Genomic DNA, 177,846 nt, shown 5'->3' with positions numbered 1-177,846 from the left:
TGCATCGAATTAAACCACATGCTCCACCGCTTGTGCGGGCCCCCGTCAATTCCTTTGAGTTTTAACCTTGCGGCCGTACTCCCCAGGCGGTCAACTTATTGCGTTAGCTGCGACACTAAGAGGCAGACCCTCCCAACATCTAGTTGACATCGTTTACGGCGTGGACTACCAGGGTATCTAATCCTGTTTGCTCCCCACGCTTTCGCACCTCAGCGTCAGTATTGGTCCAGGAAGTCGCCTTCGCCACTGGTGTTCCTTCCGATATCTACGCATTTCACCGCTACACCGGAAATTCCACTTCCCTCTACCATACTCTAGCCTGCCAGTATCGAATGCAATTCCCAGGTTGAGCCCAGGGCTTTCACATCCGACTTAACGAGCCGCCTACGCGCGCTTTACGCCCAGTAATTCCGATTAACGCTTGCACCCTCTGTATTACCGCGGCTGCTGGCACAGAGTTAGCCGGTGCTTCTTCTGAGGGTAACGTCATTATCCTCCCCTCTGAAAGTGCTTTACAACCCGCAGGCCTTCTTCACACACGCGGTATTGCTGGATCAGGCTTTCGCCCATTGTCCAATATTCCCTACTGCTGCCTCCCGTAGGAGTCTGGGCCGTGTCTCAGTCCCAGTGTGGCTGATCATCCTCTCAGACCAGCTATGGATCGTCGCCTTGGTAGGCCTTTACCCCACCAACAAGCTAATCCAACGCAGGCTCATCTAACAGCGACCGAAGTCTTTCCTCCGTAGAGTGTATGCGGTATTAGCTTGGGTTTCCCCAAGTTATCCCCCACTGTCAGGCAGATTCCTACGCGTTACTCACCCGTCCGCCACTCGCCAGCCAGAGCAAGCTCTGCTGCTGCCGTTCGACTTGCATGTATTAAGCATACCGCCAGCGTTCAATCTGAGCCAGGATCAAACTCTTCAGTTGAAGATTTTTGATCTTAAGATCTAAATAAAGGTTCGACAGAGACTATATAAATAGTATATCGATATTCTTTCGTTCGACCTGGCGTTGTTACGTAAGCGCCCACACAAATTACTTGATCTTCACATTTTTAAAGAGCTTTTGCTGTCATTCGTGTCCAGCAAAGGAGCGCACATTCTACGCTGTTTTTTAAGCCTGTCAAGCATTTAAATAATCAGCTTTGACAACTTTTGTTCCGCTGTTCCTTGCGAAGAGGCGCGCATTATACGCAGCCTTTTTCAAAAAACAAGCGCTTTTTTGAAGCGCTTTTCAGCAGATGTTCCGTCCTGGAACTCGACGCTCTTGCGTCGAAGAGGTGCGCATTATAGAGGCGACAAAAAAAAACACAAGCGCTTTTAATGAAAATTATTTTACCTCATAAAAACAAAAGGATAGCCTCGCCTTAACAAAGGGACGAGAACAAGGATTACACAAAATTTCTAAGTTCCGGGAAGAACTGCTCAATTGATTCGGCAGTGGTTAAGGGGAGAAAGCCATCAACTGTAGTAGCCCCATGAATTCTCCTCGTCTACACCAATTCTTAGGCTACAGATACCACCCTGATTGGTCGAAACATCTTGATAGGCCTAGTTACGTCTAATGTACCTATGTAATAGAGATCACCATGAGACTTGGAGTACCAAATGCCCACAAAAGTACTTGTTGTAGATGATTCCGCAATTTCGCGGAAGATGCTTATTCGATCCCTACCTCCATCGTGGGACGTCGAAATATCCCAGGCAAGCAACGGCAAAGAAGCACTAGAAGCCTATAGAAAGGGGGACGTCGAACTAATGTTTCTCGATTTGACGATGCCCGAGATGGACGGATATCAAGTTCTTGAGACCTTACAACAAGAGGGGTTAAATTGTATCGTTTTTGTCGTGACGGCTGACATCCAGCCGGAAGCCGAAGAAAGAGTGATGAAACTCGGAGCGGCAGGCTTTATAAAAAAACCTATCGGGGGTGAAAATTTACTCCCTGTACTAAAGCAATATGGCGTTTTGTAGGCCACTGACATGAATACCAACAGCCTCCTTAGCCAAGATCAACATGACGCTCTTTCAGAGATCGTCAACATAGGCATGGGGCGCGCAGGCGAGCAACTTGCGAAAGTTCTAGAAACGTTTGTGGAACTATCTATACCCAAAATTGCAACAACAGACCAGGACGAGATCAAACCTACAATTACCCGCCTCATAGATTCCGAACGAGAATATGTCTGTACACGGCAGGCATTTTTTGGTCATTGGCGAGGCGAAGCCATGACGCTTTTTTATCAGGATACTAACGAACAACTCGCTACGTTAATGGGGTATCAAGGCGATAGAAACGCAGATCTTGAAACCGAGCTCAAACTGGATATAAGCAACATTCTTGTTGGTGCTTGTATGAACGGCATTGCCCATACACTAGACTTCAAGTTGAAGTTTGGACCACCTTCATTGGTATCAAAACGCACCTATGCGGACAATATATTCGACACCTCCAAGTTTAATTGGCAAAACGTATTGTTTATCGAGGTAAGTTTCGCATTGGAAAATCTCGATTTCCGCGCGCATTTATTAATCGTTATGGAAGACAGCGGTATCGACATCCTCAGAAAAGACTTGGATAGCTTTCTGGATAATTTATAGATGCCATTAAATTCACACAAACTCCTGGAAACCATTATCGACAAGCTCAATGCGGGCGTAATCGTCGTTAATAGCCAATTCCAGATTGTTTTGTGGAACGAATTTCTGGCCAACCACAGTGACATCCCCCCAGTACAAGTCGTCGGTCGCGATCTATTCGAGGCATTTCCAGATTTACCTAGGGAATGGTTGGAGCCCAAGATTCGCAACGTGTTCATCTTGCGTAACTATGCTTTCACTTCTTGGGACACACGCCCATATCTACTGCCATTCAACCATAACCGTCCAGTTTCCGGCGGTGTTGACTGCATGCGTCAAAACTGCACGTTTATCCCCTTGCAAGATCCCGATTCAGGGGAAGAGTTCGTCTGCATTACGCTATATGACGTTACCGACAGCAGTATTTATGAGACTCTACTTAAAGATGCAGTAAAGAACCTCTCCGAAATGAGCAGCCGGGATGCGTTAACGAACATCTATAATCGACGCTTCCTGATTCAGACCCTTGAGAAAGACATTGGCCGCTCGGTGAGGTATGGACACAAGCTCTCGATAATCTTATTCGATCTAGATCACTTTAAGCGAGTTAACGACAACTTTGGCCACCTAATGGGAGACCAGGTTTTAAAAACCGTCGCAGAACTTGCCTCATCATCACTCAGAAGCTCAGACACTATCGGGCGATATGGAGGAGAGGAATTCATCATTATCCTGCCAGAGACCTCGCTTGAAGGGGCTTTGGTTCTGGCCGAAAGGCTGCGTGTGAAAATTGCCAGTACGCCGATTTTCCACAAATGCAAAAAATTACGCATCACCGCCAGCATGGGGGTAGCTCAACTAGCCCCCGACTGTGACAAAGTGGAGCCCTTTATACATAATGCAGATATCGCGCTCTACCATTCAAAAGCCAATCGCCGCAACGAAGTTACGGCCTATCTTCCAGGCCTGCCTGATCTTGTTGGCAAGCAATTTGAAAGCTCCGTATCCGAAGACGAAGACTGGGAGATTTTCTCAGTCACCGTCGGATATCGATAGAATTCTCGTTTTTGCGACACTTTTGCTCGAAACTGTGAACTGTTCGCTAAACTGATTTGGGTATAACGTCGATAGTTCGTTAAACAGTTGTATTGATGATACTATTTCAACGTCGAATGCAAAGTAATAAACACGGTGGGGAATTTTCAGAACATGCGCCAGCATCGCCAAGAAGTCACGAGCAAGCTAAAACAAAATCTATTCATTTTTGTCTGCATCCTTACTTTCGGTGCTATGTTTTCACTTGATGTAGCCGCTATGCGCTGGCATGCCAATGAGATTACAGAACGCTACACCATGCCTCTTTTAGTTCCCCCATCGGAAACTACTGTGCTTGGCGTCGAAGCCGACAGCAATATCGCAGGTGAATCAAGCTGGAAAACAATAGAGGTTCGTCGTGGAGATACACTATCTCTGATCTTCCAGCGCGCAGGTCTTGGACATCAACAAGTCCACGAAATCATGTCTCTTGGAAAGGACGCCAAGCGATTGAAGCACATACTCCCCGGGCAGCTTATCGAGCTGAAGATAGACGACAACGCACACCTAGAGGAGCTAGTGTACAAAATAGATGAGCGAAATTCGCTTAATATAAAGCGGGATCAGGAAGACGCCCTATATAGCGAAATTGACTCTCGCGACTTCGATACGCACGTTGCCTTTGCAAAGGGAGTGATCAAATCTTCGCTTTTTGAAGCGGGACAGGATGCCGGCCTACCTGAAACCATTATCATGGATATGGCTTATATATTTGGGTGGGATATCGACTTCGCACTCGATATTCGTGAAGGCGACGAATTCATGCTTATGTATGAAGAACATTTTCTTGATGGTGTAAAAATACAAAATGGGAATATCCTCGCCGCAGAGTTCACCAATCAGGGTAAAACATACAAAGCCATTCGCTACACTGATGATAAGGGCCGTTCTGCCTTTTTCTCACCGGATGGCAAGAGTATGCGCAAGACTTTTCTACGCATGCCTGTTGATTTCACCCGTATCAGCTCGCGCTATGGCAGCCGCAAACACCCAACACTAAAGACTTGGCGCCAACACAAGGGGGTGGATTACGCAGCCTCTCGTGGCACTCCAATCAAGGCTTCCGGTGACGGAAAAGTCATTTTTCGTGGTCAAAAGGGAGGTTACGGAAAAACTGTCATCATCCAGCACGGTGGCGGCATCCGTACATTGTATGCCCACATGAACAGCTTCAATCGCAAAGTGGGTAATGGCAGATATGTCAAACAAGGTCAGGTTATCGGCTATGTTGGTAGTACAGGACGCGCAACAGGACCGCACCTGCACTACGAATTCCGTGTCGCTGGCGTTCACCGCAACCCTTTGACGGTAAAACTCCCGGATGCCGCCCCTCTGGAAAAGCAATACCAGGAAGATTTTTCACAAAAAGCGAATATTCTGTTGGCCCAGTTTTCCTACCTCAAGGGCGATCGCATTGCTATGAACTTTAACCAATAGTTTGTACAACAGGCAGGGAGAGCATGACAAAACTATGCATCGGCTTGATGTCAGGTACCAGTCTTGACGGTTTAGATGCAGTACTGGTGGACTTCTCCAACACTATACCCCAGGTTATTGAATCCCTCTCGCGACCATACCCCGATGAATTAAGACGACGAATTTTAAAACTCTGTACCCCTGGTGAGGATGAAATCGACCAGATGGGGAGACTAGACGCCGAACTGGGCGCATGGGCCGCCGAGAGCGTAAATCAGCTACTGCTACAAGCCGACACGTCATATGACGAAATTCTGGCCATAGGGAGCCACGGACAAACCATACGTCACCGACCATCCCCACCGTTTGGCTTCACACTGCAAATAGGTGACCCGAACCAGATTGCCTATCACACAGGGATCACAACCATTGCCGACTTCAGACGCCTTGATATGGCGGCTGGTGGTCAGGGCGCACCACTGGTTCCCGCATTTCATCAGGCCATTTTTCATAGCGCTGAGGAAGACCGTGTCATCATGAATATCGGGGGAATTGCCAATATTACGCACATACCCCGTGATGGGCAGAGTACTATCGGATTTGATACAGGACCGGGGAATGTCCTGATGGATGCCTGGATGCAGGCCTATTATCAGCAGCCATATGATAAAAACGGCAATATCGCCCGGAGCGGCCAAATACAGCAGGACTTGCTCGAGACATTACTTGATGATGCCTTTTTTGAAACCCCTCCACCCAAAAGTACTGGTCGTGAGCATTTCAACATGGGCTGGCTCGGAGCCCGAATACACAAAACCATGTCAGCGCGTGATGTCATGGCAACGCTATGTGAACTCACCGCCATCAGCAGCAGCGATGCAATCAAACGTTACGCATCCGGATCCAAGTCCTGTTTTCTTTGCGGCGGCGGGGCACAAAATTCTTTCTTGGTAGAAAGACTCAAACATCATCTAGAGGAAGCTCGTGTTAGCACTACCGACGAACTCGGGTTAAATTCCGCTTGGGTAGAAGCTACGGCCTTTGCCTGGTTGGCCTACCGCCGCATGAACCAGCTAAGTGGCAACCTGCCTCCTGTCACTGGCGCAGAACAAAGCGTCCTACTTGGATCTATTTATCAGGCCCGGTCAGCTAGTGGCACATAGACTCGGTTTTTCTCGCCAACGTAAATCTGCGTTGGACGAAAGATCCGGTTGTCTGAAAGCTGTTCACGCCAGTGGGCTAGCCAACCTGCCGCCCGAGATATTGCAAAGATTGAGGTAAATTGATCCGTTGGTATTCCCATTTCGTCATAAAGAATGCCGGAATAATAGTCCACATTGGGAAAAACACCTTTTGGTCCAAGACGCTCGGTAGCCGCTTCTTCAAGCGCCAACGCGATTTCGAACTTCTTGCTTAATTGTCCGCCCCGATCTGACACAAACTTTTCCACGTACTGCTGCAGTATAGTTGCGCGTGGATCCTTGGTTTTATATTCCCTGTGGCCCATACCCCAAATTTTGCCTTTGTTTGCCAGCTTTTTATCAAGCCAGGCTCGCGCATCCTTGGGGGACTCAATTTCATCCAGCATATGCACAACTTTTTCGTTGGCTCCACCATGGAGTGGCCCAGACAAAGTGCCAACCGCAGCCGCAATCACGCCAGTGGGACTAGCCAGAGTGGAACCGGCCACCAGAGCCGCAAAGGTCGAAGCATTAATTGTATGTTCGGCGTGCAAAATAAGGCACTTGTCCATGATATCTGCCGCCACCGGATCAGGCTCACGACCGTGAAGCATAAATAGGAAATTCTCCGCAAAACTGAGATCTGCGCGGGGCTCGATTGGGTCATAGCCATTACGAATATGCTCCCACATCGCCACGATAACTGGCATGCGAGCGAGGATTTTTACTGTCATATTGTGGATGTAATCCAGGTCCTCACAAGCCTCCGGACTAGTCAGACATTCGTTACCAGGATAGAACACGCCAAGACTCGCCACAGCCGTTTGCAGAATTTCCATAGGATGACCTGTAGGCGGCAGGGCCTTCATCAAAGAACGGATATTAAACTTAACTCGACGGTTGCTTCGCAGTTGCTCGTCGAAAACCGCCAATTCATGGGCTGTCGGTAGGCGACCATCGAGCAGCAAAAGACAGGTTTCCTCAAACGTACTGTTATGCGCCAACTCTCCTATAGGAAAGCCGCGGTACGACAGAATCCCTTTTTCCCCGTCAATGTCAGAAATATTGGATTTTGTGGCTGGAACACCTTCCAGTCCTGGCAAATATTCACTCATAACTATCTCCCTGATAGCGATAAGACTATATCGGGTAAGTTGAACCCTGGATTGAATTCCAGAAAGAAATCTTTTTGTCAGATACGTTTCGAACGGACAATAATACAAAAAATTAAGGAGGTATGGATACCTCCTTAATCTTTCAATACTAATTCAAGCGTTGAATTTGTAGATGGAAACCTATACGGAAAAGGACGAGCCACATCCACAGGTAGTAGTGGCATTGGGGTTTCTGATGACGAACTGCGCGCCTTCCAGACCTTCTGTATAGTCTATTTCCGCGCCCATCAGATATTGAAAACTCATCGGATCGATAAGCAATTTGACGCCGTCTTTAACGACTTCGGTGTCACCGTCCTGCAAATTCTCATCGAAAGTAAACCCGTATTGAAAACCGGAGCATCCACCACCGGTGACAAAGACTCTTAACATCAGGGAAGCGTTTCCTTCCTCTTCGATCAAGCTCTTAACTTTGGCTGCTGCCGCCGCTGTAAAATCCAACGGGCTTTCCATTTCGGTGGTCGTATCAAGCATTTTCTTTACCCCAGGCTATCGTATTGCAAGCGTTGTCGATATTATCCAATAACCAATTTGTACAGTCAACTTTTGGCCGGTTCAGGAACCACGCCCATGGCATTTTCTTCTTTACTTTCAGGCATGTGCGTCAGCTTTGGCTTATTTGCCTCAGAGCGATGAACCAACTTTCCATTAACTTCCGCACCAATCGCCATTTCGATCAGATTATAGTAAACATTTCCGTTCACTCTCGCATGTGGCGCCAGTTCAATTCTTTCATTAGCGTGGACGTCGCCCACAACGGATCCATTTAGAATGACGTTCGGTACTCGAACTTCTCCTTCGACCGCTCCCTGATCACTGACTGTCAACAATGAGCCGCGCTCTTCGGCGATAACATTCCCCGATACCTTTCCGTCCACATGTAGACCACCAGAAAAAATAACATCACCCTTTATTTCGGTGTTTTGTCCGATGAGTGAGTCAATTTTGGCGGTACGGCGTTTTTTTCCCATCATGGTTAGACATTCGCTCCTGTCATTACGTAGATCCCAGCTTGGCGCTGATACTAGCTTGTAGCTGAAAAATTAAACATATTCCACTAGAGGTAGATATCGACGCTATTGCCACCTATCTTTACTACCCATCCAGCATTTTGCACTGACAAATTCCAACAAAAAGTTGACCTATATTGAAAACTTTTGTACAAGCAACTTTAGTCAGTTTGCTCGGTATTTTCAGGGAACTGGATAAGTTTTTGCAACCGTCTTTGATGCACGACATAAAAACGCCGAACAGGGATTGAATTTGGAAAACTGTGATCAATTCGCTAAATTTCTACTGGCTTGTGCCGACTCTAAAATATGTTTGCGTAATTCTTTACCGTTGTTTTGCATCAGTGATCATACACTGATTTCAATTGAGTCTCACACGGAAACGCAGAACCCAAGATAATCATCGGAAAATATAGGGTAAATAAATGATTTACACCTTTGGTAAAACACGCCTTACAGTAATCATGTTTTTACTATGTGGTGCTTTGCTGGAGTCTGTACATGCCCAGACACTCTACGTAGCCGACACACTAAGAGTTGGGATACGTCCCGAACCTATTAACGGCGGCCCATCGATCGCGGTCGTGTCGTCAGGTACGCCATTGGAAATTATCGAAAACAAAGGACGTCACACGAAAGTTCGCAGTCCTGGTGGCACAGAAGGCTGGGTAAAGAGCGCCTACTTATCTAAAAGCAAACCGGCACAGCTTCTGCTTGAAGAAGCACTCGCTCATACTAAACGCCTTGAGAACGAGATCACTCGAATTAGAAGTGGCTCCCCAGCAGTTGGTGGAGAGAAAGATTCGGATATTGTTCAGCTCGAAAATGACAAACAGCAACTTCAATTAGAAGTTGAACGTCTGCAACAACAAGTTGGACAAGGAATCTCCGAATTTGGCGGTCAATCGCTTTTTGATATCTCGCAGTCAAATATGGCGCCGTTGTACTTCATTATAGGCGGCCTAATTTTTATCCTGTCACTGGGATTCCTATTTGGTGTGACCTGGCACAAACATCAGGTTACCAAACGCCTGGGCGGTTTGAGCTTGTAGTTCAACACTCACTGTCGCTCTGCTTTATGTATAATGGGGCGAATCTCGACATTCAGGGCCGAATTGTACATGTATAAGGGTTTGTTGGTATCGCTGCTCATCGCCGCTTGTTGCACCACTACCAATGCCTTAGCCGGGTCCATCGCGGAATTGCAGGAAATCCAGTCACTCTTACAAAAGAATCAGACACGAGACGCTATCCAAGTTGCAACGACGTATCTTCGCAATACACCTAACGACCCAGACGCCATACTTTTACTTTCGAGCGCCTATATTCAGAACAACAGTTTTTCTGAAGCACGAAACATGTTGAATAAATACCGCCAGCAACTGGAACATCATCCGCAGTTTTACAACAATATGGCCTTTATCTACTATTCAGCAGGCGACGACAAAAATGCCGTGGCGATGTTGGAACTTGGCATTAAAAACCATCCGGCTTATGCTGCGCTATACGACAATCTTTCATCTATTTATGCTTTTAAAGCTAAGAAGGCATACGAAAAAGCGATTAATGACGAATCCAACACTACCCCAGAATCTCCGCCGCCACTAAAACTTACGTACTATGCCGATTTCACAACATCGTCGAATCAAGAAGCGGTGCCCCAAGAACCGACGCAATCATCTAATAAAGCGACCGCATTGACGCAGGGTGAAGCCAGACGTGACATTGAAGCAACCATCAGCGGTTGGGCAACTGCCTGGTCCCGCCAGGATGCGGTGCAATATTTGAGTTTTTACAGTGAATCCTTTGCAACACCACCCGGCGTCTCACGTAGCGACTGGCAGTATTACCGCCGCGACCGCCTAAAAGCACCCTCCTTTATCGAAGTAAAAGTCAGCAACTTCGACATCGTACTTTCGACCGATTCCAGTCTTGCGAGCGTACATTTTTTGCAGCATTATCGATCGAACACTTTGGACGATAAAATAGTTAAGCAGGTGGTTCTACAGAACACAGGTAACAGTTGGAAGATTATTAGTGAAAACGTTTCAAACTAGGCTTGTACTTCTCATATGCGCATTGGCGACAGGTCTTGCCAGTGGTTATTCTCAGGCAGAAGTCGTTCACTCAGACACCCATGAAAAGCGATTAATATCTGCTATAGAAGACATAAAAAAGCTCAATATTGATACCGCCATTGAGCGCTTGGAAAAACTTGTATCAGAAAACCCTCGCTTCAAACTTGCGCAGTTGGTTTATGCTGATTTTTTAAAGGCAAAAACTCAGGCCTTAAATACCTTCGGTCAGCCCTATCATACGGAAGGTGAAAAGATCGACGCCTTACGCGAAGAGGCGGTCGCACGCTGGAAACATCATACGCAACACCCTCAGCAAAACCACTTGCCACGCTATTTGCTACAACTCAATAGCGAACAAAAAAACATTATTTTGGTAGACACATCACAGTCTCGCCTGATGCTATACCGCAACAAGAATGGCGCACCGGTGCTGGTAGATGATTTCTACGCCTCAATCGGAAAAAATGGCGTCGACAAACTGATGGAAGGCGACAAGCGAACGCCGTTAGGTGTTTACTTTGTTTCTCGCTTTTTGGAACCGGAATCTTTGCCCGACTTTTATGGCCACGGCGCATTTCCGATTAATTATCCCAATAGCTGGGACAGATTCAGGGGACGCACGGGTTCAGGGATATGGCTACACGGCAATCCTCTCAGCACTTATTCCCGTCCGCCACTCGACAGCGATGGATGTGTCACCGTCACCAACAATGATTTTGATCGTATAAAGCCGTACATCAGTGTCGACCAAACCACGCCGTTTGTTATTGCCGACGGCGTTGAATGGGTTGACACCGACTCACTTCAACAACGACGCGAATTGTTTACTGATATTCTCATGCGTTGGAAAAAAGACTGGGAAAGCCTCGATCACAATCGTTATATGTCCCACTATTCAAATGATTTTAGCGCGGAGGGTGTAGACTTTGCGCAATGGAAACAAGAAAAACTTTCTGTCAACCAATTTAAAGACTATATCAAGATCAATCTCGATGACATCAGCATACTTGAGTATCCCGGCAATGAGAAAGTAACAGTCATCACCTTTGTGCAAACTTATGTGAGCAACAATTATCGTGGCAAACAGCGCAAAAGAATCTATTTAAAACAGGAAACCGATAACAACTGGCGGATCTTTTACGAAGGATCTGTTTGAGCTTTCTCATTCATAACCTGCATGACGGCAGGTTTATCATTTACATTCGTTGATAACCATTTAATCAAATCTGTCCAAATTTGATTCATCTGGCGCTCTGTAGGCATGATCCCGGCGAAAGGCAATTCTATAGTTACCACAGGAATTTCCTGGTGCACCCCAGCATAGTTTCCAAGAGACCCCGGATAGGTTCCCAAAAGATTCAGATGCAAATGCCCCAGTCGCTTGGGCGCACTACGCGGGCCATCAAAATCGAGAATGCCGTAGGGCGCGTGAATAGACACGATAGCATCGGGTTTAAACTCCGAAATTTCCTTGGCTAGCCATTTGGATTCAGGTTCACTAAGCGGGCTCGGCCCTGGATACCGACGCGGATTTTTGTTCGTACGATGCCAGTAGTCATTACTTTCTTTGTGCCAGTTATCAGTGGGGAAATTTCGGTTCAAATCCACACCGTTTTTATTCATACGTTGTGGTGTTTTTTGAAACAGTCCATCTGGGTTTACCAGCGGGACAACATGCCAATGGAACATCCCTGAATGATATTTATCAAGCGTACGCATCCAGTTAAAAACGATGCTGATGGAAGAAAGCTCATCGCCATGAATTCCACCAAGTATCAATACACGTCCCTTGGATTCCTTGCCTTCTATCGGCGGGTACTCTTGCAGAATAATGGGTACGCCATCAACAGACATTCCACCACTCGTGCGTATTTCTTTCTTTTGGCAATCTGCTAATTTGACGCTGCTGAGCTTGCTGGCAATTTTTCGACAAACTTCGCTTGCCTGTTTTCTGGACTCTAACGCGTTATGCAGACCTGATTTGCTCTCTCGATCCTCAATGACCATCGATGTGGTCGTAGGTATAACCGGAGAAGATGCCGTACTCGGTATAAAGTCTCCACCCTGCTCAGCACAAGCGCCGGCCGACAACAAAAAGGTGAGGAAGATGCCAACCCAACCGTTATTTGCCAAGAATGCCTGAAAACTCTTGCTCATTCATTTCCCTACTATTGCAGCGTACTTGCCGTCTCCGCACTCTTTAGCGACGCATCATTGGTAGAGGTTACGGAGGCCCAATCAAAAGAACTCTCTATTTGTTTTTGTCGGCTCGCGCGCACACTTATTTGAATACTTCTGGGGGTATATCCTTCCGGTAGTTCAATATCGCCATCAAATTTTTGGAAGTACTTGAATTTAAAGCCTAGATTTCGCTTACCCTTCACGGCAACATCCGACAGGTCTAACTCTCGCGGACGCCCGTCCTGTAAACCATCGATCACAAATTCGGCTTGCCCACTCACCGTGCGATCATTTTTCAGCACCTGGGACAACACTAATTCGTAGTGATAGAGCCGGTCTTCCCCCGATTGCGACACCCGTATACGCTCGACACGCAGCCCGGCTGAGCTCTCGTTAGGCGACACAATTCCCCGGTAGAAAGAAACTTCTTCCCGCAGTTCGAGTATTTCTTCCTGCAAGGATTTGAGGTTCACATCTACCTCGACATAAGCCTGTTTGTCCATTTGGTTTGAACGTTCCAACAGAGCGATCTGATCGCGCAGGTTGTCTCGCTCCTGCTTCAGACTTTCAATCGTCGTCCGCAGGCGGTCTTCCATCGCACTCGCCTCTAGTTGATCATATCCTGCATTCTTTTTGCCGTAGATATAAAGTCCCCAACTGATACTTAACATGGCCAGAATACTGCCCAGAAGCATGCCCCATCGCTGTAAAGGCGAGTGATGTTTTACTACCAAACTCCCCGATCGTTTCATATATAGTCAGAACTCCCCTCTAATTTTACGGAAGTAATGCAGGCGCGCTTATACCAAGCTGCTCTTCAAACCCACACATAATGTTCATATTCTGCACCGCTTGTCCCGCTGCGCCTTTCACCAAATTGTCGATTACTGACAGTACTACTACCGTATCACCGCCCTGTGGTCGGTGAACCGCAATACGACACATATTGCTGCCCTTCACACTACGCGTCTCGGGATGTGCCCCCTTGGGCATTACATCCACAAAAAACTCTGAACGGTACCGTTGTTCATATATAGCTTGTAGATCGACATCTTGCGCAGGTTTTATTAGCTTCGCGTATAGCGTTGCATGAATTCCGCGTATCATTGGCGTCAAGTGTGGGACAAAGGTCAATCCAACTGAACGATTGACTACTTGCTCAAGGCCCTGTCGAATTTCTGGCAGGTGTCTGTGCCCTCCGACGGCGTAGGCTTTAAAGCTCTCACTCGCTTCACACAATAAGTGCGCCACGCTGGCTTTGCGCCCTGCTCCGCTTACGCCTGATTTTGTGTCGGCTATCAAGCCAGCAGGCTCTACAAGCCCATGTTCTAAAAGAGGAATAAACCCAAGTTGCACGGCTGTCGGATAGCACCCAGGATTCGCCACCAGTCTGGCTTTCGCGATCTCGCTGCGATTCACTTCCGGTAGCCCATAAACGGCCTCTTCTAACAAGTGAGCACAAGCATGGGGCATGCCATACCATTGCTCCCATTCCTGGGCCTGTTTAAGCCGAAAATCAGCTGCTAAATCAATAAGTTTAACGCCGGCTTCAAGTAATTCAGACGCCATATTCATCGCTGTGCCATTCGGTGTTGCGAAAAATACGATGTCGCACTGGTTCAACACCTTCGGGTCTGGCTCAGTGAAAGGGATATCGACATATCCGCGTAGATTGGAAAACATCTCGCTAACAGGCATGCCTGCCTCAGATCGGGAAGTAACCGCCTGCAATTGCACCTGGGGATGCACCGCCAGTATCCGCAACAACTCCACCCCGGTATAACCGGTTCCTCCGACCACTCCGACTTTGATCATATCGATTACCTAACTACTTGTTCAAAAGAAAAAATTGTATTGTGTTTCAGTATAAAAGACACGCACGGAATATCGTACCGGGGAAACAAAATCAGGACATATGGCCTGTTCTTGCGACCAACTGATATCAATGGAAGCAGGATTTATGTCGTATCCCGAGCGTTTTCATAGTAAAATACCCCGGAATTAGACCTCTTTAAATTCTTTGGCAATCAATTAGTTATGTCTGAGTTACTTTCTCCAGCCGGCACCATCAAGAATATGCGTTATGCCTTTGCATACGGCGCCGACGCGGTTTACGCCGGCCAGCCGCGATACAGTCTTCGTGTACGCAATAATGATTTCACCCTTGAGAACCTGAAAACAGGCATTGATGAAGCTCATGCTCTGGGAAAACGCTTCTTTGTGGCGAGCAACCTCATGCCCCACAATGCGAAATTAAAGACATATATTCGCGACATGGAACCGGTGATTGCGATGGGTCCCGATGCGCTAATTATGTCCGATCCGGGTTTAATTATGATGGTGCGCGAGCGTTGGCCGGAACAAACCATACATCTTTCGGTACAAGCCAATACGGTAAATTACGCGGCAGTGAAGTTCTGGGCTAGCATCGGAATCGAACGAGTCATACTGTCGCGAGAACTTTCACTGGAAGAAATTACTGAAATACGCCAGCAGTGTCCGGACACTGAGCTGGAAGTTTTTGTACACGGTGCACTGTGTATTGCCTATTCCGGTCGATGCCTGTTATCTGGATATTTTAACCACCGTGATCCAAATCAAGGTACCTGTACCAATTCCTGCCGCTGGGACTACAAGGTCGTACAAGCAGAGGAAGATCTGAGCGGCGATATTAAAGCGAAAACCCAGCCACAAACATCGCCACTTCAACAGGCACAACCTGTGATGTTTCAACCAGAAAAGTCGCAAGAAATATTCATGCTGGAAGAAGGCGGGCGCCCCGGCGAAATGATGCCGATTTTCGAAGACGAACACGGCACTTATATCATGAATTCCAAGGATCTGCGTGCCGTACAACACGTAGGCAAGCTTATCGAGATTGGCGTGGACTCGCTGAAGATTGAGGGTCGCACCAAGTCGCATTATTACACCGCGCGCACCGCTCAGGTTTATCGTCGTGCCATCGACAATGCGCTGGCGGGTAAACCTTTCGACATGTCCTTGATGTCTGAACTGGATAATCTTGCCAATCGCGGTTACACGGAAGGCTTCTATCGCCGCCACGTCCCTGAGGAATATCAGAACTATAACACTGGCAATTCCGTCATCGATAAGCAACAGTTCGTCGGTGAAATCCTGTCTTTCGATAAAGCTTCGGGCAAGGCTGTCGTCGACGTCAAAAACCGCTTTTGTAAAGGTGATTCTATGGAACTCATGCTGCCAGAGGGAAACTTGCAGTTCCACTTGGACAACCTGGAGGACACCAAGGGAAACGGTATGGATGTCGCGCCGGGAAGCGGTTATCAAGTGGTATTGCACTTGCCCGTAGAAAAGGCCGACCTCGGCCTCTTAATGAGAAATCTCTAGGCCGCCACGCAAGGTCGTCGGTATATATTCTGCATTTTCGTTGTTTACCTCGATGGGGAGCTAAACAATGAAAAAATTTTTGATACTCAATTCCAAGGGTGGATCCGGGAAATCCACGATTGCCACCAATCTGGCCGCCTATTATGCATGTTGGGGAATTAAGGTATTCGCCGCTGATCTCGATCCGCAAAAGTCTTTTGAAGGCTGGCTGAAGGACCGCCCCAAAGAAGCTGACCCGATTTTTTCTACAAAAAATGTAGATTTCAATGCTGCCGAAGTGGCGGGGGCGGAATACCTGGTCATCGACACACCTGCCGGGGTACGCGGACTGCATTTGCGCGAGCTCGTACGTCTCGCCGATGTCATTATTATTCCCGTACTACCATCTATCCTGGACATTCGCGCCACCGGTGAATTGGTATACGAAATTCTCAGTGGTGATATGTTTGATATAAAAAAACAGCGTTTGGGAGTTGTCGCCAACCGCGTCCGCATTAACACGCGTATTTTTCAAAGCCTGGAGAAGTTTCTACTGGAGTTGGAGATTCCGTTTCTCACTACCTTGAGGGATTCACAAAATTATATTCGCGCAATCCAGTCGGGATTGAGCATCTTCGAAATCAATCGCCGTATGGCTGAAAAAGATCTTCAACAATGGACGCCTCTGCTTGCCTGGTTAAGCCCTGTCTCCAGTCTTCCACCCGCAAAGATTATTAATGACGGGAAGTTTGGAGAGTCTATGAACCAGGCTTCTTCTGAGTAGCCATCGCCTACGGAATGATTTCTTCTATGGACCAGGAATCAAACGTTCCTGTTTCACTATTTGTACGGTCTAGTACTTTCACATACCACGCCCCGTTCCACTGACTCACAGTTGGCATCGTGTAGGTGACTTGATAGGTAGGGCCTCCACTGACGACTGTATCAGCTTGAGCGACACCTTTGTTGACAATGCGAACACTTGCACTTGCGGGCGCACCGACATAGATATCAATATTATTCAAACTTGGATGCGTAAAATTCACTGTTATCTTTGCGCCGTTATTCGTCGTTTCGCCCTGCATGCGGATAGCGCTGACGACACCTTCTCTCGTATTATCCGGTATTGGCTTGTTTAACTCATTGACGCTATATGATGTCTTACCATTGTCGTAAGCCGACATGCTCGGGTTAAACGGATCATGTAGATAGTCACCGCTATTGGCAAGCTGTGCTCTAGACGCGACGCTCGCAAATATCTGCGATAAATTTCTTGTGCTGTTTTGACCGCGCAGATCGACATATTCCGCTAAGGGTGGGTAAAACAAAGCGGACTCGCGCTGGCTCGGGTTTCGTATCTCTTCAATAGAATTGTTTGAAAGATCAAGAAAAGTCAGGTCCTTTAGAAGAAGAACCGGAGAGACATCGACGACCGAAGCATTGGCAATAGAAATACTCGTTAACGACGAAATTTGACCCAATGGAGTGATATCAAGCGAGCTAATATTACTTGTGATAACGATTTCTTCGAAGTGCTGCTCAAACTTGTTTGGCAAGAGGGTTAAATCGACGAGAGGTGACAAATCCGCAATATCGTGCCCGATCAATTCGAGACGCTTGAGCTTGCGTAGGACACCCACTCCACTCAATGAGCGAATAATTCCTGTTCTCTCTGCATCGCAAACCAGCTCGACGATTTCATTATTACCACGGTATTGTCTATCGAGTATGTTTTGTTCTATGCATTGTTTGAGGTTGGCATCGACTATCGTGCTGGTCAAATCTGAAAAATTTGTAGTCACTAGGGCGCTTCTTGATATTAGCCCCAAATATTCGATTGGTGTACCGTAATAAGTGTCAGATGTATTCAACAAACGCAGATGCGAAACTGGGGTAAGGTCAATGACTGGCGTGTTTGCGTTGGAAAACAGTGATACTGAATCAAAATACTCAAGCCCCTGCAGCGTGTAGAGATAGGGGCAATCAATAGAACTTACCGATAGTGTAGAGTCGGTATCGGCGGCAGTGATACAGGCACTAAGACCAGAGTTATTTGCGGCTATTTTTGCTTCCGACACCACAATATCAGTAAGACAAATAATATCGAAATCGTTAATTGTCTTTGTAATGGTACCGCTCGAGTTTGTGGAATTCACAAATCGACAATTGGCATTAGACAAGGCCAAAGAAAAGCTATCACCTTCTATGTACTGTGCACTCAAGCGGTAGGGACGTCTTCTACTCGCCGATATAGCGTCTGATTCTGAAACGGTGAATGTGCTTTCCGGATGTAGGGAATCGGAAATAGTGACGCCATAAGAAATGGCGGGTTCGTACAAGATCCCACTAATCGTAAATGCAGGCAGACACTCAACAGAAATATTCACGTCTCTATCGAGTGAGAAGCTAGCGTAATCAGCAGGGGATGTGATTTTACAGCGTTGCTCTGCAGGTATATTCCCTAAAACAACGCTATAGACACCTCTATCCACGAGGCCTGATACGTGAAATGACCGTGTGGGAAAGCCAAGCCCCGGCTCGGATTCGTCATTGTCGAGCAGCCATTGTGCATCAGCGACTTCACTGACGTTATCCACATGCCAAACTTCTACGCCGAGCGATTTTCCGAATTCTACACCCGAAACGTCTAGCGTAACCGTGTGAGAAATCCGACAACGTATTTCAAGCAACAGGTCACCGGCAGGCATCGTATTATTACCGCTAAGCAACTCGTCGTTATCCGTCCTATAAGCTAAGCACATCCCGCCGCCAGGAGGAGCATCAAGTGAAATATCTATTCCCGTGCCGAAGGCAAACTTATTGGCAAAAACCCTGGTACTGGAACCGATAACCGATATGGTCTCTCCCCCCAAGGTCACATCTATTGTCTGTTCGGGCGAGATTGACGCGTCCGTGGTAACGGAGAGCTCGTACAATTTATCGACACACTTTACTTCAAATACTGGCAAGCTAATCGAGGTCACGACTTCGTGACTCGCGCTACTCGTCGCTACATCATTAACGCCGCATTCTTTATAGGAAGGAATGTTGCTGAGGGATGCCTGGTAAGACTTTGTGTATTCCCCCGTAAAATATCGATTTCCACCGGCACCGGTCTGTATGGCCACCAATTGTGAATTGTCGTCTACGATAGAAAAACTTGATCCAACAGGCAACGCGGAATCGTCAACGGCAATACTAAACATCTTATTGGTACAGGCGACGGTGAATGCCGTCACGTTCTCAACGCCGACAATGCCAGAGGCTTGTCGGTTGCTATTACTAAGCGTTATACCGCTTGCTGGGCTAACAAACTCGCAGGATTGTCCGTTTAGGGTACTAAGCAAGAGGTCGAAGTTGGTATCGTAGTAGGCGTCTATCGATTGCACACCATTTGTCTCCACGTTCTGACTCTGCGCCGGACTGCCATCAAGTTCATAATTTATAGCGAAACTGCCATTGTCTTGTCTGTTCAGAAAATCACTAATCGTAATCGCTACGGTCCTGGCATCGTTAGTACATACATAATTGATTGCGATATTCTCTGCCCCAACTAGTCCCGAAGTACTTCCTTGTGCAACACAGGTCTGACCTTTGGGCTTGACCTCTTGAGTAACAACATATGATTGGTTGTAATGAATAGTGTGGGAGCGCATATGATTCACTACCGCCCGATTAATGATCGCGGAAATATCAATAGGCGTATCGTATCCAGGGCTTAATGTCTCATCTAAAACTCTACTTCTAAGAGAATAGATAAAACTTTCATTCGAACGCGTATTCGAAAACCCGGTCAAACTCACCGTTAACTGAACCGAATTATTCGTACACACAATGTCTGCTGTATTCCCATTCGCCGCATCAATCAACACGTCATAGCCGACACTGGTCGTTGCGCCTGTGTCGAATAGACAGGTCTGCCCGGCGGGAGAATTGATAGTTACGCGATAGGTTTGTCCGTGGGTCACTTGGCCAGTGAATTCTCCTACGCCATGATCTGTCGTAATTTGCGCGTTCGAGGAGTCGCCTCGGGTGAGTCCGCTGATGTTTAATTGTAGATCGTCGCTCACGCCGGCCGTTGGCACATAGTTCAGCAGTGCGCCATTTATGCTGAATGCCTTATTTTCACAGGCTATGTTAACGCCAATATCGGCATCGAGAATTTTTCCAGAGACCGTGTATAAACCAGAGAAACTACACACCTGCCCATTAGGCGTCTGGCTATCGACTGTGATGCTATAGGTTTGGTCGTGTACGAGTGTAACCTGGTGCACACTGCTATCGGCATTGAAGACTAGCGACTGTCCATTCACTGAAACTGATAGTGGTCCGTTTCCGCTGCTGTATTGATAGGCAGGCGCTTGCAGGTTTAGTTTGTATTCGTTGCTCGTACAGGTGATTTCAGCTTGTACAGATGCCCCCTGAATATTGCCATCCAAGACGAGAGGCGAAGATGCATTATTGAATGAACAGGTCTGACCAACAGGCTGTTCCTCTATTGAGAGTTGAAACGACTCATCGTTCAAATAATTGAAGGTAAAACTATAGTCATCATACTGATCATCTGCGATCCCATAACGTCCGAAGCGGTTACGTAGTCTAAACACTTTTTCTAAAGAAGCACCAGACACCCACTGTTGTATCAGACCATTATTGTGATTACTCAGGCCATTAACCGTGACCTCGACGGTAAACACATCACTACTACATTGAACTTGTAGACCGTTTATATCGCCACTGACAATCCCATTGGACTGCAAGGGCAACGTACACTTTAAACCAACCGGATCATTAACAATACTCAAGTCATAGGATTGACCGTAGGCGACATCAAACACATAAGTGCCGTTCCCCATATCAGTATCTGGCACACGTCCGTTGTTGCGAATATTCAGGGGTTGATACTGACCACCGTTAACCAGCCCATTTGCCTTCACGGTTATTTTGTGCGCATTTGGTGCACAGGAGAGGGCAATATTGTCAACAGACGCCTCGTGCAGCTTTCCACTCACTTGAGATAGTTCGCAAGAAACACCAACAGGCGTTGTGAGAATTTCTAAGGAAAATTCCGCATTGGGTGAAAACGTCTTTTCAAAGACAAACCCACCATCTTGATTGACGACTATCGTTTCCTGTTTGTTCAACCTCAGACTGACGGCACCACTAATTCCACTCGCAGTCCCACCTACGTGATAGAGGTAGGCAACGCATTGCACCTCAAAAAGAAAATCCGAGTTTGAATTCGACGCCAGCGTACACCACTGCCCTTCCGGTTGACGATCGATTGTAAAGCGAGTGCTATTGCGTTCGTTCACAGGTAATGCAATCGGAATGTCGCCGCTACGATTAACGACAATGCGATACCCACTAACAGTGGTAATCTCCAGCACACCTTGCAACTGATTGATGCGTGCTAAAGCTGTATTGTCACCACCGTCACAAAAGACAATGATGTAATTAACATTGGCTCCAACTACTAGCCCTTCGCCATTTTGAACGCTACATTCACCGTTTTGCGGCTGAGTAGCAACAGTAACTTTATAGTCTTCACCATCTAACAAAGGCAGCGTGAATTCGAAGTTTCCATTTTGAGAGAGATTCAGATGCTCGACGCCATGATTTGCCAGGACCACGTCGCCGCTAAGTCCGGTGATCACACCACCAATAGTGAAAGTCTCGCCGGCCAATTCTCGCTTGGTATGTTGCTGGAGGTGAACGAGTGCTTGTCCAGCAGATATCAAACCCTGATTTCTGCCAGCGCTCGCCAATAGAGTCAGTACTTCTGGATCTTGTTCAAACTGACGGCGGCCTTGGGCAAGGTCGATCGTACGTTTCGATGGCTCGATGGACGGTAACTGGATACCGTTTTCCGCGTTCTCATCTTTGTCCAGGGTTTGGAGCAAACGGGCAATATTGGCAAGTTTATCCAGGTCTATCGAACCATCAGGGCGACTGACGAGATCATAGGGACTAAGCTCGGCCTTGGCTTGAGATTCGCCAAGCGTCAGATTAGCAAGAGAAAATCGGATATTTTCCTGAGGTTCATAGGCGAACTCCCCATTCGCGCCGGTGCGGCCAGCGTGAGACGCACTGTGGTAGGCAAGCCCTTCGACAGGCGCATCGACGAAGATGCCTTGTTCCGGGTCGTTGCTACAGCTGGAAAACCATAATAGGAGGACGAGCGCAGATATTTTTTTCATCGTTATTCTTTTCATTTATTGATTTTCTTGTTGATCGCTATTGTAACGCAGGAAAATATACACGCAAGCTTGCACCGCGCAGACGGCGCTGGTAACTTAAGCCGTTCGCCATAACGACAATAAAATCAGGTCGATAAGAGACACACTCATGAGGAGAGGAACCATGCGCAAAACACACTGGCTATGTCTATTGATGCTGGCGACGCCTATTGCCCAGGCGCAACCGGAATATTTTGAAATCGATCCAACTCATACTTACCCGCACTTTGCCATCGATCACCTGGATTTTTCGACATTGTATGGACGGTTTGATCAAACAACTGGCCGACTAATGATAGACAAGGACAACAATAACGGCTTTGTATCGATCGAGATTGCAGCCGTATCGATATCTACCGGCTATCAGAAGCGCGATGATCATCTCCGCTCTCCCGACTTTCTCAATGTTATGGAATTTCCAAAGATCAAATACAATTCGCGCAATCTTAAGTTTACCGGCGAATCTCAGGCAATCGTCGAGGGCGATTTAACCATGCTCGGCGTCACACGTCCGGTGCAACTGGAAGTTACGCGTATCCGTTGCGGCAAGAACCCTATGTCCAAGAAAGACACGTGTGGCATGGAAGCGCAGACTCAAATCAAACGTTCAGAGTTTGGTAGCAAATATGGATTACCCAATATTGGCGATACCATGAAACTGTGGTTCCAGGTTGAAGCGATTCGTGAATAAGGAGACAAACATCAAACGACTCATCTACATCTTCACTGTCATATTCGTTAGCATAATCGCCGATCAACTGAGCAAAGTCGCTGCTCAACAATGGATAGGCAGCGATCGTTACAGTTTTCTTGGCGATACCTTGCGCCTCGGCGTAACTGAAAACACAGGCGCTTTTCTGGGCATGGGCAGCAACCTCGACGAGGGAATACGGACCGCTATATTTATTGTGCTTACGGCTATATTTCTCATCGGTTTGCTCGCCTATATACTCATCAATAAGAAGGTCAATGGGCTGGAATTGCTATCCTGGTGTCTGCTATTAGGCGGTGGCCTGGGTAACCTCATCGATCGCGGGTTTCGTAATGGGCATGTTGTTGACTTCCTAAATGTCGGTATTGGCTCACTACGTACAGGCATATTTAATGTCGCCGACATGGTCATCATGGCGGGAGCATTCATACTTATCTACTTGAGTTTTAGGCCGTCTACTCACTCACAAAAACAATAGGCTTACTAAATCACGTTTTCTTTTGCGCTTTTCAGTGGCAAATACCCCGGTTCTTCTCAAGTTTCCTATAACCATACCGAGAATATATCTGGTCGCCGGAAATTATAGTGTTTCACCTGGCGATGCTAAAAAACGAGCAACACGAAAGAATAACACTTCAATAATCATAGGTTTTGCAAATGCGTTTTTTCCGACATCTATCGATCAGGAATAAACTATTGTTGATTACCTGCTTACCGTTAACAGCATTGTTCTTTTTGTCCACAAGCACGATTTTAGATAAGTTCCAAAGCCTCGACAGACTAGAAAAAATGGACGCGCTTGCCAGTCTTGCCGTCAAGGCAGGAGCCTTGGTTCACGAACTACAGAAAGAACGGGGATTGGCTGCCGGATTTCTTGGCAGTCGTGGATTTGAGTTTGCCGACCATCTTCCTGCTCAACAAGAACTCACCCGTGAAGTAGCGGGGCAATATCTAAGCGCGCTTGCTGCGTTTAATTTCGACAATTTCGGAACCGAATTCAAACAGCAATTGAGAACAGGAAATGAAAGCCTGGCTCGAATTGACGACAAACGTGACGCAATGCTGCGCCTGGAAATATCCACGACAGATGCTGTACACAGTTTTACTGAGGCCAGCAATGCGATAATCAACATGATCGGCGTTTTGCCCAAACTAAGCAATAACGCCGATATCACCCGAATGTCGACCAGTTACACTAATTTTCTTTTAGGTAAGGAATTGGCAGGTATTGAACACGCCATACTAACAAATGCCTTTGCCCGTGAAGAATTCGAAAAAGGAGAATTTCAACGTTTCATTTCAAACGTGGCTGAGCAGGACGCCTTCATCAAAACTTTTCAGATGTCGGCGAATGAGGAACAAAAAGACTTTTATGTCGATACGATGCAAGGTCACTACATGACTGAAACGGAGCGCATGCGTCAGATCGCGACAGACAAAGCCAACACTGGCGAATTCGGCGTGGACGCGACAAACTGGTTCAATCTTCAATCTGGCAAGATAGATTTGCTAAAAAAGGTCGAAGATCATCTCTCTGAGAAATTAATACAGCTCACTGGCGATCTAACTTTAGCGGCCCGCACATCCGCGAGCAGCCATGTAGTGCTCATGTTAGTCGTTCTGATCGTTGCGACAGGGCTTGCACTATTAATCACACGCGAAGTTGTTGACCGTATAGGAAAGGCGGTACACGCCGCGTCGGAAATGTCCCAGGGTAGACTTGACGTGGAAATTGTCGTGGATAGCAAGGACGAAACTGGGCGCCTGTTGGCATCAATGCAAAACATGCTCGTACATCTGTCGAAAGTGATAACGGAAGTAGCGGAGACCACAAGCTCAGTTGCCTCATCATCCAGGCATATCAGTCAGACAGCGTCGCACTTGAGCTCCGCATCAAGCGCGCAAGCCGCAAGTGTTGAGCAAACAAATGCTTCACTGGAGGAGATGACGACTACCATAGTCCAAAGCACTGAGAACGCGCAAACGACCAATGACACGGCGAAGACAACTTCCGAGATGGCTGCGCAGAGTAGCGAGGCCATGGAAGACACGATGACCGCCATGCATCTCATCGCCGACCGGATTACCATGATTGAAGAGATCGCTTACAAGACTAATTTGCTGGCACTAAATGCCTCTATCGAAGCCGCCCGCGCCGGTGAATACGGCCGAGGCTTTTCCGTGGTGGCAGACGAGGTCCGGAAACTGGCAGAAATTAGTCAGAAGTCTGCGCAGGAGATCGTCAGCTTGACTCAAAACACTGTCGGCATTGCGGAAAATGCCAATTCACTACTCAAGGCGATTTTTCCAAAAATCGACCACACCGCAACACTGGTTCAAGAGATCGCGACTTTCAGTTATGAACAAGCGGGCAGCGTCAAACAACTCAACACCGTTATGTCAGACCTTGGTAAGATCGCGCAGAAAAATGCAGCCTCATCCGAAGAACTCGCCGCCGCCTCGGAGGAGATGCATGAACATGCCAACTCACTTCAGCAGTCAATTTCCTTCTTCACCTTACGCCAGAATTAGGTAAAATGAGGCCTACGGCACGCTCATTGTATCCCCTTTATACGCTTTCCTGTTCACGGCAGAACCAGAATGCAAAACATTCGACTTTACATAAAGCCAAATCTGATCAATCTCCCTATCTTGTATCTACTTAGCTTTGTATTTACGGATCATGCGCTGGCCGCAAGCTCGCCCCTATGCCCGGATGAAAAGGGATATATATTCACTAACTATCAAGATGAAAACCCGCGAGAAGGTGGTTTTGTATCAAACTCTGCCGATGTCGACGTTAGCGCGCGTATCGCAGCAACTGCCGCGGTATGTGGAAGCGCCAGCGTACTCGACGACGCTCGTATATACGGCAATGCGGTGATTAGCGGCGAAGCCATTATTTCAGACAATGCCCGCGTCTATGGAAATGCGCGCGTTCAAGACAATGCGCATATAAAAGATGACGCAAACATCTCTGGCAACGCTGTCATTGGTGGCGATGCCATCGTCGGTGGCAAACTGCACATTCGAGGGGAAGACCACATTGAGTCTGGCATACATGGCATCAACATTACGCCATCAACCGCTACTATCGCGACAGAGGAAAAGAAAGCAGAGACTACGCTACCTGCTTTTAGTCGCGATGAATGCGTAGCCGGTTTGCAGCAACAATGCCTGGCGTGGGAAAAATGTGACACTTTGGTCAAGGGTGAGTGTGCGAAAGCTGTCGTCCAGCGATTTAATAGCACATTGGAAAAATGCCATGAGTTTGGCTACGCCAAGGACATACCAAAAACTGAAACCGGCTTTTACAAACGCTCCATCGTAATTGATGGTGAACGCGTTATATGCAACAGTGAAGAAAAATTGAAACGCATTGCCGCTGCTGATAAAGCACGTCAACAAAGACAACAACAATTAGATTTATCCTGGTGCAAGAAAAACCCTATCACGTCCATCGAACAACGCGCCTCAAGCTGTCAGAATCGTTGCGAACAAATGACCGGGCATCGTAAAACGCCAAGAGAATATTATGAAAAATGTTCAGCGATTTGTGGCAAAAACAAAGATATCCGTCTGGCGAGACATCAGCATCGTTGCCCCTCCTCACCGCAATTAAAATCAGACAGAACGCTTTAAAGCCGTAATACTGTTGGCCAGTTGCACAAACAGATTAACTGTTAGCGTCTCCGCTCGTGTACCTGGATCAATTCCCAATTCTTCGATGTGTTCAGCAGGCAAGAGGTTTTTTAGATTGTTGCGCAGCGTCTTGCGACGTTGCGTAAAACAATGATTGACCATGCGACTGAACTCAATATAGTCATCTGCAACAAGTTCGATTCGAGGATGTGGAATAAGACGCACAATGGCAGAGTCGACTTTCGGTCGCGGATTAAACGCACCTGGCGAAACGACGAATAACTTTTCCGTGGTGCAATGGTACTGACACATCACGCTCAGTCTTCCGTAATCAGAACTGTCAGGCCGTGCGATCATGCGATCCACCACTTCCTTTTGCAGCATAAAATGCATGTCTTTAATCGCTTCAATCTGCGATATCAAACGAAACACCAGCGGTGTAGAAATATTGTAGGGCAAGTTTCCAACCACACGTAGCTTACACTCGTCACGTTGCAATGTACGGAAATCAAATTTCAGCGCATCGACATTGTGCACGGTCAACTTACCCAAACCAGCGAGCTCAGTCTCCAAAATCGGGATCAAATCTCTATCGATTTCGACCACATCCAATTCGCCACAGGCCTCTAGCAAGGATCTCGTAATCGCTCCCATGCCCGGCCCAATCTCGACCATACAATCATCCGGCCGTGGCGTAATCGATGAGACTATGCGCTGGATAACCGCTGGGTCATGCAAAAAATTTTGTCCAAATCGCTTACGTGCTTGATGTTTCATCGACGCCGCCTGATCATGTCTATTGCCGTATTAACCGCCAATATCAAACTATTGGCATTGGCTTTTCCGCTTCCCGCCAGAGTCATCGCCGTTCCATGATCGACAGATGTTCGAATGATAGGCAGCCCTAGGGTTACGTTTATTGCGTTGCCAAATCCCGCGTACTTCAAAACCGGCAAACCCTGATCGTGATACATGGCGAGCACAGCATCCGCATCATCCAGATAACGAGGGGTGAACAAGGTGTCTGCTGGAAGAGGGCCAGTGATATTCCAGCCGCGCGCGCGCAACTCCGTTATCGCCGGCGTAATCTCAGTGATTTCTTCCGTTCCAAGATGCCCATCTTCACCGGCATGAGGATTGAGTCCACAGACCAAAATCGCAGGATCGTCTATGCCATATTTGTTCTGCAAATCCGCATATAGAATTTCCAAAACCTGTTGGACGCGTGCACGAGTGATGTGTGGAGGAATTTCTCGTAGCGGCAAATGGGTAGTGACAAGCGCTACACGCAGATTTTCGGTGGTCAACATCATCACCGGCAAGGGCGCTTCACATCGCTGCGCCAAAAACTCCGTGTGCCCGGAAAAGACTATGCCGGCGTCGTTGATAACGCTTTTCTGTACTGGCCCGGTTACCAGGGCATCAAAGGTGTGATCCAGACAGGCATCAACCGCAACGGCAAGCGTATTCAACACAAACTGCGCGTTTGCCACATCTAATTCACCAGGGCGGACGCTGGTAAACATGTTTTCCTGCAGCACCGACAATACACCCGGCGTATGTGCTCGTGTAGTACCGTCCCAGGGAATAACCGTCACCTGCTCATTCAGCATCTGCGCACGCTCACGCAAGAGTTGAATATCGGTAACGAAGACCAACTGCGCATCAAACGCATGTTTCGCCAGGTTAAGACAAATATCCGGACCGATTCCCGCGGGTTCGCCGGGCGTCACCGCGATACGAGGCAATGTGCTCACGCTACAGCCTGTCTTCTATTTTAATTTCAACAAAGGCCTCGCTACGCAATTGACGCAACCAGGTATCTCGATTCTCTTCTGTCTTTCTTTCTCGAATAAAATCTCTTGCCTGGTTACGCTGATATTCTTCACTATTGTCGAGCTCGCGTCGATCGAGCAATTGCACGATATGCCAGCCAAACGCCGATTGAAATGGCTCGCTGATCTGGTTTTTCTTTAATTGATCCACTACTGCCTCAAACTGAGGCACCATGGTACCTGGATTACTCCAGCCCAGGCTTCCGCCATCCGATGCCGAAACTCTATCCTCGCTATGAGATCGAGCCAGTTCTTCGAAACTGTCACCATCGAGGATACGATTACGTAGATTTCGCAAACGACTAATCGCTTCGGTTTCGGTAATCAATGCGCTTGGCTTGATCAGAATATGTCGCGACAGTGTTTGGGTAACAATGTGCTGTTCTCCACGCCGCATCTCATTCAATTTGATAATGTGAAATCCACTCGGACTGCGAATCAGGTCGCTGATATCTCCGCTTTTCATTTGTGGTAACAAACGTGAAAACAAGGTCGGTAATTGCCCGGAACGACGCCAACCGAGGTCGCCACCTTTCAAGGCTTGCTGTCCATCTGAACTACTGATTGCCGTTTGCGCAAAGTCTGCACCCTTGCGCAGGTTTTTCAGTATCTCTCCTGCCTGTTTACGCTTTTTCTCGATCACTTCCGGACTGGCGGCCTCGGGCAGCGCAATGAGAATATGGGAAATATGAAACTCCGAATCAGACGCGCCCTGAACTTGTTGCGTTGCGATGAAACTCTCTACTTCCTGTTCAGTCACCAAGATACGACTGACAACTTCCCGCTGCTGTAAACGGGCAATTATCATTTCATCGCGAACATCTTCACGGAACTGATCAAAGGCAACGCCATCGCTCTCGAGCACCTGGCGAAACTCGCGTATGTCCATTTTATTTTGCGCGGCGATATTTTCTATCGTGCTGTTCAATGCATTGTCATCGACAAAAATCCCGGTATTGCGTGCAAACTGCAACTGCAAATGTTTGCTGATTTCGCGCTCCAGCACCTGGCGACGCAACACATTGACGGGAGGCGCGATGGTTTGCTGTTGACGTATCTGTTGACGAACGCGCTCAACTTGGCGCTCAAGACCATTCACTGTAATGACGTCGTCGTTAACAATAGCCGCAATTCGGTCCAACAACTCCAGATCGCCGCTTTTTGCATGCAAACTCTGCACGGTGCCGAGACTAACCATCGTCACCAGCAAACACCTAGAAACTACTTTTTCTAATTTCATCAAATTTATCTTTTCCAATATCGGTTAGACCTTTGAGTTCCAGCAATAGCCCTGCCTGATAGTCCATCGCAACATCAGGTGCGCGACGAAAGGCTTTGCCAGTTAACTGAACGCGCCAGCAGCAATTTTGGAACTCTATTCCGGTGAGTAGTTCCTGCATTTCCTGACGCTGTGGGTCCCAAGTGGATTTACCTAACAGGCGCCACTGCTGGCCGACGTTCTTGATCAGAGCACCTGTCAATATCTGCTTCCCATCCGCATAATCCAGGAAGGTCACACTCGCCTCTTCCTCTTCGGCCCGGTATTTTACCCGAAAATGGAGCTGACCGGCTTGCGCTTTTTGCCAATCTTGCAAGGCCAGGACATGTATTCCAAGGGTTTCGGACGGTATCCAGTCAAATTCCAGGCTGGAGACATTATCTCCTTGTTTTCCCAGTAAAGCTTCCGTTACACCGATGCGTTGATCCGCTAACAGATAGGAATGCGCCAGACGTGAGTTTAGCCACTGCCGACCACTCAGCAGCGATCCCGCCTGGTAGTCCAGCGCGATACTGATGCGATGGTCATCGGCCAATGACTCACTGCCAGACAGACGATTTTCAGCGAACAAGGCTTCAGGTCTGAATTCAGCTTCAGCGCTAAACTCCTGCGGCAATTCACTCTGATCCACATATGGTCGCCAGAAATAGAAGATTCGTGGTCGCAAGGTTTCCAGTCTTTCCGAGCTGATTCTGTCGAAATTTAGTCCGCCATCCAGCCTCAAAAAGGGCGTTTGCGTTTGCGCCATGCCGTTTTCTGCGGAATGCGCCCATAACCAGTCCGGCCCACCCTGCAGGTGTAAAAATCCCGGATCACGATCAACCAGGAATGAAAGACGCGGTCGAATATTCCCCATCTGCTTCGACGCCAAAACATTGTGCTGGAGCAGGCGATAATTTCCCTCGATACTACCCTGTAACAGACCCAGCGCGTAATAGGCGATACCGTTCACAAATGGCAGACTGCGATAGGGTTCTGCTTGACTGTTTAGACTTTGGTAATCATCCACGTAAGCCCGTAGCTGCCAACGACTACCCGCGCCCATGAACTCACTATATCGACGTAATGCGATCCGACTGACGCCCGCGAGACTGGTGCCATAATCATGAAAATATAGCGTATCGGTGACATGCGAAACTTGCGTGCGCCAATGGCTGTAGTTGCCAATGTTTTGTTCATGCTCGTATTGCGCATAGGCGCGAGAAGTCTTCATTTCGTAGTCGTGAGTCATGAACTCCAGCAACAACTTACCTCTGTTATCCATACCTAAATAGCGGAACTCATCGATCAACATCAATCCGCGTTTCTGCATATAGCGTGGCGTAATCGTACTATCGAAGTTGGGCGCAATATTCCAGTAATACGGAACAGCGAGGTCCGCGCCTGTCTGACTGGAATTACCAAACTCGGGGGCCAGCAGTCCGCTTTTCCGCTCCCCCAGTGAAAAACTGATATAGGGCAAATAGGCAATCGGCACATCAAACACTCGCAGTTTTACATGGTAGGCACTGGCAAAACTCTGCTGCTGCTCCAGTGTAAAGTCCTCACCAGTCAACGACCACTCACTTTTGTCTGACATACACGTGGTATAGGCAACTTTTTCAACCGTGACTTTTTGTTGATCCAGATCAATGACCGCATGTTCACCGGAAATTTTTTGATTTCTGGTTTGTAGACGAAACTCGCCATCGGTTTTAGCAATATGCGTCTTCGTATCGATGCTCAAATCCTGCGCAAACAGCTCTTGTCCTTGATAGCCGACAAACACATCTCCTCGCAACATGTTGTCGGTGGCAGATTGGGAATCGATTTGCTGTGCCTGGAGTATCAGTCGTTGACTCTCAGGAGTCTGCAACTGATGACATATCGTTGTTGCCTCAATGGCGCCGAGCACAGGCAAGGCATTGCCTAAAGACAATAAAACAAGCAAACGGGTATAGGCTTTAGGCGTCAAATTGAAGGAAATCAATATCATGTAAGAAGGCGCTTATTCTAGCTCAGATAGACCATAGAAAGTAGCCTCAACAAACAGGCCCGCAACCCGCGCTTATTTAGTAAACAATTGTTTATTCGCTGTAAATGCTCACAATTCGCGTCGATAATCTGTGTAATAAGATAATCTAAACAGCGTTGTTAACGACACCGAACCCATTAAACTCCCCGGGAGAATGCAATGGAATATCGATATCTGGATCAAAACGATGAAAACGCCATAAACGCGTTATTGCAAGAATGGTCGAGTAAACATCCGCAAGGCGGTGCGCTAGTTTACGTAGCAGAGCGAGATAAAGATTCTATCTCACGCGTACAACAGGCAGCAAAAGCGAACAACTTTCCTGTGGTGGGCGGCGTATTTCCCGAAGTCATTGTCGACGGCGTGATGAATAATACCGGCGCCCTGTACATGCTGCTGCCCAAGATGCCTACCAACAGCCTGATCAGTATACCTGAGCAAGCTGACGCCACAGAAATCGCCGCGTTAATTACTGAAAAATTTCCAATCGATGAAAATTCGGACACCAATTCGGTGCTAATGTTATTTGATGGCATGATTCCCAATGTGGCTTCGGTCATAGACGCCCTGTATCTGGAATGGGGAGATGACGTGAAATACATGGGCAGCAATGTCGGCAGCGAAACATTCCAGTCCATTCCCTGCCTGTTCAATAATGATCGCTTTATTGCCAATGCCGCATTGATGATGCTCATACCGAATAGCGACGGCGCGATTGTGGAACACAACTACCGGTATATGGAAAAAGAGATGCCGGCCACCTCCACCATGGGTAACCGTATATCCACTATCGACTGGCGCCCCGCATTTGAGGTTTATCAGGAACTGGCGGCAAAACAATACAATCTGGAAATCAACAAAGATAACTTTTACGACTTTGGCGTTCACTATCCGTTTGGCATCGTCAAAGCCGATGGTGAGGCATTGATACGGATACCCGTCGGAATGGATGACGATGGCGCATTGTTTTGCGTGGGTGAAGTTCCGGAGAACTCGATGCTGACACTCATGAAAGCAATACCAGCGGACAGCCCCGATACTACCGACAGCATTCAAAACCAGCTGAGTTCACGTAATGCCGATGCCCTCATGGTGTTTTACTGCGCGGGTAGACGTATGCATTTGGGGGCATCATCCTCCCAGGAACTCACCGAACTAAGAGATAAGATAGCACCGGTACACGTCATCGGCGCCTTATCCCTGGGAGAAATCGGCGGATCAAAACAGGACAGCTATCCCTTGTTTCACAATGCCACGATCGCCGCGGTGCCCTGTAGATAAGAATGAAGCGAGAGCAGGTTTTACAAGTTTTATATGATCTCGCCCTGGTCACTGGTGGTGAAACCCGCGTAGAACCGCTGGTCACCAAGACACTACAACGATTGCTCTACCATACGCCGTTTTCGAGCGGCGTTTTTTTTTCCGATATAGCACGCCCTGAAACAGACACGAAAAATCCACCGCCATACATTCTCGCCCGCCTGCAATTTGCGATTGGTGGCGGTGCCGTGCGCAATAAAATCGGACAACACCTTGAGCTGCCCATTGAATTATTGTGCGGTGAAGCCGGCGTGTTTGAGGACAGTACAACAATCCAATCTGTATTTGGCAAAGAAACACATTATAGCGCCGGACTGCGGCTTCCTGTGGACGAACATCACACAATACTGTTGTTTTCCCGAGAATCTCCCAAACTGGAGGTACGCCTTGATCGGGTGTTATCACCGGTGATGCAGAATTTTCGCAAGACGCTACACCTGTGCCTGGAAAATGAGCGCTTTACTGATGCCCTCAAAGCCGAATTGGAAACCCGTCATCGGCTGGAAGAAGAGTTGATCAAGAAAGAGAAATTTGCTGTCGTCGGTCAACTCACCGCAACTGTCAATCATGAGTTACGCAACCCATTGGGGGCGATGACAACAGCCATCTACGCTTTGCGACGCAAAGACGCGAAAACAGGCCATCATCTGAAGAAGTTGCTGGACATACTCGATCGCAACGCCTTTCGCTGCAACCAAATTATTGATGAAATGCTCGACTACACGCGCCAGCCCGAGCTCAACCTGAATACGGTTGCGCTCGACACCTGGCTCGACGACGTCATCGAACAATACCATGTCGATGAAACCATTAACGTCAAACGAGACACGCAATTACCGCCCGAGTATCTCGTGAATATCGACGAAGAAAGACTGCGCCGCGCCATCATCAACGTACTTGATAACGGCTCTCATGCGATACGCGAAAACAAAGATGAACATTCGCTCAGACAGCTCACTATCAATACTCGTTTGTCGGGTCAGCGCGTAGAAATAATTATCGAAGACAGCGGCTGTGGTATTGCCCCGGAAGTTCTGCCGCGTATATTCGAACCCTTGTTCAGCACCCGCAGTTTCGGCGTTGGTCTCGGCATGCCCACGATCAAAAATATCCTGGTACAGCATGGCGGAAACATCGAAATCGCGAGCACCCTTGGCCAGGGATCTACTGTCACTTTGTGGATTCCACAGGAAGAAGTCCAAGACACGGCACTGCCCCGAGTTTCTTCTGCTTGAGCCGTGGTCGCCAGACTACAGCAACATAGATCTAGGTGTATCTCCCTCATCGACCTCCCCCCCCAATGTCGCAACGAAGCTGGAACCGACGAATACGTTACTATGAACAATAGGTTACAAGCCGTCCTCGGATAACAAATCACCTCATCACCCACGCAATTCCGCTACTCACAAGATTCGGCACTATTATTGAATCACTGTGTATCCCTCTACATTTTTATGGAAAGTACATACCCAAAGCGCCATTTTGTGCGCCCCAAGGTTTTTTTGTCTGACGAGATGGCGTAAAGTGCCACTCCACATTAGCGGTCCCTAGCTCGGACCAGGGTGAGGCGAATGAACGTAAAAGACCATGATGAACGTTTTCTACAGCTGCGCGATTGGTTAAGCGATACCGTTGAGCTGCGCGATGCGTCCATTGTACCGGCGTCGGGCGACGCCAGTTTTCGTCGTTACTTCCGGGTGTTGTTTCGTGATTTGTCGTATATCGCGATGGACGCTCCACCTGACAAAGAGAATTGTCGTCCCTTTGTCGACGTCGCCCGCGCGTTTTGCCAAATCGGTTTGCATGTGCCCGAGATACTCGCAGAGGATCTCGACCAGGGATTTCTCCTGCTCAGTGATCTTGGCAACCAACAGTACCTGGATCACCTCAATAGCGACAGCGTCGACGATATGTATAACGACGCCATGGACGCCTTAGTCGTATTGCAACAAAAGGGAAAACAGGAAGACCATCGCCTTCCCGACTACAACCACGAATTATTGTTGCGCGAAATGAACCTGTTCCCGGACTGGTTTCTCGCCAAACACATCGGTATCGATATCAGCGCGAGTGAAAAAGATGCGCTCCATTCAGTCTTTGAAGCCTTGGCACAGTCGGCATTGAGCCAGCCACAGGTATGGGTCCACCGCGATTACCATTCGCGCAACCTGATGTTATTGGATGAAAACAATCCCGGCATCCTCGATTTTCAGGATGCGGTTTACGGTGCGGTAACCTATGACCTCGTTTCCTTGCTGCGTGATTGTTATATAGACTGGCCCGTCGACAGAACGATGCAATGGGTAAACGATTTCCGGGAACGCCTGCAAAAGGCCGACGTTATCGAACAAACCGATCCCGAACAATTTCAACGCTGGTTCGACTGGATGGGCACGCAACGCCACCTCAAGGCTATCGGAATCTTTGCTCGTCTGAATTACCGCGATGGCAAATCGGGCTACCTGAAAGACATTCCACGCACGCTAGGCTATGTGATGCACGTGGTCGAAAGATATTCAGAACTCGCCCCGTTAGGCCAAATCATCAAAGACAAGGTATTACCTGTGTTCGATATGCAAACAGGACTAAAGAAATGAAGGCCATGATACTCGCCGCCGGTCGTGGTGAACGCATGCGGCCATTAACCGATAATATTCCCAAACCCATGCTGGAACTGGGCGGGAAAACGTTGATTGAATATCATCTGGATTCCTTGAAAGAAGCCGGTGTCAGTGAGTTTGTTATCAATCTGGCCTATCTCGGTGAAAAAATCGTAGAGAAACTCGGTGACGGCAGCGACTACGGTGTCAGCATTGAATACTCCCGTGAAGGAGAGGCACTGGAAACCGGTGGCGGTATTTTTAAAGCCCTGCCATTGCTCGGTGAGGAGCCGTTTATTCTGGTCAACGGCGACGTATGGACAGACTTTCCCTTTGCCACTTTTACCAACCGCAAAATAGAAGAGGCCCACCTGGTCATGGTGAGTAATCCAGAACACCATCCACGCGGCGATTTCTTTTTCGAAAACGATAGGGTTTACGCCGAAGGTCAACCACGCCTGACTTATAGTGGCATCGGCATTTATCACCCACAATTGTTTAAAAATTGTTCGCCTGGACGCTTTCCCTTAGCGCCATTGCTACGCGCCGCCATGGCGCGCAACGCTGTTAGCGGCGAACACTATGCCGGAATCTGGAGTGATATCGGCACGCCCGAACGCCTTTACGCACTCGACGAATTACTCTGCGCGCACAAGTAATACCTTCGACGCTTTCTCCCAATTTTTTCTGCACTAAACTGAAGCACCTCGCTAGTGCGCACGTTCCACTGTGGTGCCTAAACCTGCCCATAATCTTCACTTCACCGTAAAAGTTATCTCTAATTCACTATTGTTACAGCATTTTTTCTTTGTTTTAAAAATAGGCATGGGAACTGCTATTACCCTAATGCAACTTTTAAAAATTGAAACTGGATAAGGAGAAGTGATGAAAAGCGTTAAACGAAATCTGGCTGTTGGTGCACTGTTAGCAGGTTCAATGTCTGTGGGTAACGTAGTGTATGCCGGTGCATCTGGAAACGTGGCGGTGAATTCAGATTACCTGTGGCGCGGCATGACCCAAACGGGTCACTCAGCAGCGGTATCGGGCGGTCTTGATTACGAACACGATTCAGGTCTGTATATCGGTACCTGGACCTCAAACGTCGCCGCAAACACAGAAGTCGATTTTTATGGCGGCTTCTCCAAGGCTTTTGGTCCAGTGGAAATCGACCTGGGTGGCATTTACTACGCCTACCCCCACGCCGGTACTAGCTGGGCAAACTTCTATGAAGTCTATGGTGGTCTTAGTGCCATGGGTCTAGGCGTGACCGGCTATTACAATATCGAGTCAGAAGACATCTATGTCAGCGGTGAATACGAATATGAAATTTCTGACAAGCTGAAAATCACTCTCAGTGGCGGTGCGACCAAATCCACCAAGGATCTCCACTACGGATTAACCCTGACCAAGACGTTGGCGGCTGGCGATTTCAGCGCAACGATTTCCGACACCACTGCCGATGACGGCACTATTGATGCGGCACCTACCCTGGTAGTCGGCTACTCAAAGGAATTTGATTTCTGAAACCCGATAGTTTTTGCGCAACATGAGAACGGGGGCAATAACGCCCCCTTTTCGTATTCGTGTCACGCCGCGTAGTTTTGCTATACTCGCCTCTGTCTCATCACTTTTGCGCATCATGACCCTATCGCACACCGTAGTCGAAAACAGTTTTAACTTCGACGCTGACCACGTCAGCCAACTGCAATCCGCGTGGAACGAACTGATCGCGCTTTCCGTTTGGGGAGACATTTCTTTTTCTAAAATTGGCGCTCAACCACGTTTTCGCAAACGCCTATTGGAAGCAGGTGAAAATTTGCGCTCCCTGCTTGCGGACAAAAGCTGGATTCCACAGCCACGGGAACAACTCAAAAATGCCCTGGGCAGTAGCGTGAAATTGCGTGATAGCCTCACTGCGCTATACGCCAGCGCCGAACACATGAGCGCAGGTCAAGATATGCAATCCATGCGCAGCCAACTGGACGAATGGAACGCTCAGTTAATCGAATTTATCTCACAGCATGAGAACACTTGGGCGGAACAACTCGATAGTCTGCATGGCAGAGACGAAGAAGACTGATGTCACGCCATGTGGTTTTTGATATTTCCGGACACGGTTATGGGCACTTTGCCCAGACAGCGCCAGTGATCAATGCCCTGCAAAAACTCAAACCTGACTGGAAAATCACCTTACGTACCAGGCTACCTGCGAACCTGGTCTCACATCGAATTGTGGGGCAATATGAATTACTCAATCACGCCAGTGATTTCGGCATGGCGATGAACTCCGCGCTCGATGTGGATCGTGACAAAAGTTTGCAACACTACGTGCACGCTCATGCGAGTCTGACAAAGACCATGCAAAACGAAGCGAAAAAATTGTCTCAATTGAAACCGGATTTACTGTTTTCAAATATCTCTTATGTCAGCATTGCCGCCGCGAAAATCACAGGCATACCCGCAATAGCGATGTGCTCACTCAACTGGGCCGATATCTTCGCCGGTTATTGCCATGGTGAGGAAGCCAACAGAATTTACGCGCAAATCGTCGAATGCTACCAGCAGGCGGACAGATTTTTATGTCCGGAGCCTTCCATGGCCATGCCTGAGTTCAACACAAAACCTATAGCGGCACTTTCTGCCTTAGGCACATCGATCAAGCCTGAATTGATCAGGCAACATCCCCTCGCGGCAAACAGAAAAATTGTACTCATCGTTCCTGGCGGGATTCCTACCGCGATGGATACTCGTCACTGGCCAGTATCCGAAGATTTTTTTTACATCACCACCTGGCGCGCAGAGAAACATCGCGACGACATCATCGATATTGCGGACAGCGGTTTTGCTTTTGTCGATGTGCTTGCCAGTTGTGATGTCGTAGTGACGAAAGTGGGATACGGCATGTTTGCCGAGAGCATGTGTAACCGCGTGCCTATGCTCTATGTACGCCGTCACGATTGGCCGGAAGAACCCCCCCTGGTGGATTGGGCCGAGTCATTCGGAAAGGTGCACGAAATCACGCGTGAGCAGTTTTTTGCAGGACAGTATGCGGCGGACATTAGCGCACTGGAGAAAAAAACCTGGCGACGACCCGCGCCCAAAGCCGGAGGCGAACGGGAAGCCTGTCGCGCTATTGTCGAACTTGTGAGCTAAACACCTTGCGCGGCGGTATCTCAACGGGACGAAAGATATCGATCTTACGGAAAAACTGGTCGACGACATAGATACGTCCCTGCTCATCTACATCTATGCCGGAAGGTAGACTAAACATTCCCGGCCCGCCAGACGTCGCGCGCGCACCAATATATAAAAGCAACTCGCCCTGCGGGGTGAAAATCTGAAAATTGCCAAACGCAGTATCGACAATATAGGCGTTGCCATTCTTATCGGTTGCTATCCCTTTGGGCCGAGAAAACTGCCCACTACGACGCCCGAGCTGCCCAAAGGTGGAAACAAATTCACCGTTTTCGTCGAATACCTGCACGCGAAAATTCGCACTATCGACCACGTACAAACGCGCGTCTTCACTCATACTTGCCTGAAGGGGCAAATTAAACTGACCAGGTTCGCGTCCGCGTGTACCAAATTTACGTATTAAGGCGCCACTTTGTCTGTCAAATATCAGAATTTGATGTTTATCACTTTCAAGACCACCGGCATCCACCACGTAAACCCAGGGCTTGGACGGATGACAGGCGATGCCAACCGGCCGTTGAAAATCATCGGCTGAACCTATTGCGCGAAGATAATCCCCCTGCAAGTCGTAAACGGCAACCCGTTTAGCGGAGATGTCGACTACATAGATTTCGTCTTCTTTGGAGATAGCCAGGTCCAGCGGTTTGAGCAGACTGCCCTTACCTTCCATGCCAAAACTGGAGACTGTGCGCTGCTGCAGATCAAACACCAGTATCGCGCGCTGCTGTGTGTCCGACACATAAATCCGTTCATTCTTCACCACCAAACTATAGGGCTTGGCCAGTCCCAGCGGTGAAACTTGTATACCCGTCACAAATTCTCTGAGGCGATCGGAAAACGTCGACACCGTAATATTATTGCCACTACGAATCGATCCTTCGTAGACATAACGCGTTTCTGCGGGTAGGGGTGGATATACAGGAGGATCAATTAGCCGAATTTGTGGTGTTGCGCAGCCCGACAACAGAGCAATGACAAATGCCCATACACCGATAGCCGAAAATCGGGCGTTTATTTGGTGTGACAGGTCTGACATAAAAGATCGGAGTCAGCACGCAATAACAGGTCTTTTTCAGGATTATGGACGTTGTGACAGCTCGCGCACTCTACCCGACCTTCATACAGCTTGACGCCATTGTCAAAACCACCAGGCGTGTGGGGCAGTCGAAAATCAACGTCTGAGCGTAACAAACCGGCATAACGCATCGAGATGGGATGATCGTTCTTCAGATCTTGCGCAAGATGCTTGATCGAGATGTCGTGGGCGACGCGTCCATTATGACACTTTCCGCAACTCACGGTATTGTCCGCCGAATTGATACGCATGTGCATGGCCTTGTCTTCGGCGCTGTCAAAATTGCCAGGCTTGAATACCACCATGTCTACACCCATGGTGCCGTCATGACAGGAAAGACAAAGTAAACTGATCGGACTTGGCGTGCGCGTTTTTGAATCAAGGTGCACGCTGTCATAAAGGCGATATTCATTCGTTGCCGGTTGATAGCGGTTCCAGCCTTCAATTGCCCCAAGCGCTATCGAATCAGAATCTGCCTGATCCGGCGGAATGTGACAGTGCACGCAGGGATTACCAAAATCACTAAACGCCACGCCCGGCATGGCGACAACGCCAGCGCGTTTATTGAGGCCGGTAAAATCGTGTTTGGTACCGAGTATCGGATCATTAGCCCCTTGAACCGGGTCACCAATAATCGCTTCACCGTGAGTCATGTTCAGCCACGCGGTACATGCGAGCGCCACAGCTGACACAATACCCCAGCGAGCCCTGCTACGTGGTGAACCCTTTTCCTGACTAAAAAACATTGATGAATCCGACAGTTATGGACGCTTTTTCGGTAGTTCGAATTTTCAAAGCACATTAGGGTAGCGCAAAATCCTGAATTACGCCACAATTAAACCCGACCTGCCGCAACGAACCACTGTTTTATACGTATCAATCCCGTGTCCTTGAAAACTGTTATTACAATTTGTTCGCTACTACTCCCTTTGCTGCTATCCCCAGTGCAAGCGGCAGACGATGTGGAACGTTTGTATCGCAAGCAATGCGGCGTCTGTCATGGCGACGAAGGTGATGGCCGCGGACGGGCAGGAGCCAATCTTCAACCTCCAGCGAGTAGCTTTACTGCCTTGCGAGACAAGTTAAACAAGAAAAATATTGCACAGGCCATAAGGGATGGCAAAAAAGGCACGGCAATGGTGGCCTACGGGCGACGCCTGAGCGAAAGCCAAATTGCGGCGCTGGCCGATTATATAATGGCGCATTTCGTCGGTCATAAAACCGGTGATAAAACTCCCGCTGGCAAACAACTCTATATCGAGCATTGCGCTGCCTGTCATGGCGACAATGGCAATACCGCCGTCTGGGCAAAAAACGGTTTGACGCCACCGCCACGCAACTTCACCAGCGAAGCAGCACGAGAAGAACTCAGCCGTGAGCGAATGATTACCTCGGTTACGTACGGCCGTCCGGGTACCGCTATGATGTCGTTTCAACGACGATTGGATGCACAACAAATTGAGAGCGTGGTCGACTTTATACGCGCTTCGTTCATGTCTGAAGAAAGCAGCAAAAGTGAACGGTCATCCGCTAGCGATGCTTCTGCCAATTTTCCTAAAGGATTAGTCGGTGATAGCGCAGCAGGTGAAAAATTTTATATGAACAATTGTTTTACCTGTCATGGTAAACAGGGCGACGGCAAAGGCCCACGGGCACATTTCAATTATCCTCGCCCAAGAGACTTCACTTCTGCCGACACGCAACAACGTTTCGACAGACCCGCCTTATTTCATGCCATCAAGAAAGGCAAAAAAGGCACCGTCATGCCCGCATGGGAGACTGTCCTCAATGATCAGCAGGTTGCCAACATAGCCGAATTTGTCTATCTCACTTTCATAAAAAAAAAGCTCTGACGTCGGCGCATAGCGACAGAGCAAGTCTGGAAGCAGGTCGCGCAATTTACAATTATCGTTGCTACTTCTGCCACGGATACTCGGGTGATGCACAGACATTGGCGGCCTCTTTTCTTACCCCCCCGCCACGTTCGTTTTTGGATACCCGCCCAGGTGATCTTAGCTATCAACAAATGATCGATGCCGTTAGAGATGGCAAACCGGGTACGGCGATGAAGGGTTTCAAGCAACTCCTTAGCGAAGCCGAAATCACACAAGTGGTTTCATTTGTACGACAAGTGTTTATTCAAAATAAAGAAAAAAATACGGTCTATCACAGCCGCGAAAACGGCTGGGAAAATCACCAGCGCTATCGCGATGCTTTCCCCTTTGTGTCCGGAGAGATTGCGCTCGACACGCCTTGGGAGAGTCTCAGCGAAATTCAACGAAAAGGAAAGCAGCTCTTCATGTCGTCCTGTGTTTCCTGCCATGACCGCGCTACGGTTAAGCAACAAGGCCTTGTGTGGGAATCCAGGCCGCTATCCTATCCACGCAATCAGTATTCTCATAAAACGGCAGACATCGACACGACGAGTAGCGCCTCTCCATACGCCCTGCACGATAAAAAAATGGACACCAGAACAAACCACAAAGACCCTCGCTATCTGCAAGGCCAACAATTATTCCAGCAAAACTGCACCTTCTGTCACGCAAATGACGGCAGCGGCAAAAACTGGATAGGCCAGTTTATACTTCCCCATCCACGAGATCTTACTCAAGCCGCCTTTCTGGGCGAACAAACTATCGCTAGCTTATCGCAAAAGATTTCCGAAGGCGTCAAAGGGAGCGCTATGCCCGCCTGGAAAACTGTCATGTCGCCCGATCAGATCGATGCGATTGCATTCTATTTATTGTCACAATAATGATAATTTTTTCTCTGCTATTCACGCCTGGTTCTATTCATGCATATTTCAGGGTTTTACAACTTGACGCAATGTGTATAGTGAAGGTCTTGGTCACCAAAGACCAAGACCAAGACCATGCATATCTTAGGTTTAGTTTGTGAGGTCAAAGGCCACGCTTAGTCGATAATGAGTTACTTACTCGCGGCGCCGTCAACAGCCACGCAATGACTTTTCCGGAGCATACACATCGCATGACAGCATATTTGATAAGCATTTTTGGAGGATTGCATGCAAGGTTTATTACACAAACTAGCCCTTTGGAGTGTTTTGAGTTTTCTGGCATTAAGCAGCAGCGCTGTTATGGCGACGGACGACAAACCATTCGCCGAGAAAAAAGTGGTTCTGCAAATCAGCGACGCCGATCCCTTCAAACAAACTTTTGTTTTGAATGTCGCTAACAATCTTATTCAAGTGTTTGGTCCGGACAAAATCGATGTCGAGATCGTCGCCTTCGGGCCTGGCTTACGCTTGTTGTTTGCAGATAACGAGAACAAGGACCGCATTGACGGCTTGGTAAACAATGGTGGCGTACGTTTCGCGGCCTGCAACAACACCTTGAAAAGTTTCGCCAAACAAATGGGAAAAGAACCTGCGCTTCACAACCAGGCCAAAATTGTTTCGGCCGGTGTAATACACATACTGGATCTTACGGCCAAAGGGTTTACGCTTGTTAAACCATAGACTTTGAGCTGTAGCGGATTGAAGAGGAATTGCCGATGGATTTGAAGAAATTGTCGCTCGCAGTGATTTGTATCTCCGTTGTCATGAATCCTGGCTTGCCTGCGCATGCAGCAAACTGGCTGTTACTACAGGGAACAGAGCCCACATCCGCCGCTGGTCGTGCTCACGTGTGGGGGTTTATACAACCCACTGCTCAGTATATAAAAGGTACTACCATTCCAGCCGGCGATTATGTCGGACAGCGCTATCAAGCCAACATACTTGGCCCTGACGGAAAATCCACTTGGGATATGAATATTCGTCGCGCACGTATTGGCGTGCGGGGACAAGGCTTTCCACTCGACGGCAAAACCAATTACTTCATTCTTGCGGAATTTGGCCACAATGCGCTTACAGTGCCCGGTGATGGTGGCGGCTCGGCGTATTTAACTGACGCCAGCATCACACTCAACCAAATACCGGGCGCACGTTTCAGAGTTGGTCAATTTAAAACACCTGGAGCGGAGGAAGGCTTGCAGGCCATACATGTGTTTGATTACATCAACTTCAGCAGTGTAACCGACGGCCTGCTCTTCGAAACGTTTGTTAATGGTACAGGCACCACAGCGCATACGACTAAAGAAAGTGTAAACAAGCCGGTCGCAGGACGCGGAGCATTCCGTGACATAGGCGCCCAGCTTTTTGACATGTTTGTTTTCGGAAAGTGGCAAGCGTCATATGCTCTGATGATAGGCAATGGCAACGGTATTAATCGCCAGGACAATAACAATCAAAAAGAATACTATGCCTACTTTTCTGCTGAGCAAGTCTTTGCCGGTGAGGGGCCACGCATGCAAAGCTGGAAGATGTTTGCCTGGACGCAAATGGGTAAGCGAACGCTGGATAATCAATTATATGATCGTACACGTTCCGGTCTGGGCAGCACCTTTCGCAAAGGAAAACTCAGCGCTGCGGCGGAATTTATTACTGGCACAGGCGTTATCCTGAATGGTACCGACGACGGCGCCGTCGTCGGCGCCACGAAAAACGCCGGCGCTGAATTCGCCGGGATAAACGTAGAAGCCAATGGCACAGCCTGGGGATTTTACACACATATAGGCTACAACGTTACGAAGCACATAGAATTCGACTTCCGCTGGGATCAGTACAATCGCTCCACACACACCCCTAGCAAAGAACGCGTGTTTAGCAACGCCACATTAGGCCTGCAATACTTTATAAACAAAAAGACTCGCATCGTTGCCAACTATACTCATCGCATGATGAGTGTCCCAAACCCTGACAGCATTTCGGATCCAGCTAAGCGTGACCTTGCGGTTCAACTCGCCGAGGCCGTAGATCCAATTCTCGGCCTGCAGATGTTAGCGATTTTTTAGTATTGTCATTAAACTTCGCAAACACTACCGCACGACGTCGGGCAGTGTTTGCGTATATAAATGCAACTTTTCCGCTATGCCGTTACGAATCAACCGCCAGATCCTGAATACCAACAGGAGAACCATACCAAAAACCCTGCGCACTCGAACACTGCTGTTCCAAAAGAAATTTTTCCTGGTCCTGGTTTTCAACACCCTCGGCAATTACCATCAGACCCAGCTTATTCCCTAGATTGATTATCGCCTTAGCTATGGTGTGAGAGTTATCATTGCTGGTGACGCGATGCATAAATTGCTTGTCTATTTTCACGGTATCTATCGGAAGTCGCGTCAAATAAGAAAAAGACGCATATCCGGAACCGAAATCATCGACCGCAATACGAAACCCCAGAGTCTTCAAACGTTGAATATTTTCAAACACCAGCTCCACTTCCTGCAAATAGGTGTTCTCCGTTATCTCGATTTGAACATCCGGCATCGGCGTAGACATACGCTCAACTATGCATGATATTTTTTCAATCAAATCCGTAGACTGAAACGTATTCGACGAAAGATTCACCGATATGAAATAATTTTTATTGTGCGTCAGATTATACTCGCTCAATTCGCGACAGGCCGTTTCGAGCACCCACAAGTCTATTTGCGTCACGACGCCTATCTCTTCGGCGATAGGAATAAAATCGCCCGGCGAAATCATACCTAATTCAGGGTGTAGCCATCTGGCCAGTGCCTCTACGCCAGAACACTGGTTGGTTTCGATGTTCTTAATGATTTGATATTGCACCTGTAACTCATTATTGCGCACTGCAAAGGCCACGTCTTGCATGATATTCAAACGCCGTGAATTCTCTTTGCCTATCGCGACATCGTAAAATGCATACTGCTTATGCAGACTCTTTTTGGCCTGATACATGGCAATATCCGCATTTTTTATCAGCTCAGCCGGCGTATGTCCGGCCTCAGGAAAAAAGCTCACACCTATACTGGCTCCACTTTCGATCGTCAGCTTATCGATATACATTGGTCGAGAAATTGCCCTCAACAACTTCCGCACTACGGATTCAACATTATCGCGTGTCTTAATATCGTAAAGCACGACCACAAACTCATCACCGGCAAGTCTGGCAACCGTATCTTCCTCGCGCAGGGCTCCGCGTAGACGACCGGAAATTCGTTTGATTAACTCGTCACCGACCATATGCCCGTATGAATCGTTTATTTGTTTAAAGCGATCAAGGTCAACAAACAGCACTGCTGCGTTAACGCCATAGCGATGCGCTCTAACAATGACATGCTGCAACCGATCATTAAGCAACATGCGATTTGGCAAGCCCGTCAAAGCATCGTGAAAGGCCTGATATTTCATTTGCTCATACAGCTTCTCAAGCTCGCGCGTCCTGGAATGCACCTTGTTTTCCAGCAACTCTTGCATACGCTGGCTTTCATCTTCCTGGCATTGCAGCACGTCACTTAGCTTGTTAAATGAGCTGCTCAGGCGAGCAATCTCTTCAGACGTGGATAAACTTAGTCTTGAATCATAGTCGCCATCAGCCAACGAGAGTAATCGGCGATTAATGACATTCACCGGGGACACCGCCAATTTGTGAAAAACCAGTGTTGCTGCTACGCAAAAAAACAGAAATGAAACCAAAATAACCATCTGCATTTCATCAATATGGCGACTAACATTGGAAATGGCACTGGCATCTTTCCAACTGATGCGAACACTGCCCACAAATTGATTATCGACAAACAGCTCTTTGCTCAAATCCGTTGTGGATGTTGATAGATCTTCTTCTTTGGACCATCGCGTGCGAATCTTGCCCGTATCGTCAAACACTGTTAGTCCAACAATATCGGTAGTGAGTGATGTGATGTCTTGTACCAAGCGATGAAGCGCCGAATCATCCTTTTCCGCTAGTGGTTTTGCAGCAGCCAAACCGACTAGGGACAATACTCGCTTTCCTTCTACATCATTTTCCTGAGTGTAGTATTCGGATTCTTCCTCCCGTATATATCCACCTACTACCAGAGTCACCAGAACAGTAACGAAAAGCATTGCCAAATTTACTTGCAGCCACAGCGGCCAGCGTTTCATACCTTGGATCAGAGTTTTGCTCATGGAAAGCGTATTCCTTTTGTATATGATTATTTTTGATTGTCATTCTTTGAGATAAAGCCTGAATCAATCTACAACTCTTCCCCCACCACCATTTTCTTACGGGCGCAGGCCAAGCCAACGCATCAACGATACGCCAAAGGCGTAACCGACGCATCGGTAAAGCCATCATCAATTGAAAAAGTTTTGAAACGAAGCAAACGAATTGAAATGAGCAATTCGACAGACACGCAAATTGTCGGGAGCAAAAAAATCGCCCCGTTGCTGCGCATACGCGAACCGAAATCAGCAGCCACGCTACAAACCCAAATTTTGTCCAACTAGGGAACATCACAACATATCCCTGGTACTTCCTATGGAACTAATTTGCAATTGCCAACGTGTTAGAAGCAAAATTCGCAAGACGACCAAGAACGAACATGTACATTAACTAAACGCAGATGTTCAAACCGATCAATAACAGACCTTACTGCTCTATTTTCCTGGTGGCAGCTTAAAACCTATCCCTTACTTCTCCTAACAACAGCCCTATATTATTTTTTTCAGCGACAAATGATAAGGGGACAAGCACCACTTAGGCAACCGAGAATATTATATACATCTATAAACAAAAGGAAATTTGTCTGTCCCTATTTACGCATCAGACTCTTCAATGCGCGGGAATTCCGCTGCAAACAGCGCTATCCATTCTCTTGCCGCTTCTTCGCCATTGAGAATTCGTCCTTCAGAACTTGCCACTTCACGCTTGTAATGTTCTATGTGACAAATCTGCTCGATCATACGCGCGCGAAATGCATCTTCCTGATCCATGAGCTCTGTTCCCACTTCGAAACCGCCTTCCTCATGCGCGACGCACCAAACGACTTTGGCATAGGCTTCAAAAGGCGGAGAGACAAAGGGAATTTTGACGAGGATCACACCATCGGGTTCGATGTGTTCAGGTGTTGTAAAGGCAAGTCCACCAAGACTGACATTGGTAAGACATTGGACTTTGGCGCTAGCCGCTTTTTGAATCTTATACTCAATCGGGATGTCCGACGGGTGACGGATATACCTGCGCATAATATGTTTCCTCCTTGATCCCCGTGCGGGGAAATACTCCTAACTTTCGACTCCGGTACGCTCCGGTTTGTTCTAAAAAGTTAGCAGAGGGAAGCACAATTATTCAAATCCGATGCCAGTGAACAGCGTGCCGGAAAACTCGGCTTAGCCTGCTGAAATAATCACTTCGAACTGTTCAAGGCCACCACCCTCACGAAAGGCTTCTTTTGGCATGGGATTTTGGTGCGCGACACGAAAGTCCTCGCTCTGCGTCCAATCGAGAAATGCCTGCCTGTTTTCCCAATACGTCATTACCACATAGGGTGTATCTTCGCTGACAGGTTTCAATACGTGCATGCGCACAAAACCGGTCTGCTGCTCCACCTGACCCGCACGCTTGCGGAAGCGGTCTTCAAACATTTCCTCATAACCTGATGCCACTGGTACACGATTGGTCACCACATACATGACGCACACTCCCTCTCAAGTTGATCTTTTACAGGGACTATAACACAGTGAGAAATGTTGGATTGGAGAGGATGTAAGAGAAACTAGTCTGCCTGCTTTTCTAATTCATAACCAGAATAGACCAGCCTCTCACCGCCATCACGTCGAACAACGCGTATGACTTCATTAAAGGCACTTCCCTTTCCGGGAATGATAGCCAGATTATCATCAAGCGGCACCAGGGGCAGAGTAACCGTCGTTTCCATAAAGAAGGGCAGGTTATAGTCAAATAGCAGTCGACCATTTTCTTCACGAATGTGTCCTTCTTTCACTTCGTAAAACTCAGTCAACTCATCGGGATTCGCCAGCATGTATTCGCCGACACGATTCTTCCACTTTTCATTCAATGCATTGTTGGGAAGAGTCGAACCAAACAAGGTCGTGCGCCCATTGAAATGCGAAAGCAAAGCGGGTTCGCTGTCTACCATAACTGGCGCAATACGAATCTTTGCGAACCAGTCGAGCTTAATCGGTAGAAAACCGAGAAAATCATACTGTACGCCATACCAGCCATTTCCTTGCGGACGCAGATGGAGATTCCAGCCCATGATGTTGGCGTAATACTCGCTACCCTTTTGCCGTATGCGTGAATAGCCTGCCATGGTCGAATACTCCGTCTGGAAAGGCGCAATATTGTTCACCGGCTCCAACACCAATTCCTCGTCTTTAACCACTTTTTGCGGCACGCCCTGGACGACCTCTAACATCACCTTCATTGCCTCGGCGGCAACTTCATCAACGACACGAAAGCCTTTACTGGAGTTCGCATTAATAACGACACCCAGTCCGAATTCAGGAAGCAACATCACCCGACTTCGAAACAGCAAGGTGCTGCCCCAGCGATTGGCCACATGGTTTACACCACTCATTCTTGCATCGTCCAATTGCCAGCCATAACCAATATGGTGCCCGGTATCAATACGCACCTGCCGGTTTTGTGGGGTTAACATGCGAGAGCTTGCGCCTGCGGAAATAACTTTCTGCTCAGTGATGAACGCCTGTACAAAACGCGCCATATCCTCGCTGGTGCTATACAAACCAAGCGCGGCTACATCTCGCGTTTGTAAAACCGGTTTGAGCTCTTCTTTCTTGTAGCCCTTTGCAAACTGTTTACGCATTTCAGGCGTGAGAGAAAAACCCGTGTGTTTCAGGCCCAGTGGTTTAATGATGTTCTGTTCCACATATTGGGCGTAAGGCATACCGCTAGCACGTTCGATTATCATTCCCAGCAACACATAACCAAGATTGGAGAATGCGTAAATTTCGCCGGGTTGAAATGCGGCATAACTCAGCGCCAATTGATCTAACATTGCTTCCGGCGTCGTGGGGCTAAACGCCCACATGCCCTTGAAGATGCTAACGGGCAAACCACTATAGTGGATGAGCAATTGATGAATATTAATTGGCGTCTGCGTAGCCCAGCGCGTGTTTATGACGAACCCAGGTAAATACTTACTGACAGGATCAAGCAGATTGATCTTACCTTGTTCTTGTAGCTGCATAATGGCCAGCGAGGTAAACAAGGTAGTGAGGCCACCCACGCGAAAAACGGTGTCCGGCTTAGTCTTTATGTCTTCCTCAAGATCAGCGTAACCATAAGCTTTGGACAACAGAAAAGAATTGCGATCAAAAACCGTAATGCTGACACCAGGGACCGATTCATCATCCATCCATTCTTCGATGTATTCATCGAGATAAACCTCAGCCGCCTTGAAATCGCCCTGCTTAAACGACTCAGGTCTATCAGGCAAAGCCATAACCGGAGTAAGCGCCAACATATAGAACAAAGCTACAGCCACCCAGTGCCAGGGGAAAAGGTTTATTCTTTTCTCACGCTTTGCCATTGCTTTTCCAATCTTTTAAGTGAAACCGGCTCCAGAGTTTTCAACTCCTGCGCAAATAGAGATACGCGAAACTCTTCGATCAACCAACGATATCGTGTCAATTCCGGGTCATCGATAGACAATTTTTCATGCCTTTCCTTGCGTGTAAGATACTGCTCCCACAGGGGATTGATATCCATCATCATCGTTCTGTCCCTGTTTATATCCAACGCAAGCTTTTCAATTCGTTTTTCAACCGCGCGTAGATAACGCGGATACTGCTCCAGCCATGATAACGGCGTCGTACTAATGAAATCCTTAAATACCAGGGAATTAAGATGCTGTCTTATATCACTTACAGCATTAATCCAGTTTGCTGGTATCGAACCCTTCAAAGACTTCTCTATTGCGGTATAGAGTTCCAGTATCTGTCTGAGCAGAGCACATAATGTATTCGCGCGCTCGATCAGCTCTCCGCGCCCTTGCTCAAGTCGGCTTTGAAATTCGGCCCGCGTACGGATGAACTTGCGATCAAACAAAAACACCTGATCAAATACCGCCGCCAGAATATCCTGTTTCAACCGCTCGCAATCTCCGATTTTTCGATATTGCAAACACAGATTGTCGACACCTGGCAGGTTTTTCCGAAGGTATTTTTGCTGTTGCGATAAACAGGCCATAAACAGCGCACGCAGGCCTTTTTGCGCCAATTTTTCCGCTTTATCCGGCGAATCCACCAAACGCAATGCGACCATACCCTGTTCTTCTACGAGAGTAGGAAATGCCTTGAGTGATACGCCTTGATGCTTAACTTCAATAAACGGCGGTAAGTCACCAAAATCCCACTCACGAATATCGCTACGTTCGTATTCGCTACTATTCAGACCACTGAAAACCGCCTCTGTTTTACTACCTAATTGCTGTTGTAATTGCGCGAGGTCTCGCCCTTGCATTAAGAGCTTTCCCTTACTATCAACCACGCGGAAGTTCATCAGAAAATGCATCGGCAAGCTGTCCAGCTTCCAGTTTTCGTCTTCAAGTTTAACGCCGGTCATTCGGAGTAATTGCTTACTCAAAGCATCGCGCAAGGAAATCTCATCCGGAGTAAGCACCTCCACACATGCTTGTGCATACTGAGGAGCAGGCACGAAGTTTTTACGTAAACTCTTGGGAAGGCTTTTGATCATGGCCACGATTTTATCTTCCAACAGGCCGGGCACCAGCCACTCGAAGCGTTGCGGACGTAATTGACTCAAAGCCGCAACAGGGACTTTGACCGATACGCCGTCCTCGGGTTCGCCCGGGGCAAAATGATATTCAAGCGCCAGCTGCAAACCATTGATATTCACGCTCGAAGGAAATCGATTCTCGGTGACATGGCCTGCCTGATGTTGCATCAGCGATTCTTCACTGAGAAGCAACAACTGCGGCTCAGCGCGCTCTAATTGCTTACGCCACTTTTCAAACGTCGCGCCGGAAAAAATACCCGCCGGAATGCGTTGATCGAAAAAATCGTAGATCAGTTGTTCGTCCACAAGAATATCCTGACGTCGCGATTTGGCCTCCAGGCTTTCGATTTTTTCGATCAACTCGCGATTGTGTTTAAAGAAAGCGGCGTCCGTCTGGTATTCGCCATAGACCAGCGCATGTCGAATAAATATTTCGCGTGACGTTTCAGGGTCGATAGGGCCGTAATTGACTCGCCGCCGGTTTACCACCGGCAGGCCAAACAAACTGACATTTTCAAATGCAGCGACCTGGGCGTGCCGTTTTTCCCAATGAGGTTCAACATGACTGCGTTTGACCACATGCAAAGCCAGCGGCTCTATCCAGTCCGGATTGATTTTCGCCACCATACGCGCATACACCTTGGCGGTTTCCACGATCTCCGCAGCAATCACCCATTTCGGTGGTTTCTTGAATTGACTGGAACCGGGGAAGATAAAAAAGCGGCTATTGCGTGCACCAAAAAATCCTTTGTCTTCGTCTTTCATGCCCACCCGCGACAACAACCCACTCAGTAACGCGCGATGTATCGCGTCGTAATGCGCGGCTTCCTGGTTTACTTTTAATCCTAAGTCAATTGCCTGCTTCTTTAGTTGTGTATAGACTTCGCGCCATTCCTTTACCCGCATATAGGACAAAAACTCTGCGCGACAAAGTTTTCGATACTGGCTGTTCGAAAGATGACGTCGCTTGTCTGATAAGTAGTCCCACAGTTTTAACAAGGCGATAAAATCCGAATCCTCATCCTGAAAACGGCGGTGTTTTTCATCAGCCGCCTGTTGCGCATCGAAAGGCCTTTCACGGGGATCTTGAACACTCAGTCCAGCAACAATAATCAAGACTTCGTGCAAACTGTTTTCCTTATCCCCTTCGACTAGCACGCGCGCAAGCCTGGGCTCTATGGGTAGCTTCGAAAGCAGTTTTCCGGTTTTCGTCAGTCGACGTTGATCGTCGATGGCATTGAGCTCCTGTAGCAGCTTATAGCCGTCATTGATAAAACGATCATCGGGCTTGTCTACGAAGGGAAAGCGCTTGACGTCGCCCAAACCCAGAGCTGTCATTTGCAATATAACGCTGGCGAGATTGGTGCGCAGAATTTCCGCATCGGTAAACTCATCGCGATTGAGATAATCTTCTTCTGAATACAAACGAATACAGATACCCGCACTCACGCGCCCACAACGGCCAGCACGCTGGTTGGCCGAAGCCTGTGAGATGGCTTCTACTGGCAGTCGCTGTATCTTTGAGCGATAACTGTAACGGGAGATACGCGCAAAACCGGTATCTACCACATAGCGTATGCCCGGCACGGTTAACGAAGTTTCCGCAACGTTAGTCGACAACACGATGCGACGCCCGGCATGGGATTGAAAAATCTTCTGTTGCTCCGCAACCGTCAGCCGCGCAAACAAGGGCAGGATTTCGGTATGGGGTGGATGATGTTTACGCAAGGCCTCAGCGGTTTCACGGATATCCCGCTCACCTGAAAGAAAAACCAGCACGTCACCTGGCCCTTGCCGTGAAAGCTCGTCGATAGCGTCAATAATCGCCTGTTGCAGATCACGCTCATCATCGCGGTCTTCATTGAATGGCCGGTAACGCATTTCCACCGGAAAGGTACGCCCGGACACTTCTATCACTGGCGCATTATTAAAGTGTTTTGAAAATCTCTGCGGATCAATCGTGGCGGAGGTGACGATAACTTTCAGGTCCGGGCGACGTGGTAATAGTTGTTTGAGATAGCCCAACAGGAAATCGATATTCAGACTGCGCTCGTGGGCCTCATCAATAATAATTGTGTCATAGGCATCGAGAAATCGATCGTTCTGCGTTTCGGCCAACAATATCCCGTCGGTCATCAACTTAATATAGGTATTTTCCCCCTGTTGATCGGAGAAACGCACCTTATAACCCACGTGTTGCCCAATACCTGAGTTCAGCTCTTCGGCAATTCTTGCCGCGACACTACGCGCAGCGATACGCCGCGGCTGGGTGTGACCGATCATTCCCGCGACTCCGCGACCTAGAGACAGACAGATTTTCGGGATTTGGGTGGTTTTACCTGAGCCGGTTTCACCACACACAATGACAACCTGATGCGCAGCTATCGCCTGGGCAATCTCCTCGTGCTTTTCACTAACGGGTAAGGCTTCGGGAAAGGTGGGCTTTGGTAGATGTTGCAGTCGGTGTGCATATTCCGCCTCAGACGTGGAGATGTCTTGCTCGACGCGCGATTTGTCGTCCTCAGCCTTCAGCCGCTGTAATTGTCGACGCAGACGAAAACGATCCCGCTGCATGCATAGTGCTAATCTGTCCACGGCCCTTCGATACTGTAAATCTGTGAGCTGCCAATTTTAATCAAAAGCACGCTGAGATCACAGCTTCGTCAGTAAATCTATGCAAAGACTTAGCGGTAGTCGTCTGCGAGTTTAAAGAAAGACACGATGTGGCGTAATTCCTCGGTCTGGCTGAGCATTTCCTCGGAGGTACTGGCCAGTTCTTCCGAAGAGGCCGCGCTCTGCTGCGCAGTTTTGTCGACCTGGTCCATCGCCAGTTTCACCTGGCTAACATTACTCGCCTGTTCCGACGAGGCCGCATTGATCTCTTCGATAAGATTGGCGGTTTGCTGGACCTTGGGCACCACTTCGGCAATGAGTTTCCCGGCACGCTCAGAAATAGTCACGTTCCGACTGGCCATCGCTGTAATCTGCCCCGCTGCCTCCTGGCTACGCTCCGCCAGTTTACGCACCTCGTCGGCAACCACCGCAAAACCCTTTCCGTGTTCGCCGGCGCGCGCCGCTTCGATCGCGGCATTCAATGCGAGTAGATTAGTCTTATAGGCAATGTCTTCGATGAGCGTGATCTTTTCCGAGATTGCGCGCATGGCAGTGACGGTTTCCTGCACCGATTCTCCACCTTGCTGGGCCTGTTGCGCGACCTCAAGCGCGATAGAAGACGTAGCCTGTGCATTATCCGTATTCTGCATAATACTGGCATTCATCTCTTCCAGTGATGCGCTAGTCTCCTCAACGCTGGCCCCCTGCTCACTGGATGCCTGGCTAAGCGATTGTGCTGAATCGCTGACTTGAGAAGAGGCATTCGCCATATTCTCCGCAGCGCTCACAATGCTATTGATAATATCGGTCAACTTGTCCACCATGCGATACATCGCGCCCATGGCAGCGCCGGTCTCATCGCGGCCAAAGGCCTTACGCTCAATTTGCAATTCACCGTCAGCAAGTTGCTCGGCAATATTCACCATATCGCGCAAGGGTTGACGTATGCTGTTGCCTATCACTACAAAACCTGTCACGACCAAAGCTAAAACCAGTACCGACGCGATAATATAAGCGCTTACAGCAGCGGCCGCGTTTTGAGACTCATGTTCCGCAAAACTCTCAACATCTTGCGTAAGATAGTCTTCCACTTTTTTCAACAGAGCGATTTTTTCGGTTTGCAGCCTGAACCAATCCTGCGAGCTGACGCCAAAGCCACCACTGTCGGCCTTATCAAATGCTGTCTCTACCATTTTTCGCGTTTGATTGATCACATCACCGGATAAGGTACGATCGTAAACCGCGACCTGTTGCTGTGTTGCAAGATGGCGAAACATATCCAGATAGACTTTTTGGTCCTGAATGACCTCGACTAACCTTCGGAACTGTCCTTTCTCGAAACGATCCTGCGCAAAGACCGCAGCCAGAATTGCACGCTCTACGCCTGCGCGTTCTTTAGCTTTTAGAAAATCGGCATATGCGGTGACCTGGGCAGTCAATTCGGCGGTTACCGCCTCTTCGTACATCTCCGAGACTGCCAGCAGAAATACACTGTTTAATTTGGTGTAGAAAGCAATCGCCTCGGCAGTTGGAATCCGCAGCTCACTGACGCGTGCACGCACAAGTTCCCGTTGCTCAAAAAGGTCCAAACCTTCTTTGATCTCAGAGACAAAATGAGGATCCAGCGCGGCCAGATCAATCGTGCCCATGTAGGTCAACAGTGCACTGTGTTTTTCATCTGCAGCGCGTTGTTGGCCTTCAATTTTGTCGGCGAAGGATTTGCCGTCGCTACCAAGAAAACCGGCGGTCATGCCGCGTTCCTTTTGCAGCTCATGAACCAAAGCGCCAATGCGTGATGAGATACGCGTCATAGTTTCAACGGCTGCCATACTGGAGCTAACCTCAATTCGTTCCAAAACCGCAATTGTCGCAAATATCATGAGTGACAAGGCGGGGATCGCGGTCAACAGCAATAGCTTTTGGGCGATTTTGAGGTTGGAAATAAATTTCATGGGTGCTCCGATTGCAAAAAAAGAAAGCCCATCGGGCTCTCTGCAATGGATTAGCGGTAGGTAAAATCCAATTCTTTAAAAAATTCAAACACTCGGTCTAAAGCACCACAACGGGTAATGAATATGCACGATTTAACGTATTAAAAAAGCAGATAGTGGATCAATCCAGTCGTTTTTTAGCCTGATTCCAAAGCCCATCGAGTCCGGCCAAATCCATATCAGTCAAACTGGTATTAGCCTCACTGGCTATCTCTTCCATACAACGAAATCGTCGTTCGAATTTCCGATTCGCCTTGCGCAGGGCGGCCTCGGCATCGATTTTGACATGGTTGGCGAGGTTGACTGCGACAAACAATAAATCCCCTACTTCCTCTTCGATATGCGCGGCATCACCTGATTCAATAGCCTCTTCGACCTCCGCCAGTTCTTCACGCAGCTTTTCGACGACACCTGTATGGTCTGGCCAGTCAAAGCCGATGTTCGCCGCGCGTTTCTGTAATTTTTTCGCCCGAGACAATGCGGGCAAGGCCTCATTGACACCATCGATCAGACTCGCTGTTTTTTTTGCATTTTTTTGTTCCCGCTCCGCTTGCTTGATTTTTTCCCAGTTAGACTTTACTTCACCTTCATCGACAACATCGAGATCAGAAAACACATGTGGATGACGACGTATCATTTTTTCACAGATACTCTCGACGACCTCGTCGAATGTAAATCGTTTTTCTTCCCTGGCAATCTGCGCATAGAACACGACTTGAAACAACAAATCCCCGAGTTCATCTTTTAAGTGTTCAAGATCGCCTTTCTCTATCGCTTCGGCGACTTCGTAGGCCTCTTCCAGCGTGTAAGGAACTATCGTGGCATAGGTCTGCTTCAAATCCCACGGGCAACCGCTCTGTGGATCACGCAAGCGCGCCATGATATCCAGCAATTCATTTATCTTACTACTCATCGAATATTCTCTTGTGAAGAGTGCCTGGTTTCTTAGTGTTCGCTTATTATTTGGTTCTTACTGCCTCGAACACACCACGAACTTGTTGCAGACGATTGAGGGCGCGATCGAGTTTTTGAGAGTTATTAATTTCCAGTGTCAGTTTCAATGTCGCCTGCTGCAACTTGCGATTGGAAAAGGTGTTGGCAGCGACAACATTGACGTCTTCGGCTGACAAGACGGAAGTGACATCACGCAACAGGCCAGACCGGTCCAGGGCCTCGATCAGAATATCCACTTCGTAATTACCATGGTCTTGTTTACCCCAGGAAACATTGATTAATCGATCGGAATTTTGTTCACCTAACGCTCTAGCATTGGCGCAATCCTGTCGGTGTATGCTCACGCCACGCCCGCGCGTGATAAAACCTACAATCTCATCGCCAGGCATAGGCTTGCAACAACGGGCCATATGCGTCAGCAAATCGCCCACGCCATAGACATCGATCTTGCCAGAACCGACAGATTTTCGTGCGCTACTGGTGTGTATCTCATCCGGTTCTACCACCGGCGCCTGCACGGTTTCCTGGACGACATTCACCACCTGCGCCGCGCCCAGTTCACCACGCCCTATAGCGGCGTACACATCGTCGGTACTGCTGAAATTAAAACGCGGTACCACCGAACTCAAATCCGGCTCACCTATCGAACGCTTAACCGCTTCTTTGTGTACAGCCGCCTTACCCGCCGAAATATTTTCATCGCGAAACTGTTGCTTGAACCACTGACGAACCTTGGCGCGGGCACGCGAGGATTTTAAATAACCACTCGAAGGCGATAACCAGTCGCGACTCGGTTGGCCGATTTTGGTCGTAATAATTTCAACATGGTCACCGCTATTCAGTTTGGTGGTCAGTTGCACCATGTCTCCGTTAATCTTGGCGCCACGACAACGGTGTCCCAGTTCTGTGTGTATATGGTAGGCAAAATCCAGTGGCGTCGAGCCTGAAGGCAACTCTAAGACTTGCCCTTTAGGTGTCAGTACAAATACCGACTCCTCATCACTCGATACCATTTCCGAATCGCTTTCATCGATCCGTCCTTCCTCCAACATCTGACGCACCGACTCAATACGTTTTTCCAAACCTTCATCGCGTCGACCGCCTTCCTTGTATCGCCAATGCGCGGCCACACCGAGCTCGGCAAATTCATGCATGTCATGGGTACGAATCTGGATTTCCACAGTTCGCCCTTCCGGTCCGATGACCGCCGTATGCAAGGACTGATAATTATTCGATTTAGGCGCGGAAATATAATCATCATACTCGCCGGGAATAAACGGCCATTTACTATGCACCGCACTCAATGCGGTATAGCACTGACTGATGTCGTCGACTAAAACACGAATCGCGCGTACATCATAGAGGTCTTCGAATTCGAGATTCTTGGCCTGCATCTTTTTCCAGATGCTATAGATATGCTTGGGTCGCCCATATACCTGTGCACGCACACCTGACTCTTCCAGCAAAGTGGACAAAGCCGACACCACATTACGAATATAGTCCTCGCGGTCCTGGCGTTTTTCCTCCAGTTTTTTAGCAATTTCTTTATAGCCATCTTCTTCCAGAAATCGAAAGGCGAGATCTTCCAACTCCCACTTGAGTTGTCCAATTCCAAGACGATTGGCCAAAGGCGCAAAGATGACGCGCGTTTCCCAGGCTTCCGCGCGACGATGCTTGGGATCTGCACCTTTGATGTGGCGCATTATCCACAATTGATGCGCGAGTAAAATAAACACCACGCGCACATCTTTCATCATCGACAGCAACATCATGTGGTGAGACTGGGTATCTTCGGTGTTGAGATCGTTTTGTTGTTCAAGCTGCGCTATCCAGCCATCTTCTTCGGCGTTCAAGCGCATCGCTTCCTGGCACAAGGCACTTAGTCGATCATCAAAACCAACCGGCTTGCTGATACCGCTGGCAAATAAAATTCCGGCAGCGATAATTTCATGATCGACGCGCAATTCCTGCATGATCGCTGCGTGTTCTGCGGCCTCTGATTTCTTGCCCTGTTGTTCCGCAACCAGCATAGCTTGTTCGATCAACTGCCGCTGCTGCTGATCCCAGGTCTGATCAAATTCAAATACGCTATCCGATTTCATATCCGAAAATCCTGTGGAATGCCGCCATTGTACATGCTAGCTGCACAAGGGCTAAACCTTCGATGAGGGGAACGCACTTGAACAGATTCAAAACAAAATTATTCACGATGTACCACCTGTTCCTGTAGGGCCTTCACGATTGGCTGCAGAGAAAACCATGCGGTGGGCAAACGCCCAGACCACTCATAGCTGGCGTGCATCCCGGCGATATCAATAATAAGAATAAACTGCCCTTCGCCCAAATGCTCGGCCTTGCGCGGCATGGTTTGAACCTGTATCTGCCCCAGGGCCTCAATCAATACGCGCTGAGCACTAACCGGTAACCGCCGACCTTGCCAGGAAATGGCCTGCCCATGCACGATATCCACTGCCGCCTTACCTTCACTGTCAAACAGATCTACGACTTCAATAGACCACATCAGCCTCCCCATGCGCATATGGCGAAAGCTGATATCGACCTTATTTCCGAGTATTTTATTCATATTAGCGTAAGCCTACGCACCTAGGATGTCGGGATGATTAAACATGGTGGGCAACTGTGTCCGCCGTAAAGCTTGCCTTTGGCACAAAAAGGCACGCATAATAATTCGAATAAAACAGCCTGTTTTCATTGTCTTTCTAGACGATAAAACATGAAAAACAATAAGTATATGGCTGAATAATTATCAAATACAGTCAATGTGTCGGAGGGAAGTCCCATGAAGGTTATATACCGCGGTATCACCGCGTCTTTAGCTATTTCCGTAATAAGTGCTTGTGGTGTGGTTGCGCCAAATGGCCCGCAAGGTTTAACACTTGATCAATTTAATACGCAACCCTCGCCTGGGAGCGTAGGCGTCAGCATCACCCAGCCCTTAAAGATAGTACTCAAAGAAGAACTCGAGCTTAGTAGTGTCGGCCCGACAACTGTTCACCTAATGCCTGGCGCAAGCCATGGTATGGACATGGGCGACGACGGCGCGGAAGAAGACACCATGATGATGAGTACCGACCCGATTCCGGGAAACGTTTCTTATGACCCTGCAACTCGAACAATTTCATTTACCCCGACAAAAGCGATGGAACAGGGACACATGTATCACGTGCATGCATCTGACCTTATGTTAAAAGGCGGCAAACGTGCAGCAGCGGGATTAGACACGATAAAATTCTCTTTCACCACTGCCCACGCCCATGAATTCTATCGCAAAGAATTTGATGAATTCGGCCAGGTGAATGAAGTTCGTTACACGCAGACATCGAATAACGAGCGGGTGAAGCGCGAAGAAATGACGGTAGTTGGCGGCGTCGAATCGCCGAAGAGGACACGTCACTACACCATGTCTCATCCACTACAAGGGCAACTCATGCCTGGAGACCAGACAGTTTACTGGCAGCAAGACTCAAGTGGATTGATCGAGCGCTACGAAGTATTACGTACCGGTACCGACGGTAAAAAGTATACGGTTCGCGTCGAATTTCCTGATGGCCAGCATGCACAGCAGGCAAATGGTGCAACTGACCCGATTAGGAATGTGTGGACACCTGACGAATCGCACAGCACAAATCATATGATTAGCTATCAGTATGAGCCGGTCGCTGATCGCGACACGACACCGACGCCTTGGCCTGCCAGCGGTAACCCGTCAACAGACCCCTCTTTCAGATTGGACAATGCGTCAATCATGGAGATGAATCACAGCGCGCCAATTGCCAGCACTACTAGTATCGATGCGCAATTCCAGCATAGGCATATTTTCTATGGCGATTTGGGAACTGATAAAAAGATTGATTTCAACCCCCAAATGAATCCCGCCCCCCAACCTGGAAACGACAGGGTCGCGTTCTATCACACCCGTGATTTGGTCGACTATAAGCGTACCCATGAGTGGTCTTGGGCAGGTTCGAACCGTTCTGGGACGATACTTAAATATGGATCGGATGGAACTCCGTTTACCAACGACGATGTTGCCTACCGACTGCGCCTCTATATATATGATGATAAGGGTCGTGTCGCTCAGCGCGTGACATATGAAATTCCACGCGATAATCGTGACCAGGCGCCATACGGTTTAACACGTTCAGAATGGACCGCATTGATTTCAAGCAACGGGTATCTGGGACATAACTTGTCTAACTATTTTGTTACCTCGGTAACTGGAGATACTCCTGCGTACAAACCCACCCAAAATAGTTTGATGGCGGGAAATGGCGCACAAGTTATCGTGCATTCCTATCGCATTTACGAGTACAACGACGTAGCACAAATAAATCAAACAACAGGTGCATATGAAACTACGGTTGGTGCCTTAAAAAAGGTAACGGTCTGGCATCAGAACGACACCAATACCAATCTGTTCAAAGAACAAACTCGTTTCTATTCAACCCAGCCCAACGCCGATGGAAGAACCATGTATTCTTCAGCATTCTAATCTGGGTCTTCGTAGTCTAAAAAAGCCCGTAGCAATACGGGCTTTTTCTTTTTTACAACACGGGAATTCGGCGGACTAGCGACAATTGATTAGGTGACAGTTTCGCGCAATAGGCGATAACTTCTACACCGTGTTTCCTCACCGTCTCAAGCGTATTCGCATACAATGGGTCTATCTCGATGGCGGCACGAACTTGCTCGACGTCTTCTCTTTGCACGCAAAAAACCAATACCGCGCGAAATCCGAGCGCGACCATAGCGCGCAAATCTTCCAGGTGTTTTTTGCCGCGTGCGCTTACCGCATCGGGAAATATCCCCACACCATCTTCACCTTTGGCGGTCACGCTTTTGACTTCGATGTAGCAATCCGGGAGATGTGAGTGGTGTTGCAGAAACAAATCAAAGCGACTAACACCTGTCGGTGACTTCACTTCTCTTTGGACTTGAGAGTATCCCTGCAACTCTTTTATTACGCCCTCGCGTATACCCTCTTCCACCAGGGTATTGGCCGCAGCCGTATTAATACCGATCTTGATGCCTTCATTGTTTTCCACCAGCAGCCAGCTATAGCGATATTTACGTTCGAGGTTTTCGCTATCATACAACCAAACCCGAAAACCCGGCTCGGCGCATCCCAGCATCGCGCCTGTATTTGGCGTATGGACGGTGATGACTTCGCCGTTATCGAGACGTACATCTGCAAGAAAGCGCTTGTAGCGTTTGATGAGCGTGCCGGTGAGTATAGGCTGGGTATACTTCATTTTTCTTGTGCGCTCGTACGATAGCGCCTAGTCACCCGTCCATTCTATTTTGTATAAGTCTCGTCGACGATCGAGATAATTACGCACCGAGCCTTCATTTTGTAATACTTGTAATTTATCAAGATCGACGTCGACTATTAGCGTCATTTCTGTATTTGGTGTGGTTTCCGCCATAATGGCATCGTGAGGAAAGGCAAAATCTGATGGGGAAAACACAGCAGTTTGGCCGTATTGGATATCCACATTATCGACCTTGGGCAAATTACCGATACTACCCGCGATCGCGACATAACATTCGTTTTCAATTGCACGCGCCTGTGCGCAACGACGAACACGCAGATATCCATTCTTGGTATCCGTCCAGAAAGGCACGAACAGGATTTGCATTTCCTTATCTGAAAGCAAACGTGCGAGTTCCGGGAATTCCACGTCATAACAAATAAGTATGCCGATACGACCAAAATCCGTATCAAATAATTTGAGATGATTACCGCCCTGCATAATCCAGTCGCGCTTTTCGTGTGGCGTCGGATGCAATTTGTATTGCGCATCGACAGTTCCGTCACGACGGCACAGATAGGAGACATTATATAACGCACCGTCTTCCACGATCGGCATGGAACCGGCAATGACGTTAATATTGTAACTCACCGCGAGCTTGCTGATGTCGTCACGCAATTGCTCGGTGTATTCAGCCAATCGACGAATTGCATCGACTGATGTTTCGTGGTGCTCCAAACCCATGAGTGGTGCATTGAAAAACTCCGGGAACAAAGCTACATCGCAGCGATAATCCGACAGCGCGTCGATGAAATATTCGACCTGCTGCATCAATTCCTCGACACTTTTCATCTCACGCATCTGCCATTGCACGCAACCGATACGCGCCGTGGTTTTGCGCGCGCCAAAGAGTTTCGGATCACGCGCCTCGTAATAGATATTGAACCACTCGAGCAAAGTGGCATATCCCAAAGACTCCTTGTCCTCCGGCAAGTAGGCGCGTAAAACACGCTTAACATCAAAGTCATTAGACAATTGGAAACTCAGAATAGGATCGTAGATCTCTTTTCGTTTAACCGCCTCGATGTATTGTTGTGGCGAAAGTTTGTCCGCGTGCTGCTCATAATTGGGAATGCGTCCCCCCGCAAAAATCGCACGCAAATTTAAACTCTGACACAACTCCTTGCGCGCCTCATACAGACGACGTCCGAGACGCATATCGCGATAAGCAGGATCGACAAAAACATCCACACCATACAACACATCACCATTGGGATCATGAGTCGTGAGATAGGCATTACCCGTAATTTCGTTATACGTGTGCTCATCGCCAAACTTGTCGTAATCAACGATGACGGCAAACGCCGCCGCGACTGGCTTACCGTTGTCGTCTATGCAAATCTGCCCTTCGGGAAAGGTCTTGAGCATAGTGAGGAATTTATTCTTTGGCCAACTACCGCCCAATTTGGCGTATACCCGATCCATGATTTCACTGATTGCCTGATAGTCACTTTCACGTAAATTACGCAGACGCAGGCGGTGATCAGGAGAAAAGGTTTGGTCTGTTTCGTTGCTACTCATCCGGACGCTCCGATTGGGGAGACCAATTAATAACACAGTGCGCAGGACTCGTTCAAACCCGTGTCATATCTATATTTTTGTGAGAACGAGGATTTGACTATCGCGGAGCTGTGTAGCTGGGGCGACCTCAGGTCGCGGAAGGCGCTCATTGTTCGAAAAATTCGGGACAATAAAAAAGGCTTCGATCTATATAGATGAAGCCTCTTTGGAATATGGCGCGCCTGGGTGAGCAAGGACCGAAAGTCCAGTGGACTTTCGCAGCCGCAGCGAACGCGGAGCAGCGTAGGCTGCGCAGCTGGGGTGACCTCAGGTCGCGGAAGGCGCTCGTCGTTTGAAAAACTCGGGACAATAAAAAAGGCTTCGATCTAAAAAGATGAAGCCTTTTCGGAATATGGCGCGCCTGGAGCGATTCGAACGCCCGACCGCCTGGTTCGTAGCCAGGTACTCTATCCAGCTGAGCTACAGGCGCTAAGGAGGGCGCATTATCCGGATATCATGTGGAGTTGTCAAGATTGAGACGGGAGGTTGGAGATTGATTTGCTCTTTCGGGGCTTTATCGAGATTGGCGAGAAAATGAATAGGGATTGATTCGCGCCTTCGTCGCTCACCCCTGCGGGGCGCCGGCTATCGCCGGCGTCTCCGCTCGCTACACTCGCTTCTCGAACCGAAGAGTTCTTATCAGGTCCTCCCTCTCCGCCATACCAAAAAAAAGGGCTCCCCGATGGGGAGCCCTTTTTTTTGGTATGGCGGAGAGGGAGGGATTCGAACCCTCGATACGCTTTTGGCGTATACTCCCTTAGCAGGGGAGCGCCTTCGGCCTCTCGGCCACCTCTCCAAAACTCTGTTATCAAACAACGCAGATGCGCTGTGTTTGAAATTCTTTCGCTACTAATTCCCGGGGTCAACTAACTTCGCCATTAGCCGTGCAATTTCTGCTGCTCGGCGTCTTCCAATACCCGACGCACGAATGCGCGGTATTTTCCCAAATTACAGTAGATTATGAAACCCTTTTTTGCAGTCAGCGGGGAGCATGTTACAGGAAACTTGATGTCATGGGATGAAGTTTTGAAATGGGGGCTTGATTGGCATCGCTGGACCGCCCTGGTTTTCTTGTTATTCTAGCCCCTCTGCCCGGCCAGCGATGTAGTTCGTAAATCTAATACCTTTGTAAATCAGCTGGCAGCCGCATCGGCATCGCCATCGCCTTTTTCACGTTGGATACGTTCGTAAATCTCTTCACGATGGACCGATACGTCCTTAGGCGCATTGACGCCTATTCGTACTTGATTGCCTTTAACACCAAGCACTGTGACGGTTACGTCGTCTCCAATGATGAGTGTTTCACCTACGCGTCTTGTCAAAATCAGCATTACCGCTATCTCCTTTTTAGCCGACTGTCCGTACAAGCAGACGAGAGTTCTCTCAAACTCCGTTAATAGCTTGTATCGACCAGATCAGACTAAACTTTATTCAACTAAAACCTTTAATTTCAAGCCTTTAATAGGTTTTTTTATGATCCCACATATACTGTCGTTGGACGAGGACGCTTTATTTTATATCTTTGTTTTCAGAAACATATGACCTATTTTGCGGCCACAGGTTCTTTTTCTAACTCGAATGCTGAGTGCAAAGCTCTCACCCCCAGCTCGAGATATTTTTCATCAACCACCACCGAAATCTTGATCTCTGAGGTGGAAATCATACGTATGTTAATGTTTTCCTTAGCTAAAGCCTCAAACATTGTGCTGGCAATACCGGCATGTGAGCGCATACCCACGCCAACAATAGAAATCTTGACGATTTTAGTGTCACCCTTGACCTCACGCGCGCCCAGGGTCTTGGCGGTCTGCTCAAGTATCGATTTTGCCTTCTCATAATCGCGGCGATGTACGGTAAAGGTAAAATCAGTGGAGCCATCAGCCCCCACATTCTGGATAATCATATCCACTTCGATATTGGCCTTGCCGATAGGGCCCAGAATCTGGAACGCCATGCCTGGCGTGTCGGGAACGCCGAGCACGGTCAGCTCAGCTTCGTCCTGGTTAAAGGCAATACCGGAAATCAGTGCCTGTTCCATGTTTTGATCCTCATGACAAATTAACGTACCACCGCCTTCCTGCATGGAAGATAGAACGCGAATTGGTACATTGTACTTACTGCCGAATTCTACTGAACGTATCTGTAATACCTTGGCGCCGAGACTGGCCAGCTCAAGCATCTCTTCAAAAGTCACGCGGTCCATGCGTCTTGCTTCGGGCACAACCCGGGGATCGGTAGTATAAACGCCATCGACGTCAGTATAGATCTGACATTCTTCCGCCTTTAACGCTGCCGCCAAAGCGACCGCTGTGGTATCAGAGCCGCCGCGACCCAATGTCGTAATATTGCCCGCAGCATCGACGCCCTGAAAACCCGCAACAATGACTATCCGCCCTTGAGCGAGGTCGTCGCGAATTTTCTTGTCCTCGATTTCGAGAATACGCGCCTTGCCATAGGCTTCATCTGTCAGAATATGGACCTGGGCACCCGTATAAGAACGCGCGGAACAGCCTATGTTTTGTAATGCCATTGCCAGCAAAGCAATAGTGACCTGCTCGCCGGTGGACAGCAATACATCGAGTTCGCGCGCATCAGGCGCCGAGTTAATTTGGTGTGCGAGCGCTGTAAGGCGATTGGTTTCCCCGCTCATTGCCGACACGGCTACGACCACATCGTGCCCTTCGTCATGCCAGCGTTTAACCCTGGCTGCGACGTTATTAATACGCTCGATGTTACCTACGGATGTTCCTCCGTATTTTTGTACAATTAATGCCATTATTTAAACCGGTAAATAAGAGGGAGGCGATTAAACCTTATCCAAAATAAAATATAAAGGAACTTCGTTTTATATCCCCATTAACCCAGCTTATCTGAAACCCAGCCCTCCACTGACTGTAATGCTGCATCCAAATTTGTCGGGTCGGTACCGCCGGCCTGGGCCATATCTGGTCTTCCGCCGCCTTTTCCACCCACCTGTTGGGCTACCATATTCACCAGTTCGCCCGCCTTGATTTTATCCGTACTTTCCTTGGTCACGCCCGCAATCAGACGCACCTTGCCATCTTCGACTGTCGCCAGCACAACTGCCGCCTTACCCAGCTTGTTCTTTAATTGATCTACTGTATCGCGCAGCGATTTGGCATCGGCACCGTCCAGACGCGCAGCGACGACTTTAATTCCTTTTATCTCTTTGGCCGAACCACTCAGATCACTACCGGCTGCGCTGGCCATCTTGGACTTCAACTGATCCAGCTCTTTTTCCAAAAGACGGTTGCGTTCAAATAGCTGATGCAATTTATCCTGCACCTGATCTTTGCTGGTCTTGAGTAAGCTCGCTAATTGCGACAATACTGCGTCGCCTTGTTGTACCGACTGCAAAGCGCCTTCACCAGCTATCGCTTCGATTCGACGAACGCCAGCGGCTACACCGCCCTCATTCAGGATTTTGAGCAATCCGATATCGCCAGTACGAGTAACATGCGTACCGCCACACAACTCAACTGAAAAATCACTCATGCGCAATACGCGGACTTCGTCGTCGTACTTCTCGCCAAATAACGCCATCGCACCGCTGGCCTTGGCCGCTTCAATTTGCATGAGTTTGGTTTCGACGGTGTGATTACCGCGGATGTGTTTGTTTACCAGATTCTCAATATCGATCAGTTGCTCATTGCTAACAGGCTCTGGGTGAGAAAAATCGAAACGCAGACGATTGGCTTCCACCAGCGAGCCTTTTTGCTGTACATGCTCACCCAACACCTGGCGTAAGGCAGCATGTAGCAAATGCGTAGCGGAGTGATTACAGGCGATACGCTTTCTATCTTCCTCATCGACTTCGGCACTAAGCTGTGCGCCTTCTTTCAGTTCACCCTGTTCAACCACGGCGAAATGCACAAATACCCCACCGGCCTGTTTTTGGGTGTCACTGATTTCTACTTCGACACCTTTGCCACGAAGCATGCCCGTATCCCCAACCTGGCCACCGGACTCTGCATAAAAAGGTGTTTTATTTAAAACGACGATACCTTGTTCACCCGTACTTAAATGAGTGACCGGTTTACCTTCAACGAAAATGGCTTCGATGGTGACTTTGTCTACCAGATTTTCATAGCCGGTAAATTCTGTCTTGCCTTCAATATCCAGGTCTGCACTGTAGTCCGCTTTGAACTGACTGGCCGCACGGGCGCGATCACGCTGACCTTCCATCGCCTTTTCGAATCCGGCATGATCAATGGTCAGACCACGATTACGCGCGATATCTTCGGTCAGGTCGACAGGAAAACCATAGGTATCATATAAACGGAATACGGTTTCACCTGGGATTTGTTTACCACTGAGACTGGCAATCGCACCTTCGAGTATGCCCATACCCTGTTCCAGCGTTTCGGCAAAACGCTCTTCTTCGCGGCGCAGAATTTTTTCTACCTGGGCCTGTGATTGGATCAATTCGGGATAGGCATCGCCCATTTGCTCGGCTAGCGTTTTAACCAGTTTGTGAAAGAACAAATCCTTCTGGCCAAGCTCATAACCATGACGCAGTGCGCGACGAATAATGCGCCTAAGCACATAACCGCGTCCTTCGTTGGAAGGCACGACACCATCAATAATCAGAAACACGCAGGAGCGGATATGATCAGCAATGACCTTGAGCGAGTTATGTGTCAAATCGCCGCACTTGGTCGCCGCCGCCGCTGCCTTAATTAAAGCCTGAAACAAATCGATTTCGTAATTGCTGCGCACTTTCTGCATGACAGCGGCAACACGCTCAAGCCCCGCGCCGGTATCCACCGATGGCTTGGGTAATGGTGTCAGGGTGCCGTCCGCAGAACGGTCATATTGCATGAATACCAGGTTCCAGATCTCGACATAGCGATCGCCGTCTTCTTCTGGCGTCCCCGGTGGACCACCCGCCACTTCGGGTCCGTGGTCATAAAATATTTCGGTACAAGGTCCGCACGGTCCAGTATCACCCATGGACCAGAAATTGTCTTTTGCGCCTATGCGCGAAAAACGGTTCGGATCAACACCGATATCGTTTAGCCAGATCGTCTCGGCTTCCTTATCTTCATCAAATACGGTTATCCACAAACGTTCTGGCGGGAGCTTGAGCACTTCCGTAAGAAACTCCCAGGCATAGGCAATCGCGTCGTGCTTGAAGTAGTCGCCGAAACTGAAGTTGCCGAGCATTTCGAAAAAGGTGTGGTGACGCGCAGTGTAACCGACATTCTCCAGGTCATTGTGTTTGCCGCCAGCGCGAACACAGCGCTGTGACGATGTTGCTCTTTGATAGGCGCGCTTTTCGCGACCAAGAAACAAATCCTTGAACTGAACCATGCCCGCGTTGGTGAACAGCAAGGTAGGATCATTGCCGGGCACCAAGGAACTACTGGGTACAATTTCGTGCCCTTTGCTCGCAAAATAATCGAGAAACGCCTGCCTGATCTGTGCTGCCTTCATAACCAAAAATCTTTCCTGCTCACACAACCCCGTTACGGGACAGCGTTATCAGCCTTCCGTCGGAGTCTGTTAATCGTTAAATAGGGAGTGTATCTGTTCGCTGGTGAAGCCCTTGTACTGTAGATAGCGCCATTGCTTGGCCTTGTCCTGCACTGTCGCCGGAGCGTTCACACCGAAGCGCTTTTCACGTACACGGGCAGCCAGACCAGACCAGTCGGTCATCTCCTGATCTTCGATATCGGAGAGAGAAAAATCAATGACCTCGTCTGCGATACCCTTCTGGCGCAATTCATTTACCACGCGCTGGGGTCCAAAACCCCGCGCTATTCTCGCACGAATATATGATTCCGCAAACCGTTGATCGCTGATAGCGCCCTCGTTTTGCAGTTGTTTGACGACCTCGGCTACGGTCTTGGAGGGAAATCCTTTGTGACACAGATGCTGAGTGAGTTCTGCGATTCCATATTCTCGCCGCCCCAGGCAACGCAAGGCGGCGAGATTTATACTTTTATATATGTCCTGACCCATCAAGCCTCTTCCGGCTCGACCACCGGCTCACCTGCGGGCACAGCGCCAGGCAACATTTCGGCACGTACTCGTGCCTCGATATCCTGGGCAATAGCAGGATTCTCCTTCAGGAAATTCCTTACATTGTCTTTGCCCTGACCGATGCGGTCACCGTTATAGCTATACCAGGCACCGGCTTTATCCACGATATTCATATTAACGCCCATGTCGATGATCTCGCCTTCTCGAGAGATGCCTTCACCATAGAGAATGTCGAATTCAGTCTGCTTGAATGGCGGTGCCACTTTATTTTTGACAACCTTGACCTTGGTCGCACTACCTACAACTTCCTCACCTTTCTTGATGGCACCGGTGCGGCGGATATCGAGGCGTACTGAGGCATAGAACTTGAGTGCATTACCACCGGTGGTGGTCTCGGGATTACCAAACATAACGCCGATCTTCATACGAATCTGGTTAATAAAGATCACCATACAATTGGTGCGTTTGATATTACCGGTGAGTTTACGCAATGCCTGCGACATCAAACGCGCCTGCAATCCGACGTGGCTATCACCCATCTCACCTTCGATTTCCGCCTTGGGCGTAAGCGCGGCGACCGAGTCGATAACGATCAAATCTACGGCGGCAGATCGCACTAGCATGTCGGCAATTTCCAGCGCCTGTTCGCCCGTATCCGGCTGCGACACCAGCAAATCGTCGATATTAACACCCAGCTTCTGCGCATAAATGGGATCAAGCGCGTGTTCCGCGTCGATAAAGGCCGCCGTCCCACCAGTCTTCTGACACTGTGCAATCGTCGACAGTGTCAGCGTGGTTTTACCCGAGGATTCCGGTCCATAAATTTCCACGACGCGCCCCTTAGGCAACCCACCGATGCCAAGCGCCACGTCCAGACCCAGAGAACCAGTGGAAATAGCCTCGATATCACGCACGGCATTTTCATCACCCATGCGCATCACTGACCCTTTACCAAATTGCTTTTCGATCTGACTCAACGCCGCATTCAGCGCACGCTTTTTGTTGTCTTCCATATTCACAAACCCTTTAACGTTGATTAGCCCTGTTGCGATAAAACATCCCGCACCGATACTTGCCCAAAACCACTGTATAAACGTACAATAGTTTATACTTTTTTCAGTGTCAATATTTTTTACCACCTTGGTTATTTATACACACATATAGATTCATACGCGTGTAACTTGAGAACCACTGGCGAAGTTTTGATCAACGAGCACTAACGATGACAACTCAAACAATGATGTTCAGCGATATCAAATGGCATACCCGACAGCGTCTGCTATATATCGAAGTCATGGCGTACTATTGTGGGCTTGTCACACGCAGCGATATTGCTAATGCGTTTCGCTTGTCTGACGCTGCAGCAACAAAAGACCTCAAGCTTTATAATGATCTTGCACCAAGCAACTTGGTATACCGGCAAAACTTATTCGGTTATGTGCCGACACTGGATTTTGCAGCGATGTTTTCTGATTTAAATCCGCGATGGGTGTTACCGATGCTGGCAAGTAACTTGACCACCAACGCCACGCAAAACAGCCCTAATATTTACGGTGTTCCCTGCGTAAGCGCAGCCCTTCCTTATCGACTACCGGAAAAATTGTATGTAGCGCAAATCACCCAGGCGATTAAGTGGAAAAAGAAATTAGCGATTTTTAGCATTGGCGACAACCCAGGCGAAGCAGCTATCATCGAGCCTCACACGCTCATCAGCCAAAACTCACACTGGTATGCACGGGCCTTTTGCGAAAATCATTACGAATTCAGGAATATCGATCTGTCTCATCTAAGCAAGACCAAACAAATCGACGAACCGGCAGAGTCCGATGCAAATTACGACGAAGAATGGAATGACATTGTCACACTGGAATTGGCTCCGCACCCTCACCTGGATCAAAGACGACAGAAATTAATTCTAGGGCAGTACGACAACGAAGGAGATTGTATTCGAGTACAGTGTCGCCGCGCTTTAATGGATATCCTGTTAAAACAATTAGCCGTCGATACTTCTACCGATGCTTCACTTAACCCCGACACACACTCATTATATTTTCGAAACCGAAACGCTTTGAATGTTTATAGCGGGAGTTGAATAACGATTGAAACTGCTATAACCCAGCACAAAAAATGAGACGTTTCAGTTCAGAATAAACATAGCTGCTATTATTCAGTGATGAGTAGAAAACTAGCTACTTGTCCCAGAACGCTCTATTGGCGGGGCATTCGATAGTAGAAAATGTAACTTATCAACCAGATCACCAATTTGGAATGGCTTGGTTAAATACAGCTCAAAACCTGCTTTCAAACCTTTACGAATATCGGACTGCATAGCGTTTCCGCTCACTGCCGCGACAGGGATATGCTTGGTCAATTTATCGGCCTTGAGCATGGCAAGCGCCTCATAGCCGTCCATGCCCGGCATATTGATATCCATCAGAATAAGATCGGGTAGCCGCGATTTCGCAAGCGCAATTCCGTCGACGGCATTCGTGGCGTATATCAGCTGATATGAGGTGAGAGATGAAAAAATCTGCGCTACCAGTTGTAAATTGGCAGGGTTATCTTCAATGTATAACACCAGCCTGTCACTAGCCTCAGAACCAGGTATTACATTCCGCCTATCATCATCGACGCCTATGTCACTTATTTTCTCCACAACTTCATTCTTGGACAAACCTATACTTATTGTGAATATCGTTCCCGCCTTAACTTCACTACTAACGCTTATACTTCCATCCATGAGCTCCATTAGACGCTTGCTAATCAGCAAACCAATACCAGTCCCTTCGACTCCTGTTTTTTCTGCCCCTAGACGCTCGAATGGCATAAAGAGATTTTGCAATTGCTCGTCCGACATTCCAACGCCTGTATCTGTTATAGAAAGCGCAATCCTGTCGTCACTGCTCCGCTCACAATCGATCACCACGCTACCACCATCACAATTATACTTGATCGCATTCGACAACAAATTTAACAAGACTTGTTTGAATCGAGTGTAATCAGCATGTATGCGATAAGAACCGTGCTCATCAATCATATTCCTTATCTCAATATGTTGCTTCCCAGCTTGCGCCCCCATTAACATCACACACTCAGATACGAGCTTGCCGAGCTCAACACTCTCGCAAGACAACCCTATGGCGCCAGAATCTATCTTCGACAAATCAAGAATGTCATTTATCAATTCCAGCAGATGTTTTCCCGCATTGTAGATTTCTGCGGAATTTGATTTAACCACCGCATCTTCGGCGTCCAGCCCGATAAGCTGACTGAAACCAATGATAGCGTTCAAAGGCGTGCGCAACTCATGACTCATGGAGGAAAGAAATTCCGATTTGGCGTGACTGGCCTTCTCAGCCGCATTCATTGCCGCCATCAAACGTTCTTCATTTTTCTTACGCTCAGAAATATCTGTATGAGTACCAATCACGCGAGAAGGTCGTCCTTCCTTATCTCTTTCCACTACTTTACCGCGATCAAGTATCCATTTATAAGTACCGTCTTTGCACCGCATTCGATGTTCATTTTCGTAATAATCAATTTCGTCGTTCATATGACGATTTAAATCTGCTATCGTTTTATCTTTATCCTCCGGGTGTACGCGTATATTCCATTCTTTGATATTCTCAGAAACTTCGTCATCAGCATAGCCAAGCATCGATTTCCAGCGCCGTGAAAAGAAAACACTACCCGTCGCGACATTCCAATCCCACACGCCATCGCCAGCTCCTTCGAGCGCAAACTGCCAACGCTCCTGACTTTCTCGTAATTCGTGTGTTCGTGTCTCAACTGTTTTTTCCAGATCATCCTTAACTTGATTCAGTTCCGTAAAACTGCTTCCGAGTTGATCAGCCATATCACGAAGCGTGATGCTGAGATTGTCATATTCCTTTACCACGCTTTCTGGCAAGTCTGGTCGCGCTCCTTGTGAAATCTGCCCAGACAAATCCCCACTGGCCTTGTCCAATGCACTAAGGGGGCGTGTCAGCCAGTTACTGAGACCTCTCGCGACAATGATGCCTACCAATAACAGCGCTGCAAGCATAATAAATAATCTTAGCCGACCATTTTCTAAAGCCTGCACCAGAGGCTTCGCTTCCCGCTCAATGACAATTGCACTTATACCTTCGATGGAGTCAACGCGTTGTCGCAGACGATACCGGCTTTGTTTCCAGCGCTTCATCACCGCGACTTCACCTATGGGCAACCATATTTCAAAACCGTCGCCCAACGTTTCAATATCGCCACTTTGATCTTCCAGACTCGCAATAACGCCGATGCGAAAAATTGTATTTCCTGCAGCATCGAGTATCGCAATGCCGTCGCTATCACTCTCGTCAAGTTGAAATTTTAAATTCGACAGCGTTGTGGATTGCTTCAAAGTAGAACGTATTTGTTTCGCCTGATCCTGCATGCGCTCAAGCAAAAATAATTCTTGAATACGTCGCTGATTGTAGCCCTCGTTTAGAATAGGCAACATTCCGGCGATAAGTATCGTCGTAAGCAAGGCATGAAACAGCAAAGAAGAAAGTGTTGGCTTGCCAAGCTTTATTAACTTGAAAAACCTGGGACTAACCTGTAATGAATGGACAATCAATCCGGCAATCAGTGTATTGAAGATACCGTTTAGTGGCTGTTTGACTGCGATTAGAATCGCAGCATCCCAACTCACGCCTATGGCTCCCCGATAAAATATCAACACCAACCAAGCTCCCGCTGTCAGCCAAAACAGCAAATCTGCCAGGACCAGATTTCTCGTTCCTCGTTTATACAGCGCGCTGATAATAATAATCTCCAGCGCAAATATGATCATCGCATAGGGATGGCCCCATAATACCAAGGTATACAGACCTCCGCATAGGGACACAAAAAGCGCAGGAACAAGACCAAGAAATACCAGTGCTAGAATTGCCGCAACAGAACCAAAAATGAAGTCCACCCCAAAAAAAACAGGGATGCCAAAGAAATTACCCCCGACAGATAACAACGCAAGCAGCGAGGTAATGAGCGCAAACTTCCAAACAGGCAATTTATTCATGATGGAATGTTATCGGCTAAAATTCGATTTTTTAAAACCAATTTAAAAAATATAGCTTAGCCCTCGTACCTACGCAATAAACTACTACTCACATCGGTTTTGCTCTCAATACTCAATGAGAATATTCGTACGTTTTTTGTATTGCATGCAGCACTGCGGAAAACCGAACAGACTCCCGATCTCCAGCAAACAAAAGTGACTCCGCATTCTGCAATTCACCATGCTTTGCCCATGCAAACCACACAGTTCCCACCGGTTTATCCTGACTTCCTCCGCCTGGGCCCGCAATACCACTAATAGCTACGCTGATGTTCGCCTGGCTGAATCGTAACGCGCCTAAGGCCATTTCGCTCACGACTTCTTTACTGACCGCGCCGTATTGTGTCAGGGTAACAGGATTCACATCGAGCAGCTCAGTCTTCGAGATATTGGTATAGGTGACAAACCCACGATCAAACCACTGCGAGCTTCCAGCGATATCGGTAATGGCTTTTGCAACCCAGCCGCCGGTACAACTTTCTGCGGTCGCCAATATCAACCCGTTTTGCCGCAGCAACTCGCCACATTTTTCTGAAAGTACAGACAATTGATTTAGGGCTTCAAGATTTATCATATTAAAAGTGATGGTATGAAAAGATTTTCATGGGATAATACCACGCTTTGCAATTATTACGGCGGATTCGATGAGCACAGAACCTTTACAGCAAGCTTCACTAGCGGACTACTTCAAAGCTATTCCCCAATACGTGTTACCTCATCAACTATTGTCGGGCGTCATGCATCGTCTTACGCGCTCCCGCAGCAAATGGTTTAAAAACTGGCTTATCGGTTTTGTCGTAAAAAATTATCATGTCGACATGCGCGATGCGCAGGAAGAAAATCCTCTCAGCTATGAAACATTCAACCATTTTTTCACCCGTGCGCTCAAACCCTCTGCCAGACCGTTGTGTGAAGGTGAAACCAATGTGGCCTGCCCTGTCGATGGCACTGTCAGTCAGGCAGGAAAAATTGAACATGGAAAAATTTTTCAGGCCAAAGGCAGAAGTTATACGCTACTTGAATTACTAGGCGGGGATAAGTCATTGTGTGAGCCTTTCAAGGACGGCAGCTTCGCCACTATTTATCTCTCTCCACGCGATTATCACAGAATACATACGCCCTTAGCCGGCGAGTTAAAACACATGGTCCATGTACCCGGACGATTGTTTAGCGTCAGTCCGGCGACAACGCGAGCGGTACCAAGCCTTTTTGCTCGCAATGAAAGAGTGGTTTCAATATTCGAAACCTGTTACGGACCTATGGCAGTGATTCTGGTTGGTGCCATCTTTGTTTCGTCGATGGAAACTGTTTGGGCCGGCACAATCACTCCTCCCTATGGCAGCCGAGTCGTAACAACGAACTACGCACCCGGCTCGCAGACGCTGGCGAGAGGCGACGAACTTGGGCGATTCAATATGGGCTCAACAGTGATTGTGTTGTTCGGACAAAATAAAGTTGAATGGGTAAAGAACATTCTTCCTGGCGGCAGCGTTCAAATGGGACAACATCTGGCGAAAGGAATTTAAGATCTATTTGAACGAACTCGAACCTGCCTGACAACAGACAGGTTCGGAGTGTTGCGTTTTGAAGAGATTTGTACCCATTTGAGCATGTTTAATCTGACTCGCTCAGGGTAACAACTCGAAGTAACTTACCTAGTTGCTAACGTCAGTGTATCGCATGACTTCCTGCAAGGCCCTAAACGAGCTCGTGTCGAAGTCTCTGAACATCAGACCTATTCCCTCGGCAGAATGTCTGACTATGCGCGCCCGGAGCTTGTGTTTGTGTCGGCTCTCACCATTGCTACCGGTGTCAAACAACAGTTCCACATCGATTTCACCCGACGGCTGTTGCTCCAGATCAAGAAAAAGAAAGACACCTCCAAGCCCTACGTCACGAGCCTGGCCCTGAGCCAGCTTTACGCCACCACTCAACACTTCCACTTGCATCGACAACGGCCGACGTTGGCTCCAACGATTTTCAATATAGTTTGCAGCCCCCATGTAACACCTCATGCTTGCGTGTAGCTCTCTCATCCATCCGTCTAACCGGAGAGACGCTTACAGCGTTGTTGTTGATTGTTAATACCGCCAGCATAGCAAATCCTGTCAGAAATATAGCACTTTAGTATTAGGTGTTTTTAGTGCATAAGTACTACCTAACCTATGACCAATTGGCTATAACGCAATGGCAAATACTAGGCCAAATTCATTTAAGCCATTAATAACAATCGGTTACGTTAATACCCAGGCTAAATACCTAACAACACGAGTCAACTAGAAGAAAATTGTAAAAATTCGCGACAAATCATAAGAAATGTCTTTAAGTTTCAGGTGAGTTATAGATTCGACTTATTGCGATATAGCACAGATTTACATCAGGCACGCACAAAATCAAAGGAGACAACTTCCGGCATAGTCTCAATGTCGTGCAATACCATCATTAAGCGATCCAGTCCCAGCGCGACACCGGATGTAGCTGCAATCTCACTTGCTGCCAATGCTTCGACCAGATTCTGATCCAGGGGCAAGCCACTTTCCCCCCGTTTTTGGCGTATGTCTAGCTGTGCCTGAAAGCGTCGTTGTTGCTCATCAGCATCGAGTAACTCCTGATAACCATTCGCTATTTCCTTGCCTTTTATGTACAGCTCAAATCGCTGCGCAAGGTTTGCATCGTTCGGTGAAATAATTGCCAATGCCGATTGTGTCGCGGGATAGTCGTAAACAAACATGGGTTGCTCAAAACCAATCTGTGGCTCAATTAGATGCGTCATGACCAGGTCTCGCCATGTATCGATATCGTTATCGATATTGTCACTAAAAAAACACCCTTTATTTTCGAGCAAAAGTCGCATTTCAACGACGCTAGAATGAAAGATATCAAGTCCTGTATAGGTCTTAAAAAGCTGTACATATGTTAACTTTTTCGACGTTTTAAAGTTGCATATTTGCTGCAACAATTCATCAATTTCATCCATTAACTGTCGGTAGGTATAGCCCTGCCTATACCATTCGACCATAGTAAATTCAGGATTGTGACGCTGCCCGTATTCACCTTTTCGAAACACTTTACAGATTTGAAAAATCGATCCACTACCTGCGGCCAACAATCGCTTCATGGGAAACTCTGGCGAGGTGTGTAAAAAAAGACCGGTGTCCGTCCCGTTTACGACAAAACTGTCTATATTGGGGTCGGGATTCACGGCATGGGAAAGCAGCGGTGTTTCAACTTCGAGATAATTTCTGCTGTAAAAAAATTCACGCAGTTGTCTAAGCAGAAGCGCCCGTTGGCGCAACATTTCGATATTCGCCGACGGGCGCCACAATTCTTCCACAATCAGAACTACTCTTCTTTGGCGCGACCCTGATATTCGCCGCTACGAGTATCCACCTTGATGATCTCTCCGGTTTCAATGAAGAGTGGCACGCGTACCACAGCACCGGTTTCCAGGGTTGCGGGCTTACCACCACCGCTAGCCGTATCACCACGTACACCGGGATCTGTTTCTGTAATTTGTAAGGTCACAAAATTCGGCGGCGTCACCACAATCGGCGTGCCGTTCCACAACGTGACCACACAGGTATCCTGCTCTTTGAGCCACTTCGCTGCGTCACCAACGGAATTCGCGTCGGCCGCCACCTGCTCGAAGGTTTCTTTATGCATGAAATGCCAGAACTCACCATCGTTGTAGAGATACTGCATATCGGTATCCATGACGTCGGCCGCTTCAACTGATTCGCCACTCTTATACGTCTTATCGACGACACGACCTGTCTTGAGGTTACGAATCCTCACGCGACTAAAGGCTTGACCTTTGCCTGGCTTCACAAACTCATTTTCGACGATGACGCAAGGATCACCATCGATTAATAACTTTAGACCGGACTTGAATTCACTTGTACTATATGTCGCCATATCAACCTCTTCTGGGGCGTTTACACTCACTCGGGTAAAAAATCGCGTTATGATACCTCGAATTGTGCCATCGTGGCACGCCTCTGATTGGCAGAATATTCTCGCAAATGCTGTTAATACGCCAGAAGCGCTCTTCCAGCGCCTTGAACTTCCGGCGTATTTGCTACCGGCAGCACACAAAGCCCATGCACTATTTCCACTTCGGGTTCCTGAACCCTATCTGCAGCGCATACACCCACGAGATGCCAACGACCCATTATTGAGACAGATACTGCCGCTTGGCGATGAACTCATCGAAGCCAAGGACTTTAGCGCCGACCCCGTTGGTGATGTTGCTGCAAATCGACAACACGGTCTGCTTCACAAGTACAAGGGCAGAGTATTACTACTTCTTACGCCAGCTTGTGCTGTCCATTGCCGTTATTGCTTCCGCCGGTCTTTCGATTATCGCGATAACAACCCGCTAGGAAGTCAATGGCAAAACACGCTTTCTTACCTGCGCCAGGATGAGAGCATCTTCGAGGTAATCCTCAGCGGTGGCGATCCGCTCAGCCTCACTGACGGCAAACTCGCTCCGCTACTGGAAGACCTGGCAAGTATTCCCCATCTACGCTATCTACGCGTGCATACCCGCTTACCAGTCGTTATTCCTTGCAGAATTACCGAGACATTGATTCGACTTTTGACGGGGACTCGCCTGAAACCAGTAGTGGTTCTACATATTAACCATCACCGAGAAATCGACACCAAGTTAAAAGAGGCTGCGGCGGCACTAACATCGGCGGGCATTCGTCTCTTAAACCAAAGCGTCCTGCTCAAAGGAGTAAATGACGATGCGGAATCGCTCGTACAGTTGAGTCACGCCCTGGCAGCGGCTGACATCGCACCCTACTATTTACATGCTTTAGACAAAGTACAGGGCGCAACCCATTTCATGGTGCCTGACAAGGCGGTTCAAACGATATATCAATCCATGCATGCGCAGCTTCCTGGCTACCTGTTACCGAGGCTGGTTCGCGAAATTCCTGGAGAAGTGGGGAAGAGTTTTATCTATTCAATAAGTTAAGTGTGTACTCCTTCTTTTCTGCAAATTTGAATTTTTTCCCCGTATCCGGTCCAAAAGCATAAAGAATTTCATCAACCTAGCCGAAAATATACCCAATAAACCGGAGCGCGCGCCCCGGCAGACAGGAAGGATTTACTGTGAACCCGACGAGCAATGCCCTAAAACTCTATATCCCCAACCAACAGCTGGAAAGCCTTGAGGCACCTTACGCAAACTCCAAAACCGCAGAAAAATGGATTGCAGACTTACCACTGGCCCATATTGGCGAGACTTCACGTCAGGTATATCGCGCGCTAACCGAACTGAATCGCTATAACATGCCGGTCAACCAGCGCTTCAAAATTCTGGAGATGTTCCACAAACCGGTGGAATACCTCAACCGCTCACTAACAAAACATTATCTGGGGCAACCTTTCCCACTCTCGCAAAAACACTACCGTATATCAGAGTTGCTCCGAGAGCTGTATTGGGAAATGGCCATCGGCTACAAAATTATTCTTAACGCCAATCTTTCGGGTTTTGCGCAAAGTCTGGACAACAAGATTTTTATCGCCTCTATTACGCGTGCAGTCGAATTTCTTAGTCACATACTTTTCAAATGCTACGAAGTTTATAATGAACCCAACAAAAATATCTGGCTTGAATTGCATCATCTTTATTTATTCGCTGAGCACAATAAAATAGAAAATACGAAAATCAGACAGGGAGGAGACGGCAAATCGTCTTTCAGCATTGAACAGTTGTACAAAAGAATTCTTTTATTGACGGTTGCCAATCCATATCGATTGCCACAAAAAGAAATTCAACGCGTGTACGACGCGCTTACAGAGTGGGTTGACGATGTCAGCCTGTTGCCCGTCAACGCCATTAGCAATCCGAGTGGCTTGTTCGTTGTTGACCTGGACGTTGATAAACCACCAGTCTATTTGCACCACAACAAGGACGAAGCGAATAACGGCCAGCTTCGTATCATCGACACCAGTGCCTTAGCGCGCAGAATTCGTGATCTTACAAGCGATCTGGAAGGTGATTCCGCTACCGTAGCGGATTTGCTCCCGGAAACGACAAAGCGACTCGTGCTCGCCTGGGGTGCAGTACCCAAACGCAATTTCACCCGCACCGGCAAGAATCTACCGGTAAATGTGACGCTGGGCTTGAGCGCGACTCACTACTTCATCGACAAAACCCAGGTGGAAAGAGAAACCGTTTCGTATAACACGCGTGCGCAATTTGAAGAAAGCAAGCTGGTAGGCCAGAACACCGTCGACAACACCAGCATGCCCGATGTATGGGACATCGCCGACAATCCCAGTTTGCAAGTCCCTGATCAATTCGATGTGCCAACTTTTTTCGATACCGCATATAAGACCGAGGTTCAGGAATTTGAAGATCCGGAACAAGACCTATATGAGTCTCATCGCTGCATGCTGGTAAACGAGAGCGCGGGCGGCTATTGCATACGCTGGCGACAAAATATGCCTTTAAAGACGATGGTTGGTTCCTTGATTGGGATGCGACAACTGGATAACGAGGATAAAATCTGGAATATCGGCGTCATACGCTGGATTAGAAATCGTAACGACGATATTTTTCTGGGCGTCGAGATACTAGCGCCAAAGGCCGAGGCCATCGCTGCGAGAAATATTTCAGCCAAGGCGAAAGTGACGAACTATACCCGAAGCCTGATGTTGCCCGAGGCTCGCGTGGTTAATCAGCCACGCACACTGATTACACCATCGCTTTACCATGTGGGAGACAAACTCAAACTCGACATCCATGGCCAGAAAGTCAAGGTTTTACTGACAAAGCTCCTGGAATCGACCAGCACGTTTTCCCAATTTCAATTCAATATTCTGGAAACCGCAGAAAAGTCTTCGGTGACTGACAAGAACGATCGCATCAAGAACTTTGACCAGATATGGTCGTCGATTTGATGATGCTACTGTGATACGTGCGGAATGAACCCACAACACATAGATATTCTTGTTATCGATGATTCCGCGACCGATGCTGAAACTTATGCAGACCTGCTGAGAAAACATGGTTACGATGTCAGCGTAAAAGGGGTTTACTCGGATGCCCCGCTACAACTGCCTACTCGTAACTCAAGCTTTGATCTCCTACTCTATACTCCCGAACATTCCAAAAAGACTTTCCAGCAGGTTCTGGCCTTTCGCGAACAAGAGTTACCCTATACGCCACTTATTGTTATACAAAAAACCTATCACCGAGACCAGGCACTGAATTATGTCCAGGACGGCGCAGATGAAGTTTTCTCCTCAGATGAACTGGGTTCTTTGGCCGAACACCTGAATATTCTGGCGAGCCGTTCACATCTGGTAAAAGAGGCGCTATTTAATCGCGAGATGGCCAGACAAACAGAGATCAATCTGCGCATTCTTGCTGACGCCATTGATCAAGCTGTAGCGGTACTCCACCAGGGAAATATTGTATACGCAAACCAGCAATTTCATCGATTACTGGACCATCCGGAACTGACTAGCCTGCCCATACTCGACCTGGTTCCTGCAGAATCATTGAAGACCATGAAGTCGGCAATCACAAAAATCGAGAAGGATAGTAATCAAACAACGCAACATATCGATACCTGTCTACAGCACAGTGACGGTAACATCATAACGGTACGACTTTCCCTAAGACCTATACGCTTCGAGGAAGAGGCCTCAGTACTCCTGCTAGTAGAATCAGACACTTCACGCGCCGATCATCGGCCAAAGTCATCATCAGCTGAATCAGCGGCTGAAACAGACAATATTGAGTTTTTCCTGGAAGAAACACAGCGCGCTATTTCCCTCGCAAAACAGAAAACTGAGGAAAACTGCCTTTGCTTTATCGAAATCGATGATTTTCAGGCATCCAAAGAATCGCTTGGGATAAAGTCAAGTAATCACCTGCAACTTCAATGCGCGCATATTCTATCGAAAAATTTGCCAGCGCCTCACCGAATAACGTATCTGGGGTCTAGCGTTTTTCTAATTCTTTTACGCCAGACCGACAGTGAGTTCGCAGAACAACTTGCGGAAAAGCTCTGCGCTGCGATTGCCAAGAAACCCTTTAATACGGAACGCGGGAAGATCTCGCTAACGTGTAGCATGGGGGTTGTTGCAATAACCGAGCACATAGACAATATCGACCAGCTCATTTCATATGCTCAAACTGCATGCCAGGTAGCCTATCGCAACGGAGGCAACGGTGTACATGTTTTCGACCACTATCATGATTATGACACCAGCCAAAATAGCGATATCGAATGGAAACATCGTATAGAAACCGCTATCAATCAAAACGAATTTCGTCTTTTTTTCCAGCCGATTAAGGCCTTGAAGAACCGTTTTCATTTTGATCGCTATGACGTGTTTATTCGACTCATCGAAAATGATGAAGAGGTACAAACAACACAGTTTCTGCATGCCGCGCGTCAATGTGGTATTGAGCACCAAATCGACAAGTGGGTCATCATTAATGCTTTTCAGACCTTACAGTCACACAAAGACAGCGAACACCCTATACAGTTGTTTGTAAAGATTTCGCTTGCTTCGATACTCGACAGCACGTTTCCCGTGTGGCTACAGTCTATACAAGAGACATTCGACATTGGTAAGCACCAGGTTGCACTCGAATTTGACGCGGACACCTGTAAACAGTATCTGCCACGATTGAGAAATTTATTACCCGAGATGAAAAAGCTGGGGTTTGAAACGTGTATCGAGCACTATGGAAAATCCGTCGATCACTTAACATTGCTGGATAGTTTAAGCTTTGATTACGTCAAGATTGATGGTTCGCTCATCACCAATATTTTGCACGATCGTCGCAATCAACAGACCATCAAAAAGATCATCATCCAATGCGACAGCGCCAAAGCCACGGTCATAGCTGTTTCGGTTCAAGACGCCAGTAGCGTGTCTTTTCTGTGGCAGGCAGGCATTGGACATATTCAGGGCTTTTATATACAACAACCTCAAGCCACTCTTTCCTACGATTTCAAAAGCGCCATATAAAACTGTCGAAAAAAAAGGCGCCACAACGAGGGCGCCTTTCTGTGCTTGAGCACGTCTTAGCTCGCGGCTTTCAGCGCGCGTATTCTCTCTTCCAGAGGAGGATGAGACATAAACAATGCCTTTAGACCCTGACCTACGGTAGACGAAATACCAAACGCGACTAATTGATCTGGCAGAGCATTATTTGGTTGCATCTGTCTTTGCAGCGCCTCCAAAGCGGAAATCATTTTTTTCCGTGAGGCTAGACTTGCGCCACCGGCATCGGCACGAAATTCACGCTTACGGCTAAACCACATCACGATAATACTGGCCAGGACACCAAGCACCAGCTCAGCGATGAAGGCTGTGACGAAAAAGCCTATTCCATGCCCACGCTCGTTCTTCAGGATAACTCGGTCCACCAGATGCCCAATTACTCGTGACAGGAATATGACAAAGGTATTGACCACGCCCTGGATCAAGGCCAGGGTAATCATGTCGCCGTTGGCCACATGGCTGACTTCGTGGGCCAGCACGGCCTCCACTTCGTCCTGCCCCATATTGCGTAGCAAGCCCGTACTCACCGCAACCAGAGCCTTGTTTTTACTCGCCCCAGTTGCAAAGGCGTTCATTTCCGGTGCGTCATAAATCGCCACTTCCGGCATGCCAATTCCAGCGGCCTGCGCCTGGCGACGCACCGTCTCGACTAACCATTGTTCGGTGGCGTTGCGTGGCTGCTCAATGACAACCGCACCCGTCATGCGCTTGGCACTCCACTTGGACATCGCCAGTGACAGAAAAGAGCCGCCAAACCCAAATACGGCAGCAAACAATAGGGTTTGATTGAGATTCAGATCGACACCTTGCGCATCAAGCATTCCTTCGAAGCCCAATAGGCGCAAAGTGATGGACAAAACGAGAATGATGGCCAGATTGGTCACCAAAAACAGGAAGATACGTTTCATTTCTACTCCGTTACCGCTAGAAGCCTATAAAATCAAGGCGTTAAATACCAAAAAAACCTTCTGAGACCAAGTAAAAAATTATGTTCGGTGCTGCATACAGGTGGGGACCGATATGCGCATTTTCAATCCCCAACCTACGTCACAAACATGAAAAGTTACGCAAAAAACGGCAAGTTAGCACGCTAAAGATAGTACCCAACTGTCCGTTATCCTAAAGTACAGAGCGGATCCCTCCTCCCTCCCTCAATCCGTTCTGCTTACTTGGGCCGGAGCATTTTTTGCTTCGGCCTTTTTACTTTTTAATTTCCCCGAATAATTTCCTTATTTGTGCTAAGCATTTGGCAAAAATATCCGATATAAGAGGGGAATTCATGAATCTAGGCAATGGATCGCTGACAGCTTGGGGAGCTATACCAACATGATGCATTCCGATGTCTTTTATTCGGATCGACAAGCCAGAATAACAATACTTTTCACATGGCTTATAAGCGTTCTCATAACACTTGCCTTCCCCATTGGCTATTTCCTGATTGAATACCTCAATGCCAGCTCCAGGCTGGAAAGCAACACCGTCGCCAGCATAGAGGCGATCCGGCACCTGGATCAAAAGCTATTGGATAAGCAACACATCATCGAGGCAGGCGATATCCAGCATAAAGTTGGTGCATATACATTGGCCGACGGGACGGGAAATATTATCGCCACCAGCCTGGAATACACTCTGCCATCACCCACGATTGAGTATTCCACAACGTTTGATCTTCCTGGCAACCAGTCCTTTTCCTATACCACGTATGACAGCTTACGTCCGACACTGCTGAATACTGCCGCGGTCTCGCTAATCGGTCTCACACTCGGTATGCTGAGTTACCTTTTCGTGGTCAAGGTACCGCTAAAATCCATGCGTGAAGCCTACGAGGCCCTGGCACTGGAGCGTGAGGAAAAGGAACGGGCATTGCGCCGGGTGGAATACAGCGGCCAGGCGCTACGCCATCTTACCTCTCATGATTTGTTGACGGATTTACCGAACCGAACTTACCTGGAAAGCGCTATTAGAGAATTCGTGAATGACTCTACTCGTTCACAACATTTCTGTGCGTTACTAATGCTGGATCTGAATCGCTTTAAAGACATAAACGATAGCCTGGGACACCAGACAGGCGATTTAGTCATACGAGAAGTTTCTCGACGCCTGAGACGTATCGCCCCATCACCCTGCACTGTTGCACGTTTGGATGGCGATGAATTCGCACTCTTTAATCCCATCGTCAAGAACAGGGAAGACGCTATGCTATTCGTCAATGCCATACTGGAGGCACTGGACGAACCGCTTGCGTTAAAAGGCTATAGCCTCGATACCAGTGCGACAGTAGGAATCGCCTTTTACCCAGACAACGGGAATACGGCGGACGCGCTAGTTCAAAATGCGGACATTGCCATGCACTTGGCCAAGCGCAAGCGTAAGGACGTTGAAGTGTTTCAACAATCTGAGCAAAACCCGCAACTCGACCATCTCTCATTACGAGGCGAACTCAAGCTGGCGATCGAAGCTGGCATGCTCGATGTTCACTATCAGCCCAAAATCGATATGCAGACAGGAAATATCAACGGCGTGGAGGCGCTGGCGCGCTGGACACATCCACAACGCGGTTTTGTTTCTCCTGCGTTGTTTATTCCCATCGCGGAGCAGACGGGACTAATCCATCCTCTCACGGGTTTGATTTTTAATATCTCACTTAATCAGGCAGCCCACTGGCATAGCCGAAAAACGAATATCGGTGTGGCGATGAATCTCAGCGTTCGCAGTTTGCATGATCCGCATCTGCCTGAACGCATCAGTGTGTTGCTCGAAACCTGGGCGATTTCTCCCGAGATGATTACCCTGGAAATTACCGAAAGCGCCATCATGGCCGACCCGAACAAGGCCCTGGACGTACTAACGGAACTGGCAGACATGGGTATCAAGGTTTCCATCGACGACTATGGCACTGGTTATTCGTCATTATGGTATCTGAAACGCCTACCGGTAAAAGAGATCAAGATCGACCGCACCTTTGTCGGCGATATGATGAAAAACGAAAACGACAAGGTCATCGTCCGCGCAACCATAGACATGGCCCACGATCTGGGATTAAAAGTTACCGCCGAGGGCGTAGAAGATGAAGCCACCTGGAACAAGCTGCGCGAGTTCGGTTGCGACAACGCACAGGGGTTTTATATGGGCAAACCACAGCCAGCCTCTATACTGGAAACATGGTTGAAAGAATCACCCTGGGGTTATAAAAAACTGGCCTAGAAAAACGAATACCGCCTCTCTTAGTGAGTCGTCGAACTCGCTTTCCATTCAATTCAGACCTTTCTGGCAGACAATAATCTTTCTGTGACCGGTAACCGCAGTACCAGCAATAAGGAAAGCAAGATGCCATACACCAAAGGATCCAAGAAGTCCGCTTTCACCAGCCAAATAAAGTGCAATATTGCCAGGATCGCAATGATATATACCAGCCGATGCAGCCGCTTCCACTGAGCACCTAAACGTCGCATCCAGCCATTGGTGGAAGTTATCGCCAGCGGAGCCATCAAAATAAAAGACAAAAAACCAAACGTGATATAAGGCCGTTTGATGATGTCTTTTATAATGGCACCCCACACGAATTCATGGTCCAGCACCAGCCAGATTGAAAAATGGATTAGCGCATAAAAAAAGGCGAACAAGGCTAGCATGCGTCGAAAACGTACTAACGCATGGCGCCCGGTAAATTTGCGTAGTGGCGTAATTGCCAAGGTTAACAATAGAAAATACAAGGCCCAGTCACCAGTAGTATGCGACAGGGTTTCAACCGGGTTGGCGCCAAGCTTTTGCATGAAAAAGGCATAAACTAATTGTGCCGCCGGTAGCAAAGACAGGAAAAAAATAGTGAGTTTCAAAACAAATAAGCGTTTGGGGGACCAGACCATAGCGTCACATTAGAAAAAACGCTTGAGATCCATCCCAGAGTAGAGTGATGCCACTTCCTCGGCATATCCGTTAAACATCAAGGTATCGCGCTTGAAAAAATCACCCAGTCTACGCTCACGCGCCTGACTCCACCTGGGATGATCAACAGCCGGATTGACATTGGCATAAAAACCATACTCCATAGCATTTATCCGCTGCCAGGTGTTGAGTGGCGGTTTCTCGGTAAAGCTGATACGTACGATGGACTTAATACTTTTGAATCCGTATTTCCAGGGCAGCATGAGGCGCAACGGCGCGCCGTTTTGCGCGGGCAAAACCTCACCATATAAACCCACTACCATCAGACTTAGTGGATGCATGGCCTCATCCATGCGCAGCCCTTCTACATAGGGCCAGTCAAGTATATCGCGACGCTGCCCCGGCATCTGCGCAGGATCATATAGGGTAGTAAACTCCACATATTTCGCGCGTGACGTGGGCTGGAAATATTTCAGCATCGACGCTAGCGAAAATCCTACCCAGGGAACCACCATAGACCAGGCCTCGACACAGCGAAAACGATAGAGTCGTTCTTCTAATGGAAACCTTTTCAACAATTCTTCGAAATTGAATTTACCCTTCTTCTCGGCATGTCCATCAACCGTAACTTTCCACGGTGAACTCTGAAATTCAGTGGCATTGTTTGCAGGGTCTTTTTTGTCGGTACCAAATTCATAGAAATTGTTATAACTCGTTACGTGCTCGTAACTCGTGGGACTCTCACCTGGGTCGTATTGGCTCTTGTTAACCCCCGACAAACGCCGATTGTTGGCTTGCGCATGAGCAGTAGCCGGCAACAACAAGCCCGGCGCGGCGATCACACCACCCAGGGCGGCCGCTCCGGTTTGAATAAACCGCCTTCTATCCAGATAGAGCGACTTGTCGGTCACTTCAAATTCGCGACAATCAGACGGCCGCCGTGTTTTTAACAGCATATATTGGTTTCCCTAATGTAAATCTTGCACCCGCCCAAGCAAACCAGACAACGCATAAACCCTATAAAAACACCTGATTCTCACGCCGCCATCACGCGCGGAAAGATAAATCAAATTTAGCTAAATTTTCAGGTCGTTGCGACCGATTATGTGATATTGAAATGGTTTCTCAAAGGACAATAGCGCCTCTCTCAACCATGAATCTATCGTCTGAACACAAAACCTCGCAAGCCATAAACTTCTCGCTTATCGCGCTGCTGCTTTTATTCATCGGCAGTATTGGCGGGTTATATACATACGAAACCGAGGTCATTGAAGAGGCCTTGATCAAGGAACAACAGGCGGAAGCATCCCTCACCAGAGAACACCTCGAAAACGTAAATGCCACGCTTTACCAGGGATTGCGCACTATAGCCCGTTTACCTTCTACGCGCGCGCTTGAGCAGACAGGACACAAATACGATTCGTTGTCCCAGCAAACAATACAGGAAATCTATAACAATTTGTATGCCGGTGTCCGCTTGTCGGAAGTGTACATCGTGTCCCTAGGATTCGATCCGGAATATGAAGACAAAAACCGAGATGCGCCGGGAAGCAATATCATTACCTTCGACGAGTTTATTGTCGGAAAAACGCTTTCGCACAAAAATTCTCCCCAGAGTGCATCAGTAGAAGAAATCGAAATCGAAGAATATCGTGTGATGCGCCAGCAAATGGACTGGTTCAAGAAAAACACCCCAGTCGACTCCAATATCAAAGCCCTGGACTATCCCCTGTTAATCAGCACAGAGGTCATTACCTGCGACAACTCCCTGCTTACACCTCATCGCCCTAATGATCATGACCGTAGCGGCCTGGTGTTTTCAGTTCCATACTTTGGGCAAGATGGAAAACTAAGTGGAATGGTAAGTGGAGTACTGCTCATTCGCATTCTTGAAAATCATATCAACAAAGGCAATTACATACTGACCAACGACAAGGAAGAGTTAAAAATCTCCTCCGCCGCCTACGCCAATTACAAACTTTCAAAGAAGCCACAAAAAATTGTTAGTACGGGAAGTTTACCGGTAGATCTGAACGACAATTGGAACAATTGGAAACTGCAATTTTTTATTCTGGATGCGGATATATCCAGCTACGCCCATTTACAGACTGAAAAAACGCTCTGGCAAATCAATGCCGCCATTAGCATTCTGGCAGGTTCAATTGCACTGCTGATGTTTTGGCTGCTAAAACGACAACGTGCCAAAACATTGGTAAAAAACAAATCACTGGAAGAAAGCGTGTATAAGCGAACCCGTGAACTCAACGACGCCAATATCGAGCTACGTCGGATGAACCAGGTCAAGAATGATTTCATTTCCCGTATCAGCCAGGAACTGCGTACACCTATCAATGCCATCATCGGTTATAGCGATCTGGTACGCGAAGGGCTCAAAAGCAACAATATCCCCAAGTACGAAACTGACGTCCAACGCATAAATGATGTCAGCGCGCACCTGTTAACCTTAATTGACGAAATCCGCGAAATAACCAAAATGGAGTCTGAGAGCTCTGAGTTGATTATTGATCGTATCGAGATACGCGACATAGTTACCACGGTATTTGACAAACTTCAAAGGGATGCCGAAGAAAAAAACACACAATTGATTTTTGAAACTGAAAACGACAAGAACATCATCGAAACCGATTGGCAGCGCACCGAACATATTTTATTTAACTTGGTAGAAAATGCCGTAAAGTTTACCGAAAACGGCTCAGTCACGATCAAGGTTCATACCGACCAGAATAATGTCGTATTCGATATTATTGATACTGGAATCGGTATGGATGAGGAGAAATCCAAAAATATTTTCAAAGAGTTTTATCAAATCAACCCTGATCACAAACATTCCTTTATTGGCACTGGACTTGGCCTGCCAATTTGCAGAGGTTTGACGACACTGCTCGGTGGTTCAATAAGTTTTACCAGTTCCCCTGGCAAGGGAACGCATTTTATTTTGAAGCTACCTCGAACATTCAACCACGCCGCACCCATTTATAGATAATCAAAGCTTGTATTTTCCGACAATACTTTGTAGCTCGGCGGACACTTCAGCCAGTTGTCCACTGGCTTGCGCAGCACGGCGAGCATTCTTCAGCGTGTTGTCTGCCAGTTCGCTTATTGATGATGTCTTGGCATCTATTTCCTGAGCCACGGCACTCTGCTCTTCCGTAGCACTGGCAATATTTGAATTCATTTCATTCATCACTGATATGGAGTGGCTTATCGTCGTAAGCGCGTCTCGCGCCTGATGCGCTTGCGAAACACCCGCTTCCGATAATTCACTTCCGTGCGTCATTGCTTTTACCGCATCGGCTGCGCCTTTCTGCAGCTTTTCTATCATAGTCTGTATCTCAAGCGTTGACTCCTGAGTACGGCTGGCCAAAGTTCTGACCTCATCCGCGACCACCGCAAAGCCACGACCCTGTTCACCCGCTCTGGCGGCTTCAATCGCCGCATTCAATGCCAATAAATTTGTTTGTTCTGAAATTCCCTGAATTACATCTAGCACACTACCAATTTTTTCACTATCCTCGGCAAGCTCTCCAATAACACTCGATATTCGCCCAACCTCCTGGGACAAAACATCCATTGCCGCAGTATTATTTTCCACTACAGTTTTGCCAAGCTCGGTACTACGGTTGGCTTCATTAGAGGCCTGAGATGCGGAATCTGCATGACGAGCCACCTCACCAAATGTCGCCGCCATTTGCGTCATCGCTGTAGCAACCTGCGTAATCTCGCTCTGCTGTTTATTTACTGAAGCGTTTACCTCATCGGTCAATTCATGCATATCGGACGACATCTGACCCAGCCTCATGGTCGCGCCTTGCACTGATCGCATCATCCCCTGAAGTTTCTCGACAAAGCGATTGAAACTCGCTACTAACAACCCGATTTCATCGCGACTGAGTTGCGTCAAACGCGTGCTCAAATCGGCATCACCGGATGACATATCATCCAGAGAACGCACCAGCGCATTAATATTTTTTGTTAGTTTTCGGGATACAAACAAACCGGTGACCAGCATCACCACCACGACCATAAAACCTGTTACCAAGCCGTAGCTCAAAGCCTTGCTTGCTGCCACGTCTGCATCGTCCAGGTTACTGATAAATTCAGAATAGATAGTTTCTCTGAATCCGGCGAAAGAGTTTTTGGTAGACTCCTGACTGGACTGCATATCCGAAACACGCGTCGCCAGATCTTCGGGAGCAACATTCCCTTCGATCATGTCTACCGATAGCGAACGCGCCTTATTGAAAAAATCGTGTAGACCCTGATGTAAACCCTCGAAATATTCTTTATAGATGGGTTGAAAACCGATAATCTCATCGAAATTGTCGTGTATCGACTGATGTAATTCATCGGCCGATTCCAGCATTTCGGCTTCACCTGCGGTGACTGCAGTCCTGAAAATCTCCGACATTTTATCGAGATTCGCCAGATTTTGATCCGCGCGCATTAAGGTGGGAAATAGTTGGTTTTCGATCGATTGCAAACGCTTTCCATTCTCCAATGTCAGGCTGAAGTTAAACAGGAGAAACAACAGAAAGCCCATCGTACTAATAAAAACAATAGATAGAATTTTCCACTTGATCGACAAGTTTTGAAAGGAAAACCGGCTCATCGATACACCGGGCAAGCGTGATTTGACCAACATAATACACCCCACCAAGCCCCCCCGCTGGCAACGCCAGCGGGGATGCAAGTACTACACTTTATTTTATTGTCAATACCGTTTTGACATCACCTGAGATTGCTCGGCTGTCAACGTAGCCGATACCACCTGGATTTTTCTCTATCCACGCGACAACCTCTTCGGAGTTCCCGAGCTCCAGTGGCGGCGTTCCTTTACCAGAGAAAATACGCGTAGACCAATAAGATTTAAGCTGGATGGCGTTTTTACCGACTACCTGTGCGTAGAATTCTGTGCGGGGCTTACTGCCGTCTCGAAGATCGACCGGCACCGCCTTTACATCACCAAAACGCTTAAGCTTACCAAGAAAAATACGTGAAACTTCGCTCTTTGAAAGCGTGTCAACTTTACTACCCGCATGCACAATAACTGCAATCTCCGCCTGCGCGCTAGCAGTGCCGGCCACAAATAATGCCATGATCACAGCGTACTTTTTCAGTATCTTGTTCATAAGAGGCCTCCTAGAACACCACGTCTAGTGCAACAGTCGCTACACCGAAAGATTCTGCTTCTTCACCAGGCTCAGCATCTGGTGTGATTTGCGCCCAATCGACCTTAAAGGTTGAAACCGGACTCATCTGGTATTTCACACCAAGCGTCATTGACGAACGACCTTCTTCTGCATCCAGTTGCGCATAGGTGAAGTGAGGCATAAACGATCCTATTCGATATCCGACCGTTCCATACAAGCCTGTTGTGTTCTCATCCACTTCGTCAGCAACCGATGCTGTCGCATATTCACCCATCAGCAAAATATTCTGCCAGTTCATCATTGCGCCGGCAGACAACACGGTTACCGTATGACCATTCTTCATCGCAGGCGCACCGAGTTCACCTATCGTTCCCTCTGGCATGTGACGGTTATAGGCAGCGTGCACGTTCAACACATCGGTTCCGAATTTGAATTTAGCACCAAGCATTTTTGACAGCGTTCCACCGCTCACACCCGCCTCACCTTCCAGCCCGGCTTCACCACCGTACGCCTGTAAGGTGTATTCCATATCCCCGGCGAAACCTTCGTATACCATGCTGGCACCGACAAAGGACTCCAGCGACATATTAGGACGACCTTCTACATCGAAGCCATACAGCTCTTGTGGTGGACGCGCCCAGGGATAGGTAATACCCACATCAATATATTCGGAGACTATAAGGTTGGGATATTTGATCTTGCCACCGTTGACGCTGAGACCTTCTGCAACGCGTAAAGAAGCATAGGCCCAATCGAGCATCATTTCGAAAGTGCCACCCTCCGCGCCTGAAGCCCACAGCTGACCGGCAACCTGCAGATTGTCTGTGACATCACGGGAGACGTTCAGACCGAAATGCGTATCACCCGCATTTCCATTTCTATCTATACGTTCAAGATAAGGCGTTTCACCTGTGCTTATGGCACCTGCCGCTCTCAGAAAACCGCTGACCTTGGTGTCTGCGGCAAAACTATTGTTCATCGAGACGCTCAGCGCAGATAGCACCAAAGCTGATACGATCGTACGTTTCTTCATTTTTTGCTCCTAAGTAATAATTAGCAAACTCTAATCTGCTTATCGTTACCTCGAAAAATAACCGTAGTTTGTATCCGTTCAAAGCGCGAGCTATTCCGCGAAACTTTTTTACAAATTACAAAAAGCCTGCCTACTCATTAACTTTTGGTAATAAAGTTTGCGGGAAACTCGCATTGAATTGTTTCAAGACCGCTATGTGAATATGCATTCGTCTTGCCGTTACAGGCTACCGAACAAGTAATTACATGAATTAAAATGAGGTATAGCACGTTGAGAAAAGGGAAATCTTGCCGCTTGTCAGGTATGATGAACAGACACGAAACATTAACCATGATTTATTAGTGGATGTAATTCCACATTCAGATGACTGCAAAGGATAAACACAAATGAATGACATGCCACCATCAGCCCCACCACTTTGGGATGATGTAGGACAGTATATTGTGTGGGGGATCGGCGTAATTATGATTATTGCGCTGGTGTATTTTATGAAATTGATCTTCAGCTCTGCCGGTAGCGACGACGATGATGAAGATGAAAACAGTAGTCAAAAATAGTATTCAAATAGCACTTAGTGTATGGCCAGTTGTTTTTTTTCTTAGGCAACTGGCACGATCGGAATAATACTCGGCTTGCTATCCATGCGAGCCCCTTCGGTATTCGCCCCAGTCAAGTCTGCACCCTGTAGATTGGCGCCACGAAGATCCGCTCCACCAAGATTGGCCAAACGCAAATCCGCATCTTGAAGATTGGCGTCGCGTAGATCCGCGCCACCTAAATCCACATGCACGAGGTTTGCGTCTTTGAGTTCCACTTGACGTAAGTCTGCTCCACGCAGACGCGGCATATCCAGCTTCAATAACACCGTAAAGCCTTTTTTATCGTAAATCTCTATCATCTCTGCTCCGAAAAAAACGCCTCATGTCATCGACATGAGGCGCTCCATTATGTTTGCCAGATCTGGCTAAATAAACTTGTCCAAAGATTTCATTTTCACCCGGTTGGCCTTTGCTTCTTCCGTTATCTTGGCATCGGGTTTTTGCTTCGCCCAATCATCACCATATAGCTGCTTCAGCTTAGCAATTTTGGCTTTCGAGGCACATCCGCCTGTTACGCCGTGGTGAGGATCTGTTCCGTCCATTGCGAGTGAGCCAGCCCAGGCTCCGCCGCCTATCATCATTCCCAGTAAAATTGCGATCAATCTGTTTTTCATTCTACACCTCCCGAAAGGTTTGGTCGGTTAGGGGCTAATAACTGAGCCCTTATCTAGGAGAATAGACGCCTCAGTCGTCGATTTCAAGAAACCTGATAGGCCCTTGATTCCCCGGACAGTCTCAGAGGGACAATTACTTCGTAGTCAACCTTGCGCTCGGATTCCACACCATCAAGCGCATCCACACCCAAAGGACCGGCATCCACGTCGCTCTCGGCATCGAGGGGAATCATGCCCTTTTCCAGATCCTTGAAATTCCACAAATCCTGATCCATCAATTGGGATTTGCGCACATTACCCAGGGCATTTAGCATGTTGGCTGGGACTTTTGGATTTTCCGCGGCCAGATCCGCAATCATGCGTTTGATTTTTTTGCGGGTCAGGTTCTCCTGTGAACCACATAGATCACAAGGTATTATCGGAAAGGCCTGCTCGGTGGCATATTGAATGATGTCTTTTTCCTGGCAATAGGCCATGGGGCGTATGACGATATGGCGCTTGTCATTAGTGAGTAATTTAGGCGGCATCGAGCGGATCTCGCCGCTATAGAGCGTGGACATCAGCACGCTTTCGATCAAATCGTCGCGATGATGCCCCAGGGCAATCTTGTTAAAGCCATTTTCCCTGGCATAGCTATAAATCATGCCCCGACGCAGGCGTGAACACAGCGAGCAATAGGTCTTGCCCTCGGGGATCTTGTCTTTGACGATGGAATAGGTGTCCTTACGGATAATCTCGAAAGGCAGGCCGTGGCGTTCCATCCACTCGCGTAGCACGCTGTCGTCCCATCCGGGCTGAGCCTGGTCCAGAGTGAGCGCCTGTAACTCAAATTTGCGCCCACTACGTAGACGCAAATGGTGTAGCAATTTCAACATGGTATAGGAGTCTTTGCCGCCGGATACGCATACCAGCACCCGGTCCCCCTTCTGAATCATATTGTAATCGGCGATACAGCGCCCGGTGTAATGGAGTAGCTTTTTCTCGGCACGGCTGGGCATGGGGGGTAAACCTCTGGAACGACAAAAAAACGGCATTCTACACTACCGAAGGGGGATAAAAAACGGCCCCTAGATTGGGGCCGCTATAGACTTCCAAATCAAACTGAATTTATGGGATGGCAATATCTGCTGTGGCCGTGCCGCCTGCCGTGACAACTACATTGTCAGCACTGGCAACAACTCCCGCTTTTGTAGCCGTAATTGACGAGTAGGTGGTAGCGGGGACGCTAATCGTGTAACTTCCATCAGACAGTGAATTCAATGTCAAAAAGACATTCGTTCCGTCTTGTGAGATTGAAATAGATGCATTCACTGCGGGAGATCCAGCCTTTGTCACAGTGCCGGTGAGAATACCTCCAGTCGGCAACGATATCGTCCCAAGATCCGTATCAGTTCCATCGGTAGCGACAATGATTGCTGTGCCAGCAGCCCTGTTGTATCCGCTACCGTTGAACACCATACTGCCATAATCACGTCCATCGTCGATACGAATGAGCATAGTCAAATCAACTCCAGCGGTGTCAGAAAAAACCGTAAAACTTCCATCTGAGTTGGACAATTCGTTGCCGATAAAACCTGTGCCATTCGCTCTGAGGAGAAATATCTTTGCCTGAGAAACAGGAGTTCCCGAGGAATCTTTGATTACTCCGGAAACTGATCCAGTACTGGCAGCAAAATCTACCGTCTTAACAGGTGTTGTACTGTTTACAGTAACTCCCGAAGCGTTCTGTCCTCTGCTCTGAACACCATAACTTCCAGCTTTCACCCAAAGCCGATAATTTCCGTCTTTATTGGTGCGAATTCGATCAGCCGGCCCTTGTATTTGAAAACGTACTCGCTGCCCGGCGACTGGCGTTGTGTTATTGTCAAATACTGTCCCCTTAATAAGAAAACCTCGCTCCAGCGAAAAATCAACTGTCTCGGTAGCGCCAGTGGCAAGCGCAATTTTTGCCGCTGCAAAGCGATTGATGCCGCCAGCCGAGTTATTTGTACCGTCAAAAAACGCCGAAGCATAATGAAACCTGGTATTATTGCGGGCCAGTAACATATAGTCGCCCGGAATGACATTGAGCGCATATTTTCCGTTTGCGTTTGTTTGCGCCCCCCCAAAACTAAAATAGGTTTGAAAGTTTCGCACGAAAACTTTTACATTTGGCAAGACTCCATCATAACTACCACCGGTACCAGTAACTGTTCCACTTATACGGCCGCCCGCTTCCAACTGGAAATTTTTCGTCAATGAACTGGCCGTTGCAACAGTAATTTTCTCACCGTCGATTTGTGAATATGCAGTGCCAGATGTCGCCCACCACTCAGTTGCGCCACTGTTAGTCGTGGTGTCATTTATAACACCCAATATATAATCACCAGGAATAACGTTGAGACAATATTTGCCATCTGCATCTGTGCGAATTCTATTTCGCGTAACCCAATTTCCGAAATCCCGCGCCACAACCAATACGCCTTGCGCAGGCGTATTGTCAGAATCAGCAACGGTTCCACAAATACCTTCTGCTGCATTCAGGTTGGAGAACAGATAACTAAGTTCCTCATCTGCCGACATGCGATTTTCAACTCTAGTTCTTAGGCCGCTTACACTACCTGCGGCCGCGATCTCCTCCTCGTCAATAAAATCGAGTAAGCGGGTAATTTCACCAAAAAGTGTTTTGGCTTCATTCAAGTCAACCACAGACAAATCGCCTTTGGCGCTAGTCAGTTCTTTGATCTTAAGGTGGGTTACATAGGAAACAGGATCTACGTCTACTGTTGTATCTAAGACACGTGCATCCATAGTTTCAGTGGTTCCGATGGCTCTGACCACATAATCGATACCAGGAGCAAAATCATCGGCGATGTTCAAAGAATAGGTGCCGTCGAGGGCGGTTTTGCCTTCGGCGATGGCATCACCAACTGTCGCACCAGTAGCGTCTACTTTGTACAGTTTAACAGGTACGCCCCCGACCGGATCCATGCCGCTGATGGCTGCGGTCGCGGTCTTGCCAAACAGGCTAGCAAAAAAGGTTTCAAATCCGCCAGGTTTGTTAAATGCGAGGGAACCACCAGGCGCTAATACCACACCCGACAACTTCGCTGATGATTGATTTTGATCCGGAGGTGGTTCAGATTCGCCACTATGGAGACAAGCAGACAGCACCAAACCCGCACTGAGGGTCGTGACCAACAACTTACGCATAAACACCACCTTTCCTGGCAAAAATCAGTTCAACATATATAGTCGACAGGCTAGGGGCTAACTTAACTGATTTCCAGAATTTTCTTGCTGATCATCTTCCAAGGTGGAGAGGCTTCCCATAATCGTCGCCAATTCAGCGACCAAGTCATTCATTTTCTCAGCGGTCGCAGACAATTCTTCCGAGGCCTGCGCATTGCCTTGCGCAATGCTATCGAGTTCGCGTATTGCTTTGTTAACTTGGGCGGCGCCACTGGTTTGCTCATCCGAAGCCGCGGCAATTTCCGCAACCAGGTCTGCGGTTTTCTGTATCGATGGCACCATACGGGAAATAGACTCTCCGGCAGTATTGGCAATCTTGACACTACTATTGGCCAGCGCACTGATTTCCTGCGCAGAACCTTGGCTACGCTCGGCTAACTTTCGAACTTCATCTGCAACAACAGCAAAACCTTTGCCGTGCTCTCCTGCACGGGCAGCTTCAATGGCAGCATTCAATGCTAGCAAATTGGTCTTATAGGCAATATCTTCGATCAGGCCGATTTTCTCAGCGATCTTATTCATAGCCTCGACTGTCTTGCTCACCGATTCGCCGCTGTCTTTTGCTCTTTCTGCCGCTTCTTTCGACATATCACTGGTAGCTTTTGCATTTTGTGAATTCTGAATGATGGAAGCTGACATCTGTTCAATTGAGGCGCTGCTCTCTTCTAAATTTGCTGCCTGTTTGGAAGAAGAGCCAGACAAACCAGCCGCCGATAAGGTGATCTCACTCGATGCTTGCGTCAGTTGGCGACTAATTTCTCCTGCATCAGCAAGAATATTGTTCTGTTGTTCTGTCATATGCCCCATACGTTCGAGCATTTGTTCAGCACTTAGGGCCTCTTTTTCACTCTTATGCGCCATCGTCACCAGGATGGCTGTCTCGAAAACCACAAACAGGGCATGTATAACAACAATCCAGAACTGGCCATTGGTTTCGGGCAGAAGGTAAACAGGCGCGCTAGCGTCTTGTAGAAAGAAAAACGAGACATGATGTACAGCGATCGTTGCTGCCGCTGCTACTATGGGCTTCCAGTCTCTGTAATAGAGTAAAAAGGCCAGCAATACAAACACACCAAAATGCATTTCAATCATTCCGTGCGATTGATGAATGTGCAAGGCCGTTAAAATCATGAAAGCCGCACCTTGTGTGACGCGTGTGATTACCTGCCCATTCATGAACACGGATAGCGCAGTTGTGATAGCGGCTGCCGGCAGGCCTATAATAAACGCTTCAGCCCATGTGTCGTACCAACCAGCCAACACCAGCGAGACGCAGAAGAGAAACCATGTCAGACCTGACATTATGTAGTCGCCACTCTTGCGCAAACTCGACAACTGCTTAAATTCTATGTTTTTCATCATACACCGTAGTTTGTGTTCATATGTTTAAGTCTCCTAACTTATCGACACAAGCAATAGTGATATTGAAAATCTATGGACTAAATGACTGAAGCCCGCGCGCCGATATCCTTTTGATGCAAACGCATTTTCTTCCGCAGGCGAAAAATCGTGGCTATTAAGATACAAAATATTACATATTCCGAACACCCAGTCGGCATGAAACACCTGGCTGCGTATATCTTGATTGTTGTGTGGTTGATATCGACCGTATTCGCCTTTTGGTGGTTTATGTATCGCGATATTCGGGCGTTTGATGAAAACCCTTCACAGGAACGAGACGTGCGCTTTAACGCTGAACACCTTCAGGATCTGCTAAAACAGGAAATTTCGACCACTCAAACTAACGAGTTCATCCTGATAAATTTTATAGCTCCAGGCTGCAGCTGCAACCGCTTCAATATTTCCCATGTGAACGCCTTAGAGGAAAGATTTAGAGGGCAGGTTCGAGTAGAGCACTTAACTCCTCAAGGTTCTGAGAAGGCATTCAAACTTAAAAAATTGAATAAAGCGGCAACTGTCACACGTGCACGCCTCATTTCTGAACAAGAAATTCCCGGCTCACCAGCCGCGGCCATTCTAAACAAACAAGGAGAATTACTTTACTTTGGTCCGTATAGCGACGGAGCAATGTGTGGCCAGGGAAACAATATAGTCGAACGCGCTCTAACAAAACTTAGCAACGGTGAGTCATTGGAAAGCGGTCTCAACACCCGCGCATTTGGTTGCTATTGCGACTGGCGCTAGTATCTGCCCCTATTGTGCCACCACTGGATCAGAACTACCCCAGGGAGCAGAAAACACCTCACCATCTACAACATAGTGTACATTGTCGCCGACTATCGCTGCCCTCGCATCAGATATATTGCTGGCATCCCAGGATTGCCCGTCACTTGCGATACTATTTTTAATAAAGCCTTTTTCAATGAGAACGGGAGCATCAGTCGTATCGACTTCAAAGCTCGCCAGTGCCGAGAACTGCCAATCATAGTAGTGCCATGCGGCGTTTGCATCTTCGGTCACACCATCGTGCACGGTTACCGGAAACGCAAAGCGATAACCACTACCATCCGTTTTCGGCAAAAAAGTGAACGCCTTGTAGACATAACTCAATGGCGTGGAACTGGGATTCTTGCCGATCTTGATTTCACCCAATAGGGCCGGATTTGTTTTATCCGATATATCGAACAGTCCGACTTTGATACCTTGAAGATATGTTCTGCCCTCGTAGGTTTGCGCATCATGCCCAATACCCAGAAGCAGGGAATCTCCCAACGGATGTAAATACTCCGAAAACCCCGGCACTTCCAGTTCACCGGAAATAAACGGGCTAGTCTGATCGTTCAAATCGATCACATACAAAGGGTCAGTGCGTTGAAAGGTAACGACATACGCATAGTTACCAAAAAAACGCGCGCCATAAATATCCTCTCCTGGTTTACCTATGGCTGCGACTTGGGTCTCGTTAGGCAAAGTAGAAACAATTTCCAGATCCTGCTGCTCGGTGTTTTCCTTCAATACATAGAGTTTATGCTCAGGTTCAAACCTCACCTGATCGTGTGTCGTGGTAATCATGCGGAGGAAATCATTGTGCTCATTTATACGAAATGCGGAACTACGCCAGGATAGATTTCCGTCGACGCGACCAGATGCCCGATACGCCAATCCGTCTTCGGTGAAATTGATCTTGTGTATGACAGTAGATCCACTTTGATTGTAGTAATCCGCAATCGTAAAGTAGAGCGCCTGTTGGGATGCATAGAGCTCATAACTTGATTCCAGCGTACATAGTCCCGTGCTGGTTTCGGGGGCATCATAGGGAATTGCCAGTATCGTCATTAGACTCAATTGATAGGCACTATTGCCGCTCGTCTCCTGGGGAATCAGACAATCGTTGCCATCGACGAGAGACGTCACTTCGCCATTAAGTGCAATCAGCGGTAAAACGTCCGATACCTTAACATTGTCTATCGCTCGCTGTGTTCGCTGTTTTCCTCGATCGGATGTGTCCCACGGTTCGAAACCCTCAAGATAAATGCTTCGCTGACTGACCAAATAAATGCGTCCGTTCAAGCTTCTACTGGCCAAATAGCTGCCTTCTACTAACAGCTTCCATTGTAATACCGGCGCAGACTTGTCACTCACATCATAGGCAAACGCCACGGTGTCTTCACCGTAATAATGATTCGGACTCGGATTAACCGCGCGTGCAATCACGAGTAGTTGCGTTGCGGCTTTTGTCTCATCAGTTTGTGTGATAAATAAGCCGGCAATCTGCGTCGTGCCTTCGGGCAAGGTAATATTAGCCAATTCCTCCGCGCTCGCGCCGTTTAAGGCCATGACACGCAAATCAGGTACTTGCTGTTGATATGAGTCTACGTAAACTGAGCGCGCCTTGCTCGGTTCGACTGTGTCGATTCCAACGTCGTAGTCGTATCGGTATGTCATATTCTTGGCAACAAAGAGATGACTACCGTCGGTTTTTATCAGATCGGCTTCATCCACACCCTGCTCAATCAGGTTTGTTCCGCTATGTGCCCCACTCGACATAGCTGTATCTGAGACAGGCGCGCTGGCGCTGCCCTCCATTACCACTGTTCCGCTACCCCCAAAACCAAACAGAAAATCTAGGAAACCACCGCTACTGGAATCCTGTGATCGACGCGCCTCAGTCACCTGCAGATTCAACACGTCACGAAGGTGTAGTTCAAAGGTTTGTGTAGTACTACTAATCAGTTGCGGTTTCGTTCTAATGCCAATACTTGGGCCAGCATCTTCATTATGCATACACGCGGCGAGTACCACTAAGATAAGACTTATTACTGATAGCGTACGAAACATAGACGCGCCTCCTGTCAAGGCATAAAAGGGAAATATATGCAAAACAATATATGGGAAATTTTCCCATGTCAAGAGCGTTGACACAATCCTATTCTTAGCTGCCCCTGCATCAACCGTTTACAGCTTACAGGCGCTACTGGTAACCTGCCATCAGATTCAGTCAGTTTAAAAATATGAGAACCGGTCTTATTGTCATCGCCCTCGGCATTGCTCTGCTTAAGTTTTCCACGCCCACGTTTGCAGGAAATTGGAGCGTCGGTAGCGGCTTGTTTTATAGCAGCGGCAATTACGGCTATGACACGCGAACCGATGTGTTTTATTTGCCGGTGAACCTTTCGTGGCAGAACTATCCACTAAAATTTTCGGTTGCCAGTGGCGCAGCATCCATTAGCGGCCCCGGAAATGTCTATAGTGACTCAACAACGACTGTCACAAGCACTGTTCCTGATTTCGGTCGCGCCGACACCTATGTTGCTATCAGTCGCTATTGGAATATCGGTGTCATCGACATATTTGATTTCATGGAGTGGGAAGCAAAAATAAAGCTTCCAACGGCCAATGCACAAAAGCGACTAGGCACGGGTATGCCTGACGCACAATTACAAACTCGGTTGCTGAAAAAACTTGGGCCTGGATATGGAATAACAAAGCTGGCATATCGCTGGCGAGGCGACCCGGTGCCAATTGATCTACTCAACACCGTGAATATTCGATTGGCATGGTCACAAAAAGTATCGCGGCAACACACTTTCGGACTCGAGCTTCAATTTCAAACAAGATCTACTACTGTAGCGGCCCCTAGAGGCGAAATCTCCGCTTCGGCTGGCTATCGATTCACTAAAGCGTGGCAACTAAGCACGCTATTTTCTAAAGGCCTATTGGCTGGTAGCGCAAATTACGCCGGTGGATTTGAACTAAAACATTTTTTTTGAATCTTTGTCTCCCGCAATGTAAAGAATTACCCTCGTCTATTGTGTAGGCTGCGTAGGTGTTGCACTCTCGACGTCTGTCGCGCCAGATTCGTTCATCTGCATCATAGACGACCCGTCAAATATATTGATATCCACTGGGGGCTCGATGCGCTCGGGCATTTCAAGCTGATCAAGAATCCCATTATCAATTTCTGTGTGCCCGGTGCCACCGATACCACTTTCATCAGGTTCGACTGCCTCAGCCAAACCACAAAACAACATCAGGCAACACAAAATCGATAAGATCCTGCTCATTTACTCGTCCTCACTATTCTCTTTCGCAGTAGATCGATGGTAGAAAAATGCGCCGAAGGTAAAGCGAAAAGAAGAGCCTGGTTTTCCACTGTCTTTTTTCTGCAACTCACCCGCCTTACGATTAATCTGACGTATGAGCTTCATTGCCTCCTGGTCTGCATATTTTTGCAGTTTATCTACCGATTCAGGCGCGAGATTATTGTAATAGACGCAACGATCAAAATGCGGAGACGTCTCCCCAATGAGATTTTCCACACCTGCGGCGAGATGGTCATGGGCGCTTTTTTCGAAGAAAAACAGTTTTTCTTCGAAGCCTTCCGGCGGACCGATGGCTTCTTCGTGCAATAACACCCTTTCTTTCTCGTCCAATGAAACCACACCCAAACGTAGCCATTCGTCCAAAAGCGATCTTGCCCGCAAATCCTGACGACTGACATGCTCAACCAGACTTTCAAAGCTTGGCTCGCCATCTATACTAAGTCGCCAAAGCGGTCTGGGATTACCTTTGCGATCACAGTATTCGGGATCACTCAGCCAGGTGGAAAGCACTTGCGCGCTCAGTGATATGGATTTGCGTTGATCGGAATGCAGGGTTTCCGGTTGTTCACGAAAGCGACGTACATCCTTGCGATGCACACCGGTAATCAGACTGATGCGGCTATCGGTCAAACGTTCACTTGTCAGCGGGATATCATTGTGCGCGACATCGACATAAAGGCGCTTGATCAGATCAGAAAAAAACGGGAAGGTGACCTGATGCTGGATAAGCAGCCTGATCAAAGGACGCAGTACCTGTCTGAGCACTCCAATGACAGGCGACTGACGAGTCTCATTCATTACCACTCCGAGAAGCGAGGGAAATATTCCCGCAATCTAACCCAATCTCCCTGCCGTGTCTACCTTCAATCAAGAAACCTGGGCAATCCGTTACAGAATATTATCGAATCGATCCACTTTTGTTTGTTTTCGCCTTTCTCATTGTCAATTTTTCTTGTCTGAGATACCGTAACCCTCCGCTAACGATTGCGCAAATGAGAACGTGTTTTGGACGAAACTATTCCACAATTAAAACTCCTTCTATTTTGGCGTCTCATCGGCTGGGGCATGGTAATTACCGTCATAGCCATCAGTCTGGATCCCTCTCCTCCCGATTTATCCAACATACAATTCGGCGACAAGCTGGTACATTTTTCTGCCTATTTCGGAATGATGTATTGGCTCGCACAGTGTTACCTCAAACGGCACCGACGCTGGCTGTTCTTGATGATAGTCGCGCTCGGTATCGCCATAGAATTTGTCCAGGGATTAAGCGGATATCGCACCTTCGAAGTGGCCGATATGATAGCCAACACCAGCGGCGCAGTAGTGGGCTGGTTTCTCGCTGGAACAGTACTCGGCAAAAGCCTGATTTATCTCGAAAAATACTTTAGTAAAACATAGGGAAATTAACACTGGAAATCCCGCTTCGCACCCTGCTATAGTAGTCGTTAAAAATAAAATAAAACTAAGAAATTCATAAGTTTCGTGGGGAAAAAATGGGGAGCGGAAGTCGATATCTTCTTTGCTGTCTATTGTCGTTGATATTAACGACAAGCGCCTGCTTGCATTCTCAACTACCAGGGAATGGCGGAGACATCAAGAATGCCAATGCGACGCCCGTGGCCGATGCCGGCCCTGATCGTCAGGCTGTGCTCGGATCTCCCATAATTCTCAATGGCGAGGGCTCCTCTGACCTGGAAGGTTCCAGACTAAGCTATCACTGGGAAATCGTAACCACGCCAGACAGCATGCCTTATCAACTGGAAAACCCCACCGACGCGCAATTAAATTTCACCCCAACCAGTCGTGGCCCATACGTCATTCAATTACATGTTTCTGATGGGGAACTAACAAGCGAAGCAGACTATGTCGTCATTACAGGCATCAATACTGTTCCCGTCGCCAAACCGTCATACCGCAAAAATACTGGGGGCCAAATAAATTCTGTAGTTCTCGATGGTTCTTTTTCCTCCGACCGAGACGGACATAGCTTGTCTTATCATTGGGTGTTGGCAGATACACCGGCGGGGGCTAGCGCCGTCATTGTTTCTCCGCATCAGGCCATCACCGAGCTCGTATACGACAAACCAGGAATCTATTATGTTCACCTAACGGTCGATGACGGCTTCCAGGAGAGCAAATCTCCCATGCTAAAAATCAGTACACCAGGAGCGAATACCGATCCAGGAACTTTACCTGGCGCGGTAACAGATCCACCCCACGCACGGGCGGGTAACGACATCATCCTTTTTTCAACAAACAAAGAATACACTCTGGACGCAAATGACTCACATGACCCCAACGGCCTTCCCATGTCGTACTCCTGGATCATGTTAAGCCGACCTGCAGGAAGTGGCGCAAATCTCATATACGCAAACTCAGCCACACCTCGTTTTACTGCCGATGTCAGAGGTAGTTATGTGTTTCAATTGACAGCAACGAATTCCGCTGGTCTCAGCTCGAGAGACACTGTCACAGTTACTGATAAACGCCTGGGTTTGCATTGTGCAGATTGCCATGATGGCGAAATTGCCACCGGCCCGCTCAATCACCCAGACATCGTTAGAGAACTCGCATGGGATTGTGGCAGATGCCATAAAATATCCTCGTGGAAGACCGGCGCACTGATTCCCGGGAATAGTTTGTTCGACAAAGTTACACAAGGAAGCCTAGGCCCGGTACCGCAACCTTCAAGCATGCATAGCGATGTAAACTCTCGCTGCGTAGAATGTCATTTAACCAAGTATGAGAAACTGGGCAACAAACACCCTTCTACCTCGACGCGTTGCAATGCCTGTCACTCAATTACTAGCTGGCAGACTCGACAGAAGATGGAGCACTCCAAGGCACTAGGTAGTTGCCTAAATTGCCACAATACCGGCATGCCCCCCACACACCCACAAACTTTCGCAGACTGCGGACTGTGTCATGACATTACCGCCTGGGGAACCATTTTCAATAACGCGCATATATCTGCACCTAAACCTTGCTCATCCTGCCATGATGTAAAACTAAACGCCTTCCATGATTTCCACGACGTGTTCGGAGACCGTTGTGAAAACTGCCACACCACCACGACCTGGATACCGAACACCCAGAATAATCATCTCGATTTCTTCAACGAATGTTACTACTGCCATAACGGCAACATCACAAAAGGGAAGGGACCGACACATAAACCAGTGTCTAATCGCTGCGAATACTGCCACAACATCATCTCATTCAAGCCGGTGTATTTCTTCGATCACAATGAGACTGAAGCACGTTGCGTGGAATGTCATCCAGATCCCACACTGCCGACTCCGCCATAGCGCCAAAGAGGCCTCCAAGGCTGGAATTGTTAGAACCGGTTTCAATGACCAAACTCTTTAGTATCAACCCACCCTCCTACTTGCATTTAATTTTCTGCAGACTTTATCAGCGCAGCACTTAAGTCCCGGCCTGTTGTCGTCGCTACAAACTTGACGACGCTTGGATAGATATCAGACATCTCGACAAAGTAATGTCGGCGATCAGTACTTGGCTTTGATTGAAAATGCGAAACCTACATCATCCAATTAGCGCCTGGGGATATTGTTTTGATGGGGCCAAATTGTGCCCGATGAACTTACTAAAGTAACAACGGAGCAAGCCCGATCTATTAGACACAATCTGATACTGGTAGTGGAGACAGACGGAACACAAGCGGCTCCCAACAGGTATTTACAATACTGCAGAGCATGGAAACTGCGGCAAAATTAAAATAAGAGTGGACTACGAAAATAAGGCGCACCAAGGTGCGCCTATCTTTTTTTATGCTGCTTTAATTTTGAGTGGCAAGTTTAAAATTCGCCGCATTAAATCGGCCTGATTGCGGGTTTGCGTCTTGCGAAATACAGAACGCAGTTGAACACGTAAAGTATTCTTGCTCACAAAAAACTTTTCCGCCGCCTGCTCTATCGAGTCACCATCCAAGAGCGCGTTCACCAATCTCGTTTCTGCGCGACTCAAACCGAATAGCGCAACTAAAGAACTAGACATCCCTGTTTCTTCGACATTGGCCTTGGAAATACATACCGCAATCATTGTCTGATCAGTGCCGCGGAATGCTTCCAGTTGCGACATAGGAGAAACGAAAACACTTAATTGGTCATCACCTTCACCGAGATGAAAAGCGCTAACCTTGCTTTCACTGGAATATGTCGGACTGGCATTACGGATTGCCTGACTTAACATCGCAGGAAGCGTACTCAAATCCTGTTTGTCATCAAGCGTAATACCGAGGGCAGCATCCGCACAAAGTCGTTCTGCTATCCGATTGTATACCCGCGGTATACCGTCGTCTGAAAACAGAATGACACCACAACTCAGATTGTCCAGGAGTTGCATGGACATTTGCTGCAGATGATCGGCCTGTCGAAAACGCTGGCCTATATTGACGGCCTGTTCGATGTGCGGCAACAAGGCCGAGAGCATCGCATTAGGCATCAGGGATTCGGCAATTCCTCCATCGAAGAGCGCCTGGGTGGAAACGCCACACAGATCCGCCACCCTTTCGAGAAAGGCTTCGCGGTTATCCATGCGCATCGACATATCGTAAACATTGGCGACCAGGGTCTGAAAAGTCGCCATATCAAAAGACTGTGTTTGCATAAACTCACCATTGTTTGACTTAATCCAAATGGCGGCAATCACTTGCACGTTTATTCTGGTGTGTATCGCATATTCACTTGTAACTTACTGTTTTGTTTAAGACTCCTACACAAAACAGGCATTCCTAAGGGAATTATTGCAAGGGAGATACCACACAGCCTTTCGGCAGGTATTTAGGCGCGATAGGTACGTTCGATATAGGCGTCAATAATGTGCTGAAAATCCTGCGCGATGGAGTCGCCTTTCAGGGTGACGGTTTTAACACCATCTTCGTAAACTGGTGCGACTGGTTTCTCGCCGGTGCCAGGAAGACTAATGCCGATATTGGCATGCTTGCTTTCGCCGGGACCGTTAACCACACAGCCCATTACCGCGACATTCATGTTCTCTACACCAGGATGGTTTTTGCGCCACTCTGGCATCTGGTGTCGGATGTAGGACTGAATGTCCTTGGCTAGCTGCTGGAAAAACGTGGAGGTCGTGCGACCACATCCAGGACAAGCGACGACCATAGGCGTAAAGGAACGTAGCCCCATACACTGCAATATCTCCTGCGCTACGATGACTTCATTGCTACGATCACCGCCCGGTTCCGGGGTCAGTGAAATTCGAATCGTGTCGCCTATTCCTTCCTGCAATAATACGGACAGAGCGGCGGTTGAAGCCACAATGCCTTTGGAGCCCATGCCGGCTTCGGTCAAGCCCAAATGCAAGGGATAGTCACAACGGCCAGCCAGGTCACGGTATACGCTGATCAAGTCTTGCACATGGCTCATTTTGCAGGAGATGATGATCTTGTCGTGGCCCAGGCCCAGCTCTTCTGCACGAGCCGCTGAATCCAGTGCGGAACGGATGAGTGCATCGTGCATCACTTCTTCCGGCTCCCTGGGCTCCGCCAGTTTGCCGTTTTCGTCCATTAAGCGCGCCAACAGATCTTGATCCAGGCTGCCCCAGTTCACCCCGATGCGTACAGGCTTATCGTAGCGACAGGCGAACTCAATCATGCGTGCGAACTGAACATCTCGCTTTGAACCCTTGCCGACATTACCGGGATTGATGCGATACTTTGCCAGCGCCTCTGCGCAGGCCGGATTACCTTCCAACAATTTGTGGCCATTGAAGTGAAAATCGCCGACCAGCGGCACGTTCACTCCCATGGCATCCAGGCGCTCGCGTATCTCAGGGACGGCGGCGGCCGCCTCTTCAGAGTTGACGGTAATACGTACCAGTTCCGAACCGGCTTTGGCCAATTGTGCCACCTGCACCGCAGTCCCAACCGCGTCTGCCGTATCAGTATTGGTCATAGACTGCACAATGACGGGGGAATCACCACCTACCACGACCTGACCGATCTTGACCGGAACACACTTACGACGCTGCACTGGGACCGAAACACTCATTCAATTTATCCTTGGCATGAATTTGCTGGCAATGATACCGTATCCGCCCACATAAGAAAAAAAATCGCGTAACCCAAAAAGGAGACACGGTTCATGATTCTACATCATCAGTTTATAAAAACGGCGAAAAATCAGGGAAGTAAGCTGGCTTTTATCGACAAGACCACCGGGCGTGATTTGACCTATAGTCAGGCTTTGATCGCCTCGCTTATTCTTTCCCGCTTTGTCCGCAACTTCGATGAAAAATATATCGGAATTATGTTGCCTACCTCAGCAGGTTGCTATCTTTCAGTTCTCGCGACGCAATATGCTGGCAAGATCCCAGTGATGATTAATTATTCCACCGGTGCGGAACAAAACGTCGAGTATGCGCGTGAAAAATGTGGGTTTAACACCGTAATCACATCGCGCACGGTATTGAGCAAAGTCGGATGCCCGGAGATGCCGGGAATGATTTTTGTTGAGGACTTGCTAAAACGCATCAGTACCACGGACAAAATAGGCGCAGCCCTACGCTCCAAGCTCCCGACCTCGGTGATTATCGCCAGCACAGCCAACCCTAGCCCGGATGATACCGCTGTAATTCTATTTACCAGCGGCAGTGAAAAAGCGCCGAAAGGCGTTGAGCTGTCGCATCGAAACATCACGGCCAATCTGGACGGCATCGTACACGTAACCAAGCTGACTTCAGACGACATCATGATGTCGATATTGCCGTTTTTTCACGTGTTCGGATTCACGACCAATCTGTGGCTGCCGGTGTATCTCGGTATGACCGCCGTCACCTATGCCAATCCACTAGATGCAAAAACGATTGCGGGAATTATCAAGGAACAAAAACCTACGATCATGATAGGTACGCCCTTCTTTTTGATGAGTTATGAACGCTTCGCCAAGCCCGGCGATTTTTCATCGTTACGTTTAGTGGTTGCCGGTGCAGATAAAATGCCCGAGTGGTTGTTTGACAGTTTTCAACGCAACCACAACATTCAGGTAATCGAAGGCTATGGCGCCACCGAAACCAGCCCGGTTATTAGCGTAAATCCACCTGGTGAAAGCAAACGCGGAAGTATCGGCAGACCGCTGTATAACGTGGAAGTAAAAATTACCGATCTCGACACGGGTGAAACACTGCCACCAGGAAAAGAAGGCAAGATTCTCGCGCGCGGCGACAATATCATGAAAGGATATTTTGGCGACGTGGAAGAGACCTCGCTAAAAATCGAGAACGGCTGGTATGAAACCGGCGATATGGGATTGCTCGATGATGAAGGTTATTTGTGGCACAAAGGCCGTCTGAAACGATTTGTAAAAATTGGCGGCGAAATGGTTTCACTCGTTCATGTCGAAAGCGTCATTGAGGAATTACTTCCGGAAGGCGTCGAGTGTTGTGTTGTAGAAATCCCGGATGCACGCAAAGGCGCCGTTATTGCTGTAGCGACAAATGCGGAAATTGATGTTACACCGATCAAGAAACAGGCATCTGAAAAACTCCCACCGATTGCACTTCCTAAACACTATGTCGTGCTGGAAGAAATGCCGAAAATGGGCAGCGGTAAAATAGATTTTCGTACAACGACGCAATTGGTAAAAGCGCAACTTACACCAACGGATTCAAAATCCAAGTCGAAGCCTGAGGCGGTTTCCAGCGAAGCGGAATAGCCTTAGAAGTAGTAGCCGAACTGAAGGGAGTAATCGGTTTTTTCATAGTAAACGAGCTCGTCTTGCAGACCACGAAAAATACCATTGTAGGAGGAAATGAAAGCGAACTCGGCACGTACAAAAAAGTTTTCTGCGAGCCGTGCGGTTGGGGTAAACGTAAGAGAGTATCCACGACTCATATCATACATACCCGCCTGACTATCTCTTATTATTTCCAATCGAAGTGGTAAATCAAATCGCATGATATGCGGGATTAAATAGACGGCGGCGGCAAGACTCACACGGTTGTTTATGTCTTGCGCCGAGCCTTGAACAATATGGACATCGATATTCGCCGCAATCGTTACCCGATCAAATCCCGATTCCACCATGGCGTCAAACAAATTATGCCCATAGTCTGAAAAGTAAAATGCCGCCGAATAGCGCATATCTGCCGATTTACCGAACAGACCGGCAACTACCGCCGGTGTTCGTGCGAAACTGTCGTCCTGATTGAATTCAAGATAGGCATTCAACTTTTCAAACTCATACGACAACCGAAAACCATTGTAGTACGTCGGCTGCTTCATCCACACCAGGCCAAAACCACTATTCCAGTTGGTGTAACTGGGACTGACTTCATAACCCAGATGTGTTGCCAAACGTCCCGCTTCCAACAACACATAAGGCGCAGGAGATATGGCCATCTGCGCGTAATAGATATTGACATCGTCCCGTTGAGATTGGATCAGTTCCGCTTCGAGTTGACGTCGCGTGACATTCAAGTCCTGACTGGAAGTGGAGCTCACAGGTGCTTGCTGTATGTACTGCGACCCTAACGCAAGATTGCCGTTTCCATCCAGGATTGTCAGCCTCGACAAATGCCCCATCCCCATCCTGAACTCAGTATTCATGACATGTAATGGCCCTGTGCGCAGCTCGAGCAAGGCATCATTTAACAAAATATTTTCCGCATTGCGATTGAATTCAAATTGCGAATACGAACTGAAAGTATTGAAATTTTTATCGTAGCTTGTGCCCGAAAAGTAATACCCAGCGGTCGCGCCGCCCTCTATGAACAGATCCAGATAACGCATCGAAACGGATTGGGCATAGGCGACCGGTGACAGAGATAAAACTGCTAGAATCCCAGAAAGAAAAGACTTCATGCACTCCCCGAAAAATCTTTGTTGTTATCCTGCCAACAAGGTCGAGCTAGTTCAGTGAATCTATAATCCACTGTAATGGAACATCGTAACAGCCTCGGGATTTGTTCCTGGAGATTCCTGGGCAGACACCAAAGTAAACGCCGCCAAAAGAAATATGAGCAAAATAAAGGTGTTGTAATTGAAATTCATGAATAAAGCCTTTTTTATTTTATTCCTACGCCGCCCTTCATTAGGAAATGCGTTACACAGCGATAAGACGCTACATTTTGCGCAAACTCTTCGCTCACGTCCACTACGAATTCACTTCCAGCTCCTTGCCGCCAGATAATATTACCGCTAGCATCTCGAAATGACAGAGGGTGACTCGTGGATTGCGTATTTATAATCCGATACTTACGCCCTTCCTCCATCGTAATCGCTAGCGTATCTGTGTTGATTTCAAATGCGTCCAGAACGTCTGATACTTCTGTCCAGACATAATCCGAATTTCCGTTGGAAGAAAGACTCACAGCAACATGGGCCGACAAATCCGTTTCTTTCATCCGAAAACTGGTGCCTATGGCGTTTCCCGAAGCGTCACGAGCTACTTTGTCTACTCCTTCATCAAAAACACCGTTTTCATTGGTATCCGAAAAAACACTCGCATGTAGCAAAAACAGGCCATCACCAGATGTTGACGCTTCAACTGGTTTCTCTAATTCGATGATCTCATCATCGTAAAGCCCAGCCAGGTAACGCTTGCTGAATAATACAGTCGACGGGAGATCCAACGCGTCACTTTCCTGAATTACCAGGAAGCTGTCACGATCAATATCCAGTTTTGACACTACCACGCGGCTGTACAAATCGATATCCTGTTCATCAACACTGATACTCGATTTATTTTCCGTGCCCAAACTATCTATGACAACGCCACAAGCATTCAGTAAAATCAACACAATAACTGCTTGAGGCCAAACTGATCTCATCATGCCATCCCTCTTAAAACTTAACTAAATTTTTCTCAGTAAAAAGACTACCGCACATAATAACGGTTACATATGACCACCACCAGCCGCAGTTGCCGATACTCCCGACACGCTCGCGCCAGCTGCCCCGGGAAGTGGACTAGTAGCACCTGTCCAGGTCGTTGTTGAATGGCAGTTCTGACAATTGTTTGTTACGCCAGCGGCGAGGTGGTCACCGGGTGCTGGGTGACAGCTTTCACATGATCCCAATACTTCATTGTGATCAACAGTAAAAGGAACCCAGGATTCGGTTCTATGACAAGCATCACATGCTGTCGTGGCGGTAATGTGAAAGGCCGGCAGAAAATGGCAATCGGCACACGATCCCAATACCTGGGCATGATCTACAGCCACTGTTGGCCGCCAGCGCGTGGTGTTATGGCAGGCATCACAAACATTGGTCGACGCAATATGTCCTGCGGGTAAATTATGGCAGGAGGAACACACGCCATTCACCTGAGCATGATCCACTAGTACGACTGGACTCCAACGTGTCGTGGAGTGACATTCAACGCACAGATTGGTGGTATTGATATGTTGCACAGGCATATTGTGGCAATCAACACATGCCCCCAAGACCTGCGTATGATCGACACGTATGGTTATCCAGGTACTGGTGATATGACAGGCAGAACACTGATCGGAAGATAGAATATGCGTCGCAGGATTTTTTCCAATGGCAATATCTCCATTGTGGCAAGTCTCGCACTCCCCCAGAACTTGTTTGTGATCGACACTCACTACTGGCTTCCATGCTGTTGTGAAATGACACGCTCCACACACATCTGTCGTTTGCATGTGTCCAGGATTCTTACCCGCGGCGCGCCCTCCCTGTCCGTGACAGCTCTGGCATTCACCAATAACTTCACTGTGATCCACTGTTGTTGCCGGCGTCCACGATGTGGTGTTATGACAGGCCTCGCAAAGATCAGTGGTCGCAATATGTAGTCTGCTTTTGCCAGGTACAGGATTGTTGTTGTGGCAGGAAAAACAACTTCCAATCACCTGACTATGATCCACTGTAATCACTGGCGTCCAAAGCGTAACTGAATGACAGGCTTCGCACGTATTCGACGTATTAAAGTGGAGAGTACCTTTGCCTCTTGCAATGCTGCCATTATGACAAACGTCACATGTTCCAAGAATGAATTCATGATCGACAAATTTTGCAGGCGACCACTCCGTAACGCTATGGCATCCGTCACAGTCATCAGTGCTTTTCACGTGGTACGCAGATTTTCCTCTAGTCACAACACCGTTGTGACAAGTAACACAATTGCCCAAAACCTCATTATGATCGACAAATTTTGCAGGCATCCACGCGGCGACCAGGTGACACGCTTCGCAAGCATTTGTTGAAGCGATATGCAGCGTGGATTTACCTTGAGCCAATACACCGTTGTGACATTCAAAGCAACTTGTGCTTTCAGCGATTTCAGAGTGGTCGACCTTGGTGACTGGCTGCCACAATGTAGTCGAGTGACATGCGGAACAATTTTCAGTCGTGGGCACATGTTGCGCCCCCTTTCCTCGCGCAATCGTGCCATTGTGACACGTGGCACATTCGCCAATCACCTCATGATGATCAACAGTAATGGCGGGAGTCCACTGCGTAGTATTGTGACACGCGTTACATTCACCTGTGGAAAGGATGTGCTGCAGATCTTTACCCTGTGACACTTTTCCATTGTGACAGCTTTCGCATTTTCCCTGCACCTCATTGTGATCAACGCGTACGGCAGGTTTCCATTGCGTCGTACTATGGCAAGCGCCACATTCATTACTGGTACTGATATGTCCGTTATTTTTTCCAGTGGATATTGCGCCGTTGTGACAATTGACACACCCACCTACAACTTCTGTATGATCCACCGTCAACGGGGCCCAGTTTCCAATTGCATGACACGCTTCACACACATCCGTTGACGATATGTGTGACTGTGACTTGCCGCGAGCAAGCAAGCCGTTATGACATGTCGCGCAATTACCACTTACGCCCTGGTGATCAAACGCATTCTGTAACCAGGGAGTGTTGGGGGTGTGACATATTCCGCAGTCCTGTTGCGTAATGATATGCGTAGGTCCTTTACCACGAGCGAGAACATTGTTGTGACACGTCTCGCAGGTATCACCAAGCGTCTGCGTGTGATCTACTAACAATACCGTCCACGACACACCTGTGGTATGGCAGGCATCGCATTTTTCTGTCGATGCGATGTGTCCCGTTTGTTTGCCCGTAGCCTGGAAGCCATTGTGACAACTCTGGCAATTACTGGTATCAAAATTTGAGTGATCGAACTGTGTAGGTAACCAGGCCGTGGTTGCATGGCATACATCACACGCCTCTTGTGTCGCTATGTGGTTCGGCCCCTTACCGGTTGCAATCACGTTATTATGGCAAGCACCGCACACTCCCAGGACTTCATTGTGATCCACTTTCGGAACAATGCTGAAAGTCACGATTTCGTGGCAGGCTTGACATTGATTCGTACTGTTGATGTGAGTGATATTCTTACCAACCGAGCGACTGTTGTTATGACAGTTGACGCAGCTCCCTACGATTTCTGCGTGGTCTGGTTTGGGATTACGCAACACCAAAAATGAACTACTGGTGGGGGTATGACACGACTCACAGCGTTCGCTCGACAATATGTGATCAATAGTTTTTCCGCGCGCGCTAACCCCGGTATGACACAAGGGACATCCTTCGGTTAACATCGCATGCAATTCTGTAAAGCCTGCCTGACTATGCCAACTACGGCCGATGTCTTTGTGGCAAGTATCACAGGAATCTGTGGTTGGGATATGCGTAGCCGGTTTTCCTGAGGCAACGGCACCGTTATGACAGCTCTCACAGCTTCCGATTACAAAGTTATGATTGACGCTATTGGACGGCACACTCCACAACTGCGTCGTGTGACAGGCCTGACATTCATCCTGCACCAGTATGTGGCCCATGCCTTTGCCGCGCGCATTTACGCTGTTGTGACATAACAGACACCCATCAACAATACCAACGTGATCGAACAGACTTGGGCTCCATGCAATGCCTGTGGTATGGCAGGTATCACAGGTTTCATTGGTGGGTATATGATTGACGGTTTTACCTTGGGCAAGATTGCCGTTGTGGCAGGCGCCACAAGGCCGCGTAATACGGGAGTGATCCATGCGCGCGGAGATATCAAACCCCGAGGGCACATGGCAGTCGCTACATTGCTCCAGCGTAGGGATGTGCTTGGCGTGTTTTCCGGGGGCGATGATATCGTTATGGCACGCATCGCATTTGACTGGCGTGCCGCGGAAAACTTCGTTTCTATGGCAAAATTCGCAGCGGATGCGTTCATGCTGGCCTTGTAGTGGAAAGCCAGTGGCATTGTGGTCAAAATCCGCAGGAACAACGATTTCGTCGGCCGATACAACGCCTGGAGCAAGCGACATAAGCAAGGCCAAAAAAACAGGCATTGCAACTGCCACTAACAGTTTTCGGAGAAAAATAAAGCCTAAAGGCGGGTAAAGCGCAAAGCCGAAATGCGGGCGCTTCACCAATTCGGTGAACAAAGTCGTCCCCTTCCCCATGTCTTCACTTCAGTCTTGTATACAGGCCTATGGTTTTCGAATCGTGGCATCACTTTCTGCTCCCACCAAAGCGCAGTTGATGACATGTCTTGCTGTTCACCCCACCCACCAAAGCGTTGAAAACCAATCAGGGAACAGCAACCGACAAGGATAGAGAGGTGAGGTTAATCACATATTAAAACCAAGTAGTACACTGAGAAATGAGACCGAAGGCGTTAGCTGTCGCTTCGTCGAAGATGAAGGATAATACTTGAGAAATCAGCATCTTCTGTAACAGTAAACGTCACAGGCTTGCTAAAACGCAGGGTAAGTAGAGGGCCGCCAGGCACAGCGCCTTCATAGGCGACATCAGTAATCGGTACCTGTGCCGCAAAGCCAGGCAGAATCGTTTCGCTGCCCAAGTATTCGTTCTTACCTGTATCGCTAAAACTGACCGGACGCACCTTGATCTGGACAATATGCCCGGAGTTTTTGGGCGTATGATCCTCATAACGAACAGGGATATTAAACTTGATTTGTAACTCCAGGCTGCCTCGGTGTTCGGCCACCAGCACATCAGCCAGGATATTGGACGGAGTCTGCATCATTTTTACACCGGACACGACAGTCAGAATGGCTATCGTACCCAGTATGATGTTCTTCCAATTAAGAAATCCGCTATTCATAACTGTAATTATCGACCTGTTTTAGCCAAATTATAGTCCTGCTTAGAACATGTAGCGAAAGCCGGCATTGCCAAAAAACCAAAACAAATCCTCGTTAGCACCGGTAGATCGGGTATAGTCCGCCCCCACCTCCAACTCAAAGGTCAGGCGGCGGTCATAGCGGTATTCTGTACGCGCCGTGGGCGAGACCTTAAGCGCCTGAGTACCATGTTCAATGTTGTCTGAATAGATCGCCCGTCCACGCAAATCCAACCACCACTTTTCTTTATAAGGTGTGCGCAATGCGACATTACCGGTATAACGCTTATTGCGTTCGTTAATGGAAAAACTCAATCCGGCAAGCACGACGTCCCGCTCGCGGTACATATTGCGCCGCACCAATTGGACAGAACCTATCATATCAACATCGCCCTTTAAAAACGGGGATTCAATGATCGCTTTAGGATCGGGTTCCTCAGGCATTTCCTCAGTAGCATCTATATCTTGCGCTTTACCAGCCTCATAACTTGATATAGTGAGATTTGCGATAAGGCTGATATCTTTGCGAAGTTCGTAGTTCATGCCTACCGTATATAACGACGATTCTCCGGTTTGATCAAGCGCCAGTTGTCGGATAGTCGCTTCGGAAACTTTGGCGTCTAGAAGATCTTTAATTGTTGACTCATTGGTCAGTCTGTTGAATACAGCCTCGTCGGATATATCTAGTTCTCCCATGGCTTTATTCTTATCTGAAGCACTGGTTAAAACCGAAAGCCGACGCAACGCATTGCTTGTCAACATCACAGGAGAACGACGCCGGTCTGCATGCACATCCAGTTTCAGGCGCTTGTTCACCTGCCAGCCATAGTGCCCAGTGAGAAAATTCCAGACTCCATATGAAGCATCGTAATCCACCAGCGAGTAAAAAACCTTGTTCTCGAAGAAATAGCGCAAATCTCCACCGACGGCCCGTCTTTCGAGAATACCATCAACTTGTTGCTGAATACCGTAGACCGACGCCTTCCAATACTTAGCGATCTCATTGACGTCTAGGCGTCCGCCGAACATGGGCTTATTGGTTTGCGGGGTGAGATTGTCTTCATAGTCGACCGGCAAACCGACAACACCATAAACGGATAGTTTATTCTTGAGTTGATACCCCAACATCGCGCCGTCGAAACGACCGAGTACACCACCACTGTTAACAGACTGACGCCCGAAACTGCCGTGTATATTATTTGTTCGCCCTTTGTATTCACCGAATAGGGAGCGTATACGTGCTTCGTATCGGGGCTTTTCTGTGTCCTGCAATGTTGTTGACGAGGAACGAGAACGGATTAGATCGTAATCCATGGTTCCGCTAAAACTAAGTCGCGCATCTTTGTCCTTGTCACGCCAACGCTGATTGAGATCGGTAAATGCCAGAATACGCCCTTGAGCGTAATCGGGTGTTGATTCACCCTCTTTTCGCAGCCCTGCGTTATACGATTGAATAGCCACGCGGCCAAATAAATCTGCAGGTCTAGCCGCAGCAACTGAAGTGGTTCCGGTTCGCTTACCGTCCTTCAGCCGGCGTTCCATCTGTACGATACGCGCCTCTAGCGTCATCAAGCGCTGCCTGACGGTGTTAGCCTTTGGACTCTTTTCGTAACTTTTGAGATAGGCTTCATATTCCTTTTTTGCGAGATCCAATTGCCCATTTCGCTCACGCGCCAATCCAAGATACTCACGGGCATCCTGCGTAAAACGACTTTCCGGCATGCCCAGTATGTCACTGAAGAAAAGAATGGCTTCACTGTTCTGTCCCATAGTTAAGGCTCTGCGCCCCTGATCCATTAGACTGGTTGCACGACTTTCTTCTTCACTAACATCCGTGCTTGGCTGCTGTGTTACAGCTGGCGTCTGTAACGCCTCGAGCTCTTTGCGATCAATTGTTACCGTCAATACCTTGGAGCCCTTGCTTTCGTCGAGTTTAAACGTCACCACAGAGGAAAACCGTAAAACCAGATACGGACCACCTCTAACGTTTCCTTCGTATATGATGTCACGTATCACCGATGGTGCATTTTCATCCGGCTCAATGGTTTCTCGACGCTTTAATTGTGTTTCAGTAAAAACCTTACCTGGCATGCTGATCTGAATTTGAATTATTTTCCCACGGCTGCGCGGAAAGTGTTTTTCATAGTTCACGATGTCGCCAAAATTCGCTTTGATATAGATGGAGTTTTCGTCACTTGAGTAATCCACCGATGTCAATATCGTACTTGCGTAAACTGGCACTGGACCCAGTCCAGCAAGCAATACACACATGACGATATAAATTTTCCGTATCGACAACATCAATTCATAATCACTTTCTTAAAGGATTCTGTTATGTGGCATCTGGCGCATTCACGACCAAAGGCTCCGTGGTGGTAGTCATCCTGCTCATGACAATCCACGCACTTATCACTCAGCTTGATTTCTTTCTTTACAGGTTTGGTATGACAGGCATGACAATCCAGCCCTTTGTGCCCGCCTGTCAATTTATAATCTGTTTGTTTGTCGTGATCAAAAAACCATTTCTTCCAGTCATTAGAGTTATGACACAGACTACAGTTCTCACCCAAACGCAACTTGTGTATTTTTTCATCATCCTTTTTGTGGCATGAAAAACATTGGGTATCGGTATCCTTAAACGCGGGCGTTAAATGACATTCCTCGCATGCAGTTACCGCATGACTGTCTAGCAGTGGGAAACGTGTCAGATCATGATCGAAAAACACTTCACTAGTCCAACCCTTTTCATTGTGACAATGCTTACAATCCTTTCCTTCCTGCCCTTCGTGCACATCATTCTTACGGTGACAGGCATAGCAATCTTTTTTCAAATCGGCATAAACGTCCGCACGATGACACGCGACGCAATCAACCTTACGATGTGCACCAATCAATTCAAACTTGGTGTCTTTATTGTGATTAAAGGTCGCTCTAGACCAGGAGCGAGAAATATGGCAATCATGGCACTTTTCGCCAAACAACCCCCGATGGGCATCCTCTTTCTTATGGCACTTAATACACTCCTTGCCAATTTTCTTGTAAACGTCGCCGCGATGACATGACTGGCAATCGACAGTAACATGCCGTCCTTCGAGTTCATACTTGGTATCTTTATTGTGATCAAATTTGATCTCGTTCCAGAAATAGGCATTATGGCAGGACTCACACTTCTTACCATTATTCCCTTCATGGACATCGCGTAGCTGGTGACATGTGTAACAACCCTTCGGTGTTTCTTCGTATCGCTGGTTGGGATGGCAGTCGATACAGGCAACATGTTTGTGATTTGCCTCCAGTTTGAATTTGGTTTTGTCGTGATCGTAATGCGCTTCACCCCAAACGGTTTCAATATGACAATTGCCGCATTTTTCGCCCAAGCGCTTTTCGTGGGCATCGTCAGTCTTATGACAATCTACACATCCCTGTCCTGCATCCCGGTATTTCGTTTTAGGATCATGGCAATTCACACAACCTAAACGGGTGTGAGAACCTTTTAACTTAAAGTCTGAACGATCATGATCGAAGGTATCGCGATCAAACGCTACGATGTCGGCATCCCTGCCACGATGTTCTTTATGACAATCACTACATTTTCGGGTATCGATATTGGGGACGCGACCATGAAAACCCTTTTTATCAACAACGTCTTTATTGACCTTCTTGTGGCAATCAAGACAGAGGTCGCTTTGCGCCCCTTTTTCGAAAGGTTTATGGCAGTTGTTGCAGTCTTTTTCGTACTTGACGTGCCCCGTACTCAGTTTACCCGGCATAACCATGCGTTCGAAGCGGTCCATTGGACCGGCCATTGCCTGACCATGCCATGTAAAGAGAGTAAACATTAACGCCAGAATCCCGTAATAACGCGCAAGCCCCAATAATGTCTCCTGTTCAATACATGTGCACGGCTAATACATGTGCCAAACCAGTAATCAATAGTAAATAGATGACGGGCACGTGTCCGATACGCCACAGACTAAACAGATGTTTAAAAGCATTGTAACGGGCCAGTTTTGTCAGCGACTTGAGATAAATCCTGAGTAATCGTCGCTCTTCCCTGTCAAACACTGGCGTTCCGTCCATTGCCATCGTTGCACCATCGTTTCGTCCAGGGGCAGACATCTGGCGCATCTGAATCAGCGCCCAGTACAACTGTCGAGACCGGATACTCACCCCAAACGCCCGAGAAAATGCATGAATCACACCGTGCGAATTAGCGAATGCGTGCAGCATAAACAGCTTCAGCATATTCTCGATTTCGCGAAGTTGATCAGGATGGTGCTGTAACACGCCCGCATGTACGGTTTGATGCAATTCCTTCAATTCCTGACGCGCCGTTTTTAGATCAAAGTTGACCTGGCTGTAGAGGTAGCGCCCAACGATACCGCTAATCACCACTAGCAACATCGAGAAAAACGCGACGCCTCCATTGACGGACTCAATACTAAATCGGCTGTGGATAACAATGATGGTTGGCGCTGACAAACCAATGAAGGTATGAAACAGAAACCAAAAACGGAGATTGCCCCAACGGCGCATCTTGTCGACACGCTTGCGCATGGAATAGACGAATTGCAACAGCATCATGATGCCACCGATCAGACCCATGTTATAGATCAGATCCTCAGCATTCATCAGATACTCATCCCGCCAGCTATACCACGTTACCAATAGTACGGCGACAAGCACCGCAAATATTGTGGTAACGATTTTCGCCTCACGGCCAAACTTTTTGTTGTCTTCCTGTATCACGGTTTCAGGTATCGCATCCTCTTTAACACTACTCGCTCGCCCTTCCCCCGATCCGGACTTGCCTGCGTTACGTCTTATAAATTTCAGACGCGCCAAAATCTTGCCTGCTTCAGGCAAGTCTGTAAGTATTCCCATGTCTGTCCCCTTCCCGCGTATTTTTTCATTATTATTAGGAGGTTAATATTCTTATCGGTCCCCCGGTAAATAATTTGAATCCGTTTTTCGATTGAAAAAGCAGTCCAACAGTCTTTATTATTAAGAACACTAAAAACAATGAGTTAGATGAGCCAGCAGGTAACACGTTGCATTGAATCGATTTAGACTGGATTGAATATCCAATGGCAACGCAGGTTAGTGACTCCCCACAAACGCAGATTATTGTTTTTTTATTTGATTCTATGATGAAAAAAGCCGATACAATTTACAACGGGCATGACATAAGGAATTTTTCGGATACGCAAATATATGATTTGCAAGGTCGCACCAGTTATTACTCCATTTGGACTTCTTTGTCCGCCATGTCCAAGCCAAATGGTTATATATTGATCCCTATATGCAGATAATTTTCGATTTCATCACCATAATCTGGACCACCTTCACTACCTATGTTGTTGATGCGCTTATTTACGGCGTTCCCATCGCGATCATCTTTTATATCTATAAACGTGGCCGTGACACCGTCAGTGAGCAAAGCCTGGAAACCTATATCAAGGTTCAAGAAGCCGGTTTGACGGAACCCGCATCTCTACATCCCATAATTGATCCCAATGTATGCATAGGCTGTGGAGCCTGTGTTACCGCCTGCCCTGAAGGTGGCGTGCTAGGGCTAATCGAAGAAAAAGCGAAACTAATTAATCCCACACATTGCATAGGGCACGGCGCGTGTAAAGCTGCCTGTCCTCTTGATGCAATCACTCTGGTTTTTGGCACAGAAAAACGCGGTGTAGAGATCCCAACACTCAAGCCCAATTTCGAAACCAATATGCAAGGCCTGTTTATCGCGGGAGAACTTGGCGGCATGGGACTAATACGTAATGCCGTGACTCAGGGGCGAGAAGCAATGGATTACATCAAGCAATATTTACCTTCGGTTAGCGGACCGGAAATTGATGTCGTCATCGTGGGGGCAGGTCCAGCGGGATTTTCTGCAAGCCTGGGCGCACTCGAATCTGGCTTACGCTACGTGACGATCGAGCAGGACTCTCTTGGCGGAACCGTTTTTAACTTTCCTCGCGGTAAACTGGTTATGACTCAGCCGATGGAGTTACCCATTGTCGGAAAGATTAAAATAAACCAGACTCACAAAGAAGCCTTGCTCGAGTTTTGGAACGCTGTAGAGCAAAGAACCGGTGTCCAGATCCACTACCAGGAGCGCATGGAAAATATTACACCTCTGCCCGGTGGCGGCTATTTGGTAAAAAGCACCAACGGTGAATACGAAACTAAGGCGGTACTACTTGCCATTGGTCGACGCGGCTCACCACGGAAGCTCGGCGTCGCGGGAGAACAACAATCGAAAGTCGTATATAACCTCATTGACCCGGAACAGTACAAGGGAATGCATGTGCTGGTGGTGGGTGGTGGTAACAGTGCGCTGGAAGCCGCAACGAGTATCGCAGAAGAACAGGGAAGCACCGTCACCCTCTCCTATCGTAGCAATGCCTTTAGTCGCGCGGCAGAAAAAAATCGTGAAAAAGTCGCTGCCCAGGAAGCCGAAGGACGGTTAAGCGTACTTCTCAATTCCAATGTGAAAGAAATAAAAGAAGACTCTGTTGTTATCGAACAGGAAGGCGAAGTCATGGAAATTCCAAACCAAGCCGTTATCGTCAGCGCTGGGGGTATATTACCGACACCTTTCCTGAAAAAAATAGGTATCCAGGTGGAAACCAAACACGGCGAACCATAGAATAATCAGTAATACATTCCCTCGAGCCCGAGAACAAACTCCCATCTATTATATGAGAAAGAAGTCTTTGGAGATGAGCTATTCTCTGTGTACGAGACATCGGCAACTGCAGTTAACCACTGATTTATTTTTATATTTGATACATTCCTGAACCTGATTCGCTGGTCTCTGCGCTGATTCTCGTGAGAGACTGCTGGATAGTCACTTATGCGCCATTCCAACATAAACTTCGGCGATGCCCGTCTTTCGCGAAATAATTGAATATCAACTTGGGCCGTAATACGTTTCGGTGAATAGATACGATATGTTGTGTCTGAAGTATCATTACGATTATTGGACTCAAGTACGACATCTGCTTGCAGCCGTATTTCTTCCAAATCGGATTGTGTTTGAATACCGACTTTTTGTTGAGTCCCGGAAACCGCAGAATTGTCCGACATGTGCTGTATACGCGAAAAACTATACCTTGGTTTTATATCAAGGATATCTGCGATCGAAATTTTCGCTTCCGTTCCAATATGCAAGTCTCCACTATACGGCTTGTAGCCCATCCCCATAGCGCCAACGCCTGGTGCAATTTTTAATGACACGTTTGAAAAGCGAAAGGACTTCTCCAGATCCACATTTAACATATCGATATCGTATTCTTGATGCCGCATGTTCACCAAACCAAACATCGTGACTTCGGCACTGGCGTGACGAATAAGGGATGGCAGTATGGATGTCGACCCGAGTAGCAATATATTGGAGAACACATTAGTCTCTTCTCCCGGCGTGCCTGTTTCCGGTTCTAGCGTCTTATCTTCAATACCGCCACTGACGCTAACATAAAGATAATGCGTTCCTACAGACTGACTCTGCTCCCCGTCAATACGCATTATCATTTCTCTCGCCATCGCTGAAAGTGTCGGTAAGTTTTGCGACTCAAGGCGCACAAATATCTCACGCGCCTCATCCAGTTTGTCACGTTTTACAGCGATCAACGCCAGATTGAATTCAACGCGAGGAAATAGAGGGGAGTTTGTCGAAATACGTGAGAATTCGTCGAGCGCAGACGGATAGTCCTGCAAACGGTATAAGGCGGAGCCGAGATTGAAGGCCAAGATTTCGTCATCAACACCTGATTCACGCGCAAGTCGCATCAGTTCGATCGCCTGCGCATATTGCTTGTTTTTGAACGCGTCTATGCCCAGGCGGAAGTAATCCGGGTCTTCTGACCCCTGGGCACTGGCAAACCCAAACATCCCTGTTAGCATCATGGCGAGCATGCTAGCCCTAAAATACATCTTTTTATACTTCCGTTAAATGACGGACGTTATTGTAGCGCTTTTCTTTCGACATAAAAAAACCCTTCCCAGAGGGAAGGGTCGGTGGCCAAAATAGGGCTGCTGTACTAGTTGGCCGAAAATCGATTGTTCTTTGCGTTGTCTGCGCGCGTCTGAGCCTGTTCTTTCTTTTCTTGCGCAGCGGCCTTGGCTGCATCTGCGTTTGCCTGTGCGTCTCCAGCGGCGGCTTTGGCTGCGTCAGCATTTGCTTTAGCCGCATCTGCATTTCCTTTGGCCTCTTCCGCAATTGCGTTGGCAGCATCCGCATTGGTTTTCGCATCGTCTGCCATTGCTTGAGCCTGGTCGGCAACTTCACTGGCTATTGCGCGATGCTCTTCTGCTGCGTCCTTCGCTGCATCAGCGTTCGCACCAGCCTGCTCCTTGGCCGTTTCTGCGATTTCCATCGCCGCAGCTTTATGATCCTGTGCAGCCGCCTTGGCAGTTTCTGCTTGTTCCTTCACGACTGTAGCGATCTCCTCAGCATCCTCACGCTTCTGTCGAGCCTCTTCGGCGCGGGCCTGACCAAGCTCTCTACCTTCAGCTGCCTGTTCCTTCGCCAATTCAGCACGCTCCTGACCGCGGACACGTTGTTCTTCAGCACGATTTTTTGCTGCTTCAGCCTTTGCCAATCCGGCAGCTTTTGCTGCTGCGGCTTTTGCCATAGCCGCCTCTTTACGTTCTTCAGCCTGAGTCGCCGCAGTATCAACACCATCTTCCATGTCGTCTGTTCGACTGTTGAATCTTTCCGCATTGCGTGTGCGCACATCATTGGCTTTTTCCAAACCTTTGGCATGTTCAGTAGCACTAGTCGATGCTCGTGCAGGCAATGCAAGTTCACGGAATTCTTTAATTCCATCTTGAGCGCTTTCGATTACGCTTACGCTGATCTCTTCGACATCTGCCGTCTCCAGCGCCGAAACCGGACTCAGAAAAAACGCGCCTATCATCGCAAAGAAAAAAGTATTTAAATTAGTGTGCTTCATCATGTGTCTTCCCCTGTAACTTTCAAACACTGAAGTTTTTAATCGAGACATCGATTAATGTCTCCTGTCTGGCAGTCGCATCGAGATTGATGGTAAACACTTTTGTTTTACCTGCGCGACTCACAGTGGCGTACAGCACCCCTTTTCCTTCATGTTTAACCATAATAGGTAAAGTTAATATATTTATTCCTTTGCTTATTGTCGTTGTCCACGTTAGTTCTCGTTCGCCAGCATACCCAACCAGTTCCACATGATCTGGTAGAGATAAGGACATACTGACTTGTTCAAAATCCGCTGGAGAGTCGAATGATATCCGAACATTTTTCAACTGATCGACTTGCGCGTTCAGTGTCACAACAGCTTGAGTTAATTCGCTGTTCTCCGTATTGACTAAGGTTGCCGGTGTAAATACGGTCCAGGCGAATAGTGCTGCCGCTATTGCTGTAGCAAATCCGTTCCAAAACCCAAAATGCTTGTGCCCTCCAGAACTGCGGACAATGTCATCCATTATCCTGTCGAAAAACTCACTATCTGGAGCATCGGTCGGCTGTTCACTCAAGGCTCTACGAATTTCGCGTTCCCTCAAAACCCTTTGCTGACACTGAGCACAATCACTAATATGATTTTCAATCCGTACCATGTTATCGCTGTCCAGTTGTCCGCCAACATAGTCGATAATCACATCTTTGATTGAATCGCAGCTCATTTTTAAACCCTCTGCTCCTTACACGTGGACGCTTCAGAAAAGGTTCCGTGAATTTCTAATATTTCGCGCAACCGATGACGCGCGCGATGTAATCTGGATTTCAACGTACCCAGAGGTAGCTCAAGAATCTCTTGCATTTCAGCAAGCGAATACCCTTCTACTTCGAACATCAGTATCAATATGCGATGCTCGTCGCTCAACATTTGAATAGCTCGGCCAACCAGTTCGACAAGTTGTCGTTGCTGGATTAACTCCTCGGCATCAACTACCGAAACTGATTGGATTTCTGATTCTTCTACATCTTGCTCAAGACTGTGTACGGGCTGCCGTTGCGCGCGGCGATATTCATCAACAAACATGCGATACATTACTTTCGCCAACCAGGTACGGGGATTATCAAGCTCTTGTAGCTTGTGACGTCCTTTATGGACTTTGAGCACCATCTCCTGCACCAGGTCTTCTGCATCCTCTCGCGTACCGGTCAAACGAAAGGCCAGCCGATACAGATCAGCCAAATGCGGTCTGATGTGTGTTTCGAACTGTTTGTTTGTGCTGGGCTTGTTAAATAGACTCATGCTTAGTGGCTGAGAGTTTGCGACCGTCAATTAGTTAGACACGTCACAACCTTGAAAAAGGTTCCTCGAAAATCCGAGCATACTACAAAATCGTGCTTAGTCAGTTCTTACGCAGCAGGTGTAGGTTGAGGTTTGAGCTTGTTGCGGATGGGAAAGTAAGAGAAAGAAAAAGTGTGTAGTTACGCTTGGTTACGCTTGGTTACGCTTGGTTAGCAACTCAATAGCAGCGGTATGTCCCAGTTTCGCCGCTTTACGTATCCATTGCATACCCTGGTCGATGTCTTTTTCCAGACCAGTTCCACTTAAATAGAATTCGCCCAGACGAAACTGCGCTTCGGGCAGGCCTTCATCTGCAGATTTGCGAAACCACTTGGCCGCCATCACATCGTTTTTAGGAACGCCATCGCCTGTCGCAAACATAAGACCAATATTGAAATGCACTTCGGCAAGCGAGCGACTCTCGTCGCCACCGGAAGATATGTCCGTTACCTGGGCGCTTTGCTGAGTGCTCGGCTCAAGAGGAGGAGGCGGCGGTGGCGGCGTAGTGCTTGTACCCAGGTTGTTGGCGGAAACACGAGAAGTGCCACGTGCAATTGAAGGTTTCTCTATACTTGGAATTGATGATCTCTCAGCTGATACCGGTCCTTCAGATTTAATATTAATCACCGGCGCCCGAACAGACTCTCCACCGCGGCGTATGGCATGGAGATCAAGATCTGCAAAGTCTATTGGTCCGCTAGGTCTGGCTTCTTCGGTAGGCTTTTCGCTTATCTGAGACTCAGATCGCTTTGGCAACACCTTGCCCTCGCGATCAATACCAAAACCGTCGTCAAACAAGTTATCTGCTTTTACTCTACCGGATGCCAGGGCATCGCGACTGATAGCGGTGCCAGCAATTCCCTCGGCGGAAATGGTTTGTTTTCCAGTAATTGGTGATTCTGCCGGTTTGACCCTCGGCGGCTCTACCCTCATTTCTCCTGCGCCCCTAACTCGCTCAACCGATATATTGGTTTCAGTGGCTTTTACCGGAGCACCCTGTTCACTTGACTTAGTCGGCTGAGACGGCGGTCGCGGCGGAGGCGTCTGTACCGGGGGTGCAACATGTTTGACTCGCGTGGGCTCTGAAACAGCCTTAGGTGGAGGAGCATCACTGACTGGTTTTTCTACTGCCGTATCTTCGTCACGCACTACTTCGTCACTGACTAAGGCGCGAATATCCGGCAACTGAATATCGTCTTCCGGAATTATCGGTTTTTTCTTGCCCCCCGGGCCCCAGGTAACAGCTTTGAACACCTCAGTCGCGCCACCTCGATTGGTTGCTGGCTCCGGTGCAACTTTCGCCGGCTCTGCGGGTTTGGCTTTGACTTCTGCGACAGGCCTCTCGGGTTCAGGCTTGTCATCCCAAAGCCCCTTGAGGAAATCGACATCTTCACTGCGCAGCTGGTTTGCACCGATAGTATTCTGAGCGGGCCGCTGCAGCTGAAAACTCGGCATTTGACCGCCGCTGCGGCGAAAAAGAAAAAATACGACTGAGCCCAGGCCGACGATACCGGCAACTCCTAATATCATCCAAAACCAGTCAAACTGAGACGCCACTGCCTTCCCCGTCGTTAACGTTGAATCTTGACCCACTCCCCGATCGGCAGGAGTCGTTATAACTGTTGTAGCCGTAGTCGGTGATGCGACACCTTGACCAATCTGGTCCAATCGGCGCTTTGCTTCACGATGCCCGCCCTCTGCTGCGAGGCGATACCATAGCTTTGCTTCATTTAAGTTTTGATTAACCCCGCGTCCCATCTCGTAAATCTGCCCTAGTAGAAACAGGCTTTCGAGATCCCAGTTGCGGGCATTTTCTTTCAGCCATGTTACCGCAATTGATCCACCCAGGGAGGAATTATCTGGGTCATTGTTCCACAGCTGAAGATAGTCTTTTGACAGTTGGTGTCCCTGACTGGCTGCGGCATTAAACCAGCGCAAGCCCTCCTGAGTATCTCGATTTACACCGCGTCCCTGCATATAGAGCACACCCAGGTTAAACTGGGCATCGGCGTTACCCTGGCGAGCGGCGGATATATACCAGCGCACCATTTCGGCTTCGTTTTCAGGCACGCCAGTCCCCTTGTCCAGCGCTCGTGCAATATTGAGCTGTGCCGAGCTCAAGCGCTCATCACTTTCGACTGGCTGACGCTCGTTCAAGACCCGCGTATCGCGACGTGTGTCCTCTTTCGCAGGCTCGGCCTCTCGTTCCTGTTTTCTATTGCGTGACCGGGCTCGGTCTAGGCTGGCATTCAATGTCCGTAATGCTTCCTTCTCACCCTCGTCGACGACACGACGCAAACCGCTGATGAGTTTTTCGGCATTCAACTTTTTGGCATCGCCTATATCAAAAACCTCCTGGACAAGAATCTCCGCGATACGGTTGCCATTCTCAGCCGACAAACGCAACAGCTCCACGCCAGCATCCTGATCTTTTTCCACGCCTTTTCCGACGACATACATCATGCCAAGGCGCAGTTGTGCCATATCGTGTTGTTGATCCGCCGCCTCTTTGTACCAGCGAACTGCTTTGCGCTCATCAATTCCGATACCCCAACCCGTTTCGTACATAAAACCAAGATTGTATTGTGCCTCCATATCGCCTTCCTCCGCGGAAGGCAGATACCACTCAAGCACGACGGACTCGTCACCACTATTGGAATTTTCAAACAGCGCCAGCCGCTGGCCAGCATTGTTATGACCTTTTTCCGCGGCCTGGCGATACAGATCGCGCGCTTCCTGTTCATCTTTGCCTACGCCGTCTCCCTGCTCATACATACGACCGAGGAGATACAGCGCCTCCGGGTTGCCATCACGGGCGAGCGGACGCAGTAGCGCCGCCGCTTCTTCAAATTCACCGGCGCCATAGGCATTCTTCGCATCTCCCAGCTCGTCAGCAAAAACGGGGGACGCGAGTAACAGGAATAAGACAACTGCGATGTGTCTAGTAATAACAGGCATAGAACTCTTTTCGGTTTTTGCTCAAATTTGCTTCTTTCTCAGCCATTTATAGGATTTCGTCCTAATTTTGCCACGCTTTAGGCAAATTTCCTTCCCCTCTCAATAAAAACAAGTATTTACAATTTTATTTCATCTTCGCCAGGTAATGTCCGATTCCATGCAGGAATCTTGCACCGATTGGACGGAAGATTCCTCGAATAAATTAGAACCACAATACGGTATAAACATGTTTTTTGACAATTTTGGAACTCGCTTATTCCATAGTATTCATACATGTATTATGAAGATCAATCGTAGTCTAATCCCTAATTTCACCCTGTTTTTTGTGGTTTTATTGCATTTGCCTAGCGCTACTGTATCGGCAGCTACCCCGCCTTTTCAGAGCTGGGACAAGATGCATATGGCCGCTGCAAAAGGCGAAACTAACGCAATTGAAGCCTTGCTCAAAAAAGGATCAAAAGTCGATGTCCTGGACGAGGATTTGCGCACCCCGCTGATGTATGCCGCAAAAGGTGGATATCTCGATATCGCGCAGATGCTACTAAAACACGGCGCCGATATACACGCACGTGATAATGAAGGAAAAACACCCCTCATTTGGGCTGCCAAAGGTGGATTCCTGGAAACGGTAAAACTATTGGTAAATCACAAAGCCAACGTCGATGCCGAAGACAATCGAGGCAATACGGCTTTTTTCTACCTGGTCTCGCTCAACTACGAAGAGGCCGCCTTATTTTTGTTGGCGCGTGGGGCAAACATTGACAAAACGAACAAGGCGGGCAACACCCCATTAGTCTCCGCGCTACAACACGGTCATACCGCTCTGGCGAAAACGCTAATCATACGTGGCGCTGACAGCAACACCCGAGACACCCAGGGACACCCTCCTCTGTGGCATGTCATACACTTTAATTATCCAGACTTAACGAACCTATTGCTAAGCCGCTCCAGAACCGCCCATCTTAAAGACATTGAAGGTCAAACCCTGCTTCATCTAGCCGCGGCCAAAGGTCGTGACGAACTCATTCGCGCCTTGCTATCCAAAAGAGTCGATATCCAGTCAACCAGCCTTCAGGGCAACACCGCTTTGCACCTCGCCGCCGCCAACCGACAAATTGAAACCGCCAAAATACTTATCAAAGAAGGAATAGACATTCACGCACGCAACAGGCTCGGAAATACAGCTCTACATCTGGCAGCAAGACATGGCAGCCGGCAAATTGCCTTTGAACTCATCAACGCTGGTATCGATATCAATGTACGCAACAAACAAGGTGAACTGCCGATTGATCTTGCTCGAATAGAGAATCATAAGGACGTCATGTTGTTGTTTCAGCAATTGAATAATTAATGTCTCAATTACTCCGATGTCAATTAGGCAGTAGCCATAAACGCGAATGCGGCTGACCACTATTAACTCGGATACGCTCGACAATTTCCAGATTTCCCCCATCCAGCACGACTACTTCACCGTTCGGGCCATCGGAACTGAACACCGTTCCATCCGAAAGAAAATCTAGTGTTCCAACACTACCCAGTTTCAGCTCATGGGTTTGTTTCAACTTGGGCAAAGCCGTCATGTCGAAGCAGGCAACTACATCGGTCTTTAGATTTTTTTGTTGATCTTCGCTGCCGGAACTGCTCGTAGTTAAAAACAAACGACTTCCATCAACGTTGAAGAAATACTTACTGATATAAATATCGGACAGATTGATACTATCTACTACGGTATTGTCAGTGACATCCAATACCGACAATTTTGCAATTACATGATCCGGGTCGGATTTTCTGTCGGCACCGCGTCCAATCACATAGCGTCCGTCGCGGGAAATAAATAGATTGCTGTGACCTTTGAAGTTAATCCGCTTCTCTATCTTGGCAGTCGCGGGGTCAATTACAACCACCGTACCGTAACCGTTGTTGAGGTTATAAAGCTTCCCCGTTACTGACGAGTAAACCAGCCCATGCGGGAATGCATTATTAGGTACGGCGTCTGCTTGCAAGCCCTGCTCTTTATCTGGCTCACACAGATTCAAGGTCGCAAGTACTTTTAAAAATGTCGCGCTATCGTTTGGGTCACTACCGACAAAACTCAAAGTGCCGTCTTTGAGATTACTAATAACCGCCCGACGGGGGGCATTGGGCACTGTTGTAGATGGCCACGTAAAAGCCGCCTGATGATGTCCTCGACCTACGCAGACGGTACCAAGATATCTTGCCGCACCCGAATTACTGTTTTCGACTACGCTCACCGATGATCCGTTACTGCCACAATTCAAGGTATCGTTACCCGTCTCCTTGTCCCCATCATTCATAAACCAGTCTAGTGTTGTATAAGGATCGGAGTATACGTGTGCAGCAAATGCGTCTTCAGGAAATTCATTTACGACATTCAACTCTTTGCTTTGCGGATCAAGCAAAACAGCTTGAGTACCTGTCGTTCCTACCATAACTGGTTTTAGGGCCTTATCGAGACCGGAGTCCTTTCCGCTCGGTAGTGTTGTGACCTCGATTTGACCATTACTATTTCTAATATGCACCAGTGTGCCGGTTTTACGGTCGCCGGAATAATAGGCCAGGGAAAAATCCGGATAAGCATTCGTCATGACATTACCTTGCGTTTGAGGAATCGGAGCTGACAGGGATTATAACAAGGAAGTTGGGCGCACCCAATTCCCAAACCCCTGTGCATGCCGAGACCAAGCGCAAGAAAACGGCTTAGATTCAATAGACTTGCAGCACACCTTCTCCAATACTGTGCACTATCCAGGGCGTGCCAGTTGTCGAATCCAGGGGGTCGTTGACGACGATGGAGTTATCATAATCGTCATAACGGATTTGTGTTCCCCAATCCGCTGCTGCGACTTTCGTTATCGGCGTCTTTGGATCTTCATCCTGGTCTGCATAAAGACTGTAGCTTCCCATAAACACATCGCCTGCATCAAACACAGCATTGTCATTCCAGTCCACATAGAATTTAAACTTGTAACTACCACCAGGATACTTGCCATTTGTCTGTAGCTTGAATACGGTGTTTGCGTAAAGCGTACCATCCTGGTAACTACTACCTTCCCAATCAAAATTGCTGGTTGCTATCAGGTTGATCGAACTGTTGAGATCTTCATCCAATCCTTGCACAGAAAACCTAACGGTTCTTCCCCAATAATTAAAAATTCGATCCTGGTTGTCAGTGGCATTTTCTGGGTAGTGACTACTCGGCCCAAGACTAACATAAAGCATGATCTCATTCTTGTCGGGATCACCCGACGCGCCGCCTCCACACGCACTGAAAAAAGTAATGAAGACACCGAGAAGAAAAAATATTGTCGTTGTTTCACGCCGCATCATGTCATGAACTCCTTTTGTTACAACGTTCCTGTAATACTTGGCAGTGTAGAACGTAAATTTCTTACTGGCAATCCATCTGTCGTATTTCCAATTTTGCGCATAGTCTTTACCTACGCACCTTTGTGTTGTGAAAACTGAATTTTTTCCGCGAGCAGTTAGAAAGTGTAACCGCGTCACCTACACGAAATCCAAATCCGACTAAAAACGACAGTCATGCCTTAATCGCTAAACTATCTCCGCATCTCCAATTCTAATCACGCATATCATCATTAGATTCTTGCCCAACACTCGGCAATTACCATCCACAAACGAATTAGCACACGACTCGCAGCAAGCATACTTCTCCTTGCAGAGAGAGTAAGCATTGCTAGGCTTACATCCTCATCGTTATAACATCCCAACTGACACGCAAAGAGCATCGTTGAGTTTTGTAGATACCAATATAAACCCATGCAAAAATTACTATTCATGAATGAAGGTATATATTTCTGACGTTTTCACTTTACATGTTACTTGCGAAATATATTTTTTTGCGCATACTAAATCAATTTAACTGATTCACAATTACCACCATGAATTCAATACATCTTTTAAAGCAAAAAATATTGGAGAGAAACACGCGTCTTTTCTCACCAGCAGATATGTCGCTACATTCCGAACATAATGACAACTTATGCTGCATTGCTTGCAACACACTAATCACGTCGCCACATTTTCGCGTTGTTATAGCAGGCGATTTCACACACAGCTTCACCAACCCTGCAGCCATCACCTTTCATATCGCCTGTTTTTCGGAGGTGGAAAACTGTCGCACGCAAGGATTACGCACACCACAAGACACCTGGTTTCCAGGCTATCACTGGCAAATTATCGTGTGTAAAAACTGCGGACTGCAGTTAGGCTGGAAGTTTTCCGGGAATGATAATTTTTTTGGTTTAATCGTAAATCGTTTGCAAATATCGACTGAATAAAAAAAGGGACAGTATTGCTGTCCCTTTTTTGTTATACGATTGTCGCGACCTAAAACGGGATGTCGTCATCGAAATCGCCAAAGTCTCCAGCTGGCGCTGCCTGCGGCTGAGAACGGTTTGAGGGCGCCGAAGACTGGCCACGTGGCTGTTGATTTGCCATGCCACTGCCACTAAAGGCTTGATCACCTGCACCACCACGACTATCAAGCATTTGCAGATCGTTAGCGATGATTTCCGTTGTATAACGGTCCTGTCCATTTTGGTCCTGCCATTTACGCGTCTGCAAACGGCCTTCAACATAGACCTTGGAACCTTTGCGCAGATATTCACCTGCAATTTCACCAAGACGTCCAAATAACACTACTCGATGCCACTCGGTCCGCTCCTGGGGTTCACCTGAATTCTTGTCTTTCCAACTTTCTGAAGTGGCAATACTCAGATTCGCCACAGCGCCACCACTTGGCATGTATCTGATATCCGGATCATTACCCAGATTTCCGATAATGATTACTTTATTGATTCCTCGCGCCATATACACCTCGCATAATAACTTATTGAATTTTTTATATTATTATTTTCATCCCAATAGAGATTCGGGCATCATACCATACCGGCGCCAACGACGGTCCACTATTGTCTAAACGGCACCGAATATTGGCGATATGATTGTCACCACTACACCTGACTAAAACGCTTCAACTGTTGTTTATCCAGGGCGTGAATATCTACTTTCAGATAAGCAATACCTTCTTCCGCTATCACCACGGCCTCGGCAACCCCAGTAACTGCGGTCAGCTCACCAACAAGCCGACGGGCAGTCTCATCATCGACTTTACCGATATTCACCATATAACTCGCAAGATAACGGGGATTTTTCATCGTCGCGGCCACTGCAAACCACAGCATTAAAGCCATCAGAATAAAAAGAAACACGCCTTGAATGCCAAATTGGCCATGTATCCAGCCGCCTATCCCGCCACCGCAAAACGCGCCGAAAAACTGCGAACTCGAATAAACTCCCATGGCCGTCCCCTTAATATCCGGCGGCGCCGTTTTCGAGATCAGCGAAGGCAGTGTCGCTTCCAGCACGTTAAAGCCAATAAAAAAAGTAAGCAGCGCCAGTACAACAATAGCAAGTGAGTCAGCACCCACCAAAAAGACAAACTCACCAGCCGCAAGCATCAGTATCGAGCTGACGAATACCTGTTTCATACGCCGTTTTTTCTCGGCGATGATGACAAAGGGCACCATTACCACTAACGCCAACAACAAGACCGGCAGGTAGATTTTCCAATGTTCAGAAGACGCCAATCCCAGATTGTCGCGCAAGACCAGGGGCAAAACGACGAAACTGGCCGTCAACGCCATATGCAATATAAAGATGCCCACATCTAGCCTGAGCAATTCCGGATTCCCTAACACGGTTCGAAATTGGGATGGGATGGGTTCAGCGTCACGATGGAAACGGCTATTTATTGGCGTCGGTACAATAAAGGCCAGAACAGCAATCCCGCCCAAGGCAAGACCGGCAGTAATCCAAAAGATCCCATTTACTCCCACCCAGCCATCGATGACGGGACCAGCGACCAGAGAAAAGGCGAATGACAATCCAATACTGGCTCCGATCATCGCCATGGCTTTGGTACGGTGCTCTTCACGGGTTAGATCTGCGGCAAGCGCCATAATCGCAGCGGCTATTGCGCCCGCACCTTGCAAAGCCCGACCCGCAATAACGCCCCACATGCTATCCGCTGTGGCGGCTACCACACTACCCGCGGCAAACACCAGCAAGCCAAAGGCAATTACTTTCTTGCGTCCAAAACGATCGGACGCCATACCAAAGGGAATCTGGAAAAAGGCCTGGGTTAAACCGTATATCCCAATTGCAACACCAATCAACAGGGGCGTCGTGCCTTCAAGATGCTGCGCATAGAGTGCAAAAACAGGCAATATCATGAACAGACCAAGCATACGCAAGGAATAAATCATCGCCAGTGAAACGGATGCACGTTTTTCTGTTCCGGTCATGATATCCGGATCGAAATCCTCATTTTGTGTATGTTCTTGTTTCACTAATATACCTATAACTTGACTTGCTATTGATGCCTGATGTGCGCCCTGTAACAAAGCCGGCATAATTCGTTTTGGCATCATTCGGCGAAACGCCGTATATTAGCAGGTTCGGTTCGACTCAGGAATTCCAATGGACAAGATCACCCTACGCGGTGCCCGAACACACAATCTCAAGAATATCGACCTCGAAATACCTCGCGACAAACTTGTGGTACTAACCGGACTGTCCGGTTCGGGCAAGTCGTCACTTGCATTCGACACGATTTATGCGGAAGGACAGCGCCGTTATGTTGAATCGCTGTCCAGCTATGCTCGGCAATTTTTGTCGGTCATGGAGAAGCCCGATATAGATCATATTGAAGGTCTATCGCCGGCGATATCTATTGAGCAAAAATCGACGTCGCATAACCCTCGCTCGACAGTCGGTACGATCACGGAAATATATGATTACCTGCGTTTACTGTTTGCACGAGCCGGTGAACCGCGCTGCCCTGACCACAACACAGTGCTACAGGCACAAACCGTAAGCCAGATGGTCGATCATACGCTTGAACTCCCCGAAGGCGGCAGATATATGTTGCTTGCGCCGATTGTTCGCGACCGAAAAGGCGAACATCTTCAATTGCTGGGCGAATTGCGCTCCCAGGGTTTTGTGCGAGCACGCATTGATGGCGAAGTTTTCGAACTCGATGTCATCCCTGAGCTGGATAAGAATCAGAAACACAATATTGAAGTTGTTGTTGATCGCTTCAAGATTCGCGACGATATAAAACAGCGTCTCGCCGAGTCTTTTGAGATGGCATTACAACTCAGCGACGGAATAGCAATTATCCAATCACTGGACGATGAAAAAGAGAAGGAACTAGCTTTCTCGGCGAAGTTTGCCTGTTCTCACTGCGGATTCAGCCTGAAAGAACTCGAACCTAAAATTTTTTCTTTCAACAATCCATCGGGAGCGTGTACTAGTTGTGACGGCCTGGGAGTTACACAGTTTTTCGATCCCAAGCGGGTAGTATCCCACCCGGAATTAAGTCTCAGCGAAGGCGCGATTCGAAACTGGGACAGACGCAACGGTTTCTATTCCGCATTGCTGGATGCATTGGCAACGCATTTTAAATTCGATCTCGACACACCATTTGGTGAACTGCCCGACGAGATACGTCAAATTGTACTTTTTGGTAGCGGAAGCGAAGAAATTAGCTTTTCTTATCAAAGCGAACGCAACAAGAAAATCGAAAGAAAACATCCTTTCGAGGGCATTATCCCAAATATGGAAAGACGTTTTCGCGAAACAGACTCCAGTGCAGTGCGCGAGGAAATGAGCAAATATCTTAGCACTCACCCTTGCCCAGACTGTGAAGGCACTCGACTGAACCGTGAGGCACGCAATGTCTTCATTGACAATCATGCCCTCCCACAGGTCACCCATATGCCTATCGGCGTTGCACACGATTTTTTTCAACAACTACAGTTTGAAGGTGCTCGCGCAAAAATAGCCGAAAAAATTATCAAAGAAATAAAGCAGCGACTCCAGTTTCTAGTCAATGTTGGTTTAAATTATCTCAGTCTGGACAGACGAGCTGATACCTTATCAGGCGGCGAAGCGCAACGAATCCGCCTTGCTAGCCAGATTGGCGCCGGATTAGTTGGTGTAATGTATGTGCTCGACGAACCATCAATCGGTTTACACCAAAGGGACAATGAGCGTTTGTTGACAACACTCAAGTATTTGCGAGATCTTGGTAATACGGTAATCGTCGTAGAACATGATGAAGACGCTATACGGTGTGCCGATTATGTAATTGACATTGGCCCAGGAGCTGGCGTGCACGGCGGAGAAGTCGTTGCGCAAGGTACTCCTGATGCCGTTGCAGCAAACAAAAACTCGTTGACTGGACAGTACCTGAATGGAACTTTGAAAATTGCTATTCCTCGAAAACGAATGACACCAAACAAACATCGCATGCTACGCATTATCGGTGCAAGTGGAAATAATCTTTGTCATGTGACGACCGAAATTCCTATTGGCTTGCTCACCTGCGTCACTGGTGTTTCCGGCTCGGGCAAATCCACTTTGATCAATGACACACTTTATCCCTATGCAGCACAAGCGATAAACAGGGCTAGTCTCGACCCATCTCCTTTTGAACGTATCGAGGGATTGAGTCATTTCGACAAAGTAATTGATATCGATCAAAGTCCGATAGGACGCACACCCCGATCTAATCCTGCAACTTACACTGGACTATTCACGCCCTTACGAGAATTATTCTCCAACACACCCGAGTCGCGTGCAAGAGGTTATGGTCCCGGCAGATATAGCTTTAATGTAAAAGGGGGCCGGTGTGAGGCATGCCAGGGCGACGGATTAATCAAGGTTGAGATGCATTTTCTTCCCGATGTCTATGTGCAATGCGACGTGTGCAAAGGAAAACGTTATAACCGGGAGACCCTGGAAATTAAATACAAGGGACTGAGTATCAACCAGGCACTGGAGTTAACGGTGGAAGACGCGCTGAAGTTCTTTGAGAACATACCGGTGATTGCACGCAAGCTACAAACACTGATCGAGGTAGGGCTTTCCTATATCCGTCTGGGTCAAAGCGCTACCACACTCTCCGGGGGAGAGGCGCAACGCGTAAAACTTGCAAAAGAACTGTCCAAGCGTGATACCGGCAATACGCTTTACATTCTTGACGAACCAACAACCGGTCTACATTTTCATGATGTACAGCAATTACTGGAAGTCTTACACCGACTTCGAGACCAGGGAAATACGGTTGTGATTATTGAGCACAATCTTGATGTCATTAAAACAGCTGACTGGGTTATCGACTTAGGCCCTGAGGGTGGAAACGAAGGCGGCAAGATTATCGCTGCAGGAACGCCAGAAGAAATCGCCAGGTACGATCATTCTCATACCGGGCGATTTCTTAGACAATATTTGTAGACTTAATTCGATTTAACCTCTAAGTGGACGCGCTGAAGTAACTGTGAGTTTCTCCAGCGCATCCGGGGTCAAATCAGTAAAAGTAGCTCTGTTGGCTAACGCTGAGCGCGTCTATCACCTGCCCATCAAATGACTCTATGCGGTTGGAGATATAGAGCCTTGAACCTGTAGCTGTTTGTCCTGGTAACAATCCACCGACTGAACTTCCGATGCGAAGACGTTGTACGCGACCGTTGTCATTCTGGAAGTTATATGTATTGATTGTGACCCCACAGCTAAGCGTTACCGTATTGATCAAATTTGTGATCGTTCCGGAAACCGGTGGTGGTGGTGGCGTATACACAGGCAAAGTGTTCGGATAAACGCTGGTTGCCACCAAACGATTACCGAGAATCTGCCCGGTAACACTCAACTTCGTACCAACAGATAGTAAGGCGGTAGACGGCAACGAAGAGTTGTTCATCTGTAACTGATAGCCAGTACCATTTTGATCGACGAAGTAGTATTCGTTAGTACAACCAACCGAAGTGATCGTACCAGTGACCGAAATCGGTTGACCACCAACTCCAAAGTTCACCGGCAGACCAGCACCGACGATCGGGGAGTATTGAACTTCGAGCGCATCCACGATTTGTGGGTTAGCACCACTCACGCGACGCACGACAACGAGACGTGTACCATTGTCGAATTGCGTTGGCTGATGCATAGCGGCTTCGTTAGTTATACGTAGTTGCATGATCTGACCATTGTCAGTTCGGAACTGGTAGGTGTTGACCGGGAATCCACACGTTGTTTGGACGCTATTAGTCAGAGACATAATAGTTCCATATAGTGGAACGCGGTTGACCGGGTCGGCAAATGTTGCAATTGGGTTGATTTGTTGTGCAACAATTTCGTTATTAACCAGTGAGCCAGTAACCGACAATTGAGTACCTACATCGATCAGCATACCTGTTGCGAGCAGATTCATATTCACGCGCAACTTATACAACGCGCCTGACTGATCTATAAAGATGTAGGTTTCATCCAGGCCAGTGGAACAATCCAAGCCAGTCACGGTTCCCATGAAAGAAGTCAGAGAACCAGTGAAAGGATTAGGATAGGTCACAGGTATAGTTCCGGGAAACGGAAGCGCACTTCCCGGCGTCGCCACTGAAATCGCAGTGATCTGACGCGCATAGAAAGTTGACCCATATCCGTTATTGGTTGAAGAACCCGTTACACGAACATAGTCACCGATACGCAGGAAGCTAGTGCCCTGGCTACCTTGCACCTGGCTACTAGGTGAAACAGTAATCGAATAGGCATTGCCGTATTGATCGAGCAAGCGATAGCTCAACAACTGGCCTGTACAGGTAAATGTTCCACTAGGCGCACCAATCTCAATAATGGTACCAACAATTGTTGTGTTGTTTTGCTGGTATACATCGATCGTATTGGCCTGCAATACACCGGGAGAGAGCATAGTGCCAGACACCTGAACGCGTGACTGATAAGGAATATTTACCAGTCCATTTGCGAGTCCATTTACGCGTGTCGTATTACTGACGTACAACTGCAAAACCTGGCCGTTGTCAGTGGTGAAGCTGTAGTTGTTTTGCGCACCAGTACAACTCACGCCGCCACCAAAGGACGCCCCGAGATTATTGATGTAACCACTATATGTTGTAGCTGTGCTGTATCCGTAGTTCACAATCTGAACTGGGGACCGCGCCTCAAAAATACCCTGGCTGCCATACGATGCGGATGAAATCCACGCCCCATTTACTTGAACGCGCATACCTGCACTCAAAGTATTGTATGGATTACGATAGATCGAAGGAATCTGCACGGTAATCGAGGTTCCCTGATCGGTTTGCAATAATACCTGATCTATATTGCTATACCCGCCAGAGCTCAACATGGTACTGATGACGCCAGTCACCACGCTGTTGGTGAAAATATTCTGAAGCGGCCTAACCGACTGCGCATAAACACGCTGCTGTCCATAATATCCGGAATAGATATTCGAACCCTGTATTTCAACACGCTGACCGATCAGATAAGCCAGATTGTTGATCAGGTTCGCAGGAATCTCAACTTCCTGAACTCCACCGAAGTCATCTACAAGCAGGTAGTTATTTTGCAAAACACCGGGGACGGGATAGGTATTTGGTCGATTCAGAATACCGCGAAAGGAACGTACATTGGCGACAAATGAATTGAATGCATTAGGACTAAAACGCGCATTTTGATCGAGATAGTTTGTCGACCAGTTACCTTGAAGATTAACTCGTTGGCCTGAAAGGGCGAGTGCTTGATTGCGCAGGTTCGCAGGGACGTTCAAAAAGACATTACGGCCTCTATCGTCGCTAACATAAAAATCATCAAGATCGTAAGATGTGTTGTTGGCAACTGAGTAATACAAGGTTCCATTCAAGTTATTACGGAAGGGATTATCATCGCTGTCTGTCCGCACTTGAAATTGGTTCGGAATGTATACACCTTGACCACTAGCTCCGCCAGGAAACCATTGGCCATTTAGTTGAACGAATGAGCGATTTTGCAGGCCTCTGAATTGATTGTCCAAATCGCCTGAAACATTCAATTGATTCCAGCGTCCATCATTACTAACAAGCCAGTAAGGGTTAGCAACGCGGTTAGCATCATCACTATCCTGGCGAATCAGTTGCCCGCTAAGAGGAATGTTTTGACGGCCATCATCGCTGCGACGAACCTGAAAATTATTGGTGCGGACAGTAAAGCCATTGTTAAAACCACGGCCATCATCGTCAGCAGACGTATTGAAAGAGCGATTGTCGCCGTTGTTCGAACCATTAACTCTAAAAGAGCCATTATCGTCGCCAGACTGTCTGAACTGGTTATTCAAGACAACTGTCTGGGGGTATCCATATCGCGAATCGTAATTAACGCTTCTTACTGATCCTTGCTGAATGGCTTGACGTAAATCAGAGAAAACCGTTTCCATACGCACAGATTGATTTGCCTGCGCACGATTATTGTCGCTGCCTTCACGCGCTACAATCTTGCCACGAACCTTTTCTGCCGCCGCATCAATCTCCGCTTCTAACTCTTCTTTATCTTCCAGAGCCTCGTCGCTCTGGATAGTCATTTTCTGCGATGACTTTATTTCATCAGGACAGTCACAGTCTTTTTCGATATCAAAGCTGTATGCCGATACACCCGATTGCGCCCACACCATTTGGTTATTATCGAGTTCCTGGATTAGCAAATCTTGTTCACTCAAACCGGCTTCTTCATAACCAAGATAGGAACAAGACGCCAAGCTTGCGCCAAGAGTTAAAAACAAAAATGCCTTGATTGGTGCACGCGTACGCGCACCCAATTGTGTCGGATTAAACATATCTCCCTCCCCGTGGAGAATTTTTTAATATTTGTTGGGTCAGGGTAAGGCAGCGCCAAAGAACCTGTCAACAGCTAATTCTGCATAAAAACTGACTTGGCATAAGTAAGACAGCACAGTCTTACGAAGGGCTTAATATTCAAATAAGGTTTTTCATTTTCAATTCATTTTACAAAAGCTAATTGATTGAAAAATAACGCTATCGCTCAATTCCACCCTGCTAATTTCCGTATTTTTTTCGCTATTACCATCTCGTAATAAATGCCTCCGCAAACCTATTCCCCCTCGCTTTGTTGACAAAAGTCGCTATACGGCACCGTCATTGCAACATTCGCAAAAACGTTCTCCTGACTATAAATAGCAAAGGCAAAACCAGTAATGGCCCCCAAAGACGAATACACAATAGACAGTGAGTCACAGTACAACGGAATCAGAGACATCCTGAGTAAACAGACGCAGAGGCCCGGGGTCTTACGATTGCTCATGCGGGCAATGGAAAGATACCGTAGCACCAGGAAATATGGTTGGTCTCGCCCGTGGAACAAGGACGGCGTTCTAAACACGTTAAGTCTAAGAGTGCGGCCATGTGAGGATCTAGAACTGATATCCGAGTCAATCCGTATTTTGGAAAATGAATGCATAGGCATTCCAGAAGAAGTCATTTCCGTGGTCCATGAACTGCTACTCGATCAAAACCATTTGATGGGCTTTCTCTTTGTACAGGAAATTACAGATAGTGACGGATCGTCGTTTGAAGCCCTGACCATCAGCCTGGGAAGAGTACAACAAAAACGCTATCGAGATCGCCTGGATATAATCCTAGAGTCACCTGTGGTGGATAACAAGAGCACAGGCTTGCAACGCATACGCGTCTTTGTCGACCCGTATGACGAAGGCAGAAAGGAGCCTTTGTGGACCTTTGAGAGCAACGCTATACATAGCAAACATACACAACATACATTTGAAGCGTTGTCCGCAGTAACGTGGGCCTGGGCCAACAAAAGGGAGCGCGTTTGGAGCCACTGGACTTCACGTTATATCGACTATTTTGGAGAAAGACAGTGGCCGCTAAATAGGTGCTTCCTATTTCATCCCGAGAAGCCTGAATCTAGAATCCCGACTCTGTTACCACTCTGGGCAGATGAAGACAGGATAAGCCAGGCATGTTAGAAGGCTTTAAACGCGGCGTCATCTTGGGCAAGGCTGGGCTGGCTGCCGCTCAAATACGCCTCTCTGACGATGACCGTAAAAAGGAAATCGCGCGCAAAGCATTGGCAAATCTATTTGCCAATGCCCGTGGCATTATGATGAAGGTCGGACAACTTCTGGTCGATTCAGAGGGCTCACCCTATCGCCAACTCCTCGACAATATAGAGCCCTATCCACTCGAAACCATGCTTCCCATCCTGCAGAAATCGCTGGGGCAACCTGTGGAAAATGTATTTCAGTCTATTGAGGAAGCGAATGCAGCCGCTTCACTCGGTCAGGTTCATCAAGCAATATTGAAGACCGGCGAACAAGTGGCTGTAAAAATACAATACCCCAACATACAAGACGCCGTTGAAGGTGAATTGAAGATAGCCGGTCTCTTACCAGGCATGGGGCCAGTTCGTAAATGGGGATTCAATCTCGAGAACTATAAACTTGAACTCCGGAAAAATATGGCGAAAGAATTAGACTATCGCTCGGAGGCTAAGAGGCAAAAAGAGTTCTGCGAGGGAGTACGCGTTGACGGACTTGTTGTGCCCAAAATATACGAGGAGCTGTGTTCAGAAAAGGTTTTGGTACAGAGCTGGGAACAGGGGCAAAATATTACAGAAATCGAAAACTGGCCAAGTGAAGAACGACAGTCGGTGGCGCGCATACTAATAAAAACGTTATTTAAAAGTCTTTTTGTGCACGGCGAGATTCATGGTGATCCCCATATTGGAAATAGCTTTTACAGAAAGCGATCACAAAATAACCCCGAAGTCATATTGCTCGATTATGGTTGTACCGTGCCCATACCGCGGACAGCGCGTCTTGCCCTACTGAAACTTTTAATCGCACTAAAGGAAGAAACGCCTATCTCGCCTATGCAATGCTTTGTTGCAATGGGTTTCGACGGTAAAAAGCTTTCCTATATACATCACGCTTTACCGATGATGTGCCAGGTTCTTTTTCGCCCTTTTCTCGCAGATGGACGTTTCCGAGTGGTGGACTGGCATGTTCAAAAGGGGCTTGATAGTCTTTTAGGAGAGGAAAAATGGTGGTTTAGGTCCTCAGGGCCCGCTGAACTGTTTTTGCTCATTCGTGCATTTCAGGGACTTTGCCAAAATCTAGTAACTATAAAAGCATTTTCAGATTGGTACTCTCTATTAATCGAAGCTGTAGGTGCCGATTTAGCACACACAGCGCGAAATTTTCAACTCCCCCCTATTTCTGATGACCTTCAAATACTCGCCACTTCAACGCGTGCGCTGGCTAAGACGCTAGAGGTGGAAGTATGGGAAAACACTCGACAAACAGTCGGCGTACACTTGCCTGCGAACGCTATTCTAGAGATTGAGGACATCATGCCCCAAGAAGTTTTGGAGCAGCTAAATGCAAGCACTGATATAAATTTGAAACAAATTCTCGACCGGGTAAAAAAGAGCGGTATAGCACCGCAAAATGTATTCGAATATTCACACGGAAGTAAAACTTACAAAGTGTGGCTGGCGTAGTCCGACGTAGTCTATATAAATTCAATATCTGACCCAACGCGCAATCCCAATTTTTCTTCCGCACTACCTTGGTTTACTGCTATCTCTAAGAGTCCACTTGAATTAAAAAAACAAAGTGCCTCACCTTGTGCAACATCGCCAAATGTTGCCATCATTCGAATTTGTCGCCCATTCACAGATATAGTACTACCTGAGGTCAGATCTTCCGCTCTTACGCCTGTGATGCAGTTTCCAAACGAGTCTATGTAAATAATGCGATTAATCCCTTTTCCAAAAGACGCGTCTAAGCGCAGACTGTTTTCTTTGCAAACCGTGTCGACATTATGTTTTTGCGCAATATGTACGGCAATTGGCGCGAACAGATCCCGGCCATGAAAAGTACTTGATAGCTGCTCTGGACGCCAGTGTATATCAAACCAAACCTGACTTGTCGCACGCGCCGCAATCACATCAAACAAACCATTTCCCGGACCAACGAACCATTGATCATCCGCAAACAAAACAACCGGATTGCGCGAATCAGTACCAACACCTGGGTCAACCACACCAAGAAAAACTGTGTGTTTTGGAAACCTTGACACAAAAGGCGCTATCAGATGCGCTGAAAGACCTGGATTAAAACGAGGGGCATCTCTAAAAAGATGGATGACTGGTACTTTAGCACGACTCAGGCATAACTCTAACTCTCCGATATAGGGTCCACGCCAGCCAAAATCAGTGAAAGTCACGATCATCTTCTGCTCCTTGAACTTTTTTAGTTAAAAAAAAACGGCGCGTGTAGAACACGCGCCGTTTCTTTTAATCGAATTTTTAAATATTCTAAGCAGAAGTTGTTTCGGCTGCACTATCTGCTTGATCAACTAATTGCACTATTGCCATGGGAGCAGAGTCACCTGCGCGGAAACCACAGCGTACGATTCGTATATAACCACCTGGACGGCTCTTGAAGCGCGGACCGAGATCGGTAAACAACTTACCAGTCATTGCTTTGTCGCGAATTCGGGAAAAAACAACACGTCGATTGGCTACACTGTCCGTCTTTGCGCGTGTGATTAACGGCTCTACTACGCTTCGCAATTCTTTCGCCTTGGCGACCGTAGTTTTGATTGTTTCGTGCTTGAACAGCGATACCGCCATGTTCTGTAACATCGCTTTACGATGAGAACTGGTACGGCCTAACTGTCTTCCTATATTTCTATGACGCATTGTCTCTTACCTATAAAAACGTATTGTGTGCTTTAGGCTGTTTCTTTTGAGCGATCCTTGATTTGCGCCGGAGGCCAATTTTCAAGACGCATACCCAATGACAACCCTTTTGAGGCAAGAACGTCTTTTATTTCTGTCAAAGACTTCTTACCAAGATTTGGCGTTTTTAACAGCTCTACTTCTGTACGCTGAATCAAATCACCGATGTAATAGATATTCTCTGCTTTTAGGCAATTCGCTGATCTAACTGTAAGTTCGAGATCATCAACAGGCCGCAACAGTATTGGATCAACTTCTGGCTCTTCCTGACGCGGACGCTCTTCAGTTGTTCCTTTTAGATCAATAAAGTGCGTCAACTGGTCTTGCAGTATGGTTGCTGCATGACGAATTGCTTCTTCCGGATCAATTGTTCCGTTGGTCTCTAACTCTATAATCAATTTATCGAGGTCAGTTCTTTGATCAACGCGGGCACTATCGACCACATAGGCTACTTTTCTGACTGGGCTAAAAGATGCGTCCAATTGCAATCTTCCGATAGGACGATCCTCATCCCCACCACGTGAGCTCGCGGGCTGGTAGCCACGTCCACGTGCAATCTTGATAGACATATTCAATTCGCCTGACTTAGTCAGGTTCGCGATAACCTGATCCGGCTTAATTACTTCTACATCGTGATCAAGTGTAATATCACCGGCTGTAACAGGACCGGGACCTTTCTTGCTTAATGTCAAAGTAGCTTCGTCACGCGTGTGCAGAATTATGGCCAATTCTTTTAGATTAAGCATTATCTCGATAACGTCTTCCTGCACGCCTTCGATTGTGCTGTACTCATGCAAAACGCCATCGATTTCTACTTCGGTGACCGAACAGCCCGGCATAGAAGACAATAAAATACGTCTCAACGCATTGCCTAACGTATGCCCGAAACCACGCTCGAGAGGCTCTAGCGTAATTTTTGCTCTGGTATCAGACGCCTTCTGCACTTCAACCAAACGGGGTTTAAGTAAGTCTCCTAGTCCGCCTTGCATGCAAGTTCCTCTCTCAATTATTACTTGGAGTACAATTCAACAATCAGTTGCTCATTGATATCCGTGGGTAATTCCGATCGCTCAGGAATACTTCTAAATGTTCCTTCCATCTTTTTGGCGTCTACACTTACCCAATCAGAAAATCCACGTTGCTCTGCACTTTCAAGCGAAGCTTTGACGCGTAACTGATTTTTCGCACCATCTGCTATGGCTACAACATCGTTTGGTTTTACCTGGTATGAGGGGATATTGACCTTTTTACCATTAACAGTAACACCGTTATGGCGCACCAATTGTCTTGCTTCTGTGCGCGATGCTCCAAAGCCCATTCTGAACGCTACATTGTCCAAACGGCATTCAAGCAGCTGCAACAAATTCTCACCTGTTGAACCTTTACGGCGGTCCGCCTCTTTATAATAAAGGCGAAATTGGCTTTCCAAAACGCCATAAATTCGCCGAACTTTCTGCTTTTCACGCAACTGAGTTGCATAGTCCGACAATCTGGCGCGTCGCTGTCCATGCTGCCCCGGTGGGAAAGGTCGATTTTCCATAGGACACTTATCGCTAAAACATTTGTCGCCCTTCAAGAAAAGCTTTGTGCCTTCCCTACGGCATTGACGACACTTTGCACCGATATATCTAGCCACAGCTTAACTCCTGCCTATACTCTACGTTTCTTAGGAGGACGACAGCCGTTATGAGGAATAGGCGTTACGTCCGTAATATTGTTAATTTTGAAACCAACGAGATTCAATGCGCGTACCGCTGACTCTCTACCTGGTCCCGGTCCTTTGACAAAGACATCAACATTCTTTACACCAAATTCCTGTGCTGCACGTGCCGCACGTTCGGATGCTACCTGTGCAGCAAACGGTGTACTTTTACGCGATCCACGAAATCCAGAACCACCTGATGTCGCCCAAGACAAAGTATTGCCCTGGCGATCGGTTATGGTAACGATAGTGTTGTTAAACGACGCATGGATATGTGCCAGAGCGTCCGATACATTCTTTTTGACGCGTTTACGAGTTTTTGCTGAAGCCTTTGCCATAATCTTACCTGGTTCCGAATCTTAGTTATTTCTTGATGGCGCGCCGTGGCCCTTTACGGGTACGTGCGTTAGTTCGAGTGCGTTGGCCGCGTAATGGCAGACCGCGACGATGACGAATTCCACGATAACATCCTAAGTCCATGAGTCGCTTGATATTCATGGAAACTTCACGACGTAAGTCACCTTCGACAGTAAATTTACCCACTTCTGTGCGAAGCGTTTCCAACTGATCTTCATTTAGATCGCGCACTTTGGTCTGCGGACTAATACCAGCCGCGTTACAAATTAATTTTGCACGTGTCGATCCAATACCATAAATTGACCGCAAAGCGATAACTGTATGTTTTTGCGTAGGAATATTTATACCCGCTATACGCGCCATTTCAATCTCCACATTTCGACGGGCTAAAGCCGCCGAATTCTACTCTTTTCAAATAGTTAAATCAAGCCGGAATAGGAAATCCGACATTAGCCCTGACGTTGCTTATGGCGCGCATCTTTGCAGATTACTCGCACTACGCCTTTACGTTTCACCACGTGACAGTGGCGGCACAATTTCTTAACGGACGTTCTTACCTTCATCGCTATATCCTCATCAATACAACTGGTTCACCTAACGTAAGCCACTACGTCCATGGCTTTTAAGGTTGGCCTTCTTCATTAAACCCTCATATTGGTGAGACATCATATGTGCTTGAATTTGTGACATAAAATCCATAACAACCACCACAACGATGAGCAATGACGTTCCGCCAAAATAGAATGGTACATTCCAATACAAAATCAAAAATTCAGGCAATAGACACACCGCGGTGATGTAGATCGCGCCAGCTAGCGTGAGCCGCGACATGATGTTGTCTATGTGTTTTGCGGTATGCTCGCCTGGACGAACACCCGGTATAAAGGCGCCGGAGCGCTTTAAGTTGTCTGCAGTTTCTTTCGGATTGAACACCAATGCCGTATAGAAAAAGCAGAAAAATATAATCGCAAATGCGTATAACATTACATAAAGTGGCTGGCCCGGCGAAATCGCCTGAGCTAGGTCTTTTAACCACTCCAACGATTCTGAACCGCTTCCGAACCATCCAGCCATTGTTGCCGGAAATAAAATCACACTGGAAGCAAATATCGGCGGTATAACACCAGCCATATTTACTTTGAGCGGAAAATAGCTCGTTCCGCCCGAATACAATTTGTTGCCTACCTGGCGTTTGGCGTAGTTAACGGTAATACGACGCTGCCCTCTTTCCACAAAGACTACGAAGAACGTTACCGCTGCAGCAATCAAGAACAGGAACAAAATGGTAAACCAGTTAAGCTCCCCGGTACGCCCTAGTTCCATAGTGCCACCGATGGCAGATGGCAATCCGGCTACGATCCCGGCAAAAATTATCAGCGATATACCGTTTCCAATTCCTCTCTCTGTAACTTGCTCACCCAGCCACATTAAGAAGATAGTGCCACAGACTAGCGTGACCACTGCCGTAAACACAAACAATGGGCCTGGCTCGATTACCACAGACACATTGCCAATGCGCTGACTTTGTAGGGCAATCGAAACCCCAATAGATTGAAACGTCGCCAGAACCACGGTGAGATACCGCGTATACTGTGTAATTTTGCGACGTCCCGACTCACCTTCTTTCTTTATCTGTTCAAGTTTTGGCCAAACTGATGAAAGCAACTGAACGATAATTGATGCCGAGATATACGGCATTACACCCAGAGCAAACACCGACAAACGCCCCAGCGCCCCCCCGGAAAACATGTTAAACATGTCCAGAATTGTGCCTTTTTGCTGTTCAAACAATTGCGCGAGTGCGACAGGATCTATTCCGGGAACTGGAATATGGGCGCCAATTCGAAATACGATTAATGCGCCAATGACAAAGAAAAGTCGCTGTCTTAACTCGACCAGATTACCTCCGGCCATACTCGCTGCAATTGCTGAACGGGAATCTGCCACGCTTATCCTTCTACCTTTCCACCAGCGGCTTCAATGGCTGCTTTGGCGCCAGGCGTTACTCCCAGGCCACGCACAGTTACAGCCTTTTCAATTTTTCCAGACAAAATAATTTTTGCACGCAGTATGCTGTTATTTAAAACACCTGCTTTTTTCAACGCGGCCAGATCAATAGTATCTCCATCGACTTTGGATAGCTCGTTCAAACGTACTTCATCTGTAATACGCTCTACCCTGGAGCTAAATCCAACTTTTGGCAAACGACGATGCAAAGGCTGTTGACCACCCTCAAAACCGCGTCTAACACGTCCACCGGAACGAGACGTGACACCTTTGTGGCCACGGCCGCAAGTCTTACCCAGGCCAGAACCAATTCCGCGACCTACGCGCTTACCTTCTTTCTTGGAGCCTTCCTGAGGTTTAATAGAATTCAAGTACATATTAGGCTTCCTCTACCTGCAGCATGTAAGAAACTTTATTTATCATGCCGCGATTTTCAGGAGTATCGATTACTTCAACTGTGTGGTGCATACGACGCAGCCCTAGACCTCTAACACATGCTTTATGCGCTTCGAGTCGGCCGTGTACGCTACGAATCAGTTTCACTCTAAGTTTTTTGGTACTCATAACTTATTCCAGAATCTCTTTTACTGTTTTTCCGCGCTTAGCCGCGACCCGTGTCGGAGAATTCATCGACGCCAACCCTTGAATAGTTGCTCGGACAACATTGTATGGATTATTGGTACCGATACATTTCGCTAAAACATCATGAACGCCTACCACTTCCAAAACCGCGCGCATGGCGCCGCCGGCAATAATACCGGTACCATCCGATGCAGGTTGCATATAGACTTTAGCAGCCCCATGACGTCCGACTACCGGATACTGGAGCGTCTTACGATCAAGATCGACATCCACCATATTCTTTTTTGCCTTTTCCAGGGCTTTCTGAATAGCTACGGGCACTTCTCTTGCCTTTCCGCTACCGAAACCTACGCGGCCTTTGCCATCACCAATTACCGTTAGAGCTGAAAAACTAAATACGCGACCGCCCTTTACGACCTTAGCAACGCGATTTACGGCTACCAGCTTTTCCTGAAGATCATCAACAGATGTTTGTACGTCTTGATTTGCCATATCCCAACCTTTTAGAACTCCAGACCGCCTTCACGCGCAGCATCAGCCAACGCTTTAACACGACCATGATACTTAAATCCAGAACGATCGAATGCAACGCTCTTAATACCTTTTTGCGAGGCGCGTTCTGCGATCAATTTTCCTACTGCTTTCGCTGCATCGACATTGCCGGTGTATTTGATGTTGCCTTTAACATCCTTTTCAGTGGTGGATGCTGCAGCTATGACTACGCTACCGGTTTCATCAATGACTTGCGCATATATGTGCTTAGGAGTGCGATAAACGCAAAGACGTGTGACGCCAAGTTGCTGGATACGCGCACGAGCTTTTTTCGCTCTACGTAAACGTGCAGTTTTCTTATCCATATGTCGTACGCCCCTACTTCTTCTTCGCTTCTTTCAAGCTAATCTGTTCATCCGCATAACGGACACCCTTACCCTTGTAAGGCTCTGGTGGTCTGTATGCCCTAATATTGGCCGCTACCTGACCTACCGCTTGCTTATCTACACCCTTTACAAGGATCTCAGTCTGACTGGGTGTTTCTATCGTTATTCCTTCTGGTGCTTCATAGACCACAGGATGAGAAAAACCCAGAGTGAGATTCAAATTCTTACCTTGAGCTTGTGCACGATAACCAACACCAACAAGCTGCAATTTCTTTTCAAATCCATTTGCTACGCCAGTTACGATGTTGTTCGCCAATGAACGCATAGTTCCGGCCATTGCACGACCGCTATCTTCATTAGCCGAAAACCTAATTTGGTTTTCTTCAACAGACACACTAACGGCTTGATGAACTTCCATACCCATTGAGCCTTTAGGACCCTTTACAGACAAATTCTGTCCGCTAATCGAGACATCTACGCCTTTGGGAATGTTAATTGGATTCTTTGCTACACGAGACATGTCAATTCACCTGTTACGCGACAACACAAAGGACTTCACCACCGACTCCGGCTTTACGCGCTGCACGGTCAGTCATGATTCCTTTAGAAGTTGATATAACTGCGACACCAAGACCGCCCTGTACCTTAGGCAACTCTTCTGACGCTTTATATATACGAAGACCTGGTCGGCTAACGCGTTTAACCATATCGATGACAGGCTTTCCTTCGAAATACTTGAGAGTAACAACCATTAAGGCCTTACCATCCTCTTCTTGAGCCCGAACATCACTTATGTAACCTTCCTGTTTCAGGACGTTTGCAATCGCAAGCTTCGCTTTAGAGTTCGGCATGCTGACTTCGGACTTATTTGCCGCCTGTGCATTGCGAATTCTGGTTAACATATCCGCAATTGGATCTGACATCGACACGGTGCTTCTCCTAATTCTTTACCAACTGGACTTCACAAGACCTGGAACATCTCCACGCATTGCATATTCACGCAACTTGTTACGGCCCAGACCAAATTTACGATAAAAACCATGCGGGCGACCTGTTACGCGACAACGATTCTGAGCACGTACTGGGCTCGCGTCACGAGGCAAGGCATGAAATTTCTTCGCCGCTGCATCTCTTTCTTCATCTGACAAATTGACATTGGTCATTTGAGCTTTAAGGGCTGCACGTTTGGCTGCATATTGCTTTACCATTTTTGCGCGCTTTAACTCTCTGTTAATCATAGATTTTTTAGCCATAACGGTATCCTGATCAATTCTTAAACGGGAAGTTGAAAGCCGCCAGCAGGGCGCGACCTTCCTCGTCAGTTTTAGCCGTAGTGGTTATAGTGATATCCATACCACGCAGCTTGTCTATTCTGTCGTAATCTATTTCTGGAAAGATAATCTGTTCCTTGACACCCATACTGTAGTTACCACGACCATCAAAAGACTTTGGGTTTAAACCACGGAAGTCACGAATACGCGGAATAGAGATATTGATCAGACGATCAAGAAATTCAAACATACGTTCACGTCTAAGAGTGACCTTGCAGCCGATTGGCCAGCCTTCACGAATCTTGAATCCCGCTTCAGATTTGCGAGCCTTGGTAATAACAGGCTTTTGACCCGCGATCGCTACCATATCGCTAACCGCACTTTCGAGAACCTTTTTATCCCCAACAGCTTCGCCAACACCCATATTCAGGGTGATCTTGGTTATGCGAGGTACTTCCATTGCACTTTTGTAGTTAAATTGCTCTTGGAGCTTCTTTACTACACTTTCTTTATAAAATTCGTTCAGCCTAGCCATCAGTTTTCACCATTACACATCTACGATGTCGCCACTAGATTTAAAAATGCGCACTTTGCGGCCATCGTCGAGCATTTTAAAACCAACTCTTTCGCCCTTGCTTGTCTTCGGGTTGAAAAGCATGACATTAGAAGCAGCGACCGACGCTTCTTTTTCAATAATACCGCCGGCAATTCCCATATTAGGATTCGCTTTGGTGTGGCGCTTAACCAAATTGACACCACCAACAAATACGCGATTGTCGGAGGTAACGCGCATCACACTTCCGCGCTTCCCTTTATCTTTACCTGCAATAACAATGACGTCATCGCCTTTTCTGATTTTACGCATTTTCTCAGCTCTCTCGAAAAACCTACAGCACCTCAGGTGCCAGAGAAATAATTTTCATAAAATTCTCGGTGCGCAGTTCTCTTGTAACCGGCCCAAATATACGCGTGCCAATTGGTTGCAATTGGTTGTTCAGCAAAACTGCAGCATTCCCATCGAAGCGGATGATAGATCCATCCTGACGACGAACACCTTTACGAGTACGGACAACTACGGCGTTGTAAACATCGCCTTTTTTGACCTTACCGCGCGGAATTGCTTCTTTCACGCTAACTTTAATTATGTCACCAATATGGGCATAGCGGCGGCGGGAACCTCCCAGCACTTTTATACACATGACGCGTCGAGCGCCACTGTTGTCCGCGATATCCAAAACAGACTGCATCTGAATCATGGTCGGTTTCTCCGATCCTTATACCAACACACCCAAAAAAAAGGTGGCGTAGTCTAACACAAAACAACTAGTTTCCCAATATTAATACTAGCAAGCCAGTATTTTCTTTAATATCAGCTAGTTACTTAGCCTTCTCAATCACCTCAACCAAACGCCATGTCTTGGTCTTGGAAAGAGGACGACACTGAATAATAGAAACTGTATCTCCGGGACCTGCCGAATTTGTCTCGTCGTGAGCCTTCAGCTTCGTGGAGCGTTTTACATACTTCCCATAAATAGGGTGAGGAACCTTGCGCTCAATTAATACCGTGATGGTTTTATCCATCTTATCGCTGACGACGCGACCAACTAATGTGCGCTGGGTATCATGCTGTTCACTCATTTCTTACCGCCCCTAGCTTTCTGGTTAAGTACTGTTTTTACTCGAGCTATATCTCGCTTTACCGTGCCGAGCAGATGTGACTGCCCTAGCTGCCCCGTTGCTTTTTGCATCCGGAGATTAAAATGCTCCTTGAGCAAGCCTTCAAGCTCTTGCTTCAGCGCATTTGTATCTTTTGATTGAAGTTCACTCGCTTTCATCACATCACCGTACGCGTTACGAATGTGGTTTTTACTGGAAGCTTGGCTGCTGCCAAACGGAAGGCTTCACGTGCGATCTCTTCAGTCACACCTTCCATTTCATAGAGCATTGAACCAGGCTGAACCTGTGAAACCCAGTATTCAACATTTCCCTTACCACTACCCATACGAACTTCGAGTGGCTTTTCTGTAATCGGCTTATCTGGGAAAACACGAATCCAGATTTTACCACCACGTTTGATGTGACGAGTCATGGCACGACGCGCTGCTTCGATTTGACGAGCAGTTAAACGCCCACGCTCTGTGGCTTTTAATCCATATTCTCCGAAACTCACCTTGTTACCATTTTGAGCCCAACCACGGTTTCTACCTTTGTGGACTTTACGGAATTTTGTACGTTTTGGCTGTAACATCTCTAACTCCTTCCTACTTAGGCGTTAGCCGTCTTTTTGGAGCTAGGCGCTTCTTCTTCTGCGCCCTTGCCGAAAACTTCACCTTTGAAGATCCAGACTTTGACACCGATGATGCCATATGTCGTCAAAGCTTCGGCAAAGCCGTAATCGATATCGGCGCGCAGTGTGTGCAAAGGAACGCGGCCTTCGCGATACCATTCCGCACGTGCGATTTCAGCTCCGTTCAATCGACCTGAAACATTAATTCGAACACCTTGTGCACCCAATCGCATCGCATTGGTAACAGCACGCTTCATGGCACGGCGAAACATAATACGTTTTTCCAATTGCTGAGCGACACTTTCAGCAACCAGTTGCGCATCAAGTTCAGGTTTACGCACTTCTTCGATATTAATGTGGACCGGAATACCCATCATTTTGGATACTTCGGCTCTCAGCTTCTCGATATCTTCACCTTTCTTGCCAATTACGATACCTGGGCGAGCACTGTGTATTGTGATACGCGCGTTCTTGGCAGGACGTTCGATTATGATTTTGCTTACAGAAGCATGCTTGAGTTTGTTCTTCAAAAACTCACGAACCTGAATATCGTTAATCAGGTTATCAGCATAATCCTTGGTTTCAGCAAACCACTTAGAGTTCCAATCAGTAACGATTCCTAAGCGTATACCAGTTGGATGTACTTTTTGACCCATTTCACCGTCCTCTTATTGATCTGCTACGGTCACAGTGATGTGACTGGTGCGCTTGAGAATTCGATTGGCTCGGCCCTTTGCGCGCGCTTGTATGCGCTTATAAACGGGACCTTCATCTACTGTAATAGCCTTTACTTTCAACTCGTCTATGTCAGCACCTTCATTGTGCTCGGCATTAGCTATCGCTGACTCCAAAACCTTTTTCACGATAGCTGAAGCTTTTTTAGTACTGAAAGTTAAAAACTGTAGAGCCTTCTCAACATCTTTTCCGCGAATCTGGTCTGCTACCAGTCGGGTCTTTTGCGGAGAAATCCGTGCGTATCTCAATTTCGCCTGAACTTGCATAATTCCTTACCTATTACCTGGACTTTTTATCCGCCGCATGTCCACGATATGTACGTGTCAACGCGAACTCACCCAATTTATGACCCACCATGTTCTCAGTAACCAGAACAGGAACGTGCTGTTTGCCGTTATGTACGGCAATGGTAAATCCAACCATATCTGGAAATACCATAGAACGACGGGACCATGTCTTGATTGGGCGCTTATTGTTCGTTTCTATCGCCTGGCGTACTTTACTCGCCAGGTGCGCATCAATAAAAGGACCTTTCTTAATTGAACGTGGCATACCTTATCCTCTTACCTTATTTTCCGCGTCTGCGTACGATTAACTTACTTGTACGCTTATTTGTGCGAGTCTTATAACCCTTAGTTGGCGTACCCCAAGGAGTTACAGGATGTCTTCCGCCGGAAGTACGTCCTTCACCACCGCCGTGTGGGTGATCAACCGGGTTCATCGCTACACCACGTACAGTAGGTCTTATACCGCGCCAACGCTTCGCACCCGCTTTACCGAGAGAACGAAGATTGTGTTCAGTGTTGCTAACTTCACCAATTGTCGCCATACCATCAATCAGCACCTTACGAAGTTCACCGGAACGCATACGAATCATTGCGTACTGACCTTCTTTCGCTACTAACTGCACCGAAGCACCTGCACTTCTGGCGAATTGAGCGCCTTTACCTGGTTTTAACTCAACACAGTGTACATTGGTACCAACCGGAATGTTGCGTAACGGCATTGCATTACCCGGCTTAATCGGCGAATCTGGGCCTGACGAAATCGCGTCACCTGTCTTGATATTATTGGGCGCGATTATGTAGCGACGCTCACCATCTGCATATTTCAGCAGCGCAATATGTGCAGTACGGTTAGGGTCATATTCCAGACGCTCAACAACCGCAGGAATGCCAGTTTTGTCACGCTTGAAATCCACAACACGATAGTGTTGCTTATGACCGCCCCCACGGTGACGAACGGTAACACGTCCCGCGTTATTACGTCCGGATTTCTGAATTTGTTTTTCCACTAATCCAGCATAAGGCTTGCCCTTGTGCAAATCTGGATTAACAACTTTAACGACGAATCGACGTCCCGCCGATGTTGGTTTTGCCTTTACAACCGCCATAGTCTTTTACCTTCTCGCGTCTTATTCAGCACTCATGAAGTCGATGTTCTGACCTTCTGCCAGAGATACATACGCCTTCTTCCAGCCTGGACGACGTCCTTCCTGGCCACGGACACGCATTTTGCGCTTAGCCTTCATATTACAGACACGAACCTTGTCGACTTTCGTGTCAAACATCAGCTCCACAGCTTCTTTTATTTCCTTTTTAGTCGCATCTTTTTCGACTTTAAGGACAATCTGATTATTACTCTCAGCTGCATTTGTTGCTTTTTCAGAAACATGGGGCGCTTTAATCAGCTTGATCAATTTTTCGTTTTTCATCCCAACATCTCCTCGAATTTTTTGATCGCTTCCGCTGACATCAAAACCTTCTCATGGGAAATCAGATTTACAGGATTAACTTTACTGACATCCACTGCGTCTATGTATGGAAGGTTTCTAGAAGAAAGATGCAGGTTTTGATCGTAATTCGCGGATACGATCAGCGCGTTATCAATCCCCATACCCTTTAATTTTGCTGCCAACTCTTTCGTTTTGGGTGCATCAATAGATACGTTATCCAGAACAACCAGACGATCTTGACGAACCAATTCAGACAGAATGGAACACAATGCTGCGCGATGCATCTTGCGATTAACCTTCTGAGAATAATCAACTGGGCGAGCAGCGAAAGTCTTACCGCCCCCGCGCCATATAGGACTACGGATGGTACCGGCACGGGCGCGACCTGTACCTTTTTGACGCCATGGTTTGGCGCCACCGCCACTTACATCAGAGCGACTTTTATGTGCTCTTGTACCTGCGCGTGCACCAGCAAGATATGCAGTCACTACCTGATGAATCAGGCCTTCATTAAAGTCGCGCTGAAAAACTGTTTCGGAGACAGTTACATTGGATCCGGCGCCACCATTGTATGCGGTTACTTTTAACTCCATTGTCTATCTCCTCAGGACCCAGCTTTCACAGCAGAGCGCACAATAACATCACCGCCCTTAGAACCAGGTACAGCGCCTCTGACCAAAATCAGATTACGTTCCGCATCGACGCGAACAACATCAAGATTCTGCACAGTGCGACGCACATTACCCAAGTGCCCGGACATTTTCTTCCCTTTGAAGACACGTCCCGGACTTTGGTTTTGTCCGATAGATCCTGGAGTACGATGAGATATGGAGTTTCCATGAGTTGCGTCTTTACCAGCGAAGTGGTGACGCTTAATGGTACCTGCGAAACCTTTACCTATTGAGGTGCCGGTTACGTCTACAGTTTGACCTTCAGAGAACTTATCGACTTTGATTTCAGAGCCAACTTGCATGTCGTCACCAGCGGGCTCATCCAGACGGAATTCCCACAGACCACGACCAGCTTCTACGCCACCTTTTGCAAAGTGACCAGCCATCGCTTTGTTGACTCGGTTAGCACGGCGAGTCCCCACAGTGACCTGCACAGCATTATAGCCGTCAGTTTCGACTGTCTTTACCTGGGTGACACGATTTGGCTCAACTTCGATAACGGTTACAGGCACGGATACACCTTCAGGTGTAAAAATCCGTGTCATACCGCATTTGCGGCCGATGACACCTATTGCCATTATTCTATCCTCTTCGTACCAATTACGGTTGATCGGTACTGAACTAGTATTTAAAAAAACCGGGCGGCCGGCAAAACCCAGCCTACCCAACCGATTACATTAATTAAGTTTAATCTGTACGTCTACGCCAGCTGCAAGATCCAGCTTCATGAGCGCGTCTACGGTTTTGTCTGTTGGATCGACAATATCCATTAAACGCTTGTGCGTACGGATCTCATACTGATCACGCGCGTCTTTGTTTACGTGTGGTGAAATCAGTATTGTGAACTTTTCGATCTTAGTAGGCAAAGGAATCGGGCCGCGAACCTGCGCACCTGTGCGCTTTGCAGTCTCAACAATTTCCTTTGTAGATTGATCGATCAAACGATGATCAAACCCTTTAAGACGAATACGTATACGTTGATTAGTCATTTGTTTCACTCAAAAATCTTGGCAACAACACCTGCACCTACTGTACGACCGCCTTCACGGATCGCAAAGCGCAGACCTTCTTCCATTGCAATCGGGGCGATTAGCTCGACCTTCATGTTCACGTTGTCACCTGGCATTACCATTTCTACGCCGTCTGGCAACTCACACGCACCGGTTACGTCTGTGGTACGGAAATAAAACTGAGGACGATATCCCTTGAAGAATGGCGTGTGACGACCACCTTCTTCCTTGCTCAGCACGTACACTTCCGCTTCAAACTTCGTGTGCGGCTTGATCGAGCCCGGCTTACACAATACCTGTCCACGCTCAACGTCTTCACGCTTGGTTCCACGCAGCAGTACACCCACGTTATCACCCGCCTGACCTTGATCAAGCAACTTGCGGAACATCTCAACACCGGTAACCGTGGTCTTGGTCGTATCTCTGATGCCCACGATTTCCACTTCATCTCCCACGTTCACGATGCCACGCTCGATACGACCGGTGACCACTGTGCCACGACCGGAGATCGAGAACACGTCTTCGATTGGCAGGATGAATGCGCCATCAATCGCACGCTCCGGCTCTGGGAAGTAAGAGTCCATTGCCGCTACCAGCGCCTCTACAGCCGGTACGCCGATTTCAGAAGTGTCGCCTTCCAGTGCCTTCAGGGCTGAACCTTTTACTACCGGAATGTCATCACCTGGGAATTCGTAAGAAGACAGCAGTTCACGCACTTCCATCTCTACCAGTTCCATCAATTCTTCGTCGTCTACCATGTCTGCCTTATTCAGGAACACCACGATATACGGTACGCCTACCTGACGCGACAACAGAATGTGTTCACGCGTCTGTGGCATTGGGCCATCAGCAGCGGAGCATACCAGGATCGCGCCGTCCATCTGTGCCGCACCAGTGATCATGTTCTTTACATAGTCCGCGTGTCCAGGGCAGTCTACGTGCGCATAGTGACGCGCCGCTGACTCATACTCAACGTGGGCGGTCGCGATCGTGATTCCACGGGCACGCTCTTCCGGTGCACTGTCGATGTTTGCGTAGTCTTTAAACTCGCCACCGTACTTTTCCGCCATTACCTTGGTAATCGCCGCTGTCAGCGTTGTCTTACCGTGGTCAACGTGACCGATCGTTCCGACGTTTACGTGCGGCTTCTTACGCTCAAATTTTTCCTTGGACACAGCTCTACCTCATCACTATAAAGGTTAATAATTATGACGCTCGTTTAATCACTGCATCAGCGACATTATTCGGCGCTTCTGCATACTTAGCGAATTCCATCGAATACGTGGCTCGCCCCTGGGTTGCTGACCTCAAATCGGTGGCATACCCAAACATCTCTGCCAACGGCACTTCCGCTCTGATAATCCGCCCGGCCGGGGCATCGTCCATACCTTGAACAATTCCGCGTCTCCGATTCAGATCCCCCATAACGTCCCCCATATATTCTTCCGGGGTAACTACCTCAACCTTCATTATCGGCTCAAGCAGTGCTGGGTTAGCCTTGGTGACACCTTCCCTAAATCCCATCGAGCCGGCAATCTTAAATGCCATCTCATTGGAATCTACGTCATGGTATGAACCATCGAACAAGGTCACCTTGACATCAACAACCGGATATCCGGCGAGAATCCCGTTCTCCATTTGCTCCTGGATGCCTTTGTCTACCGCCGGAATATATTCCTTCGGGATGACTCCACCAACTACCGCGTTAACGAATTCGTAGCCAGCGCCCGCTTCCAGAGGCTCAATTTTTAGCCACACATGGCCGTATTGTCCGCGACCTCCGGACTGCCGAACAAACTTACCTTCCTGTTCGACCGAACCGCGTATCGTTTCCCGGTATGCCACTTGCGGTGCACCCACATTGGCTTCTACCTTGAATTCGCGCTTCATACGATCAACGATAATTTCGAGGTGCAATTCACCCATTCCTGAGATTATCGTCTGCCCCGACTCTTCGTCGGTATGCACTCGAAAAGACGGATCTTCCTGTGCAAGCTTGCCGAGCGCAATTGACATTTTCTCTTGGTCCGCAGTTGTCTTCGGTTCTATTGCTACCGAGATAACCGGCACTGGAAATTCCATGCGCTCCAGCGTAATAACTTTATTCATGTCACACAGAGTGTCGCCAGTTGTGACATCTTTGAGCCCTATTGCCGCCGCGATATCGCCGGCACAGACCTCTTTAATTTCTTCTCGACTGTTAGCGTGCATCTGTACCAGACGCCCGATTCGTTCCCGCTTGCCTTTGACCGGGTTAAAAACCGCGTCGCCGGTCGATATCATACCGGAATAAACTCGAAAAAAGGTCAACGTTCCAACAAATGGATCTGTTGCAATCTTGAACGCCAGTGCAGAAAACGGCTCTCTATCATCAGCGTGACGCTCCGCCACAGTCTCGCCCTTGTCATCCAGCGTGCCTTTAATTGCGGGCACCTCTGTCGGGGACGGAAGATACTTAACCACCGCATCCAACAGCGCCTGCACGCCTTTGTTCTTGAAAGCAGAACCACACAAACAGGGAACGATTTCATTTGCCAGGGCCTGAACACGCAAACCACTAACAACATCCTCTTCGGAGAGATCTCCATCTTCGAGATACTTCTCCATCAATTCTTCAGAGGCCTCTGCGGCGGACTCAAGCATCTTTTCGCGATACTTTCGAGCCTCAGCCATAAACTCCTGGGGAATCTCACGGGCATCATAGGTTAGACCCATATCAGCCTCATTCCAGAAGATGGCCTTCATACGTATCAGGTCAATAACACCTTGAAACGTTTCCTCAGCACCTATTGGCAACTGAACGGGGACTGGATTCGCCCCCAATCTATCTTTTATCTGACCAACGACACGCAGAAAATTTGCGCCCGCACGGTCCATCTTATTCACAAATGCCAGACGTGGAACGTGATACTTGTTCGCCTGCCGCCAGACCGTCTCTGACTGAGGCTCTACACCACCTACCGCACAAAAAACGGCGCACGCTCCATCCAGGACCCTAAGTGAACGTTCGACTTCAATAGTGAAGTCTACGTGCCCTGGCGTATCAATTATATTGATACGGTGCTCTTCAAACTGCTTGTCCATCCCTCGCCAGAAACAAGTCGTAGCAGCAGAGGTTATGGTTATACCTCTTTCCTGCTCCTGCTCCATCCAGTCCATAGTGGCAGCGCCATCATGAACCTCGCCGATCTTATGGGACAAACCGGTATAAAACAAAACTCGCTCTGTCGTCGTGGTCTTACCCGCATCAATGTGCGCCATAATCCCGATATTTCGGTAGCGCTCAATTGGGGTTTTGCGTGCCACGACCAAATCTCCAGAGCCGGAAAACTACCAGCGATAGTGAGAAAACGCCTTGTTCGCCTCTGCCATACGATGAGTATCTTCACGCTTCTTAACAGCGGATCCGCGACTTTCAGCAGCTTCAACAATTTCCGCAGCCAGACGAGCACCCATAGATTTCTCACCACGCTTACGCGCCGCTTCCGTCAACCAACGCATAGCTAGCGCAATACCGCGATCCTGACGAACCTCAACAGGAACCTGGTATGTTGCACCACCAACACGACGAGACTTAACCTCAACCATAGGCTGAACGTTTTCCAAAGCTTTCTCAAACACTTCTAGGCCGTCTTTTTTGGTCTTCTCAGAAACCTGGTCAAGCGCACCATAGATAATACGCTCAGCAGTGGATTTCTTACCGCTACGCATTACCATATTAATGAAACGCGTCAAACGCTGACTTCCGAATTTCGGATCTGGCAATACCGCTCTTTTGGGTACTTCACGTCTTCTTGGCATCTTGGATAACCCTATATTTCTTTACGACTTAGGACGCTTCGCGCCATACTTGGAACGTCCCTGACGACGATTTTGCACGCCTGACGTATCCAGAGTTCCGCGCACGGTGTGATAACGCACACCTGGCAAATCTTTAACACGACCACCACGAATCAAGATGACCGAGTGCTCCTGAAGATTATGCCCCTCACCACCAATATAGGAAGTCACTTCCATACCATTAGTCAGGCGAACACGCGCGACCTTGCGCAGAGCCGAATTTGGCTTCTTTGGCGTCGTTGTGTAAACACGAGTACACACGCCACGACGCTGAGGACAACCTTCAAGCGCAGGTACATTTGTCTTTTCCCTCTTGCGCTTACGGGGACTCCGCACTAATTGATTAACTGTAGCCATCAACCACTCCAAGGCATAAAAATAAGCAACAAGCAACCTCGCCTGTCACCAGCGAATTCAAAGGAGGCGCAATTTTAGAGAGTCCCCCTATTGATGTCAAGCACAACTTCAATCCCGAAGGGTTTTCAGCCAGCATGAAATCACCAACAAAATCAACACAAAAAAAGCCGACCCTGATACTGCTTAGGTCGGCCTTTTTTTAAAGGATCAGGCGCTAGTTAATTACCTGTTCCGTTCCTTCTTGCGGAATTTCGGATGCAACTTTACCCGCGCCAGCATCAGACTGGCCACGACGCTGGTCATGATAAGCCAAGCCGGTTCCAGCCGGGATCAAGCGCCCAACAATCACGTTTTCCTTCAGCCCTCTCAGATCATCGCGCTTGCCGCTAACAGCAGCTTCGGTGAGCACTCGAGTAGTTTCCTGGAAGGACGCTGCAGAAATGAAAGACTCCGTTGCCAATGATGCTTTAGTGATACCCAGCAACAATTCATTGAATGTTGCTGACATCTTTCCAGCCGCGACAATTTTATCGTTTTCATCCAACAATCTAGCTCGTTCAACTTGCTCACCTTTGAGGAAACGAGTGTCGCCAGGATTATCGACTTCAACTTTTCGTAGCATTTGGCGAACGATAACTTCAATGTGCTTATCGTTAATCTTTACACCCTGTAAACGATAAACATCCTGAACTTCGTTAACGATATAACGCGCAAGCTCACTTACACCCAGTAGACGGAGAATATCGTGTGGCGCAGGGGGTCCGTCACAGATCACCTCACCTTTTTCAACATGCTCGCCTTCAAACACTGTTACGTGTCTCCACTTGGGTATCAACTCTTCATAATGATCGCTACCATCATTGGGAGTGATTACCAGACGTTGCTTATCTTTCGTTTCCTTTCCGAAGCTAATGGTCCCTGAAATTTCAGCCAAAATAGCGGGTTCTTTCGGTTTACGTGCCTCAAACAAGTCAGCAACACGTGGCAAACCACCGGTGATGTCACGAGTTTTTGATGACTCCTGAGGAATACGTGCAACGATGTCACCAACACCTACCTGGGCACCATCACTCAAAGAAACGATCGCGCCAGTTGGCAAGAAGTACATCGCAGGAATATTGGTACCCGCGAGCATCAGGTCACTACCTTTTTCGTCTACCAGCTTAACCATAGGTCGTAGATCCTTTGCATGAGTACCACGCTGTTTAGGATCAGTTATGACCATGCTGGACAAACCGGTGATGTCGTCTGTCTGACGAATGATAGTCACACCGTCGACGAAGTCATGCAGCTTGATCTTACCTGCAACCTCGGTCACAACCGGGTGTGTATGTGGATCCCATGTTGCGACGACTTCACCAGCGCCAACCACTTCACCGTCGCCGTATTTCAGAATCGCACCATAGGGAACTTTGTATCGTTCACGCTCACGACCAAAATCATCTAGGACACCGATTTCGCCGGAGCGAGAAACAGCGACCAAGTGATTATCTTTGTTCATTACTGTCTTCAGGTTATGCAGGCGAAGCGTTCCTTTCGCCTTAACCTCGACACTGCTAACAGCAGCAGATCGCGATGCCGCACCACCGATATGGAATGTACGCATGGTCAGCTGAGTACCTGGTTCACCGATCGACTGAGCCGCTACAACACCAATCGCCTCACCAGCATTTACCTGGTGGCCACGCGCCAGGTCACGACCATAACAACTTGCACAGATACCGTATCGAGTCTCACACGTTATTGGCGAGCGTACAAAAACCTGGTCAATACTATTTTCTTCCAGCACCTCAACCCAATGTTCGTCGAGTAGAGTACCGGCAGGGGCAACGACTTCGTCTGTTCCTGGCTTACATACATCTGCAGCTACTACACGACCAAGTACGCGCTCGCTCAGCGGTTCAACTACGTCACCACCTTCGATCAAAGGCTCCATTAACAGACCATGGTTCGTACCGCAATCAAAATCAGTTACGACCAAATCCTGGGCAACATCCACCAGACGCCGTGTCAAATAACCTGAGTTCGCTGTCTTCAATGCCGTATCAGCCAAACCCTTTCGAGCACCGTGAGTAGAGATAAAGTACTGGAGAACGTTTAACCCCTCACGGAAGTTCGCAGTAATTGGCGTTTCGATAATAGATCCGTCTGGCTTGGCCATGAGACCACGCATACCGGCCAGCTGTCGAATCTGTGCCGCACTACCGCGAGCTCCTGAATCGGCCATCATAAAGATGGAATTAAATGACTCCTGACGAGCCGCTTTTCCTTCTTTATCTTGGACATATTCGTAGCCCAACTTTTCCATCATCGCTTTGGCAACCTGGTCATTGGTATGCGACCAGATATCGACAACCTTGTTATAACGTTCGCCATTGGTAACGAGACCGGAAGCGTATTGATTTTCAATCTCTTTAACTTCTTCCTCGGCTTTACCCAGGATCTTGTCCTTTTCTTCAGGAATAACCATATCCTCGGCGCCAAAAGACACGCCAGAGCGAGTTGCGTAAGCAAAACCGGTATACATCAGCTTGTCCGCAAACAATACCGTTGCTTTAAGGCCTAATCGGCGATAGCACTGATTGATCAACCCTGAGATTGCCTTTTTCGTCAAACTGCGATTAACCAGTTCAAATGGCATTTCTTTTGGCATTACATCGTTCAAAAGCGCACGCCCGACAGTTGTGTCAGCCACGCGTTTAACTTCCTGCTTATGACCGTTCTCGTCTTCAATGATCTCGGTGATACGCACCTTTACGCGAGCATGCAGATCAACCATGCCCGAATGGTAGGCACGATGCACCTCGGTAGGATTGGAGAACAACATACCTTCACCACGCGCATTAACGCGATCGCGGGTCATATAATACAAACCTAGTACAACGTCCTGAGAAGGCACGATGATCGGTTCGCCGTTAGCAGGCGAAAGAACATTATTAGATGACATCATCAAGGTACGCGCTTCAAGCTGCGCTTCGATTGACAACGGTACGTGGACCGCCATCTGGTCACCGTCAAAGTCAGCGTTATAGGCAGCACACACCAAGGGGTGTAACTGAATTGCTTTACCTTCGATCAACACTGGTTCGAAAGCCTGAATACCAAGACGGTGCAGCGTCGGCGCACGGTTCAGAAGAACTGGATGCTCGCGGATGACATCCGAGAGTACGTCCCAAACCTCTGGGCCTTCACGCTCTACCATTTTCTTGGCTGCTTTAATCGTCGTGGCCAGGCCGCGACGCTCAAGCTTGCTAAAAATAAACGGCTTGAACAATTCAAGCGCCATCTTCTTAGGCAGACCGCACTGATGTAAACGCAGCGTAGGTCCAACCACGATAACCGAACGACCGGAATAGTCGACACGCTTACCCAACAGGTTCTGACGGAAACGACCTTGCTTACCTTTGATCATATCGGCGAGTGATTTCAACGGGCGCTTATTAGTGCCAGTGATGGCACGTCCACGGCGACCGTTATCCAACAAGGCATCAACCGCTTCCTGCAACATACGTTTTTCATTTCGCACGATAATGTCAGGCGCGTTCAAATCAAGTAGACGTTTGAGACGGTTATTACGGTTAATAACGCGACGATACAAATCATTCAAATCCGAAGTCGCGAAACGTCCACCGTCTAGCGGTACTAATGGGCGCAGTTCCGGTGGAAGCACTGGCAATACACTCATTACCATCCACTCAGCTTTATTTCCTGATTCTTCCAAAGCTTCAAGTAACTTCAGGCGCTTGGATAACTTCTTGAGCTTGGTCTCTGAATTAGTCGCTGCGATTTCGTCGCGAATCTTGGCAATCTCAACTGGCGTATCGATAGTCTTTAGCAAGTCGTGTATCGCCTCTGCTCCCATCTTGGCAGTGAATTCATCGCCCCACTGTTCGATGGCATCAAGATACGCTTCATCAGAGAGCAACTGACCGGTTTGCATATCTGTCATGCCCGATTCAATTACCACAAACGCTTCAAAGTATAGAATGCGCTCGATATCACGGAGAGTCATGTCGAGCAACAAGCCCATACGGGATGGCAATGACTTCAAGAACCAGATGTGCGCAACAGGGCTCGCAAGTTCGATATGCCCCATGCGCTCGCGACGAACTTTGGCCAACGTAACCTCAACACCGCATTTTTCACAAATAACGCCGCGATGCTTGAGACGCTTGTACTTTCCACACAGACACTCGTAGTCTTTGGTCGGACCAAATATCTTGGCGCAGAAAAGACCATCACGCTCTGGCTTGAAGGTACGGTAATTAATCGTTTCAGGCTTACGCACTTCACCGTAAGACCAGGAACGAATCTTCTCAGGCGAAGCTAAGCCGATGCGTATGCTGTCAAACTCTTCAGCTTGGCCTTGTTTCAGTAAATTTAATAGATCTTTCAAGGTCGAATCTCCCAATAAGCGCCGTTGCCTACTCTTGTTCCAGTTCGATATCGATGCCGAGTGAGCGGATTTCCTTCAACAGTACATTAAAGGATTCCGGCATACCGGCTTCCATACGGTGATCACCATCGACGATATTCTTGTACATCTTGGTACGACCGTTTACATCGTCCGATTTGACCGTCAGCATTTCCTGGAGGGTGTAGGCCGCACCGTATGCTTCCAGTGCCCAGACCTCCATCTCTCCGAAACGCTGTCCACCAAACTGCGCCTTACCACCAAGTGGCTGCTGAGTAACCAGACTATAAGGACCAGTGGAACGGGCATGCATCTTGTCATCTACCAGGTGGTTAAGTTTGAGCATATACATGTAGCCAACCGTTACAGGGCGCTCAAACATTTCGCCGGAGCGACCGTCATACAGATATGTCTGACCCGTTTCTGGCAGATCGGCCAACCGTAGCATGGCTTTGATCTCACTTTCCTCGGCACCGCCGAATACCGGTGTCGCCATCGGTACGCCGTCGCGTAAGTTTTCCGCAAGCGTAAACACTTCTTCGTCAGAAAAGTCTTTAATAGACTGTTCCCGTCCGTTCTTTTCGTAAATCTCGCCGAGGAAACCTTTGATCTCGGATGCATTGCGTGCATCGTCAAGCATGCGGCCGATCTTGATACCCAGACCTTTCGCCGCCCAACCCAAATGCGTTTCGAGTACCTGTCCTACGTTCATACGAGACGGTACACCTAGCGGGTTTAGACAGATATCAACTGGAACACCAAATTCATCGTAAGGCATATCTTCCACAGGCACGATCATGGAGATAACACCTTTGTTTCCATGTCGACCTGCCATTTTGTCACCCGGTTGGATACGACGCTTAACGGCTAGATACACCTTAACCATCTTCAGTACGCCTGGCGCAAGATCGTCACCGCTGCTGATCTTCTTACGCTTTTCATCAAACATTTCGTCGAAATCTTTGCGGCGTTGCTTGAGATGCTCTGCGGTTTTTTCCATTTGCTCATTAGCGGTATCGTCTTTCAGACGAATATCAAACCACTTATCACGCGGAAGGTCTGCGAGATAAGCCGCGTCAATCGAACTGCCAGACTTCAATCCCTTAGGACCACCAGAAACAGTTTTACCTACGAGCATCTTTTCCAGACGCATATAGGTATCGTCTTCTAGAATACGGTATTGGTCATTAAGGTCTTTACGGTATTTCGCCAATTCGGCTTCTTCGATCTGTTTGGCACGAGCATCTTTCTCTATACCGTCACGGGTGAATACCTGAACATCGATTACCGTACCATTCATTCCAGATGGAACGCGCAATGAGGTATCTTTCACGTCGAGTGCTTTTTCACCGAAGATCGCACGGAGTAGCTTTTCTTCCGGTGTCAGTTGGGTTTCACCTTTTGGCGTAACCTTACCCACCAGAATGTCGCCCGGCTTTACTTCCGCACCGATGTAAACAATACCGGACTCATCAAGCTTGGATAGAGCCGCTTCACCGACGTTAGGAATATCACCAGAGATTTCCTCAGGGCCTAACTTCGTGTCACGAGCCACACAAGTGAGTTCTTCAATATGAATCGTCGTGTAGCGGTCTTCTTGTACAACACGCTCAGAGATGAGGATGGAATCTTCGAAGTTGTAGCCGTTCCACGGCATGAACGCAACCAGCATGTTCTGGCCTAACGCCAACTCACCCAAACTGGTAGACGGGCCATCGGCCAGAACGTCACCACACGCAATTACGTCGCCTGGTTTGACCAGCGGCGTCTGATTAATACAGGTGTTCTGATTCGAGCGGCTGTATTTCACCAGATTGTAAATATCGACACCGGCTTCACCTGCAATGGCTTCGTCATCGTTAACGCGCACAACGATACGGCCAGCATCGACAGAGTCCACCACGCCACCACGTTCAGCAACGACTGTTACGCCAGAGTCAATAGCAACAGTCTTTTCAATTCCGGTTCCAACCATAGGCGTTTGCGCCTTGAGTGTAGGAACAGCCTGACGCTGCATGTTCGATCCCATGAGAGCGCGGTTAGCATCGTCGTGCTCGAGGAATGGAATCAGCGATGCAGCAACTGACAATATCTGCTTAGGCGAAACGTCCATGTACTGCACCTTATCCGGTGTAGACATCATAAATTCACCTTGCAGACGACAAGAGATAAAATCTCCCGTCAGGCATCCTGATCCATCTACCGGAGCGTTCGCCTGGGCGATGGTATAGCCGCCTTCTTCGATCGCGGATAAATAGTCGATTTCGGCAGTTATCTTGCCGTCGATAACTCGGCGATAAGGCGTTTCAAGGAAGCCATATTTGTTGGTACGCGCAAAAACCGCCAAAGAGTTGATCAAACCGATGTTTGGACCCTCCGGTGTTTCGATTGGGCACACGCGACCATAGTGGGTCGGATGTACGTCACGTACCTCGAAGCCTGCGCGCTCGCGGGTCAGACCACCTGGACCAAGTGCCGAAACTCGACGCTTGTGAGTAACTTCCGACAATGGGTTGTTCTGGTCCATGAATTGTGAAAGCTGGCTAGAACCAAAAAATTCTTTCACTGCAGCAGAAACTGGCTTAGCGTTAATCAGCTCCTGAGGCATCAGTCCTTCGGACTCAGCCAGACTCAAACGTTCTTTAACCGCACGTTCTACACGCACAAGACCAACGCGGAACTGATTCTCCGCCATTTCACCAACGCTACGAATACGGCGATTGCCCAAGTGATCGATATCATCAACGGTTCCTCTACCATTTCTTATATCGATCAATACGCGCAATACATCGATGATGTCTTCATTGGATAACGTGCCTTCGCCGACAATCTCCGTGCGACCCACGCGGCGATTAAACTTCATGCGGCCAACATCAGACAGATCATATCTATCTGATGAGAAGAAAAGATTCTGCAGCAGCGCCTGAGCAGCTTCCTTCGTTGGTGGCTCGCCAGGACGCATCATGCGATAAATTTCAACCTGTGCTTCTTGTTCAGTGCGAGACGGCTCGACTCGCAAAGTCTCAGAAATGTAAGGACCGTGATCAAGATCATTGGTGTAGAGCGTACGAATATCTTTTACACTCGCATCAATCATCTTTTGCAGCAATTCTTCAGTAATTTCGGCATTTGCCTCGGCGATAACTTCACCCGTTGAAGCATCAACGACGTCATGGAAAAGCGCCTTTCCGATCAGCAAATCAACCGGCGACGTCAGTTTATTCATACCAAGGCCATCCATATCCTTAATATGACGCGCAGTGATACGACGTCCTGCTTCGACGATAACATCGCCTTTGGGTGACAAAATATCAAAATTCAGTATTTGTCCTCTGAGACGCTCAGGAATCAATTCGATTTCTACGCCGTCTTGCGACAAATGAAAGGTGTCCGTCTCAAAAAACATTTCGAGCATTTGCTGGGTGTCATACCCAAGTGCACGCAAAAGAATAGTCGCCGGAAGTTTGCGTCGACGGTCTATGCGTACGAATACGCAGTCCTTGGCATCGAATTCAAAATCTAGCCATGAACCACGATAAGGAATAATTCTTGCGGAATAGAGCAGCTTACCAGAGCTGTGCGTCTTACCACGATCATGGTCGAAGAACACACCCGGTGAACGATGCAGCTGCGATACGATAACGCGTTCTGTGCCGTTGATAACAAAGGTACCATTACGTGTCATGAGCGGGATTTCGCCCATATACACTTCCTGCTCCTTAATATCTTTTACTGCTTTGGCATCGGGACCAGCTTCTTTATCATAGATAACCAAGCGTAGTTTAACTCGTAAAGGGGCCGCATAAGTAAGACCGCGTAGCTGGCATTCCTTCACATCAAACACGGGATTACCCAAACGATAACTTACATATTCCAGTGCCGCCGTTCCGGTATAACTGACGATGGGAAAAACCGAACTGAATGCGCCATGCAAACCAACTGTATTTCTACCGTCCGGTGCAGTTTCCTGCTGTAGGAAATCCTTATAGGAATCCAGCTGAATTGCGAGTAAATACGGAACATCCAGAATGTCAGGGTGTTTACCAAAGTCCTTACGGATCCTTTTTTTCTCGGTAAAAGAGTACGCCATTAGACTGCCTCGTTGCCATTCCTGAGAGAGATAAATTCATGCTGCCTTAGCAACACGCTTTGCTTGCCCGACTATGCGCCAATTACAGGCATGTACAAGCATAAAAAGGCCGGCGACATAAAACGTCGCCAGCCATTATGCGAAGCACAAGCGCCTCACGCATATGAACGTGAAGTTACTTGAGCTCGACAGAAGCCCCAGCTTCCTCGAGTTGCTTCTTGATGCTTTCTGCCTCATCTTTAGAAGCGGCTTCCTTGATAGTAGAAGGTGCACCTTCAACCATATCTTTCGCTTCTTTCAGACCCAGGCCAGTGATACCACGAACTGCCTTGATAACGGCAACCTTGTTGCTGCCAAAGCTGCTCATTACAACGTCAAACTCAGTCTTCTCTTCTGCAGCAGCGGCACCACCACCAGCAGCAGGAGCAGCAACCGCAACCGCAGCAGCAGCTGTTACACCGAACTTGTCTTCCATTGCGGAAATCAGATCCACAACTTCCATTACAGTCATGTTTGAAATCGTTTCCAGAATGTCTTCTTTAGAAACTGCCATTGATATTCTCCTATAAAATAAAACCTGTTACGTGAAGTTAGGCGCCTTTGGCGTCCTTAACCGCTGCAAGCGTACGAACCAGTTTGCCAGGCACTTCATTAAGCGTGCGGGCAAGCTTGGCTATTGGCGCCTGAATCACAGACATTAACTGAGCAATTGCTTCATCTCGGGTTGGTAGACTTGCAACAGTCCTCAAATCCTGAGGGCCTAGCAATTTTCCGCCGATCGAAACCAGTTTCACCACGAGCTTGTCGTTTTCTTTGGAAAACTTTTCAATAACTCGTGCAGCTGAACCAGGGTCTTCCTGTGAAAAAGCCAAAATAAGAGGACCAGTCAAACTGTCCTTCATGCACTCAAACTCAGTGCCTTCGATGGCACGACGAGCGAGAGTGTTTTTGACTACACGCAGGTAAACACCACTGTTGCGCGCTTCTTTGCGCAACTCGGTCATTTGCTCTACTGTGATACCACGATATTCAGCAGCCACCGCAGAAAATGCATCTGCAGCTACGCCACTTACTTCAGCAACAATGGCTTTCTTCTCTTCGAGTGATAAAGCCATGCGACTTACCTCCTGAGGTATCGCCTTACTAAATAAAGCACGAAAAATCTGGCAAGGTGAAACCTTGACAAATAACGCGCCCCCTTTTTAACGAGGACCCGAGAATAGTTTCTGGGTAACACCCGTCTACGCAGGCCGGCAATCCATTAAGTCATGAAAACATGACACCTGCGGTCTTTGACGGTTTCACTGCTTGCGCAGTGAAACCCAAAGCCTTTACATTATTGAGCCGATTTCCACTTGCAAGCCAGGCCCCATCGTAGATGACACCGTAACCTGACGCATATAAATGCCCTTCGCAGTGCTTGGCTTTGCCTTTTGAAGATCACCTAACAGTGCTGCCAGGTTTTCTTTCAACGCATTGGCCTCAAAGCCAACTTTACCGATAGAGCAGTGGATAATGCCTGCCTTGTCAGTACGGTAACGTACCTGACCAGCCTTAGCATTCTTGACCGCAGTCGCCACATCAGGCGTAACAGTGCCAACCTTTGGGTTAGGCATCAGACCACGCGGACCAAGAATCTGACCCAACATACCAACAACGCGCATCGCATCAGGAGAAGCGATAACCACGTCAAAATTCATATTGCCCTTTTTAACCTCGTCAGCCAGGTCTTCCATACCAACGATGTCAGCTCCTGCCGCTTTAGCAGCTTCAGCATTTGCACCCTGAGTAAATACCGCCACGCGAACAGTTTTACCTGTACCGTTAGGCAATACTGTAGAACCACGTACAACCTGGTCAGATTTACGAGGATCTACGCCAAGGTTAACCGCCACGTCGATAGATTCAGCAAACTTCGCCGGTGGCAGAGACTTGAGCACGGAAACAGCTTCTTCAAAGCCATAAACCTTGCCAGCTTCAATTTTTTCACGAATCGCTTTTGCGCGCTTAGATAACTTAGCCATCTTACACCTCCGCCTTGATACCCATGGAACGGGCACTACCTGCGATTGTACGCACTGCCGCGTCCATGTCAGCCGCTGTAATATCCGGCTCCTTAATTTTCGCTACTTCTTCAAGCTGTGCGCGAGTGATAGTGGCTATCGTTTCACGACCTGGAGTCTTCGAGCCCGATTTCAGACCCAACACCTTTTTGATCATTACAGAGGCCGGAGGCGTCTTTGTAATAAAGGTAAAACTACGATCACTGTAAACTGTAATAACAACTGGAGTCGGCAAACCCGGCTCCATGCCCTGTGTTTGAGCATTAAATGCCTTACAGAACTCCATTATGTTAACACCGTGTTGACCCAAAGCAGGACCAACAGGCGGACTGGGATTGGCCTGAGCGGCCTTCACCTGCAATTTAATATAGGCTTGAATTTTCTTAGCCATGATTTACTCCTTATTGGGTGATAGCGCCAATCTCCCCGGCATAACCGGAATCAGCTCCCCGATGAAAATACCAGGGCGAGAAAATTTAACCTTTCTCGACCTGACCAAATTCAAGTTCAACCGGCGTTGAACGACCAAAGATCAACACCGATACGCGCAACCGCGACTTTTCGTAGTCCACTTCTTCAACAACACCATTGAAGTCATTGAACGGACCATCTGTAATACGTACCACCTCGCCCGGCTCAAAGAGTATCTTCGGACGCGGCTTATCAACACCCTCTTCAACACGCTGAAGAATGGCATTGGCTTCTTTTTCAGTAATTGGCGCAGGACGATCGGCGGAACCGCCAATAAACCCCATAACACGAGGCACGCTCTTAACCAGGTGCCAGGTCTCCTCATCGAGATCCATCTGCACCAGCACATATCCAGGGAAAAATTTCCTGTCACTACGGCGCTTTTGTCCCTCGCGCATTTCGACGACTTCTTCCGTCGGCACAAGGATCTGACCAAATTTATCTTCCATTCCACTGTGAGCAACACGCTCTTCCAGGGATTTTTTTACATGATTCTCGTAGCCAGAGTAGGCATGTACCACATACCAACGCAGTGCCATACGCACTAACTCCCTTGTCCGGTCAATACCTGAACACCCCACAACAACAGAGTATCCACTCCCCACAGGAACAACCCGATCACGATAACCGCAGCAAAAATCATCAACGTCGTTGTAGAGGTCTCCTGCCGTGTTGGCCATACTACCTTACGCACTTCAGTGCGCGCTTCTTTAAAGAACGCCCACGCACCACGACCTGCATCAGACTGTAACGCGATGGCAACTGCTACACCGATAATTGCGAGCAGACCCAGCACGCGCACCAGCAACGACTGATCTGAGAAATAATAAAACGCACCGACACCGCCACCCACAAGAAGTAACGCGACTATCAGCTTAATTCGGTCCGCCATTGATTAAGTATCCCACCTGAATAATGGCAGGCCAGGAGGGAATCGAACCCCCAACCTGCGGTTTTGGAGACCGCCGCTCTGCCAATTGAGCTACTGGCCTATACCTTTTACACGAGAGAGCAAAGCGCTCATCTCACATTCGAACCAAGACGGCAACACATGTTACCGCCTCAACCCATTTTAAACCAACGATTTTATTCAAAAATCTTGGCAACAACACCTGCACCTACTGTACGACCGCCTTCACGGATCGCAAAGCGCAGACCTTCTTCCATTGCAATCGGGGCGATTAGCTCGACCTTCATGTTCACGTTGTCACCTGGCA

At 48.0% G+C, this 177,846-nt stretch carries 152 protein-coding genes, 3 tRNA genes, 1 rRNA gene and 1 pseudogene; 44 read left to right on the top strand and 113 right to left on the bottom strand.

The features are described from left to right. Positions 1-927 (bottom strand): 16S ribosomal RNA (locus OEZ43_17040); the annotation flags it as partial. A gap of 680 nt (positions 928-1,607) precedes the next feature. On the opposite strand from OEZ43_17040, the gene OEZ43_17035 reads away from it, so the two are divergent. From OEZ43_17035 to OEZ43_17015, 5 genes are all read left to right on the top strand, one after another. Next, a complete protein-coding gene (locus OEZ43_17035) occupies positions 1,608-1,973 on the top strand; it encodes a response regulator (protein MDH5547293.1) in 366 nt (121 codons plus the stop codon). Between the two features lie 9 nt (positions 1,974-1,982). Then, positions 1,983-2,600 (top strand): hypothetical protein, encoded by a 618-nt coding sequence (locus OEZ43_17030; protein MDH5547292.1) that lies wholly within the window; start codon positions 1,983-1,985, stop codon positions 2,598-2,600. After that, the gene (locus OEZ43_17025) at positions 2,601-3,635 is read left to right on the top strand and encodes a GGDEF domain-containing protein (protein MDH5547291.1); all 1,035 of its coding nucleotides are present in this window, start codon (positions 2,601-2,603) and stop codon (positions 3,633-3,635) included. Positions 3,636-3,788: 153 nt separating this feature from the next. After that, positions 3,789-5,111 carry a M23 family metallopeptidase gene (locus OEZ43_17020; GenBank protein ID MDH5547290.1) on the top strand — a complete coding sequence of 441 codons (1,323 nt, stop codon included), beginning with the start codon at positions 3,789-3,791 and terminating at the stop codon, positions 5,109-5,111. Between the two features lie 23 nt (positions 5,112-5,134). Further along, complete coding sequence (locus tag OEZ43_17015; GenBank protein ID MDH5547289.1) at positions 5,135-6,253, top strand: anhydro-N-acetylmuramic acid kinase; 1,119 nt, start codon at positions 5,135-5,137, stop codon at positions 6,251-6,253. Here the strand turns inward: OEZ43_17015 and OEZ43_17010 are convergent. From OEZ43_17010 to OEZ43_17000, 3 genes are all read right to left on the bottom strand, one after another. Continuing rightward, complete coding sequence (locus tag OEZ43_17010) at positions 6,226-7,386, bottom strand: citrate synthase (protein ID MDH5547288.1); 1,161 nt, start codon at positions 7,384-7,386, stop codon at positions 6,226-6,228. The genes OEZ43_17015 and OEZ43_17010 overlap by 28 nt on opposite strands. A 180-nt stretch (positions 7,387-7,566) precedes the next feature. Then, positions 7,567-7,920, bottom strand: coding sequence for an iron-sulfur cluster insertion protein ErpA (erpA, locus tag OEZ43_17005; protein MDH5547287.1), 354 nt, complete (start codon positions 7,918-7,920; stop codon positions 7,567-7,569). 65 nt (positions 7,921-7,985) lie between these two features. Further along, positions 7,986-8,420, bottom strand: a complete 435-nt coding sequence (locus tag OEZ43_17000; protein ID MDH5547286.1) for a polymer-forming cytoskeletal protein — start codon at positions 8,418-8,420, stop codon at positions 7,986-7,988. A 461-nt stretch (positions 8,421-8,881) separates the two neighbouring features. On the opposite strand from OEZ43_17000, the gene OEZ43_16995 reads away from it, so the two are divergent. The 3 genes from OEZ43_16995 to OEZ43_16985 all read left to right on the top strand — a co-directional run bounded on the left by OEZ43_16995 (position 8,882) and on the right by OEZ43_16985 (position 11,690). Next, positions 8,882-9,508 carry a TIGR04211 family SH3 domain-containing protein gene (locus OEZ43_16995; protein ID MDH5547285.1) on the top strand — a complete coding sequence of 209 codons (627 nt, stop codon included), beginning with the start codon at positions 8,882-8,884 and terminating at the stop codon, positions 9,506-9,508. A 69-nt stretch (positions 9,509-9,577) separates the two neighbouring features. Further along, positions 9,578-10,513: a tetratricopeptide repeat protein gene (locus OEZ43_16990; GenBank protein ID MDH5547284.1), complete on the top strand. Its 936-nt coding sequence runs from the start codon at positions 9,578-9,580 to the stop codon at positions 10,511-10,513. Then, complete coding sequence (locus tag OEZ43_16985) at positions 10,494-11,690, top strand: L,D-transpeptidase family protein (protein ID MDH5547283.1); 1,197 nt, start codon at positions 10,494-10,496, stop codon at positions 11,688-11,690. The genes OEZ43_16990 and OEZ43_16985 overlap by 20 nt, the downstream gene beginning before the upstream one ends. Here the strand turns inward: OEZ43_16985 and OEZ43_16980 are convergent. The 3 genes from OEZ43_16980 to argC are packed head-to-tail and all read right to left on the bottom strand — an operon-like array spanning position 11,672 to position 14,530. Next, positions 11,672-12,691 (bottom strand): M14 family murein peptide amidase A, encoded by a 1,020-nt coding sequence (locus OEZ43_16980; protein ID MDH5547282.1) that lies wholly within the window; start codon positions 12,689-12,691, stop codon positions 11,672-11,674. The genes OEZ43_16985 and OEZ43_16980 overlap by 19 nt on opposite strands. Positions 12,692-12,702: 11 nt before the next feature. Further along, positions 12,703-13,467: a hypothetical protein gene (locus tag OEZ43_16975; protein MDH5547281.1), complete on the bottom strand. Its 765-nt coding sequence runs from the start codon at positions 13,465-13,467 to the stop codon at positions 12,703-12,705. A 25-nt stretch (positions 13,468-13,492) separates the two neighbouring features. Continuing rightward, the gene (gene argC, locus OEZ43_16970) at positions 13,493-14,530 is read right to left on the bottom strand and encodes an N-acetyl-gamma-glutamyl-phosphate reductase (GenBank protein ID MDH5547280.1); all 1,038 of its coding nucleotides are present in this window, start codon (positions 14,528-14,530) and stop codon (positions 13,493-13,495) included. A gap of 222 nt (positions 14,531-14,752) precedes the next feature. Here argC and yegQ point away from each other — a divergent pair, with 222 nt between their 5' ends. After that, the gene (yegQ, locus tag OEZ43_16965; protein MDH5547279.1) at positions 14,753-16,081 is read left to right on the top strand and encodes a tRNA 5-hydroxyuridine modification protein YegQ; all 1,329 of its coding nucleotides are present in this window, start codon (positions 14,753-14,755) and stop codon (positions 16,079-16,081) included. A gap of 67 nt (positions 16,082-16,148) precedes the next feature. Then, positions 16,149-16,844 (top strand): ParA family protein, encoded by a 696-nt coding sequence (locus OEZ43_16960; GenBank protein MDH5547278.1) that lies wholly within the window; start codon positions 16,149-16,151, stop codon positions 16,842-16,844. 7 nt (positions 16,845-16,851) lie between these two features. Here OEZ43_16960 and OEZ43_16955 read toward each other — a convergent pair whose 3' ends face one another. After that, positions 16,852-22,260 carry a proprotein convertase P-domain-containing protein gene (locus OEZ43_16955; GenBank protein ID MDH5547277.1) on the bottom strand — a complete coding sequence of 1,803 codons (5,409 nt, stop codon included), beginning with the start codon at positions 22,258-22,260 and terminating at the stop codon, positions 16,852-16,854. Between the two features lie 163 nt (positions 22,261-22,423). Here OEZ43_16955 and OEZ43_16950 point away from each other — a divergent pair, with 163 nt between their 5' ends. From OEZ43_16950 to OEZ43_16935, 4 genes are all read left to right on the top strand, one after another. Next, positions 22,424-22,990 carry a YceI family protein gene (locus tag OEZ43_16950; GenBank protein ID MDH5547276.1) on the top strand — a complete coding sequence of 189 codons (567 nt, stop codon included), beginning with the start codon at positions 22,424-22,426 and terminating at the stop codon, positions 22,988-22,990. Next, entirely contained in the window at positions 22,983-23,489 is a 507-nt protein-coding gene (gene lspA / locus OEZ43_16945) for a signal peptidase II (protein ID MDH5547275.1), read from the top strand. The genes OEZ43_16950 and lspA overlap by 8 nt, the downstream gene beginning before the upstream one ends. A gap of 218 nt (positions 23,490-23,707) precedes the next feature. Continuing rightward, the gene (locus tag OEZ43_16940) at positions 23,708-25,543 is read left to right on the top strand and encodes a methyl-accepting chemotaxis protein (protein ID MDH5547274.1); all 1,836 of its coding nucleotides are present in this window, start codon (positions 23,708-23,710) and stop codon (positions 25,541-25,543) included. 69 nt (positions 25,544-25,612) lie between these two features. Further along, complete coding sequence (locus tag OEZ43_16935; protein ID MDH5547273.1) at positions 25,613-26,653, top strand: hypothetical protein; 1,041 nt, start codon at positions 25,613-25,615, stop codon at positions 26,651-26,653. Here the strand turns inward: OEZ43_16935 and rsmA are convergent. From rsmA to lptD, 4 genes are read right to left on the bottom strand one after another with little or no spacing between them, the layout of a single operon-like run. Continuing rightward, positions 26,636-27,430, bottom strand: a complete 795-nt coding sequence (gene rsmA, locus OEZ43_16930) for a 16S rRNA (adenine(1518)-N(6)/adenine(1519)-N(6))-dimethyltransferase RsmA (GenBank protein MDH5547272.1) — start codon at positions 27,428-27,430, stop codon at positions 26,636-26,638. The two genes, OEZ43_16935 and rsmA, sit on opposite strands and share 18 nt — an antisense overlap. Then, entirely contained in the window at positions 27,427-28,410 is a 984-nt protein-coding gene (gene pdxA, locus OEZ43_16925) for a 4-hydroxythreonine-4-phosphate dehydrogenase PdxA (protein MDH5547271.1), read from the bottom strand. The genes rsmA and pdxA overlap by 4 nt, the downstream gene beginning before the upstream one ends. Position 28,411: 1 nt before the next feature. Continuing rightward, positions 28,412-29,686, bottom strand: coding sequence for a peptidylprolyl isomerase (locus tag OEZ43_16920; GenBank protein ID MDH5547270.1), 1,275 nt, complete (start codon positions 29,684-29,686; stop codon positions 28,412-28,414). A gap of 16 nt (positions 29,687-29,702) precedes the next feature. Beyond that, positions 29,703-31,742, bottom strand: a complete 2,040-nt coding sequence (lptD, locus tag OEZ43_16915) for an LPS assembly protein LptD (protein ID MDH5547269.1) — start codon at positions 31,740-31,742, stop codon at positions 29,703-29,705. A 198-nt stretch (positions 31,743-31,940) separates the two neighbouring features. Between lptD and OEZ43_16910 the strand changes: the two genes are divergently transcribed. The 7 genes from OEZ43_16910 to OEZ43_16880 all read left to right on the top strand — a co-directional run bounded on the left by OEZ43_16910 (position 31,941) and on the right by OEZ43_16880 (position 38,854). After that, positions 31,941-33,062, top strand: a complete 1,122-nt coding sequence (locus tag OEZ43_16910) for an FIST C-terminal domain-containing protein (protein MDH5547268.1) — start codon at positions 31,941-31,943, stop codon at positions 33,060-33,062. A 2-nt stretch (positions 33,063-33,064) separates the two neighbouring features. Further along, entirely contained in the window at positions 33,065-34,336 is a 1,272-nt protein-coding gene (locus OEZ43_16905) for an ATP-binding protein (protein ID MDH5547267.1), read from the top strand. A 336-nt stretch (positions 34,337-34,672) separates the two neighbouring features. Then, on the top strand, positions 34,673-35,698 hold the full coding sequence (locus OEZ43_16900; protein ID MDH5547266.1) for a phosphotransferase: 1,026 nt from the start codon (positions 34,673-34,675) through the stop codon (positions 35,696-35,698). Continuing rightward, positions 35,695-36,360 carry a nucleotidyltransferase family protein gene (locus OEZ43_16895; protein ID MDH5547265.1) on the top strand — a complete coding sequence of 222 codons (666 nt, stop codon included), beginning with the start codon at positions 35,695-35,697 and terminating at the stop codon, positions 36,358-36,360. Before OEZ43_16900 ends, OEZ43_16895 begins: the two co-directional genes overlap by 4 nt. Positions 36,361-36,586: 226 nt before the next feature. Beyond that, on the top strand, positions 36,587-37,225 hold the full coding sequence (locus OEZ43_16890; protein MDH5547264.1) for a TorF family putative porin: 639 nt from the start codon (positions 36,587-36,589) through the stop codon (positions 37,223-37,225). Positions 37,226-37,238: 13 nt separating this feature from the next. Continuing rightward, complete coding sequence (locus tag OEZ43_16885; protein MDH5547263.1) at positions 37,239-37,781, top strand: hypothetical protein; 543 nt, start codon at positions 37,239-37,241, stop codon at positions 37,779-37,781. Further along, positions 37,781-38,854: a hypothetical protein gene (locus OEZ43_16880; GenBank protein ID MDH5547262.1), complete on the top strand. Its 1,074-nt coding sequence runs from the start codon at positions 37,781-37,783 to the stop codon at positions 38,852-38,854. Before OEZ43_16885 ends, OEZ43_16880 begins: the two co-directional genes overlap by 1 nt. On the opposite strand, the gene OEZ43_16875 is transcribed toward OEZ43_16880, so the two are convergent. After that, positions 38,832-39,932, bottom strand: a complete 1,101-nt coding sequence (locus OEZ43_16875; GenBank protein ID MDH5547261.1) for a 6-bladed beta-propeller — start codon at positions 39,930-39,932, stop codon at positions 38,832-38,834. The genes OEZ43_16880 and OEZ43_16875 overlap by 23 nt on opposite strands. Beyond that, positions 39,908-40,717, bottom strand: coding sequence for a cytochrome c3 family protein (locus tag OEZ43_16870; GenBank protein MDH5547260.1), 810 nt, complete (start codon positions 40,715-40,717; stop codon positions 39,908-39,910). Before OEZ43_16870 ends, OEZ43_16875 begins: the two co-directional genes overlap by 25 nt. A gap of 216 nt (positions 40,718-40,933) precedes the next feature. Here OEZ43_16870 and OEZ43_16865 point away from each other — a divergent pair, with 216 nt between their 5' ends. From OEZ43_16865 to OEZ43_16850, 4 genes are all read left to right on the top strand, one after another. Next, positions 40,934-41,824, top strand: coding sequence for a c-type cytochrome (locus tag OEZ43_16865; GenBank protein ID MDH5547259.1), 891 nt, complete (start codon positions 40,934-40,936; stop codon positions 41,822-41,824). Continuing rightward, complete coding sequence (locus tag OEZ43_16860; protein ID MDH5547258.1) at positions 41,788-42,726, top strand: c-type cytochrome; 939 nt, start codon at positions 41,788-41,790, stop codon at positions 42,724-42,726. Before OEZ43_16865 ends, OEZ43_16860 begins: the two co-directional genes overlap by 37 nt. Positions 42,727-42,996: 270 nt before the next feature. Further along, complete coding sequence (locus OEZ43_16855) at positions 42,997-43,449, top strand: hypothetical protein (GenBank protein MDH5547257.1); 453 nt, start codon at positions 42,997-42,999, stop codon at positions 43,447-43,449. 35 nt (positions 43,450-43,484) lie between these two features. Continuing rightward, a complete protein-coding gene (locus tag OEZ43_16850; GenBank protein ID MDH5547256.1) occupies positions 43,485-44,825 on the top strand; it encodes an OprO/OprP family phosphate-selective porin in 1,341 nt (446 codons plus the stop codon). Positions 44,826-44,907: 82 nt separating this feature from the next. Here OEZ43_16850 and OEZ43_16845 read toward each other — a convergent pair whose 3' ends face one another. The 9 genes from OEZ43_16845 to OEZ43_16805 form a co-directional block, all read right to left on the bottom strand. Then, positions 44,908-46,947: an EAL domain-containing protein gene (locus OEZ43_16845; protein ID MDH5547255.1), complete on the bottom strand. Its 2,040-nt coding sequence runs from the start codon at positions 46,945-46,947 to the stop codon at positions 44,908-44,910. Positions 46,948-47,577: 630 nt separating this feature from the next. Continuing rightward, positions 47,578-48,006, bottom strand: a complete 429-nt coding sequence (locus tag OEZ43_16840; GenBank protein ID MDH5547254.1) for a PilZ domain-containing protein — start codon at positions 48,004-48,006, stop codon at positions 47,578-47,580. A 144-nt stretch (positions 48,007-48,150) separates the two neighbouring features. Then, entirely contained in the window at positions 48,151-48,453 is a 303-nt protein-coding gene (locus OEZ43_16835) for an antibiotic biosynthesis monooxygenase (protein ID MDH5547253.1), read from the bottom strand. An 83-nt stretch (positions 48,454-48,536) separates the two neighbouring features. Next, the gene (locus tag OEZ43_16830) at positions 48,537-50,336 is read right to left on the bottom strand and encodes a beta-lactamase family protein (GenBank protein ID MDH5547252.1); all 1,800 of its coding nucleotides are present in this window, start codon (positions 50,334-50,336) and stop codon (positions 48,537-48,539) included. Further along, positions 50,312-54,139, bottom strand: a complete 3,828-nt coding sequence (hrpA, locus tag OEZ43_16825) for an ATP-dependent RNA helicase HrpA (GenBank protein ID MDH5547251.1) — start codon at positions 54,137-54,139, stop codon at positions 50,312-50,314. The genes OEZ43_16830 and hrpA overlap by 25 nt, the downstream gene beginning before the upstream one ends. An 89-nt stretch (positions 54,140-54,228) precedes the next feature. Then, positions 54,229-56,109 (bottom strand): methyl-accepting chemotaxis protein, encoded by a 1,881-nt coding sequence (locus OEZ43_16820; GenBank protein MDH5547250.1) that lies wholly within the window; start codon positions 56,107-56,109, stop codon positions 54,229-54,231. A 160-nt stretch (positions 56,110-56,269) separates the two neighbouring features. Continuing rightward, positions 56,270-57,061, bottom strand: a complete 792-nt coding sequence (gene mazG / locus OEZ43_16815) for a nucleoside triphosphate pyrophosphohydrolase (protein MDH5547249.1) — start codon at positions 57,059-57,061, stop codon at positions 56,270-56,272. A 46-nt stretch (positions 57,062-57,107) separates the two neighbouring features. Then, a complete protein-coding gene (locus OEZ43_16810; GenBank protein MDH5547248.1) occupies positions 57,108-59,204 on the bottom strand; it encodes a bifunctional (p)ppGpp synthetase/guanosine-3',5'-bis(diphosphate) 3'-pyrophosphohydrolase in 2,097 nt (698 codons plus the stop codon). Positions 59,205-59,302: 98 nt separating this feature from the next. Next, on the bottom strand, positions 59,303-59,686 hold the full coding sequence (locus OEZ43_16805; protein MDH5547247.1) for a hypothetical protein: 384 nt from the start codon (positions 59,684-59,686) through the stop codon (positions 59,303-59,305). Positions 59,687-59,902: 216 nt separating this feature from the next. On the opposite strand from OEZ43_16805, the gene OEZ43_16800 reads away from it, so the two are divergent. Further along, complete coding sequence (locus tag OEZ43_16800; protein MDH5547246.1) at positions 59,903-61,615, top strand: Ig-like domain-containing protein; 1,713 nt, start codon at positions 59,903-59,905, stop codon at positions 61,613-61,615. 52 nt (positions 61,616-61,667) lie between these two features. On the opposite strand, the gene sfsA is transcribed toward OEZ43_16800, so the two are convergent. From sfsA to recA, 9 genes are all read right to left on the bottom strand, one after another. Next, on the bottom strand, positions 61,668-62,375 hold the full coding sequence (sfsA, locus tag OEZ43_16795; GenBank protein ID MDH5547245.1) for a DNA/RNA nuclease SfsA: 708 nt from the start codon (positions 62,373-62,375) through the stop codon (positions 61,668-61,670). 27 nt (positions 62,376-62,402) lie between these two features. Then, positions 62,403-63,956 (bottom strand): bifunctional GNAT family N-acetyltransferase/carbon-nitrogen hydrolase family protein, encoded by a 1,554-nt coding sequence (locus OEZ43_16790; GenBank protein ID MDH5547244.1) that lies wholly within the window; start codon positions 63,954-63,956, stop codon positions 62,403-62,405. Between the two features lie 392 nt (positions 63,957-64,348). After that, positions 64,349-64,425 (bottom strand) — tRNA-Arg (locus OEZ43_16785). Between the two features lie 275 nt (positions 64,426-64,700). Beyond that, positions 64,701-64,791, bottom strand: a tRNA-Ser gene (locus OEZ43_16780). A gap of 337 nt (positions 64,792-65,128) precedes the next feature. Next, positions 65,129-65,326 carry a carbon storage regulator CsrA gene (gene csrA / locus OEZ43_16775; GenBank protein ID MDH5547243.1) on the bottom strand — a complete coding sequence of 66 codons (198 nt, stop codon included), beginning with the start codon at positions 65,324-65,326 and terminating at the stop codon, positions 65,129-65,131. Positions 65,327-65,538: 212 nt separating this feature from the next. Then, positions 65,539-66,771 carry an aspartate kinase gene (locus OEZ43_16770; GenBank protein MDH5547242.1) on the bottom strand — a complete coding sequence of 411 codons (1,233 nt, stop codon included), beginning with the start codon at positions 66,769-66,771 and terminating at the stop codon, positions 65,539-65,541. Positions 66,772-66,851: 80 nt separating this feature from the next. Beyond that, entirely contained in the window at positions 66,852-69,452 is a 2,601-nt protein-coding gene (gene alaS / locus OEZ43_16765) for an alanine--tRNA ligase (GenBank protein MDH5547241.1), read from the bottom strand. Positions 69,453-69,521: 69 nt separating this feature from the next. Next, positions 69,522-69,980, bottom strand: coding sequence for a recombination regulator RecX (locus tag OEZ43_16760; protein ID MDH5547240.1), 459 nt, complete (start codon positions 69,978-69,980; stop codon positions 69,522-69,524). Next, complete coding sequence (recA, locus tag OEZ43_16755; GenBank protein ID MDH5547239.1) at positions 69,980-71,014, bottom strand: recombinase RecA; 1,035 nt, start codon at positions 71,012-71,014, stop codon at positions 69,980-69,982. The genes OEZ43_16760 and recA overlap by 1 nt, the downstream gene beginning before the upstream one ends. A 209-nt stretch (positions 71,015-71,223) precedes the next feature. Between recA and OEZ43_16750 the strand changes: the two genes are divergently transcribed. After that, a complete protein-coding gene (locus OEZ43_16750; GenBank protein ID MDH5547238.1) occupies positions 71,224-72,093 on the top strand; it encodes a WYL domain-containing protein in 870 nt (289 codons plus the stop codon). 93 nt (positions 72,094-72,186) lie between these two features. Here the strand turns inward: OEZ43_16750 and OEZ43_16745 are convergent, their stop codons facing one another. Together OEZ43_16745 and pncC are read right to left on the bottom strand one after the other, a co-directional pair. Beyond that, a complete protein-coding gene (locus OEZ43_16745; GenBank protein MDH5547237.1) occupies positions 72,187-75,039 on the bottom strand; it encodes an ATP-binding protein in 2,853 nt (950 codons plus the stop codon). A 112-nt stretch (positions 75,040-75,151) separates the two neighbouring features. Beyond that, positions 75,152-75,652: a nicotinamide-nucleotide amidase gene (gene pncC, locus OEZ43_16740; GenBank protein ID MDH5547236.1), complete on the bottom strand. Its 501-nt coding sequence runs from the start codon at positions 75,650-75,652 to the stop codon at positions 75,152-75,154. A 70-nt stretch (positions 75,653-75,722) separates the two neighbouring features. Here pncC and asd point away from each other — a divergent pair, with 70 nt between their 5' ends. Next, positions 75,723-76,604, top strand: a complete 882-nt coding sequence (gene asd, locus OEZ43_16735; protein ID MDH5547235.1) for an archaetidylserine decarboxylase — start codon at positions 75,723-75,725, stop codon at positions 76,602-76,604. Between the two features lie 129 nt (positions 76,605-76,733). Here asd and OEZ43_16730 read toward each other — a convergent pair whose 3' ends face one another. From OEZ43_16730 to efp, 3 genes are all read right to left on the bottom strand, one after another. Further along, the gene (locus tag OEZ43_16730; GenBank protein MDH5547234.1) at positions 76,734-77,081 is read right to left on the bottom strand and encodes a PilZ domain-containing protein; all 348 of its coding nucleotides are present in this window, start codon (positions 77,079-77,081) and stop codon (positions 76,734-76,736) included. 374 nt (positions 77,082-77,455) lie between these two features. Next, positions 77,456-78,412: an EF-P lysine aminoacylase EpmA gene (epmA, locus tag OEZ43_16725; protein ID MDH5547233.1), complete on the bottom strand. Its 957-nt coding sequence runs from the start codon at positions 78,410-78,412 to the stop codon at positions 77,456-77,458. Positions 78,413-78,420: 8 nt separating this feature from the next. Continuing rightward, on the bottom strand, positions 78,421-78,993 hold the full coding sequence (efp, locus tag OEZ43_16720) for an elongation factor P (GenBank protein ID MDH5547232.1): 573 nt from the start codon (positions 78,991-78,993) through the stop codon (positions 78,421-78,423). Positions 78,994-79,042: 49 nt separating this feature from the next. Here efp and epmB point away from each other — a divergent pair, with 49 nt between their 5' ends. The 3 genes from epmB (at position 79,043) to OEZ43_16705 (ending at position 84,081) form a co-directional block, all read left to right on the top strand. Further along, the gene (epmB, locus tag OEZ43_16715; GenBank protein MDH5547231.1) at positions 79,043-80,059 is read left to right on the top strand and encodes an EF-P beta-lysylation protein EpmB; all 1,017 of its coding nucleotides are present in this window, start codon (positions 79,043-79,045) and stop codon (positions 80,057-80,059) included. Between the two features lie 137 nt (positions 80,060-80,196). Continuing rightward, on the top strand, positions 80,197-81,993 hold the full coding sequence (locus OEZ43_16710) for a hypothetical protein (GenBank protein MDH5547230.1): 1,797 nt from the start codon (positions 80,197-80,199) through the stop codon (positions 81,991-81,993). 24 nt (positions 81,994-82,017) lie between these two features. After that, positions 82,018-84,081: an EAL domain-containing protein gene (locus OEZ43_16705; GenBank protein ID MDH5547229.1), complete on the top strand. Its 2,064-nt coding sequence runs from the start codon at positions 82,018-82,020 to the stop codon at positions 84,079-84,081. A gap of 56 nt (positions 84,082-84,137) precedes the next feature. On the opposite strand, the gene htpX is transcribed toward OEZ43_16705, so the two are convergent. After that, positions 84,138-85,025, bottom strand: a complete 888-nt coding sequence (gene htpX, locus OEZ43_16700; protein MDH5547228.1) for a protease HtpX — start codon at positions 85,023-85,025, stop codon at positions 84,138-84,140. Between the two features lie 418 nt (positions 85,026-85,443). On the opposite strand from htpX, the gene OEZ43_16695 reads away from it, so the two are divergent. After that, positions 85,444-87,321 (top strand): bifunctional diguanylate cyclase/phosphodiesterase, encoded by a 1,878-nt coding sequence (locus tag OEZ43_16695; protein ID MDH5547227.1) that lies wholly within the window; start codon positions 85,444-85,446, stop codon positions 87,319-87,321. A gap of 53 nt (positions 87,322-87,374) precedes the next feature. Here OEZ43_16695 and OEZ43_16690 read toward each other — a convergent pair whose 3' ends face one another. Next, positions 87,375-87,983, bottom strand: a complete 609-nt coding sequence (locus OEZ43_16690; GenBank protein MDH5547226.1) for a sulfoxide reductase heme-binding subunit YedZ — start codon at positions 87,981-87,983, stop codon at positions 87,375-87,377. A 9-nt stretch (positions 87,984-87,992) separates the two neighbouring features. Further along, positions 87,993-88,958, bottom strand: coding sequence for a protein-methionine-sulfoxide reductase catalytic subunit MsrP (gene msrP / locus OEZ43_16685; GenBank protein ID MDH5547225.1), 966 nt, complete (start codon positions 88,956-88,958; stop codon positions 87,993-87,995). Between the two features lie 161 nt (positions 88,959-89,119). Here msrP and OEZ43_16680 point away from each other — a divergent pair, with 161 nt between their 5' ends. After that, positions 89,120-91,006 (top strand): HAMP domain-containing histidine kinase, encoded by a 1,887-nt coding sequence (locus OEZ43_16680; protein MDH5547224.1) that lies wholly within the window; start codon positions 89,120-89,122, stop codon positions 91,004-91,006. Here the strand turns inward: OEZ43_16680 and OEZ43_16675 are convergent, their stop codons facing one another. The 3 genes from OEZ43_16675 to OEZ43_16665 are packed head-to-tail and all read right to left on the bottom strand — an operon-like array spanning position 91,007 to position 94,206. Then, the gene (locus tag OEZ43_16675) at positions 91,007-92,665 is read right to left on the bottom strand and encodes a methyl-accepting chemotaxis protein (protein ID MDH5547223.1); all 1,659 of its coding nucleotides are present in this window, start codon (positions 92,663-92,665) and stop codon (positions 91,007-91,009) included. A gap of 58 nt (positions 92,666-92,723) precedes the next feature. Continuing rightward, on the bottom strand, positions 92,724-93,152 hold the full coding sequence (locus OEZ43_16670) for a phosphate ABC transporter substrate-binding protein (protein ID MDH5547222.1): 429 nt from the start codon (positions 93,150-93,152) through the stop codon (positions 92,724-92,726). A gap of 10 nt (positions 93,153-93,162) precedes the next feature. Beyond that, positions 93,163-94,206: a hypothetical protein gene (locus OEZ43_16665; protein ID MDH5547221.1), complete on the bottom strand. Its 1,044-nt coding sequence runs from the start codon at positions 94,204-94,206 to the stop codon at positions 93,163-93,165. A gap of 386 nt (positions 94,207-94,592) precedes the next feature. Here OEZ43_16665 and OEZ43_16660 point away from each other — a divergent pair, with 386 nt between their 5' ends. Further along, on the top strand, positions 94,593-94,763 hold the full coding sequence (locus OEZ43_16660) for a hypothetical protein (protein ID MDH5547220.1): 171 nt from the start codon (positions 94,593-94,595) through the stop codon (positions 94,761-94,763). Between the two features lie 86 nt (positions 94,764-94,849). On the opposite strand, the pseudogene OEZ43_16655 reads toward OEZ43_16660, so the two are convergent. The 5 genes and pseudogenes from OEZ43_16655 to OEZ43_16635 form a co-directional block, all read right to left on the bottom strand. Next, positions 94,850-95,044, bottom strand: a pseudogene (locus tag OEZ43_16655) (pentapeptide repeat-containing protein). Positions 95,045-95,170: 126 nt separating this feature from the next. After that, entirely contained in the window at positions 95,171-95,419 is a 249-nt protein-coding gene (locus OEZ43_16650; protein MDH5547219.1) for a hypothetical protein, read from the bottom strand. 83 nt (positions 95,420-95,502) lie between these two features. Then, positions 95,503-96,417 carry a tRNA 2-thiocytidine(32) synthetase TtcA gene (gene ttcA / locus OEZ43_16645; GenBank protein ID MDH5547218.1) on the bottom strand — a complete coding sequence of 305 codons (915 nt, stop codon included), beginning with the start codon at positions 96,415-96,417 and terminating at the stop codon, positions 95,503-95,505. A gap of 109 nt (positions 96,418-96,526) precedes the next feature. Then, the gene (locus tag OEZ43_16640) at positions 96,527-98,611 is read right to left on the bottom strand and encodes a hypothetical protein (GenBank protein MDH5547217.1); all 2,085 of its coding nucleotides are present in this window, start codon (positions 98,609-98,611) and stop codon (positions 96,527-96,529) included. Between the two features lie 57 nt (positions 98,612-98,668). Further along, on the bottom strand, positions 98,669-100,012 hold the full coding sequence (locus tag OEZ43_16635; protein ID MDH5547216.1) for a methyl-accepting chemotaxis protein: 1,344 nt from the start codon (positions 100,010-100,012) through the stop codon (positions 98,669-98,671). Between the two features lie 147 nt (positions 100,013-100,159). Here OEZ43_16635 and OEZ43_16630 point away from each other — a divergent pair, with 147 nt between their 5' ends. Next, on the top strand, positions 100,160-100,795 hold the full coding sequence (locus OEZ43_16630) for a DUF6436 domain-containing protein (protein MDH5547215.1): 636 nt from the start codon (positions 100,160-100,162) through the stop codon (positions 100,793-100,795). Between the two features lie 9 nt (positions 100,796-100,804). Here the strand turns inward: OEZ43_16630 and OEZ43_16625 are convergent, their stop codons facing one another. Continuing rightward, the gene (locus OEZ43_16625) at positions 100,805-102,889 is read right to left on the bottom strand and encodes a beta-propeller domain-containing protein (protein ID MDH5547214.1); all 2,085 of its coding nucleotides are present in this window, start codon (positions 102,887-102,889) and stop codon (positions 100,805-100,807) included. Positions 102,890-103,062: 173 nt separating this feature from the next. Here OEZ43_16625 and OEZ43_16620 point away from each other — a divergent pair, with 173 nt between their 5' ends. Then, positions 103,063-103,821: a hypothetical protein gene (locus OEZ43_16620; GenBank protein ID MDH5547213.1), complete on the top strand. Its 759-nt coding sequence runs from the start codon at positions 103,063-103,065 to the stop codon at positions 103,819-103,821. 36 nt (positions 103,822-103,857) lie between these two features. On the opposite strand, the gene OEZ43_16615 is transcribed toward OEZ43_16620, so the two are convergent. After that, positions 103,858-104,115, bottom strand: a complete 258-nt coding sequence (locus OEZ43_16615; protein MDH5547212.1) for a hypothetical protein — start codon at positions 104,113-104,115, stop codon at positions 103,858-103,860. After that, on the bottom strand, positions 104,116-104,952 hold the full coding sequence (locus OEZ43_16610; GenBank protein ID MDH5547211.1) for a DUF6502 family protein: 837 nt from the start codon (positions 104,950-104,952) through the stop codon (positions 104,116-104,118). A gap of 207 nt (positions 104,953-105,159) precedes the next feature. Between OEZ43_16610 and OEZ43_16605 the strand changes: the two genes are divergently transcribed. Next, positions 105,160-105,555, top strand: coding sequence for a VanZ family protein (locus OEZ43_16605; GenBank protein ID MDH5547210.1), 396 nt, complete (start codon positions 105,160-105,162; stop codon positions 105,553-105,555). 95 nt (positions 105,556-105,650) lie between these two features. After that, the gene (locus OEZ43_16600) at positions 105,651-107,465 is read left to right on the top strand and encodes a PKD domain-containing protein (protein ID MDH5547209.1); all 1,815 of its coding nucleotides are present in this window, start codon (positions 105,651-105,653) and stop codon (positions 107,463-107,465) included. A gap of 481 nt (positions 107,466-107,946) precedes the next feature. On the opposite strand, the gene OEZ43_16595 is transcribed toward OEZ43_16600, so the two are convergent. Together OEZ43_16595 and ispG are read right to left on the bottom strand one after the other, a co-directional pair. Beyond that, a complete protein-coding gene (locus OEZ43_16595; GenBank protein ID MDH5547208.1) occupies positions 107,947-108,786 on the bottom strand; it encodes a hypothetical protein in 840 nt (279 codons plus the stop codon). A gap of 173 nt (positions 108,787-108,959) precedes the next feature. Next, the gene (ispG, locus tag OEZ43_16590) at positions 108,960-110,186 is read right to left on the bottom strand and encodes a flavodoxin-dependent (E)-4-hydroxy-3-methylbut-2-enyl-diphosphate synthase (protein ID MDH5547207.1); all 1,227 of its coding nucleotides are present in this window, start codon (positions 110,184-110,186) and stop codon (positions 108,960-108,962) included. 93 nt (positions 110,187-110,279) lie between these two features. Here ispG and OEZ43_16585 point away from each other — a divergent pair, with 93 nt between their 5' ends. Continuing rightward, a complete protein-coding gene (locus OEZ43_16585; GenBank protein MDH5547206.1) occupies positions 110,280-111,848 on the top strand; it encodes an AMP-binding protein in 1,569 nt (522 codons plus the stop codon). 2 nt (positions 111,849-111,850) lie between these two features. Here the strand turns inward: OEZ43_16585 and OEZ43_16580 are convergent, their stop codons facing one another. The 7 genes from OEZ43_16580 to OEZ43_16550 form a co-directional block, all read right to left on the bottom strand. Continuing rightward, positions 111,851-112,996, bottom strand: a complete 1,146-nt coding sequence (locus OEZ43_16580) for a porin (protein MDH5547205.1) — start codon at positions 112,994-112,996, stop codon at positions 111,851-111,853. Between the two features lie 203 nt (positions 112,997-113,199). Beyond that, on the bottom strand, positions 113,200-113,967 hold the full coding sequence (locus OEZ43_16575; protein MDH5547204.1) for a hypothetical protein: 768 nt from the start codon (positions 113,965-113,967) through the stop codon (positions 113,200-113,202). A gap of 63 nt (positions 113,968-114,030) precedes the next feature. Continuing rightward, the gene (locus OEZ43_16570) at positions 114,031-117,579 is read right to left on the bottom strand and encodes a cytochrome C (GenBank protein ID MDH5547203.1); all 3,549 of its coding nucleotides are present in this window, start codon (positions 117,577-117,579) and stop codon (positions 114,031-114,033) included. Between the two features lie 215 nt (positions 117,580-117,794). Then, entirely contained in the window at positions 117,795-118,244 is a 450-nt protein-coding gene (locus OEZ43_16565; GenBank protein ID MDH5547202.1) for a hypothetical protein, read from the bottom strand. Positions 118,245-118,286: 42 nt separating this feature from the next. Next, the gene (locus OEZ43_16560) at positions 118,287-120,503 is read right to left on the bottom strand and encodes a hypothetical protein (protein ID MDH5547201.1); all 2,217 of its coding nucleotides are present in this window, start codon (positions 120,501-120,503) and stop codon (positions 118,287-118,289) included. Positions 120,504-120,562: 59 nt separating this feature from the next. Further along, entirely contained in the window at positions 120,563-122,137 is a 1,575-nt protein-coding gene (locus OEZ43_16555; protein ID MDH5547200.1) for a cytochrome C, read from the bottom strand. Positions 122,138-122,150: 13 nt separating this feature from the next. Continuing rightward, complete coding sequence (locus OEZ43_16550) at positions 122,151-123,146, bottom strand: hypothetical protein (GenBank protein ID MDH5547199.1); 996 nt, start codon at positions 123,144-123,146, stop codon at positions 122,151-122,153. Positions 123,147-123,564: 418 nt separating this feature from the next. On the opposite strand from OEZ43_16550, the gene OEZ43_16545 reads away from it, so the two are divergent. Next, positions 123,565-124,917: an NAD(P)-binding domain-containing protein gene (locus OEZ43_16545; GenBank protein MDH5547198.1), complete on the top strand. Its 1,353-nt coding sequence runs from the start codon at positions 123,565-123,567 to the stop codon at positions 124,915-124,917. A 5-nt stretch (positions 124,918-124,922) separates the two neighbouring features. On the opposite strand, the gene OEZ43_16540 is transcribed toward OEZ43_16545, so the two are convergent. From OEZ43_16540 to OEZ43_16520, 5 genes are all read right to left on the bottom strand, one after another. Beyond that, the gene (locus OEZ43_16540; protein ID MDH5547197.1) at positions 124,923-126,203 is read right to left on the bottom strand and encodes a tetratricopeptide repeat protein; all 1,281 of its coding nucleotides are present in this window, start codon (positions 126,201-126,203) and stop codon (positions 124,923-124,925) included. A 107-nt stretch (positions 126,204-126,310) separates the two neighbouring features. Then, entirely contained in the window at positions 126,311-127,228 is a 918-nt protein-coding gene (locus OEZ43_16535) for a hypothetical protein (protein ID MDH5547196.1), read from the bottom strand. 19 nt (positions 127,229-127,247) lie between these two features. Next, positions 127,248-127,931 (bottom strand): hypothetical protein, encoded by a 684-nt coding sequence (locus OEZ43_16530; protein ID MDH5547195.1) that lies wholly within the window; start codon positions 127,929-127,931, stop codon positions 127,248-127,250. A gap of 2 nt (positions 127,932-127,933) precedes the next feature. Further along, a complete protein-coding gene (locus OEZ43_16525) occupies positions 127,934-128,536 on the bottom strand; it encodes an RNA polymerase sigma factor (protein ID MDH5547194.1) in 603 nt (200 codons plus the stop codon). A 159-nt stretch (positions 128,537-128,695) separates the two neighbouring features. Continuing rightward, positions 128,696-131,503, bottom strand: coding sequence for a sel1 repeat family protein (locus OEZ43_16520; GenBank protein MDH5547193.1), 2,808 nt, complete (start codon positions 131,501-131,503; stop codon positions 128,696-128,698). A 394-nt stretch (positions 131,504-131,897) separates the two neighbouring features. Between OEZ43_16520 and OEZ43_16515 the strand changes: the two genes are divergently transcribed. Beyond that, on the top strand, positions 131,898-132,854 hold the full coding sequence (locus OEZ43_16515) for an ankyrin repeat domain-containing protein (protein ID MDH5547192.1): 957 nt from the start codon (positions 131,898-131,900) through the stop codon (positions 132,852-132,854). A 19-nt stretch (positions 132,855-132,873) separates the two neighbouring features. Here the strand turns inward: OEZ43_16515 and OEZ43_16510 are convergent, their stop codons facing one another. From OEZ43_16510 to OEZ43_16495, 4 genes are all read right to left on the bottom strand, one after another. Further along, complete coding sequence (locus OEZ43_16510) at positions 132,874-134,109, bottom strand: hypothetical protein (GenBank protein MDH5547191.1); 1,236 nt, start codon at positions 134,107-134,109, stop codon at positions 132,874-132,876. A gap of 118 nt (positions 134,110-134,227) precedes the next feature. Then, the gene (locus OEZ43_16505) at positions 134,228-134,851 is read right to left on the bottom strand and encodes a hypothetical protein (GenBank protein MDH5547190.1); all 624 of its coding nucleotides are present in this window, start codon (positions 134,849-134,851) and stop codon (positions 134,228-134,230) included. Positions 134,852-135,871: 1,020 nt separating this feature from the next. Beyond that, positions 135,872-136,354 carry a single-stranded DNA-binding protein gene (ssb, locus tag OEZ43_16500; GenBank protein MDH5547189.1) on the bottom strand — a complete coding sequence of 161 codons (483 nt, stop codon included), beginning with the start codon at positions 136,352-136,354 and terminating at the stop codon, positions 135,872-135,874. Between the two features lie 143 nt (positions 136,355-136,497). Then, positions 136,498-137,850, bottom strand: coding sequence for an MFS transporter (locus OEZ43_16495; GenBank protein ID MDH5547188.1), 1,353 nt, complete (start codon positions 137,848-137,850; stop codon positions 136,498-136,500). 175 nt (positions 137,851-138,025) lie between these two features. Here OEZ43_16495 and uvrA point away from each other — a divergent pair, with 175 nt between their 5' ends. Next, entirely contained in the window at positions 138,026-140,845 is a 2,820-nt protein-coding gene (gene uvrA, locus OEZ43_16490; protein ID MDH5547187.1) for an excinuclease ABC subunit UvrA, read from the top strand. 73 nt (positions 140,846-140,918) lie between these two features. Here the strand turns inward: uvrA and OEZ43_16485 are convergent, their stop codons facing one another. Next, positions 140,919-144,209 (bottom strand): DUF6174 domain-containing protein, encoded by a 3,291-nt coding sequence (locus OEZ43_16485; GenBank protein ID MDH5547186.1) that lies wholly within the window; start codon positions 144,207-144,209, stop codon positions 140,919-140,921. 378 nt (positions 144,210-144,587) lie between these two features. Between OEZ43_16485 and OEZ43_16480 the strand changes: the two genes are divergently transcribed. Next, entirely contained in the window at positions 144,588-145,379 is a 792-nt protein-coding gene (locus OEZ43_16480) for a hypothetical protein (GenBank protein ID MDH5547185.1), read from the top strand. Next, a complete protein-coding gene (locus OEZ43_16475) occupies positions 145,373-146,914 on the top strand; it encodes an AarF/UbiB family protein (GenBank protein MDH5547184.1) in 1,542 nt (513 codons plus the stop codon). Before OEZ43_16480 ends, OEZ43_16475 begins: the two co-directional genes overlap by 7 nt. 11 nt (positions 146,915-146,925) lie before the next feature. On the opposite strand, the gene OEZ43_16470 is transcribed toward OEZ43_16475, so the two are convergent. The 43 genes from OEZ43_16470 to tuf (OEZ43_16260) form a co-directional block, all read right to left on the bottom strand. Then, the gene (locus tag OEZ43_16470) at positions 146,926-147,648 is read right to left on the bottom strand and encodes an SAM-dependent chlorinase/fluorinase (GenBank protein MDH5547183.1); all 723 of its coding nucleotides are present in this window, start codon (positions 147,646-147,648) and stop codon (positions 146,926-146,928) included. Between the two features lie 85 nt (positions 147,649-147,733). Then, on the bottom strand, positions 147,734-148,120 hold the full coding sequence (rplQ, locus tag OEZ43_16465) for a 50S ribosomal protein L17 (GenBank protein ID MDH5547182.1): 387 nt from the start codon (positions 148,118-148,120) through the stop codon (positions 147,734-147,736). Between the two features lie 32 nt (positions 148,121-148,152). Beyond that, the gene (gene rpoA, locus OEZ43_16460; protein MDH5547181.1) at positions 148,153-149,148 is read right to left on the bottom strand and encodes a DNA-directed RNA polymerase subunit alpha; all 996 of its coding nucleotides are present in this window, start codon (positions 149,146-149,148) and stop codon (positions 148,153-148,155) included. Between the two features lie 20 nt (positions 149,149-149,168). Next, a complete protein-coding gene (gene rpsD / locus OEZ43_16455) occupies positions 149,169-149,795 on the bottom strand; it encodes a 30S ribosomal protein S4 (protein MDH5547180.1) in 627 nt (208 codons plus the stop codon). Positions 149,796-149,809: 14 nt separating this feature from the next. Next, entirely contained in the window at positions 149,810-150,199 is a 390-nt protein-coding gene (gene rpsK / locus OEZ43_16450; GenBank protein MDH5547179.1) for a 30S ribosomal protein S11, read from the bottom strand. 25 nt (positions 150,200-150,224) lie between these two features. After that, positions 150,225-150,581 carry a 30S ribosomal protein S13 gene (rpsM, locus tag OEZ43_16445; protein ID MDH5547178.1) on the bottom strand — a complete coding sequence of 119 codons (357 nt, stop codon included), beginning with the start codon at positions 150,579-150,581 and terminating at the stop codon, positions 150,225-150,227. An 86-nt stretch (positions 150,582-150,667) separates the two neighbouring features. Beyond that, positions 150,668-150,781 carry a 50S ribosomal protein L36 gene (gene rpmJ, locus OEZ43_16440; GenBank protein ID MDH5547177.1) on the bottom strand — a complete coding sequence of 38 codons (114 nt, stop codon included), beginning with the start codon at positions 150,779-150,781 and terminating at the stop codon, positions 150,668-150,670. A 31-nt stretch (positions 150,782-150,812) separates the two neighbouring features. Then, positions 150,813-152,132, bottom strand: coding sequence for a preprotein translocase subunit SecY (gene secY, locus OEZ43_16435; GenBank protein MDH5547176.1), 1,320 nt, complete (start codon positions 152,130-152,132; stop codon positions 150,813-150,815). A 35-nt stretch (positions 152,133-152,167) separates the two neighbouring features. Continuing rightward, on the bottom strand, positions 152,168-152,602 hold the full coding sequence (gene rplO, locus OEZ43_16430) for a 50S ribosomal protein L15 (GenBank protein ID MDH5547175.1): 435 nt from the start codon (positions 152,600-152,602) through the stop codon (positions 152,168-152,170). Between the two features lies 1 nt (position 152,603). Next, positions 152,604-152,789, bottom strand: a complete 186-nt coding sequence (gene rpmD, locus OEZ43_16425; protein MDH5547174.1) for a 50S ribosomal protein L30 — start codon at positions 152,787-152,789, stop codon at positions 152,604-152,606. 3 nt (positions 152,790-152,792) lie between these two features. Beyond that, positions 152,793-153,299 carry a 30S ribosomal protein S5 gene (rpsE, locus tag OEZ43_16420; GenBank protein ID MDH5547173.1) on the bottom strand — a complete coding sequence of 169 codons (507 nt, stop codon included), beginning with the start codon at positions 153,297-153,299 and terminating at the stop codon, positions 152,793-152,795. Positions 153,300-153,310: 11 nt separating this feature from the next. Next, positions 153,311-153,664, bottom strand: a complete 354-nt coding sequence (gene rplR, locus OEZ43_16415) for a 50S ribosomal protein L18 (GenBank protein MDH5547172.1) — start codon at positions 153,662-153,664, stop codon at positions 153,311-153,313. Between the two features lie 13 nt (positions 153,665-153,677). Then, positions 153,678-154,205: a 50S ribosomal protein L6 gene (rplF, locus tag OEZ43_16410; GenBank protein ID MDH5547171.1), complete on the bottom strand. Its 528-nt coding sequence runs from the start codon at positions 154,203-154,205 to the stop codon at positions 153,678-153,680. 13 nt (positions 154,206-154,218) lie between these two features. Next, positions 154,219-154,614 (bottom strand): 30S ribosomal protein S8, encoded by a 396-nt coding sequence (gene rpsH, locus OEZ43_16405; protein MDH5547170.1) that lies wholly within the window; start codon positions 154,612-154,614, stop codon positions 154,219-154,221. 18 nt (positions 154,615-154,632) lie between these two features. Then, entirely contained in the window at positions 154,633-154,938 is a 306-nt protein-coding gene (gene rpsN, locus OEZ43_16400) for a 30S ribosomal protein S14 (protein MDH5547169.1), read from the bottom strand. A 13-nt stretch (positions 154,939-154,951) separates the two neighbouring features. Beyond that, the gene (gene rplE, locus OEZ43_16395) at positions 154,952-155,491 is read right to left on the bottom strand and encodes a 50S ribosomal protein L5 (GenBank protein MDH5547168.1); all 540 of its coding nucleotides are present in this window, start codon (positions 155,489-155,491) and stop codon (positions 154,952-154,954) included. Between the two features lie 12 nt (positions 155,492-155,503). Then, positions 155,504-155,821 (bottom strand): 50S ribosomal protein L24, encoded by a 318-nt coding sequence (rplX, locus tag OEZ43_16390; GenBank protein ID MDH5547167.1) that lies wholly within the window; start codon positions 155,819-155,821, stop codon positions 155,504-155,506. A gap of 22 nt (positions 155,822-155,843) precedes the next feature. Continuing rightward, on the bottom strand, positions 155,844-156,212 hold the full coding sequence (gene rplN / locus OEZ43_16385) for a 50S ribosomal protein L14 (GenBank protein ID MDH5547166.1): 369 nt from the start codon (positions 156,210-156,212) through the stop codon (positions 155,844-155,846). A 121-nt stretch (positions 156,213-156,333) separates the two neighbouring features. Then, on the bottom strand, positions 156,334-156,594 hold the full coding sequence (rpsQ, locus tag OEZ43_16380; GenBank protein ID MDH5547165.1) for a 30S ribosomal protein S17: 261 nt from the start codon (positions 156,592-156,594) through the stop codon (positions 156,334-156,336). Continuing rightward, positions 156,591-156,791 carry a 50S ribosomal protein L29 gene (gene rpmC / locus OEZ43_16375; GenBank protein ID MDH5547164.1) on the bottom strand — a complete coding sequence of 67 codons (201 nt, stop codon included), beginning with the start codon at positions 156,789-156,791 and terminating at the stop codon, positions 156,591-156,593. Before rpmC ends, rpsQ begins: the two co-directional genes overlap by 4 nt. Next, positions 156,791-157,204 carry a 50S ribosomal protein L16 gene (gene rplP / locus OEZ43_16370; protein MDH5547163.1) on the bottom strand — a complete coding sequence of 138 codons (414 nt, stop codon included), beginning with the start codon at positions 157,202-157,204 and terminating at the stop codon, positions 156,791-156,793. Before rplP ends, rpmC begins: the two co-directional genes overlap by 1 nt. Positions 157,205-157,221: 17 nt before the next feature. Further along, positions 157,222-157,899 (bottom strand): 30S ribosomal protein S3, encoded by a 678-nt coding sequence (rpsC, locus tag OEZ43_16365; protein MDH5547162.1) that lies wholly within the window; start codon positions 157,897-157,899, stop codon positions 157,222-157,224. A gap of 12 nt (positions 157,900-157,911) precedes the next feature. Continuing rightward, positions 157,912-158,244 (bottom strand): 50S ribosomal protein L22, encoded by a 333-nt coding sequence (rplV, locus tag OEZ43_16360; GenBank protein MDH5547161.1) that lies wholly within the window; start codon positions 158,242-158,244, stop codon positions 157,912-157,914. A gap of 13 nt (positions 158,245-158,257) precedes the next feature. After that, positions 158,258-158,530 (bottom strand): 30S ribosomal protein S19, encoded by a 273-nt coding sequence (gene rpsS / locus OEZ43_16355; protein ID MDH5547160.1) that lies wholly within the window; start codon positions 158,528-158,530, stop codon positions 158,258-158,260. A 16-nt stretch (positions 158,531-158,546) separates the two neighbouring features. After that, a complete protein-coding gene (gene rplB, locus OEZ43_16350) occupies positions 158,547-159,371 on the bottom strand; it encodes a 50S ribosomal protein L2 (GenBank protein MDH5547159.1) in 825 nt (274 codons plus the stop codon). A gap of 21 nt (positions 159,372-159,392) precedes the next feature. Next, on the bottom strand, positions 159,393-159,692 hold the full coding sequence (rplW, locus tag OEZ43_16345) for a 50S ribosomal protein L23 (GenBank protein ID MDH5547158.1): 300 nt from the start codon (positions 159,690-159,692) through the stop codon (positions 159,393-159,395). Next, a complete protein-coding gene (gene rplD / locus OEZ43_16340) occupies positions 159,689-160,306 on the bottom strand; it encodes a 50S ribosomal protein L4 (protein MDH5547157.1) in 618 nt (205 codons plus the stop codon). The genes rplW and rplD overlap by 4 nt, the downstream gene beginning before the upstream one ends. 11 nt (positions 160,307-160,317) lie before the next feature. Continuing rightward, the gene (gene rplC / locus OEZ43_16335) at positions 160,318-160,962 is read right to left on the bottom strand and encodes a 50S ribosomal protein L3 (GenBank protein MDH5547156.1); all 645 of its coding nucleotides are present in this window, start codon (positions 160,960-160,962) and stop codon (positions 160,318-160,320) included. Positions 160,963-161,061: 99 nt separating this feature from the next. Then, the gene (rpsJ, locus tag OEZ43_16330; protein ID MDH5547155.1) at positions 161,062-161,373 is read right to left on the bottom strand and encodes a 30S ribosomal protein S10; all 312 of its coding nucleotides are present in this window, start codon (positions 161,371-161,373) and stop codon (positions 161,062-161,064) included. Between the two features lie 5 nt (positions 161,374-161,378). Next, positions 161,379-162,569, bottom strand: a complete 1,191-nt coding sequence (gene tuf, locus OEZ43_16325; protein MDH5547154.1) for an elongation factor Tu — start codon at positions 162,567-162,569, stop codon at positions 161,379-161,381. A gap of 31 nt (positions 162,570-162,600) precedes the next feature. Next, positions 162,601-164,706 (bottom strand): elongation factor G, encoded by a 2,106-nt coding sequence (fusA, locus tag OEZ43_16320; GenBank protein ID MDH5547153.1) that lies wholly within the window; start codon positions 164,704-164,706, stop codon positions 162,601-162,603. An 18-nt stretch (positions 164,707-164,724) separates the two neighbouring features. Then, positions 164,725-165,195 carry a 30S ribosomal protein S7 gene (rpsG, locus tag OEZ43_16315; protein ID MDH5547152.1) on the bottom strand — a complete coding sequence of 157 codons (471 nt, stop codon included), beginning with the start codon at positions 165,193-165,195 and terminating at the stop codon, positions 164,725-164,727. 21 nt (positions 165,196-165,216) lie between these two features. Further along, positions 165,217-165,591 carry a 30S ribosomal protein S12 gene (gene rpsL, locus OEZ43_16310; protein MDH5547151.1) on the bottom strand — a complete coding sequence of 125 codons (375 nt, stop codon included), beginning with the start codon at positions 165,589-165,591 and terminating at the stop codon, positions 165,217-165,219. A 214-nt stretch (positions 165,592-165,805) separates the two neighbouring features. After that, positions 165,806-169,987: a DNA-directed RNA polymerase subunit beta' gene (rpoC, locus tag OEZ43_16305; protein MDH5547150.1), complete on the bottom strand. Its 4,182-nt coding sequence runs from the start codon at positions 169,985-169,987 to the stop codon at positions 165,806-165,808. A gap of 28 nt (positions 169,988-170,015) precedes the next feature. Then, positions 170,016-174,095, bottom strand: a complete 4,080-nt coding sequence (gene rpoB / locus OEZ43_16300) for a DNA-directed RNA polymerase subunit beta (GenBank protein ID MDH5547149.1) — start codon at positions 174,093-174,095, stop codon at positions 170,016-170,018. A 175-nt stretch (positions 174,096-174,270) separates the two neighbouring features. Then, positions 174,271-174,648 carry a 50S ribosomal protein L7/L12 gene (gene rplL / locus OEZ43_16295; GenBank protein ID MDH5547148.1) on the bottom strand — a complete coding sequence of 126 codons (378 nt, stop codon included), beginning with the start codon at positions 174,646-174,648 and terminating at the stop codon, positions 174,271-174,273. Positions 174,649-174,685: 37 nt separating this feature from the next. Beyond that, positions 174,686-175,210, bottom strand: a complete 525-nt coding sequence (gene rplJ, locus OEZ43_16290) for a 50S ribosomal protein L10 (GenBank protein MDH5547147.1) — start codon at positions 175,208-175,210, stop codon at positions 174,686-174,688. Positions 175,211-175,426: 216 nt separating this feature from the next. Beyond that, the gene (gene rplA / locus OEZ43_16285; protein MDH5547146.1) at positions 175,427-176,119 is read right to left on the bottom strand and encodes a 50S ribosomal protein L1; all 693 of its coding nucleotides are present in this window, start codon (positions 176,117-176,119) and stop codon (positions 175,427-175,429) included. Between the two features lies 1 nt (position 176,120). Continuing rightward, on the bottom strand, positions 176,121-176,549 hold the full coding sequence (rplK, locus tag OEZ43_16280; GenBank protein ID MDH5547145.1) for a 50S ribosomal protein L11: 429 nt from the start codon (positions 176,547-176,549) through the stop codon (positions 176,121-176,123). 85 nt (positions 176,550-176,634) lie between these two features. Then, complete coding sequence (nusG, locus tag OEZ43_16275) at positions 176,635-177,168, bottom strand: transcription termination/antitermination protein NusG (protein ID MDH5547144.1); 534 nt, start codon at positions 177,166-177,168, stop codon at positions 176,635-176,637. Between the two features lie 5 nt (positions 177,169-177,173). Further along, the gene (gene secE / locus OEZ43_16270; protein ID MDH5547143.1) at positions 177,174-177,521 is read right to left on the bottom strand and encodes a preprotein translocase subunit SecE; all 348 of its coding nucleotides are present in this window, start codon (positions 177,519-177,521) and stop codon (positions 177,174-177,176) included. 24 nt (positions 177,522-177,545) lie between these two features. Then, positions 177,546-177,621 (bottom strand) — tRNA-Trp (locus tag OEZ43_16265). Positions 177,622-177,715: 94 nt separating this feature from the next. After that, a partial coding sequence (gene tuf / locus OEZ43_16260) for an elongation factor Tu (GenBank protein MDH5547142.1) occupies positions 177,716-177,846 on the bottom strand: 131 nt, incomplete at its 5' end.

Source organism: Gammaproteobacteria bacterium, from assembly GCA_029881255.1.
Classification (GTDB): Bacteria; Pseudomonadota; Gammaproteobacteria; order S012-40; family S012-40; genus JAOUMY01.
This window is presented reverse-complemented; position numbering and strand designations above follow the sequence as displayed.

What these genes read in the sequence shown, in the direction of transcription:
- OEZ43_17035 (MDH5547293.1), top strand. Translation starts at nt 1,608, where the DNA reads ATGCCCACAAAAGTACTTGTTGTAGATGATTCCGCAATTTCGCGGAAG.
- OEZ43_17030 (MDH5547292.1), top strand. Translation starts at nt 1,983, where the DNA reads ATGAATACCAACAGCCTCCTTAGCCAAGATCAACATGACGCTCTTTCA.
- OEZ43_17025 (MDH5547291.1), top strand. Translation starts at nt 2,601, where the DNA reads ATGCCATTAAATTCACACAAACTCCTGGAAACCATTATCGACAAGCTC.
- OEZ43_17020 (MDH5547290.1), top strand. Translation starts at nt 3,789, where the DNA reads ATGCGCCAGCATCGCCAAGAAGTCACGAGCAAGCTAAAACAAAATCTA.
- OEZ43_17015 (MDH5547289.1), top strand. Translation starts at nt 5,135, where the DNA reads ATGACAAAACTATGCATCGGCTTGATGTCAGGTACCAGTCTTGACGGT.
- OEZ43_17010 (MDH5547288.1), bottom strand. Translation starts at nt 7,386, where the DNA reads ATGAGTGAATATTTGCCAGGACTGGAAGGTGTTCCAGCCACAAAATCC.
- erpA (MDH5547287.1), bottom strand. Translation starts at nt 7,920, where the DNA reads ATGCTTGATACGACCACCGAAATGGAAAGCCCGTTGGATTTTACAGCG.
- OEZ43_17000 (MDH5547286.1), bottom strand. Translation starts at nt 8,420, where the DNA reads ATGATGGGAAAAAAACGCCGTACCGCCAAAATTGACTCACTCATCGGA.
- OEZ43_16995 (MDH5547285.1), top strand. Translation starts at nt 8,882, where the DNA reads ATGATTTACACCTTTGGTAAAACACGCCTTACAGTAATCATGTTTTTA.
- OEZ43_16990 (MDH5547284.1), top strand. Translation starts at nt 9,578, where the DNA reads ATGTATAAGGGTTTGTTGGTATCGCTGCTCATCGCCGCTTGTTGCACC.
- OEZ43_16980 (MDH5547282.1), bottom strand. Translation starts at nt 12,691, where the DNA reads ATGAGCAAGAGTTTTCAGGCATTCTTGGCAAATAACGGTTGGGTTGGC.
- OEZ43_16975 (MDH5547281.1), bottom strand. Translation starts at nt 13,467, where the DNA reads ATGAAACGATCGGGGAGTTTGGTAGTAAAACATCACTCGCCTTTACAG.
- argC (MDH5547280.1), bottom strand. Translation starts at nt 14,530, where the DNA reads ATGATCAAAGTCGGAGTGGTCGGAGGAACCGGTTATACCGGGGTGGAG.
- yegQ (MDH5547279.1), top strand. Translation starts at nt 14,753, where the DNA reads ATGTCTGAGTTACTTTCTCCAGCCGGCACCATCAAGAATATGCGTTAT.
- OEZ43_16960 (MDH5547278.1), top strand. Translation starts at nt 16,149, where the DNA reads ATGAAAAAATTTTTGATACTCAATTCCAAGGGTGGATCCGGGAAATCC.
- OEZ43_16955 (MDH5547277.1), bottom strand. Translation starts at nt 22,260, where the DNA reads ATGAAAAAAATATCTGCGCTCGTCCTCCTATTATGGTTTTCCAGCTGT.
- OEZ43_16950 (MDH5547276.1), top strand. Translation starts at nt 22,424, where the DNA reads ATGCGCAAAACACACTGGCTATGTCTATTGATGCTGGCGACGCCTATT.
- OEZ43_16935 (MDH5547273.1), top strand. Translation starts at nt 25,613, where the DNA reads ATGCAAAACATTCGACTTTACATAAAGCCAAATCTGATCAATCTCCCT.
- rsmA (MDH5547272.1), bottom strand. Translation starts at nt 27,430, where the DNA reads ATGAAACATCAAGCACGTAAGCGATTTGGACAAAATTTTTTGCATGAC.
- OEZ43_16920 (MDH5547270.1), bottom strand. Translation starts at nt 29,686, where the DNA reads ATGGTTAGTCTCGGCACCGTGCAGAGTTTGCATGCAAAAAGCGGCGAT.
- lptD (MDH5547269.1), bottom strand. Translation starts at nt 31,742, where the DNA reads ATGATATTGATTTCCTTCAATTTGACGCCTAAAGCCTATACCCGTTTG.
- OEZ43_16910 (MDH5547268.1), top strand. Translation starts at nt 31,941, where the DNA reads ATGGAATATCGATATCTGGATCAAAACGATGAAAACGCCATAAACGCG.
- OEZ43_16905 (MDH5547267.1), top strand. Translation starts at nt 33,065, where the DNA reads ATGAAGCGAGAGCAGGTTTTACAAGTTTTATATGATCTCGCCCTGGTC.
- OEZ43_16900 (MDH5547266.1), top strand. Translation starts at nt 34,673, where the DNA reads ATGAACGTAAAAGACCATGATGAACGTTTTCTACAGCTGCGCGATTGG.
- OEZ43_16895 (MDH5547265.1), top strand. Translation starts at nt 35,695, where the DNA reads ATGAAGGCCATGATACTCGCCGCCGGTCGTGGTGAACGCATGCGGCCA.
- OEZ43_16890 (MDH5547264.1), top strand. Translation starts at nt 36,587, where the DNA reads ATGAAAAGCGTTAAACGAAATCTGGCTGTTGGTGCACTGTTAGCAGGT.
- OEZ43_16880 (MDH5547262.1), top strand. Translation starts at nt 37,781, where the DNA reads ATGTCACGCCATGTGGTTTTTGATATTTCCGGACACGGTTATGGGCAC.
- OEZ43_16875 (MDH5547261.1), bottom strand. Translation starts at nt 39,932, where the DNA reads ATGTCAGACCTGTCACACCAAATAAACGCCCGATTTTCGGCTATCGGT.
- OEZ43_16870 (MDH5547260.1), bottom strand. Translation starts at nt 40,717, where the DNA reads ATGTTTTTTAGTCAGGAAAAGGGTTCACCACGTAGCAGGGCTCGCTGG.
- OEZ43_16855 (MDH5547257.1), top strand. Translation starts at nt 42,997, where the DNA reads ATGCAAGGTTTATTACACAAACTAGCCCTTTGGAGTGTTTTGAGTTTT.
- OEZ43_16850 (MDH5547256.1), top strand. Translation starts at nt 43,485, where the DNA reads ATGGATTTGAAGAAATTGTCGCTCGCAGTGATTTGTATCTCCGTTGTC.
- OEZ43_16845 (MDH5547255.1), bottom strand. Translation starts at nt 46,947, where the DNA reads ATGAGCAAAACTCTGATCCAAGGTATGAAACGCTGGCCGCTGTGGCTG.
- OEZ43_16840 (MDH5547254.1), bottom strand. Translation starts at nt 48,006, where the DNA reads ATGCGCAGGTATATCCGTCACCCGTCGGACATCCCGATTGAGTATAAG.
- OEZ43_16835 (MDH5547253.1), bottom strand. Translation starts at nt 48,453, where the DNA reads ATGTATGTGGTGACCAATCGTGTACCAGTGGCATCAGGTTATGAGGAA.
- OEZ43_16830 (MDH5547252.1), bottom strand. Translation starts at nt 50,336, where the DNA reads ATGGCAAAGCGTGAGAAAAGAATAAACCTTTTCCCCTGGCACTGGGTG.
- OEZ43_16820 (MDH5547250.1), bottom strand. Translation starts at nt 56,109, where the DNA reads ATGAAATTTATTTCCAACCTCAAAATCGCCCAAAAGCTATTGCTGTTG.
- mazG (MDH5547249.1), bottom strand. Translation starts at nt 57,061, where the DNA reads ATGAGTAGTAAGATAAATGAATTGCTGGATATCATGGCGCGCTTGCGT.
- OEZ43_16810 (MDH5547248.1), bottom strand. Translation starts at nt 59,204, where the DNA reads ATGAAATCGGATAGCGTATTTGAATTTGATCAGACCTGGGATCAGCAG.
- OEZ43_16805 (MDH5547247.1), bottom strand. Translation starts at nt 59,686, where the DNA reads ATGAATAAAATACTCGGAAATAAGGTCGATATCAGCTTTCGCCATATG.
- OEZ43_16800 (MDH5547246.1), top strand. Translation starts at nt 59,903, where the DNA reads ATGAAGGTTATATACCGCGGTATCACCGCGTCTTTAGCTATTTCCGTA.
- sfsA (MDH5547245.1), bottom strand. Translation starts at nt 62,375, where the DNA reads ATGAAGTATACCCAGCCTATACTCACCGGCACGCTCATCAAACGCTAC.
- OEZ43_16790 (MDH5547244.1), bottom strand. Translation starts at nt 63,956, where the DNA reads ATGAGTAGCAACGAAACAGACCAAACCTTTTCTCCTGATCACCGCCTG.
- csrA (MDH5547243.1), bottom strand. Translation starts at nt 65,326, where the DNA reads ATGCTGATTTTGACAAGACGCGTAGGTGAAACACTCATCATTGGAGAC.
- OEZ43_16770 (MDH5547242.1), bottom strand. Translation starts at nt 66,771, where the DNA reads ATGGCATTAATTGTACAAAAATACGGAGGAACATCCGTAGGTAACATC.
- alaS (MDH5547241.1), bottom strand. Translation starts at nt 69,452, where the DNA reads ATGAAGGCAGCACAGATCAGGCAGGCGTTTCTCGATTATTTTGCGAGC.
- OEZ43_16760 (MDH5547240.1), bottom strand. Translation starts at nt 69,980, where the DNA reads ATGGGTCAGGACATATATAAAAGTATAAATCTCGCCGCCTTGCGTTGC.
- recA (MDH5547239.1), bottom strand. Translation starts at nt 71,014, where the DNA reads ATGGAAGACAACAAAAAGCGTGCGCTGAATGCGGCGTTGAGTCAGATC.
- OEZ43_16750 (MDH5547238.1), top strand. Translation starts at nt 71,224, where the DNA reads ATGACAACTCAAACAATGATGTTCAGCGATATCAAATGGCATACCCGA.
- OEZ43_16745 (MDH5547237.1), bottom strand. Translation starts at nt 75,039, where the DNA reads ATGAATAAATTGCCTGTTTGGAAGTTTGCGCTCATTACCTCGCTGCTT.
- pncC (MDH5547236.1), bottom strand. Translation starts at nt 75,652, where the DNA reads ATGATAAATCTTGAAGCCCTAAATCAATTGTCTGTACTTTCAGAAAAA.
- asd (MDH5547235.1), top strand. Translation starts at nt 75,723, where the DNA reads ATGAGCACAGAACCTTTACAGCAAGCTTCACTAGCGGACTACTTCAAA.
- OEZ43_16730 (MDH5547234.1), bottom strand. Translation starts at nt 77,081, where the DNA reads ATGGGGGCTGCAAACTATATTGAAAATCGTTGGAGCCAACGTCGGCCG.
- efp (MDH5547232.1), bottom strand. Translation starts at nt 78,993, where the DNA reads ATGGCGACATATAGTACAAGTGAATTCAAGTCCGGTCTAAAGTTATTA.
- epmB (MDH5547231.1), top strand. Translation starts at nt 79,043, where the DNA reads ATGATACCTCGAATTGTGCCATCGTGGCACGCCTCTGATTGGCAGAAT.
- OEZ43_16705 (MDH5547229.1), top strand. Translation starts at nt 82,018, where the DNA reads ATGAACCCACAACACATAGATATTCTTGTTATCGATGATTCCGCGACC.
- htpX (MDH5547228.1), bottom strand. Translation starts at nt 85,025, where the DNA reads ATGAAACGTATCTTCCTGTTTTTGGTGACCAATCTGGCCATCATTCTC.
- OEZ43_16695 (MDH5547227.1), top strand. Translation starts at nt 85,444, where the DNA reads ATGATGCATTCCGATGTCTTTTATTCGGATCGACAAGCCAGAATAACA.
- OEZ43_16690 (MDH5547226.1), bottom strand. Translation starts at nt 87,983, where the DNA reads ATGGTCTGGTCCCCCAAACGCTTATTTGTTTTGAAACTCACTATTTTT.
- msrP (MDH5547225.1), bottom strand. Translation starts at nt 88,958, where the DNA reads ATGCTGTTAAAAACACGGCGGCCGTCTGATTGTCGCGAATTTGAAGTG.
- OEZ43_16680 (MDH5547224.1), top strand. Translation starts at nt 89,120, where the DNA reads ATGGTTTCTCAAAGGACAATAGCGCCTCTCTCAACCATGAATCTATCG.
- OEZ43_16675 (MDH5547223.1), bottom strand. Translation starts at nt 92,665, where the DNA reads ATGTTGGTCAAATCACGCTTGCCCGGTGTATCGATGAGCCGGTTTTCC.
- OEZ43_16670 (MDH5547222.1), bottom strand. Translation starts at nt 93,152, where the DNA reads ATGAACAAGATACTGAAAAAGTACGCTGTGATCATGGCATTATTTGTG.
- OEZ43_16665 (MDH5547221.1), bottom strand. Translation starts at nt 94,206, where the DNA reads ATGAAGAAACGTACGATCGTATCAGCTTTGGTGCTATCTGCGCTGAGC.
- OEZ43_16660 (MDH5547220.1), top strand. Translation starts at nt 94,593, where the DNA reads ATGAATGACATGCCACCATCAGCCCCACCACTTTGGGATGATGTAGGA.
- OEZ43_16650 (MDH5547219.1), bottom strand. Translation starts at nt 95,419, where the DNA reads ATGAAAAACAGATTGATCGCAATTTTACTGGGAATGATGATAGGCGGC.
- ttcA (MDH5547218.1), bottom strand. Translation starts at nt 96,417, where the DNA reads ATGCCCAGCCGTGCCGAGAAAAAGCTACTCCATTACACCGGGCGCTGT.
- OEZ43_16640 (MDH5547217.1), bottom strand. Translation starts at nt 98,611, where the DNA reads ATGCGTAAGTTGTTGGTCACGACCCTCAGTGCGGGTTTGGTGCTGTCT.
- OEZ43_16635 (MDH5547216.1), bottom strand. Translation starts at nt 100,012, where the DNA reads ATGATGAAAAACATAGAATTTAAGCAGTTGTCGAGTTTGCGCAAGAGT.
- OEZ43_16625 (MDH5547214.1), bottom strand. Translation starts at nt 102,889, where the DNA reads ATGTTTCGTACGCTATCAGTAATAAGTCTTATCTTAGTGGTACTCGCC.
- OEZ43_16620 (MDH5547213.1), top strand. Translation starts at nt 103,063, where the DNA reads ATGAGAACCGGTCTTATTGTCATCGCCCTCGGCATTGCTCTGCTTAAG.
- OEZ43_16615 (MDH5547212.1), bottom strand. Translation starts at nt 104,115, where the DNA reads ATGAGCAGGATCTTATCGATTTTGTGTTGCCTGATGTTGTTTTGTGGT.
- OEZ43_16610 (MDH5547211.1), bottom strand. Translation starts at nt 104,952, where the DNA reads ATGAATGAGACTCGTCAGTCGCCTGTCATTGGAGTGCTCAGACAGGTA.
- OEZ43_16600 (MDH5547209.1), top strand. Translation starts at nt 105,651, where the DNA reads ATGGGGAGCGGAAGTCGATATCTTCTTTGCTGTCTATTGTCGTTGATA.
- OEZ43_16595 (MDH5547208.1), bottom strand. Translation starts at nt 108,786, where the DNA reads ATGCAAACACAGTCTTTTGATATGGCGACTTTTCAGACCCTGGTCGCC.
- ispG (MDH5547207.1), bottom strand. Translation starts at nt 110,186, where the DNA reads ATGAGTGTTTCGGTCCCAGTGCAGCGTCGTAAGTGTGTTCCGGTCAAG.
- OEZ43_16585 (MDH5547206.1), top strand. Translation starts at nt 110,280, where the DNA reads ATGATTCTACATCATCAGTTTATAAAAACGGCGAAAAATCAGGGAAGT.
- OEZ43_16580 (MDH5547205.1), bottom strand. Translation starts at nt 112,996, where the DNA reads ATGAAGTCTTTTCTTTCTGGGATTCTAGCAGTTTTATCTCTGTCACCG.
- OEZ43_16575 (MDH5547204.1), bottom strand. Translation starts at nt 113,967, where the DNA reads ATGATGAGATCAGTTTGGCCTCAAGCAGTTATTGTGTTGATTTTACTG.
- OEZ43_16570 (MDH5547203.1), bottom strand. Translation starts at nt 117,579, where the DNA reads ATGGGGAAGGGGACGACTTTGTTCACCGAATTGGTGAAGCGCCCGCAT.
- OEZ43_16565 (MDH5547202.1), bottom strand. Translation starts at nt 118,244, where the DNA reads ATGAATAGCGGATTTCTTAATTGGAAGAACATCATACTGGGTACGATA.
- OEZ43_16550 (MDH5547199.1), bottom strand. Translation starts at nt 123,146, where the DNA reads ATGGGAATACTTACAGACTTGCCTGAAGCAGGCAAGATTTTGGCGCGT.
- OEZ43_16545 (MDH5547198.1), top strand. Translation starts at nt 123,565, where the DNA reads ATGCAGATAATTTTCGATTTCATCACCATAATCTGGACCACCTTCACT.
- OEZ43_16540 (MDH5547197.1), bottom strand. Translation starts at nt 126,203, where the DNA reads ATGTATTTTAGGGCTAGCATGCTCGCCATGATGCTAACAGGGATGTTT.
- OEZ43_16535 (MDH5547196.1), bottom strand. Translation starts at nt 127,228, where the DNA reads ATGATGAAGCACACTAATTTAAATACTTTTTTCTTTGCGATGATAGGC.
- OEZ43_16530 (MDH5547195.1), bottom strand. Translation starts at nt 127,931, where the DNA reads ATGAGCTGCGATTCAATCAAAGATGTGATTATCGACTATGTTGGCGGA.
- OEZ43_16520 (MDH5547193.1), bottom strand. Translation starts at nt 131,503, where the DNA reads ATGCCTGTTATTACTAGACACATCGCAGTTGTCTTATTCCTGTTACTC.
- OEZ43_16515 (MDH5547192.1), top strand. Translation starts at nt 131,898, where the DNA reads ATGCATATGGCCGCTGCAAAAGGCGAAACTAACGCAATTGAAGCCTTG.
- OEZ43_16510 (MDH5547191.1), bottom strand. Translation starts at nt 134,109, where the DNA reads ATGACGAATGCTTATCCGGATTTTTCCCTGGCCTATTATTCCGGCGAC.
- OEZ43_16505 (MDH5547190.1), bottom strand. Translation starts at nt 134,851, where the DNA reads ATGATGCGGCGTGAAACAACGACAATATTTTTTCTTCTCGGTGTCTTC.
- ssb (MDH5547189.1), bottom strand. Translation starts at nt 136,354, where the DNA reads ATGGCGCGAGGAATCAATAAAGTAATCATTATCGGAAATCTGGGTAAT.
- OEZ43_16495 (MDH5547188.1), bottom strand. Translation starts at nt 137,850, where the DNA reads ATGACCGGAACAGAAAAACGTGCATCCGTTTCACTGGCGATGATTTAT.
- uvrA (MDH5547187.1), top strand. Translation starts at nt 138,026, where the DNA reads ATGGACAAGATCACCCTACGCGGTGCCCGAACACACAATCTCAAGAAT.
- OEZ43_16485 (MDH5547186.1), bottom strand. Translation starts at nt 144,209, where the DNA reads ATGTTTAATCCGACACAATTGGGTGCGCGTACGCGTGCACCAATCAAG.
- OEZ43_16480 (MDH5547185.1), top strand. Translation starts at nt 144,588, where the DNA reads ATGGCCCCCAAAGACGAATACACAATAGACAGTGAGTCACAGTACAAC.
- OEZ43_16475 (MDH5547184.1), top strand. Translation starts at nt 145,373, where the DNA reads ATGTTAGAAGGCTTTAAACGCGGCGTCATCTTGGGCAAGGCTGGGCTG.
- OEZ43_16470 (MDH5547183.1), bottom strand. Translation starts at nt 147,648, where the DNA reads ATGATCGTGACTTTCACTGATTTTGGCTGGCGTGGACCCTATATCGGA.
- rplQ (MDH5547182.1), bottom strand. Translation starts at nt 148,120, where the DNA reads ATGCGTCATAGAAATATAGGAAGACAGTTAGGCCGTACCAGTTCTCAT.
- rpoA (MDH5547181.1), bottom strand. Translation starts at nt 149,148, where the DNA reads ATGCAAGGCGGACTAGGAGACTTACTTAAACCCCGTTTGGTTGAAGTG.
- rpsK (MDH5547179.1), bottom strand. Translation starts at nt 150,199, where the DNA reads ATGGCAAAGGCTTCAGCAAAAACTCGTAAACGCGTCAAAAAGAATGTA.
- rpsM (MDH5547178.1), bottom strand. Translation starts at nt 150,581, where the DNA reads ATGGCGCGTATAGCGGGTATAAATATTCCTACGCAAAAACATACAGTT.
- rpmJ (MDH5547177.1), bottom strand. Translation starts at nt 150,781, where the DNA reads ATGAAGGTAAGAACGTCCGTTAAGAAATTGTGCCGCCACTGTCACGTG.
- secY (MDH5547176.1), bottom strand. Translation starts at nt 152,132, where the DNA reads ATGGCCGGAGGTAATCTGGTCGAGTTAAGACAGCGACTTTTCTTTGTC.
- rplO (MDH5547175.1), bottom strand. Translation starts at nt 152,602, where the DNA reads ATGTACTTGAATTCTATTAAACCTCAGGAAGGCTCCAAGAAAGAAGGT.
- rpmD (MDH5547174.1), bottom strand. Translation starts at nt 152,789, where the DNA reads ATGAGTACCAAAAAACTTAGAGTGAAACTGATTCGTAGCGTACACGGC.
- rpsE (MDH5547173.1), bottom strand. Translation starts at nt 153,299, where the DNA reads ATGGCAAATCAAGACGTACAAACATCTGTTGATGATCTTCAGGAAAAG.
- rplR (MDH5547172.1), bottom strand. Translation starts at nt 153,664, where the DNA reads ATGGATAAGAAAACTGCACGTTTACGTAGAGCGAAAAAAGCTCGTGCG.
- rplF (MDH5547171.1), bottom strand. Translation starts at nt 154,205, where the DNA reads ATGTCTCGTGTAGCAAAGAATCCAATTAACATTCCCAAAGGCGTAGAT.
- rpsN (MDH5547169.1), bottom strand. Translation starts at nt 154,938, where the DNA reads ATGGCTAAAAAATCTATGATTAACAGAGAGTTAAAGCGCGCAAAAATG.
- rplE (MDH5547168.1), bottom strand. Translation starts at nt 155,491, where the DNA reads ATGGCTAGGCTGAACGAATTTTATAAAGAAAGTGTAGTAAAGAAGCTC.
- rplX (MDH5547167.1), bottom strand. Translation starts at nt 155,821, where the DNA reads ATGCGTAAAATCAGAAAAGGCGATGACGTCATTGTTATTGCAGGTAAA.
- rplN (MDH5547166.1), bottom strand. Translation starts at nt 156,212, where the DNA reads ATGATTCAGATGCAGTCTGTTTTGGATATCGCGGACAACAGTGGCGCT.
- rpsQ (MDH5547165.1), bottom strand. Translation starts at nt 156,594, where the DNA reads ATGAGTGAACAGCATGATACCCAGCGCACATTAGTTGGTCGCGTCGTC.
- rpmC (MDH5547164.1), bottom strand. Translation starts at nt 156,791, where the DNA reads ATGAAAGCGAGTGAACTTCAATCAAAAGATACAAATGCGCTGAAGCAA.
- rplP (MDH5547163.1), bottom strand. Translation starts at nt 157,204, where the DNA reads ATGTTACAGCCAAAACGTACAAAATTCCGTAAAGTCCACAAAGGTAGA.
- rpsC (MDH5547162.1), bottom strand. Translation starts at nt 157,899, where the DNA reads ATGGGTCAAAAAGTACATCCAACTGGTATACGCTTAGGAATCGTTACT.
- rplV (MDH5547161.1), bottom strand. Translation starts at nt 158,244, where the DNA reads ATGCAAGTTCAGGCGAAATTGAGATACGCACGGATTTCTCCGCAAAAG.
- rpsS (MDH5547160.1), bottom strand. Translation starts at nt 158,530, where the DNA reads ATGCCACGTTCAATTAAGAAAGGTCCTTTTATTGATGCGCACCTGGCG.
- rplB (MDH5547159.1), bottom strand. Translation starts at nt 159,371, where the DNA reads ATGGCGGTTGTAAAGGCAAAACCAACATCGGCGGGACGTCGATTCGTC.
- rplW (MDH5547158.1), bottom strand. Translation starts at nt 159,692, where the DNA reads ATGAAAAACGAAAAATTGATCAAGCTGATTAAAGCGCCCCATGTTTCT.
- rplD (MDH5547157.1), bottom strand. Translation starts at nt 160,306, where the DNA reads ATGGAGTTAAAAGTAACCGCATACAATGGTGGCGCCGGATCCAATGTA.
- rplC (MDH5547156.1), bottom strand. Translation starts at nt 160,962, where the DNA reads ATGGCAATAGGTGTCATCGGCCGCAAATGCGGTATGACACGGATTTTT.
- rpsJ (MDH5547155.1), bottom strand. Translation starts at nt 161,373, where the DNA reads ATGACTAATCAACGTATACGTATTCGTCTTAAAGGGTTTGATCATCGT.
- rpsG (MDH5547152.1), bottom strand. Translation starts at nt 165,195, where the DNA reads ATGCCAAGAAGACGTGAAGTACCCAAAAGAGCGGTATTGCCAGATCCG.
- rpsL (MDH5547151.1), bottom strand. Translation starts at nt 165,591, where the DNA reads ATGGCTACAGTTAATCAATTAGTGCGGAGTCCCCGTAAGCGCAAGAGG.
- rpoB (MDH5547149.1), bottom strand. Translation starts at nt 174,095, where the DNA reads ATGGCGTACTCTTTTACCGAGAAAAAAAGGATCCGTAAGGACTTTGGT.
- rplL (MDH5547148.1), bottom strand. Translation starts at nt 174,648, where the DNA reads ATGGCAGTTTCTAAAGAAGACATTCTGGAAACGATTTCAAACATGACT.
- rplJ (MDH5547147.1), bottom strand. Translation starts at nt 175,210, where the DNA reads ATGGCTTTATCACTCGAAGAGAAGAAAGCCATTGTTGCTGAAGTAAGT.
- rplA (MDH5547146.1), bottom strand. Translation starts at nt 176,119, where the DNA reads ATGGCTAAGTTATCTAAGCGCGCAAAAGCGATTCGTGAAAAAATTGAA.
- rplK (MDH5547145.1), bottom strand. Translation starts at nt 176,549, where the DNA reads ATGGCTAAGAAAATTCAAGCCTATATTAAATTGCAGGTGAAGGCCGCT.
- nusG (MDH5547144.1), bottom strand. Translation starts at nt 177,168, where the DNA reads ATGGCACTGCGTTGGTATGTGGTACATGCCTACTCTGGCTACGAGAAT.
- secE (MDH5547143.1), bottom strand. Translation starts at nt 177,521, where the DNA reads ATGGCGGACCGAATTAAGCTGATAGTCGCGTTACTTCTTGTGGGTGGC.